Annotated in this window: 201 protein-coding genes, 2 tRNA genes, 1 other RNA gene, 5 pseudogenes and 1 riboswitch; of the genes and pseudogenes, 109 read left to right on the top strand and 100 right to left on the bottom strand. The window is 67.8% G+C overall.

Annotation, left to right across the window (positions count from 1 at the left end; genetic code table 11):
• Positions 1 to 132 precede the first annotated feature (132 nt).
• Positions 133 to 975 carry a glycosyltransferase family 2 protein gene (locus Q3A80_RS13210; RefSeq protein ID WP_446329427.1) on the top strand — a complete coding sequence of 281 codons (843 nt, stop codon included), beginning with the start codon at positions 133 to 135 and terminating at the stop codon, positions 973 to 975.
• 134 nt (positions 976 to 1,109) lie between these two features.
• Positions 1,110 to 2,390: an O-antigen ligase family protein gene (locus Q3A80_RS13205; RefSeq protein ID WP_446329426.1), complete on the top strand. Its 1,281-nt coding sequence runs from the start codon at positions 1,110 to 1,112 to the stop codon at positions 2,388 to 2,390.
• 305 nt (positions 2,391 to 2,695) lie between these two features.
• Here the strand turns inward: Q3A80_RS13205 and Q3A80_RS13200 are convergent, their stop codons facing one another.
• The 3 genes from Q3A80_RS13200 to dnaE form a co-directional block, all read right to left on the bottom strand.
• On the bottom strand, positions 2,696 to 3,874 hold the full coding sequence (locus Q3A80_RS13200; protein ID WP_446329425.1) for a glycosyltransferase family 9 protein: 1,179 nt from the start codon (positions 3,872 to 3,874) through the stop codon (positions 2,696 to 2,698).
• A 222-nt stretch (positions 3,875 to 4,096) separates the two neighbouring features.
• The gene (locus Q3A80_RS13195) at positions 4,097 to 5,197 is read right to left on the bottom strand and encodes a glycosyltransferase family 9 protein (protein WP_446329424.1); all 1,101 of its coding nucleotides are present in this window, start codon (positions 5,195 to 5,197) and stop codon (positions 4,097 to 4,099) included.
• A 320-nt stretch (positions 5,198 to 5,517) separates the two neighbouring features.
• Complete coding sequence (dnaE, locus tag Q3A80_RS13190) at positions 5,518 to 9,051, bottom strand: DNA polymerase III subunit alpha (RefSeq protein WP_446329423.1); 3,534 nt, start codon at positions 9,049 to 9,051, stop codon at positions 5,518 to 5,520.
• Between the two features lie 221 nt (positions 9,052 to 9,272).
• Between dnaE and Q3A80_RS13185 the strand changes: the two genes are divergently transcribed.
• Positions 9,273 to 10,127: a sulfurtransferase gene (locus Q3A80_RS13185; protein WP_446329422.1), complete on the top strand. Its 855-nt coding sequence runs from the start codon at positions 9,273 to 9,275 to the stop codon at positions 10,125 to 10,127.
• A gap of 32 nt (positions 10,128 to 10,159) precedes the next feature.
• Positions 10,160 to 11,053, top strand: coding sequence for a tRNA glutamyl-Q(34) synthetase GluQRS (gene gluQRS / locus Q3A80_RS13180; RefSeq protein WP_446329421.1), 894 nt, complete (start codon positions 10,160 to 10,162; stop codon positions 11,051 to 11,053).
• 304 nt (positions 11,054 to 11,357) lie between these two features.
• On the opposite strand, the gene Q3A80_RS13175 is transcribed toward gluQRS, so the two are convergent.
• The 4 genes from Q3A80_RS13175 to purT form a co-directional block, all read right to left on the bottom strand.
• Positions 11,358 to 12,905 carry a DEAD/DEAH box helicase gene (locus tag Q3A80_RS13175; protein WP_446329506.1) on the bottom strand — a complete coding sequence of 516 codons (1,548 nt, stop codon included), beginning with the start codon at positions 12,903 to 12,905 and terminating at the stop codon, positions 11,358 to 11,360.
• Positions 12,906 to 13,560: 655 nt separating this feature from the next.
• Complete coding sequence (locus Q3A80_RS13170) at positions 13,561 to 13,944, bottom strand: MliC family protein (protein WP_446329420.1); 384 nt, start codon at positions 13,942 to 13,944, stop codon at positions 13,561 to 13,563.
• 81 nt (positions 13,945 to 14,025) lie between these two features.
• Positions 14,026 to 14,220, bottom strand: coding sequence for a DUF6726 family protein (locus tag Q3A80_RS13165; RefSeq protein ID WP_446329419.1), 195 nt, complete (start codon positions 14,218 to 14,220; stop codon positions 14,026 to 14,028).
• A 15-nt stretch (positions 14,221 to 14,235) separates the two neighbouring features.
• Positions 14,236 to 15,450 (bottom strand): formate-dependent phosphoribosylglycinamide formyltransferase, encoded by a 1,215-nt coding sequence (purT, locus tag Q3A80_RS13160; RefSeq protein ID WP_446329418.1) that lies wholly within the window; start codon positions 15,448 to 15,450, stop codon positions 14,236 to 14,238.
• 222 nt (positions 15,451 to 15,672) lie between these two features.
• Between purT and Q3A80_RS13155 the strand changes: the two genes are divergently transcribed.
• Together Q3A80_RS13155 and Q3A80_RS13150 are read left to right on the top strand one after the other, a co-directional pair.
• Positions 15,673 to 16,218, top strand: a complete 546-nt coding sequence (locus Q3A80_RS13155; RefSeq protein WP_446329417.1) for an META domain-containing protein — start codon at positions 15,673 to 15,675, stop codon at positions 16,216 to 16,218.
• A gap of 189 nt (positions 16,219 to 16,407) precedes the next feature.
• On the top strand, positions 16,408 to 21,015 hold the full coding sequence (locus Q3A80_RS13150; protein ID WP_446329416.1) for a DNA translocase FtsK: 4,608 nt from the start codon (positions 16,408 to 16,410) through the stop codon (positions 21,013 to 21,015).
• Positions 21,016 to 21,127: 112 nt separating this feature from the next.
• On the opposite strand, the gene Q3A80_RS13145 is transcribed toward Q3A80_RS13150, so the two are convergent.
• Positions 21,128 to 22,375 carry a lactonase family protein gene (locus tag Q3A80_RS13145; protein WP_446329415.1) on the bottom strand — a complete coding sequence of 416 codons (1,248 nt, stop codon included), beginning with the start codon at positions 22,373 to 22,375 and terminating at the stop codon, positions 21,128 to 21,130.
• Positions 22,376 to 22,541: 166 nt separating this feature from the next.
• On the opposite strand from Q3A80_RS13145, the gene Q3A80_RS13140 reads away from it, so the two are divergent.
• Complete coding sequence (locus tag Q3A80_RS13140) at positions 22,542 to 24,371, top strand: glycoside hydrolase family 15 protein (protein WP_446329414.1); 1,830 nt, start codon at positions 22,542 to 22,544, stop codon at positions 24,369 to 24,371.
• A 230-nt stretch (positions 24,372 to 24,601) separates the two neighbouring features.
• Positions 24,602 to 26,092: a polyhydroxyalkanoate depolymerase gene (locus Q3A80_RS13135; RefSeq protein ID WP_446329413.1), complete on the top strand. Its 1,491-nt coding sequence runs from the start codon at positions 24,602 to 24,604 to the stop codon at positions 26,090 to 26,092.
• A gap of 138 nt (positions 26,093 to 26,230) precedes the next feature.
• On the opposite strand, the gene Q3A80_RS13130 is transcribed toward Q3A80_RS13135, so the two are convergent.
• Entirely contained in the window at positions 26,231 to 26,863 is a 633-nt protein-coding gene (locus Q3A80_RS13130) for a TetR family transcriptional regulator (protein WP_446329412.1), read from the bottom strand.
• 252 nt (positions 26,864 to 27,115) lie between these two features.
• Between Q3A80_RS13130 and rsxB the strand changes: the two genes are divergently transcribed.
• Entirely contained in the window at positions 27,116 to 28,048 is a 933-nt protein-coding gene (gene rsxB / locus Q3A80_RS13125) for an electron transport complex subunit RsxB (protein ID WP_446329411.1), read from the top strand.
• Positions 28,045 to 28,689 (top strand): endonuclease III, encoded by a 645-nt coding sequence (gene nth, locus Q3A80_RS13120; RefSeq protein ID WP_446329410.1) that lies wholly within the window; start codon positions 28,045 to 28,047, stop codon positions 28,687 to 28,689. The genes rsxB and nth overlap by 4 nt, the downstream gene beginning before the upstream one ends.
• Before the next feature lie 107 nt (positions 28,690 to 28,796).
• Here nth and Q3A80_RS13115 read toward each other — a convergent pair whose 3' ends face one another.
• Complete coding sequence (locus Q3A80_RS13115; protein WP_446329409.1) at positions 28,797 to 29,726, bottom strand: DMT family transporter; 930 nt, start codon at positions 29,724 to 29,726, stop codon at positions 28,797 to 28,799.
• A gap of 264 nt (positions 29,727 to 29,990) precedes the next feature.
• Between Q3A80_RS13115 and Q3A80_RS13110 the strand changes: the two genes are divergently transcribed.
• The gene (locus Q3A80_RS13110) at positions 29,991 to 30,458 is read left to right on the top strand and encodes a DUF1841 family protein (protein WP_409362341.1); all 468 of its coding nucleotides are present in this window, start codon (positions 29,991 to 29,993) and stop codon (positions 30,456 to 30,458) included.
• 73 nt (positions 30,459 to 30,531) lie between these two features.
• On the opposite strand, the gene Q3A80_RS13105 is transcribed toward Q3A80_RS13110, so the two are convergent.
• The gene (locus tag Q3A80_RS13105) at positions 30,532 to 30,891 is read right to left on the bottom strand and encodes a c-type cytochrome (protein WP_121862982.1); all 360 of its coding nucleotides are present in this window, start codon (positions 30,889 to 30,891) and stop codon (positions 30,532 to 30,534) included.
• Positions 30,892 to 30,932: 41 nt separating this feature from the next.
• Positions 30,933 to 31,292 (bottom strand): c-type cytochrome, encoded by a 360-nt coding sequence (locus Q3A80_RS13100; RefSeq protein ID WP_011885616.1) that lies wholly within the window; start codon positions 31,290 to 31,292, stop codon positions 30,933 to 30,935.
• A 245-nt stretch (positions 31,293 to 31,537) separates the two neighbouring features.
• Between Q3A80_RS13100 and Q3A80_RS13095 the strand changes: the two genes are divergently transcribed.
• The 5 genes from Q3A80_RS13095 to Q3A80_RS13075 all read left to right on the top strand — a co-directional run bounded on the left by Q3A80_RS13095 (position 31,538) and on the right by Q3A80_RS13075 (position 36,667).
• On the top strand, positions 31,538 to 32,380 hold the full coding sequence (locus Q3A80_RS13095) for an AAA family ATPase (RefSeq protein ID WP_446329408.1): 843 nt from the start codon (positions 31,538 to 31,540) through the stop codon (positions 32,378 to 32,380).
• A 21-nt stretch (positions 32,381 to 32,401) separates the two neighbouring features.
• Positions 32,402 to 33,577 (top strand): vWA domain-containing protein, encoded by a 1,176-nt coding sequence (locus Q3A80_RS13090; RefSeq protein WP_446329407.1) that lies wholly within the window; start codon positions 32,402 to 32,404, stop codon positions 33,575 to 33,577.
• 57 nt (positions 33,578 to 33,634) lie between these two features.
• The gene (locus tag Q3A80_RS13085) at positions 33,635 to 34,846 is read left to right on the top strand and encodes a benzoate/H(+) symporter BenE family transporter (RefSeq protein WP_446329406.1); all 1,212 of its coding nucleotides are present in this window, start codon (positions 33,635 to 33,637) and stop codon (positions 34,844 to 34,846) included.
• Between the two features lie 166 nt (positions 34,847 to 35,012).
• Complete coding sequence (gene tal / locus Q3A80_RS13080) at positions 35,013 to 35,966, top strand: transaldolase (RefSeq protein ID WP_446329405.1); 954 nt, start codon at positions 35,013 to 35,015, stop codon at positions 35,964 to 35,966.
• A gap of 245 nt (positions 35,967 to 36,211) precedes the next feature.
• On the top strand, positions 36,212 to 36,667 hold the full coding sequence (locus tag Q3A80_RS13075; protein WP_446329404.1) for a VOC family protein: 456 nt from the start codon (positions 36,212 to 36,214) through the stop codon (positions 36,665 to 36,667).
• Between the two features lie 99 nt (positions 36,668 to 36,766).
• Here the strand turns inward: Q3A80_RS13075 and mctP are convergent, their stop codons facing one another.
• From mctP to Q3A80_RS13060, 3 genes are all read right to left on the bottom strand, one after another.
• A complete protein-coding gene (gene mctP, locus Q3A80_RS13070) occupies positions 36,767 to 38,317 on the bottom strand; it encodes a monocarboxylate uptake permease MctP (RefSeq protein WP_446329403.1) in 1,551 nt (516 codons plus the stop codon).
• A complete protein-coding gene (locus tag Q3A80_RS13065; protein WP_446329402.1) occupies positions 38,314 to 38,556 on the bottom strand; it encodes a DUF3311 domain-containing protein in 243 nt (80 codons plus the stop codon). Before Q3A80_RS13065 ends, mctP begins: the two co-directional genes overlap by 4 nt.
• A 198-nt stretch (positions 38,557 to 38,754) precedes the next feature.
• On the bottom strand, positions 38,755 to 39,672 hold the full coding sequence (locus tag Q3A80_RS13060; protein WP_446329401.1) for a spermidine synthase: 918 nt from the start codon (positions 39,670 to 39,672) through the stop codon (positions 38,755 to 38,757).
• Between the two features lie 176 nt (positions 39,673 to 39,848).
• On the opposite strand from Q3A80_RS13060, the gene Q3A80_RS13055 reads away from it, so the two are divergent.
• The 6 genes from Q3A80_RS13055 (at position 39,849) to Q3A80_RS13030 (ending at position 44,465) form a co-directional block, all read left to right on the top strand.
• Positions 39,849 to 40,127 carry a YlcI/YnfO family protein gene (locus tag Q3A80_RS13055; protein ID WP_446329400.1) on the top strand — a complete coding sequence of 93 codons (279 nt, stop codon included), beginning with the start codon at positions 39,849 to 39,851 and terminating at the stop codon, positions 40,125 to 40,127.
• Positions 40,124 to 40,432, top strand: a complete 309-nt coding sequence (locus tag Q3A80_RS13050; protein WP_446329399.1) for a type II toxin-antitoxin system RelE/ParE family toxin — start codon at positions 40,124 to 40,126, stop codon at positions 40,430 to 40,432. Before Q3A80_RS13055 ends, Q3A80_RS13050 begins: the two co-directional genes overlap by 4 nt.
• A 14-nt stretch (positions 40,433 to 40,446) precedes the next feature.
• A complete protein-coding gene (locus Q3A80_RS13045; protein ID WP_446329398.1) occupies positions 40,447 to 40,701 on the top strand; it encodes a hypothetical protein in 255 nt (84 codons plus the stop codon).
• 449 nt (positions 40,702 to 41,150) lie between these two features.
• Positions 41,151 to 41,474: a helix-turn-helix domain-containing protein gene (locus Q3A80_RS13040; protein ID WP_446329397.1), complete on the top strand. Its 324-nt coding sequence runs from the start codon at positions 41,151 to 41,153 to the stop codon at positions 41,472 to 41,474.
• 81 nt (positions 41,475 to 41,555) lie between these two features.
• The gene (locus Q3A80_RS13035; RefSeq protein WP_446329396.1) at positions 41,556 to 42,359 is read left to right on the top strand and encodes a hypothetical protein; all 804 of its coding nucleotides are present in this window, start codon (positions 41,556 to 41,558) and stop codon (positions 42,357 to 42,359) included.
• Between the two features lie 303 nt (positions 42,360 to 42,662).
• Positions 42,663 to 44,465, top strand: coding sequence for an alkaline phosphatase D family protein (locus tag Q3A80_RS13030; protein WP_446329395.1), 1,803 nt, complete (start codon positions 42,663 to 42,665; stop codon positions 44,463 to 44,465).
• Between the two features lie 97 nt (positions 44,466 to 44,562).
• Here the strand turns inward: Q3A80_RS13030 and Q3A80_RS13025 are convergent, their stop codons facing one another.
• The 4 genes from Q3A80_RS13025 to Q3A80_RS13010 form a co-directional block, all read right to left on the bottom strand.
• Positions 44,563 to 45,039, bottom strand: a complete 477-nt coding sequence (locus Q3A80_RS13025; RefSeq protein WP_446329394.1) for a DNA-deoxyinosine glycosylase — start codon at positions 45,037 to 45,039, stop codon at positions 44,563 to 44,565.
• The gene (locus Q3A80_RS13020; RefSeq protein ID WP_446329505.1) at positions 45,039 to 45,635 is read right to left on the bottom strand and encodes a chorismate--pyruvate lyase family protein; all 597 of its coding nucleotides are present in this window, start codon (positions 45,633 to 45,635) and stop codon (positions 45,039 to 45,041) included. Before Q3A80_RS13020 ends, Q3A80_RS13025 begins: the two co-directional genes overlap by 1 nt.
• Before the next feature lie 8 nt (positions 45,636 to 45,643).
• Positions 45,644 to 47,542 (bottom strand): molecular chaperone HtpG, encoded by a 1,899-nt coding sequence (gene htpG, locus Q3A80_RS13015; protein WP_446329393.1) that lies wholly within the window; start codon positions 47,540 to 47,542, stop codon positions 45,644 to 45,646.
• Between the two features lie 157 nt (positions 47,543 to 47,699).
• A complete protein-coding gene (locus Q3A80_RS13010) occupies positions 47,700 to 49,160 on the bottom strand; it encodes an aminotransferase-like domain-containing protein (protein ID WP_446329504.1) in 1,461 nt (486 codons plus the stop codon).
• A gap of 239 nt (positions 49,161 to 49,399) precedes the next feature.
• On the opposite strand from Q3A80_RS13010, the gene Q3A80_RS13005 reads away from it, so the two are divergent.
• From Q3A80_RS13005 to Q3A80_RS12975, 7 genes are all read left to right on the top strand, one after another.
• Positions 49,400 to 50,092 carry a VOC family protein gene (locus Q3A80_RS13005; protein ID WP_446329392.1) on the top strand — a complete coding sequence of 231 codons (693 nt, stop codon included), beginning with the start codon at positions 49,400 to 49,402 and terminating at the stop codon, positions 50,090 to 50,092.
• 49 nt (positions 50,093 to 50,141) lie between these two features.
• Positions 50,142 to 51,050, top strand: coding sequence for a DMT family transporter (locus Q3A80_RS13000; RefSeq protein ID WP_446329391.1), 909 nt, complete (start codon positions 50,142 to 50,144; stop codon positions 51,048 to 51,050).
• Between the two features lie 152 nt (positions 51,051 to 51,202).
• Positions 51,203 to 52,384 (top strand): aminotransferase-like domain-containing protein, encoded by a 1,182-nt coding sequence (locus tag Q3A80_RS12995; protein ID WP_446329390.1) that lies wholly within the window; start codon positions 51,203 to 51,205, stop codon positions 52,382 to 52,384.
• A gap of 42 nt (positions 52,385 to 52,426) precedes the next feature.
• Complete coding sequence (locus Q3A80_RS12990; RefSeq protein WP_446329389.1) at positions 52,427 to 52,885, top strand: RidA family protein; 459 nt, start codon at positions 52,427 to 52,429, stop codon at positions 52,883 to 52,885.
• 7 nt (positions 52,886 to 52,892) lie between these two features.
• Complete coding sequence (locus Q3A80_RS12985; protein WP_446329388.1) at positions 52,893 to 53,774, top strand: PhzF family phenazine biosynthesis protein; 882 nt, start codon at positions 52,893 to 52,895, stop codon at positions 53,772 to 53,774.
• Between the two features lie 218 nt (positions 53,775 to 53,992).
• Positions 53,993 to 56,332, top strand: a complete 2,340-nt coding sequence (locus tag Q3A80_RS12980) for a bifunctional diguanylate cyclase/phosphodiesterase (protein WP_446329387.1) — start codon at positions 53,993 to 53,995, stop codon at positions 56,330 to 56,332.
• Between the two features lie 197 nt (positions 56,333 to 56,529).
• Positions 56,530 to 57,738: a chromate transporter gene (locus Q3A80_RS12975; protein WP_446329386.1), complete on the top strand. Its 1,209-nt coding sequence runs from the start codon at positions 56,530 to 56,532 to the stop codon at positions 57,736 to 57,738.
• Positions 57,739 to 57,805: 67 nt separating this feature from the next.
• Here the strand turns inward: Q3A80_RS12975 and Q3A80_RS12970 are convergent, their stop codons facing one another.
• A complete protein-coding gene (locus tag Q3A80_RS12970; RefSeq protein ID WP_446329385.1) occupies positions 57,806 to 58,252 on the bottom strand; it encodes a multidrug/biocide efflux PACE transporter in 447 nt (148 codons plus the stop codon).
• Positions 58,253 to 58,374: 122 nt separating this feature from the next.
• On the opposite strand from Q3A80_RS12970, the gene Q3A80_RS12965 reads away from it, so the two are divergent.
• Complete coding sequence (locus Q3A80_RS12965; RefSeq protein WP_446329384.1) at positions 58,375 to 59,262, top strand: LysR family transcriptional regulator; 888 nt, start codon at positions 58,375 to 58,377, stop codon at positions 59,260 to 59,262.
• Positions 59,263 to 59,329: 67 nt separating this feature from the next.
• On the opposite strand, the gene Q3A80_RS12960 is transcribed toward Q3A80_RS12965, so the two are convergent.
• The 5 genes from Q3A80_RS12960 to Q3A80_RS12940 form a co-directional block, all read right to left on the bottom strand.
• The gene (locus Q3A80_RS12960; RefSeq protein ID WP_322024523.1) at positions 59,330 to 59,788 is read right to left on the bottom strand and encodes a CopD family protein; all 459 of its coding nucleotides are present in this window, start codon (positions 59,786 to 59,788) and stop codon (positions 59,330 to 59,332) included.
• Positions 59,789 to 60,043: 255 nt separating this feature from the next.
• Positions 60,044 to 62,365: a DNA topoisomerase IV subunit A gene (gene parC, locus Q3A80_RS12955; RefSeq protein WP_446329383.1), complete on the bottom strand. Its 2,322-nt coding sequence runs from the start codon at positions 62,363 to 62,365 to the stop codon at positions 60,044 to 60,046.
• Between the two features lie 69 nt (positions 62,366 to 62,434).
• Positions 62,435 to 64,417, bottom strand: a complete 1,983-nt coding sequence (parE, locus tag Q3A80_RS12950; protein ID WP_446329382.1) for a DNA topoisomerase IV subunit B — start codon at positions 64,415 to 64,417, stop codon at positions 62,435 to 62,437.
• 304 nt (positions 64,418 to 64,721) lie between these two features.
• Positions 64,722 to 66,671, bottom strand: coding sequence for an ATP-binding cassette domain-containing protein (locus Q3A80_RS12945; protein WP_446329381.1), 1,950 nt, complete (start codon positions 66,669 to 66,671; stop codon positions 64,722 to 64,724).
• Between the two features lie 252 nt (positions 66,672 to 66,923).
• On the bottom strand, positions 66,924 to 67,328 hold the full coding sequence (locus tag Q3A80_RS12940) for a DUF4399 domain-containing protein (RefSeq protein WP_446329380.1): 405 nt from the start codon (positions 67,326 to 67,328) through the stop codon (positions 66,924 to 66,926).
• Between the two features lie 198 nt (positions 67,329 to 67,526).
• Here Q3A80_RS12940 and Q3A80_RS12935 point away from each other — a divergent pair, with 198 nt between their 5' ends.
• The 3 genes from Q3A80_RS12935 (at position 67,527) to Q3A80_RS12925 (ending at position 68,493) form a co-directional block, all read left to right on the top strand.
• Positions 67,527 to 67,709, top strand: coding sequence for a rubredoxin (locus Q3A80_RS12935; protein WP_006478164.1), 183 nt, complete (start codon positions 67,527 to 67,529; stop codon positions 67,707 to 67,709).
• A 169-nt stretch (positions 67,710 to 67,878) separates the two neighbouring features.
• A tRNA-Arg gene (locus tag Q3A80_RS12930) sits at positions 67,879 to 67,953 on the top strand.
• A gap of 300 nt (positions 67,954 to 68,253) precedes the next feature.
• Positions 68,254 to 68,493 (top strand): hypothetical protein, encoded by a 240-nt coding sequence (locus Q3A80_RS12925; RefSeq protein ID WP_446329379.1) that lies wholly within the window; start codon positions 68,254 to 68,256, stop codon positions 68,491 to 68,493.
• Between the two features lie 31 nt (positions 68,494 to 68,524).
• On the opposite strand, the gene Q3A80_RS12920 is transcribed toward Q3A80_RS12925, so the two are convergent.
• Entirely contained in the window at positions 68,525 to 69,295 is a 771-nt protein-coding gene (locus Q3A80_RS12920) for an SDR family NAD(P)-dependent oxidoreductase (protein ID WP_446329378.1), read from the bottom strand.
• 144 nt (positions 69,296 to 69,439) lie between these two features.
• On the opposite strand from Q3A80_RS12920, the gene Q3A80_RS12915 reads away from it, so the two are divergent.
• Complete coding sequence (locus tag Q3A80_RS12915) at positions 69,440 to 71,443, top strand: protein-L-isoaspartate(D-aspartate) O-methyltransferase (protein ID WP_446329377.1); 2,004 nt, start codon at positions 69,440 to 69,442, stop codon at positions 71,441 to 71,443.
• A gap of 284 nt (positions 71,444 to 71,727) precedes the next feature.
• Here the strand turns inward: Q3A80_RS12915 and Q3A80_RS12910 are convergent, their stop codons facing one another.
• The gene (locus Q3A80_RS12910; RefSeq protein ID WP_446329376.1) at positions 71,728 to 72,468 is read right to left on the bottom strand and encodes an SDR family NAD(P)-dependent oxidoreductase; all 741 of its coding nucleotides are present in this window, start codon (positions 72,466 to 72,468) and stop codon (positions 71,728 to 71,730) included.
• Positions 72,469 to 72,583: 115 nt separating this feature from the next.
• Between Q3A80_RS12910 and Q3A80_RS12905 the strand changes: the two genes are divergently transcribed.
• Complete coding sequence (locus Q3A80_RS12905; RefSeq protein WP_446329375.1) at positions 72,584 to 73,198, top strand: TetR/AcrR family transcriptional regulator; 615 nt, start codon at positions 72,584 to 72,586, stop codon at positions 73,196 to 73,198.
• A 75-nt stretch (positions 73,199 to 73,273) separates the two neighbouring features.
• Here Q3A80_RS12905 and eco read toward each other — a convergent pair whose 3' ends face one another.
• Positions 73,274 to 73,771, bottom strand: coding sequence for a serine protease inhibitor ecotin (gene eco, locus Q3A80_RS12900; RefSeq protein WP_446329374.1), 498 nt, complete (start codon positions 73,769 to 73,771; stop codon positions 73,274 to 73,276).
• A gap of 144 nt (positions 73,772 to 73,915) precedes the next feature.
• Here eco and Q3A80_RS12895 point away from each other — a divergent pair, with 144 nt between their 5' ends.
• Positions 73,916 to 74,242, top strand: a complete 327-nt coding sequence (locus tag Q3A80_RS12895; protein WP_446329373.1) for a hypothetical protein — start codon at positions 73,916 to 73,918, stop codon at positions 74,240 to 74,242.
• Between the two features lie 201 nt (positions 74,243 to 74,443).
• On the opposite strand, the gene Q3A80_RS12890 is transcribed toward Q3A80_RS12895, so the two are convergent.
• Positions 74,444 to 74,845 (bottom strand): hypothetical protein, encoded by a 402-nt coding sequence (locus Q3A80_RS12890; protein ID WP_043189675.1) that lies wholly within the window; start codon positions 74,843 to 74,845, stop codon positions 74,444 to 74,446.
• 117 nt (positions 74,846 to 74,962) lie between these two features.
• Between Q3A80_RS12890 and Q3A80_RS12885 the strand changes: the two genes are divergently transcribed.
• Complete coding sequence (locus Q3A80_RS12885; RefSeq protein ID WP_446329372.1) at positions 74,963 to 75,343, top strand: DUF5594 family protein; 381 nt, start codon at positions 74,963 to 74,965, stop codon at positions 75,341 to 75,343.
• A gap of 185 nt (positions 75,344 to 75,528) precedes the next feature.
• Complete coding sequence (locus tag Q3A80_RS12880) at positions 75,529 to 76,896, top strand: MFS transporter (RefSeq protein WP_446329371.1); 1,368 nt, start codon at positions 75,529 to 75,531, stop codon at positions 76,894 to 76,896.
• A 46-nt stretch (positions 76,897 to 76,942) separates the two neighbouring features.
• On the opposite strand, the gene Q3A80_RS12875 is transcribed toward Q3A80_RS12880, so the two are convergent.
• From Q3A80_RS12875 to Q3A80_RS12865, 3 genes are all read right to left on the bottom strand, one after another.
• Positions 76,943 to 77,524: an AAA family ATPase gene (locus tag Q3A80_RS12875; protein WP_446329370.1), complete on the bottom strand. Its 582-nt coding sequence runs from the start codon at positions 77,522 to 77,524 to the stop codon at positions 76,943 to 76,945.
• A complete protein-coding gene (otsA, locus tag Q3A80_RS12870; RefSeq protein ID WP_446329369.1) occupies positions 77,517 to 78,938 on the bottom strand; it encodes an alpha,alpha-trehalose-phosphate synthase (UDP-forming) in 1,422 nt (473 codons plus the stop codon). Before otsA ends, Q3A80_RS12875 begins: the two co-directional genes overlap by 8 nt.
• Before the next feature lie 149 nt (positions 78,939 to 79,087).
• A complete protein-coding gene (locus Q3A80_RS12865) occupies positions 79,088 to 79,285 on the bottom strand; it encodes a hypothetical protein (RefSeq protein ID WP_446329368.1) in 198 nt (65 codons plus the stop codon).
• Between the two features lie 286 nt (positions 79,286 to 79,571).
• Here Q3A80_RS12865 and Q3A80_RS12860 point away from each other — a divergent pair, with 286 nt between their 5' ends.
• On the top strand, positions 79,572 to 80,123 hold the full coding sequence (locus tag Q3A80_RS12860) for a hypothetical protein (RefSeq protein ID WP_446329367.1): 552 nt from the start codon (positions 79,572 to 79,574) through the stop codon (positions 80,121 to 80,123).
• Positions 80,120 to 80,614, top strand: a complete 495-nt coding sequence (locus tag Q3A80_RS12855; protein ID WP_446329366.1) for a hypothetical protein — start codon at positions 80,120 to 80,122, stop codon at positions 80,612 to 80,614. Before Q3A80_RS12860 ends, Q3A80_RS12855 begins: the two co-directional genes overlap by 4 nt.
• Before the next feature lie 84 nt (positions 80,615 to 80,698).
• Here the strand turns inward: Q3A80_RS12855 and Q3A80_RS12850 are convergent, their stop codons facing one another.
• Together Q3A80_RS12850 and Q3A80_RS12845 are read right to left on the bottom strand one after the other, a co-directional pair.
• Positions 80,699 to 82,045 carry an ABC transporter ATP-binding protein gene (locus Q3A80_RS12850; RefSeq protein WP_446329365.1) on the bottom strand — a complete coding sequence of 449 codons (1,347 nt, stop codon included), beginning with the start codon at positions 82,043 to 82,045 and terminating at the stop codon, positions 80,699 to 80,701.
• A gap of 22 nt (positions 82,046 to 82,067) precedes the next feature.
• A complete protein-coding gene (locus tag Q3A80_RS12845) occupies positions 82,068 to 83,825 on the bottom strand; it encodes an ABC transporter permease (RefSeq protein WP_446329364.1) in 1,758 nt (585 codons plus the stop codon).
• Positions 83,826 to 84,319: 494 nt separating this feature from the next.
• On the opposite strand from Q3A80_RS12845, the gene Q3A80_RS12840 reads away from it, so the two are divergent.
• On the top strand, positions 84,320 to 84,586 hold the full coding sequence (locus Q3A80_RS12840) for a double-stranded DNA-specific endonuclease (protein WP_027786765.1): 267 nt from the start codon (positions 84,320 to 84,322) through the stop codon (positions 84,584 to 84,586).
• Between the two features lie 40 nt (positions 84,587 to 84,626).
• On the opposite strand, the gene Q3A80_RS12835 is transcribed toward Q3A80_RS12840, so the two are convergent.
• Together Q3A80_RS12835 and Q3A80_RS12830 are read right to left on the bottom strand one after the other, a co-directional pair.
• Complete coding sequence (locus tag Q3A80_RS12835) at positions 84,627 to 85,943, bottom strand: ATP-binding protein (protein WP_446329363.1); 1,317 nt, start codon at positions 85,941 to 85,943, stop codon at positions 84,627 to 84,629.
• The gene (locus Q3A80_RS12830; RefSeq protein ID WP_039319657.1) at positions 85,927 to 86,652 is read right to left on the bottom strand and encodes a response regulator; all 726 of its coding nucleotides are present in this window, start codon (positions 86,650 to 86,652) and stop codon (positions 85,927 to 85,929) included. Before Q3A80_RS12830 ends, Q3A80_RS12835 begins: the two co-directional genes overlap by 17 nt.
• Positions 86,653 to 86,880: 228 nt before the next feature.
• Between Q3A80_RS12830 and Q3A80_RS12825 the strand changes: the two genes are divergently transcribed.
• A complete protein-coding gene (locus Q3A80_RS12825) occupies positions 86,881 to 87,420 on the top strand; it encodes a periplasmic heavy metal sensor (protein WP_446329362.1) in 540 nt (179 codons plus the stop codon).
• Between the two features lie 69 nt (positions 87,421 to 87,489).
• Here Q3A80_RS12825 and Q3A80_RS12820 read toward each other — a convergent pair whose 3' ends face one another.
• Entirely contained in the window at positions 87,490 to 88,188 is a 699-nt protein-coding gene (locus tag Q3A80_RS12820; RefSeq protein WP_446329361.1) for a pirin family protein, read from the bottom strand.
• Between the two features lie 366 nt (positions 88,189 to 88,554).
• Here Q3A80_RS12820 and Q3A80_RS12815 point away from each other — a divergent pair, with 366 nt between their 5' ends.
• The 4 genes from Q3A80_RS12815 (at position 88,555) to Q3A80_RS12800 (ending at position 91,761) form a co-directional block, all read left to right on the top strand.
• Positions 88,555 to 89,331: an ABC transporter substrate-binding protein gene (locus Q3A80_RS12815; RefSeq protein WP_446329503.1), complete on the top strand. Its 777-nt coding sequence runs from the start codon at positions 88,555 to 88,557 to the stop codon at positions 89,329 to 89,331.
• A gap of 232 nt (positions 89,332 to 89,563) precedes the next feature.
• On the top strand, positions 89,564 to 90,253 hold the full coding sequence (locus Q3A80_RS12810; RefSeq protein WP_021158491.1) for an ABC transporter permease: 690 nt from the start codon (positions 89,564 to 89,566) through the stop codon (positions 90,251 to 90,253).
• Positions 90,250 to 90,963: an ABC transporter permease gene (locus tag Q3A80_RS12805; protein WP_446329360.1), complete on the top strand. Its 714-nt coding sequence runs from the start codon at positions 90,250 to 90,252 to the stop codon at positions 90,961 to 90,963. Before Q3A80_RS12810 ends, Q3A80_RS12805 begins: the two co-directional genes overlap by 4 nt.
• An 18-nt stretch (positions 90,964 to 90,981) precedes the next feature.
• Entirely contained in the window at positions 90,982 to 91,761 is a 780-nt protein-coding gene (locus tag Q3A80_RS12800) for an ABC transporter ATP-binding protein (RefSeq protein ID WP_446329359.1), read from the top strand.
• A 55-nt stretch (positions 91,762 to 91,816) separates the two neighbouring features.
• Here Q3A80_RS12800 and Q3A80_RS12795 read toward each other — a convergent pair whose 3' ends face one another.
• Complete coding sequence (locus tag Q3A80_RS12795) at positions 91,817 to 92,314, bottom strand: N-acetyltransferase family protein (protein WP_446329358.1); 498 nt, start codon at positions 92,312 to 92,314, stop codon at positions 91,817 to 91,819.
• A gap of 134 nt (positions 92,315 to 92,448) precedes the next feature.
• Here Q3A80_RS12795 and Q3A80_RS12790 point away from each other — a divergent pair, with 134 nt between their 5' ends.
• Both Q3A80_RS12790 and Q3A80_RS12785 read left to right on the top strand, forming a co-directional pair.
• Positions 92,449 to 93,375, top strand: a complete 927-nt coding sequence (locus Q3A80_RS12790; protein ID WP_446329357.1) for a LysR family transcriptional regulator — start codon at positions 92,449 to 92,451, stop codon at positions 93,373 to 93,375.
• Positions 93,376 to 93,945: 570 nt separating this feature from the next.
• Entirely contained in the window at positions 93,946 to 95,025 is a 1,080-nt protein-coding gene (locus Q3A80_RS12785) for a porin (RefSeq protein ID WP_446329356.1), read from the top strand.
• A gap of 199 nt (positions 95,026 to 95,224) precedes the next feature.
• On the opposite strand, the gene Q3A80_RS12780 is transcribed toward Q3A80_RS12785, so the two are convergent.
• Both Q3A80_RS12780 and Q3A80_RS12775 read right to left on the bottom strand, forming a co-directional pair.
• A complete protein-coding gene (locus tag Q3A80_RS12780; RefSeq protein WP_006398637.1) occupies positions 95,225 to 95,563 on the bottom strand; it encodes a P-II family nitrogen regulator in 339 nt (112 codons plus the stop codon).
• Between the two features lie 107 nt (positions 95,564 to 95,670).
• Positions 95,671 to 97,389 carry an NAD+ synthase gene (locus Q3A80_RS12775; RefSeq protein ID WP_446329355.1) on the bottom strand — a complete coding sequence of 573 codons (1,719 nt, stop codon included), beginning with the start codon at positions 97,387 to 97,389 and terminating at the stop codon, positions 95,671 to 95,673.
• Between the two features lie 109 nt (positions 97,390 to 97,498).
• Between Q3A80_RS12775 and Q3A80_RS12770 the strand changes: the two genes are divergently transcribed.
• Together Q3A80_RS12770 and Q3A80_RS12765 are read left to right on the top strand one after the other, a co-directional pair.
• On the top strand, positions 97,499 to 98,677 hold the full coding sequence (locus Q3A80_RS12770; RefSeq protein ID WP_446329354.1) for a GNAT family N-acetyltransferase: 1,179 nt from the start codon (positions 97,499 to 97,501) through the stop codon (positions 98,675 to 98,677).
• Between the two features lie 79 nt (positions 98,678 to 98,756).
• Complete coding sequence (locus Q3A80_RS12765; protein ID WP_446329353.1) at positions 98,757 to 99,707, top strand: GIY-YIG nuclease family protein; 951 nt, start codon at positions 98,757 to 98,759, stop codon at positions 99,705 to 99,707.
• A 56-nt stretch (positions 99,708 to 99,763) separates the two neighbouring features.
• On the opposite strand, the gene ppa is transcribed toward Q3A80_RS12765, so the two are convergent.
• On the bottom strand, positions 99,764 to 100,291 hold the full coding sequence (gene ppa, locus Q3A80_RS12760; RefSeq protein ID WP_011885693.1) for an inorganic diphosphatase: 528 nt from the start codon (positions 100,289 to 100,291) through the stop codon (positions 99,764 to 99,766).
• A 206-nt stretch (positions 100,292 to 100,497) separates the two neighbouring features.
• Between ppa and Q3A80_RS12755 the strand changes: the two genes are divergently transcribed.
• The 3 genes from Q3A80_RS12755 to Q3A80_RS12745 all read left to right on the top strand — a co-directional run bounded on the left by Q3A80_RS12755 (position 100,498) and on the right by Q3A80_RS12745 (position 104,210).
• Positions 100,498 to 101,937: an aldehyde dehydrogenase family protein gene (locus Q3A80_RS12755; protein ID WP_446329352.1), complete on the top strand. Its 1,440-nt coding sequence runs from the start codon at positions 100,498 to 100,500 to the stop codon at positions 101,935 to 101,937.
• A gap of 75 nt (positions 101,938 to 102,012) precedes the next feature.
• Entirely contained in the window at positions 102,013 to 102,771 is a 759-nt protein-coding gene (locus tag Q3A80_RS12750; RefSeq protein WP_446329351.1) for an SDR family oxidoreductase, read from the top strand.
• A gap of 134 nt (positions 102,772 to 102,905) precedes the next feature.
• Positions 102,906 to 104,210, top strand: a complete 1,305-nt coding sequence (locus Q3A80_RS12745; protein WP_446329350.1) for an MFS transporter — start codon at positions 102,906 to 102,908, stop codon at positions 104,208 to 104,210.
• A 129-nt stretch (positions 104,211 to 104,339) separates the two neighbouring features.
• Here the strand turns inward: Q3A80_RS12745 and Q3A80_RS12740 are convergent, their stop codons facing one another.
• Genes Q3A80_RS12740 through hemC form a run of 3 tightly spaced genes read right to left on the bottom strand, consistent with a single transcriptional unit; the run spans position 104,340 to position 108,489 of the window.
• Positions 104,340 to 105,527, bottom strand: a complete 1,188-nt coding sequence (locus Q3A80_RS12740; protein ID WP_446329349.1) for a heme biosynthesis HemY N-terminal domain-containing protein — start codon at positions 105,525 to 105,527, stop codon at positions 104,340 to 104,342.
• A gap of 2 nt (positions 105,528 to 105,529) precedes the next feature.
• Entirely contained in the window at positions 105,530 to 107,503 is a 1,974-nt protein-coding gene (gene hemDX, locus Q3A80_RS12735; protein WP_446329348.1) for a fused uroporphyrinogen-III synthase HemD/membrane protein HemX, read from the bottom strand.
• Positions 107,503 to 108,489 carry a hydroxymethylbilane synthase gene (gene hemC, locus Q3A80_RS12730; RefSeq protein ID WP_446329347.1) on the bottom strand — a complete coding sequence of 329 codons (987 nt, stop codon included), beginning with the start codon at positions 108,487 to 108,489 and terminating at the stop codon, positions 107,503 to 107,505. Before hemC ends, hemDX begins: the two co-directional genes overlap by 1 nt.
• Before the next feature lie 217 nt (positions 108,490 to 108,706).
• Here hemC and ppc point away from each other — a divergent pair, with 217 nt between their 5' ends.
• The gene (gene ppc, locus Q3A80_RS12725; protein WP_446329346.1) at positions 108,707 to 111,712 is read left to right on the top strand and encodes a phosphoenolpyruvate carboxylase; all 3,006 of its coding nucleotides are present in this window, start codon (positions 108,707 to 108,709) and stop codon (positions 111,710 to 111,712) included.
• A gap of 133 nt (positions 111,713 to 111,845) precedes the next feature.
• Here the strand turns inward: ppc and Q3A80_RS12720 are convergent, their stop codons facing one another.
• The gene (locus Q3A80_RS12720; RefSeq protein WP_446329345.1) at positions 111,846 to 112,598 is read right to left on the bottom strand and encodes a class I SAM-dependent methyltransferase; all 753 of its coding nucleotides are present in this window, start codon (positions 112,596 to 112,598) and stop codon (positions 111,846 to 111,848) included.
• Positions 112,599 to 112,779: 181 nt separating this feature from the next.
• Here Q3A80_RS12720 and Q3A80_RS12715 point away from each other — a divergent pair, with 181 nt between their 5' ends.
• The 3 genes from Q3A80_RS12715 to Q3A80_RS12705 all read left to right on the top strand — a co-directional run bounded on the left by Q3A80_RS12715 (position 112,780) and on the right by Q3A80_RS12705 (position 115,907).
• A complete protein-coding gene (locus tag Q3A80_RS12715; protein WP_446329344.1) occupies positions 112,780 to 113,589 on the top strand; it encodes a helix-turn-helix transcriptional regulator in 810 nt (269 codons plus the stop codon).
• A 107-nt stretch (positions 113,590 to 113,696) separates the two neighbouring features.
• Complete coding sequence (argH, locus tag Q3A80_RS12710; RefSeq protein WP_446329343.1) at positions 113,697 to 115,106, top strand: argininosuccinate lyase; 1,410 nt, start codon at positions 113,697 to 113,699, stop codon at positions 115,104 to 115,106.
• A 117-nt stretch (positions 115,107 to 115,223) separates the two neighbouring features.
• The gene (locus Q3A80_RS12705; RefSeq protein WP_446329342.1) at positions 115,224 to 115,907 is read left to right on the top strand and encodes an HAD family hydrolase; all 684 of its coding nucleotides are present in this window, start codon (positions 115,224 to 115,226) and stop codon (positions 115,905 to 115,907) included.
• A 91-nt stretch (positions 115,908 to 115,998) separates the two neighbouring features.
• Here the strand turns inward: Q3A80_RS12705 and Q3A80_RS12700 are convergent, their stop codons facing one another.
• The 5 genes from Q3A80_RS12700 to apbC form a co-directional block, all read right to left on the bottom strand.
• A complete protein-coding gene (locus Q3A80_RS12700; RefSeq protein WP_446329341.1) occupies positions 115,999 to 116,841 on the bottom strand; it encodes a lysozyme inhibitor LprI family protein in 843 nt (280 codons plus the stop codon).
• Complete coding sequence (locus Q3A80_RS12695) at positions 116,841 to 119,120, bottom strand: Orn/Lys/Arg family decarboxylase (protein ID WP_446329340.1); 2,280 nt, start codon at positions 119,118 to 119,120, stop codon at positions 116,841 to 116,843. Before Q3A80_RS12695 ends, Q3A80_RS12700 begins: the two co-directional genes overlap by 1 nt.
• A gap of 81 nt (positions 119,121 to 119,201) precedes the next feature.
• On the bottom strand, positions 119,202 to 119,771 hold the full coding sequence (dcd, locus tag Q3A80_RS12690; protein WP_006398615.1) for a dCTP deaminase: 570 nt from the start codon (positions 119,769 to 119,771) through the stop codon (positions 119,202 to 119,204).
• Between the two features lie 112 nt (positions 119,772 to 119,883).
• Entirely contained in the window at positions 119,884 to 120,420 is a 537-nt protein-coding gene (sodC, locus tag Q3A80_RS12685) for a superoxide dismutase [Cu-Zn] (protein WP_446329339.1), read from the bottom strand.
• 133 nt (positions 120,421 to 120,553) lie between these two features.
• On the bottom strand, positions 120,554 to 121,645 hold the full coding sequence (gene apbC / locus Q3A80_RS12680) for an iron-sulfur cluster carrier protein ApbC (RefSeq protein ID WP_124663000.1): 1,092 nt from the start codon (positions 121,643 to 121,645) through the stop codon (positions 120,554 to 120,556).
• A 353-nt stretch (positions 121,646 to 121,998) separates the two neighbouring features.
• Between apbC and Q3A80_RS12675 the strand changes: the two genes are divergently transcribed.
• Positions 121,999 to 122,640, top strand: a complete 642-nt coding sequence (locus Q3A80_RS12675) for an OmpA family protein (protein ID WP_446329338.1) — start codon at positions 121,999 to 122,001, stop codon at positions 122,638 to 122,640.
• Positions 122,641 to 123,016: 376 nt separating this feature from the next.
• Positions 123,017 to 125,179: a methionine--tRNA ligase gene (gene metG / locus Q3A80_RS12670; RefSeq protein WP_446329337.1), complete on the top strand. Its 2,163-nt coding sequence runs from the start codon at positions 123,017 to 123,019 to the stop codon at positions 125,177 to 125,179.
• 100 nt (positions 125,180 to 125,279) lie between these two features.
• On the opposite strand, the gene Q3A80_RS12665 is transcribed toward metG, so the two are convergent.
• Together Q3A80_RS12665 and Q3A80_RS12660 are read right to left on the bottom strand one after the other, a co-directional pair.
• Positions 125,280 to 129,347, bottom strand: a complete 4,068-nt coding sequence (locus tag Q3A80_RS12665) for a translocation/assembly module TamB domain-containing protein (RefSeq protein WP_446329336.1) — start codon at positions 129,345 to 129,347, stop codon at positions 125,280 to 125,282.
• Between the two features lie 28 nt (positions 129,348 to 129,375).
• Positions 129,376 to 131,202 (bottom strand): autotransporter assembly complex protein TamA, encoded by a 1,827-nt coding sequence (locus Q3A80_RS12660; RefSeq protein ID WP_446329335.1) that lies wholly within the window; start codon positions 131,200 to 131,202, stop codon positions 129,376 to 129,378.
• A 254-nt stretch (positions 131,203 to 131,456) separates the two neighbouring features.
• Between Q3A80_RS12660 and Q3A80_RS12655 the strand changes: the two genes are divergently transcribed.
• The 4 genes from Q3A80_RS12655 to panD all read left to right on the top strand — a co-directional run bounded on the left by Q3A80_RS12655 (position 131,457) and on the right by panD (position 134,046).
• Positions 131,457 to 131,645 carry a DUF3460 family protein gene (locus Q3A80_RS12655; protein WP_009692996.1) on the top strand — a complete coding sequence of 63 codons (189 nt, stop codon included), beginning with the start codon at positions 131,457 to 131,459 and terminating at the stop codon, positions 131,643 to 131,645.
• A 4-nt stretch (positions 131,646 to 131,649) separates the two neighbouring features.
• A complete protein-coding gene (locus Q3A80_RS12650) occupies positions 131,650 to 132,522 on the top strand; it encodes a segregation and condensation protein A (RefSeq protein WP_044849220.1) in 873 nt (290 codons plus the stop codon).
• Positions 132,523 to 132,778: 256 nt separating this feature from the next.
• On the top strand, positions 132,779 to 133,618 hold the full coding sequence (panC, locus tag Q3A80_RS12645; RefSeq protein ID WP_446329334.1) for a pantoate--beta-alanine ligase: 840 nt from the start codon (positions 132,779 to 132,781) through the stop codon (positions 133,616 to 133,618).
• 41 nt (positions 133,619 to 133,659) lie between these two features.
• The gene (gene panD, locus Q3A80_RS12640) at positions 133,660 to 134,046 is read left to right on the top strand and encodes an aspartate 1-decarboxylase (protein WP_040141426.1); all 387 of its coding nucleotides are present in this window, start codon (positions 133,660 to 133,662) and stop codon (positions 134,044 to 134,046) included.
• A 204-nt stretch (positions 134,047 to 134,250) separates the two neighbouring features.
• Here panD and Q3A80_RS12635 read toward each other — a convergent pair whose 3' ends face one another.
• The 4 genes from Q3A80_RS12635 to Q3A80_RS12620 form a co-directional block, all read right to left on the bottom strand.
• Entirely contained in the window at positions 134,251 to 134,910 is a 660-nt protein-coding gene (locus Q3A80_RS12635) for a ParA family protein (RefSeq protein WP_446329333.1), read from the bottom strand.
• A 139-nt stretch (positions 134,911 to 135,049) separates the two neighbouring features.
• Positions 135,050 to 135,463, bottom strand: a complete 414-nt coding sequence (locus Q3A80_RS12630; protein ID WP_446329332.1) for a DoxX family protein — start codon at positions 135,461 to 135,463, stop codon at positions 135,050 to 135,052.
• Between the two features lie 171 nt (positions 135,464 to 135,634).
• Positions 135,635 to 135,772 carry a hypothetical protein gene (locus Q3A80_RS12625; protein ID WP_446329331.1) on the bottom strand — a complete coding sequence of 46 codons (138 nt, stop codon included), beginning with the start codon at positions 135,770 to 135,772 and terminating at the stop codon, positions 135,635 to 135,637.
• A gap of 81 nt (positions 135,773 to 135,853) precedes the next feature.
• Positions 135,854 to 137,356: a cobyric acid synthase gene (locus Q3A80_RS12620; RefSeq protein WP_446329330.1), complete on the bottom strand. Its 1,503-nt coding sequence runs from the start codon at positions 137,354 to 137,356 to the stop codon at positions 135,854 to 135,856.
• A 61-nt stretch (positions 137,357 to 137,417) separates the two neighbouring features.
• Here Q3A80_RS12620 and cobU point away from each other — a divergent pair, with 61 nt between their 5' ends.
• Genes cobU through Q3A80_RS12600 form a run of 4 tightly spaced genes read left to right on the top strand, consistent with a single transcriptional unit; the run spans position 137,418 to position 140,842 of the window.
• The gene (gene cobU / locus Q3A80_RS12615) at positions 137,418 to 137,978 is read left to right on the top strand and encodes a bifunctional adenosylcobinamide kinase/adenosylcobinamide-phosphate guanylyltransferase (RefSeq protein WP_446329329.1); all 561 of its coding nucleotides are present in this window, start codon (positions 137,418 to 137,420) and stop codon (positions 137,976 to 137,978) included.
• A complete protein-coding gene (cbiB, locus tag Q3A80_RS12610; RefSeq protein WP_446329328.1) occupies positions 137,972 to 138,916 on the top strand; it encodes an adenosylcobinamide-phosphate synthase CbiB in 945 nt (314 codons plus the stop codon). Before cobU ends, cbiB begins: the two co-directional genes overlap by 7 nt.
• Complete coding sequence (cobD, locus tag Q3A80_RS12605) at positions 138,909 to 139,928, top strand: threonine-phosphate decarboxylase CobD (RefSeq protein ID WP_446329327.1); 1,020 nt, start codon at positions 138,909 to 138,911, stop codon at positions 139,926 to 139,928. Before cbiB ends, cobD begins: the two co-directional genes overlap by 8 nt.
• On the top strand, positions 139,925 to 140,842 hold the full coding sequence (locus tag Q3A80_RS12600) for a cobalamin-binding protein (protein ID WP_446329326.1): 918 nt from the start codon (positions 139,925 to 139,927) through the stop codon (positions 140,840 to 140,842). Before cobD ends, Q3A80_RS12600 begins: the two co-directional genes overlap by 4 nt.
• A 175-nt stretch (positions 140,843 to 141,017) precedes the next feature.
• Here the strand turns inward: Q3A80_RS12600 and cobC are convergent, their stop codons facing one another.
• From cobC to Q3A80_RS12575, 5 genes are read right to left on the bottom strand one after another with little or no spacing between them, the layout of a single operon-like run.
• Positions 141,018 to 141,602, bottom strand: a complete 585-nt coding sequence (cobC, locus tag Q3A80_RS12595; protein WP_446329325.1) for an alpha-ribazole phosphatase — start codon at positions 141,600 to 141,602, stop codon at positions 141,018 to 141,020.
• A complete protein-coding gene (locus tag Q3A80_RS12590) occupies positions 141,587 to 142,363 on the bottom strand; it encodes an adenosylcobinamide-GDP ribazoletransferase (RefSeq protein ID WP_446329324.1) in 777 nt (258 codons plus the stop codon). Before Q3A80_RS12590 ends, cobC begins: the two co-directional genes overlap by 16 nt.
• The gene (gene cobT, locus Q3A80_RS12585; RefSeq protein ID WP_446329323.1) at positions 142,353 to 143,417 is read right to left on the bottom strand and encodes a nicotinate-nucleotide--dimethylbenzimidazole phosphoribosyltransferase; all 1,065 of its coding nucleotides are present in this window, start codon (positions 143,415 to 143,417) and stop codon (positions 142,353 to 142,355) included. Before cobT ends, Q3A80_RS12590 begins: the two co-directional genes overlap by 11 nt.
• Positions 143,418 to 143,469: 52 nt before the next feature.
• Positions 143,470 to 144,282, bottom strand: a complete 813-nt coding sequence (locus tag Q3A80_RS12580) for an ABC transporter ATP-binding protein (RefSeq protein ID WP_446329322.1) — start codon at positions 144,280 to 144,282, stop codon at positions 143,470 to 143,472.
• Positions 144,279 to 145,280, bottom strand: coding sequence for a FecCD family ABC transporter permease (locus Q3A80_RS12575; RefSeq protein ID WP_446329321.1), 1,002 nt, complete (start codon positions 145,278 to 145,280; stop codon positions 144,279 to 144,281). The genes Q3A80_RS12580 and Q3A80_RS12575 overlap by 4 nt, the downstream gene beginning before the upstream one ends.
• Positions 145,281 to 145,835: 555 nt before the next feature.
• Positions 145,836 to 146,088: riboswitch (cobalamin riboswitch) on the bottom strand.
• A 165-nt stretch (positions 146,089 to 146,253) separates the two neighbouring features.
• Between Q3A80_RS12575 and Q3A80_RS12570 the strand changes: the two genes are divergently transcribed.
• The 5 genes from Q3A80_RS12570 to Q3A80_RS12550 all read left to right on the top strand — a co-directional run bounded on the left by Q3A80_RS12570 (position 146,254) and on the right by Q3A80_RS12550 (position 148,664).
• Positions 146,254 to 146,604, top strand: coding sequence for an ATPase (locus tag Q3A80_RS12570; protein WP_151066143.1), 351 nt, complete (start codon positions 146,254 to 146,256; stop codon positions 146,602 to 146,604).
• The gene (locus Q3A80_RS12565; protein WP_011885730.1) at positions 146,601 to 146,915 is read left to right on the top strand and encodes a cell division protein ZapA; all 315 of its coding nucleotides are present in this window, start codon (positions 146,601 to 146,603) and stop codon (positions 146,913 to 146,915) included. Before Q3A80_RS12570 ends, Q3A80_RS12565 begins: the two co-directional genes overlap by 4 nt.
• 80 nt (positions 146,916 to 146,995) lie before the next feature.
• Positions 146,996 to 147,177, top strand: a non-coding RNA gene (gene ssrS / locus Q3A80_RS12560) — 6S RNA.
• 69 nt (positions 147,178 to 147,246) lie between these two features.
• Positions 147,247 to 147,708 carry an EVE domain-containing protein gene (locus Q3A80_RS12555; RefSeq protein ID WP_446329320.1) on the top strand — a complete coding sequence of 154 codons (462 nt, stop codon included), beginning with the start codon at positions 147,247 to 147,249 and terminating at the stop codon, positions 147,706 to 147,708.
• 215 nt (positions 147,709 to 147,923) lie between these two features.
• Positions 147,924 to 148,664, top strand: a complete 741-nt coding sequence (locus Q3A80_RS12550; protein ID WP_446329319.1) for an SIMPL domain-containing protein — start codon at positions 147,924 to 147,926, stop codon at positions 148,662 to 148,664.
• A gap of 151 nt (positions 148,665 to 148,815) precedes the next feature.
• Here Q3A80_RS12550 and lgt read toward each other — a convergent pair whose 3' ends face one another.
• Together lgt and Q3A80_RS12540 are read right to left on the bottom strand one after the other, a co-directional pair.
• Positions 148,816 to 149,706, bottom strand: coding sequence for a prolipoprotein diacylglyceryl transferase (gene lgt, locus Q3A80_RS12545; RefSeq protein WP_446329318.1), 891 nt, complete (start codon positions 149,704 to 149,706; stop codon positions 148,816 to 148,818).
• A gap of 100 nt (positions 149,707 to 149,806) precedes the next feature.
• Positions 149,807 to 150,724 (bottom strand): LysR family transcriptional regulator, encoded by a 918-nt coding sequence (locus Q3A80_RS12540; RefSeq protein ID WP_446329317.1) that lies wholly within the window; start codon positions 150,722 to 150,724, stop codon positions 149,807 to 149,809.
• Between the two features lie 133 nt (positions 150,725 to 150,857).
• Between Q3A80_RS12540 and ilvD the strand changes: the two genes are divergently transcribed.
• Both ilvD and Q3A80_RS12530 read left to right on the top strand, forming a co-directional pair.
• Positions 150,858 to 152,531, top strand: a complete 1,674-nt coding sequence (ilvD, locus tag Q3A80_RS12535; protein ID WP_446329316.1) for a dihydroxy-acid dehydratase — start codon at positions 150,858 to 150,860, stop codon at positions 152,529 to 152,531.
• A gap of 124 nt (positions 152,532 to 152,655) precedes the next feature.
• Entirely contained in the window at positions 152,656 to 152,985 is a 330-nt protein-coding gene (locus Q3A80_RS12530; protein ID WP_446329315.1) for a c-type cytochrome, read from the top strand.
• A 187-nt stretch (positions 152,986 to 153,172) separates the two neighbouring features.
• Here the strand turns inward: Q3A80_RS12530 and Q3A80_RS12525 are convergent, their stop codons facing one another.
• From Q3A80_RS12525 to Q3A80_RS12515, 3 genes are read right to left on the bottom strand one after another with little or no spacing between them, the layout of a single operon-like run.
• Positions 153,173 to 153,910: a DUF2486 family protein gene (locus tag Q3A80_RS12525; RefSeq protein ID WP_446329314.1), complete on the bottom strand. Its 738-nt coding sequence runs from the start codon at positions 153,908 to 153,910 to the stop codon at positions 153,173 to 153,175.
• Positions 153,911 to 153,935: 25 nt separating this feature from the next.
• Positions 153,936 to 154,352: a DNA polymerase III subunit chi gene (locus Q3A80_RS12520; protein ID WP_446329313.1), complete on the bottom strand. Its 417-nt coding sequence runs from the start codon at positions 154,350 to 154,352 to the stop codon at positions 153,936 to 153,938.
• A gap of 34 nt (positions 154,353 to 154,386) precedes the next feature.
• Positions 154,387 to 155,898 carry a leucyl aminopeptidase gene (locus Q3A80_RS12515; protein ID WP_446329312.1) on the bottom strand — a complete coding sequence of 504 codons (1,512 nt, stop codon included), beginning with the start codon at positions 155,896 to 155,898 and terminating at the stop codon, positions 154,387 to 154,389.
• Positions 155,899 to 156,020: 122 nt separating this feature from the next.
• On the opposite strand from Q3A80_RS12515, the gene lptF reads away from it, so the two are divergent.
• From lptF to Q3A80_RS12495, 4 genes and pseudogenes are all read left to right on the top strand, one after another.
• Positions 156,021 to 157,112, top strand: a complete 1,092-nt coding sequence (lptF, locus tag Q3A80_RS12510; RefSeq protein WP_446329311.1) for an LPS export ABC transporter permease LptF — start codon at positions 156,021 to 156,023, stop codon at positions 157,110 to 157,112.
• A 3-nt stretch (positions 157,113 to 157,115) separates the two neighbouring features.
• Entirely contained in the window at positions 157,116 to 158,264 is a 1,149-nt protein-coding gene (lptG, locus tag Q3A80_RS12505; RefSeq protein ID WP_446329310.1) for an LPS export ABC transporter permease LptG, read from the top strand.
• A 25-nt stretch (positions 158,265 to 158,289) separates the two neighbouring features.
• Positions 158,290 to 158,673 (top strand): sirohydrochlorin chelatase, encoded by a 384-nt coding sequence (locus Q3A80_RS12500; RefSeq protein ID WP_446329309.1) that lies wholly within the window; start codon positions 158,290 to 158,292, stop codon positions 158,671 to 158,673.
• Positions 158,674 to 158,685: 12 nt separating this feature from the next.
• Positions 158,686 to 158,900: pseudogene (locus Q3A80_RS12495) on the top strand (phosphate acyltransferase); the annotation flags it as partial.
• Between the two features lie 57 nt (positions 158,901 to 158,957).
• On the opposite strand, the pseudogene Q3A80_RS12490 reads toward Q3A80_RS12495, so the two are convergent.
• Positions 158,958 to 159,180: pseudogene (locus Q3A80_RS12490) on the bottom strand (GNAT family N-acetyltransferase); the annotation flags it as partial.
• A gap of 399 nt (positions 159,181 to 159,579) precedes the next feature.
• Between Q3A80_RS12490 and Q3A80_RS12485 the strand changes: the two are divergent.
• Together Q3A80_RS12485 and Q3A80_RS12480 are read left to right on the top strand one after the other, a co-directional pair.
• Positions 159,580 to 161,502: a hypothetical protein gene (locus Q3A80_RS12485; protein ID WP_446329308.1), complete on the top strand. Its 1,923-nt coding sequence runs from the start codon at positions 159,580 to 159,582 to the stop codon at positions 161,500 to 161,502.
• A gap of 75 nt (positions 161,503 to 161,577) precedes the next feature.
• On the top strand, positions 161,578 to 162,099 hold the full coding sequence (locus tag Q3A80_RS12480) for a hypothetical protein (protein WP_446329307.1): 522 nt from the start codon (positions 161,578 to 161,580) through the stop codon (positions 162,097 to 162,099).
• 158 nt (positions 162,100 to 162,257) lie between these two features.
• Here the strand turns inward: Q3A80_RS12480 and Q3A80_RS12475 are convergent, their stop codons facing one another.
• From Q3A80_RS12475 to Q3A80_RS12445, 7 genes are all read right to left on the bottom strand, one after another.
• A complete protein-coding gene (locus tag Q3A80_RS12475) occupies positions 162,258 to 162,464 on the bottom strand; it encodes a hypothetical protein (RefSeq protein ID WP_446329510.1) in 207 nt (68 codons plus the stop codon).
• Between the two features lie 108 nt (positions 162,465 to 162,572).
• Complete coding sequence (gene cobA, locus Q3A80_RS12470; RefSeq protein WP_446329306.1) at positions 162,573 to 163,322, bottom strand: uroporphyrinogen-III C-methyltransferase; 750 nt, start codon at positions 163,320 to 163,322, stop codon at positions 162,573 to 162,575.
• A gap of 88 nt (positions 163,323 to 163,410) precedes the next feature.
• Entirely contained in the window at positions 163,411 to 164,727 is a 1,317-nt protein-coding gene (locus Q3A80_RS12465; protein ID WP_446329305.1) for a sulfate adenylyltransferase subunit 1, read from the bottom strand.
• 22 nt (positions 164,728 to 164,749) lie between these two features.
• Positions 164,750 to 165,712, bottom strand: a complete 963-nt coding sequence (cysD, locus tag Q3A80_RS12460) for a sulfate adenylyltransferase subunit CysD (protein WP_446329304.1) — start codon at positions 165,710 to 165,712, stop codon at positions 164,750 to 164,752.
• A 75-nt stretch (positions 165,713 to 165,787) separates the two neighbouring features.
• A complete protein-coding gene (locus Q3A80_RS12455; protein ID WP_446329303.1) occupies positions 165,788 to 166,537 on the bottom strand; it encodes a phosphoadenylyl-sulfate reductase in 750 nt (249 codons plus the stop codon).
• The gene (locus Q3A80_RS12450; protein ID WP_446329302.1) at positions 166,534 to 167,091 is read right to left on the bottom strand and encodes a DUF934 domain-containing protein; all 558 of its coding nucleotides are present in this window, start codon (positions 167,089 to 167,091) and stop codon (positions 166,534 to 166,536) included. Before Q3A80_RS12450 ends, Q3A80_RS12455 begins: the two co-directional genes overlap by 4 nt.
• Before the next feature lie 25 nt (positions 167,092 to 167,116).
• Positions 167,117 to 168,796, bottom strand: a complete 1,680-nt coding sequence (locus Q3A80_RS12445) for a nitrite/sulfite reductase (RefSeq protein WP_446329301.1) — start codon at positions 168,794 to 168,796, stop codon at positions 167,117 to 167,119.
• 216 nt (positions 168,797 to 169,012) lie between these two features.
• Between Q3A80_RS12445 and Q3A80_RS12440 the strand changes: the two genes are divergently transcribed.
• From Q3A80_RS12440 to Q3A80_RS12420, 5 genes and pseudogenes are all read left to right on the top strand, one after another.
• Positions 169,013 to 169,954 carry a CysB family HTH-type transcriptional regulator gene (locus Q3A80_RS12440; RefSeq protein WP_009689198.1) on the top strand — a complete coding sequence of 314 codons (942 nt, stop codon included), beginning with the start codon at positions 169,013 to 169,015 and terminating at the stop codon, positions 169,952 to 169,954.
• A gap of 88 nt (positions 169,955 to 170,042) precedes the next feature.
• Positions 170,043 to 171,200, top strand: coding sequence for an ABC transporter substrate-binding protein (locus Q3A80_RS12435; RefSeq protein WP_446329502.1), 1,158 nt, complete (start codon positions 170,043 to 170,045; stop codon positions 171,198 to 171,200).
• Positions 171,201 to 171,302: 102 nt separating this feature from the next.
• Positions 171,303 to 171,387 (top strand) — tRNA-Leu (locus Q3A80_RS12430).
• Positions 171,388 to 171,540: 153 nt separating this feature from the next.
• On the top strand, positions 171,541 to 171,708 hold the full coding sequence (locus Q3A80_RS12425; RefSeq protein WP_446329300.1) for a hypothetical protein: 168 nt from the start codon (positions 171,541 to 171,543) through the stop codon (positions 171,706 to 171,708).
• 19 nt (positions 171,709 to 171,727) lie between these two features.
• A pseudogene (locus Q3A80_RS12420) lies at positions 171,728 to 171,880 on the top strand (oxidoreductase); the annotation flags it as partial.
• Between the two features lie 35 nt (positions 171,881 to 171,915).
• Here Q3A80_RS12420 and Q3A80_RS12415 read toward each other — a convergent pair.
• Positions 171,916 to 172,806: an alpha/beta fold hydrolase gene (locus tag Q3A80_RS12415; protein WP_446329299.1), complete on the bottom strand. Its 891-nt coding sequence runs from the start codon at positions 172,804 to 172,806 to the stop codon at positions 171,916 to 171,918.
• Between the two features lie 106 nt (positions 172,807 to 172,912).
• Here Q3A80_RS12415 and Q3A80_RS12410 point away from each other — a divergent pair, with 106 nt between their 5' ends.
• Positions 172,913 to 173,800, top strand: a complete 888-nt coding sequence (locus tag Q3A80_RS12410; RefSeq protein WP_446329298.1) for a LysR family transcriptional regulator — start codon at positions 172,913 to 172,915, stop codon at positions 173,798 to 173,800.
• A 119-nt stretch (positions 173,801 to 173,919) separates the two neighbouring features.
• Here the strand turns inward: Q3A80_RS12410 and Q3A80_RS12405 are convergent, their stop codons facing one another.
• The 3 genes and pseudogenes from Q3A80_RS12405 to Q3A80_RS12395 form a co-directional block, all read right to left on the bottom strand.
• Entirely contained in the window at positions 173,920 to 174,843 is a 924-nt protein-coding gene (locus tag Q3A80_RS12405; RefSeq protein ID WP_446329297.1) for a LysR family transcriptional regulator, read from the bottom strand.
• Positions 174,844 to 175,042: 199 nt separating this feature from the next.
• Entirely contained in the window at positions 175,043 to 175,816 is a 774-nt protein-coding gene (locus tag Q3A80_RS12400; RefSeq protein WP_446329296.1) for an SDR family oxidoreductase, read from the bottom strand.
• A 205-nt stretch (positions 175,817 to 176,021) separates the two neighbouring features.
• Positions 176,022 to 176,521, bottom strand: a pseudogene (locus tag Q3A80_RS12395) (DinB family protein).
• A gap of 269 nt (positions 176,522 to 176,790) precedes the next feature.
• Between Q3A80_RS12395 and Q3A80_RS12390 the strand changes: the two are divergent.
• Positions 176,791 to 177,507 carry a pseudouridine synthase gene (locus tag Q3A80_RS12390; RefSeq protein ID WP_446329295.1) on the top strand — a complete coding sequence of 239 codons (717 nt, stop codon included), beginning with the start codon at positions 176,791 to 176,793 and terminating at the stop codon, positions 177,505 to 177,507.
• A gap of 104 nt (positions 177,508 to 177,611) precedes the next feature.
• On the top strand, positions 177,612 to 177,800 hold the full coding sequence (locus Q3A80_RS12385; protein WP_446329294.1) for a hypothetical protein: 189 nt from the start codon (positions 177,612 to 177,614) through the stop codon (positions 177,798 to 177,800).
• Here Q3A80_RS12385 and Q3A80_RS12380 read toward each other — a convergent pair.
• A complete protein-coding gene (locus Q3A80_RS12380) occupies positions 177,783 to 178,820 on the bottom strand; it encodes an NAD-dependent epimerase/dehydratase family protein (RefSeq protein WP_446329293.1) in 1,038 nt (345 codons plus the stop codon). The two genes, Q3A80_RS12385 and Q3A80_RS12380, sit on opposite strands and share 18 nt — an antisense overlap.
• A 105-nt stretch (positions 178,821 to 178,925) precedes the next feature.
• Here Q3A80_RS12380 and Q3A80_RS12375 point away from each other — a divergent pair, with 105 nt between their 5' ends.
• From Q3A80_RS12375 to Q3A80_RS12365, 3 genes are all read left to right on the top strand, one after another.
• Positions 178,926 to 179,957 carry a CDP-6-deoxy-delta-3,4-glucoseen reductase gene (locus tag Q3A80_RS12375; protein WP_446329292.1) on the top strand — a complete coding sequence of 344 codons (1,032 nt, stop codon included), beginning with the start codon at positions 178,926 to 178,928 and terminating at the stop codon, positions 179,955 to 179,957.
• A 294-nt stretch (positions 179,958 to 180,251) separates the two neighbouring features.
• A complete protein-coding gene (locus Q3A80_RS12370; RefSeq protein WP_446329291.1) occupies positions 180,252 to 181,436 on the top strand; it encodes an acetylornithine transaminase in 1,185 nt (394 codons plus the stop codon).
• Positions 181,437 to 181,449: 13 nt separating this feature from the next.
• Complete coding sequence (locus Q3A80_RS12365; protein ID WP_446329290.1) at positions 181,450 to 181,905, top strand: GNAT family acetyltransferase; 456 nt, start codon at positions 181,450 to 181,452, stop codon at positions 181,903 to 181,905.
• Between the two features lie 24 nt (positions 181,906 to 181,929).
• On the opposite strand, the gene Q3A80_RS12360 is transcribed toward Q3A80_RS12365, so the two are convergent.
• The 8 genes from Q3A80_RS12360 to Q3A80_RS12325 form a co-directional block, all read right to left on the bottom strand.
• Complete coding sequence (locus Q3A80_RS12360) at positions 181,930 to 182,601, bottom strand: DUF2278 family protein (protein WP_446329289.1); 672 nt, start codon at positions 182,599 to 182,601, stop codon at positions 181,930 to 181,932.
• A gap of 321 nt (positions 182,602 to 182,922) precedes the next feature.
• Positions 182,923 to 183,639 (bottom strand): ABC transporter ATP-binding protein, encoded by a 717-nt coding sequence (locus Q3A80_RS12355; RefSeq protein ID WP_446329288.1) that lies wholly within the window; start codon positions 183,637 to 183,639, stop codon positions 182,923 to 182,925.
• On the bottom strand, positions 183,639 to 184,415 hold the full coding sequence (locus Q3A80_RS12350) for an ABC transporter ATP-binding protein (RefSeq protein ID WP_040141507.1): 777 nt from the start codon (positions 184,413 to 184,415) through the stop codon (positions 183,639 to 183,641). The genes Q3A80_RS12355 and Q3A80_RS12350 overlap by 1 nt, the downstream gene beginning before the upstream one ends.
• A 23-nt stretch (positions 184,416 to 184,438) precedes the next feature.
• Positions 184,439 to 185,608 (bottom strand): ABC transporter permease subunit, encoded by a 1,170-nt coding sequence (locus tag Q3A80_RS12345; protein ID WP_446329287.1) that lies wholly within the window; start codon positions 185,606 to 185,608, stop codon positions 184,439 to 184,441.
• 19 nt (positions 185,609 to 185,627) lie between these two features.
• On the bottom strand, positions 185,628 to 186,578 hold the full coding sequence (locus Q3A80_RS12340; RefSeq protein ID WP_446329286.1) for a branched-chain amino acid ABC transporter permease: 951 nt from the start codon (positions 186,576 to 186,578) through the stop codon (positions 185,628 to 185,630).
• A 211-nt stretch (positions 186,579 to 186,789) separates the two neighbouring features.
• A complete protein-coding gene (locus tag Q3A80_RS12335) occupies positions 186,790 to 187,623 on the bottom strand; it encodes a branched-chain amino acid ABC transporter (RefSeq protein WP_446329501.1) in 834 nt (277 codons plus the stop codon).
• Positions 187,624 to 187,893: 270 nt separating this feature from the next.
• A complete protein-coding gene (gene ispH, locus Q3A80_RS12330; RefSeq protein WP_006488968.1) occupies positions 187,894 to 188,874 on the bottom strand; it encodes a 4-hydroxy-3-methylbut-2-enyl diphosphate reductase in 981 nt (326 codons plus the stop codon).
• Between the two features lie 2 nt (positions 188,875 to 188,876).
• A complete protein-coding gene (locus Q3A80_RS12325) occupies positions 188,877 to 189,332 on the bottom strand; it encodes an FKBP-type peptidyl-prolyl cis-trans isomerase (protein ID WP_446329500.1) in 456 nt (151 codons plus the stop codon).
• Positions 189,333 to 189,467: 135 nt separating this feature from the next.
• Between Q3A80_RS12325 and radC the strand changes: the two genes are divergently transcribed.
• From radC to nadB, 4 genes are all read left to right on the top strand, one after another.
• On the top strand, positions 189,468 to 190,244 hold the full coding sequence (gene radC / locus Q3A80_RS12320) for a RadC family protein (RefSeq protein ID WP_446329285.1): 777 nt from the start codon (positions 189,468 to 189,470) through the stop codon (positions 190,242 to 190,244).
• A gap of 238 nt (positions 190,245 to 190,482) precedes the next feature.
• Positions 190,483 to 190,716, top strand: coding sequence for a 50S ribosomal protein L28 (gene rpmB / locus Q3A80_RS12315; RefSeq protein ID WP_004186391.1), 234 nt, complete (start codon positions 190,483 to 190,485; stop codon positions 190,714 to 190,716).
• Positions 190,717 to 190,733: 17 nt separating this feature from the next.
• On the top strand, positions 190,734 to 190,901 hold the full coding sequence (gene rpmG / locus Q3A80_RS12310) for a 50S ribosomal protein L33 (RefSeq protein ID WP_006478046.1): 168 nt from the start codon (positions 190,734 to 190,736) through the stop codon (positions 190,899 to 190,901).
• A gap of 158 nt (positions 190,902 to 191,059) precedes the next feature.
• Positions 191,060 to 192,646: an L-aspartate oxidase gene (gene nadB / locus Q3A80_RS12305; protein WP_124616865.1), complete on the top strand. Its 1,587-nt coding sequence runs from the start codon at positions 191,060 to 191,062 to the stop codon at positions 192,644 to 192,646.
• 101 nt (positions 192,647 to 192,747) lie between these two features.
• Here nadB and nadC read toward each other — a convergent pair whose 3' ends face one another.
• From nadC to purN, 6 genes are all read right to left on the bottom strand, one after another.
• Positions 192,748 to 193,629, bottom strand: coding sequence for a carboxylating nicotinate-nucleotide diphosphorylase (gene nadC / locus Q3A80_RS12300; RefSeq protein WP_446329284.1), 882 nt, complete (start codon positions 193,627 to 193,629; stop codon positions 192,748 to 192,750).
• The gene (nadA, locus tag Q3A80_RS12295; RefSeq protein WP_446329283.1) at positions 193,626 to 194,762 is read right to left on the bottom strand and encodes a quinolinate synthase NadA; all 1,137 of its coding nucleotides are present in this window, start codon (positions 194,760 to 194,762) and stop codon (positions 193,626 to 193,628) included. Before nadA ends, nadC begins: the two co-directional genes overlap by 4 nt.
• A gap of 455 nt (positions 194,763 to 195,217) precedes the next feature.
• Entirely contained in the window at positions 195,218 to 196,414 is a 1,197-nt protein-coding gene (locus Q3A80_RS12290; protein ID WP_446329282.1) for a DesA family fatty acid desaturase, read from the bottom strand.
• 265 nt (positions 196,415 to 196,679) lie between these two features.
• The gene (locus tag Q3A80_RS12285; RefSeq protein ID WP_446329281.1) at positions 196,680 to 198,062 is read right to left on the bottom strand and encodes a mechanosensitive ion channel family protein; all 1,383 of its coding nucleotides are present in this window, start codon (positions 198,060 to 198,062) and stop codon (positions 196,680 to 196,682) included.
• An 18-nt stretch (positions 198,063 to 198,080) separates the two neighbouring features.
• Positions 198,081 to 199,343 carry an RsmB/NOP family class I SAM-dependent RNA methyltransferase gene (locus Q3A80_RS12280; RefSeq protein WP_446329280.1) on the bottom strand — a complete coding sequence of 421 codons (1,263 nt, stop codon included), beginning with the start codon at positions 199,341 to 199,343 and terminating at the stop codon, positions 198,081 to 198,083.
• A complete protein-coding gene (gene purN / locus Q3A80_RS12275; RefSeq protein WP_446329279.1) occupies positions 199,340 to 200,002 on the bottom strand; it encodes a phosphoribosylglycinamide formyltransferase in 663 nt (220 codons plus the stop codon). Before purN ends, Q3A80_RS12280 begins: the two co-directional genes overlap by 4 nt.
• A 122-nt stretch (positions 200,003 to 200,124) precedes the next feature.
• Between purN and Q3A80_RS12270 the strand changes: the two genes are divergently transcribed.
• The 5 genes from Q3A80_RS12270 (at position 200,125) to dut (ending at position 206,341) form a co-directional block, all read left to right on the top strand.
• Positions 200,125 to 201,117, top strand: coding sequence for a bifunctional riboflavin kinase/FAD synthetase (locus tag Q3A80_RS12270; protein ID WP_446329278.1), 993 nt, complete (start codon positions 200,125 to 200,127; stop codon positions 201,115 to 201,117).
• A 102-nt stretch (positions 201,118 to 201,219) separates the two neighbouring features.
• Positions 201,220 to 204,057 carry an isoleucine--tRNA ligase gene (gene ileS / locus Q3A80_RS12265; protein WP_446329277.1) on the top strand — a complete coding sequence of 946 codons (2,838 nt, stop codon included), beginning with the start codon at positions 201,220 to 201,222 and terminating at the stop codon, positions 204,055 to 204,057.
• A gap of 2 nt (positions 204,058 to 204,059) precedes the next feature.
• Complete coding sequence (gene lspA / locus Q3A80_RS12260) at positions 204,060 to 204,560, top strand: signal peptidase II (RefSeq protein WP_446329276.1); 501 nt, start codon at positions 204,060 to 204,062, stop codon at positions 204,558 to 204,560.
• A 67-nt stretch (positions 204,561 to 204,627) separates the two neighbouring features.
• Positions 204,628 to 205,839: a bifunctional phosphopantothenoylcysteine decarboxylase/phosphopantothenate--cysteine ligase CoaBC gene (gene coaBC, locus Q3A80_RS12255; RefSeq protein ID WP_446329275.1), complete on the top strand. Its 1,212-nt coding sequence runs from the start codon at positions 204,628 to 204,630 to the stop codon at positions 205,837 to 205,839.
• A gap of 55 nt (positions 205,840 to 205,894) precedes the next feature.
• Complete coding sequence (gene dut / locus Q3A80_RS12250) at positions 205,895 to 206,341, top strand: dUTP diphosphatase (protein ID WP_057926079.1); 447 nt, start codon at positions 205,895 to 205,897, stop codon at positions 206,339 to 206,341.
• A 54-nt stretch (positions 206,342 to 206,395) separates the two neighbouring features.
• On the opposite strand, the gene Q3A80_RS12245 is transcribed toward dut, so the two are convergent.
• The 4 genes from Q3A80_RS12245 to clpS form a co-directional block, all read right to left on the bottom strand.
• Positions 206,396 to 207,166 (bottom strand): COG4705 family protein, encoded by a 771-nt coding sequence (locus Q3A80_RS12245; protein WP_446329274.1) that lies wholly within the window; start codon positions 207,164 to 207,166, stop codon positions 206,396 to 206,398.
• Positions 207,167 to 207,311: 145 nt separating this feature from the next.
• Positions 207,312 to 208,691, bottom strand: coding sequence for an amino acid permease (locus Q3A80_RS12240; protein ID WP_446329273.1), 1,380 nt, complete (start codon positions 208,689 to 208,691; stop codon positions 207,312 to 207,314).
• A 114-nt stretch (positions 208,692 to 208,805) separates the two neighbouring features.
• The gene (gene clpA, locus Q3A80_RS12235; protein ID WP_446329272.1) at positions 208,806 to 211,106 is read right to left on the bottom strand and encodes an ATP-dependent Clp protease ATP-binding subunit ClpA; all 2,301 of its coding nucleotides are present in this window, start codon (positions 211,104 to 211,106) and stop codon (positions 208,806 to 208,808) included.
• Positions 211,103 to 211,417, bottom strand: a complete 315-nt coding sequence (gene clpS / locus Q3A80_RS12230) for an ATP-dependent Clp protease adapter ClpS (RefSeq protein ID WP_006398529.1) — start codon at positions 211,415 to 211,417, stop codon at positions 211,103 to 211,105. Before clpS ends, clpA begins: the two co-directional genes overlap by 4 nt.
• Before the next feature lie 546 nt (positions 211,418 to 211,963).
• Here clpS and Q3A80_RS12225 point away from each other — a divergent pair.
• Positions 211,964 to 212,167 carry a cold-shock protein gene (locus tag Q3A80_RS12225; RefSeq protein ID WP_004196460.1) on the top strand — a complete coding sequence of 68 codons (204 nt, stop codon included), beginning with the start codon at positions 211,964 to 211,966 and terminating at the stop codon, positions 212,165 to 212,167.
• A gap of 179 nt (positions 212,168 to 212,346) precedes the next feature.
• Here Q3A80_RS12225 and Q3A80_RS12220 read toward each other — a convergent pair whose 3' ends face one another.
• Positions 212,347 to 213,936 (bottom strand): multicopper oxidase family protein, encoded by a 1,590-nt coding sequence (locus Q3A80_RS12220; protein ID WP_446329271.1) that lies wholly within the window; start codon positions 213,934 to 213,936, stop codon positions 212,347 to 212,349.
• Between the two features lie 29 nt (positions 213,937 to 213,965).
• Here Q3A80_RS12220 and Q3A80_RS12215 point away from each other — a divergent pair, with 29 nt between their 5' ends.
• Both Q3A80_RS12215 and Q3A80_RS12210 read left to right on the top strand, forming a co-directional pair.
• Positions 213,966 to 214,337 (top strand): hypothetical protein, encoded by a 372-nt coding sequence (locus Q3A80_RS12215; protein ID WP_446329270.1) that lies wholly within the window; start codon positions 213,966 to 213,968, stop codon positions 214,335 to 214,337.
• Positions 214,338 to 214,625: 288 nt separating this feature from the next.
• On the top strand, positions 214,626 to 214,850 hold the full coding sequence (locus tag Q3A80_RS12210; protein ID WP_006478028.1) for a hypothetical protein: 225 nt from the start codon (positions 214,626 to 214,628) through the stop codon (positions 214,848 to 214,850).
• Between the two features lie 135 nt (positions 214,851 to 214,985).
• Here Q3A80_RS12210 and Q3A80_RS12205 read toward each other — a convergent pair whose 3' ends face one another.
• Together Q3A80_RS12205 and icd are read right to left on the bottom strand one after the other, a co-directional pair.
• On the bottom strand, positions 214,986 to 217,214 hold the full coding sequence (locus Q3A80_RS12205) for an NADP-dependent isocitrate dehydrogenase (protein WP_446329269.1): 2,229 nt from the start codon (positions 217,212 to 217,214) through the stop codon (positions 214,986 to 214,988).
• A gap of 282 nt (positions 217,215 to 217,496) precedes the next feature.
• Entirely contained in the window at positions 217,497 to 218,753 is a 1,257-nt protein-coding gene (gene icd, locus Q3A80_RS12200) for an NADP-dependent isocitrate dehydrogenase (protein WP_040141560.1), read from the bottom strand.
• A 274-nt stretch (positions 218,754 to 219,027) separates the two neighbouring features.
• Between icd and Q3A80_RS12195 the strand changes: the two genes are divergently transcribed.
• The 6 genes and pseudogenes from Q3A80_RS12195 to Q3A80_RS12170 all read left to right on the top strand — a co-directional run.
• Entirely contained in the window at positions 219,028 to 219,606 is a 579-nt protein-coding gene (locus Q3A80_RS12195) for a pseudouridine synthase (RefSeq protein ID WP_446329268.1), read from the top strand.
• Positions 219,607 to 219,896: 290 nt separating this feature from the next.
• A complete protein-coding gene (locus Q3A80_RS12190) occupies positions 219,897 to 220,109 on the top strand; it encodes a hypothetical protein (RefSeq protein ID WP_006398520.1) in 213 nt (70 codons plus the stop codon).
• 159 nt (positions 220,110 to 220,268) lie between these two features.
• Positions 220,269 to 220,769 (top strand): DUF192 domain-containing protein, encoded by a 501-nt coding sequence (locus Q3A80_RS12185; RefSeq protein ID WP_446329267.1) that lies wholly within the window; start codon positions 220,269 to 220,271, stop codon positions 220,767 to 220,769.
• Positions 220,770 to 220,983: 214 nt separating this feature from the next.
• Positions 220,984 to 223,095 (top strand): elongation factor G, encoded by a 2,112-nt coding sequence (gene fusA / locus Q3A80_RS12180; RefSeq protein WP_446329266.1) that lies wholly within the window; start codon positions 220,984 to 220,986, stop codon positions 223,093 to 223,095.
• A 164-nt stretch (positions 223,096 to 223,259) separates the two neighbouring features.
• On the top strand, positions 223,260 to 224,270 hold the full coding sequence (locus tag Q3A80_RS12175) for a HoxN/HupN/NixA family nickel/cobalt transporter (RefSeq protein ID WP_446329265.1): 1,011 nt from the start codon (positions 223,260 to 223,262) through the stop codon (positions 224,268 to 224,270).
• A gap of 288 nt (positions 224,271 to 224,558) precedes the next feature.
• Positions 224,559 to 225,517 (top strand): annotated as a pseudogene (locus Q3A80_RS12170) (hypothetical protein); the annotation flags it as partial.

Raw genomic sequence — 225,517 nt, 5'->3', positions numbered from 1 at the left:
CCCCGCCCCGCTCGCACCGCCGGCATGCGGCCGGCCCGGCGTTACAATGCCGGGCTGTCCGCGCGCCATGCGCGGCCGCCCAACGCGCCGCGCCACGCGCCGCCGCCACGACGACCACCGAATCCGACCGCCATGTTCTCCATCATCATCCCGACCTGGAACAACCTGCCGTACCTCAAGCTCGTCGTCGACAGCCTGCGCCGCCATTCCGCGTACGACCACCAGATCATCGTGCACGTGAACGACGGCTCGGACGGCACGCTCGACTGGGTGCGCAGCGAAGGCATCGAGCACACGTCGTCGCCGGCCAACATCGGTATCTGCCATGCGGTGAACCTCGCCGCCGCGCGCGCGAGCCGCGACTACGTCGTCTACATGAACGACGACATGTACTGCTGCCCCGGCTGGGACGCGGCGCTCGTGCGACGCATCGAGCAGATGCCGACCGACCTGTTCATGCTGTCCGGCACGATGGTCGAGCCGGTCGACACGCGCAACCCGTGCGTCGTCGTCAGCAATTTCGGCCGCGACGCCGACCAGTTCGACGCGGCCGGCCTCGTCGCGGCCACGCCGAAGCTCGCGCGCGCGGACTGGCTCGGCTCGACGTGGCCGCCGACGCTCGTGCACCGCGACTGGTGGAACCGCATCGGCGGCTACAGCAGCGAGCTGTCGCCCGGGATGAGCAGCGACAACGACTTCTCGATGAAATTCTGGGACGCCGGCTGCCGGATCTTCCTCGGTGTCGGCGACAGCCTCGTCTATCACTTCCAGCAGAAGAGCACCGGCAAGATCGTCAAGAACGACGGCCGCCGCCAGTTCCTGAACAAATGGGGCATGACGCAGGCGACGTTCGACCGCTACTACCTGCATCGCGGCGAACCGGCCGGCGCGCGGATCGCCCTCGACACGCCGGCCGTCGAAGGCCGGCTCAAGCGCGCGCTGCTGCGCTCGCGGATCAAGCGCGCCTTCAGCTGATCCGGCCCCGGAAACCGCGCGGAAACGCGCGCCGCTTCGCGTATACTGCGCGCTTCGTCCCGCGCGGTGCCGCCGGGGCGCGCGGCGCGCAGCACGGTGCCCGCATGCCGCATTCGTCCATTCGACAGGTTCCGATGCTTTCGTTTTCCGCTCCCGCCACGCGGCGCCTCACCGCCGCTCGCGCCTTCGCCGTCATCGCGCTCTGCATGGTGCCCGTGTCGACCGCGCTGACCAACGTGTTCTGCGGGCTGTTCGCGGCCGCGCTGGTGATTTCCCCCGAATTCTGGCGCGACCTGCGCTCGTTCGTCACCGAACCGGCGTCGCTCGCGGCGCTCCTGATCCTCGCGGCGCTGGCCGTGAGCGTCACCTATACGGTCGCGCCGCACCCGAAGGCGTGGAACTGGGTCGCCAAGTACGACAAGCTGCTGTTGCTGCCGTTTGCCGCACTCGCGTTCCGCCATTCGAACTGGGCGCCGATCGTGCGGCGCGCGTGGTTCGGCACGCTGTGCGCGATCCTGCTGCTGTCGACCACCAACTATCTCGGCCTGACGTCGATCGGGCCCGCGCATTCGACCGAGCTGCCGCTGTCGCGCGCGTGGGTGTTCAAGAACCACATCGCGGCCGGCATGTTCGGCGCGCTGCTGTTCTACCAGGCGGCCGACCTCGCGCTGTCGGCCCGCACCGCGCTGTCGCGCGCCGCGTACGCCGGCGTGGCCGCGTGGTCGCTGATCAACGTGTTCGTGATGCTGCAGGGGCGCACCGGGCAGGTCATCGCGCTGCTGCTGATCCTCGTCGTCGCGGTGCGCTTCGTGCTGCTGCTGCGCCGCCAGTCGGCGCTGCGCGCGGGGCTCGCGGCCGGCGCGCTGGTGCTGGCCGGCGTCGCGCTGGTCGCCGCCGCGTGCACGGTGCACAACGGCCGGCTGTTGAAGGTGGCATCGGAAGTGCAGCAGTACCGGCAGACCGATGCGATCACGTCGACCGGGCTGCGTCTCGAGTGGTACAAGAAGGGGCTCGAGCTGTATCGGCAGCGCCCGGTGATCGGCTACGGCGCAGGCGGGCTCGAGTCGGAGTTCCAGAAGCTCGCGGCGGGCAAGACGGCCGCCGAAGGCCAGCTCACGTCGAATCCGCACAACGAATACCTGCTGATGGCCGTGCAGCTCGGCACGCTCGGCGTGCTGCTGTTCGTGAACCTGATCGTGCAGATCGCGCGCGGCAGCCGCGCGCTCGATCCGCGCTCGCGGCAGTTGCTGCTCGCATGGCTCGCGATCTTCACGATCGGCAGTCTCGCGAACTCGCTGCTGCTCGATTTCGCCGAAGGACACCTGCTCGTGCTGCTCGCCGGCATCCTGATCGGCTGCGGCGTGCACGGCGAGACGCTGCCGCGCGAGACGTCGGCGATCCGGCGCAGCGCTTGATGGATTGGCCGCGCAGCGCTGAAAGGCGGCAGGCGGCCTGCTGGACGCGTGGCCGCCTGCGGTCGTAGCGGTCTTCTTGGCGGCGTACGCGGGCGTTTGTCAGGCGAGCGGGCCGCTGCGTTACGACGCGGGGCGGCGGCGCGTTCGACCTTTCAAATTGCGTGAATGATGGCGCTTGCCGGTTAGGCCGCGACGTGTCGACGATCGCGTCCGGCGCGCCCGGCGGGTCGAGCCCGCGCACCTCGGCGGCCGCCGCTTTCAGGCCCGCGTACAGAGATTGACGAGAAAGTGACAGCCTTCGCCGGTCAGGCCGAGCGCGTGCGGCGCAGCCGCGACGTATCGACGACCGCGTCGGGCGCGCCCGGCGGCTTCAGCCCGAGCATCTCGGCGGCCGCCGCCTTCACGCGCTGCGTACCGAGATTGACGAGACAGTCGCTGCGGCTGTCCACATGGCGCTCGCAGCCTTCGTGCCGGCACGGCACGCAATCGCCCTCCCCCTGCAGCAGCCACACGTTGCCGTGCCGCGCGGAGCCGCGCAGTTCCCACGGATTGTCGGTCGGCGGCCAGTGCTGCGGCCACGGGCCCCAGCGCACCGGGTCGGACGGGCCGAACAGCGCGATCGTGTCGGTGCCGGTCGCGGCCGCGACGTGCGTCGCGCCGGTATCCGGCCCGATGAACAGCCGCGCGCGCCGCACCAGCTCCGCGCTTTCGCCGAACGTCAGGCGGCCGACCAGATTGAGCACGTCGCCGCCCGCCTCGGCCGCGACCTGCTCCGCGTACTCGCGCTCGCGATCGGCCGGGCCGCCCGACAGCGCCACCGCGAATCCTTGCGCGCGCAGCCATTCGATCATTTCGACCCAGCCTTCGAGCCGCCACTGCTTGTAGCGGAACATCGGGTACGGATGCAGCACGACGAGCGGCTTGCCGTCGCGAATTGCCGGCGATTCCGCGAGCCACGTGTCGAAGCGCGCGCGACGCGCGGGATCGTCGCCGATGCCCGGCGCGACGACTTCCGATACCGGCTCGATACCGATCACCGGCGCAAGCGCGAGCGTGCTGACGACCGTGTGCGCGGATTCGTGGTGATTGATCGCGATTCCGTTCAGCATCATCCGCGTGAGCCACGTGACGCGATTCGGATCGACGAGGCCGACGCGCTTGCGGCCGGCGAACCAGCTATAGAAGCGCGGCCGGTCCGAACTCAGCGCCGCGCAGGCGAGATCGTAGCGGCGCCACATCGACAGCGCATCGCGCAGCCGCTCGCGGAACCCCGCGCGCTGCGCGACGACGATCACGCGCCGCACGTCGGGGTTGTGCTCCAGCACGCCCTCGGTGCCGCGAAACACCAGCATGTCGATCTGCGCGTCGGGCCAGCGCGCCTTCAGCGAACGCACGAGCGGCGTCGTCAGCAGCACGTCGCCGATGCGGCGCGGTGCGGCGACGAGGATGGTTCTGGGCGGGCGGGCGGAAGAAAACAGGGCCACGGCAATCGGTCCGTCTAGCTGGCTGAACAAGGCTCGCAATGTACAGGATTTTGCGGCGGCCGGCGTGACGCTGGGCCGCGCGTGCGCAGCGGGGGCGCGACGGCGTTGGGTGGGTCGGCGGGGGTCGCCGGTACAGGCCGGCGCGACGACGCAGCATGCATGGCCTGGCACCGCCTCCGGTGCCGGGCCGTCGCGTTGCCGACGTTGCCGGCCTCGCTCGGGCTACGAAGCGATCGCGCCGAGCGCAGCGGCGGCGGTCGCGGCGGCCCCCGTGGCCGCCAGCGGCATCGCGCCGCGCATGTCGTCGGATTGCCCGACCGGCGCCAGCAGATGAAGCACCGCGCGCTCCAGCGCGTCGACGCCGATCGAGTCGACCGTCGCGCCGGCCCGCAGGATCACGTGCGGCACGCCGAGCGGATGCCAGCGCAGGTATTTCTCGGGACGGTCCTCGAACAGTGCGGCAACCGGCACACCGAGCGCCGACGCGAGATGCACGGGCGCGCTGTCGGCCGACACGATCGCGTCGAGCAGGCTCGCGGCAGCCATCAGTTCGGCAACCGACGACGGCGCGACGTGCCGTGCGTTCACGTCCCGCCATGCGTCGCCGGCGGCGTCGGCCGCGGCCGGCACGGCGGGATCGCGGAACACGATCACGTCGGCAACGGGTGCGAGCCGCCGCGCGAGCTCGCTCCATCGGTCGGCAGGCCAGCGCCGCTCGGCTGCCTTGTTCGATACGAACAGCCCGACGCGCGGCCTCGTGCGCGGCCCGAGGAGCCGATGCCACGTGTGCTGCAATGCACGATCGGGGTGAGCGGACAGCGCGAGGCCGTCGAGATCGGTGCGCCCCAGCTCGGGCACGAGGCGGAATCCCGACAGCGCCTCGTGGCAGATCGGCCGCGTTGCGACATGCTCGGGCTTGCGATCGTCGAATTCGGAATCGGCATCGTGCCAGCGGCAATCCTTGACGCCGAGCTGGCGCGCGAACCGGATGCTGCTGCGATGCATGCCGCCGTTCGGCACGACCACGAGGTCGAACCGCAGGCCGCGCAGCCGGCGCACGAGCCGCATGCGGTCGAACAACGCGCGCATCCGGCCGGGGCGGTCGTTGCGCTCGCACTGACGGCTGTACACGTACGTATGGACCGCGTGCACGTCCGGGTTGCCGGCCAGCGCGGCCGCATTGTAGCGGTTCGCGACCACGTGCAGCTCCGCACCGGGCCAGCGCTGTTTCAGCGCAGCGAGAAAACCGGTCGTGCACAGCATGTCGCCCAGAAAATCAATCCGGATCACGAGGATCCGCCCCGTCGGTTTCCCGTTGGCCATTGTTGTGGTGTCACTGTCGTTGTTATCGTCGCGCACCGCGCCGGCATCGTGGTGCCCTGCTGCGTGCCGGCCTCGTCGCGCGGTCGCTGGCGGCGCCGCGTCGCATCGCGCGCCGCACGGAACCGTCCCCGTTTTCACGCGAGCGAGGCCGCCGCCGGCCGGCGGATGAACCGCGGCCAGCGCAGCATCCGCATCGCGCGCGACGGATTGTATAGCGTCCGGATGACGGCCCCAAGCACCGCCGCAACGAACACGGCCCGCCGCACCGCACGATGGCGATGCGACGGGCCGCGCGGGCGACAACCGTTCGTCGGGGACGGTCAATACGCGATTTCGACGGTGCTGCCGTCGAACGTCGCACGCAGTTCCGCGAGCAGCGTGTCGCTCGGCTTCACCCGCCACGCGTCGCCGAGCCGCATCTCGCCCTGCGCGCGCGCGTTGCTGTAATGGACCTGGACCGCGAGCCCGTTCGGCAGCGGCGGCTGCGGGCGACGGCCGCCGTCGCGTCCGCCGCCGCGCGGCGCGGGCGCCTCGAATGCCGGTGCGGGCGCCGGATCGTCCTTCGACACGTGCGGCTCGAGCACGCGGCGCAGCGCCGCCGCATCGGCATTGCCGTTCATCGTGAGCCGCACCGCCTGCGCGTAGCGACTGCGCGCGCGTTCGAGATCCATCACCGTGTCGGCCGTGAAGCGGATACCGCCGGTGAACGCGTCGTTGCGCGCCTGCCCCTGCACGATCAGCAGTTCGTCTTCCTTGAACAGCGCCTTGTTCGCCTCGAACTGTTCGTTGAAGATCGTGATCTCGCACTGACCGGACCCGTCGTCGAGCAGCGCGATCAGCATCTTGCCGCGCTGGGTCATCTGCGTGCGCAGCGACGCGATGATGCCCGCGACGAGCTTGTCGCGGCCTTCCTTCAGGTCGCCGAGCTTCTGCCGCACGAACCGGCGCACTTCGTCGCGATAGGCGTCGAACAGGTGGCCCGACAGGTAGAAGCCGAGCGCGCCCTTCTCTTCCTGCAGACGGCGCTTGTCGTCCCACGCGGGCTCGTCGACGAGCGTATGCGCGTGCGGCGACTCGGCGCCCATGTCGAACAGGCCGGCCTGCATCGCGTTCGCGGCGGCCTGCTCGGCCGCTTCCATCGCGAGCGGCACCGATGCGAGCATCTGCGCGCGGTTCGCATTCAGCGAATCGAACGCGCCGGCGCGGATCAGCGCCTCGACCGTGCGGCGGTTGACGACGCGCCGGTCGATCCGCTCGCAGAAGTCGAACAGGTCGCTGAACGGCTTTTCCTCGCGCGCGCGCAGGATTTCCTCGATCGCGTTCTGGCCGCTGCCCTTCACCGCGCCAAGGCCGTAGCGGATCGTGCGCGAGCGCTTGCCGTCGGGTTCCGCGACCGGCTCGAACCGGTAGTGCGACTGGTTGATGTCCGGCGGCAGCACGACGAGGTTGTTCACGACGCAGTCGTCGAACAGGATCTTCACCTTGTCGGTGTCGTCCATCGCGAGCGTCATGTTGGCCGCCATGAATTCGGCCGGATGGTGCGCCTTCAGCCATGCGGTGTAGTACGCGAGCAGCGCGTAGGCCGCCGCGTGCGACTTGTTGAAGCCGTAGCCCGCGAACTTCTCCATCAGGTCGAAGATCTCGTCGGACTTCTCGCGCGTGAGGCCGTTCTTCGCCGCACCCTCGGCGAAGATCTCGCGGTGCTTGACCATCTCCTCGGGCTTCTTCTTGCCCATCGCGCGGCGCAGCAAGTCGGCGCCGCCGAGCGAGTAGCCGCCGATGATCTGCGCCATCTGCATCACCTGCTCCTGATAGACCATGATGCCGTAGGTCTCTTTCAGGACGGGTTCGACGCGCGGATCCGGATAGTCGACCTTCTCGCGCCCGTGCTTGCGTGCGCAGAAGCTCGGGATCAGGTCCATCGGCCCCGGTCGGTACAACGACACGAGCGCGATGATGTCCTCGAAGCGGTCGGGCTGCGCGTCCTTCAGCATGCCCTGCATCCCGCGGCTTTCCAGCTGGAACACGGCGACCGTGTTCGCCTTCTTCAGGATCTGGAACGACGCCGGATCGTCGAGCGGCACCTGCGCGAGCGACCAGTCGGCCTTCGTCGGATCGAGACGGCGGATGTAGCGCTCGGCCCAGTCGAGGATCGTCAGCGTCGTGAGACCCAGAAAGTCGAACTTCACGAGGCCGACGGCTTCGACGTCGTCCTTGTCGTACTGGCTGACGACGCCGCCCTCGTCGCCCTGCGTATACAGTGGGCAGAAATCGGTCAGCTTGCCGGGCGCGATCAGCACGCCGCCCGCGTGCATCCCGACGTTGCGCGTCAGGCCTTCGACGCGCTGCGCGAGGTCGAGCAGCTGGTGTACTTCATCCTCGTTGTCGTAGCGCTCCTGCAGCTGCGGCTCTTCCTTCATCGCGTCGGCGATCGTCACGTGCTTGCCCGGCTTGAACGGGATCAGCTTCGCGACGCCGTCGGTGAACATGTAGCCGAGATCGAGCACGCGGCCGATGTCGCGCACGGCCGCCTTCGCGGCCATCGTGCCGAACGTGGCGATCTGCGACACGGCGTCCGCGCCGTATTTTTCCTTCACGTACTGGATCACGCGATCGCGGCCGTGCTGGCAGAAGTCGATGTCGAAGTCGGGCATCGACACGCGTTCCGGATTCAGGAATCGCTCGAACAGCAGGTTGTAGCGCAGCGGGTCGAGATCGGTAATGCCGAGCGCGTACGCGACCAGCGAACCGGCACCCGAGCCGCGGCCAGGGCCGACCGGGACGCCGTTGTTCTTCGCCCAGTTGATGAAGTCGGCGACGATCAGGAAGTAGCCGGGAAAGCCCATCTTCGTGATGGTCCCGCACTCGAACTCGAGCCGCTTGTAGTACGTGTCGCGCTGCGCGTCGCGCTCCGCGGCGTCCGGGTACAGCTGCTCGAGGCGCTTCTCGAGCCCCTCCTTCGACAGCTGCACCAGGTAGTCGTCGAGCGACATGCCGTCCGGCGTCGGGAACAGCGGCAGCTTCGGCTTGCCGAGCTCGAGCTTCAGGTTGCAGCGCTTCGCGATCTCGACCGTGTTCGCGACCGCCGACGGCAGGTCGGCGAACAGCGCAACCATCTCGTCCTGCGTGCGGAAGTACTGATCGGTCGTGAAACGCTTCTGGCGCCGCGGGTTCGCGAGGATGTCGCCCTCCGAGATGCACACGCGCGCTTCGTGCGCGGTGAAATCGTCGTCGGTCATGAACTGCGTCGGATGCGTCGCGACGACCGGCAGCTTCAGCGACGCGGCGAGCGTCGCGGCCTGCTGGATGTACGCCTCGGCGCCCGGTTGGCCGTAACGCTGCAGCTCGATGTAGAAGCCGCCCGGGAACACCTTCGACCAGCGCTCGGCATGTCGGCGCGCGGCTTCCTCGTTGCCCGCGGCGAGCGCGAGCCCGATGTCGCCCTGCTGCGCGCCCGACAGCGCGAGCAGCCCCTGCGACAGCTCGCCGTCGAGCCAGCTCGCGTCGAGCTCGGCACGGCCGCGGTACTGGTTCGTGAGCCACGCCTTCGACAGCAGCTCGCACAGGTTCAGGTAGCCGACCTTGTCCTTCACCAGCAGCAGCAGCCGCGACGGTTTGTCGCGATCGTCCGGATTGGCGATCCAGACGTCGCAGCCGGCGATCGGCTTGATGCCCTTGCCGCGGGCTTCCTGGTAGAAACGGACGAGGCCGAACGCGTTGCCGAGATCGGTGAGGGCGAGCGCGCCCTGACCGTCCGCGGCCGCCGCCTTGACGATGTCGTCGAGACGCACGATGCCGTCGGCAATCGAGAATTCGGAGTGAACGCGAAGATGGACGAAGCGGGGATCTGACATGGGCGTTATTGTAGCCGCGTCGCCGCGCAGGCTGCCCAAAAAATCCCCGCACCGGCCGTTCGGCCGATGCACGGAACGCCGGCCGAACGGCCAGGTGCCGGCGCACGGCCAGTTTGCGGGATAATACGGGTTTTCGAATCATCGCCCCGGCTTCGCACCCTTATTTGCGGGGCCGCCGTGCGCCCCGCCGCACGGCCGCGGCCGTTTCCCGTCGGACCATCATGACCATCGTCAACCTCGCCGCCTACCACTTCGTGTCGCTCGATGCGACCGAGCAATGGCGCCCGCTCGTCACCGCCCGCTGCAACGAACTCGGCCTGCGCGGCACGATCCTGCTCGCGCCGGAAGGCATCAATCTGTTCGTCGCCGGCTCGCGCGAAGCGACCGACGCGTTCATCGACTACATCCGCCACGATCCGCTGTTCGAAGGCAAGTTCGCGACACTGCAGTTCAAGGAAAGCCTGTCCGATTCGCAGCCGTTCCGCCGGATGCTCGTGCGCCTGAAGCGCGAGATCATCACGATGAAGAAGCCGGCGATCAAGCCCGAGCTCGGCCGCGCGCCGTCGGTCGACGCGCGCACGCTGAAGGCGTGGCTCGACCGCGGCCACGACGATGCCGGCCGCCCGGTCGTGATGCTCGACACGCGCAATGCGTTCGAAGTGGACGTCGGCACGTTCGACGACGCGCTCGACTACCGGATCGACAAGTTCAGCGAGTTCCCGGAAGTGATCGACGCGAACCGCGCCGATCTCGAGGGCAAGACGGTCGTGTCGTTCTGCACCGGCGGGATCCGCTGCGAGAAGGCGGCGATCCACATGAAGGAAATCGGCATCGAGAACGTGTACCAGCTCGAAGGCGGGATCCTGAAGTACTTCGAAGAAGTCGGCGGCGCGCACTATCACGGCGACTGCTTCGTGTTCGACTACCGCACCGCGCTGAACCCGCAACTGCAGCCGACCGAGAACGTCACGTGCTTCGCGTGCCGCGCGGTCGTCACGCCGCAAGCGCAGCAATCGCCGAGCTACGTGCCCGGCCGGTCGTGCCCGGCCTGCGCGCCGGCAGCCAGCGCCGCATAAGCGCGCGTTCCTCCGCGCCCACCCGCGCCCCGATGAACGGCTACCGCGGCCGCTTCGCGCCGTCGCCCACCGGCCCGCTGCATTTCGGCTCGCTGGTCGGTGCGCTCGCGAGCTGGCTCGATGCGCGCGCGCACGGCGGTGCGTGGCTCGTGCGCATCGAGGACATCGACGGCCCGCGCACGGTGCCCGGCGCCGCCGACGACATCCTCGCGACGCTCGCGCATTTCGGCATGACGCCCGACGAGCCGCCCGTATGGCAGAGCACGCGCGATGCCGACTACGCGGCCGCGCTCGAGCGGCTCGTCGCCGCCGGGCGCGTGTACCCGTGCGGCTGCACACGGAAGGAAATCGCCGATTCGCTGCGCGCAGCGCACGAGCGCCACACGACGCTCGCGTATCCGGGCACCTGCCGCACGGGCCTGCACGGCAAGCCCGCGCGCGCGTGGCGGCTGCGCGTGCCGGACGGCGACGCCGCGATCGTCACGTTCGACGACCGCTGGCAGCACACGCAGTCGCAGAACCTCGCGACGGAAGTCGGCGATTTCGTGCTGAAGCGCGCGGACGGCCAATGGGCGTATCAGCTCGCGGTCGTCGTCGACGATGCCGACGCCGGCATCACGCACGTCGTGCGCGGCGCCGACCTGCTCGATTCGACCGCACGCCAGATCTATCTGCAGCGCTGTCTCGGCGTGCCGACGCCCGCATACCTGCACGTGCCCGTCGTCGTCGATGCGAACGGCGAAAAGCTCAGCAAGCAGACGGGCGCGCTCGCGCTCGAACGCGACGATCCGCTGCCGGCGCTGCGGGCCGCGGCCGCACATCTCGGTCTCGCGGCCGATGGCGACATATCGGGCAATACGATGGGCGCGTTCCAAGCGGCCGCGACCGCAGCGTGGGCGCGCCGCTTCGGGCCGCAGGCCCCTTGAACCGCTGAATCGCGCGCAGGACGTCCGGCACGTGCCGGCGGCCTCCGTGCCCCCGAGCCCGCCCGCGTCGCATCCGCTCGCCTGCAAGCGCGACGGCAGCCTGGGCGACCCGCCTGCCGACGACACGACACGGTGGTGTTCCAGGCCACATCCTCGCCGCATGTGGCGCAGCAGCCCGCCGCACGCATCGGCCCGGAATTCGCCCCGCCCAACGAAAAACGGGCACATGCTCATCGCATGCACCCGTTTCCCTGTTTCAGCGGCAGCGCTCGCGCGCCGCATCGACCGCTCGTGAACCGGCCGCTTACGCCGACGGCTTGCGCGGCATCCCGAATCCGCCGAGCAGCGCGGCGACCTGGCGCTTCGGCCCCTTCTTCTCGGGCTGCTGCGCGGACTTCGTGTCGTCCGGCTGCTGCGCCGACGCCGACGGCTCGTACGGCTTCAGGAAGAAATCGTCGACCGGCGCCTCGTGGCGACGGTGATGGCCGCGCTCGGATCCGCCCGCACGGCGTCCCGCCGCACCGCGATGCTCTTCGCGATCGCGACGGCCGCCGCGTTCTCCACGCTCACCGCGCTCGCCGCGTTCGCTGCCGCGCTCGTCATGACGATGGCGCGCCGGCTTGTCGAGCGCGAGCGTCTGCACGTCGAGCGGACGCTTGATCAGCTTTTCGATATCGGCGAGCTGCTTGCGCTCGTTCGGGCTGCACAGCGACAGCGCATCGCCCGTCGCGCCCGCGCGGCCGGTACGGCCGATCCGGTGCACGTAGTCTTCCGCGTTGAACGGCAGGTCGAAGTTGATCACGGCCGGCAGCTCGGCGATGTCGAGACCGCGCGCGGCCACGTCGGTCGCGACCAGCGCCTCGATCTCGCCGCGCTTGAATGCGTCGAGCGCCTGCATCCGCTCGATCTGCGACTTGTCGCCGTGGATCGCCGATGCGACCACGCCGTCGCGCTCGAGGTTGCGCGCGAGCCGGCTCGCGCCGATCTTGCTGTTGCAGAACACGATCACCTGCTTGAGCCCGCGATCGCGCAGCAACTGCACGACGGCCGCCTGCTTGTCGCCTTCGGCGACGTCGTAGACGATCTGCGTGACGTTCGCGTTGGTCGAGTTGCTGCGCGCGACCTCGATCGTCTGCGGGTTGCGCAGGTAGGTCGACGCGAGCTTCTTGATTTCCGGCGAGAACGTGGCCGAGAACAGCAGCGTCTGGCGTTCCTTCGGCAGCAGGTTCAGGATGCGCTGCAGGTCGGGCAGGAAGCCCATGTCGAGCATCCGGTCGGCTTCGTCGAGCACGAGGATCTGGACCTGCCCGAGGTTCGCCGTCTTTTGCTGCACGTGATCGAGCAGCCGGCCCGGCGTCGCGATCAGGATCTCGACGCCGCGGCGCAGTTCGGCCATTTGCGGGTTCATGTCGACGCCGCCGAACACCACCGCGCTGCGCAGCGGCGTGTGCTTCGCATACGCGTGCACGTTCGCGGCGACCTGGTCGGCGAGTTCGCGGGTCGGCGTGAGGATCAGCGCGCGCACCGGGTGGCGCGCGGGCGACGCGCTCGTGTTGGCCTGCGGCAGCAGCCGCTGGATGATCGGCAGCGAGAAGCTCGCAGTCTTGCCGGTGCCCGTTTGCGCGGCGCCCATGACGTCGCGGCCGGCGAGCACGACCGGAATGGCCTGCGCCTGGATCGGCGTCGGCGTCGTATAGCCCTGCTCCGCAATGGCTTTCAGGATATCGGCGGCAAGGCCGAATTGATCGAAGGTTGCGTCGACTGGCTTGGCGACAGAATCGGACATGGTGGCGTTTCGCTCAAAAGGCGCGGCGGGGACATCGTGCGTCAGGCCGGCCGGGCCTGCGCTCAGCACATTTCGGAAGTAGACGGAGCCGCGGCGCGCCGCGCGGCGCCGCTCTGGCGCTTGGGACCCGGTTCCGTTCGAACCTCGGGCGCCACTGGCCGTGCGGACTCCGTTCGGCGCGAATGCCGGCGGAAAGGGCCGTATTGTAGCACTGCGCGGCCATCTGTCCGTGACAACGCCGTGAATGGCCACCGCGGCGGTTCGCGGCCGACTCAGGCAGGCCGAGGGCGGACGATGGGCTTTGTGCTATCGGGCTATCCCGAGCGGCCGTGATTGCGTTTCGGGGTCGAATCGCGCCGAGCTTCGCTGCCGAGCTTCGCTGCCGAGCTTCGCTGCCGAGCTTCGCTGCCGAGCTTCGCTGCCGAGCTTCGCTGCCGAGCTTCGCTGCCGAGCTTCGCCGCCGAGCTTCGCCGCCGAGCTTCGCCGCCGAGCTTCGCCGCCGAGCTTCGCCGCCGAGCTTCGCCGCCGAGCTTCGCCGCCGAGCTTCGCCGCCGAGCTTCGCCGCCGAGCTTCACCGCTCCGGCCTCGCCGCCCAGCTTCACCGGTCACTTCCAACGACCGGCTTTACGCAGAAGTCCCGATCCCGGCCGCCCCCTGGCTGCCTGCACCGTGCCCGGCGAGCGATCCACACGCGTCCCATACCCGATCGCACCGATGACGCTCACCCCTTCTTCTTTTTCTTCTTCTCGATCTGCACGCAGTCGCCGAGCAGCGGCGCGGCGTTCTGATCCGCGATCTCGTCGCGCAGCGTGCCTTCCTTGCCCTTCGTCCACCACGTATAGCGTCCGGCCTGGTAGCGAACGCCCGACGCCGATACGGTATCGACGAACAGCATCTGCTGCCCGTTGACCGGCACCAGCGCGAAGCTCTGCCCGTTGCCCGCGCGCCAGTACGACACGCGCACCGGCTGCTTCTGGTTCGCGCACTGGTAGGCGGTCTGCTGACGCGAATCGGCGTCGATTTCCTCGACGGTCAGTTGCGCGGCATGCGCGACGGAAACGGCGGCGCCGGCGAGCGCGAGCGCGGCGAAGGTGTGGCGAATCATGCAGGTCCTCTCACGAGACGGGTGGAAGCGCGCCGTTGCGAGGCGCGCGGTTATCGTGGTTCATGCTTGGCGGCGCGCCGGTCACGGATCGATGACGTCGGCACACGCGTCGGTCGGCGCGGCCGCCACGTGGCCGACGAGCGGCACGATCTTCAGTCCGGCCGACGCGACCCGGCACGGCGCAGCCGCGAGCCCGCATCCCGCGAGACTCGCAACCAGCGCAAGCGCCACGCCCAGCTTGCCGAAACGCCCGATCCGCCGCCATGTCGATGTCATCGCTGCCGCCTCCGGTCAGCGTGCCGACACGGGCCGCACGGCCGCCGCGGCGCGCTTCGCGCGTTCGCGGGCTTCGTCGACGGTCGCGCCGGTCGCGAGCGCGACGCCCATGCGCCGCTTCGCGAAGCTTTCCGGTTTGCCGAACAGGCGCAGGTCGGCGCCCGGCACCGCGAGCGCGTCGCGCACGCCCTCGAACGCGATGCCGCGCTCGTCGAGGCCGCCGTAGATCACCGCCGACGCAGCCGGCGAACCGAGCGCCGGATCGACCGGCAGCCCGAGAATCGCGCGCGCATGCAGTTCGAACTCCGACTGGCGCTGCGACGCGAGCGTGACGAGGCCCGTATCGTGCGGCCGCGGGCTCACCTCGGAGAACCACACGTCGTCGCCGCGCACGAACAGCTCGACGCCGAACATCCCGCGCCCGCCGAGCGCCTCGGTCACCTTGTGCGCGATCTCGCGCGACTTTTCCAGCGCAGCCGCGCTCATCGGCTGCGGCTGCCACGATTCGACGTAGTCGCCCGCCACCTGCACGTGACCGACCGGCTCGCAGAAGTACGTGCGCGTCTCCCGCGTGGCCGGGTCGATCGCACGCACGGTCAGCTGCGTGATCTCGTATTCGAAATCGATGAAGCCCTCGACGATCACGCGGCCGTGGTTCACGCGGCCGCCCGCCATCGCGTAGTCCCACGCAGGCTTCACGTCGGCCTCGGTCCGCACGACCGACTGCCCCTTGCCCGACGACGACATCACCGGCTTCACGACGCACGGCATGCCGATCTTCGCGACCGCCGCGCTGAACGCGTCGAACGACTCCGCGAACGCGTACGGCGACGTCGCGAGCCCAAGCTCCTCGGCCGCGAGCCGGCGGATGCCTTCGCGGTTCATCGTCAGCTGCGTCGCGCGGGCGGTCGGGATCACCTCGGCCAGGCCGGCCGCTTCGATCGCCGCGAGCGCGTCGGTCGCGATCGCCTCGATCTCCGGCACGATCAGGTGCGGACGCTCGGCCTCGACGACCGCGCGCAGCGCGGCGGCGTCGGTCATGTCGATCACGTGCGCGCGATGCGCGACCTGGTGGCCCGGCGCGTCCGGATAGCGGTCGACCGCGACGACTTCGACGCCGAGCCGCTGCAGCGCGATGATGACTTCCTTGCCGAGTTCGCCGGCGCCGAGCAGCATGACGCGCGTCGCCGAAGGTGAAAGCGGCGTACCGAGCCGCTGACCGATCTGCATGTGATTTCCCGCTGGTTCTGTTTCTGTTGGAGGACGAAAACGGCTTCGATGTTAACACGCGCACCGCGGCCGGTTCGGGCGGTTTCGTCGCGCCGGCGGCGTGCCGCGCGAGGGCCGCGGGCACGCCGCGAACGTTTTCACGCGTGAAGTGTCGGCTCGCCTCGCGCGGGGCGGGTGCGTTACTCTTACGCCTTGATCAGAATCCGATGAGGAACGAGGCTCATGTCCCACCTGTCCGCGGCCGCACGCGCACGCACCGGCCTGCTTCGCCCGTTGCGCGCGCCGCTTAGCGCGTTGACGCTTGCCACGCTTCTCGCCGCCTGCGCGATGCCGACCCATCCCGACTCCGCCGCCCCCGCGCCCGACCCGTACAACCCCGCCGCCGTCCAGCTGCTCGACGACACGAGCTGGGAGCTCACGAGCTGGCTGAACGCAGACGGCACGCCGCGCACGATTCCGCACGGCGACAACGGCGAGCCGATCAAGCTCGCGCTGTCGACCGAATCGGGCATCCGGCGCGCGAGCGGCTTTTCCGGCTGCAACCGCTACATGGGCACCTACGCGATCAAGAACGGCCTGCTGAGCTTCGGCCCGCTCGCCGGCACGCGCATGGCGTGCCCGAACGCGCTCGGCGGCCAGCTCGAACGCGCGTACCTCGATGCGCTCGCACACATCCAGAAGACCGGCGTGCAGATGCGCGAGCCGCAGCAGTTGCAGATCGTGACCGAAGCCGGCGCGACGCTGACCTTCACGCGCCGGAGCCCCTGATGCAGCGCGCGGGCGGGGGCCGACCGGCCGCCTTCGCCGCGCACCGATCGCGGACGCACGCGTCCCGCGGCCCGAACGCGCATCGCAGCGTTCATGCGGCCCGGGAGCGTTGTCGGTCCCGTTCGCCGGCCGGTTAAACTCGGCGGGTCGCGCACCGCGCTCCCCGCCCTCTTCCTGTTTCATCAAAGCATGCACACGGTTGTCTTCGGCTGCTTCGGCATCTCCGCCGTCTGGTTCCTCCTTCTCATCTGGCGTCTCGTTCAGGCGATGCTGCCCGGCGGCGGCGGGCTCGCCGGCCGCGGCTCGATTCGCCTGTGGCTCGGCTTCGCGGCCGTGTTCGTCGCGAGCTGCGCGCTGACGAGCCCGTTGTCGGGCCCCGACACGAACGCGCTCGGCCACGCGTTCTCGAACGGCTTCGCGCATCTGCTCGGCCCGATCGGCACGCCGGTCGCGATGGTCGTGCTGTTTTTCGCGGGCCTGCCGTGGCTGACCGGCATCGGCTGGCGCCAGTTCGCCGTGTGGGTCGACACGTCGTTCGGCGTGAAACTCGCGCGCGACGTCGGCGACGACGACGTGCGCGGCGTCGCGGACCTGCCGCGCAGCGCGCTGCACCGCGACGACGACATCGTGCAGCCGACCACCGCGCATACCGTGAACTCGATGGCGCCGCGGCAGAACGGCCGGTATTCGCGCCCGACACTGTGGAAACCCGATCCGCAGGCGCGCCCGAAGCCGCGCAGCAAGGCGGCGCCGCGTCCGCTCGCCGAACCGGTCGCGCCGTCGGGCTGGCTGAAGCCGACGTCCGGCAACCGCATGCCGGTGCCGCCCGCGCCGGGCGCGACGAGCGCGATGCCGCCGCCGACGACCGGCAGCACCGCGAGCCTCGCGCGCGCCGCCGCGAACGCGCAGACGCCGCGCCCGAGTCCGGCTCCGCTTCCGGCCGGGTTCGAGCCCGTCCGGCCGCAACCGACCGCCGCCCGACCGGCCGCCGCCGCAGCGAAGCAGCCGGCCGCGCCGCGCGCCGCGGTCACGCCGCGCCCGCTCGCCGCAACGCCGGCGCGCACGCCGGCCCGGCCGGTCACGAGCGCCGCCGCCGCCCAGTCGCAGGACGCGGCACGACGCCGCCCCGCACCGCCGGCCCCCGCTCGGCCACCGCTCTATGCGTGGGTGCAACAACCCGCCGAACCGATCACGCCGGCACCGAGCGTGCACGACACGCTGCGCTCGATCGAAGCGAGTACCGCGCAGTGGGCCGCACTGGACGGTGCGCGGCCGACGGACGGCAAGCAAACAGCCGCTGCGACCATGGCCGGCGCGATGGCGGCAGCAGGCAGCGTGGCCGCGTCGGCGTCGACGGCGATGCCGGCCGCGGTCGTTCCCGGTGCGGCGCCGGTCGCCCCGCGCGATGCGGGCAGTCATCGGGACACGCACGAAGCTGCGTCGCGCGGGTACGACGACGAACCGATCGTGCTGGACGCGTTCATGCCGGCCGAGCCGACCGTGCGCGCGCCGCTCTTCGATACCGGCACGACGGCGTTCGGCGACGCTGCGCGGCACGCGGCGCCGGATCCCGGCGTCGAAGCCGATGTGCCGAAGGATCATGCAAACGCCGCTGCAACGGCTGCGCCGGCATTCGACACCGCGCTCGATCTTGCACCGTGGGAAGACGTCGTCAGCCAGCCGATTGCCGACTCCGATGCGTCGCACGAACATCCGACGGGTGCGTCGCTGTCCGAGTTGAGTGAGTCGCCGACCGCTCGCGCTGCTGCCGAACCTCCTGCGATCGCCATCGCGTCAGCGGCAAGCGACCCGGGTCCCACCGCCGATGCAAAGGAAGCGGCAACGATCGCCGGTATCGTCGGCAAGCTCGAATCGCAACCGGCTCAGCCAACCGGTACCTTCGCATCGGCCGGCACGCTGGGACGCGCGGACGAAATCGCGAGCGGCATGAAACCCGTCGAGCCGGTCGAGCCGTCCGCTCCCCTCCCCGCTTCGTCGCCGATCGCGACGCCGGCGCGTCCGCTTGCCGATGCGATGCCCGTCGCTGCAGTCACGACCGCAGCGCTGGCCTCGTCGAACCCTGCACCGGCCGACGCGCTGGCTGGAACCGCCTGGAGCGCAGCACCGAAGCACGCCGGCGACACCGCAGCGCTGCCGGAAGACGTGCAACGCGCGATGGCAAGCGCAGCGGCGACGGCGCCTGCCACGGCCATCTCCGAGACCGCAGAACCTGCTTCTGTAGTGAAGACGACCGAACCGGCGCCGTGGTCGAAGCCGTGGTCCGCCGAACCGTTCGCTGCTGCGCAAACGGCGTCCGCAACTGGCGCGTTGTCGCAGCTCGGCAGCGCGCCGGCTTCCGCTGCGTCGGCAACGGCGAACACGTCGACGACCACACCCGCCACCGCGATGCCTTCGATTGCCGGCATGACGAATGTGGCCGACCGTTCGCTGTCGCACCCGCGCACGTCGGCAACGTCGGCCACGTCGGCACCGTCCGCTGCGTCGGGGGCATCGGCCGCGCCGACTTCCACGGCACCGACTTCCGCGCCGACCGCCGCCGCAGGCGCTTCCAGCCCGATTACGATGCAGTTTCACGCATCGGCTCCGTCCACGGCCGCGGCGGCGACGTCCGTGCAGCCAGGCAGCGCATTCACCGCAACATCGCGTGCCCCGGTCACGTCTTCGGCTGCACCGTCGAACCGCGCACCTGACGCGTCGGCGATCGGTACGCCGGCCATGTCGACCGGAGCAGCGCAGACGGCAACCGGTACCGCGCCCGCAACTGCCGGGGCCCCGGCAGCACCGTCTTTCAACGCGCTCGCATCGACGAACACGACCGGAACCGCGTCGCCCACCGCCTTCGGCACGACGCCGGCCGCGGCCACCGGCGCCGTTGCGTCGACGCCCGGATCGAGCGGGTCGACCGCATCGCCGGCACCCGCGGCGTCCCCCACCCCGCCGATGTCGACGTTGCCGCCCGTGTCGACGCTGTCGACCTCGTTCGGCGCTGTCACCCCCGCAGCGTCGATCGCGCCCATGCCCGCGACGCAGGTTCAGTCCTTCGCCGCGCCGCAGGCGCCCGCTGCTTCGCTCGCAAGCTGGTCCACGCCTGCCGCCGGCGCACCGCCCGTTCAAGCTGCCACCGCCCTGCCGCCCACCGGGCCCGCGCCGCTCGCGCCCGCCATGCTGGCGCCGGCAGCCGAGCCCGCGGCTGCCGCCGAACCGGCCGTGCCCACCGCCGACGCAGCCGACGCAGCCGCCGCCCCCGCGCGCCAGCCGCGTCCGAACGCGTTCGAATTCCACGCGCCGGCGTCGTTCAACGTCGAACTGCCGACGCTCGACCTGCTCGAGCCCGCGTCCGACGACGTCGAAACGATCACCGACGAGCATCTCGCGCAGACGGCCCAGGTGATCGAACAGCGGCTGCAGGAATTCAAGGTGCCGGTGACGGTCGTCGGCGCATCGGCGGGCCCGGTGATCACGCGCTTCGAGATCGAACCGGCGCTCGGTGTGCGCGGCAGCCAGATCGTCGGCCTGATGAAGGACCTGTCGCGCGGCCTCGGCCTCACGTCGATCCGCGTCGTCGAGACGATTCCCGGCAAGACCTGCATGGGCCTCGAATTGCCGAACGCGAAACGCCAGATGATCCGGCTGTCGGAAATTCTCGAGTCGCGGCAGTACCAGCACTCGGCATCGCAGCTGACGATCGCGATGGGCAAGGACATCACCGGCCATCCGGTCGTCACCGATCTCGCCAAGGCGCCGCACATGCTGGTCGCCGGCACGACGGGCTCGGGCAAGTCGGTCGCGATCAACGCGATGATCCTGTCGCTGCTGTACAAGGCGACGCCGGAAGACGTGCGGCTGATCATGATCGACCCGAAGATGCTCGAACTGTCGGTCTACGAAGGGATCCCGCACCTGCTCGCGCCGGTCGTCACCGACATGAAGCTCGCGGCGAACGCGCTGAACTGGTGCGTCGGCGAAATGGAAAAGCGCTACCGGCTGATGTCGGCCGTCGGCGTGCGCAATCTCGCGGGCTTCAACCAGAAGATCCGCGACGCGGAGGCGAAGGAAAAGAAGATCGGCAACCCGTTCTCGCTGACGCCCGACGATCCCGAGCCGCTGTCGAAGCTGCCGCTGATCGTCGTCGTGATCGACGAGCTGGCCGACCTGATGATGGTCGCCGGCAAGAAGATCGAGGAGCTGATCGCCCGTCTCGCGCAGAAGGCGCGCGCGGCCGGCATCCACCTGATCCTCGCGACGCAGCGTCCGTCCGTCGACGTGATCACCGGTCTGATCAAGGCGAACATCCCGACGCGTGTCGCGTTCCAGGTGTCGTCGAAGATCGACTCGCGCACGATCCTCGACCAGATGGGCGCCGAATCGCTGCTCGGCCAGGGCGACATGCTGTTCCTGCCGCCGGGCACCGGCTACCCGCAGCGCGTGCACGGCGCGTTCGTCGCCGACGAGGAAGTGCACCGGATCGTCGAATACCTGAAGCAGTTCGGCGAGCCGCAGTACGAGGACGGGATTCTCGACGGGCCGGCCGCCGACGGCGCGACGCAGGACCTGTTCGGTGATGCGCCGGATGCGGAAGCCGATCCGCTGTACGACGAAGCGGTCGCGTTCGTCGTGCGCACGCGGCGCGCGTCGATCTCGTCGGTGCAGCGCCAGCTGCGCATCGGCTACAACCGCGCCGCGCGCCTGGTCGAGCAGATGGAAGCGGCGGGCCTCGTGTCGCCGATGGGCATCAACGGCAGCCGCGAGGTGCTCGTGCCGGCCGCGGCCGACTGAGCAGCGCGACCGTCGGCATCGATACGGGTGCGCCGCGCAAGCGGCCGTCCGAAAGACGAAGGGCGCTGCATCGGCAGCGCCCTTCTTGCATCGGCCGGCAATCGACCGCGTTTTACTGCGCGACCGGCACCAGCTTGAAATCCACCGGGCTGCCGACCGCCACCTTCTGCGGATTCGCGGCGAGCTGTCCCGTTTCGACATCGCGGCTGAACACGTAGAACGTGTCGCTGTCCTGGTTGCCGACAATCAGCCACTTGCCGGTCGGATCGATCAGGAATTCGCGCGGCGTCTTGCCGAGGCTCGACTGGCGGCCCACCGTCTTCAGCCGGCCGTCGGCCTTGTTCACCGCATAGATCACGATGTCGTTGACGTCGCCGCGGTTGCTCGCGTACAGGAAGCGGCCGTCCGGCGACAGGTGGATCGCGCCGCCGCCGACCTTGCCCTTGAAGCCGGGCACCGTCATCGGCACCGTCTCGACCGGCGTCAGCTTGCCGTCGTGATAGCCGAACACCTCGACCGATGCGTTGAGCTCGCTCGTCACGTACGCGAACCGGCCGTCGGCGCTGAACACCATGTGGCGCGGGCCCGAGCCGGCCTTCACCGGCGTGTAGCGCGTGTCGGTCGGGCTGATCAGCCCGCGGCTGCCGTCGACCGTGTAGCGGTAGCCGTAGATCTTGTCGGTGCCGAGGTCCTGCACGAACAGATACCGGCCATCCGGCGAAAACACGGTCGAATGTACGTGCGCGCCGTCCTGGCGCCCCTTCACGGGCCCCGTGCCTTCGTGATGCACGGTCAGCACGGCCGGGCCGACGGCGCCGCCGTCGCCGATCGGGAACACCGCGAAGCTGCCGCCCGGATCGGCGGCGACCGAGTAGTTGGCCGTGACGAGGTACTTGCCGTCCGGCGACAGCGCGAGATAGCAGGGGTCATTCCCTTCCGACGACACGCGGTCGATGAACGTGAGCGCGCCCGTCTTCGCGTCGAAGCCGAACGCGCTGATGCCGCCGCGCTGCGTGGCCGGCCCGTTGTCGCCGGGCAGTTCGTTGACCGCGTAGACGGTGCGACCGTCGCGGCTCGGCAACAGATAGGACGGATTCACCGTCTTCGCCGACGACACGGGCGCGACGCTGCCCGTTTTCGTATCGAAGCGGTACACGTAGATCCCGTCGCTGCCGTGCCCCGTATAGGTGCCGACGAGCAGGTTGTAGACGCCGTCGGCCGGTGCCGGCGATTGTTGCGCGAACGCATGGTTCGCGGACAGGGAAAGGACGATCGCGAAACCTTTCATCCAGTGAGCGAGCCTAAGCGGGAACCCACGTGTCGCAGCGCGCGCGTCATGCTCGCGTAAACGGTCGGGCATTGAATCCTCCTTGCATCGAGTCGCTTCAAGTGTTGAGATAGGACGAAACGCCGGCCGTTCATGCGCTCCGCCGCCCGGCCGAGTATACGGGGCGCGACACCGGCACGTGAAGCCCGGGCGCCGCAGCCTGCATTGTGAACTCGAATAACCCAAGGACCGCTTGCCCATGCCCGCCTTGATTGAAGACTACGCCCTCGTCGGCGACGGCCACACGGCCGCGCTGGTTTCAAAAGATGGCTCCGTCGACTGGCTGTGCTGGCCCCGCTTCGATTCGGGCGCCTGTTTCGCGGCGCTCGTCGGCACGCCCGAGCACGGCCGCTGGCTGCTCGCGCCGGCCGCCGACGCCGCGATCACGCATACGACCCGCCGCTATCGCGGCGACACGCTGATTCTCGAAACCGACTACGAAAGCGCCGACGGCGCCGTCACCGTGATCGATTTCATGCCGCCCGGCAACGGCTGGTCGGAATTCGTGCGGATCGTCGTCGGCCGGCACGGCACGATGAAGATGCGCATGGAACTCGTGTTGCGCTTCGACTACGGTTTCTCGATTCCGTGGGTCACGCAGCTGTCGCGTGAAAACGGGATGAAAGCAATCGCCGGTCCCGATACGGTCGTGCTGCGCACGCCCGTGCCGCTCACGGGCAAGAATCTGCACACGCTCGCCGAATTCACCGTGAACGCCGACGAACGCGTGCCGTTCTCGCTCGGCTACGCGGCGTCGCACCTGCGGCTGCCGCCCGCGCGCGATCCGCTGTCGATGCTCGCACGCACGGAGAACTACTGGCTCGAATGGTCGGGGCGCTGCCAGGTGCAGGGCCGCTACGCGGCGGCCGTGCGCCGCTCGCTGATCACGCTGAAGGCGCTCGCATACGAACCGACCGGCGGAATCGTCGCCGCGCCGACCACGTCGCTGCCCGAGAAGATCGGCGGCAACCGGAACTGGGACTACCGCTACTGCTGGCTGCGCGACGCGACGATCACGCTGCTCGCGCTGATGCGCGGCGGCTACTACGACGAGGCGCGCGCATGGCGCACGTGGCTCGGCCGCGTGATGGCCGGCTCGCCCGAGCAGATCCAGATCATGTACGGGATCGCGGGCGAGCGCCGCCTGCCGGAAATGGAGCTCGACTGGCTGCCCGGCTATCAGGATTCGAAGCCGGTGCGCATCGGCAACGGCGCCGCGAACCAGCTGCAGCTCGACGTGTTCGGCGAGGTGATGGCCGCGCTGCACCTCGCGCGCGTGGGCGGCCTGCAGGCCGACGACACCGTATGGTCCGTGCAGTGCTCGCTGCTCGACCATCTCGAGAAGATCTGGCAGGAACCCGACGAGGGGATCTGGGAGACGCGCGGCGGGCGCCGCCATTTCACGTTCTCGAAAGTGATGGCGTGGGTCGCGTTCGATCGCGCGATCAAGTCGGCGGAGATGTTCCGGCTGCCCGGCTCGCTCGACCGCTGGCGCGCGCTGCGCGACCGGATCCACGCGGACGTCTGCGACAACGCGTGGCACGAAGGCAAACAGGCGTTCGCGCAAAGCTACGGCAGCGACGAGCTCGACGCGAGCGTGCTGCTGATGCCGCTGCTCGGCTTCCTGCCGCCGGAAGATCCGCGGATCGTGGGCACGGTCGACGCGATCGAACGGGAATTGCTGCACGACGGGCTCGTGATGCGCTACCGCACGACCGAGTACGACGACGGCCTGCCGCCCGGCGAAGGCACGTTTCTCGCATGCAGCTTCTGGCTGGTCGACAACTACGCGCTGCTCGGCCGGATCGACGACGCGCACCGGCTGTTCAGCCGCCTGCTCGCGTTGTCGAACGATCTCGGGCTGCTCGCCGAGGAATACGATCCGGTGGACGGTCGGCTCGTCGGCAATTTCCCGCAGGCGTTCTCGCACGTGGCGCTCGTGCATACCGCGATGAACCTGATGCACCACGAAGAGGCAATGGCGCGCGCAGCCGGCCAGCCTGCGCCAGCGGTAGCGACGGGGCGCTGACGGGGTGCTCGCCGGGCGCTCGCCGGCCGGCTGGGCAGCTTCTTCAGAGAACGTCAATTCGCAAAAGTTTGATGAAAAATCGGGGAAATGTTGCATTGCAACACCCATCGTTGTCCGATATGATCGACTCGATTGTCCGGCCGCACTGCAACATGGCCGGTCGCTGACCCACACGGCACGCCGCGACGCCCCACGCCGCCCGCACCGTCCCCCACGCGGGAGTAGTCTGCATGCTTTACCAATTGCACGAATTCCAGCGGGCGATGCTGAGCCCGCTCACGGCCTGGGCCCAGGCCGCTTCCAAGTCGTTCGCCAATCCGTCCAGCCCGTTCTCTCTGATGCCCGGCGCGACGCGGATGGCCGCCGCATACGAGCTCATGTACCGGCTCGGCAAGGACTACGAGAAGCCCGAGTTCAACCTTCACCAGATCGTCAAGGACGGCCACAACATCCCGATCGTCGAGCAGACGATCATCGAGAAGCCGTTCTGCCGCCTGCTGCGCTTCAAGCGCTATTCGGACGACGCCGACGCCGTCACGCAGCTGAAGGACGAACCGGTCGTGCTGGTCTGCGCGCCGCTGTCGGGCCACCACTCGACGCTGCTGCGCGACACCGTGCGCACGCTGCTGCAGGATCACAAGGTGTACATCACCGACTGGATCGACGCGCGGATGGTGCCGGTCGAGGTCGGTCCGTTCCACCTGCACGACTACATCGCGTACATCCAGGAATTCATCCGCCACATCGGCGCGCGCAACCTGCACGTGATCTCGGTATGCCAGCCGACGGTGCCGGTGCTCGCGGCGATCTCGCTGATGGCGAGCCGCGGCGAGGACACGCCGCTCACGATGACGATGATGGGCGGCCCGATCGATGCGCGCCGCAGCCCGACGTCGGTGAACTCGCTCGCCACGCAGCACTCGACCGCATGGTTCGAGAACAACGTGATCCACACGGTGCCCGCGAACTATCCGGGCGAAGGCCGCCAGGTGTATCCGGGCTTCCTGCAGCACACCGGCTTCGTCGCGATGAACCCGGAACGTCACGCGCAATCGCACTGGGATTTCTACCAGAGCCTGCTGCGCGGCGACGAGGAAGATGCCGAGGCGCACCGCCGCTTCTACGACGAGTACAACGCGGTGCTCGACATGGCCGCCGAGTACTACCTCGAGACGATTCGCGTCGTGTTCCAGGAGTTCCGGCTCGCGGAAGGCACGTGGGACGTCGGCGGCGAGCACGTGCGTCCGCAGGACATCAAGCACACCGCACTGATGACGATCGAAGGCGAACTCGACGACATCTCGGGCAGCGGCCAGACGCACGTCGCGCACGAGCTGTGCACGGGCATCCCGCAGGACGACCGCCGCAGCCTGACCGCCGAGAAGTGCGGTCACTACGGGATTTTCTCCGGCCGCCGCTGGCGCACGATCATCTATCCGCAACTGCGCGACTTCATCCGCGAGCATGCGCCGGAGCCGAAGAACGGCGCGGCGAAGCTGCCGCCCGATGCGCAGGACGCGACCACGATCGGCGCCGTGCCGGCCGCCGCCACGCCGCAGCCAGAAACGACGGCGCGCGCCACCGTCGCGAAACGCACGCGCACGAAAGCACCGGCCGTGACGGTCGCGCCCGTGAGGACGCCGGCCGCGAAGGCCGCGCCGACCGCGAAACGCGCCAGCAGCACGCGCGCGAAGCCGGTACGCGCGCGCAAGGCCGCCTGACCCATCGCGTCCCGACGCAAAAACGCCGCCGTTGCTTGCGCACGGCGGCGTTTTTTTCATCCAGCGGCCGCGACCAGGCGGTTCGTCGGTTCGTCGGTTCGTCGGTTCGTCGGTTCGTCGGTTCGTCGGTTCGTCGGTTCAGCGCCGCAGCAGATACGCGAGCAGCACCTCGGTGTTCATCCGGACCATCTCCGCGCGCTCGTCGGCTTCGCTGAAGTCGCGGCCGAGCGTTGCAGCCAGCGTGAAGCGGTTCGACACGATGTAGTAGCCGAGCCCCGACAGCGTCACGTAGAAGCGCAGCGGGTCGACGTCGCCGCGGAACAGGCCGGCCTTCTGGCCGCGCATCAGCACGTTGCCGAGCTTCGAGACGATCGGCGACATCATTTCGCGGATCCGCGTCGACTTGTGCAGGTAGCGCGCTTCGTGCAGGTTCTCGTTGTTGATGAGCCGCAGCAGTTCCGGGTGGTCGCGGTAGTAGTCCCACACGAAATGCGCGAGCCGCGTGACGGCTTCGACGGGCGCGACGCCATCGAGATCGAGCACGCGCTCGGCCTCCGTCAGCGCGGAGAACGCATGTTCGAGCACGGCCGTAAACAGCTGCTCCTTGCTGCCGAAGTAGTAATAGAGCATCCGCTCGTTGGTTTCCGCGCGCCGCGCGATCTGATCGACGCGCGCGCCGAACAGCCCTCCACTCGCGAACTCTTCGGCTGCCGCCATCAGGATGCGGCGGCGTGTACCTTCAGGATCTCTTTTGATTTTTGGCTGATTCATGGTGGCGTTTTGCTATGTGAGCCGCGTGATCCGGACCGGTACCCCCACCGCCTCGGCGCCGGCCGCCGTGGAACGGACGCGCCGCGCGCGGCCGCCCTCCTGCTGAGCCCCTGCAAAAAAGCGGTTCGATTATGCGCATAGACGGCGTCCAGCGCAATGCGGGAAATCGGCGATAATCGAGGTTTGGCAAACCTTTCCGGCCGCGTGTGACGCGGCCGAGAGCCATTCGGCGCTGCTGCGCCCGTTGTCACCGTGACCGATTCCAAGACCCTCGCGGATCGCATCGAAGATCTGCTTCCCCAGACGCAATGCACGAAGTGCGGCTATGACGGCTGCCGCCCGTACGCGGACGCGATCGCCGCCGGCGACGCGAACTACAACCAGTGCCCGCCCGGCGGCGCAGAAGGCATCGCGCGCCTCGCGAAGCTGCTCGGCAAGCCGGTGATCCCGCTGAACCCCGTCAACGGCACCGAGCATCCGCGCGCCGTCGCGTTCATCGACGAAAACCTGTGCATCGGCTGCACGCTGTGCATGCAGGCGTGCCCGGTCGACGCGATCGTCGGCGCGCCGAAACAGATGCACACGATCGTCGAATCGCTGTGCACGGGCTGCGACCTGTGCGTGCCGCCGTGCCCGGTCGACTGCATCGCGATGGTTCCGGTGACCGGCGAGCGCACCGGCTGGGACGCGTGGTCGCAGGAACAGGCCGACGCCGCGCGCGAACGCCACGACCGCCGGCTCGCGCGCCAGCGCCGCGAACGCGAGGCCGCCGAAGCGCGCGCCGCCGCGCGCCGCGCGGCCAGCGCCGGCGCCGCCGCCGCCGCCGGTGCGGCCAACGCAGCGCCGGCCGCGGACGCGCCCGGCACGCAGCCCGCTGCGCCGGGCGCCGCGTCTGCCGACGACGCCGACGCGAAGAAACGCGCGATCATCGCCGCCGCGCTCGAACGCGCGCGCAAGAAGAAGGAAGAGTTGTCCGCGCAAGGCGCCGCGCCGAAGAACACCGAAGGCGTGAGCGCGGCCGTGCAGGCGCAGATCGATGCGGCCGAAGCGCGCCGCAAGCGGCTCGCCGAGCAGCAGGCGCAGCGTGACGCCGACGCCGCGGCAGCCGGCGGCGACGGCGACGCGCCAGACGACAAAGACGACCGGAGCGGCCCGTCCGCACCGCCCGACAAACACCGTCCATGAACGCCACCAAACGACGCGCGATCTACGAAACGCTGCAAAGCCTCAATCCGCATCCGACCACCGAGCTCGAATACACGACGCCGTTCGAGTTGCTGATCGCGGTGATGCTGTCGGCGCAGGCGACCGACGTGTCGGTCAACAAGGCGATGCGCAAGATGTTCCCGGTCGCGAACACCCCGCGACAAATCGTCGCGCTCGGCGAAGAAGGCGTCGCCGACTACATCAAGACGATCGGCCTGTACCGCACCAAGGCGAAGAACGTGATCGCGGCGTGCAAGATCCTGCTCGAGCGCTACGACGGCGAAGTGCCGGCCGATCGCGAAGCGCTCGAGAGCCTGCCGGGCGTGGGCCGCAAGACCGCGAACGTCGTGCTGAACACCGCATTCGGCCAGCCGACGATCGCGGTCGACACGCACATCTTCCGCGTCGCGAACCGCACCGGGCTCGCGCCGGGCAAGGACGTGCGCGCCGTCGAGGCCGCGCTCGAGAAGTTCACGCCGAAGGAATTCCTGCAGGACGCGCATCACTGGCTGATCCTGCACGGCCGCTATGTGTGCAAGGCGCGCAAGCCCGAATGCTGGCACTGCGCGATCGAGCCGCTGTGCGAATTCCGGCCGAAGACGCCGCCGCCGAACGAGTGACGCGCGTCAGCCGCGGCTGACGTCGTCACGCATCGCGCCGGCCGCTCGCGCTGCGCGCGGCACATCCGTCCGGCGCCGCTGCGGCACCGGCGGCTTACCCTTCCCCGTCATGCATTGGACGTCGCCGTTGCGTCGTCGGCCGCCGCGCCACCGGCGCGCACCAGTGCCAGCACGGCGGCAAGGATCGCGACGCCGCCCGCCCACTGCAGCGGCGACAGCGCCTCGCCGAACAGCAGCGCGGCGAGCGCGACCGTCACGACCGGTTCGAGCGTCGACAGCATCGACGTGCGCGCGGCCCCGAGCCGCTCGAGCCCGGCGAAAAACGCGAGCATCGCGGCGACCGTCGACACCAGCGCGATCGCGAGCATCGACGCCCAGCCGCCCGCCGTCACCGGCCAGCGCGGCGGCGCGCCGAACGCCGCGGTCCGCACGAACGCGATCGCGACGAGCGTCGCGGTCGCCGACAGGCAGATGATCGCAGTCGTCGCGACCGGATCGACACCGCGCGTCGCCTTCGTGCCGCCGACGATGTACAGCGAATAGATGACCGCGGCGGCCAGCGCGAGCGCGATGCCGAGCGGCTCGCCGTGGCCGCCGCCGACCATCAGCGCGGAGCCCGCGACGCACAGCACGAGCGCGACCGCCTTCGCGCGCGTGAGCCGCTCGCCGAGCCACCATGCGGCGAGCAGCGTGACGAATGCCGGATACAGGTACAGCAGCAGCGCGACGAGACTCGCCTGCGCATGCTGGAGCGCGCTGAAATAGCAGAACGACTGCCCGACGTAGCCGAGCGCGCCCATCGCGACGAGCGGCGCGAGCGCGCGGCCGCGCGGCCATGCGACGCGGCGGTGCCGAGCAATCGCCGCGAGGACCGCGCCGCCGATCGCGAAACGCACGATCAACAGTCCGAGCACGTCGACGCCGCCCGCATACGCATAGCGGCCGAAGATCGCCATCGCGCCGAACGCGGCGGCGGACAGCGCGACATAGAGCGCGCCCTGCAGCGCGGCGGAAGATGAACGGACGGTGGCGGACATGGCGAAACGGCGCGAGCGCGACGACGGGAATCGTCGGAGTGTAGCGGCGCGGCGGCCGCGAGCCTAGCCCGCGCTTACCCGTTGGCCCGCACGGCCCGGCCCGGCCCGGCGCGGCTGCTCGCTGCTCGCTGCTCGCTGCTCGCTGCTCGCCAGTAGCCAGTCACCGGCCGCCGTAGCCCGCGCCGGGCCGCAACGTGCATTCCAGCTGCGCACGACCTGCCGCCAGCACCGCGCGCCGACCCGGCGTACAATGCCCGACGCGGCATGACGCCGCCCGAATCACGACGTTTCCCCACCATGTTCAATCCGAGTCGCGACGAAGTCCGTCGCTTTTTCACCGAAACCTGGCGCAAGCAGCGCGCCGGCGAGATCCTGACGCCGCTGGAAGCGATGGCCGCCGACTGGATCGTCGAGCACCCCGAATACCATGACGACCTCGCGGACGCCGACGGCGCCGCCGCGCGCAACTACACGCCCGAGGAAGGCCGCACGAACCCGTTCCTGCACCTGTCGATGCATCTCGCGATCAGCGAGCAGCTGTCGATCGACCAGCCGCCCGGCATCCGCGCCGCGCACGACAAGCTGGCCGCGAAGCTCGACTCGACGCACGAAGCGCAGCACGTGATCATGGAATGCCTCGGCGAGACGATCTGGGAAGCGCAGCGCACCGGCACGCCGCCCGATACGGACGCCTACCTGCAGCGCATCCTGCGCCGCGCGTCGCGCGACTGAGCGCCGCGGACAAAAAAAATACCCCGCCGCGGCGGGGTATTCCGGCTGCACGGGGCGACCAGGCCCGGCGCGCTTACTTCTTGAAGACGAGATCGGTCTCTTTCAGCGACTCGATGTAGGCCGCGATGTCCTTCATGTCGCTGACCGACAGGTTCTGCACCTGCGCCTGCATGATCGCGTTGTTGCGGCCGAGCAGCGGGTTCGTCAGCCCCATCTGGTACTGGCGCATCGCCCACACGAGGTAGTCGGCGTGCTGGCCCGCGAGGCGCGGATACTCGGCGTTGATCGGCTTGTTCAGTTGTGCGCCGTGACAGGCCGCGCAGTTGTGCGATTCGACCAGTTCCTTGCCCTTCGAGGTGTCCGCCGCATGCGCGGTGCCGATCGCGAGGCCGGCCACCAGTGCAACCGCCGCCGTCTTGAATGCGTTGTTCATGAATGCTCCTGTCCCGCCGGTAAGAATCGGCGGCGCGCGCTTTACTTGTAGGGATTGTCCTTCGTGTCGGCCTTCTGGGCGGCGTAGTAGGCCGCCAGATCCGCGATGTCCTGATCCGTCAGCGAACCGGCGATCGCGTTCATCGACGGGAAGTGACGATCCTTCTTGCGGTAGGCCTTCAGCGCGTTCTCGAGATATTGCTGGTTCTGGCCGCCGAGGACGGGCACCCGGTAGACCTCCGGGTACGCCGCGCGGTAATCCTGGATGCCGTGGCAACCGATGCACATGGCGGCCTTGCTCGCCCCGTCCTTCGGGTTGCCGACCACACCGGCCGCCTGCGCGCTGCCCGCGAGCGCCACGAGCGCTGCGACAACGACGTGTTTGCCGACGAATTTGTTCATAGCTCTTGTAACCTAGCTTGAGGGGAAACTGGCGCCGAAGCGGCAACGGCCCGCGCCGTTTTGCTTATCGGATCGCCACGCAGGCCAAAAAAAACGGCCAGATTGTACCGCGTCGGCGGGGAACGCGTCCATATGGCGCCCCGGTCCGCCCCCGCCGCAGCCCCGCAACGATACGCGGGCGCGGGCCGCCCGGACAGCCCTTCTGACTTATACTGGGTTTTTTTGCGATTAAGAAGAGCGCCGCCATGCGTTTCGAAGGATCCTCGCACTACGTCGCGACCGACGACCTGAAGCTCGCGGTCAACGCCGCGCTGACGCTGCAACGCCCGCTGCTGATCAAGGGCGAGCCCGGCACCGGCAAGACCATGCTCGCCGAGGAAGTGGCCGCCGCACTCGACATGCCGCTGCTGCAGTGGCACATCAAGTCGACGACGAAGGCGCAGCAGGGCCTGTACGAATACGACGCGGTCTCGCGGCTGCGCGACTCGCAGCTCGGCGACGCGCGCGTGAAGGACATCGCGAACTACATCGTGAAAGGCGTGCTGTGGCAGGCGTTCGACGCCGAGCGCCCGAGCGTGCTGCTGATCGACGAGATCGACAAGGCCGACATCGAATTCCCGAACGACCTGCTGCGCGAGCTCGACCGGATGGAATTCCACGTGTACGAGACGCGCGAAACCGTTCGCGCGAAGCACCGCCCGCTCGTGATCATCACGTCGAACAACGAGAAGGAACTGCCCGACGCATTCCTGCGCCGCTGCTTCTTCCACTACATCCAGTTCCCCGACGCGGCGACGATGCAGAAGATCGTCGCGGTCCACTTCCCGAACATCCGTGAGGAATTGCTGCACGCGGCGCTGCAGAGCTTCTTCGAGCTGCGCGGCGTGTCGGGGCTGAAGAAGAAGCCGTCAACGTCCGAGCTGCTCGACTGGCTAAAGCTGCTGCTCGCCGAGAACATCCCGGCCGACGCGCTGCGCGGCGCCGATGCGAAGCAGATCGTGCCGCCGCTCGCGGGCGCGCTGCTGAAGAACGAGCAGGACCTGAGCCTGCTCGAGCGGCTCGTCTACATGAACCGGCACAACCGGTAATCCACCCGCGAAGGCCCGGCCATGCTGCTCAATTTCTTCTACGCGCTGCGCGCAGCCAAGCTGCCCGTCTCGGTGAAGGAATACCTGACGCTGCTCGAATCGCTGAAGGCCGGGCTGATCTCGCCGTCGATCGACGCGTTCTACTTCCTCGCGCGGATGACGCTCGTCAAGGACGAGCAGTACTTCGACAAGTTCGACCAGGCGTTCGGCGCGTATTTCCACGGCGTGTCCGCGCTGCCGTCCGAAGCGTTCGACATTCCGCTCGACTGGCTGGAGAAGCGGCTGGAACGCGAGCTGTCGCCGGAGGAAAAGGCGCAGATCGACGCGATGGGCGGGCTCGACAAGCTGATGGAGCGCCTGAAGGAACTGCTCGACGAGCAGAAGGAACGCCACGAAGGCGGCAACAAGTGGATCGGCACCGGCGGCACGTCGCCGTTCGGGCACGGCGGCTACAACCCCGAAGGGATGCGCATCGGCGGCCCGTCGAACGGCAACCGCACGGCGGTCAAGGTGTGGGAGGCGCGCGCGTATCGCGACTACGACGATTCGGTCGAGATCGGCACGCGCAACATCAAGGTCGCGCTGCGACGCCTGCGCCGCTTCGCGCGCGAAGGCGCGGCCGAGGAGCTCGACCTGCCCGGCACGATCCGCAGCACGGCCGCGAATGCCGGCTGGCTCGACCTGCGGATGGTGCCCGAGCGTCACAACAACGTGAAGGTGCTGATGCTGCTCGACGTCGGCGGCTCGATGGACGATCACATCAAGCGCACCGAGGAGCTGTTCTCGGCCGCGAAGGCCGAGTTCAAGCATCTCGAGTTCTACTACTTCCACAACTGCGTGTACGACCATCTGTGGAAGAACAACCGCCGCCGTCACTCGGAGCGCACCGCGACGTGGGACGTGCTGCACAAGTTCACGCCCGACTACAAGCTGATCTTCGTCGGCGACGCGACGATGAGCCCGTACGAAGTGCTGCAGCCCGGCGGTTCGGTCGAATACAACAACCCGGAAGCCGGCGCCGTATGGCTGCGCCGCCTCGCCGACCAGTTCCCCCACCATGCATGGCTGAACCCGGAGCCCGAGCGGCTATGGGAATACCGGCAATCGGTCGCGATCATTCGCGACGTGCTGGGCCAGCGCATGTATCCGCTCACGCTCGCGGGCCTCGAAACCGCGATGCGCGCACTCAGCAAATAACCAACCCACCCAGCAGACACGAAGGCCGCGTCCGAGCGGCCTCCCCCCGGAGATAGCATGAATCCTTCGCCCACCGCGAGCGCCGGCCGCGCCGGCGGCCGCCGCTTTTTCGCCGATACGTCGGTGTCCGCGCTCGTCGCCGGCTTCGTCGCGATGATGACCGGTTACACGAGCTCCCTCGTGCTGATGTTCCAGGCCGGGCGCGCCGCGCACCTGACCGACGCGCAGATCTCGTCGTGGATCTGGGCGCTGTCGATCGGGATGGCGCTGACGACGATCGGCCTGTCGCTGCGCTTTCGCGCGCCGGTGGTCGTCGCATGGTCGACGCCCGGCGCCGCGCTGCTGATCGCGTCGCTGCCCGGCGTGCCGTATTCCGATGCGATCGGCGCGTTCGTCGTGTGCGCGCTGCTGCTGACCGCCGTCGGCGTGAGCGGGCTGTTCGACACGCTGATGAAGCGCATTCCGGCCGGCATCGCGGCCGCGCTGCTCGCGGGCATCCTGTTCGAGATCGGCATCGAGATCTTCCGCGCCGCGCAGTTCCAGACCGCGCTCGTGCTCGCGATGTTCTTCACGTACCTGATCGTCAAGCGGCTCGCGCCGCGCTACGCGATCGTCACGACGCTGATCGTCGGCACCGCGGTCGCAGGCGGGCTCGGCCTGCTCGACTTCAGCCGGTTCCACATCGCGCTCGCGCAACCCGTGTTCACGATGCCCGCGTTCTCGATCGCGTCGATCGTCAGCATCGGCATCCCGCTGTTCGTCGTCGCGATGGCGTCGCAGAACGTGCCGGGCATCGCGGTGCTGCGCGCGGACGGCTATGCCACGCCGTCGTCGCCGCTGATCGCGACGACCGGCCTCGCGTCGCTGCTGCTCGCGCCGTTCGGCTCGCACGGCGTGAACCTCGCGGCGATCACGGCCGCGATCTGCACGGGCCCGGAGGCGCACGAGGATCACGCGAAGCGCTACACGGCCGCCGTGTGGTGCGGCACGTTTTACCTCGTCGCGGGGATCTTCGGCGCGACGATCGCCGCACTGTTCGCGGCGCTGCCGAAGGCGCTCGTCGTGTCGGTCGCCGCGCTCGCGCTGTTCGGCTCGATCATGAGCGGCCTCGCGAACGCGATGCAGGACGTGAAGCAGCGCGAAGCCGCGCTCGTCACGTTCATGGTCACCGCGTCGGGCCTCACGCTGCTGTCGATCGGCTCGGCGTTCTGGGGGCTCGTCGCGGGAATCGTCACGCAGGTGATCCTGAACGCACGGCGCCCCGCGTAACGCCGCATGGCGCGCGCGCCATGCAAAAGGCACGCCAAAACGTGCGCGACGCGAATCGGGCCTAAAATAGTGGATCGGAGGCGGTGCCCGGCGCCGCCTCGCTTCGCTGCCGCGCTCGCGCGGCCCGTGAGAACCCCGGCGCCCCGCGCCCTCCTCCCGAATCGCCATGACTACCGCACTCGACCAGCTGAAGCAGTACACGACCGTCGTCGCCGACACGGGCGATTTCCAGCAGCTTGCGCAATACAAGCCGCAGGACGCGACCACGAACCCGTCGCTGATCCTGAAGGCCGTCCAGAAGGATGCGTACAAGCCGATCCTCGAGAAAACCGTCCGCGATCATCGCAACGAAAGCACCGATTTCATCATCGACCGCCTGCTGATCGCATTCGGCACCGAGATCCTGAAGCTGATCCCGGGCCGCGTGTCGACCGAGGTCGACGCACGCCTGTCGTTCGACACGCAGCGCTCGATCGCCAAGGGCCGCGAACTCGTCAAGCTGTACGAAGCCGCCGGCATCGGCCGCGAGCGCATCCTGATCAAGCTCGCGTCGACGTGGGAAGGCATCCGCGCGGCCGAGGTGCTGCAGAAGGAAGGGATCAAGTGCAACATGACCCTTCTTTTCTCGCTCGTGCAGGCCGCCGCATGCGCGGAAGCCGGCGCGCAACTGATCTCGCCGTTCGTCGGCCGCATCTACGACTGGTACAAGAAGCAGGCCGGCGCCGACTGGGACGAAGCGAAGAACGGCGGCGCGAACGATCCGGGCGTGCAGTCGGTGCGCCGCATCTACACGTACTACAAGACGTTCGGCTACAAGACCGAAGTGATGGGCGCGAGCTTCCGCACGACGAGCCAGATCACCGAGCTCGCCGGCTGCGACCTGCTGACGATCAGTCCCGACCTGCTGCAGAAGCTGCACGACAGCAACGACACGGTGGCGCGCAAGCTGTCGCCGGACGCGCTGCACGACAAGCCCACCGAGCGCGTCGCGATCGACGAGGCATCGTTCCGCTTCCAGCTGAACGACGAAGCGATGGCGACGGAAAAACTTTCCGAAGGCATTCGCGTATTCGCCGCCGATGCGGTGAAGCTCGAGAAACTGATCGACGCGCTGCGCTGAATCCCGCGTGCATCACGCCTGTCAGTTGATCTGTCAGCAAGGCTGACAACAGCCGTCAGCAGCGACGACGAACGGCCGCGAACTGCGTGTTCGCGGCCGTTTTATTTTTCATTCCATCGTCAAGCGCGCGCACTACAATCCACGTCACGAGTCGCGGCGGCCGCATCCCGCCGCACTCTTCCCGGTCAATCCTCGCAGTACCCGAGCCGGCGGCGACCCGCCTGCCCGGTCCACAGGAGACAACGATGCAAGTCCAACCGTATCTGACGTTCTACGGCCGCGCGGAAGAAGCCCTTCAGTTCTACGAAAAGGCGCTCGGCGCGAAGACGATGTTCAAGATGCACTTCAAGGATGCGCCGCCGAATCCCGATTTCCCGATCGCGCCGGAGATGGCCGACAAGGTGATGCACGCGAGCTTCACGATCGGCGACTCGATGATCATGTGTTCGGACGGCGACTGCAGCCAGCCGGCCGGCGCCGCGCATGCCGGCTATTCGCTGTCGCTGAATCCGGCCACCGTCGACGAAGGCCAGAAGCTGTTCAATGCGCTCGCCGACGGCGGCGAAGTGACGATGCCGTTCGGCAAGACGTTCTGGGCGCTCGGCTTCGGGATGGCGAAGGATCGCTTCGGCGTGCACTGGATGGTCAACGTCGAGGACCTGTCGCAACGCGAGGATCTCGCGAAACGCGCACAAGGCTGACCCGAACGAAAAACGCCCGCCACTGCGAAGTGGCGGGCGTTTTCATTGCTGCACGACGTGCGGCACGGCTGCGCGGTGCGCGCAGCCGCGCCATGCGTGTCAGCTCTCGACGACGTCGAGATAGTCCTCCGGCCGCGTGCGGTCTTCCGCATGCGCCATGCCCATCACGCGCACCAGCACGCTGACCACCACCGACACCACCAGGTTCACGATCAGCGACCACACGGCCGCGTAGCCGGGAATCGCGAGACCGAACAGGTGGATCGTGAAGATCGAGCCGGCGAGCTTCAGCGAGATCGCCATCCACGTGCCGCACACGATGCCGGCCGCCCAGCCGGCGAGCAGGCCGCGGTGGTCGAGCACGCGCGTGTACAGGCCGAGCACGATCGCCGGCAGCGTCTGGATGATCCAGATCCCGCCGAGCAGCTGCAGCTGGATCGCGTACGTGAGCGGCAGACCGAGGATGAACGCGACCGCGCCGACCTTCACGATCAGCGACACGAGCTTCGCGACGTGCGTCTCCTGGTCGTGCGTCATGTTGCGGTTCACGAACTCGCGATGGATGTTGCGCGTGTACAGGTTCGCGGCCGCGATCGACATGATCGCCGCCGGCACCAGCGCGCCGATGCCGATCGCGGCGAACGCGACGCCGACGAACCACGACGGGAAGTAGTTGAGGAACAGCGCGGGCACCGCGAAGTTCGGGCCGAATGCCTTGAAGTACGGCGCGTACTGCGGCATGTCCTTCACGCCCGAGGCGAGCGCCATGTAGCCGAGCAGTGCGAGCAGGCCGAGCACGAACGAGTACGCGGGCAGCATCGCCATGTTGCGGCGGATCGTGTTGCCCGACGACGACGACAGGATCGCCGTGACCGAGTGCGGATACAGGAACAGCGCGAGCGCGGAGCCGATCGCGAGCGTCGCGTACGCGCTGTAGCCGTTCAGGCTCATCGCGTCGGGCGCCTTCAGCAGCAGCTTCGCGGGCGGCACGGCCGAGAAGATGTGCCCGAACCCGCCGAGCTTCGCGGGGATCACGATGACCGCCGCGGCGATCGTGATGTAGATCAGGATGTCCTTCACGATCGCGATCATCGCGGGCGCGCGCAGCCCCGACGTGTACGTGTACGCGGCGAGGATCGCGAATGCGATGATGAGCGGCAGGTCGCCGACGAAGCCGGTCGTGTCGAACCCGAGCGCGCCGATCACGACTTCGATGCCGACGAGCTGCAGCGCGATGTACGGCATCGTCGCGAGGATGCCCGTCACCGCGATCGCGAGCGCGAGCATCCGGCTGCCGTAGCGGGCATTGACGAAGTCGGCGGCCGTCACGTAGCCGTGCCGCTTCGCGATGCTCCACAGCTTCGGGAACACGACGAATGCGAACGGGTAGATCAGTATCGTGTACGGCAGCGCGAAAAAGCCCATCGCGCCGGCGCCGAACACGAGCGCGGGCACCGCGACGAACGTGTACGCCGTATAGAGGTCGCCGCCGAGCAGGAACCACGTGACGATCGTGCCGAAGCGGCGTCCGCCGAGGCCCCATTCGTCGAGGTGGGCGAGATCGCCGCGCCGCCAGTTCGCGGCGAGAAAGCCGAGGATGGTGACGCCGATGAACAGCAGGACGAAGACGAAGGTAGCGCCGAGATTCATCGTGCACCTCCGTGCGTGCCGCCCGACTTCCACGCGTTCTTGGTCTTGTAGTACACGAACGCGGTGATTACCGCGCTAATGAACACCCACAGCAGCTGGTACCAATAGAAAAACGGAAATCCGAACCATTGCGGTTCGATCTTGCTGTACGACGGCACCCAGACCATCGCGATCAGCGGCAGTACCAGCAGCCAGAGCCAGCGCTTGGCGGCCCGATTGGCGTCGGCATCGTGAGCCATGACGTCTCCTCATCTTTCCCGGTTATCGATCTTGTTGAGCGGGTACGGCGGCGAGAGGAGCGGCAAAACGGGTAAGCTGCGGCTCCCCTGGCTTCGCGCCAGTATAGGAGCCGCGAGCGCGCGGTCAAGCGGGGGCGAACCCGAGGTGATCCGCCCCCAGTCGCCCGGTTGCACCGGCATGCCGCCGGCGCATGAGCGTCAGATCGCGAACGACGCGTCGCGCGCGCCCGCCGTTTCTTTCAAAGCTTTCACCCACTTGCGCGCGGGCAGCTTCAGCGTGTGTTCGATCAGCTTCGCGCGCTCGTCAAGCTGTGCGAACGATACGTCGAGCGCGGGGCCCGAGAACGCGATCGCGATCCGGTTGCCGTCGTGCACTTCGGGCAGCGCGATCACGCGATGGTCGAACGCCGCGTTCAGATGCTTCATGTTGCGCACGAAGCTCGGATGGTCGCCGAACAGGTTGATCGTCGCGATGCCCGCATCCGCGAGGCAGCCGCGCACCGCGCGGTAGAACGCGACGCTATCGAGCACCGGGCCGCGCGCGGTCGCGTCGTACAAATCGATCTGCAGCGCGCCCGTCGTGCCGCGGTTGGCCGGATCGTTGACGAAGTCCCATGCGTCGGCTTCGTGCACGACGAGGCGTTCGTCGTCGGGCGGCAGCGCGAACATCGTGCGCGCGGCGACGATCACGGCCGGATTCAGTTCGACGGCCTCGACCTTCGCGTGCGGCAGGAAGCGGTGCGAGAACTTCGTCAGCGCACCGGTGCCGAGCCCGAGCTGGACGATCCGCTCGGGCGTTTCGAGGAACAGCAGCCACGCCATCATCTGCCGCGCGTATTCGAGCTCGATGTGGAGCGGCTTCGAGATGCGCATCGCGCCCTGCACCCACTCGGTGCCGAAGTGCAGGAAGCGCACGCCGCGCTCTTCCGAGAACGTGACGGGCGCGAAGCGCGGCTTGCGCGGCGCGTCGAGGACGGGCACGTCGTCGTGTTCGTCGATCTGCGGGCGGCGCTTCACGCGCGGCGGCTGCAGTTTTTCGGAGCCGTTGTACGCGGACGGCTGGCGTTGCTTGAACGCGCGCGCCTCGGCGGACGCGCGCTTGATCAGTCGGGTCATGTTGAATCTCGCTGGTGATGCTGGGTGACGCTGGGTGAGCGGACGAGAGGATAGCATTGGTGCGCATCCCGATCGTCGGCGGCGCGGGGCGTCCGTGGGTCGGCCATCCGGGTGACTTGCGGTCGACATGGGCGTGCAGGATAATGTATCGCAATTGCGATGCAAACGAGGGCACGATGAAAACTGCGACTTTTCCATCGATCCGGGTCGAACCGGAATTGCGCGATGCCGCCGAGGATGTTCTTCACGAAGGCGAAACGCTGTCGAGCTTCGTCGAGCAATCGATTCGCGAAGGCATCGAACGGCGACGCCTCCAAAGCGAATTCATCGCGCGCGGCATTGCGTCGCGCGATGAAGCTCGCCGAACCGGCGAGTACGTGTCCTCGTCCGAAGTGCTGGAACGCCTGGGTCGACGACTCGATACGCTGCGCGACAAGAAGCGACAGGCGCGATGACCTATACGGTTCGCTTGACGTCCGCCGCTTCCGACGACCTGGACCGGCTTTACGCTTTCGTCGTGGACCGTGACGATGCGGACGTCGAACAGGCGGAGCGTGCACTGGCGGCCATCGCTTCCGGGATCGCGACGCTCGAATCGTCGCCGTTTACCTGCCGGAAAGCTCATCCGTCCATGCCGTTTCTTCGCGAACTGATCATTCCATTCGGCGCATCCGGCTACGTCGCATTGTTCGAGATCGATGACAGCCGGACGGTGACGATCGTTGCCGTGCGTCATCAGCGGGAAAGCGACTACCACTGAAAGCGAGGAATCACATGACCGCGAACGACAAGAAGATCTGGTTTCCGGCGAAGCGCTACGGCTGGGGATGGGGATTGCCGGTCGCGTGGCAAGGCTGGGTCGTGCTGCTGCTGTTCGCGCTCGGCGTCATCGCGAGCGCGTGGCTCGTGCCGCCGCAACGTTCGCCCATTGCGTACGGCGCCTGCGTCGTGGTGCTGGTCGCGCTGCTGACCGTGGTGTGCTGGCTCAAGGGCGAGAAGCCCGGCTGGCGATGGGGCAACGACGATTGACTTTGGGCGCGACACGCAAGCCCATGCGGTCGCGGTCCGTCAGCAACGCTCTTCGTGCTGTCAGCGATACGCCACGACAGCGCTCTGTCAAACGGCTGAATTGTCTCGACTCTCCACGCGACGCAACAATCTGAAGCAACGGCGCCCAACCGATAGTTCACATCGCGTTTCCCGTCGGCGGCATCCGACTGCTGAGCCGGCCCGCCCGCAGGCGGTCACCGCCCACCTGCCCCGCTCCAGACACCGCATTCGATCGGCCGCGCCGAACGCCTTCGCAGCCGTTGAAAATATACCCAAATAGGGATAAGTTCGTCGATAACTCCATACATCAAACCGCTGTACTGGCCCGGCTCGGCGCGCAAGGATTTTAGGCAATGCCCGAAGCCGGACAGCGACGTCGTCCGCAACAGTCTGAAAGCGGCCGAAGCACGCGCACAAGGACAAAGGCGATGATCGAAATCGAACAGGGCAGCGAGAACGTCTACGCTGATCCGGGCATGCGCGATGCCGATGAAATGCGGGTGAAGGCCCAACTCGCGGCGAAGATCGCGGAAATCATCAAGGCGCGCAAATGGACGCAGCAGCACGCGGCACGATTGCTCGGCATCCCTCAGCCGAAGTTGTCGAACATGCTGCGCGGGCAGTTGCGCGGCGTGAGCGAAACGAAGATGCTCGAATGCCTGGCGAAACTCGGACGCGACGTGCAGATTGTCGTCGGGCCCGATCGTCGGTCGGAAGCTGAAGGGCACATCGAAGTCGTATTTGCAGCCTGACGAGTAGCGCGGCCCCCGCGACCGTGCGGAGTGTGCGGCGAGTTGCCGGAATGGCTGATACCCGGAAAACCTGGAGGTTCTATGGCCGATCACGACAGACTGCATCCACTCCGTCCGTTCCTGAAAAACTGGGTTTGGGAGCACGGTCGAATCGGGACGCGCTATCTCGACTGCGTCGATGGCGAAATCAAGTTCGACGAAGGCAAGAAATCGCATTTCGCTGCCGAGAGATATACCTACGTGCCCCTGGGCAAGAACGCCGACGACGACGCATCCGCGGATGGCCCTGCGATCCATGACGCGGGACTTGCCCGCTTTTTGCGGGCTGCTCAGTTGGGCACGCCGGGAGAAGCCGGCTCAGTGGCTGAGGTTCAGCGCGCAGTGCAGGATTGCGTGGAGATTGGCCTGTTCAGCGCGTATCAATGGGAGGCTCGAAAGGCCTTGGCCCGCTACGCGCAGGAACCGATGTTCGAGGACGAGATCCGCGCGGCGGTTGTCGACGACATCCGGCGCATTTACGTCGGCATGCGGGAGCAGCTGGCGCTGTACGATTTCACTGTGCTCTACGGCTTGCCCACGCCGCTGTTGATCGGCGACACACCGTTCATCGACTGGCGCGCGATCGCCAGTCCGGCTCTTCCGTACGTATCGCTTCCGCTCGGGCCTTACTGCCTGCTCGTAGGCGCGCCGTCGGGCAGGAGCAGCCGAATCGGCCCGGTGGTCTGGAAGGCCGCTGCAGCGATGGGCCCGTTGAAGGACCATAACCGCCAGATCGAGAAGCAGGCCCGTCTGTGGCTGGTGGCGACCACCGATGATCAACTCGTCGCTGCACAAAGCCGCATCGCGTCGGCCATGGGCGCCAGGCAAGGCGACGCGAAGCCCTGACCGCTCGATTCGAGCGGCGGCGCAGTCGCATCAGGTTCGGTTTGTCCTGTTGCCGCTGCCGCCCCTGCGACGTCTTGCAATGCGGCCGAATACGAGGGCAACCCTGCGAGCCCCACGGCCTTGAAACGGAGTGGCTAACGTCTTTGCACGGGCAGATGTTCGGGGTAGTGTCGTAAATCGACCATTCCGCCGCCCGGGCCCCCGTGGCGGGAGGCAAGATTGCAGAGCGAGAGACGCGATCGCGTACCGCTGCAGCGCGACGCGCCTCTCCTGGCATCCGCAACATGTCGATCGGGAGGATCGATGGATCGCCGCCATTTCCTCAAGTCGTCGACCTTTTTCACGATTGCGGCCGCCACCGGTTCGCTCGGTGTTCCGCGGTCGGCGCGGTCTGCCGGCACGGTGCGCAAAGGCCGGTATCGGTTCCCGCAGGGCGTCGCCAGCGGTGATCCGCGCGATCGCTCCGTCGTGTTCTGGACGCGATGCGTGCCGGTCGTCGAAGACGTGCGGTACCGCGCAAAAGGCGTCGCGCACACGGTACCGTTACGGCTCGAAGTATCGACGCGGCCGGATTTCCCGGCTCTCGTCGCCAGCGTGCCGTTGCGGGCGCGCGCCACCCATGACTTCACCGTGCGCGCGAAGGTAACGGCGCTTTCACCGAATACCACGTACCACTATCGGTTCGTCGCCGGCGACGACGTGAGCGTCACCGGCGTCGCGCGCACGGCGCCGGATGCAAAGGACACCAGCAACCGCGTTCGCTTCGCATGGCTCACCTGCCAGGACTGGAGCATCAATCACTGGCAAGCGATGAGCCTGCTGGCAGCCGAAAGCGATCTCGATTTCGTCGTGCACGTGGGCGATTACATCTATGAAACGGTCGGTGCCTCCAGACCTGGCGCAGTCGAAGCGGCGCATCCCCCGCTGCGCCTGCCTGACGGAAAGCGGCTTGCCGATGGCAGCGAGTATGCCGAGACGCTCGAAGACTACCGGACGCTCTATCGCACCTATCGTACCGACCCGCGCTTGCAGACGCTGCACCGGCGCCTGCCGATGATCGCGATATGGGACGACCACGAATTTTCCGACGACTGCTGGCAGGATCATCAGGTCTACACCAACGAGGAAAGGCAGGAGACGCAGCGCCGCCGCAATGCCAGTCGTGCGTGGGCGGAGTACATGCCGGTGGACTGGAGCGACGTGCGCTTCGAACCGGACGATCCGTCGTACACCAACATTCGGATCTATCGCGAATTTCGCTTCGGCATGCTGATGCATCTGGTGATGACGGATGAGCGGCTGTATCGCGACGACCATGTCGTAAGCGAGGCGGCTGTCGCGCGCGCACACGGGCACGACCCGGTCAATGGCGATGACGCAGCCGGCTCGCGCTACTTCGTCAAGCAGGACGTGCTACAGCGCTTCGAGGCGCGGGATACCGCGCAGCTTGGTCGCCCGCCGTCGATGCTCGGCCCGGAGCAGACGCAATGGTGGAAGGCCACGATGAAGGGTTCGCCTGCGACCTGGAAGGTATGGGGCAACGAGGTGATGTTGAACCGTCTGTGGGCCGTGATGCCAGGCGCGCCGCAAACGCCGGCAGCACGCCTCGTGGTCGATTGCGACGCATGGGACGGCTATCCGGCGCACAAGCACGATCTCCTCTCATACGTGAACGAGCAGGGAATCCGCAACGTCGTCGCGATCAGCGGCGACTTGCATGCGTTTCAGTGCGGCGTCGTGCGGGACGACCCCGATCCTGCAAAAGGGACGCCCGTGGCCGTCGATTTCGTCTGCGCAGGCATCAGCAGCGCGTCCTTCTATTCGTACCTGAAGGCCGCATGGAGCGGCACGCCGCTCGCGTCGCTGGCCGCCACGCCGGCCAGACTCGACGCCTTCCTGATGGCGAACAATCCCGATCTGTGCCACGCGGACCACGACGCGCAGGGTTACGCGTCAGCCACGGTCACGCCGGAGCAATTTTCCGTGGTGTTCAACAAAGTGAGGCCGTTGAACCCGGACGGCACCGCACCCGCGAATGCGCTGCTCGATCGCACGCGGCTGACCGTGCCCAGGGATTCGGTCGAGGTACGCGTCGAGCGTTTCTAGCTTCGCGCTTCAGCGATGGCGGATGCTCGCGCAGCGCATCGAAGCCGTTCGAACGGGTTGAGGGTTCTGGCCGATTCGAGACTCGGAGATCGTCGAGTCAGGGTTGGATTTCGCGCCAACGCAGCAGCTTTTGCTCGAACGAAAGCGAAGCATTGGCCGGGCTCGAAGACGGCAGAACGAGCGTTTCGTAACCGGCGGCGCCGATCACTTCAGCGAACCGCCCGGCCGTCTTCCCGTTGAAGCACACCTTCTTCAGCAACGGCGCATGCTCGCGCAACGACGCGAAGTCGTTCGGCTTCGCATTGCGGATCGCCGAATCGAGACTGCCTTCGCGATGACATGCGTCGAGCACATCCCAGATGCCGATGCCGTGCGCCAGCACGCGTTCGAGCCGCGCATCATACGCAAGCTCGTGCAGCCCCGGCTCGCCGAGCACCGCACCCAGCAACCGCCAGAACTGGTTGCGCGGATGCGCGTAGTACTGCGCGGCATCGAGCGATGCCTCGCCGGGAAAGCTCCCGAGGATCATCGTATGCGTATGCGGCGCGACGACCGGCGGAAAGCCTTGCAACATCATCCTTCTCCGTGCGGTCCGGCCGACCGCGGCCCGTCGCCGTGCGCGGCGAGATGGCGCCACAGCGCCGGCAGCATGCATTCGGTGACCATCAGCGGCTCGCCGTGCCGCTGAAACACCGAGCGCCGCGCGGCGAACGCGTGCGGCGCCCGCGCGCCCTGCAACGCATGGCTCGCAAGCGCATACAGCGGATGGCCCGCGATCACGCGCCGGCTGACGAGCGCGGAGCGCTCGACCTGCGGATCGCTGTACAGCAGCTCGGCGAGCGGCCGCGTGCGCAGCCGCCGCATCGCCTGCCACACGCCCTTGCTGGCCGCGAGCGGCGCGATGCTGTGCGCGGCGACGTACGGCGTGCCGTCGACCGACAGGATCACCTCGCGCACCCACATCGGCGCGCGCGGCGCAGTGCCGAGCGCGGCCGGCTCGTCGAACCACGGACCGTCGACGGCCTCGCGCGTCACGCGCACGGTCACGCTGCCGAGCCGTGCGAGATGCGCGGTCAGCGATCCGCCGCGCGTGAGCCAGTCGCGCTGGTCGAGCGAACAGCCGGGCCGCGGCGTTTCACGCCAGCCCGCCTGCGCGCCGTCGAAGCGCATCCGCGTGTTCACGCCGTGCGCGACAGCAGCAGCGCGTTGGTCCGCTTCACGAAGCTCGCCGGATCGTCGAGCATCCCGCCTTCGGCCAGCAATGCCTGGTCGAACAGCAGATGGCACCAGTCGCCGAATTCGGCGCTGTCGGCGTTCAGCTGCTTCACGAGCGCGTGCTCCGGGTTGATCTCGAGGATCGGCTGCATCGCCGGCGCGTTCTGGCCGGCGGCCTTCAGCATCCGCTGCAGGTAACCGCTCATGTCGTTGTCGTCCGCGACGAGGCACGACGGCGAATCGGTCAGGCGGAACGTCACGCGCACTTCCTTCACCTTGTCGCCGAGCGCTTCCTTCATCTTCTCGACGACCGGCTTGATCGCCTCGCCCGCCTGTTCCTGCGCCTTCTTCTCCTCGTCGTTCAGCTCGCCGAGGTCGAGATCGCCGCGGGCCACGCTCGCGAGCGGCTTGCCGTCGAATTCGTGCAGGAACGACAGCATCCATTCGTCGACGCGATCGGTCAGCAGCAGCACTTCGACGCCCTTCTTGCGGAACACTTCCAGATGCGGGCTGTTCTTCGCGGCCTGCCACGTATCGGCGGTCACGTAGTAGATCTTGCTCTGCTCCGGCTTCATCCGCGACACGTAGTCGGCGAGCGACACGTCCTGCGCGTCGGTGTCGCCGTGCGTCGACGCGAAGCGCAGCAGCTTCGCGATGCGCTCGCGGTTCGCATGATCCTCGCCGACGCCTTCCTTCAGCACCTGGCCGAACGCGCTCCAGAACGTCTTGTACTTCTCCTTGCCGGCATCGTCTTCCGCGTTCGCGAGTTCCTCGAGCATCGACAGCGCGCGCTTCGTCACGCCTTCGCGGATCGCCTTCACGTCGCGGCTTTCCTGCAGGATTTCACGCGACACGTTCAGCGGCAGGTCGGCCGAATCGACGACGCCCTTCACGAACCGCAGGTATTGCGGCAGCAGCTGCTCGGCGTCGTCCATGATGAACACGCGCTTCACGTACAGCTTCAGGCCGCCGCGGTAGTCGCGGTTCCACAGGTCGAACGGCGCGCGCGCCGGCACGAACAGCAGCTGCGTGTATTCGCTCCGGCCTTCGACGCGGTTGTGGGTCCACGTGAGCGGATCCTGGTGGTCGTGCGCGATGTGCTGGTAGAACTGCGTGTACTGCTCGTCGGTGATGTCGCCCTTCGAACGCGTCCACAGCGCGCTCGCCTGGTTGACGGTCTCGTCCTCGTCCTTCAGGACCATCTCGCCCTTTTCCTGATCCCACTCTTCCTTGCGCATCAGGATCGGCAGCGCGATGTGATCGGAATACTTCTGGATGATCGACTTCAGGCGGTGCGACGACAGCAGTTCGTCCTCGCCTTCGCGCAGGTGCAGCGTGATCGTCGTGCCGCGCTGCGCGCGCTCGATCGCGTCGATCGTGAAATCGCCCTCGCCCGCGCTTTCCCAGCGCACGGCCTCGTTCGCCGGCAGGCCGGCGCGGCGCGTCTCGACGGTGATCTTGTCCGCGACGATGAAGCCCGAGTAGAAGCCGACGCCGAACTGGCCGATCAGCGCCGCGTCCTTCTGCTGGTCGCCGGACAGCTTCGTGAAGAATTCCTTGGTGCCCGAACGCGCGATCGTGCCGAGGTTCGCGATCGCCTCGTCGCGGCTCATGCCGATGCCGTTGTCCTCGATCGTGATCGTGCGCGCGGCCTTGTCGAAGCCGATGCGGATGCGCAGGTTCGGATCGTTCTCGTACAGCGCGTTGTCCGCGAGCGCTTCGAAACGCAGCTTGTCGGCCGCGTCGGACGCGTTCGACACCAGTTCGCGCAGGAAGATTTCCTTGTTGCTGTAGAGCGAATGAATCATCAGGTGGAGGAGTTGCTTGACCTCTGCCTGAAAGCTCATCGTTTCGTGTGCCATGGATGCTGTTTCCTCTTACTTGAACTTGAAGGGTGTGGCGCAGGCGGCCGGCGCGCGATGCCGGCGCCCGTCAAGGACAACCGCCTGGCGCAAGCGGTTTGCGCCGGCATATGGGGACGGGCGGCGCGATTTCAAGGGGCGGCCGCGCCGCCCGCCGTCACGACGCGCGCCGCGCCGCCGACTCGATATAGCGCGCGAGAAAGCCCGGCAGCGCCGGATCGCCGCAGTTCGCGACGTTGAAGCGCGTCCACGTCGACGACGACTGCTGCGGCGAGAACAGGCTTCCCGGCGTGAGCAAGAACCCTTCCTCGTGCGCGGCGGCCGCGAGCGCGTCGGAATCGACGCCCGTGTCGGCCCACAGGAACATCCCGGCCGCCGGCATCGTGAAGAGCCGCAGCCCGGTGCGCTCGAGCATCCGCGCGGTCTTGTCGCGCACGCCGTCGAGCCGCGCGCGCAGCCGCTCGACGTGGCGCCGGTAATGGCCTTCGGTGAGGATCTTGTAAAGCACGCGCTCGTTGAGCTCCGGCGTCGTCATCCCGACCAGCATTTTCTGGTCGGTGATCGCCTTCGCGATCTCCGGCGCGCACGCGACATAGCCGACCCGCAGGTTCGCCGCGAGCGTCTTCGAATAGCTGCCGAGGTAGATCACGCGCTTCAGCTGGTCGAGGCTCGCGAGGCGCGTGGCCGGATAGCTCGGCGGGCACAGGTCGCCGTACACGTCGTCCTCGACCACGAGGAAGTCGTACGCCTCCGCGAGCTTCAGGATCCGGAACGCCTGCGCGGCCGACAGCGACGTGCCGGTCGGGTTCTGCAGCACCGAATTGATCACCAGCATCTTCGGCCGCCACATCTGCACGAGCGTTTCCAGCGCGTCGAGGTCGGGGCCGTCCGGCGTGTACGGCATCCCGACGAGTTGCGCGCCCTGCGACGCGAAGCGGCCGAACATCTGGAACCACGCGGGATCGCCGACGATCACCGCGTCGCCCGGCCGCACGTAGATCCGCGAGATCAGGTCGATCGCCTGCGTGATCCCCGACACCAGCACGAGCTGCTCGGGCTTCGCGCCGATCTCGACTTCCGCGAGCCGCGTCTGCAGTTGCTGGCGCAGCGGCAGGAAGCCCTGCGCGGTGCCGAAACCGAGCATCTGCGCGCCGGACTGGCGCCCGAGCGCGCGCAGCGCGCCGGTGATCAGCTCGCCGTCGAGCCAGCGGCCCGGCAGGTAGCCGAGACCCGGCCCCTTTTCCGGGCTCGCGGTATGCAGCATGTTGCGCAACAGCCAGACGACGTCGATCGTGTTGTGCACCGGCGCGGCCTCGGCCACGCGCGCGACGCTGTCGGCCGGTTGCGGGCCGGCGGCCGTGCGCTCGCGCACGTAGAAGCCCGAGCCGCGCCGGGAGTCGAGATACCCCTGCGCGACGAGCCGCTCGTACGCCTCGACGACGGTGAAGCGCGACACGCTCTTGTCGAGCGCGAGCTTGCGGATCGACGGCATCCGCATGCCGGGCCGGAACACGCGTTCGTCGATCCGGCGCCGCGCCCACTGGACGAGCTGGTCGACGAGCGTGAGCGTGGCCGTATCGTGCGGCACGGGAATCTGCGCGAGTGGGACGGTGGACATGGTCGACATGGGCGGCGGCTCCAACTGTACCGAAGGCTATCGCGCCGATTGTACCGTTACTGTGCCGGTCGCGACGATTACAGTTGACCGCAATGGCGATCGTGCGGCCGCCGTTCCGGCCTTGCCGCACGCGGCGCCGGCCCGTCCGGCCCGGGTTCGCGGTCCCGCCGCCGGCCGGCCGCGCAGCCGCCCCGTGCACCGCCCGCCACCATGACACTTTTGCTTCCCGACCGACGCTCATGCCAGCCCGCTCCCTGTCCCTCGACCATCTCGTGATCGCAGCCCGCACGCTCGACGAAGGCGTGCGCCATGTCGCCGACGCGCTCGGCATCGAACCGGCCGGCGGCGGCCGCCATCCGCTGATGCGCACCCACAACGCGCTGTTCGGCGCGTGGGGCGGGCTGTATCTCGAGGTGATCGCGATCGATCCCGACGCGCCGGCCGCGAACGACGCCGCGACGCCGCCGCGCGCGCGGCTGTTCGGCCTCGACGACCCGGCGATCCGCGCGCGGCTCGCCGACGGCCCGTTCCTCGCGCACTGGGTCGCCCGCGTCGACCGCCCGCGCGACCTCGCGCTGTGGCAGCGCCAGTACCCGGCACGCATCGCGCCGGTCGTCGCGATGCGGCGTGGCGACCTGAGCTGGGGCCTGACGGTGCCCGACGACGGCGCGTTCCCCGCATGGCAAGGCGCCGGCGACGGCCTCGTGCCGTCGCTGATCCAGTGGGACAGCCCGCGCCATCCGGCCGAATCGCTGCCGGACAACGGCATCGCGCTGAAAGCGCTCGAGGGCACCCACCCGCGAGCGGACGCGATCCGCGAGCAACTCGACTGGCTCGGCGCCGGCCATCTGCTCGACGTCGAAGCCGGCGACGGCCCGCCCGCGCTCGTCGCCGAATTCGACACGCCGCAAGGCGCCCGCACGCTGCGCTGAACGCACTCCCCGTCGATTACCCGAACCGCAATACGGAGACACCCAATACATGAACTCGCGCGAAACCCGCGGCATGCTGCTCGGCCTCATCGGCGTGATGATCTTCAGCCTGACGCTGCCGATGACGCGTATCGTCGTCTCCGAACTCAACCCGCTGCTCAACGGCCTCGGCCGCGCGCTCGCGGCGGCGGTGCCGGCCGGCCTGCTGCTGTGGTGGCGCCGCGAACGCCTGCCGACGCGCGCGCAGCTGAAAAGCCTCGCGGTCGTGTCGGCCGGCGTGATCATCGCGTACCCGGTGTTCTCGGCCTGGGCGATGAAGACCGTGCCGGCGTCGCACGGCGCGGTCGTCAACGGGCTGCAGCCGCTGTTCGTCGCGCTGTACGCGGCGTGGCTGTCGCACGAGCGGCCGTCGAAGGCGTTCTGGGCCAGCGCGCTGGCCGGCAGCGCGCTCGTGATCGCGTTCGCGCTGCGCGACGGCGGCGGCACCGTGCAGGCCGGCGACGCGCTGATGCTCGTCGCGGTCGGCATCGGCGCGCTCGGCTATGCGGAAGGTGCGCGCCTCGCACGCCAGATCGGCGGCTGGCAGGTGATCTGCTGGGCGCTCGTCGTGTCCGCGCCGTTCCTCGTGCTGCCGGTCGGCTGGCTCGCCTGGGCGCAGCACGTCGCGCATCCGGCCCCGCTCGCGCTGCGCACGTGGCTCGCGTTCGGCTACGTGACCCTCTTTTCGCAATTCATCGGTTTTTTCGCGTGGTATGCGGGGCTCGCGATGGGCGGCATCGCGCGTGTCGGCCAGGTGCAGCTGCTGCAGATCTTCTTCACGATCGCCTTTTCCGCGCTGCTGTTCGGCGAAACGGTGACGCCGTCGACGTGGCTGTTCGCGGCCGCCGTGATCGCGACCGTGATGCTCGGCCGGCGCTCGGCGGTGGCCACGGCCCCGCGTCCCGCTCGCGCCGGCTGATGAGGTGCGCCATAATGTCCGTTTTGCCTGAACGGTTTTGCCCACACGGCCGCGACGGCCCGATCGCGCTCCCGCACGCCCACCCGGCTGCGACGACGCAATCGGCCTGACCGACCTTTCTTGACTGACCACGATATCCGAACGAGGAGACTATGAATCCGAGCGACCTGCATCCGCCGCACTGGCAGCTTTCCGAACGCGCCCGCAAGCTGACGAGCTCTGCGATCCGCGAGATCCTGAAGGTCACGGAACGCCCCGAGGTCATCTCGTTCGCAGGCGGCCTGCCCGCTCCGGCGACGTTCCCGGCCGAACGCATGCGCGCCGCGGCCGACCGCGTGCTGCGCGATGCGCCGGCCGCCGCGCTCCAGTACAGCGCGACCGAAGGCTACCTGCCGCTGCGCGAATGGATCGCCGAGCGCTACAGCGTGCGCGTGTCGCAGGTGCTGATCACGACCGGCTCGCAGCAGGCGCTCGACCTGCTCGGCAAGGCGCTGATCGACCCGAACAGCCCGATCCTCGTCGAAACCCCGACCTACCTCGGCGCGCTGCAGTCGTTCTCGCTGTACGAGCCGCGCTACATGCAGGTGCCGACCGACGACCAGGGCCTGCTGCCCGAAGGCCTCACGCCCGAACTCACGCAAGGCGCGCGGCTGCTGTATGCGCAGCCGAACTTCCAGAACCCGACCGGCCGCCGCCTGCCCGTCGAGCGCCGCCGCGCGCTCGCCGCGTTCGCGCAGTCGAGCCCGTTCCCGGTGCTGGAAGACGATCCGTACGGCGCGCTGAACTACCAGGGCGAGCCGCTGCCGACGATGCTGTCGATGGCGCCGGACCACGTCGTGCACCTCGGCACGTTCTCGAAGGTGCTCGCGCCGGGCCTGCGGATCGGCTACATCATTGCGCCCGAGGAACTCCACTTCAAGCTCGTGCAGGCCAAGCAGGCCACCGACCTGCACACGCCGACGCTCACGCAGCGCATCGCGCACGAAGTGATCAAGGACGGCTTCCTCGACGAACACATCCCGACGATCCGCCAGCTGTACGGCGCGCAATGCGAAGCGATGCTCGCGTCGCTCGCGCGCCACATGCCGGAAGGCGTCACGTGGAACCGCCCGGACGGCGGCATGTTCATCTGGGTGAACCTGCCGGCGCAGATCGACAGCATGAAGCTGCTCGAGGCCGCGGTCGCGAACCATGTCGCCTTCGTGCCGGGCGCGCCGTTCTTCGCGAACGACCCGCAGCAGAACACGCTGCGCCTGTCGTTCGTGACGGTGCCGCCGGAGAAGATCGAGGAAGGCGTCGCGCGCCTCGGCAAGCTGCTGCGCGAACGTCTGTGAGCCCCTTTTTCCTGTCACGACTCTCTACGAGGAATCGAACGCATGGCTAACGTCTACGACAAACTGAAGTCGCTCGGCATCGAGCTCCCGACCGCCGGCGCACCGGCCGCCGCCTACGTGATGAGCGCGCAGAGCGGCTCCACCGTGTACCTGTCGGGCCACATCGCGAAGAAGGACGGCAAGGTCTGGGCCGGCAAGCTCGGCGCCGACCTGCAGACGGAAGACGGCAAGGCCGCCGCGCGGGCGATCGCGATCGACCTGCTCGCGACGCTGCACGCGCACACCGGCGACCTGAACAAGGTCACGCGCATCGTGAAGCTGATGAGCCTCGTGAACTCGACGCTCGACTTCACCGAGCAGCACATCGTCACGAACGGTGCGTCGGAACTGATCGCGGAAGTGTTCGGCGACGCGGGCAAGCACGCGCGTTCGGCGTTCGGCGTCGCGCAGATTCCGCTCGGCGCATGCGTCGAGATCGAACTGATCGCCGAAGTCGCGTAACCGCGCAATGACCGGCCGCCGCGTCCGTTTCAAGCAGGTCGACGTATTCACGTCGGTACCGTTCAAGGGCAACCCGCTCGCAGTGGTGTTCGACGCCGATGCACTCGGCGACGACGACATGCTCGCGATCGCCCGCTGGACGAACCTGTCGGAAACGACGTTCGTGTGCACGCCGACCGATCCGGACGCCGACTACCGCGTCCGGATCTTCACGCCGGGCGGCGAACTGCCGTTCGCCGGCCACCCGACGCTCGGCACCGCGCATGCGTTCGTCGAAAGCGGCGCGCGGCCGCGCACGGCGGGCCGGCTGATCCAGCAGTGCGGGGTCGGCCGGGTCGAACTGCGCGAACAGGCCGATGGCTGGGCATTTGCCGCGCCGCCGGCCCGCTTCACGCCGCTCGACCGTTCGGACTACCCGGCATTGGCGGCCGCGCTGCGCAGCGACGCGATCGATCGCGACGCCGAACCGTGCGCGGTCGACAACGGCGCACCGTGGCTCGTCGTGCGGCTCACGTCGGCGCAGGCCTGCATCGGCCTCGCGCCCGATCCGGCCGCACTCGAGGCGCTCACGCACCGCTACGGCGCGCACGGCGTCGCGGTGTATGCGCCCCACCCCGCCGGCGGCCCCGCAACGTTCGAAATCCGCTGCCTGATGACGGGCGGCGGTTTCGGCACCGGCGAGGATCCCGTCACCGGCAGCGCCAACGCCGCGCTCGCCGAACTGCTGAGCCGCCAGCAGCGGCGCCCCGGCCCGTCGTACACGGCGCGCCAGGGCACGGCGATCGGCCGCGACGGCCGCATTGCCGTGCGCTACGACGACGACGGCACGATCTGGATCGGCGGCCACGTCGTGACGGTCGTGGACGGCACGTTCCAGGTACCGGCCTGACGTCAGCGTTGCGCGGGTGCGCCGGCTGAGCCGCCGCCCTGCGATTCCCCCGGCTATCGCAAAAACGTTCCAGCCAGTAATATCGGGCCTAATCCGTCGCTTCGGCGGGTCTGTCCTTGGTTGCGCATCCCGCGAACGAACAGACGCCGGTGCGGCCCCAACCATAGCCGACCATCCCGACGGGGGATGGCGCACGCGAGCAGGACCCGCCCTCTTCGATGAGCTCCGCCCGGTCAAACCACACGCCGCCGAACCGGCCGCTGCGCGCGCCGCGCAAGTCGCGCCGGCGCGCGCTGTTCGCGATCCCGCTGCTTGGGATGCTGGCGCTTGCGCTGCTGTGGGCGGTGATCATCGCGCGGCTGTCGGTCGAAAAGGACAGCGCGTACAAGGAGGCGGCGGCGTCCGCGGCGATCCTGTCGTCGGCGCTCGAGCAGCACACGGTCAAGGCGATCCACCAGGTCGACCAGATCACCCGCTTCGTCAAGTTCGAATTCGAGAAGTCGCCCGCGCACTTCAACCTCGCGAGCGCGGTCGAAAAAGGCGTCGTGCCGAGCGACACGCTGATCCAGGTGTCGCTCGTCAACGCGAAGGGCATCCTGTTCGCGAACACGGCCGAGCTCCATCCGCAGCCGATCAACCTGTCCGACCGCGAGCACTTCAAGGTGCACCTCGCGCACAACGACGACCGCCTGTACATCAGCAAGCCCGTGCTCGGCCGCGTGTCGAGCCACTGGACGCTGCAGATGACGCGGCGCCTGAACAATCCCGACGGCAGCTTCGCGGGCATCGTCGTCGTGTCGGAAGACCCGAGCTACTTCACGAACGACTTCTACAACAACGCGGCGATCGGCAAGGAAGGCGTGATCGCCGTGGTGTCCGACACGGGCGCCGTGCTCGCACGGCGCACGGGCTCCGTCAGCAACGCACCGGGCGCATTCTCCGCGTCGGGCGTCTACCCGATCGCCGAGCGCGTGACGGGCACGATCATCGATCCGATCGACGGCGTCACGCGGATCGTGTCGTACCGCCATCTCGACGGCTACCCGCTCGCGGTGATGGTCGGCCTGTCGCAGTCCGAGGAGTTCGCGGACTACTACCACACGCGCAACGTCTACCTGCTGATGACGAGCTTCATCACGCTCGCGATGCTCGCGTTCTTCGGCGTCGCGACGGGGCTGATCGGCAAGCTGCTCGGCCGCGAGCGCGAGATGACGCAGCTCGCCGAATACGACTTGCTGACCGGCCTCGCGAACCGCTACGCGACGCTGCGCGGCCTGCGCAACGACGTGTCGATGCCGGCCAGCCTGTCGCGGCTCGGCCTGCTGTTCATCGACCTCGACAACTTCAAGACCGTCAACGACACGCTCGGCCACAACGCCGGCGACATCGTGCTGCAGATGACCGCGTCGCGCCTGTCGGATGCCGTCGGCGACGAAGGGTCGCTCGCGCGGATCGGCGGCGACGAGTTCGTCGTCGTGATGAAGGGCGACGACGTCGAACGGCGCGCGGTGCGGCTCGCGGAAGCGATCATCCGGATGTTCGGCGAGCCGTTCGACGTGCGCGGCAGTTCGTTCGTGCTGCATGCGAGCATCGGCATCGCGCTGCACACCGTCGCGAACGAAAGCGAGATCGACCTGCTGAAGAAGGCCGACCTCGCGATGTACAGCGCGAAGGATGCCGGCAAGAACTGCTACCAGTTCTACGCGCCGCATCTGTCGCACCGCGCCGATCACCTGATGCGCTGGGAACAGCAGTTGCGCGTCGCGCTCGCCGAAGGGCAGCTGTTCCTCGCGTACCAGCCGAAGATCGATCTCACGCACCGCACGATCACCGGCTTCGAGGCGCTCGCGCGCTGGGACCATCCGGAACACGGGATCATCTCCGCGAACGAATTCATTTCGATCGCCGAATCGACGGGCCTGATCGTGCCGATCGGCGACTTCGTGATCCGCACCGCGTGCGAGCAGATCGCACGCTGGCGCGACGAAGGCCACGACACGCTGACGCTCGCGGTCAACATCTCGCCGGTGCAGTTCTGGCGCGGCGACCTGATCGAGACGATTTCGCAGGCGCTGCAGGACACCGGCATCGACGCGAACCGGCTCGAGATCGAGATCACCGAGACCGCGATGATGGAGTATCCGGAACTCGTGTCCGAGAAGATCGTCGCGCTGAAGAAGCTCGGCATCCGGATCGCGCTCGACGATTTCGGCACCGGCTACTCGTCGCTGTCGTACCTGCACCGCTTCTCCGTCGATACGCTGAAGGTCGACCGCTCGTTCGTGCAGGCGATCCCGAACGATCGCAGCGTATGCGTGATGGTGTCGTCGATCGTGCATCTGGCCCGCTCGCTCGGGCTCACGGTCGTCGTCGAAGGCACCGAAACCGAGGAGCAGATCGCGTGGCTGTCCGCGCTCGGCGAGATCGAGGCGCAGGGCTTCCTGTTCTCGCGCCCCGTGCCGGCCGACGCGATCCCCGCGCTGATTGCGCGCTTCGGCGTGCGCGGCGACCGGCCGAACGTCCTCCCCCACCGCGCGACCGGCAGCACCGGCGACTGAGCTCGCGCCACGCGCTCGCGGTGGTGCCCGGCACTCCGATTGTTTCGGTATCCGTTCCGATCGTCCGGTTCATTAACTAGCGTTTTCGCGCATGGCAGTGTCACGATGCGCGGCGGACAATCGGGAGGACCATCGTGCCGGCGGGCCGCCGTCACGTTCCTTTGCGCGCGACCGGGCCTTGCGCCGACAGCACAATCATGACAACCGTCGAAGTCGAAGCGGCCGAACGTGTCGAACAGACACAGGCCTCCCTGTGGGCGTTATTCAAGGCCGTCGCCGGCATTTCCGCGATGTCGTGGGGCGGGCTGTCGATGATGGCGCAGCTCGAACGCCACTACGTCGACCGGTTGCAGCGCATCGAGCCGCCCGTATTCGCCGATTTCGTCGCGCTCGCGTGGCTCGTGCCCGGCCCCGTCGGCTGCAACGTCGCGGTGCAGCTCGGCCAGACGCTGCACGGCCGCAGCGGCGCGTGGGTCGCCGGCATCGCGAGCGTGCTGCCGTTCTTCGTGCTGATGACGCTGTTCGCGATCTTCTATCGCACGCCGATCGTGCGCTCGCTCGCGGCGCCGATGCTGATCAATCACTTCGGGATGGTGCTCGCCGCGCTGATCGGCGTCACGTGGATCAAGCAGCTGCGCACGCTGGCACGCACGCGGCTCGAACAGGCGATCGCCGCGCTGTCGACGATTCTGCTCGCTTTCGCACATAGTCCGGCCGCTTTCGTGGGCATTCTCTTCGCCGCGTTTGCAGCGGGCTGGCTCACCGGGCCGCCGCAATACGACGCGGTCGACTTCAGGCTGGCGAAGCGCGACCGCAGGCTGCTCGTGCTGCTGGCGATCCTCGTCGCGCTGTTCGCGCTGCCGCTGCCCGGCGACTACCAGATGACGCTGCTGTGGCCGCGGCTTGCCGGCGCCGGCATGACGCTGTTCGGCGGCGGGTTCTCCGCGCTGCCCGTGCTCAAGGCGCTGTTCGTGTCGCCGGCCACCGGCATCTCCGATCACGACTTCACGCTCGCGTTCGCGCTGTCGCCGGTGTCGCCCGGCCCGCTGCTGAACGTCGTACCGTTTCTCGGCTACCTGACCGACGGCTGGATCGGCGCGCTGCTCGCGACCGCCGCGCTGTTCATTCCGTCGGGCTGCCTCGTCGTGTTCGCGCAGAACCACCTGTTCCGGCTCAAGCGCCATTCGCGCTTCGAGCACGGGATGCGCCTGCTGCGCGCGGCGACGACCGGCTTTCTCGTCGTCGCCGTCGTGAAGATCCTGCATCGCGAACCGGGCGAGCCGGTCTACTGGCTCACGGGCGCGTTCGCGACGCTGTGCTTCGCGCGCTTCAAGCTGCCCGTGTATGCGGTGTACGGCGCGGTCGCGATCGCTTGCGGCGCGTGGCTGTGGGCCGTGGCGCGCTGACGGCCGGCCGCAGGCGCGGAACATCGTTGCGACTGTCGTCGCGGCCACCGCGGCGGCCGCATGCCGCTCAACCTGCCTGCACCGCGACGCGGCGCGCGAGCCAGCGCGCACGCAGCGCGTCGTACGCGAGGTTGAAGCAGAACGTGTAAGGCAGGAAGAACAGCACGATGCCGAGGTCGAGCAGCAGTGCCTCGACGAGGCTCACGTTCAGCCACCACGCGGCGAGCGGCACCACCATCGCGACGAGGCCGAGCTCGAACATGACTGCGTGCACGATCCGCATGCCGAGCGTGCGCGCGCGGCCCGCGCGCCGTTCGAAGCGGTCGAACAGCGTGTTGAACGTCATGTTCCAGGCCATTGCGATCAGCGACACCATCACCGTCAGCACGCCGACGTGCGACACCGGCATGTCGAGCAGCCATGCGCCGATCGGCGCGCACAGCGCGATCGCGACCAGCTCGAACGTCAGCGCGTGGACGAGACGTTCCATCACCGTTTTGTTCGTCTGTTTCATCGTTCCCTCCGATTCGTTTGCGGTTTGCCATGACTCATGTCGACCATTTTGATCGGCCAAACCATACGAATCCAGTTTGATATCATCGGTTTTACCGATATAACGTCCACGAGGTCCGCTGCATGCGCCATGCCCCCGAAGCGCTGCTCGCCTTCGCCGAAGCCGCGCTGCTCGGCTCGTTCACGGCCGCCGCGCGCAAGCTCGGCAAGCGCCAGTCGACGGTGTCCGAGGCGATCGCGAATCTCGAGATCGATCTCGGCGTGCAGTTGTTCGACCGCTCGACGCGCGCGCCGACGCTCACCGATGCCGGGCGCGCGCTGCTGCCGCAGGTGCAGCGCGCGCTGGAGGCCGGCGCCGCGATCGATCGCATTGCCGCGCGGCTCGCACGGGGCGAGGAAGCGCGCCTCACGCTCGTCGTGTCCGATACGTATCAGTCGAAGCGTTACGAGGAAACGTTGATGGCGCTGGAGCAGCGCTTTCCGGCGCTCGAACTCGAATGCCAGATCGCCGAGCACGAGGACGTGCTCGACCTGATCCAGCAGGGTCGCGCGCAGCTCGGGCTGATGGCCGCGCGCGCGGCCTACCCGCCCGATATCGGCGCGGCGACGGTCGCGGAGGAATCGGAGATCGGCCTGTTCGTCGGGCGCACGCACGCGCTGGCGGAATACGGCGACGCCGAAGTTCCGCATGCGGCGCTGCGCGACGCGCGCGAGTTGCGGCTGAACACGTACGTAAAACCGGAAGCTCGCGGCGCCGACGACCGCAGGATCGTCGTCGGTACGCAGCGCTGGCTCGCGCCGAGCTATCTGATGCTGCTGGAAATGGCGGTGCTGGGGTTCGGCTGGGCCGAGCTGCCGCGCTGGATGGTCGAGCACTTCGCGCGCGACCGCCTGTGCGAGCTGCGCTCGCGCGGCTGGCCGCGGCGCGTGCGCGTCGATGCGGTGTGGTCGCGCAACCGGCCACTCGGTCCGGCCGGCGCGTGGCTGCTCGACGCGATGCTGGCCGCATAGCGGCGCGCGCGGCACCGGATCGGCGTCGGGCGCCGAACGGCGCCGCGCCGTCAAAGAGAAACGGCGATCAGAAGCCGCGCGACAGCACGGCCGCACCGATCGTCACGACGCCTAGCACGAGATTGACGACGACCAGCAGCCGCACCGTGTTCACCGCGCGCGCGCCGTCCGGCCAGTTCTGCGCCTGCACCGCGCGGCGAATGCGCGGGAACAGCGCGAAGCGGATGTGGCCGAAGATCAGCATCATCACGACGCCAAGCCCCGCCATCGCATGCAGCGACCACGTTGCGTGCGCGCCGCCGAATGCGGTCAGCAGGAACCCGCCGGACAGCAGGATCACGATCACGGACCCCGACACCCAGTTGAAGAAGCGGCCGAACACGCCCTCGATCAGCGGCAGCCGAAGCTGCGGCGTCAGGTCCGACAGCGCCGGACGCAGACAGAAGTTCGCGAAGACCATCCCGCCCACCCACACGGCGACGGCCAGCAGATGAAGAAACAGCGCGACGGCAACAGCGTGGGACATGGCGGCAATCCTGTTATGGGTTGAATGCAACGATCAGCCGCGTCATGCGCGGTCTCAAGCGACGTTCGACCGGCCCGCCGCCGCTCGGTTCAGGCGCCCGGCGGCATTTCACAATATTTTGCAAGTTCCGCACGACCGCACCACCCTCGCTTACGCGAATACGCCGCGCAAAAAGACGAAGGCCGCACGCCCGCCGAAGCGGAGGTGCGGCCTTCGATGCCGGCCGACGCGGCGAAGCGGCGGCCGGATGCGGCGTCAGCCGAGCAGCGGACGCAGCTCGTTGACGGCCTTCAGCTTCGTGTCCGGCGCGCGGCCCTTGCGTGCACGCTTGCCGATGTGCGGCGCGAGCCCCGCGTACGACAGCGTTTCGTCCTGCACCTTGCCGCCGCGACCCGTGCCGATCAGCACGAGGCCGGCCGGGTCGATCGCGAGCGCCTGCACGAGCGTTTCCTTGTCGTCGAGCGCCATCAGGATCACGCCGCGGCCGCCGCCGGACAGCGTCTTCATCTCGTCCATCCCGAACACCAGCAGACGGCCGCCGCTCGACAGACACGCAACCTGCGTCGCGTTCGGCAGCACCGGCATCGGTGCGAGCGGCACCGCGCCCGCATCGATCGTCATGAACGACTTGCCGGCCTTCACGCGGCTCACCATGTCGCCGACCTTCGCGAGGAAGCCGAAACCGTTGCTCGACGCGAGCAGCAGTTGCTGATCGGCCGGCGCCGCGTAGTAATGCATCAGGTGCGAGCCCGATTCGAGCTCGATCAGCGACGTGACCGGCACGCCGTCGCCGCGGCCGCCCGGCAGCACCGACACGTCGACCGAATACACGCGCCCGCTGCTGCCCCACGCGATCAGGCGATCGGGCGTGCGGCACTGGAACGCCGCGTACAGATGGTCGCCGGCCTTGAACGTGAAGCCGGCCGGGTCGAGCCCGTGGCCCTTCAGCGCACGCACCCAGCCCTTCTGCGACACGACGACCGTGACCGGCTCGTCGACGACCTTCGCCTCGAACGTCGCGCGCTTTTCCTGCTGGATCAGCGTGCGGCGATCGTCGCCGTACTGCTTCGCGTCGGCTTCGATCTCCTTGATCATCAGCCGCTTCATCGCGCTTTCGTTCGCGAGCAGTTCCTCGAGCTTCGCCTTCTCGTCGCGCAGCGCCTCCAGTTCCTTCTCGATCTTGATCTTCTCGAGCCGCGCGAGCTGGCGCAGGCGGATTTCGAGGATGTCTTCGGCCTGGCGGTCGGTGAGGCCGAATGCGCTCATCAGCGCGGCCTTCGGCTCGTCCGACTCGCGGATGATGCGGATCACCTCGTCGATGTTCAGGAAGACGATCATCCGCCCTTCGAGGATGTGGATGCGGTCGTCGACCTTCGCGAGACGATGGCGGCAGCGGCGCGTCATCGTCAGCTGGCGGTACTTCACCCATTCGTCGAGGATCGTCAGCAGGCCCTTCTGGCCCGGCCGGCCGTCGGCGCCGATCATCACGAGGTTCAGCGTCGCGTTCGATTCGAGGCTCGTGTACGCGAGCAGCGTGTTCACGAATTCCGTCTGGTCGATCGTGCGCGACTTCGGCTCGAACACGAGGCGCACCGCCGCTTCCTTGCCCGACTCGTCGCGCACCGCGTCGAGCAGGTCGAGCATCGCCTTCTTCGTGTTCAGCTGTTCGGGCGTCAGCGTCTTCTTGCCGAGCTTGAGCTTCGGGTTGGTCAGCTCCTCGATTTCCTCGAGCACCTTCTGGCCCGACGTGTTCGGCGGCAGCTCGGTGACGACGAGCTGCCACTGGCCGCGCGCGAGATCCTCGATCTTCCAGCGCGCGCGCACCTTCAGGCTGCCGCGGCCGCTTTCGTAGGCCGCCGCGATTTCCGTATCGCTCGAGATGATCTGGCCGCCGCCCGGGAAGTCCGGGCCCGGGATCAGGTTCATCAGCTCCGCGTGCGACAGCTTCGGATTGCGGATCAACGCGACCGCCGCCGCCGCGACTTCGCGCAGGTTGTGCGACGGGATTTCGGTGGCGAGGCCGACCGCAATGCCCGATGCGCCGTTCAGCAGCACGAACGGCATGCGGCTCGGCAGCGTCTTCGGTTCTTCGAACGAGCCGTCGTAGTTCGGCATGAAGTCGACCGTGCCCTGGTCGATCTCGTCGAGCAGCAGCTTCGAGATCGGTGTGAGCCGCGCTTCGGTGTACCGCATCGCCGCCGCGCCGTCGCCGTCGCGCGAGCCGAAGTTGCCCTGCCCGTCGATCAGCGGGTAGCGCAGCGAGAAGTCCTGCGCGAGACGCACGAGCGCGTCGTACGCCGACTGGTCGCCGTGCGGGTGGTATTTACCGAGCACGTCGCCGACCACGCGCGCCGACTTCACCGGCTTCGCGTCGGGGCCGAGGCCCATTTCGTTCATCGCGAACAGGATCCGGCGCTGCACCGGCTTCTGGCCGTCGCAGACGTCGGGCAGCGCGCGGCTCTTCACGACGCTGACCGCGTAGCTGAGGTACGCCTGTTCCGCGTAGTTGCCGAGCGTCAGCGCTTCGGCGTCCGGTGCGTCGGACCCGGCGAAGAGATCGGAAGTATTGTCGTCCATCTGTATTCCGTATTCGTAGGTGACATGAGGCCGGGCCGGGCGCGATGCCCGGCCGCGCGGATTCCCCGCTTAGATATCCGCTTCGACGTCGTTGCCCTTTTCTTCGAGCCAGCCGCGCCGCGCGGCTGCCTCGCCCTTGCCCATCAGCATCGTCATCCGCGCGACCGTCGCCTCGTAGTCGAGCTCGCCGAGCTTGACCGGCATCAGGCGGCGCGTGTCGGGGTTCATCGTCGTGTCCCACAACTGCTCCGCGCTCATTTCGCCGAGGCCCTTGAAGCGGCTGATGCTCCACTGCGTTTCGCGCACGCCGTCCTTGCGCAGCTTGTCGAGCGTCGCCTCGAGTTCGCCTTCGTCGAGTGCATAGAGCTTCTGCGCGGGCTTCTTGCCGCGCGCCGGCGCGTCGACGCGGAACAGCGGCGGGCGCGCGACGTACACGTGGCCGCGCTCGATCAGCTGCGGGAAATGCTTGAAGAACAGCGTCAGCAGCAGTACCTGGATGTGCGAGCCGTCGACGTCCGCGTCCGACAGGATGCAGATCTTGCCGTAGCGCAGGTTCGACAGGTCGACGGTGTCGTCGGGGCTGTGCGGATCGACGCCGATCGCGACCGAGATGTCGTGCACCTCGTTGTTCGCGAACAGACGATCGCGCTCGGTTTCCCACGTGTTCAGCACCTTGCCGCGCAGCGGCAGGATCGCCTGATATTCCTTGTCGCGGCCCATCTTCGCGGAGCCGCCCGCCGAGTCGCCCTCGACCAGGAACAGTTCGTTGCGCGCGATATCCTCGGTCTCGCAGTCGGTCAGCTTGCCGGGCAGCACCGCGACGCCCGAGCTCTTGCGCTTCTCGACCTTCTGGCCCGCGCGCGTGCGCGCCTGCGCCTGCTTGATCACCAGCTCGGCAAGCTTCTTGCCGTGCTCGACGTGCTGGTTCAGCCACAGTTCGAGCGCCGGACGCGAGAACGACGACACCAGCTTCACCGCGTCGCGGCTGTTCAGGCGTTCCTTGATCTGCCCCTGGAACTGCGGATCGAGCACCTTCGCGGACAGCACGAACGACACGCGCGCGAACACGTCTTCCGCGAGCAGCTTCACGCCCTTCGGCTGCAGGTTGTGCAGTTCGACGAAGCTCTTCACCGCCTGGTAGAGGCCGTCGCGCAGGCCCGATTCGTGCGTGCCGCCGGCCGGCGTCGGGATCAGGTTCACGTACGACTCGCGCACGAGCGAGCCTTCCTCGCTCCATGCGACGACCCACGACGCGCCCTCGCCTTCGGCGAAGGTCTCGTCGGTCGAACGCGCATCGGCGAAGCGCTCGCCTTCGAACAGCGGGATCAGCAGTTCGCTGCCGTTCATCTCGTCGAGCAGATAGCCGCGCAGGCCGTCGTCGTATTTCCACGTCTGGCGCTCGCCCGTCTTCTCGTTGACGAGCACCACCTCGACGCCGGGCAGCAGCACGGCCTTCGAGCGCAGCAGGCGCTGCAGTTCGCCGAGCGGCAGGTTCGGCGAATCGAAGTACTTCGGGTTCGGCCACACCTGCACGCGCGTGCCGGACTTCTTGTCGCCGCGGGCCGCGGATTGCGTGGCGAGCGGCTTCACGACGTCGCCGTCGGCGAAGCCCAGCTCGGCGATCTTGCCGTCGCGCCAGACCGTCACGTCCAGACGCGTCGCCAGTGCGTTCGTCACCGACACGCCGACGCCGTGCAGGCCGCCCGAGAACGTGTATGCGCCGCCGGCCGCCTTGTCGAACTTGCCGCCCGCGTGCAGGCGCGTGAACACGATCTCGACGACCGGCACGCCTTCCTCCGGGTGCATCCCGAACGGAATGCCGCGGCCGTCGTCCTCGACCGATACCGACTGGTCGGCATGCAGCGTGACCGTGATCTGCTTGCCGTAGCCGCCGAGCGCCTCGTCCGACGCGTTGTCGATGACTTCCTGAATGATGTGCAGCGGGTTTTCCGTACGGGTGTACATGCCGGGCCGCTGCTTGACCGGCTCGAGACCCTTGAGCACCTTGATCGATGCTTCGCTATAGGCCGCGCTGGGCTTCTTCGTTGACATAGGCGCTGAAGTTCGTCATTCATCGGGACGTTTTCCACATCTCGTGTGGATAACGTCGTGGACAAAACGTTGAGTTCCGTAAAAAAGCGAATCGAAACAACGGTGTGCTTGGACTGCTCCGAAAGCGGGCGCGCGGCGTGTGCAGCGCGGCCCGGGACGCGCGGTATTTTACTGGTTCCGCGTGGCGCGCCATCGCAAGATCGCCGAATCGATCAATCGTCGAGATTGTCGAGATCGCCGAACCGTGCCACGCGCCGGGCGGGCGGCCGCGCGGCGCGCCGGCGTGCCCGCCCGGCGCCGTGCGTCAGACCGGCTTGCGCTTCGCCTCGAGCGTCTCCCACCGCTCGAGTGCGGCGAGCAGTTCGTCGTCGATCGCCGCGAACCGCTCGGTCAGGCGCGTGCCTTCCTGCGGATCCTTCGCGAAGATCGAGCCGTCCTCGAGTTGCGCGTTGATCGTCTTCTGTTCTTCCTCGAGCGCGGCGATCTTCTCCGGCAGCGCATCGAGTTCGCGCTGCTCGTTGAACGACAGCTTCACCGTGCGCTGCGCATTGCGGCCGGCCGCGCTCTTCGCCGCGTCTTCCTTCACCGGCGCCGCTTCCTTCACCGCGCGCTTCGCCGCTTCCTGCTGCGCGAGCTGCTGCGAACGCTCGCTCTGGATCTGCCAGTCGGTGAAGCCGCCGACGTATTCGCGCCACTTGCCGTCGCCCTCGGCCGCGATCACCGACGTGACGACGTTGTCGAGGAATGCGCGGTCGTGGCTGACGAGCAGCACCGTGCCGTCGTAGTCGGCCAGCAGCTCTTCCAGCAGTTCGAGCGTCGGGATGTCAAGGTCGTTGGTCGGTTCGTCGAGCACCAGCACGTTGGCCGGACGCGCGAACAGGCGCGCGAGCAGCAGCCGGTTGCGCTCGCCGCCCGACAGCGACTTCACCGGCGAGCGCGCGCGTTCCGGCGCGAACAGGAAGTCGCCGAGATAGCTCATCACGTGCTTGCGCACGCCGCCGATTTCGACCCATTCGCTGCCGGGGCTGATCGTGTCGGCCAGGCTCTTTTCCTGGTCGAGCTGCGCGCGCATCTGGTCGAAATACGCGACCTGCAGGTTCGTGCCCGTGCGCACCGTGCCCGCGTCGGGCTTCAGCTCGCCGAGGATCAGCTTGAGCAGCGTGGTCTTGCCGGCGCCATTCGGACCGACGAAACCGATCTTGTCGCCGCGCATGACCGTCGTCGAGAACGTATCGACGACCGTGCGATCGCCGTAGCGCTTCGTCACGTCCGTCAGCTCCGCGACGATCTTGCCCGACTTCTCGCCCTGCGCGACGTCGAGCTTCACGTTGCCTTGCGAGTTGCGGCGCTCCGCGCGCTCGTTGCGCATCTGCACGAGCCGCGCGATGCGGCCGACGCTGCGCGTGCGGCGCGCCTCGACGCCCTTGCGGATCCACACTTCTTCCTGCGCGAGCAGCTTGTCGAACTTCTCGTTTTCCACGCGCTCGATTTCGAGCTGCTGCGCCTTGCGCGTCTGGTACGCGGAGAAATTGCCCGGATACGACAGCAGCCGGCCGCGATCGAGCTCGACGATGCGCGTCGCGACGCGGTCGAGGAACGCCCGATCGTGGGTGATGAACAGCAGGCCCGCGCGCTGCGCGACGAGCAGTTCTTCCAGCCAGCGGATGCCGTCGAAGTCGAGGTGGTTGGTCGGCTCGTCGAGCAGCAGCACGTCGGGCTGCAGCACCAGCGCGCGCGCCAGCGCGACGCGCTTCTGCATCCCGCCCGACAGCGCGTCGACCTGCGCGTCGCCGTCCGTCAGGCCGATCTGCGCGAGCGTCATCGACACGCGCGTGCGCCAGTTCCACGCGTCGTGCGCGTCGAGCGTGGACTGCAGCGCGTTCATCCGCGCGAGCAGCGCGTCGTGCTCGGCGCCTTCCGGCGTTTCCGCGAGGCGGTGCGCGATCGAATCGTATTCTTCGAGCACGTCGCGCGTGTGCGCGAGCCCCGATGCCACCGCGTCGAACACCGTCGCGCCGGGTTCGAACTCGGGCTCCTGCGGCACGTAGACGGTCACGAGCTCCTGCTGGCGCGTGATCAGCCCGTCATCCGGCTTCGCGAGCCCGGCGACGATCTTCAGCAGCGACGACTTGCCCGCACCGTTGCGGCCGATCAGACCGACGCGCTCGCCGGCCTCCAGCGAGAAGTCCGCGTGATCGAGCAACGCGACGTGACCGAACGCGAGTTGCGCGCCGGTAATGGAATAAAGCGACATGGGGAGACGGCGAAGAGAGAAATCGGAAGCGCCCATTGTACCGGTGGCGGACGCCTGCGCCGGGATGGCCGGATGGCCTAGGCCGGTGCGCGGTTCTTTTTTGTGCCTTTTGTGCGGGCTTCGTGCCCGGCGATGTGGCGGCACGCATGCTGCGGTGGTGGCGCCGGCGCGATCCGCGCCTGTGTCGCGCAGCGCCGGCGGCGGGCGCCCGGCCGCTGCTTCCGGTCGGGCGCCCGCAACGGGGAACGGTGCTTACTTCACGTTGACCGTGATCGTCGAGCTCAGCTCGGGACCGTACGAGCGGTGTGCGCCGTCGCCGAGCTGCAGCGTCAGCGTGTGCTGCCCGGGCGGCAGCTTCACGTCGGTTTCGGTCTGGCCCTTGCCGAAGTGCAGCGAGTGTTCGGTTGCGGGGATCACGTCGCCCTTCGGCACCGGCTTGCCGTCGATCAGCAGGTGATGGTGGCCGGTGTCCGGCGTCATGTCGCCGGCCGGCTTCAGCGCCATCCCTTCGAGGCCGAACTTCACGTGCACCGGGCTCGAGACCGTCGCGCCGTCCTGCGGCTCGACGAAGAACACGCGCGCCTCGGCGCGCGCGAGCGTCGACACGGCCAGCGCCGCGACACAAACCGCACCCGCGATCCACTTCTTGTTGAGCATCGTTTTTCTCCTTCAGATTGAAAGGCTCACGAAGCATACACCGCATGCGTGGCCCGCGCGATGACGGCCGTTGTTCGCGATGCGTACGTTTAAAACGACGTTGCGGAGGCGTTCGGCGAAATTCCGGTACCATTGCGCCTTTCGTCCGCCGGCCAGGCCGCGGACGGCATCGCCGACTTTCATTATCCCGAGCGTCACATGAGCGAAGTAACCGAATACCAGAGCTGGGTCTGCCTGATTTGCGGGTGGGTCTACAACGAAGCGGAAGGCCTGCCCGACGAAGGCATCCCTGCCGGCACCCGTTTCGCCGACATCCCCGCCGACTGGCGCTGCCCGCTGTGCGACGTGGGCAAGGAAGATTTCGTCGTCGTCGATTTCTGATTTTGTATTGCTGATCTCTTGTTTCTGAAGACGGCTGCGCGCCGGGCCGGCCAGGCATCGGCGCGCATTCCGTCCGCCGATGCGCCGCGCGTTTGCTATACTCTGCGCGCTGTCCACATCGCCGTCCCGTTCGCGTCTTCTTTCTGCACGCGGAATCGCGGACATGGCTCTCCCCGTAGTTCAATGGATAGAACAAGCGCCTCCTAAGCGCTAGATACAGGTTCGATTCCTGTCGGGGGGACCAGCCGAGCGTCTCAACACCCCTCTTCCGCTTCACCCGTCCCGAGAATTTCATCCGCCGCGACACCGCTAGGGTGCCGCCCAGGCCGCCCCGCGTTTTGATCGAACGCTCCGCGCATCGCACCACATAGCGGCAAAGAACGAGCACTGGCGCGATGACACCCCCACCCAATCCGTCAGGGCACGCCCGATGCTCCCACCATCTCGAGGCCGATCACAAGCACCCCGCCCGTGCCGCGATCGTCCCATCCGGCCAGCGGCCACCACCGCCGTCCCCGCCTCAACATCCCGACGGAGGAAACCCATGACACGCCCCACCCCGGCCGACCAAGCCGACCCGGCCAACAAAAAGCCGCAAGAACCCAGCGACGAAGTGAGCATCGACCGCAAGGGCAACGTCCGGCAGAAAGGACACGGCAGCATGGACGACACGATGATCCCGCAGAAGCCCGAGCCCGACAAAGTCCCGTACGAACCGCCGCCCGGCCATCTCGACAACCCGAAGGACGTCGAGCCGCGCAGCGGCGGCGACCTCCCCGCCTGATCAAACGCACACGCGCCGCGTCAGCACCCACTCACGCGCCGCCCCACTGCATCGTCAGCCCGCCGTCAATCGTCCACGTCTGTCCAGTCACGTAATCACCGTCGTCCGACGCCAGAAACAACGCGACGCGCGCGATTTCCTCCGGCTGCCCGGGCCGATGCCACGGAATCACCGACATCGACTTGTCCCGCGCCTGCGGATCGTTGAGCCGGTCGCGCGTCATCGGCGTATCGATGAGCCCCGGCGCGATGTTGTTGACGTTGATCTTGTCTTCGGCGACTTCGCGCGACAGGCTGCGCGTCAGCGAGCCAAGACCGGCCTTCGCCATCCCGTACGGCGCGCTTTCCGGCGTCGGCAGATGTTGCGCGACCGACGAGATATTGACGATGCGCCCGCCACCGCCGGCTCCGCGACGCTGCCGCACGAACGCGCGGCAACAATAGAGCGGCCCGAGCAGGTCGGTCCGCAGCACGGTGTCGATCTGCGCGTCCTCGAGATCGGCGACTGCCGCACCGGGCGCACCGACACCCGCATCGTTCACCAGCACTTCAAGACCGCCGAGTGCGCTCGTCGCCTCGCGGAAAAATGCGGCAACCGATTGAGGATCGGATACGTCGCCCTGGATCGCGCATGCGCGCCGGCCGAGCGCCTCGATACGCCGCACGGTTTCCTGCGCGCCGTCGTGGTCCGTGTGATAGACGATCGCGACGTCCGCGCCTTCCTGCGCGAACAGCGTCGCGATCGCCTGACCGATTCCGGAGTCCGCGCCCGTCACGAGCGCGCGAATGCCTTGCAGTTTCATGGATCTGTCCCTCCGCGTGAGCCGTTCACCATGACGGCGCGCGGCCGCGCGCCGACGTCTTGAAGCGACGCGGCGCATTCCCCGTTCCCTGCCGCGGCACGCACGATGCTGCGTCGGCGAAAACACGCACACAGGTAATCGACCATGGACCCATTCGAAGACGCACGGCAGCAGATGGTGGAGCGGCAGATCGCATCGCGCGGCGTGCGCGATGCGCGCGTGCTCGATGCAATGCGCACGGTGCCGCGCCACCTGTTCGTGCCGGCGGATCTCGCGGAATTCGCGTACAGCGACACGCCGCTGCCGCTCGCGGACGGACAGTCGATCTCGCAGCCGATCATCGTCGCGCAGATGCTGGACGCGGCGCGGCTGTCGCCGAACGATCGCGTGCTGGACGTCGGCACCGGCTCCGGCTACGCGGCGGCCGTCGCGGCACGCCTCGCCGCGCATGTCGACAGCATCGAGCGCCGCGCGTCGCTCGCGACCACCGCGCGGCGCACGCTCGCGGAAAACGGCTACCGCAACGTGGACGTGCACCACGCGGACGGCACGCTCGGCTGGCCGGCCCATGCGCCGTTCGACGCAATCATCGCGGCGGCGGGCGGCCCTGCTGTTCCGCCCGCGTGGCGCGAGCAGCTGGCGATCGGCGGGCGCATCGTGATGCCGATCGGCGCGCAGCGCGACCGGCAGCGCCTGGTGCGGATCACGCGCACCGGGCCGGCGCAGTTCGAACAGGAAGATCTCGGCGGCGTCCGCTTCGTCCCGCTGATCGGCGACGCGGGATGGTCCGCGCCGGATGACGACACCGCAATCCCGGTACCCGCTCCCGCGTCCGCCGCGACATCCGCGACGCCGCTCGAAGCGCTGATCACGCGCAGCGTGCAACCGTTACCCGACCCCGACGATCCGGACTTCGCGAACGCATTCGATCACCTCGGCGCCAAACGCATCGTGCTGCTCGGCGAATGCAGCCACGGCACGTCCGAGTTCTACCGGGCGCGCGCCGCGATCACGAAACGGCTGATCGAGCGGCACGGCTTCAACATCGTCGCAGTCGAGGCGGACTGGCCCGATGCGGCGATCGTGCACCGCTACGCAACGATCGCGCCGGATGACCGGCGCGATTCGGCGAGACCGTTCCAGCGTTTCCCGACGTGGATGTGGCGCAACGAGGAGTTCGCAACGTTCGTGCAGTGGCTGCGCGCGCACAACGGCAGCGTGCCGGAAGCCGCGCGCTGCGGATTCCACGGGCTCGACATGTATAGCCTGTCCGCGTCGGTCGATGCGGTGCTCGACTATCTCGACCGCACGGATCCCGACGCCGCGCGCGTCGCGCGCGAGCGCTACGGCTGCCTCACGCCGTGGCAGAAGGATCCGCTGGTCTACGGCCGCGCGGCGATGTCGGCAGGCTTCGCGGACTGCGAGGATGCCGTCATCGCACAGCTGCAGGACCTGCTGCGCGAGCGAATCGCGCGCGCGGACGGCGACGACCTGCTGTTCGACGCGACGCAGAATGCGCGCCTCGTCGCGTCGGCCGAGCGCTATTACCGGACGATGTACCGAAGCGCGGCGCACAGCTGGAACCTGCGCGATACGCATATGTTCGAGACGCTGGAAAACCTGCTCGCGGCAAAGGGCGGCAACAGCCGCGCGGTGGTATGGGCGCACAACTCGCATATCGGCAATGCGGCTGCGACGGAGATGGGCAGCGTCGGCGGCGAACTGAACGTCGGTCAGCTTTGCCGCGAACGCTTCGGCCACGACGCCGCGCTGATCGGTTTCGGCACGCACGAAGGGACAGTCGCGGCGGCGACGGACTGGGGCGGTCCGCTCGAAATCATGCGCGTGCGGCCGTCGCGCGACGACAGCTACGAACGCGCGTTTCACCGCGCCGGCCAGCGCCGCTGCTTCGCGGACCTGGCGGCCGACCGCAACCGTGCCCTCGCCGAGCGGCTGCGCGAGCCGCAACTGGAACGCTTCATCGGCGTGATCTACCGCCCCGACACGGAACGTCACAGCCACTATGCGGAAGCAACGCTGCCCGAACAGTTCGACGGCTATGTGTGGTTCGACGAAACGCACGCGATCACTCCGCTGTCGACCGTCGCGACCGAGCGACAGGTGGAACTGTATCCGTTCGGCTTGTGACGGCAGATTGGAAAACGGCATTGTAGAAAGGCATCGCTGCGGGTGCGGCTGCGGGCCGAGGCCGTGTCGCGTCCGGCGCTCCGGCGCTCCGCGGCTACATCGACCTCGCCGTGATCTGCCGCATCGGACGATGCATTCGTGCCGGCATCGCGTCGAAAGCGCGAGCCTTGTTCATCCCATGAGCCTGGACTCTGCTTCGAACACGCGCGACCCCAAGATCGCGCGCGCGCGCGGTGCCCCGACTACCGGCATGACACCATGCGATTGACATCGCACGTCTACGCTTAAGCGTTCGCCCCGCCATCGATGGTCAACCCGGTCCCGTTGATCGACCGCCCTTCCGGCCCGACGACGAATGCGACGAGCGCCGCGACGTCCTCTGCCTTGCCGTACTGCGGGATCGCCATCCGCGAACGCTGCGCACCGGCGTGCTCGCCGTCGGCCGGATTCATGTCGGTGTCGGTCGAGCCCGGATGCACGAGATTGACCGTGATGCCGCGCGCGCCGAGGTCGCGCGCGAGCCCCTGCGTCCAGCCGATCAACGCGGCCTTGCTCGCCGCATAAAGGCTCATCCCCGCATCGGGCACGCGCGTCGCGAGGCAGCTGCCGGTCGACACGATGCGGCCGCCTTCGCCGAGATGCCGCGCGGCCGCCTGCGACGCGACGATGACCGCGCGCACGTTGACGTTCAGCGTCGCATCGATGTCGTCGAGCGTCAGGTCGTCGAGCGCGCCCGCGCGGAAGATGCCTGCGTTGTTGACGAGGATGTCGAGGCCGCCGAGCGTCTCGGCCGCACGATCCACCGCACCGCGCACCGCGGCCGGATCGGCGCTGTCGGCCTGGATCGCGACGGCCCGCCGGCCGAGCGCCTCGATGTCGGCGACGACGGCCTGCGCACGCTGCGCCGATTTCTCGTAAGTGATCGCGACGTCCGCACCGTCGGCCGCCAGCCGTTTCGCAATGGCCGCGCCGATCCCGCGGCTGCCGCCCGTGACGAGTGCACGCTTGCCCTGAAGTCGAGTCATGAAAGCTCCTGTGGTCATTTGTGTAGCGACCGATACAGAATGCGGCAGGTTGCACGGCACTGTCAATTGAATTATTTTATCGATCGATACAGATATCGACGAAGGAACGGATCTCATGGCTGAACGCGGCCGACCGAGAAGCTTCGACAAGGAAGCGGTGCTGGATCGCGCGATGGAGGTGTTCTGGCGCCTCGGCTACGAGGGTGCGTCGATGACGGACCTGACGGCCGCGATGGGCATTGCAGCGCCGAGCCTGTACGCGGCGTTCGGCAGTAAGGAAGCGTTGTTCCGGCAGGCGGTCGAGCACTACCGGGAGACGGAGGGCCGCGAGATCTGGGACGGCGTCGAACAGGCCGGCACCGCGCGCGATGCGATCGAGAACTACCTGATGCAGACGGCGCGCGTGTTCACGCGCCGGTCGAAGCCGGCCGGCTGCCTGATCGTGCTGTCGGCGCTGCACCCGGCCGAGCGATCGGACACGGTCCGGCAAACGCTGATCGCGATGCGCGAGCAGACGGTCGCCGCGTTACGCGCGCGGCTCGGCGCGGCCGCCGCGACCGGCGAGATTGCCGCGCACGCGGATCTCGACGCGATCGCGCGCTACTACGTGACGGTGCAACAGGGAATGTCGATTCAGGCGCGCGACGGCGCGAGCCGTCGAGATCTGGAAGCGGTCGCGCAAGCCGCGCTGGCTGCATGGCCGGCGCTCACGGGCACGCGCGGCGGATAACGGCGCGCTCCGGACGGAACGAAGCCCGCGCGCGGCCATGCAGCGCCGGGTGCCGCGCATGACCGCGCCGGCGCGTTACTGCGTGACGGCGTGCTGCACGTCCTTCGACGCATGCCACACGCGGTAGCGCACGTCGAAGCCGTCCGGCACGTACACGACGAGCGGCAGGCGGCTGTTGTAGCGCAGCAGCTGACCGTCGCCGCGCACCTGCACGAACCGCTGCTGCGGCGCCTGGCCCGGGCACGCCATCAGCGTCGACGCCGGACCCTTCACGTCGGTCAGCCGGTAGTACGTATAGCCCCAGCCCTTCACGTCCTCGGCGGTCAGTTCGCCGCCGAACCACTGCTGGTTGCAGTCGGTCTGCAGCGTCTTGCCGATCATCAGCTCGACGCGCGCGTCGCCTTCGTTCTCGAGCGCCGGCAGCGCGATCACCGCGCGCTGCTGGCCGGCCGCCGGCTGCGGAAACATCTTGATCGACTCGGCCGGCACGGCGGGCGCCGATGCGGGCGGAGCCGCGCAGGCGGCGGTCGTCACGCAGAAGGCGGCCAGGGCGGCCCGGATCGCGAATGTCATCGATGTGCTCCTGATAAACAAATGGGGCCCCGGATGCTAACACTTTCGTCGCAAAGCCTTACGGCGCTGTAATTTGGCGACACAATTGCAAACAGCCGGCAAGTCCCGCGCGCGGTACTTATAGGGCAACCAACGGAGAACATCATGCTGAAGCTCATTGCCGCCGCCGGCGTCGCCACGCTGCTGGCCGGGTGCGTCGTCGGTCCGGACGCCGGATACGGCTACGGACAGCCCTACTATTCCGATCCCGGCTACGCGTACGGGCCGGCCTACGGCGCCGCGCCGGTCTACGGCACGGTCAACATCTGGGGCGGCGGCGGCGGACGCGACTGGGATCGCGGCCGCCACTGGGATCGCGATCGCGGCGACCGCGGCAATCATGGCGGCTGGGGGCGCGGCGGCGGCCGCCGAGGCGACTGGAACGAAGGCGGCGGCGGGCGCGGCGACGGCGGCGGCGGGCACCGCCACTGATTCCGGCGACCCAATTGCAACCGTTTGTATCCGCAGACGGGCTTGTACAAGCGCCGCGCAACGCGTGAAAACACCGCGAAATGACGAAGGCCCTCGCATCGTGCGAGGGCCTTTGCTTTTGTCATCCCGCGTAGCAGGAACAGGAACGGAATGTTTCGAGCGGCATCGGCGCGCGTGGCGCGCGTGCGGCCGCTCGGCCGCTTACCAGCCTGCCGGTTGCGCATAGCCGCCCGACACCGGCGCGCCGCACACGTACGCGCGCTGATAGCGGTCGTAGCAATAGTTCGGGCCGTCGTCCTGGTACTGCGCCTGCTGATAGGTCGGATAAGCCGGTTGCTGGTAGGCCGGCGCCTGGTAATACGTCGGCGGCTGATACGCCGGTGCCTGATACACGGGCGCCTGGTAGGCGACGGGCGGATTCATCGCCGACGTCACGATCGCGCCGAGCACCGCGCCGCCGATCAGCGCGCCGATGACGGCGCCGCCGTCGCGGCCATGCGCGGACGCCGGCCCGGCCACTGCGAGCGAACCGGCGAGGACACATACTGCGGCAATCTTCTTCATGATGGACTCCCACGCGAAGTGGTACTGGATGCGATGCATTGTGGCCGCCCGCGGCCGTAATAGATGCAGCAAGTGGTAACGCGCCATTACGCGTGTCGCGCACACCGGAACGCGGCACGGCCGTGCTACGATTTTCGGCACACAGGAGACGCCGTCATGCAGCCCGAAACCGCCCGCCGTTTCGATACCGAATTCGCGCCGCGCATTGCGCAGGCGATCGCCGCCTTCTTCGCCGAGCACGTTCGCGCCGACGTCGTCCCGTACGGCGGGCACGGGCAGCCGACGCGCGTGCAGATCCGCAGCGCGCCGCACGAACACGTGAGCGGCTTCGTGCATCCGCTGAACCTCGAGCTGACCTGGGACACCGACGAAATCGAACGGCTGATGGAGCCGGACGGGCCCGCGCGCTTCGAGCACTACCTGAGCGCGCTGCCGAGAAAGCTCACCGCATGGCAGGGTGCGCGCGACATCGATCTCGCGTCGCGCACGCAGGCCGATCCGCTCGTGCGGCTCGGCGGCCTCGACTTCGAAGGCTGAATGCACGCGCCGGCCGGCGGCCGGTTGCGCCGGCGTCGCGCGATGCGTGCCGGTGATACACTCGACCGGTCCCGCGCCGGTGCCGCGCTGCCGGCCGGGCCGTTCATCGCCGCCTCCACCCGCGAGCATGGTTGCGTACGCAACCGGTGTGCGGGCGCGCGGACAACCACGCTTTCGCTCCCGCCATGAACGCCGATACCGGCCTGCCGCTACCGCAACGCTACTGGGCGATCGTCTGCGTCGCCCTGGGCATCACGCTCGCCGTGCTCGACGGCGCGATCGCGAACGTCGCGCTGCCGACGATCGCGCGCGACCTGCACGCGTCCGACGCCGCGTCGATCTGGATCGTCAACGCGTACCAGCTCGCGGTCACGATCACGCTGCTGCCGCTCGCGTCGCTCGGCGAGCGCATCGGCTATCGCCGCATCTACATCGGCGGGCTCGCGCTCTTCACCGCGGCGTCGCTCGGCTGCGCGCTCGCCGGCTCGCTGCCGACGCTCGCCGTGATGCGCGTGATCCAGGGATTCGGCGCGGCCGGCATCATGAGCGTGAACGCGGCGCTGGTGCGGATGATCTACCCGTCGTCGATGCTCGGGCGCGGGCTGTCGATCAACGCGATGGTGGTCGCGCTGTCGTCGGCGATCGGCCCGACCGTCGCGTCGGCGATCCTGTCGTTCGCATCGTGGCCGTGGCTGTTCGCGGTCAACGTGCCGATCGGCATCGCCGCGGTGTTCGGCAGCATGCGTGCGCTGCCGGCCAATCCGCTGCACGACGCGCCGTACGACTTCCCGAGCGCGCTGATGAACGCGTGCGTGTTCGGCCTGCTGATCATGGCCGTCGACGGACTCGGTCACGGCGAAAGCCACGCGTACGTCGCGGCCGAGCTGGCCGTTGCGTTCGGCGTCGGCTACTTCTTCGTGAAGCGGCAGCTGTCGCAGCCGGCGCCGCTGCTGCCGGTGGACCTGATGCGCATCCCGATGTTCGCGCTGTCGATCTGCACGTCGGTCGCGTCGTTCACGTCGCAGATGCTCGCGTTCGTCGCGCTGCCGTTCTGGCTGCAGAATTCGCTCGGCTTCTCGCAGGTCGAAACGGGCCTGTACATGACGCCGTGGCCGCTCGTGATCGTGTTCGCCGCGCCGCTCGCCGGCGTGCTGTCGGACCGCTATTCGGCCGGCATCCTCGGCGGCATCGGGCTCGCGCTGTTCGCAGCCGGGCTGCTGTCGCTCGCGACGATCGGCGCGCATCCGGGCACCGTCGACATCGTGTGGCGCATGGCGCTGTGCGGCGCGGGCTTCGGGCTGTTCCAGTCGCCGAACAACCGCGCGATGCTGTCGTCGGCGCCGCGCGAGCGCAGCGGCGGCGCGGGCGGGATGCTGAGCACCGCGCGCCTGACGGGCCAGACGCTCGGCGCGGCACTCGTCGCGCTGATTTTCGGGCTGGCGCCCGACCGCGGTCCGACGATCGCGCTGTATGTCGCGACCGCGTTCGCGGCGGTCGCAGCCGTGGTCAGCATGCTGCGGATCGCGTCGCCGCGGCCCGACGCGGCGACGTAACGCCGCCGGGCGCCGCCGTCGCGGGCCCGCGCACCGGCCTTGCGCCTCACGCGCCGTCGAGCGCGTCGGTCACGAAGCGCACGCGCGCCTTCACGCTGACCCGCGGCAGTTCGATCAGCCGATACCCGTACGCCGTATAGCAGTCGACCATCGCGTCGTAGGTGCGCACGGCTTCCGCGAAATCCTGGCGACGCTCGGTGTCCTGCGCATAGATCTCCGGCCACGGCGGCGCGATGAACACGCGCCGGTGATAGCGGAAGCGCCGCGCCGCGGCTTCCGCATGTGCGGGCACGGGCAGGCCCGTGAGCCGCAGATAGCCGATCACGTCCGGCACGCCGCGATCGAAGAACACGGGGCCGCGAGCGCAGCGCGCGAGATGGTACGAGCGCATTTCCCAGGTCAGCATCAGTTCGGCGAATGCGGCGCGGTCGCGCCACGGCAGCGCCGGGCCGTCGATCGCCATCTGGTCGCGAATCACGCCGCGCCCGGCCTCGTGCGAACGCGCGAAACCGCTGCGCTCGAGCGCATCGAGCAACGTGCTCTTGCCCGAGCCGGGGCCGCCCGTGACGATGAAGAAGCGCGCGGACGCATCGTCCGCGCCGCCGCCCTCCTCCACGCGCTCAGACATGCGCGACCCGCCGGCCCGCACGCTGCGTGACCGACGCGGCCGCCGCGACGCTGCGCAGGTCCGCGACGAACGTATCGCGCCACACCGACAGGTCGTTCTTGCGCAGTTGCGCGAGGTTCTCCCGGTGCCGCGCCTGGCGCTCCGCGAGCGGCATCGACAGCGCGCGCTCGAGCGCGTCGGCCATCTGCGACAGATCGTACGGATTGACGAGCAGCGCGCCGCCCAGTTCGGCCGCCGCGCCCGCGAACTCCGACAGCACGAGCACGCCCGGATCGGCCGGGTCCTGCGACGCGACGTACTCCTTCGCGACGAGATTCATCCCGTCGCGCAACGGCGTCACGTAGCCGACCTGCGACATCCGGAAGAACGCCATCAGCAGGTTGCGCTCGTACTTGCGGTTCAGGTACTGGATCGGCGTCCAGTCGAGCTGCGAGAAGCGGCCGTTGATGCGGCCGGCCTCGCCTTCGAGCGTTTCGCGGATGCGCTGGTAGGTCTGCACGTCGGAGCGCGTCGGCGGCGCGATCTGCACGAGCGATACACGGCCCTGCCAGCCCGGCGCGTTGGCCAGCATCCGTTCGAACGACTGGAAGCGTTCGACGAGCCCCTTCGAATAGTCGAGCCGGTCGACGCTCATCACGAGCTTGCGGCCGTCGAGCGCGTCGCGCAGCATCTTCACCGGCTTGCGCGAGCCGTACTGGACGGCCGCCTCGGCGATCGCATCCGGATGCACGCCGATCGGATAGGCGGCGACCTTCACGACGCGGCCGTGCGCATGCAGCATTCCGTCGTCGCTCGCCGCGCCGATGCCGCGCCGCTCGATGTAGTCGGTGAACGCCTGTTTGTCGGCGTCGGTCTGGAAACCGGCGACGTCGTACGCGCACATGAACTTCACGAGCTCCTCGTGCGGCGGCACGAGGCGCAGCACGTCGGGCGACGGAAACGGAATGTGCAGGAAGAAGCCGATCGGGTTCTTCACGCCGAGCTCGCGCAGGCAATGCGCGAACGGCAGCAGATGGTAGTCGTGGACCCAGATCAGGTCGTCGGGCCGCAGCAGCGCGGCAAGCTGCTTCGCGAGCATCGCGTTCACGCGCAGATAGCCCGCATACTCCTGCCGCTCGAAGCGGGCAAGATCGCCGCGGTAGTGGAACACCGGCCACAGCGTCGCGTTCGAGAAGCCGCGGTAGTACTGGTCGTAGTCGCGCCGGGTCAGCCCGACCGTCGCATACGTGACGTTGCCGTCCCGCTGGATCGCGGGGGCAGCGTCGGGCGTGCCGACGATCTCGCCGTTCCAGCCGAACCAGACGCCGCCGGTGTCCTTCAATGCGTCCATCACGCCGACCGCGAGGCCCCCGGCGCTCGGGCGCGTGTCCTCGCCGGCGGCGACACGATTCGATACCACGATCAATCTGCTCATGCGGCTTTCCCTCCTCGATTCGATTGGCTGACGCGCGGCGCGCGCCAGGGCGGCGCGGCGGTCCGACGACGGCCGCGCGGCGATTCAGATGTGAGCGATGCAACCAAGAGCGCAATGAAATGCGGCAGCGGAATGCTGCGGCGACAGGGTCAGGCGTCCTGCTCCTGGCCGAGGTCGCGCTGATAGTCGAGCCCTTCCGGGCGGGCGCCGCCCTGGTTGTGATCGCCGTCGGACGGCGTCTCCCCGGGCGTGCCGGCAGGCGGTGCGCCGGGCGCGTCGGTCTGCGGACGCGGGCGCCCGGCGCCCGCATCGGGCGGCCGGTGAACAAGCCGTTTGGAACGGCGCATGGCTGGGTGTCTCATATGCAGCGCGGCTCGGAGCCGTCGTAGAAACATTCCATAACAAATGAGTTTAGGTCGCTCGATTGCATTTCAAGGTAACAATTACCTTCAATTTGTAACGTTTCGACCCCTGCCCCGCCATCTATTCGACAATAGCGCCGCGCGTACGCGCGCGGACCGCCGGCCGCCGATTTGTCAAAGCTTTGCAATTTTCCTAAGACGATTGCGAAACAATGATGCGGCATGGGCGCGCCTGCGTCGCCGCTCACCCAGACAGGACTTGCACTCAGGGATGAACATTCGTTTCGAACCGCCGCACCGGGCCACGCCGGCGCGCATCGTGCTGGCCGCGCTCGCCGCGGCCGCACTGCTGTCCGGCTGCAACTCGCTGTACAGCGAAGGGGCCACGGCCGGCGCAGGTATCGCGGGCGCCGCGATCGCTTCCAAGGTCACCAACAACGCTGCCGTCGCGACGGGCATCGGCCTCGGCGCGGTGGCCGGCGCACGTGCAGGCGTCCAGTACACACAGCGCGTCGCGCACCGCTACACGCAGGAACAGATCGCGAAGGCGGCCGGCCCGCTCGACGTCGGCGGCGTCGCGCCGTGGTCGACGCACCATTCGTTCCCGATCGAGGACGACGAACAGGGCCGCGTGACGGTCAGCCGGATGATCAGCATCGGCCCGCTCGACTGCAAGGAAATCGTGTTCGCGGTCGACACGCCCGCGAAGGCCGACAAGGCCGCGCAATCGGCGTTCTACGTCGCGACGATCTGCCGTGACGGCCCCGTGTGGAAATGGGCGTCGGCCGAGCCCGCGACCGAGCGCTGGGGCGCGCTGCAATGAGCGGCGCGATTCGTCTCGCGGCGATCGGCGCGCTGTGCGCGGCCAGCGCCGCGCTGTCGGGCTGCGGCTCGGTCGGCGCGGCAAGCGGCGCGCTTGCCGGCGCGGCGACGGGCCTCGTCACCGCGAACCCGGCCGTCGGCGTCGGTGTCGGCATCGCCGTGCAGGCGGCGACCGACGAGGCCGTCAACCGCACGATGAAGCAGCTCCATCAGAACCAGCAGGACGCGATCGCGAATGCGGCCGGCGGGCTGGCCGTCGGCGAAGTGAAGCCGTGGAAGGTGAAGAACACGCTGCCGCTCGAAAACGGCGAAGGCGAAGTGCGCGTCACGCGCGCGTATTCGACGGCGCTCGCGCTGTGCAAGGAATTCGCGTTCTCGGTGAAGGACGGCGACAAGGCCGACTGGTATTTCGCGAATGCGTGCCAGCAAGGCACGCACTGGAAGTGGGCGTCGGCGGAGCCGGCCGTCGACCGGTGGGGCAACCTGCAGTAACGACGACGGCGCAATGCGCGGCGCCTGACGACCCGCGCCGCAGCTGCGGATCGCGACGCCGGGCCGCGCGGCCCGGCACATTGCTCAGGACTCGACGTCCTCGAGGCTGAAAATTTCGGTCTGGTCGTTGTACGAGAAGATCTCGCCGTAGCGGCCCCAGTCGATCACCGCGTCGAGCGTTTCCTCGGCCGCGCCGTCCGACAGGAAATCCTCCAGCTCCTGCTCGAAGCGCACGCGCGGCGCGCGATGGCCCGGACGTTCGTTCAGCACCTTCTTGATCCGCGCGGCGAGCGGCACGTGCTTCAGCAGGTGGTCCGCGAACATCAGCTTGCGTTCCTGCGTGCCGAACTCGGCGAACACGCGCCCCGGCGGCGTCAGGAACACGTCGCCTTCGCGCACGTCGGCAAAGCCGAGGTACTGCAGCACTTCGGCGATCGGGAACAGGTCGTCGACCTCCAGATGCAGCGTGCGCGCGATTTCCGGCATGTCCGCGCGGCCGTGATACGGCGCCATCGCGAGCGTCTCGATCAGGCCCGCCATCAGGTTGGTCGACACCTGCGGCAGCCAGCTGCCGAGCTCCAGCCCCTTCTTCGTCGTCTCGCCGATCTGGCGCGCGGTCATCTTCGCGTAGATGTCGTCGACCAGCTTGCGGAACGCCGGGTCGAGACGATTGCGCGGATGCTTGAACGGCACCTTGATCTCGGCGATCACGCGGCCCGGGTTCGACGACAGCACGAGAATCCGGTCGCACATGAACACCGCTTCCTCGATGTTGTGCGTGACGATCAGCACCGACTTGATCGGCATCCGGCCTTGCGTCCACAGATCGAGCAGGTCGGTACGCAGCGTCTCGGCCGTCAGCACGTCGAGCGCGGAGAACGGCTCGTCCATCAGCAGGATCGTCGGATCGACGACGAGCGCGCGCGCAAATCCCACGCGCTGCCGCATCCCGCCCGACAGCTCGCGCGGATACGCGTTCTCGAAGCCGTCGAGACCGATCAGGTCGATCGCGGCAAGTGCGCGCTCGCGCCGCTCGCGTGCGCCGACGCCGAGCGCTTCGAGCCCGGCTTCCACGTTCTGCAGCACGGTCAGCCACGGGAACAGCGCGAAAGTCTGGAACACCATCGCGACACCTTCGGCCGGGCCGCGCAGCGGCTTGCCGAGATACGTCACTTCGCCGCCGGTCGGCTCGATCAGCCCGGCGATGATGCGCAGCAGCGTCGATTTGCCCGACCCGGAACGGCCGAGCAGCCCGACGATCTCGCCTTCGCGCAGCGACAGGTTCGCATCGTCGAGCACGAGCAGCTCGCCCTGCGTCTTGTTGAAGCCGCGGTTCACGTGCTCGACGCGCAGGATCTCTTCGCCGAGACGCGGCGGCTGGGGCGGCTGGGACGTCTGGACGGGGGCGTTTACAGCATTCGGATTGTGCATCGCGTTTCGCTCTCAATCGGTCTCAGTCGAGCCGCAGCTTCGCTTCGGCGAAGGCATACAGCGGGCGCCACAGCAGGCGGTTGAACAGGGTAACGAACAGGGACATCACGGCGATGCCCAGGATGATCTTCGGAAAATCGCCGGCGGCGGTGGTTTGCGCGATGTACGCGCCGAGTCCGTGCGCCTCGATCCTGGTCGTGCCCCACTGCACCGCTTCCGACACGATGCTCGCGTTCCACGCGCCGCCCGAGGCGGTGATCGCGCCGGTCACGTAATACGGGAAGATGCCGGGCAGGATCGCCTGCCGCCACCACTGCCAGCCGCGGATCCGGAAGTTCGTCGCCGCTTCGCGATAGTCGTTCGGATAGGACGTCGCGCCGGCAATCACGTTGAACAGGATATACCACTGCGTGCCGAGCACGATCAGCGGCGACAGCCAGATGTCGGGGTTCAGGTGAAAGCGTGCGATCACGATCACGAACACCGGAAACAGCAGGTTGGCCGGGAATGCGGCGAGGAACTGCGCGAGCGGCTGCAGCTTTTCGGCGAGCTTGGGCCGCAGCCCGATCCACACGCCGACCGGCACCCAGATCACCGATGCGATCGAGATCAGCACGACCACGCGCAGCAGCGTGATCAGCCCGAGCATGATCACGTGACCGACTTCGGCCATCGTCACGCCGGTCGACACGAAGCTGACGACGCGCCACACGATGTACGCGGTGCCGACGAGCAGCAGCGCCGCCCACGCGACGTCGACCGTGCGCGATGCCTTCTTCTCGACTTTCGGCAGCGTGAAGCGCATCGCGCCCGACAGCGGCAGGCGCAGCGGAATCCGCGCGGCCTTCGCGAAGAACCAGCCGGCCGGCACGAGCAGCTGATGGATCAGCCGCGTGCGGCGCACGAGGTCGAGCAGCCACGATTGCGGCGCGTCGCCCGATGCGGTGTTCTCCATCCGGAACTTGTCGGCCCACGCGATCAGCGGGCGGAACAGCAACTGGTCGTACGCGAGGATCACGACGGTCATCGTCAGGATCACCCAGCCGATCGCGCCGAGGTTCTTGTCCGAGATCGCCTGCGCGAGATACGCGCCGATCCCCGGCAGCGTGATCGTCTGGTTGCCGACGGTGATCGCCTCCGACGCGACGACGAAGAACCAGCCGCCCGACATCGACATCATCATGTTCCAGATCAGCCCCGGCATCGAGAACGGCACCTCGAGCTTCCAGAAGCGCTGCCACGACGTCAGGTGAAAGCCGCGCGACACTTCGTCCAGGTCGCGCGGCACCGTGCGCAGCGACTGGTAGAAGCTGAACGTCATGTTCCATGCCTGGCTCGTGAAGATCGCGAAGATCGCCGCGAGCTCGGCGCCGAGCACACGGCTCGGGAACAGCGCGAGGAAGAACGTGACGGTGAACGAGATGAAGCCGAGCACCGGCACCGACTGCAGGATGTCGAGGATCGGGATCAGCACCATGCCCGCGCGGCGGCTCTTCGCCGCCAGCGTGCCGTACACGAGCGTGAACGCGAGCGACGCGACCATCGCGGCAAGCATCCGCAGCGTGGTGCGCAACGCGTATTCGGGCAGGTTCGACGGATCGAGCGAGATCTTCTGGGTCTGAAGGGTCCCGATCGGCGCCATCGTTTCATGGAAGCCGACGACGGCCATCGCGATCAGGCAGATGATCAGCGGGAACGCGATGAAGTCCCATCGGTTCGGCAGAACGCGCCACGCGGACGCGTTGGCGGTCCGGTTCGGATTGAAGAATCCGACGTCCATCAGGCGCCCTCCCCGGTAAGGCCGAACGAAGCCGGCAGACGATGTTGATTCATGGCAAAGCGCTCGGGCGCGGTAATTCGACGCGGTAATTCGATTGATTCACGATCTCACGCCGGCGCGGCGCGCCGGGCGTGCAGGCTGCCGCCCCGGCAGGCCGAGTCGGGCCGCGACGGCACGACACTACACCAACCTGTATTTCAGGTTCAACCGTCCGGGGCCGGGCGCGGCGCCGGGCGGCGCACGGATCGTGCCCGGCGCGCGGTCGGACGGCGCGCGGCGCGGTGCGGAGCAGCCCGGCCGAAGTCTTTCGGCCGGCATGCAGGCCCCGAATTATGCCGTGATCCGGGCCGGCCGGGAACCCGGCAGCCGCATACGGGCGCAAACCGGCCGGACGTCGGCGGACGATCGCGGCGAAGCAGGTATGATCGGGGTGGGCCCCCGGCGTCGGTCGACCGACCGCCGCCGGGGATCGACCGACCAGCGGGAGGAAGGGAATGGCAGGAAATTTGGTGATCGTCTGCCGCGATCAGGACGCCGACGCGTTCTACGAGCTGATGCAGGAATACGGGTCGTTCCAGACGCGGCTGTCGTCGACGGCGTGGTACCTGAACATGAACGTGGTACCGGAATCGCTGCAGGAGGAAATCCTGGAGCGCCTCGGCCGCTACACGACCGTCTATATCTTCGAGGCCACGAGCGTGACCTACAACACCATCGACAGCAACGCCGCCGAGACGCTCGGCACGCTGTTCGGCGAATGATGCCGCGCGGCGCCTGCGCGGCAGGCGCCGCATGCGCCGCTTACGCGGCCTGTGCGTGAGGCTCGTCCTTCGGCACCACGTCGAACGGGAACGTCATCGCGACGCGCAGGCCGCCCTCGGGACGATTGCCGATCTCGCACGCCCCGCCCAGCCTCAGCACCAGCCGCTCGACGATCGCGAGCCCGAGCCCGCTGTGGCCGTTCCCGCCGCGCGCGGGGTCGAGCCGCACGAACGGCCGCGTCGCGGCCGCCAGATCGCGCGGCGCAATCCCGCCCCCGGTGTCGCTGACCGACAGCACATAACCGGCCGGCGTGCGCGCCGTCTCGACGAACACGGGCGGCGCGCCGTACGCATGCGCGTTGTCCAGCAGGTTCGACAGGATCCGGTCGAGCGTCGCGGTCGGCAGCCGGAAGCCTTCGTCGGCAGCCAGATGCGTCTGGACCGTCGGCGCGTTCGGTGCGACCGCGCGATAGCTGCGCGCGATCCGCTCGCACGCCTGGTCGACCGGCACCGGCTCGCTGCGATCGGCCCCGCCGTGCGCGAACACGAGGAACTGGTCGACGATGTGCGACATCGAGTCGACATCGCGCACCACGCCGTCGCGCAGCCGCGCGTCGTCCATCATCTCCGCGCGCAGGCGCATCCGCGCGAGCGGCGTGCGCAGGTCGTGCGCGACGCCGGCCAGCATCACCGCGCGGTCGTTCTCGGCCTGCGACACCTGCTCGACCATCTGGTTGAAGCCGTGCGTGAGCTGGCGCAGCTCGCGCGGGCCGCGTTCGCGCAGCGGCGGCACCGGCTGGCCGCGGCCGAAGCGCGCGACCGCGCGCGCGAGCGAGCGCAGCGGCTGCTGCAGCTGCCACGCCGCGAACAGCGCGGCGATCACGCCGGCCGAGAAGATCGTGCCGAGCCACAGCAGCATCCGGTCGAGCGAGCGCGGCGGCCGCAGCGGCTGCACCGGCACCACGATCCAGTTGCGGTCGGTCGGCTCCTTCACCCACAGCACGGGCGGATGGCCCGGCGCGCCGACCTCGACGCGGGTGCCGGGCGGCATCCGGTCGCTCACGTCGTCACGGAAACGCTTGAGCGGCGCCGGCAGGTTCGAGTCGGCGCCCTTTGGCACGTCGGGGCTGTCCGGCGCCACGAGCCGCACGCGCGACGGCAGCGGCTGGTCCGGCGTGCGCTCGACGTGCTGGCGCACGGCATCGACCAGGAAAGCGGCCTCCTCGACCGCATAACGCGTCTGCATCTGGCTGCGCTCGAGCCGCATCGCGAAGAACCATGCGAAGTGCGACAGGAGCAGCACGCCGACGACCAGCAGTGCCAGCCGCCCGAACAGTGAATCAATGGGTTTGCGCATGGGCCTCGCCGTCGGGCACGAACACGTAGCCGCGCCCGCGCACCGTCTGGATGAAGCGCGGCGTCGACGGATCCGTTTCGAGGATGCGGCGCAGGCGCCACACCTGCACGTCGATGCCGCGGTCGGTGCCGTCGTACTCGGGCCCGTGCAGCAGCTCGAGCAGCCGCTCGCGTGTGAGCGTGCGCAGCGCATGGTTCACGAAAATCTTCAGCAGCGCGAATTCGCTGCTCGACAGCGTCGCGGGCTTGCCGTCGACCGACAGCGTGCGCGCCTGGAAGTCGAGCACGAAACGGCCGAACGCGAACGGCTCGCGCTGCTCGGGCGCCGCTGCCGACGGCGTCGCGCGGCGGCGGCGCAGCACGGCCTGCACGCGCGCGAGCAGTTCGCGCGGGTTGAACGGCTTGCCGAGGTAGTCGTCCGCGCCGAGCTCGAGGCCGACGATGCGGTCGACGTCGTCCGCGCGCGCGGTCAGCATGATCACGGGGATGTCGTCGCCGGCCGCACGCAATTGGCGCAGCGCGGTCAGGCCGTCCACGCCCGGCATCATCAGGTCCAGCACGATCAGGTCGGGCCGCTCGCGCTCGAGGCGCTTCTCGAGCGACGCCGCGTCGTGCAGCACGGACACTTCCATCCCCTGGCGCACCAGATAGTCGCGCAGCAGGTCTCGGAGTTCTTGGTCGTCGTCGACGATGAGGATCTGGGTAGTCATGGCTGGAAGTTTAGCGCGCGAGCGCGGAGTCGAAGAACGATACAAAGGGACGAAAGGGTTACTGCGGGTTACCGCGCAAGGGAACTGTAATGCACCGTAACCGGGCAGCGATCCCGCGTAACACCCGCCCGGGGACGCGCCGCTAACCTGCGTCTTACCGGATGCGGCACACGGGCCACCCCGCCCGCACCGCATCGCCGGACCCTTTCGATTCAAGGAGTTTCTGAAATGTATAAGAAGACTTCCCGCGTGGCCATCGCAGCCGCCACCGTGCTCGCTCTCGCATTCGGCACCGCGCATGCCGCGCAACCCGACGACATGCCGCCGCCCGGCGGCCCCGGCATGCACCAGATGCACGGCGGCCCGTTCGGCGCGATCATGAAACTGCACGACCAGCTCAAGCTCAACGCGTCGCAGGAACAGCAGTGGCAGACGGCCGTCAACACGATGAAGCAGAACCACGAAGCGATGCGCAAGAGCCACGAGCAGATGCGCGAGCAGTTCAACGCGCAGCGGAACCAGCCGATCCTCGACCTGAGCGCGATGCACGCGGCGCGCCAGCAGGCCGAGCAGCAGAACGCGCAACTGCGCGAGCAGAGCGCGGCCGCATGGCTCGCGTTCTACAACGGGCTGAACGACCAGCAGAAGACCACCGTCAGCACCGCGCTCAAGCAGCAGTTCGCGCGGATGGAGCAGCGTCACGAGAAGATGAAGGAACGCTGGGAGCAGCACCGCGCGGCCAAGGCCGCATCGGCACCGGCGCAGTAAGCCGGCGGGCCGCCTTCCCGGGCGGCAGCGCGGGGGACGCGGGCGCCAGGCCCCGTCCCCCGTTTCATTTCATGCGACGTCGAACAGCAGCACCTCGGCCGCGCGACCGCGCGCGAACGCGACCGTGTCGACGCCGGCGATCCGCGCGCCGTCGCCCGCGGCGAGCGCGTGACCGTTGACTTCCACGTCGCCGCGCGCCACGTGCACGTAGGTGCTGCGCCCGGCCGGCACGCCGAATGCCGTCTCCTCGTCGCCGTCGATCAGCCCCGCGAAGATCCGCGCGTCCGCGCGCATCGGCAGCGCGCCGGCTTCGCCGTCCGGCGATGCGACGAGCCGCAGGCAACCGCGCTTGTCGGCGTCGGCGAAATGCCGCTGCGCATAGCCGGGCCGCCCGCCGCGCTCGGCCGGCTGCAGCCAGATCTGCAGCAGATGCAGCGCGCGGTCGCGCGACGCGTTGGTCTCGCTGTGCACGAGCCCCGTGCCGGCACTCATCCGCTGGACGCCGCCGGCCCGCACGATCGCACCATTGCCGAGGCTGTCGCGATGCGCGAGTGCACCGTCCAGCACGTAGGTGACGATTTCGAGATCGCGGCGCGGCTGCATCCCGAACCCGCGGGTCGGCGCGATCCGGTCCTCGCTCAGCACGCGCAACGCGCCGAACGGCGGGTGCGTGGCCCCGCCGTGGCCGGCGAGCGGAAAGCTGTGGCTCGATTCGAGCCAGCCCTGGCGCGTGTGGCAGCGCTCGGCGGCGCGGCGGATCTGGAACATGGGGCGGCACTCCGGCAGGCAGATATTCTTCGTTCGGGTTTACCTGCACTGTAGGGGCGCGCCGCGCGCGCCACAATCCGGCGCCCGCGCACCGCATCGTTGCACTCACGCGCCCAATCGACGCAATACTCGTTGCGAATACCACCATTGCCGCAACGGCCGATTCGAAGAATCGGTCGGTCGCGCCGGATTGCCGTTTTCCGGGTAACGCGTTCGGGTAAAATACCGCCCTTTTGGCGTTCGCCCGTCCGGCGCACGCCGTTGCCAGCGCGCCGAAACACGAATTTTGGCCGTCTAGAATACGCCGCGGCGCCCGGCACGACCGGCCGCGAGCGTCCCCCGGAAGTGAGCGACAACAGCATGGAAATGAAGAAGGCCGCCCTGTGCGCCGCCCTCGCCCTCGTGGCGGGCAGCGCCTTCGCGAAAGAGTGGAAGACCGTGCGGATCGGCGTCGATGCCAGCTACCCGCCGTTCGAGTCGACCGCGCCGAGCGGCGAGATCGTCGGTTTCGACGTCGATCTCACCAAGGAAATCTGCAAGCGGATCAACGTGAAGTGCGTGTGGGTCTCGCAGGATCTCGACGGGATCATCCCCGCGCTGAAGGCGAAGAAATACGACGTCATCGTGTCGTCGCTGACGGTCACGGACAAGCGCCGCGAACAGATCGACTTCTCCGACAAGGTGTACGACGCGCCCGCGCGGATGATCGCGAAGGCCGGCTCGCCGCTGCTGCCGACGGTCGCATCGCTGAAGGGCAAGCGCGTCGGCGTCGAGCAGGGTTCGACGCAGGAATCGTACGCGAAGGCGTACTGGGAACCGCAGGGCGTGACGATCGTGCCTTACCAGAACCAGGACCAGGTCTATGCCGATCTCGGCTCGGGCCGCCTCGACGCGACGCTGCAGGACGAACTCCAGGCCGACTACGGCTTCCTGCGCACGCCGCGCGGCAAGGGCTTCGCGTTCGCCGGGCCGGAAGTGAAGGATCCGAAGACGATCGGCGACGGCACCGCGATCGGCCTGCGCAAGGACGACACCGACCTGAAGCTCAAGATCAACAAGGCGCTGGCCGACATGCACAAGGACGGCACGTACGACCGGCTGTCGCACAAGTATTTCGCGTTCAGCGTCTACTCGGCTCGCTGAGCGCCGACAATGACGCGAAGCGGATGCGGGGGCGGCCCCGCGTCCGGGCAACACAGGCAGTCAACCGCGCGCCGCCCGCCCGATCGCCCGCCGCTTCGCGCGACGGGCTCGCCCGGCACCGATGCCGGGGGCGGACGGCGATGACAAGCACGGGGGCGTTCCGCGCAGCATGGCGGGCGCGTCTTTCGAGGCGCACGGCGTGCGCCCTCCGGGACCACACCAGGGACCACATATGTTTCTACAAGGCTACGGCCCGCTGATCCTCGCCGGCACCTGGCAAACCGTCAAACTGGCGGTGCTTTCGCTTGCGCTGTCGTTCCTGCTGGGCCTGCTCGGCGCGGGCGCGAAGCTGTCGCGCAACCGCTTCACGAACGGCGTCGGCACCGTCTACACGACGCTGATCCGCGGCGTGCCCGACCTCGTGCTGATGCTGCTGCTGTTCTACAGCCTGCAGATCTGGCTGAACATGGCGACCGACGCGCTCGGCTGGGACCAGATCGACATCGACCCGTTCCTCGCCGGCGTGCTCGTGCTCGGTTTCATCTACGGCGCGTACTTCACCGAGACGTTCCGCGGCGCGTTCCTGTCGGTGCCGCGCGGCCAGCTCGAGGCCGGCAGCGCGTACGGGATGACGAACTGGCAGGTGTTCACGCGGATCATGTTTCCGCAGATGATGCGCTTCGCACTGCCGGGCATCGGCAACAACTGGCAGGTGCTCGTGAAGTCGACCGCGCTCGTGTCGATCATCGGCCTCGCCGACGTCGTGAAGGCGTCGCAGGACGCCGGCAAGGGCACGCTGCGGTTCTTCTTCTTCACGCTGATCGCCGGTGCGGTCTACCTCGCCATCACGACGATCTCGAACTTCGTGCTGATGTGGCTCGAAAAGCGTTACTCGACCGGTGTCCGCAAGGCTGACCTATGATCGAACTCATCCAAGAATACTGGCGCAACTACCTCTACACCGACGGTTTCCGGATCACCGGCGTCGCGATCACGCTGTGGCTGCTGGTCGTGTCGATCGGCCTCGGCTTCTGCCTGTCGGTGCCGCTCGCGGTGGCCCGCGTGTCGAAGAAGAAGTGGCTGTCGGGCGCCGTGTGGCTCTACACGTACGTGTTCCGCGGCACGCCGCTCTACGTGCAGCTGCTGCTCTGCTACACCGGCCTCTACAGCCTGCAGGCCGTGCGCGGCACGCCGCTGCTCGATGCGTTCTTCCGCGACGGGATGCACTGCACGCTGCTCGCGTTCACGCTGAACACCTGCGCGTACACCACCGAAATCTTCGCGGGCGCGATCAAGGCGACGTCGTACGGCGAGATCGAGGCCGCGCGCGCGTACGGGATGTCGACCTTCACGATGTATCGCCGCGTGATCCTGCCGTCCGCGCTGCGCCGCTCGCTGCCGCTCTACAGCAACGAAGTGATCCTGATGCTGCACGCGACCACCGTCGCGTTCACCGCGACCGTGCCGGACATCCTGAAGATCGCGCGCGACGTGAACTCGGCGACCTACATGTCGTTCCACGCATTCGGCATCGCCGCCCTGCTCTATCTCGCGATCTCGTTCTCGCTCGTGTGGCTGTTCCGCCAGGCCGAGCGCCGCTGGCTCGCGTATCTGCGCCCGCAAGGCAAGTAAGTTTCCGCAGGACTATTGATGAATTCCCAGACTCAAAAGCTTTTCGTCGACGATCTCCACAAGCGGTACGGCGACAACGAGGTGCTCAAGGGCGTGTCGCTGAAGGCGAACTCGGGCGACGTGATCAGCGTGATCGGCTCCTCCGGTTCCGGCAAGAGCACGATGCTCCGCTGCATCAACTTCCTCGAGCAGCCGAACGCGGGCCGCATCGTCGTCGACGGCGAGGAAGTGCGCACCGCGAAGGACAAGACGGGCGCGCTGCGCGCGGCCGATTCGAAGCAGCTGCAGCGGGTGCGCACCAAGCTGTCGATGGTGTTCCAGCACTTCAACCTGTGGTCGCACATGAACGTGATCGAGAACGTGATGGAAGCGCCCGTCAACGTGCTCGGGATCCCGAAGAAGGAAGCCGAGGACCGCGCGCGCGAGTATCTCGAGAAGGTCGGCCTCGCGCCGCGCGTCGAGAAGCAGTATCCGTCGCACCTGTCGGGCGGTCAGCAGCAGCGCGTCGCGATCGCGCGCGCGCTCGCGATGCATCCGGACGTGATGCTGTTCGACGAGCCGACCTCCGCGCTCGATCCGGAACTCGTCGGCGAAGTGCTGAAGGTGATGCAGAAGCTCGCCGAGGAAGGCCGCACGATGATCGTCGTCACGCACGAGATGGGCTTCGCGCGCAACGTGTCGAACCACGTGATGTTCCTGCACCAGGGGCGCGTCGAGGAAGAAGGCGTGCCGTCCGAGGTATTCGCGAACCCGAAAAGCGAGCGCCTGCGCGGCTTCCTGTCGGGCAGCCTCAAGTAACGCGCATCCCGCGTTACGCCGCCCCAGCGGGCGCCATGCGGCGCCCGTTTTGCGTTTACGCGGCTTCGATCGGCGCGCCGTCCGCGAACGCGCGCAGCGCATCGCCCGCGAGCCGGTAGCGCACCCATTCGCTCTGCGCCGCCGCGCCCACGCTTTCGTAGAAGCGGATCGCCGGCTCGTTCCAGTCGAGCACGCTCCATTCGAAACGCCCGCAGCCGGTATCGACGGCGATCCGCGCGAGCGCCTTCAGCAGCCGCAGCCCGGCGCCCGCGCCGCGAAAGCGCGGCGATACGTACAGATCCTCGAGATACAGCCCCTGGCGGCCGAGCCACGTCGAATACGAGAAGAAATACACGGCGAAGCCGGCCGGCTCGCCATCGACCTCGCAGATCAATGCGCGCGCGGGCGTGTCGTCGCCGAACAGGCTGCGCTCGAGCGACGCGGGCGTCGCGACCACTTCGTGCTCGGCCTTCTCGTAAATGGCGAGCTCGGTGATGAAACGCAGGATCTGCGGCACGTCGGCGACGGTGGCGGAACGGATGTCGATTTGCACGATGGGGGCCCTCCCCGGCCCGGGCTGAATACGGAATGCGGCGCCCGCGCGATTGCGCATGGCGCCGGTCAGAGTCACATGCTACGTTCACGCCTGAACTGCAGGAAGTGCAGTTTCTTCATCAGGACATGAACATGATGCATCCCGACCTGCGCCGCCTCGACCTGAACCTGCTGCTCGCGTTCGACGCGCTGTACCGCCACCGGTCGGTCGCCGCTGCCGCGCACGAGCTGGCGATGAGCCCGTCGGCGCTGAGCCACGCGCTCGCGCGGTTGCGCGACGCGATCGGCGACGCGCTGTTCGTGCGCCTCGGCAACGAGATGCAACCGACCGTGCGCGCCGACGACATCGCCGTGTGGGCCGGCGACGCGCTCGACACGATGTCGAAGGGGCTCGCCCGCGCGCGCCGCTTCGATCCCGCGCAAAGCGACCGCACGTTCGTGTTCGCCGCGAGCGACTACACGGCGTTCGCGGTGCTGCCGGCATTGCTCGCGCGCATCGAGCAGGTCGCGCCGCGGCTGCGGATCCGCGTGGTCCATTCGGACCGCAAGATCGCGATCGACGAGCTCGCGGCCGGCCGCATCGACTTCGCGCTCGGCTATCACGAGGAAACGGCCGCCGCCGCGCCGGGCATCGACGATTTCGACTGGTTCTCCGACGACTACGTGGTGATCGCGAGCGCCGCGCATCCGGACATTCGCCGGCGGCTGACGCTTGACCGGTATCTGGCCGCGCGCCACGCGGTCGTCACGCCGTGGAACGAGCCGCGCGGCGTGGTCGACTATGTGCTCGACCGGCTCGGCCTCGCGCGGCAGGTCGCCGTGCAGCTGCCGAGCGTGCTCGCCGCGCCGTTCGTGATCGCGGAATCGGCGCTGCTGATGACCGTGCCGAACCGCGCCGCGCAGGCGCTGCGCCACGCGGTGCCGATCCGCATCTTTCCTGCACCGTTCGACATTCCGCGCTACACGGTCAAGGTGTACTCGCACGCGAAGCATGCGCGCACCGATGCGCATCGCTGGCTTCGCGCGCAATTGCTCGCCGCGCGGCCGGCGGCCGACTGAGACAGGCAACGCGCAACATCCGCCTGGGCCCGCCCGGCAAGCGTTCGCGCAGCGCCGCGGCGCCTTCGAACCGCCGTCAATTTATTACGAAATACTTACCAATTTGACATGCTGGATGCCTACGATGACGCCCATCGCGTCGTCAATAGTGGCAATCCTTGACCCATGCTCGCCGAAACCGTGTCTGCCTTGTCGGACAAGGGTTTTCCGGGCCATGGCGCCCCCTCGCGCACCCGCCGCGCACCGTGTTGCATGGCAAATTGGCGACACGTGTTAGTCAAACAACGATTTCCATCGCCACAAAATTGTATTTTTGCTAAATTAGTAACCAAAGTAGCAAAACGAAGTTCGTGAAATGTAGTTTAGCTTCACGACACTACAAGGAGACCCCGCAAGCCGACCCGGCCGCGCGGGACCGCTCAACGGTTTTCCGTCCGCTTGCCCGCGTGCCGCGCTTACCGGCCCTGCACGAGGTCTCCCTGGTTATCCCGCTTTTCGCTTTTGCCCGACGCTCGCAGCGCCGGGCATCTCGTGCAGTCTGGGTTGACTTTTTGACAGGGTATGGAGGAGATGATGAAGAAAGCTTTGGTCGCGGCCGCGCTGATGGCTGCTGGGGTGGTTACGGCGCACGCGCAGAGCAGCGTGACGCTGTATGGTCGCCTGGATGCCGGCCTTGAGTACCTGAACGGCCTGCAGAACGGCCACCAAGTGCGCGCGGAAAGCGGCGACTGGGGCACGAGCCTGTGGGGCTTGAAGGGTAGCGAGGACATCGGTGGCGGCAACAAGGTCCTGTTCCACCTCGAAGGCGCGTTCAACACGATGACGGGCGGCTTCAGCGGCTCGATCTGGGATCGTTTCGCGACCGTCGGCATCTCCAACGACCGCTACGGTACGCTGCTGCTGGGTCGCGAACTCGCGATCGCGAACGGCGTGTGGGACTTCGATCCGCTGGGCCAGTCGAGCTGGTCGTCGGCCTCGCTCGTGCGCGGCCGCAACTGGAACAAGACCAGCAACAACGTGTCGTACCAGTCGCCGTCGTTCTACGGCCTCGACTTCTACGGCCAGTTCGCGTTCTCGAACTCGACCAGCTTCAACGGCAACACGACGGCCGGCCAGCCGGGCCGTGCAGCCGGTGCGCAGGTCACGTACACGAATTCGCTGTTCCAGGTGCGCGGCATCTACGACGAAACGCGCGACAGCAACGGCCGCTTCTCGGACGTGTTCAACTACTCGCGCGAATACTTCGCCGGCCTGAACGTGTTCCTCGGCCAGTTCAAGCTGCAGGCGGCCTACCAGTCGTCGCATGCGGACGGCAGCGGCGGCCCGGCCGTCAACAACGGCATCACCGGTACGCAGCAGGTCTGGGGCGGCGTGACGTGGCAGGCAACGCCGGCGGCAGCGCTGATCGCGGCCGTGTACCACGTGAACGCGAACCACGGCGGCGGCAACGCGAACATCTACACGGTCGGCGGTTCGTACAACATCTCGAAGCGCACGCTGTTCGACGTGCAGGTCGCGACGGTGCGCAACAGCTCGACGGCCAACTTCGGCCTGAACGCGAACGGTGCAGGCACCGCCGTGTCGACCGGCAACCCGCATCCAGGCGGCAGCCAGACCGGCGTGTACGCCGGCATCCAGCACCTGTTCTGATCAGGCGCCGTCCAGAGAACGATTCGACAACACTTTCCACGCTGCTGCGAGAGGCGCGTATCGGTGCGGTACCCACCCGGGTATCGCACCTTTTTTTATTGGCGGGCCGGGTTCGTGCGCCCCGTGGCCCGATCGGCCGAAGCGGCCGAAGCGGCCGGGAAACGGCTGCGACGCGACCCGAATGACGCGGATGCCGCGGTCAGACCGCCGCTTCGTTCTCTTCGCCGGTGCGGATGCGGATCACGCGCTCGACGTCCGACACGAAGATCTTGCCGTCGCCGATCTTGCCGGTGCGCGCCGCACCGATCACCGCGTCGATCACCTGATCGACCTGCGCTTCCGCGACGACCACCTCGATCTTCATCTTCGGCAGGAAGTCGACGACGTATTCGGCGCCGCGATACAGCTCGGTGTGCCCCTTCTGGCGGCCGAAGCCTTTCACTTCCGTCACGGTCAGCCCCGTGAGGCCCACTTCGGCGAGCGCTTCGCGGACTTCGTCCAGCTTGAACGGCTTGATGATGGCGGTGATGCGTTTCATGATGGTTGTCCCTCAATGCTCGTTTGGATGAAAAATCGCGGCTTCGATTGCAAGCCGCAAGTGTAAGCCGTAAGTCCGCTGGCCGGCCGCGTACGGTCCGGCGCCGCTCAGTCGAGACGTTCGGTAAAGCGCGACGTGATCGGATAACGCCAGTCGCGCCCGAACGCGCGGTGCGTGACGCGAATCCCGATCGGCGCCTGGCGGCGCTTGTATTCGTTGACCTTGATGAGCCGCGTCACGCGGGCGACGTCGGCTTCCGCATAGCCGGCCGCGACGATTTCGGCGAGCGGCCGGTCCTCCTCCATGTACATCCGCATGATCGCGTCGAGCACGTCGTACGGCGGCAGGCTGTCCTGGTCCGTCTGGTTCTCGCGCAGCTCGGCCGACGGCGCGCGCGTGAGGATCCGCTCGGGGATCACGTCGCGCGAGCCGTAGTCGGCCGTTGCGTTGCGATAGCGGCACAGCCGGTAGACCTGCGTCTTCGCGATGTCCTTGATCACCGCGAAGCCGCCGGCCATGTCGCCGTACAGCGTGCAGTAGCCGACCGCCATCTCGCTCTTGTTGCCGGTCGTCAGCACGATCGAGCCGAACTTGTTCGACAGCGCCATCAGCAGCGTGCCGCGGATGCGCGCCTGGATGTTCTCTTCCGTCGCATCCTCCGCGCGGCCCGCGAATTCGCCCGCGAGCGCCGCCCGGAATGCGTCGAACATCGGCGCGATCGCGATCTCGTCGTAGCGCACGCCGACGCGCCGCGCCATCTCCGCCGCGTCGGTGGTCGAGATGTCGGCCGTGTAGCGCGACGGCATCATCACCGCGCGCACGCGGTCGGGCCCGAGCGCGTCGCACGCGACCGCGAGCACCAGCGCCGAATCGACGCCGCCCGACAGCCCGATCAGCACACCGGGAAAGCCGTTCTTGCCGATGTAGTCGCGCACGCCGGTGACGAGCGCGCGATAGACCTGCGCGTCGACCGGCAGCTCGGGCGCGAGCGCGCCGGGCAGCGGCCGCGCGCCGTCGAATTCGACGATCGCGTGCCCTTCGTCGAACTGCGGCATCTTCGCGACGAGCGCGCCGTCGCCGTCGAGCACGAACGAGCCGCCGTCGAACACGAGTTCGTCCTGGCCGCCGACGAGGTTCACGTACACCATCGGCAGCCCGGTTTCGCGGATCCGCGCGCGCAGGATGTCGATGCGCAGCGCTTCCTTGTTCATGTGGTACGGCGAACCGTTCGGGATCAGCAGCACCTGCGCGCCGGCGGCCTTCGCGATCTGCGCGGCCGACGCATGCCACGCGTCCTCGCAGATGATCACGCCGTATCTGACGCCGTTCAGCTCGAACACGAGCGGCCGCGTGTCCGTCGCGAAGTAGCGCTTCTCGTCGAACACGTCGGCGTTCGGCAGATCCTGCTTGCGGTACGTGCCGACGATCTCGCCGCCGACGATCAGCGACACCGCGTTGTAGGTGTCGGACGGCGGCACGCCGCGCTCGATCGGGCGGTTTGCATTACCATCGACGGCTGGCGCCTGTGCATCGCCGCCCGGACCGCTGCCCGCACCGCGCCACGGATGGCCGACCAGCACCGCGAGCCCGTCGAATGCGCGCAGCGCATCGGCGAGCGCGTCGAGCGCGGCGGCGGCGGCCGTGTAGAACGCGGGCCGTAGCAGCAGGTCTTCCGGCGGATAGCCGGACAGCGCGAGTTCGGGCGCGACCATCAGTTGCGCACCATCGTCGTGCGCGGCGCGGGCGGCCGCGACGATCCGCGCGACGTTGCCGGCGAAATCGCCGACGGTGACGTTGATCTGGGCGAGAGCGAGTCGGGTCTTCATGACGGGATCGGCGCAGCGCAGCGGCGCGCCTCGAATGGCTGACGAAATCGTCCCGGACGCGGGCCACGGCGGCACGCATCCGGCGGCATCCAACGGTACGGATTCACGCTTGAAACACGAACGCATCGATTATCGCACGGGCATCCTGTCGTCCCCCGCCGAGGTGCCGGCCGACGAATGGAACGCGCTGCTCGAGCAGGACGCGCAGCCGACGCCGTTCCTGCGCCACGAATTCCTCGACGCGCTGCACGTCGCGCGCTGCGCGGTCGACGACACCGGCTGGTCGCCGCATTTCGTCACGCTCACCGACGCGCGCACGGGCCGGCTCGCGGCGGCCGCGCCCGTCTACGCGAAGCAGCATTCGTACGGCGAATACGTGTTCGACTGGGCGTGGGCGGACGCGTACCAGCGCAACAACCTGTCCTACTACCCGAAGCTGCTGTGCGCGGTGCCGTTCACGCCCGTGCAAGGCACGCGCCTGCTTGCCGCCGACGACGACGCGCGCCGCCGGCTCGCGGCCACGCTGCTCGCGTTCGCGGAACAGAGCGACGTGTCGTCGCTGCACGTGCTGTTCCCGACCGGCGACGAAGCGCGGCTGCTCGAATCGATGGGGATGATGCTGCGCGAAGGCGTGCAGTTCCACTGGCTCAACGACGGCTATCGCGACTTCGACGACTTCCTCGGCACGCTCGAGCAGAAGAAGCGCAAGAACATCCGCGCGGAACGGCGCAAGGTGCGCGAGGCCGGCGTCACGTTCCGGCGCGTCACCGGCGAGCGCATCACCGACGCCGACTGGCGCTTCTTTTCCCGCTGCTACCGGCAGACCTACCGCGAGCACTATTCGAGCCCGTACCTGAATCTCGACTTCTTCCGCACGATCGGCGCGACGATGCCCGAGAACCTGCTGCTCGTGATCGCCGAGGCCGACGGCAAGCCGATCGCGAGTTCGCTCGCGGTCTACCGCCGCGGCCCGAACGGCAGCGGCGGCACGCTGTACGGCCGCTACTGGGGCGCGCTCGAGCACGTGCCCTGCCTGCATTTCGAAACGGCGTACTACCAGCTGCTCGAGTTCTGCATCGAGGCCGGGCTCGATACGTTCGAAGGCGGTGCGCAGGGCGAGCACAAGCTCGCGCGCGGCTTCCTGCCGACCGTCACGCATTCCGCGCACTGGCTCGCGCATCCGGCCTTCGCGGATGCGGTCGCGCACTTTCTCGCACGCGAGACCGAACAGATCCATGCGTATGTCGACGAGCTGCGCGAGCATGATCCGTTTCGGCGCGGCCCGTGACGGTGTCGCGAATCGCATCGCCCGTGGCGGCACGCGCGAATTCTGAGACACTGGCAGCTTCGCAGCCCGCCCCCTTTCCATGTCCTGGTTTCTGTATCTGATCGAGTGCGCCGACGACAGCGTCTACACGGGCATCACGACCGACGTCGCCGCGCGCTTCGACGAGCACGCGTGCGGCAAGGGCGCGCGCTACACGCGCTCGCGCAAGCCGCGCGCGGTGCTCGCGTCGTTCCCGCTGCCGGATCGGTCGATCGCGTCGCGCGCCGAGTACTGGGTGAAACGGCTCACGGCCGCGCAGAAGCGCGAGTTGGCGGCCGGGATACGGACGCTCGAGTCGGTGCTGCCGATGGGGATGTCGATCGACGGGAGTATCGATGCGGACGCGGTGCAAGCCGCTTCGCGCGGGAAGAAGAAGGCCGCCAAGACGGTGACGAAGAAGGTGCAGTCCATCGACGTCGCGGCGCCGGTGGCCAAAGCGGAACGGCCTCGCCAGAAGGCGGCGAAGGCAGAGAAGGCCGGTAATGACGGGACCGCGTCCCCGTCCGCAAAGACACGGGCCGCGAAACCGGGGCAAGCCTCACCAACTCCCACGAGGGCAAAGCTCGCCGCTGCCGCGCAGCGTGCGAATATGGGCGACGCCGCCGAAGTAAAGAAAACCGCGTCGCGCAGCGCCGCGGCAAAGCGGAAAAAGCCGGCGACGCGCGCAGCGCCGAAACGAAAAACGCCGGCTGCCGGTGGCAACCCCGTTGCGCAGGAGCACGGCGGCACCATTGCCAAGCCTGCGCGCCGCCGTGCGTCGCCGGGCAGGTCCACTGCCGAAGCCGTCGAAGCGGCTGCCGCGGTCGCCACTCAGCGCCGTGCGACGGGTGCGACACGTGCAATGGATGTGACGGGTACGACGGACGCGCCGCGCGCCACGCGTGCGAAGGCCGCACCCACCGCCGCCGCCCTGCCCGCACCCGCGAGCCCACGCAAGAACACCACCGCACGCGCCGTACCGCGCACAAAACAAAACCGCGCGGCCTCCTGACGAGACACGCGCGGTTTGCGTTCCGAACGAACCGGCCGCGAGGCCGGCCAGCCGGCTTACTTCTTGTAGTTCGCAGCGCCGTCGGCGATTTCCTTGTGCGCGGCGTCGATGCCGGCCCAGCCTTCGACCTTCACCCACTTGCCCTTCTCGAGCGCCTTGTATTGCTCGAAGAAGTGCTTGATCTGGTCCTTCAGGTACTCGGGCACGTCGTCGATCGACTTCAGGTTCGCCGTCATCGGGCAGACCTTGTCGTGCGGCACGGCGACGAGCTTCGCGTCGACGCCCGACTCGTCGGTCATCTGCAGCATGCCCAGCACGCGCGAACGCACGATCGAACCGGCCAGCAGCGGGAACGGCGTGATCACCAGCACGTCGACCGGATCGCCGTCGCCCGACAGCGTCTGCGGGATGTAGCCGTAGTTCACCGGATAGCGCATGCCGGTACCGATGAAGCGGTCGACGACGAGGAGACCCAGCTCCTTGTCCGCCTCGTACTTCACCGGATCGCTTTGCGCGGGGATCTCGATGATCACGTTGAAATCGTGCGGCAGGTCCTTGCCGGCCGGAACATGATTGAAGCTCATAGCGCTCTCTGTTGGTCGATGGGAATTCGGGACAGGGCGCCGCGGCCGATGCACCGCCGCGGGCGTCCCCGCAGGGAATGCGCCATTATAGCCAATCGACCGGTGGCGTCCGGATGACGATCGGCGCGATAATCGTTCCGGATGTCCGGCCATCGAATGACCGCCGACGTTGCCCGTCGACCGCACAGCATGGGACAGGAGCAGGCATGGAAGAAGCGAAGCACTTCATCGCGGGCGAATGGACGCTGCCCGCGCAACTGGAGACGATCCCGGTCGTCGATCCGTCCGACGGCCAGCCGTTCGCGACGATCGCGCGCGGCACCGCACCCGACATCGAGCGCGCGGTGGCCGCCGCCCGCGACGCATTCGCCGGCCCGTGGGGCGCGGCGAGCGCCGCCGAGCGCGGCCGCGTGCTGATGCGGCTGTCCGCACGCGTCGCCGACCATCTCGACGAACTCGCCGCGATCGAGGCGCGCGACACCGGCAAGCCGCTGAAGCAGGCGCGCGCCGACGCCGCCGCACTCGCGCGCTACTTCGAGTTCTACGCCGGCGCCGCCGACAAGCTGCACGGCGAAACCCTCCCCTATCAAGCCGGCTACACGGTGCTGACGGTGCGCGAGCCGCATGGCGTCACCGGCCACATCGTGCCGTGGAACTACCCGATGCAGATCTTCGGGCGCAGCGTCGGCGCCGCGCTCGCGGCCGGCAACGCGTGCGTCGTGAAGCCGGCCGAGGATGCGTGCCTGTCGGTGCTGCGCGTGGCCGAGCTCGCCGCCGAAGCCGGGCTGCCGGCCGGTGCGCTCAACGTCGTCACCGGCTACGGCCATGAAGCGGGCGCCGCGCTCGCGCGCCATCCCGGCATCGACCACATCTCGTTTACCGGCTCGCCCGCGACCGGCAAGCTGGTCGCGCAGATGGCGGCCGAGAATCACGTGCCCGTCACGCTCGAGCTCGGCGGCAAGTCGCCGCAGATCGTGTTCGCCGACGCCGATCTCGAAGCGGCGCTGCCCGTGCTCGTGTCGGCGATCGTGCAGAACGGCGGGCAGACCTGCTCGGCCGGCAGCCGCGTGCTGATCGAGCGTGCGGTGTACGAGCCGCTCGTCGAACGGCTCGCGACCGCATTCAACGGGCTGCGCGTCGGCCCGAGCCGTGCGGATCTCGACTGCGGTCCGCTGATCAACGCGAAGCAGCAGCAGCGCGTGTGGGATTTCCTGTCCGACGCGCAGCACGACGGCATTCCGATGGCCGGACACGGCCAGGTCGTCGCCGATGCGCCCGAAACCGGCTTCTATCAGGCGCCCGCGCTGCTGCGCGACGTGCCGGCGTCGCACCGGCTCGCGCAGGAGGAAGTGTTCGGCCCGGTGCTCGCCGCGATGCGGTTCGTCGACGAGGACGAAGCCGTCGCGCTCGCGAACGGCACGCCGTACGGGCTCGTCGCCGGCATCTGGACACGCGACGGCGCGCGCCAGCTGCGTCTCGCGCGGCGTCTGCGCGCGGGCCAGGTGTTCATCAACAACTATGGCGCGGGCGGCGGCGTCGAGCTGCCGTTCGGCGGCGTCGGGCACTCGGGTCACGGCCGCGAGAAAGGCTTCGAGGCGCTGTACGGCTTCACCGCACTGAAGACGATCGCGATCCGGCACGGCTGATCCGCGCGCGGCCGGTTGGCAGCGGCCGGCCGCGCCACCGCCACACCCTGCACTCGCCAACACAGGAGACACACCATGCGGTTGAGCGGCAAGACGGCCATCGTCACCGGCGGCGGCTCGGGCTTCGGCGAAGGCATCGCGAAGACGTATGCGCGCGAAGGCGCGAACGTCGTCGTCAACGACCTGAACGGCGCGGCGGCCGAACGCGTCGCGAGCGAGATCGCGCTGGCCGGCGGCAAGGCGATCGCGGTCGCGGGCGACGTATCGAAGGACGCCGACTGGCGCGCGCTGCTGCAGGCCGCGCTCGACGACTTCCATTCGGTGCAGATCGTCGTGAACAACGCCGGCACCACGCACCGTAACAAGCCGGTGCTCGACGTGACGGAGGCGGAGTTCGATCGCGTGTACGCCGTGAACATGAAAAGCCTGTTCTGGAGCGTGCAGACCTTCGTTCCGTACTTCCGCGCGCAGGGCGGCGGCGTGTTCGTGAACGTCGCGTCGACGGCCGGCGTGCGGCCGCGCCCGGGCCTCGTCTGGTACAACAGCACGAAGGGCGCGATGATCACCGCGAGCAAGTCGCTCGCGGCCGAGCTCGGTGCCGACCGGATCCGCGTGAACTGCATCAACCCGGTGCTCGGCGAGACGGGCCTGATGACCGAGTTCATGGGCTGCGAGGATACGCCCGAGAACCGCCGCCGCTTCCTGGCGAAGATTCCGCTCGGCCGCTTCTCGACGCCGCAGGACATCGCGAACGCGGCCCTCTATCTCGCATCCGACGACGCCGAGTTCATCACCGGCGTCTGTCTCGAAGTCGACGGCGGGCGCTGCATCTAGCCGCACGACCGTGATCGCGCCGCGCCGGCAGCATCGGGCGGCGCCGCATTCCCGCGTAGTCATTGCTGTTGCACGACACCGGATCGGGCGCGCCGCGCCGGCTCCGGCCACCACAAGAAAGGACAGGAGACAACATGGCAACATCGACGCAGTCGCTGCCCGGCTCGTCCGGCGCATTCGAGGAAGCAACCTACCGCAAGGTATCGTGGCGGCTCACGCCGCTGTTGCTGCTGTGCTACGTGGTCGCGTATCTCGACCGCGTGAACGTCGGCTTCGCGAAGCTGCAGATGGCGAGCGACCTGAATCTGAGCGATACCGTCTACGGGCTCGGCGCCGGGATCTTCTTCTTCGGCTACTTTCTGTTCGAAGTGCCGAGCAACATCATCCTGCACAAGGTCGGCGCGCGCGTGTGGATCGCGCGGATCATGGCGACGTGGGGCGTGATCTCGATCCTGACGATGTTCGTCACGACGCCCGCCATGTTCTACGTGATGCGCTTCCTGCTCGGCGTCGCGGAAGCAGGCTTCTTCCCCGGCGTGATCCTGTATCTCACGTACTGGTATCCGGCCCATCGGCGCGGCCGGATGACGACGTTCTTCATGACGGCCGTCGCGCTGTCCGGCGTGATCGGCGGCCCGATCTCGGGCTTCATCCTGAAGGCGTTCAACGGCGTGAGCGGCTGGCACGGCTGGCAGTGGCTGTTCCTGCTCGAAGGGATCCCGTCGGTGCTGGCCGGCGTGCTCGTGTTCTTCGCGCTCGACGACCGGATCGCGAAGGCGAAATGGTTGACCGACGACGAGAAGGCGCTGCTCGCGCGCAACGTCGACGCGGAGGAAGCGACCAAGGAAGACCTGCCGCTCGGCGCGGTGATGTCGAGCCCGCGCGTGTGGCTGATGGCGCTGATCTACTTCTCGTTCGTGATGGGGCTGTACGGCGTCGGCTTCTGGCTGCCGACGATCATCAAGGCCACCGGCGTGACCGACACGTTCACGATCGGCCTGCTGTCGGCGGTTCCGTATGCAGCGGCGGTGGTCGCGATGATCCTGATCGCACGCAGCGCGGACAAGCGCCGCGAACGGCGCTGGCACCTGGCGATCCCGGCCGCGTTCGGCGCGGTGGGGCTCGTGCTGTCGGTGATCTGGGCGCACGAGACGGCGCTCGCGATGCTCGGCCTCACGCTCGCGACGATGGGCATCCTGACGACGCTGCCGCTGTTCTGGAGCTTGCCGACCGCGTTCCTCGGCGGCGCGGCGGCCGCGGCCGGCATCGCGATGATCAACTCGATCGGCAACCTCGCGGGCTTCCTGAGCCCGTACCTGATGGGCTGGCTCAAGCAGGCGACGGGCGCCAACGATGCGGGCATGTACATGCTCGCCGGCTTCCTCGTGCTCGGCGGGCTGCTCGCGCTGTCGGTGCCGAAGGGGCTCGTCGACAAGTAATGTGCCCTGCGTGACGGCGCGGCAGCGCCGCGCCGCGCAACACGCCTATCGCCGACGCACCGGAAAAATGCCCCGAAGGCCTGACGGCGTTCGGGGCATTTTCACGCGCGGCCGGCAACCGCCGCCGCGTCAGACCACGGTGATCGCGAGCGCGCTTTCGCGGTAGTGCTTCGCCGCCTTGTCGGTTTCGCCGAGATGCTCGAACAGGCGCGCGAGCGCACGATGCGCACGCACCTTCAGCGCCTCGTTGTCGGCCTGCTTCAACGCGGCTTCGAGGAACGACTGCGCCTTGCCCCACAGCTGCTGCTGCTGGCACAGGCGGCCGAGCGCGAACAGCAGGTCGGCATCATCCGGATGATCCTTCTTCCACCCTTCGGCCTTCTGGATCAGCGGCAGCGCATCGCCGCCGGCCGTGTCCGGATAGCGGCGCAGCAGGCGCGCATCCCAGTTGTGCGCGAGCGCTTCCTCGACGATGCGGCGCGCTTCCGTGCGGCGCTCGAGCGGCACCAGCAGATCGGCCGCGAGATCGGCGAGGCGCGGCGACTGGCGCTCGAGCGGCGACAGCGACTGCCACACCTCGAGCAGCGCGTCCGGATCGTGCCGGCGTTCGCGCAGCAGGTTCTCCGCCGCCTGCTGGCGCAGCCGCACGGCCGCGGCCGGATGCAGCGCTTCGCGCTTCTCGAGCGCCTTCGCGAGCTTCAGCACCTCGGCCCAGTTCTTCAGCTGCTGCTGCGCGCGCAGCGCGACCTGTTGCGCATGGATCCGCTTGCCGCCGGCCTGCATGTCGGCCAGCGCGGCGAGCGCGCCGTCGGCATCGCGCGCATCCGCGCGCATGTCGGCCGCGGCGAGCAGCCGCGCGTCCTGCCATTCCGGTGCGTCGACCTTCGACAGCCAGTCGTCGCGGCGCGTGTACTCGTGCATCCGGTGCGCGGCGGTCGCCGCGACGAGGCTCGCGGCGCCCTGGTTCGCGTCGACCGCGAGCGCGTCGCGCGCGGCCTTCTCGGCGCGCGAGAAGCGGCCCGCGTACAGGTTCGCGATCGCATCGCGCAGCGACGCGGCCGCCTTCTCGTTGCGCGAACGCGCGCGATACGCGGCGACCCGCTGCGGCATGCGCCAGATGTTGCGCACGATGCGCAGCAGCGCATACACGACGATGAACAGCACGACGATGGCGATCACGAACAGGTTCAGCGACACGTCGACCCGGTACGGCGGATAGACGAGCAGCACCTGCCCCGCATCGAAGCGGCCGACGGTGGCGAGTGCGGCGGCGATCGCGAACAGGATCGCGAGCCAGACGATTCCTCGAAGCGTCATCGTTACCCCCGGCTCTTGAACTGCTGAACGGCGTTCAGGCTCGTGTTCAGGTTCGGCACCGCGACCGTCAGCGATGCGCCGTCCACCTGCTTCAGCAGATCCTCGACGGACTGCGTGTCCTTCGATGCCTGGTCGAAATACTTGCCGAGCGACGCCTGCGCCGCGTGCAGGTCGGCCTTCATCGCGGTGTCGTTGCGCGCGAGCAGCGACAGCCGCGCGGTGAGCAGGCGCAGCTTCACGTTCTCGCGCACGAAGTAGCCCTGGTCCGGCGACGCGAGCATCGCGTCCGCGTTGTCGATCCGGCGCACCTGCACGAGGCCCTTCAGCTGCTGGCCGAGGCCGGCCGAGAAGTCATGCCACCACACCTTCCAGCGCGGCTCGCCGGCCATCGCCGCGGCCGACGATGCGGCATCGGCCGGCTCGCCCTTCGGCGCCGCGTGCGGGACGATCGCCTCGCCCGACAGCGGCAGCGCGTCGATCTTCGCGATCGCGTCGTCGAGCTTGATCGCGAGGCCCGTGAGGTCGGCCGACGGCGCGGCCTTCAGCTTCTCGATGTCCTGCGCGAGCGCCTTGCGCACCGTGACCGCCTGCGCGCTCTGCGACGTCGCGAGGCGCGCGTCGGCGTTCTGCAGCGCGATCAGCGCGAGTTGCGTGTTGCCGGTCAGCTGCAGCTGCTGGCTCGCGCTCGACAGCATCTGGTCGACTTCCTCGAGCATCCACGCGTCGCGGTTGCGCGACAGGTCCTGGTACTGCTGCTGCAGCGCCTGCTGCGCGCTCTGCGCGTCGGCGAGCTTGCCGTCGAGCTGCGCGAGCTGCGTGTCGACCTGGTGCGTGCTCGCGAGCGCCTGCTCGGTCTTCATCCGGATCTCGGCCGTCTGCGCATCGAGCGCCTTCTGGCGCGCGACGAACGAATCGTCGAGCCGGTCGACCTTGCGGTTCAGCGCGTAGCCGCCGACGCCTGCCGCGCAGCCGAGCACGACGACGACGAACCACAGCGCCGCGCTGCTGCCGCGGCGCGCAGGCGGTTCGGACGCGGGATAAGGGCGGCTGGACGGCGGTGCGGATGCAGCGGCCGGCTGGGAAGCGACGCTTTTGGAATCGTTGGTATCTGTCATGCGTTTAGTCACCGGTGCGGCTGTCGCCGGTTGGACGGCCTCGTCGGCCATCGTTCGAAACGCGCGGACGATGCGCTCATCGCCCGCGCCGGTCAGCGTAATCCTATCAAAACCCAATGCGCGCGCGGTCTGCTCGATGCGCGGGTGCGGCGTGACGAGCGGCGCATGCTTCAGTGCGTCGATCTCGGCGTCGTTCAGGTGCGTGCGCGCGAGCTCGTGCAGGTTGCGCACACCTTCCGAGCTCGTGACGAGCCACGCGTGCGGCGCGCCGGCCAGCAGTGCGTGCACGCGCTCCCACGCGCCGATGCGCGGCTCGGGCACGACGCGCCGGTACGCGGCGACGAGCGTGACGTCCGCGCCGGCTTCGCGCAGCCGCTCCGCGAGCCATTCGCGGCCGCCGTCGCCGCGCACGATCAGCACGCGCTTGCCGGCGAGCGCGTGTGCGCCGCCGAACGCGGCCTCGATGCTCGCGAACAGGCTTTCCGAGTCGTAATTCGGGACGCCGCCGTCGGCGGGCGCCTGCGGCGCGATCACGCGATGCGCGGGCGCCGCGATGCCGTGGCGCTCGAGCGCCGCGACGCTGCCGGGGCCGACGACGCCGACCGGCAGCGCGTTCGGCCAGATCGCGCCGTACTGCGCGAGCGCGCGGTCGATCGCGTTCGGCGACACGAAGATCACCAATGCGTAATCGGCGAGCGCCGCGAACGCGGCGTCGAGCGGCGCCGGATCGGCGACCGGCGCGATGTCGATCAGCGGGAATTCGAGCACGTCGCAGCCGGCGTCGGCCAGCTCGGCCGCGAGCGCGGCGGACTGGCCGTCCGGGCGCGTCAGGACGGCGGTGAACGCGCGCGCGCCCGCCATCAGGCGTCGCCCTTGCCGGCCTGCGAGCCGGCGAGCAATGCGTTGACGATGTCGAGCGCGCCCTGCGCCTCGAGTTCGTCCGATACCGCGCGGCCGAGCGCGAGCGCATCGGCGACGTTCATGACGGCGCCGCACTCCTCCGCCGTGAGCACGCGGCGGCCGTCGGTCGTCGACACGCGGCCCGTCAGGTACAGCTCGCCTGCCCGCCACACCGCGTGCGCGGCGAGCGGCACCTCGCAGCTGCCGCCGAGCGCGCGCGACACCATCCGCTCGGCCTCGACCGCGAGTGCGGTCTGCAAGTCGTGCAGCGGTGCGAGCCATGCGGCGACGTCGGTGCGGTGCGCGGCGATCTCGATGCCGAGCGCGCCCTGGCCGGCAGCCGGCGGGCTGTCCTCGACGTCGATCAGTGCACGGATTCGCGCATCCAGCCCCAGACGCTTCAGGCCCGCGGCCGCGAGGATGATCGCCGCGTAGTCGCCGCGATCGAGTTTCGACAGCCGCGTATCGAGGTTGCCGCGCAGCGGCAGCACGTTCAGGTGCGGATAGCGCGCGCGCAGCATCGCCTCGCGGCGCAGGCTCGACGTGCCGACGACGGCACCGGCCGGCAGCGCGTCGAGCGACGCGTAGTCGTTCGACACGAACGCGTCGCGCGGGTCCTCGCGCTCCATGATCGCGGTCAGCGCGAAGCCGTCGGGCAGCGCCATCGGCACGTCCTTCAGCGAATGCACGGCCAGATCGGCGCGGCCGTCGGCCAGTGCATTCTCCAGCTCTTTCACGAACAGGCCCTTGCCGCCGACCTTCGACAGCGTGCGATCGAGAATCTGATCGCCGCGGGTCGTCATCCCGAGGATTTTCACGTCGCAAGCTGGATATAATTTGCGCAGCGCATCACGCACATGTTCGGCTTGCCACATCGCGAGGCGGCTCTCGCGCGAAGCGATCGTCAGCGTCGCGGGAGCGGGCGCCGAAAGGGTCTCGGAATTCATTGCTGGAACATCGAAGGACGGGATTGAAGACCGAACAATGGTAGCACGCACGCCCCGGCCCGCCCGGGCCCGGAGCCTGCGCCCGCCGCGCCTTCGCGCGCGCGGCGATACCGATGCGCGGATGTGCCGCACGTAGCTGGTTGCTTGAATGCAGTTCCCGTAGTTTCCGCAGTCCCCGCAGTCCCTTTTGACTCGAGCTTTCCCAAGGAAACCCATCGTGAAGTCTTCCGGATCGGCGCGTACGGCGCGCCGCAATGCTGCCTTGCCCTCCCCCGACGCCCAGACGGGCACCCTCGCCACCGCCGCGAACGGCCGTGCGAAAACGGCAACGAAACCGAAAGACCCGATACGTCAGACAAAACGCGCGATGAAGCCCGCCGGTACCGCTGCCCGCGCGGCCGGCACGGCGAAGCCCGGCGCGCGCACGCGCGAGGACAAGGACCGCCCGCTGTTCGAGGACATCCGCTTCCTCGGCCGCCTGCTCGGTGACGTGGTGCGCGAGCAGGAAGGCGACACGGTGTTCGACGTGGTCGAAACGATTCGCCAGACCGCGGTGAAGTTTCGCCGCGAGGACGACAGCGAAGCCGCGCAGACGCTGGAGAAGAAGCTGCGCAAGCTGACGCCGGAACAGACGGTCAGCGTCGTGCGCGCGTTCAGCTATTTCTCGCATCTCGCCAACATCGCGGAAGACCGCCACCACAACCGCCGCCGCCGCATCCATGCGCTGGCCGGCTCCGCGCCGCAGCCGGGCACCGTCGCATACGCGCTCGACCAGTTGAAGACGACCGGCAACGCGTCGAAGCGGCTGCTGCAGCGCTTCTTCGACGATGCGCTGATCGTGCCGGTGCTGACCGCGCACCCGACCGAAGTGCAGCGCAAGAGCATCCTCGACGCGCAGCACGACATCGCGCGCCTGCTCGCCGAGCGCGACCAGCCGCTGACCGCGCGCGAACGCGCGTACAACGAATCGATGTTGCGCGCGCGCGTGACCGCGCTGTGGCAGACCCGCATGCTGCGCGACGCGCGCCTCACGGTCGGCGACGAGATCGAGAACGCGCTGTCGTACTACCGCGCGACGTTCCTCGACGAACTGCCCGCGCTGTACGGCGACATCGAGGCCGCGCTCGCCGAGCACGGCCTGCAGGCGCGCGTGCCCGCGTTCTTCCAGATGGGCAGCTGGATCGGCGGCGATCGCGACGGCAACCCGAACGTGACCGCGCCGACGCTCGAGGAAGCGATCAACCGCCAGGCCGCGGTGATCCTCGAACACTACCTGGAACAGGTGCACAAGCTCGGCGCCGAGCTGTCGGTGTCGAACCTGCTGGTCGGCGCGAACGACGCGGTGAAGGCGCTCGCCGCCGCATCGCCCGACCAGTCGCCGCACCGCGTCGACGAACCGTACCGCCGCGCGCTGATCGGCATCTACACGCGGCTCGCGGCAAGCGCGCGCGTGCGTCTCGGCGAAGGCACGGTGCCGGTGCGCAGCGCCGGCCGCGGCGCGCCGCCGGTGCGCGCGATTCCGTATGCGGATTCCGAAGAATTCGTCGCCGATCTCAAGGTGCTGACCGCATCGCTCGACGAACACCACGGCGCGTCGCTCGCCGCGCCGCGCCTCGCGCCGCTCGTGCGCGCGGCCGAAGTGTTCGGCTTCCATCTCGCCAGCATCGACCTGCGCCAGAGCTCCGACATCCACGAAGCCGTGGTCGCCGAGCTGTTCGCGCGTGCGGGCGTCGAAGCCGACTACGCGGCACTCGCCGAGGAAGACAAGCTGCGCGTGCTGCTCGCCGCGCTCGCCGACCCGCGCCCGCTGCGCTCGCCGTATCTCGAATACTCTGCGCTCGCGCAGAGCGAGCTCGGCGTGTTCGAGAAGGCGCGCGAAGTGCGCGCGCAGTTCGGCGCGCGCGCGGTGCGCAACTACATCATTTCGCATACGGAAACCGTCAGCGACCTCGTCGAGGTGTTGCTGCTGCAGAAGGAAACGGGCCTGCTCGAAGGCACGCTCGGCAGCCATGCGAAAAACGGGCTGATGGTGATCCCGCTGTTCGAGACGATCCCCGACCTGCGCGACGCCGCGCGCATCATGCGCGACTACTTCGCACTGCCGGGCGTCGATGCCGTGATCGCGCACCAGGGCGCCGAGCAGGAAGTGATGCTCGGCTACTCGGACAGCAACAAGGACGGCGGCTTCCTGACGTCGAACTGGGAGCTGTATCGCGCCGAACTCGCGCTCGTCGACCTGTTCCGCGAACGCAAGATCACGCTGCGCCTGTTCCACGGCCGCGGCGGCACGGTCGGCCGCGGGGGCGGCCCGACCTACCAGGCGATCCTGTCGCAGCCGCCGGGCACCGTGAACGGCCAGATCCGCCTGACCGAACAGGGCGAGGTGATCGCGAGCAAGTTCGCGAACCCGGAGATCGGCCGGCGCAACCTCGAGACGGTCGTCGCCGCGACGCTCGAGGCATCGCTGCTGCCGCAGTCGAACGCGCCCGCTCAGCTGCCCGCGTTCGAAGCGGCGATGCAGACGCTGTCCGATGCCGCGATGGCGTCGTATCGCGCGCTCGTCTACGAAACGCCCGGCTTCACCGACTACTTCTTCTCGTCGACGCCGATCACCGAGATCGCCGAGCTGAACATCGGCAGCCGTCCGGCATCGCGCAAGCTGCAGGACCCGAAGAACCGCAAGATCGAGGACCTGCGCGCGATCCCGTGGGGCTTCTCGTGGGGTCAGTGCCGGCTGCTGCTGACCGGCTGGTACGGCTTCGGCAGCGCGGTGAGCGCGTATCTCGACGGCGCGCAGGACGCGGCCGAACGCGCGAAGCGCGTGACGCTGCTGAAGAAGATGAACAAGACCTGGCCGTTCTTCGCGAACCTGCTGTCGAACATGGACATGGTGCTCGCGAAGACCGATCTCGCGGTCGCATCGCGCTACGCGCAGCTGGTCGCCGACCGCAAGCTGCGCAAGCACGTGTTCGAGCGGATCGTCGCGGAATGGGAGCGCACGTCGCAGGCGCTCGCGGAAATCACCGGGCACGAAGGCCGCCTCGCGACCAACCCGCTGCTCGCGCGCTCGATCAAGAACCGCTTCCCGTATCTCGATCCGCTGAACCACCTGCAGGTCGAGCTGATCAAGCGTCACCGCGCGGGCGACACGAACGCGCGGCTGCGCCGCGGGATTCACCTGACCATCAACGGGATCGCGGCCGGCCTGCGCAATACCGGCTGATCCGCGCGCGGCGCGGGCCTGTCCCGCGCCACGCCGGCATCGCAAAACGAAAGCCGCGATACGCGACCACGCGTATCGCGGCTTTTTTCATCGGACGGCACGAGCGCATCGGCGATCGCGCCGTCCCGCACGCTCATTGCGCGTCGATCAGCAACGCGTCGTGCTCGAACGAGCCGTCCGGCCGCACCGCGTAGTAGCCGCGCACCTCGTCGGGCGCATGCGCCCACAGCGCGCGAATGCCCGCGACGCTGTCGGCCGGCGTGCGAATCCGCTCGACCCACGTAGCGAAATCGATCGACAGGCGCCAGCGGCGCTGCACGTGCGCGTCGAATCCGGCGCCGCGGAACATCACGAGCCATTCGTCCGCGCGGTAGTCGCGCACGTGCGACGCATCGCGCAGCACTTCCGCGGCCTGCAGATACGTGTCGAGCAGCGGATGGTCGTTGCCCGCGATGTCGATCATCAGCACGCGGCCGCCCGGCTTCAGCACGCGGCGCACCTCGGCGAGCGCCGCGCGCACGTCGTGCCAGTGGTGTGCGCTCATCCGGCTCACCACCCAGTCGAACGTGCCCGCGTCGAACGGCAGCCGCTCGGCCGGACCCTGCTGCGTGCGGATGTTCGCGAGCCCGCGCTCGCGTGCGGCGGCGTCGACGGTCGCGAGCATCGGCGCGGCGAGGTCGTACGCCACCACGTCGCGCACGTGCGGTGCGACCGCGAAGCTCGCGTGGCCCGCACCGCAGCCGAGATCGAGCACCGCGGCGTCGGGCGTCGCGCGCACGGCGTCGGCCAGCGCCTGCAGATCGGCACCCGTCGCGTGGACCGTGCTCGTCAGATAGGCGGCTGCCGTCGTGCCGAATGCGTCGGCGACCTGATCGTGGTGTTTCATCGTTCGCTCCTTCTTCTGGTGGGGCGCCCGCTGCCTGCCAGCGCGCGAATCGCTACAATAGGGCCGCGCTTGTACCAGTACAAGTTAAGCAGTTATTCTGGTATTTGTTACACCTGCCTGATCCTTTGCCGCGCCACAGTGCGCCTTTTTTCGTCGCTTCAGTCGTGTCAGCCGTTTCCGCATGAACCAGCCGTCCTCCGCCCCGACCCCGCCGCTCGACGCCACGCCCGCCCGCGCGCTCGGCGAATTCATCCGCGCGCACCGCGAACGGCTGTCGCCGCAGGCCGTCGGCCTGCCGCCCGGCCCGCGCCGCCGCACGCCGGGGCTGCGGCGCGAGGAAGTCGCGCAGCTGTGCGGCGTCAGCCCGACCTGGTACACGTGGATCGAGCAGGGCCGCCCGGTGTCGGCATCGGCCGACGCACTCGCACGGATCGCGGTCGCGCTGCAGCTGTCGAAGGCCGAGCGCGCGTACCTGTTCGAGCTGGCCGCGCAACGCGATCCGGCCGAGCCGGACGTCGCGGCCGGCGACCTGCCGCCGACGCTCGCGGCCACCGTCGCCGCGATCGCCACGCCCGCGTACGTGCTGGACCGGCAATGGAATGCGCTCGCGTGGAACGCGCCGGCCGCCGCGCTGTTTACCGGCTGGCTCGACGGCGACCACGATCGCAACCTGCTGCGCTTCACGTTCATGGCGCCGGCCGCGCGCACGCTGATCGTCGACTGGGAAACCCGCGCGCGGCGGCTCGCGGCCGAATTCCGCGCGGACTCGATCCGCCATCTCGCCGACGCGCCGACGCGCGCGCTGATCGACGCGCTGATGGCCGGCAGCGACGCATTCGCGCAGTACTGGGCGTCGCAGGACGTGTTCGAGCGCGAAGGCGGGATGCGCGAGTTCGACCATCCGGCCGACGGCCGCGTCGTGTATCAGCAGATCACGCTGAAGCCCGCGCATCGCGAGGACCTGAAGCTCGTCGTGCTGGTGCGCGACTGAACGGGCGCCGCGCGCCCGCGAAGGCAGGCCGCGCGCCCCGCGAATGTTAGAATCGCGGGATTCCCTCGGCGGCGCACGGCCGCCCAACTCCCCTTCGAAGAATCGCCATGACGTCCCAACTGCACAAAAAGGGCGAGGCCTGGTCGGCCCGCTTCTCGGAACCGATGTCGGAGCTGGTCAAGCGCTACACGTCGTCGGTGTTTTTCGACAAGCGCCTCGCGCTCGTCGACATCGCCGGCTCGCTCGCGCACGCGAGCATGCTCGCGGCGCAGCAGATCATCAGCGCCGACGACCTCGCCGCGATCGAGCGCGGGATGACGCAGATCAAGGGCGAGATCGAGCGCGGCGAATTCGAATGGCAGCTGGATCTCGAGGACGTCCACCTGAACATCGAGGCGCGCCTGACCGCGCTGATCGGCGACGCCGGCAAGCGCCTGCACACGGGCCGCTCGCGCAACGACCAGGTCGCGACCGACATCCGCCTGTGGCTGCGCGGCGAAATCGACCGCATCGGCGGGCTGCTGAACGACCTGCGCGGCGCGCTGATCGACCTCGCTGAACAGAACGCGGACACGATCATGCCGGGCTTCACGCACCTGCAGGTCGCGCAGCCGGTCACGTTCGGCCATCACCTGCTCGCGTACGTCGAGATGTTCACGCGCGACGCGGAACGCATGCGCGACTGCCGCACCCGCGTGAACCGCCTGCCGCTCGGCGCGGCCGCGCTCGCCGGCACCAGCTACCCGATCGACCGTCACGCGGTCGCGAAGACGCTCGGCTTCGACGGCATCTGCGCGAACTCGCTCGACGCGGTGTCGGATCGCGACTTCGCGATCGAATTCACGGCGGCGTCCGCGCTGGTGATGACGCACGTGTCGCGCTTCTCGGAAGAACTCGTGCTGTGGATGAGCCCGCGCGTCGGCTTCATCGACATCGCCGACCGCTTCTGCACCGGCAGCTCGATCATGCCGCAGAAGAAGAACCCGGACGTGCCCGAACTCGCGCGCGGCAAGACGGGCCGCGTGAACGGCCACCTGATGGCACTCCTCACGCTGATGAAGGGCCAGCCGCTCGCGTACAACAAGGACAACCAGGAAGACAAGGAACCGCTGTTCGACACGGTCGACACCGTCGCCGACACGCTGCGGATCTTCGCGGAGATGGTCGCGGGCATCACCGTGAAGCCGGACGCGATGCGCGCGGCCGCGCTGCAGGGCTTCTCGACGGCCACCGACCTCGCCGACTACCTGGTCAAGCGCGGGCTGCCGTTCCGCGACGCGCACGAAGCCGTCGCGCACGCGGTGAAGATCTGCGACGACCGCGGAATCGACCTCGCGGACCTGACGCTCGACGAAATGAAGCAGGAACTGCCGAACGTCGCGCACCTGATCGGCGACGACGTGTTCGGCTACCTGACGCTCGAAGGTTCGGTCGCGAGCCGCAACCACCCGGGCGGCACCGCGCCCGACCAGGTGCGTGCGGCGGCCAAGGCTGCCCGCGCCGCGCTCGGCAAGTAAGCACGCCGCCGCGAGCGGACGCCCGCGGCGTCCGTTCCCGGTTCGGGCGGCCATCGCGCCGCCCGCCGCGTGCCCCGCCCCCCTGCTCTCCCGCTTCCCCGTTTCCGGATACCGCCGATGACCTTCTCCGCCGCGCTCTTCGACATGGACGGCCTGCTCGTCGATTCCGAGCGGACCATCATGAACACGTGGATCGACGTGTCGAACGCGCACGGCGTCGTGCTGACCGAGATCGACTACCTGCAGATCGTCGGCCGCTCGTTCGCCGAAGGCCAGGTGATCCTCGCGCGGCTGATCGGCGACCCCGACACGTTCGACGCCGTGCGCTTCCGTGTGCGCGAGCAGCTCGCCGCACCCGAACCGCATCCGAAGTTTCCGCTGAAGTCGGGCGCGCTTGCGCTGCTCGAGGCGCTCGCGCAGGCCGGCATTCCGTGCGCGGTCGCGTCGTCGTCCGCGGGCGACGTGATTCGTGCACGGCTCGGCGCGGTCGGCGTGCTGCCGTTCTTCCGCGCGATCGCGGGCGGCGACGAAGTCGCACGCGGCAAGCCCGACCCGGCCGTGTACCGGCTCGCGGCCGAACGCCTCGGCGTGCCGGCGCACGCGTGCGTCGCGTTCGAGGACAGCGACTTCGGCGCGCTGTCGGCCGCCGGCGCCGGCGCGTCGGTGATCACCGTGCCCGACCTGAAGGCGCCGACACCCGAGATCGTCGCGCTGAGCCTGCACGTGCTCGCGTCGCTCGACGATGCGGTCGCGCTCGTGCCGTCGTGGTTCGGCCGTCTGGACGCGCAGCAGCCCGCGTAAGCGCGCACGCGGCCGCCTCCCGAATGCAGACGGGCACCCTCGGGTGCCCATTTTGCGTTGCCGTGCCGGAACCCCGGCATCGCGGCGATTCCTACTGGTTGCCGGCCGTCTCCGACAGCCGCTTCATCGTCGCGATGCGCGCGCCGATCAGGTCGACGCGGCCGTCCTCGCCGACGAGCGGCGCCGTCGCATCGCGGAACGCGACCCACGCGCGCTGCGCCCGCACGAGCGTCGCCGCTGAATGCGCGGGCATCTTGCGGCGCAGCTTCTGGTAATAGCGGTTCAGGTCGAACAGCGCGTGTTCGCACGCGGCGTCCTGCACGCACGGCCGCACGCGGCGGATCGCCGGATCGCGCGGTGCGACGTTCACCGGCTTGCCGGCGGCCGCGGCGGCGCCCGGCGGCACAGCCGTCGCGCCTTGGGCAGCGCCCTGCGCGCCGCTCGTGGCCGCGACCGGCACCGCGGCCGGCGGCGGCGCATAGCGGTCGGCCGCCGCGCGCAACGCCAGCGCGCGATCGCGCACCGGCTGCAGCTGCATGTCGGCGCTCGACATCGCGTACGACGTGCCGCGCGTCGTGTCGTACACGGCCTTCAGCAGCTGGATTTCATCCTTGCGCCACGTGACCCAGTGGCGCTGGCTGTCCTGCCAGCCGCGCTTCGCGTCGGCCGGCGCATCGTTCGACAGGCGCTGGTACGCGCGGTCCATCACGGCCTGCCACTGCTGCTGCGCTTCGCCCATGCACTGGATCTGCCCGGCCGTGGACGACCGGTCGCGCCGCGCGAGACACTGCCGCATCGCGACATCGATCGGGTCGGCCGCGGCGACTTCCGCATGGGCGACGCCCGCGAGCGCGAGCCCCGCCAATCCTGCCGACCAGACGGCGAGCGCGGCCAGCGCCGCGCGCATCGTCCGGATTCGTCCCTGCGCCGCCATCAGTCGCGCACGCAGTCGACGAAGTACTCGACGCGGCCGTTCACTTCTTCCGCGACGAGGCCGTGGATGTCCGTATGGAAGCCCGGGAAGCGCTCGTTGAAGTCGCGCGCGAACCGCAGGTAGTTCACGATCGTCTTGTTGAAGCGCTCGCCCGGGATCAGCAGCGGAATGCCCGGCGGGTACGGCGTGAGCAGGATGCTCGTCACGCGGCCTTCGAGCTCGTCGAGCGGCACGCGGTCGATCTTGCGGTGCGCGAGCTTCGCGAACGCGTCCGACGGCTTCATCGCCGGCTCCATGTCCGACAGGTACATCTCCGTCGTCAGGCGCGCGATGTCGTTCGCGCGGTACACGTCGTGGATCTGCGTGCACAGGTCGCGCAGGCCGACGCGCTCGTAGCGCGGATGCTGCGCGACGAATTCCGGCAGCACGCGCCACAGCGGCTGGTTGTTGTCGTAGTCGTCCTTGAACTGCTGCAGCTCCGTCACCATCGAGTTCCAGCGGCCCTTCGTGATGCCGATCGTGAACATGATGAAGAACGAGTACAGGCCGGTCTTCTCGACGATGATCCCGTGCTCGGCCAGGTACTTCGTGACGATCGCGGCCGGAATGCCCGTCTCGCCGAACTCGCCGTCGACGTCGAGCCCCGGCGTGATGATCGTCGCCTTGATCGGGTCGAGCATGTTGAAGCCTTCCGCGAGCGGGCCGAAGCCGTGCCAGTGGTCGTTCGGCTTCAGCATCCAGTCGTCGCGCGAGCCGATGCCCTCTTCCGACAGGTCGTCCGGGCCCCACACGCTGAAGAACCAGTCGTCGCCGTATTCGGCATCGACCTTGCGCATCGCGCGGCGGAAGTCGATCGCCTCGGCGATCGACTCCTCGACGAGCGCGGTGCCGCCCGGCGGCTCCATCATCGCGGCCGCGACGTCGCACGACGCGATGATCGCGTACTGCGGGCTCGTCGACGTGTGCATCAGGTACGCCTCGTTGAAGCGGTGCTTGTCGAACGTGCGGTTCTCCGAATCCTGCACGACGATCTGCGACGCCTGCGAGATGCCCGCGAGCAGCTTGTGCGTCGAATGCGTCGCGAACACGAGTGCGCCCGTGCGCGGACGGCCGTCGCCGATCGCGTGCATGTCGCGGTAGAAGTCGTGGAACGTCGCGTGCGGCAGCCACGCTTCGTCGAAGTGCAGCGTGTCGAGCAGGTCGCCGAGCAGGTCCTTGATCATCTCGACGTTGTAGATGACGCCGTCGTACGTGCTCTGCGTGATCGTCAGGATGCGCGGCTTCAGGTCCGGGTTCTGGCGCATCGCCTCGCGCGCGAACGGGTTCGCGTCGATCTTCTTGCGGATGTTCTCCGGCTTGAACTCGTCGCGCGGGATCGGCCCGATGATGCCGAAATGGTTGCGCGTCGGCGTCAGGAACACCGGAATCGCGCCCGTCATCGTGATCGCGTGCAGGATCGACTTGTGGCAGTTGCGGTCGACCAGCACGATGTCGCCGGGGGCGACGGTCGCGTGCCACACGATCTTGTTCGACGTCGACGTGCCGTTGGTCACGAAGAACAGGTGGTCCGCGCTGAAGATGCGCGCGGCGTTGCGCTCGGACGCCGCGACCGGGCCCGTGTGATCGAGCAGCTGGCCGAGCTCGTCGACCGCGTTGCAGACGTCCGCGCGCAGCATGTTCTCGCCGAAGAACTGGTGGAACATCTGGCCGAGCGGGTTCTTCAGGAACGCGACGCCGCCCGAGTGGCCCGGGCAGTGCCACGAGTACGAGCCTTCGTCCGCGTACTTCACGAGCTCCTTGAAGAACGGCGGCGCGAGCGAGTCGAGATAGACCTTCGCTTCACGGATGATGTGGCGTGCGACGAACTCCGGCGTGTCCTCGAACATGTGGATGAAGCCGTGCAGTTCGCGCAGGATGTCGTTCGGCAGATGGCGCGACGTACGCGTCTCGCCGTACAGGAAGATCGGGATGTCCGCGTTGCGGCGGCGCACTTCGGTGACGAACGCGCGCAGCTCGATGATCGCGGTCGCGAGTTCGGGCAGCTCGCCGTCCGGGCCCGTTTCGCCGAGCATGAGTTCGTCGTCGTCGATCGACAGGATGAAGCACGACGCGCGGCTCGATTGCTGCGCGAACGACGTCAGATCGCCGTAGCTCGTGAGGCCGAGGACTTCGACGCCCTCCTTCTCGATCGCTTCGGCCAACGCCCGGATGCCGGAGCCCGAGATGTTCTCGGAGCGGAAATCTTCGTCGATGATGACGACGGGGAAACGAAACTTCATGGGCGATTCTCCAAAAAGAACGACCGCGGCGCGTCACGCGCAGCGGTCACCCGGAAACTGGTGAGACGTAATGCAAACAGATCAGGTTTTCGGCAGCGTGACACCGCGCTGCCCCTGATACTTGCCGCCGCGATCGGCGTACGACACGTCGCACACTTCGTCGCTTTCGAAGAACAGCACCTGCGCGACGCCTTCGTTCGCGTAGATCTTCGCGGGCAGCGGCGTGGTATTCGAGAATTCCAGCGTGACGTAGCCTTCCCATTCGGGTTCGAACGGCGTCACGTTGACGATGATCCCGCAGCGCGCGTACGTGGACTTGCCGAGGCAGACGGTCAGCACGGTGCGCGGAATGCGGAAATATTCGACGGTGCGGGCCAGCGCGAACGAGTTCGGCGGGATGATGCACACGTCGCCCTTGAAATCGACAAACGAACCTTCGTCGAAGTTCTTCGGATCGACGATCGTCGAGTTGATGTTCGTGAAGATCTTGAATTCGTCCGCGCAGCGGATGTCGTAGCCGTAGCTCGACGTGCCGTAGCTGACGATCCTGCGACCGTCCTCGGACGCGCGGACCTGATCGGGCACGAACGGCTCGATCATCTTGTGTTCTTCGGCCATGCGCCGAATCCACTTGTCGGACTTGATGCTCATATCAGGGCGCCTGGAAACGCTGCGTGACAGTCGGTGAGGGCCGGACCCGCGAAGCGGCGGCCGGGAAAGGCGCACATTTTACGCGATCATCGGCCCGCGCATGCGGCGGCCGTCAACGGATCACGCCGCACGCGAGCGCGGGGCCCGCGCCATGCTGCGGAAACGCCGGATCGCTGGCCTCGCGGTGCACGAGTGCCGCGCGGTTCAGCGCGGAGCGCACACCGTCGAGGGCCAGATCGGGCGCGACAATGAAGCCGGCCGCGACGCCGTTGGCATCCGCATGGATGTTGCCGAGATCGCCGGCGACGCGCGCACCCGCGCGCAGCCGGTCGGCAGCCGGCGCGAACACCGGGCCGGCGCTCGAGCCGTCGCCCGCGTTGCAGTCGCCGCGTTCGTGCACCTGCAGCGCGTGATCGCTGTTCGGCGGCAGGCCGACCAGGTTGTACGTGACCTGGACGCCGTCGGGGCGTTCGACGAACGTCACCGCGCCGCGCGTCTGCGAGCCGACGGTCGGCTGCAGTTGCGCGTCGGCGCGCTTTTCGTGCGACGAGGAAAAAGAGGTACAGCCGGCCAGCAGGCCCAGCGCGGCGGCGGCCAGCAGCGCGCGCTGCACGCGGCCGGCGCGCACGCCGTGATGTCGTTGGTTCATTCGATCCTCATGCCGGCTGGCGGCCGTTCGACACGGCCGCCATGCCGGGCGGGTAAAGGGACCCGGGAAAAGTCGCCATGATACCGCGCCTCGCGGCGCCGTAAACAGCGTGAGGCCCCGCCCCGCAAGGGTTTTACGTATTTTGAACAACGATCGACGGGAACTTCGACGTCATGTCGCGCGCGCGCTCGGCGATCGCCAGCGCGACCCCGCGTGCGATGTCGCGATAGCGCCGCGCCAGCGCGCCGTCCGGCTCGGCCGCGACCGTCGGCATGCCGCTGTCCGCCCGCTCGCGGATCGCGATGTCGAGCGGCAGGCTGCCGAGCACGTTCACGCCGTAGTCCTGCGCCATCCGCTCGGCGCCGCCCGCGCCGAAGATGTGCTCTTCGTGCCCGCAGTTCGAACACACGTGGATGCTCATGTTCTCGACGATGCCGAGGATCGGAATCCCGACCTTCTCGAACATCTTCAGGCCCTTCTTCGCGTCCAGCAGCGCGATGTCCTGCGGCGTCGTGACGATCACGGCGCCCGTCACCGGCACGCGCTGCGCGAGCGTGAGCTGGATGTCGCCGGTGCCCGGCGGCATGTCGACGATCAGGTAGTCGAGCTCGCGCCAGTTGGTCTGGCGCAGCAGCTGCTCGAGCGCGGACGTCGCCATCGGGCCGCGCCACACCATCGGGTTGTCTTCCTCGATCAGGAAGCCGATCGAGTTCGCCTGCAGCCCGTGGCCGACGAGCGGGTTCATCGACTGGTTGTCCGGCGACTCGGGGCGCTGGCCGTGGATCCCGAGCATCGTCGGCAGCGACGGCCCGTAGATGTCGGCGTCGAGAATGCCGACCGATGCGCCTTCCGCGGCGAGCGCGAGCGCGAGGTTCACGGCCGTCGTGCTCTTGCCGACGCCGCCCTTGCCCGATGCGACCGCGACGATGTTCTTCACGTTCGGCAGCAGCTTCACGCCGCGCTGGACCGTGTGCGCGACGATCTCCTGCGACACGGCGACGCGCGCATCGCGCACGCCCGGCACGGCCTTCAGCGCGTCGGCGATGCGCGCGCGCACGTCGTCGTGCTGGCTGCGCGCGGGATAGCCGAGCACCACGTCGACCGCCACGGCGTCGCCGTCGATCGCGACGTTGCGCACGCCCTTGTTCGCCGCGTACGGACGGCCGGTATTGGGATCGACGACGGCCGCCAGCGCGGCGTCGACTTGTGCCCGGTCAATGCTCATCGAAACTCCGTGAAAACGTTTTTCTCTCGCGCAAACGTCAAGAAATATCAAATAACGCTGCGAAAAGCGGGAAAAGTGAAAGAATCTGTTGCACGCCATTGCGCGAACGCGCGCGGCGGAGCAATCTTCGCGTGCGGCATCCTATGGGGCCAAATCGGCCGCCAACCGCCTATATTGTAGAGGCTGACGCGTCACCCTGTCCGAACAGCCACGCTGGCGAACAGGGCATGCGGCCGCCTCGGCGGCTGCCGCGAGTGCGGGCCTGTCCTCCTTTTTCGGGCAGTCCGTGCTGGGAGCCGTCACTGTTGTTTGTCATTGTTGTCGACTCGTTCAAACCAAGAGAGGAATCCAAGATGAACATGAAAATCGCGACTCGCCTGTCCGTCTTCGCACTCGCCGGCGCACTGCTGGCAGGCTGCGCCACGCAGCAAGGCAACAACGCGGCCGTCGGCACCGGCACGGGTGCGGCGCTGGGCGCGGGCATCGGCGCACTGGCAGGTGGCGGCAAGGGCGCGGCGATCGGCGCGGGCGTCGGTGCGCTGGTCGGCGGCGTGACGGGTTACAACTGGCAGGCGATCAAGAACAAGCTCGCGCCGTCGGCAGCGAAGACGGGCACGCAGGTGACCGAGCAGCCGGACGGCTCGCTGAAGCTGAACGTGCCGAGCTCGGTCACGTTCGCGACCAACCGGTACGCGATCACGCCGGCCTTCACGCCGCTGCTGAACGACCTGGCGACGACGCTGAACCAGAACCCGCAGGTGACGGCTTCGATCGTCGGCTACACGGACAGCACGGGTTCGCAGCAACTGAACCAGACGCTGTCGCAGAACCGTGCGCAAAGCGTCGTCAACGCGCTCGTGCAGCGCGGCGTCGCCGGCGGCCGCCTGTCGGCACAGGGCATGGGCCCGTCGAACCCGATCGCGGACAACGCGACCGAAGCCGGCCGCGCGCAAAACCGCCGCGTCGAAATCTACCTGCGCGCAGCACAGCAGTAAGCACCGCGACGAGAGGAACCGGGGCCGCGCACGCGCTCGGCCCCGCCCCACAAGGCTTTCCGCGGGATCCGTAACAAATCGAAAAAAATTTCGAACTTCTGTCGCGACCCACGGTCTGTCTTTACGGTACGCGGCTGGCGCTGCCGGCGCGTCACCATTCTCCTCTTGTCGTTGTTGCTCCGGGGCCGTATCCGCCCCGGTTTTTTTTGCCCGCAAATTCCGTGCTGCGATGCAGCATCGCACCCTCGGGCATGCCCCCGCCGCGCGCGCGGTCCTTCCTCGGCCCTTCCCAACGCGCGTGCCCCGGCTGACCTGCCCGCGCCCCTGCTAGAATCGCAGTTTCCGTCGTTTTCCCCGCCGTTCTCCTACAGACCCTATGTCCGCATCCGACCTCACTTCCGTGCAGGCCGCGGCGCCGCAAGGCAGCCGCCAGATCCTCGTTACGTCCGCACTGCCCTATGCCAACGGGCAGATCCACATCGGCCATCTGGTCGAATACATCCAGACCGACATCTGGGTGCGGACGCTGCGAATGCACGGCCACGAGGTCTACTACATCGGCGCCGACGACACGCACGGCACGCCGGTCATGCTGCGCGCGGAGAAGGAAGGCCTCACGCCGAAGCAGCTGATCGACCGCGTGTGGACCGAGCACAAGCGCGATTTCGACAGCTTCGGCGTGTCGTTCGACAACTTCTACTCGACCGATTCGGAAGAAAACCGCGTGCTCAGCGAGAAGATCTACGTCGCGCTGAAGGAAAACGGCCTGATCGCCGAGCGCGAGATCGAGCAGGCGTACGATCCCGTCAAGGAAATGTTCCTGCCGGACCGCTTCATCAAGGGCGAGTGCCCGAAGTGCCACGCGAAGGACCAGTACGGCGACAACTGCGAAGTGTGCGGCTCGACCTATCTGCCGACCGAACTGCTGAATCCGTACTCGGTCGTGTCCGGCGCGACGCCGGTGCGCAAGAAGTCGACGCACTACTTCTTCCGCCTGTCCGACCCGCGCTGCGAATCGTTCCTGCGCGAATGGGTCAGCGGCCTCGCGCAGCCGGAAGCCACCAACAAGATGCGCGAATGGCTCGGCGACGCGGGTGAAGCGAAGCTCGCCGACTGGGACATCTCGCGCGACGCGCCGTACTTCGGCTTCGAGATCCCGGGCGCGCCCGGCAAGTACTTCTACGTGTGGCTCGACGCGCCGGTCGGCTACTACGCGAGCTTCAAGAACCTGTGCGACCGCAAGGGCATCGACTTCGATGCGTGGATCCGCTCGGGCTCGACCGCCGAGCAATACCACTTCATCGGCAAGGACATCCTGTATTTCCATACGCTGTTCTGGCCGGCGATGCTCGAGTTCTCGGGCCATCGCACGCCGACCAACGTGTTCGCGCACGGCTTCCTGACGGTCGACGGCGCGAAGATGTCGAAGTCGCGCGGCACGTTCATCACCGCGCAGAGCTACATCGACACGGGCCTGAACCCCGAATGGCTGCGCTACTACTTCGCCGCGAAGCTGAACGCGACGATGGAAGACATCGACCTGAACCTCGACGACTTCCAGGCGCGCGTGAACAGCGACCTCGTCGGCAAGTACGTGAACATCGCGAGCCGCGCGGCCGGCTTCCTGATCAAGCGTTTCGACGGCCGCGTGCAGGACAGCGCGATGAATCATCCGCTCGTCGCGAAGCTGCGCGATGCGATTCCGGCGATCGCCGCGCACTACGAAGCGCGCGAATACAGCCGCGCGCTGCGCCAGACGATGGAGCTCGCGGACGAAGTGAACGCGTACGTCGACGGCGCGAAGCCGTGGGAACTCGCGAAGGATCCGGCCAATGCAGTCGCGCTGCACGAAACCTGCAGCGTGAGCCTCGAGGCGTTCCGCCTGCTGTCGCTCGCGCTGAAGCCGGTGATGCCGCGCGTCGCCGAAGCGGTCGAAGCGTTCTTCGGGATCGCGCCGCTCGCGTGGGCCGATGCCGCGAAGCCGCTGTCGTCGGCGCAGCCGATCCATGCGTACCAGCACCTGATGACGCGTGTCGACGCGAAGCAGATCGACGCGCTGCTTGCCGCGAACCGCGACTCGCTGCAGGCCGAGGCCACCGGTGCCGCCGCCGCGGGCGCAGCCGCAGCCAACGCCGCGAAGGACGCGAAGAGCGCGAAGGCGAACGCGAAGGCAGCCGCCGCGAACGGTGCGGACGACGGCCCGATCTCGATCGACGATTTCGCGAAGGTCGACCTGCGCATCGCAAAGATCGTTGCGTGCCAGGCCGTCGAAGGCTCGGACAAGCTGCTGCAGCTCACGCTCGACATCGGCGAGGAAAAAACCCGCAACGTGTTCTCGGGCATCAAGTCCGCATACCAGCCGGAGCAACTGGTCGGCAAGCTGACGGTGATGGTCGCGAACCTGGCGCCGCGCAAGATGAAGTTCGGGCTGTCCGAAGGGATGGTGCTCGCCGCGTCGGCGGCCGACGAGAAGGCGGAACCGGGCCTCTACATCCTCGAGCCGCACAGCGGCGCGAAGCCGGGCATGCGCGTGAAGTAACCCGCACACGCTGCCGCTGGCGCAACAAGCCCCGCACGTCGTGCGGGGCTTTTTTGTGCGCGCGATGGCGGCTCGCCAGCGGCACGCAGCGCGTGCTGGCTTACCGCTGGCTGAACCAGCGATCGAAGCGCCGCGTGTAGTTCAGGTCGACGCCCTGGAACGTGCCGCCATACGCGGACACCGACCAGAAGCGTGTCAGGTTGATCGTCGCCTTGAACGCGTTGCTGGCCGACTGCAGCCCCTGCTCGTAACCGAGCACGAAGCGCTCGTTGATCGCCTTCGAGATCTGCACGACCTGCGGATCGGTCAGGCCGACGTCGCTGCGGCCGATCGAGAATTCGTCGAGGCCGATGGTCTGCGCGACGCGCTTGCCGGTCGCGCTGCCGAGCAGCGCGAGCGCGGCCGTCATCGCGTTCTGCTGGCCGACGTTGTTGCCCTGGTCGGTGCCGTGCCCGAACAGCAGCCACGACAGCTTCTCGTTGTCGGTGACGTTCGGCTCGGACACGAGCTTGACCGTCGGCGCCTGGATCGTGCCAGTCACCTGCACGCCGGCCTCGACTTCCTGGTTGCGCCGCATCGCGAGGATGTTGATCCCCGGATTCGACACCGGGCCGTTGAACGTGAAGAAGCCGTTCTCCACCGCGAGCTTGCGGCCGAACGACGTGTACGTCGATCCTTCGGTCACGCGCACGTTGCCGATCGCACGCAGCGGCACGCCCGGCGCGCTCATCACGGTGATCGTGCCGCGCAGCCCGAGATCCGCGCCGTGCCCCTTGAAGCGGAAGTCGTTGCCGAGCCCGATGTCGATGTTCGCGCGCGGCGCGAGCGACGGCGCCGGCTTGTCGCCAACCTTCTGCGGCTTCGCGGCCGCGGTACCCGTCTGCACGTCGCCGCGCACCGTGCCGTCCGGGCGCACGATCACGACATCGTCGGACAGATGCGGCGCCGACTGCTCGGGCAGGTCGAACAGCGCGCGATCGACGACGAACTTGCCGTCGATCGACAGCGCGCCGCGCGGCCCGTCGTTCGCGACGGTCGCCTTGCCCGTCAGCGACAGCTTGCGATCCGGCGCCGCGAACAGCTCCAGTTTGTCCGCAACGATGCTTGCGGTCAGGTCCGGCGCCTCGCCGTCGAGCCGCACGCGGCCGATCGCGCGCAGCGTGCCGTCGCCGCCGTGGAACTCGACCTGCTGGAATTCGACGAGGTTCTCCGCGAGCTTCACGCGCACGATGCCGTCCTTCAGCTGCACGCCCTGGTCGACGAGCGTCGCCGACAGATCGTCGCCCGTCAGCATCCCCGACACGTTCGGCTTCACCGGCGTGCCGGCGACCGTCAGGTGCAGCGCCGCGCGCCCGCCGAGCAGGTAGCTCGGTCCGAACAGGTTGCCGGTCGCCTTCAGCGACGGGATGTCGGCGTCGATGCGGCCCGCCAGCGGGCCGTCGTCGACGACGCCGAACACGCCGTCGCGCAGCGCGAACGGCACGGTGACGTTCGCGTCGAGCGAGCCGATCCGGTTCGCCTTCGCGAGCGCGACCACGTTCAGCCGGTTGCCGGGCACGAAGCTCGCGCGCGCGGACAGGTCGGTCAGCCCGAGCGACGCGATGCCGCGGCCGGTCTCGATCGTCACGTCGCCGCCGCGCCGCTTCACCTGCACGTAGCCGGTCGCGTTCGCGCCGAGCGAGAAATCCCAGTCGGAATCGAGCACGACGTCGGTGCGCACCGGCGGGCGCTGGCCCGTCAGTTCCTGGCGGACCTGGAAGAAGCGTGCAACCGATGCGTCGCGCACGGTGCCGGCCGAACGCATCTGCCCGTGATCGAACACGAACGACTTCAGGTCGATCGCCGCGCCCTCGAGCGTGAGCCGCGTCGCGCCGAGCGTCACGCGTCCGGCACCGGCCGACACGGCGAGCGGCGCCTGCAGCGCGACCGACGGCGTGCCGCGGTTCGCGAGGCGCGTGACGGTGCCGTCCCAGCGCATTCCGTCGCGGTTCTCGACCACGCCGCCGTTCGCGGCGAGCGTCAGGTCGATCATGCGGCCGCCGGCCGCCCCGAGCGCCGACACGTCGAGCGTGTGCTTCGCGCGCGTGCCGTCGAGGTTCGCGCGCAGCGATTTCAGCTGCAGCGAGCCGAGCGCGAGGTCGGTTGCGTCGGCGGTGAACACCAGCGCGCCGTGCGCGCCGTCGCGGATGTCGGCGCGGCCCTGCGCGGCGCCGATCCGGTTCGAGCCGACCACGACGTGCTGCGCGTTGTAGGTTGCCGTCACGTTCGGGTGCGCGAAGCTGCCGGTCAGGTCGCCCTGCGCTTTCACGAGCCCCTGCATGCCGAAGCCGAGCCGGTCGAGTTCCGGCGCGTCGACGACGAAGCGCAGCCGGTCGCCCGGCGCGCCGAAGCTGCCGCGCAGGTCGACGTGGTTGCCCGCGATCGACAGCGTCGCGTTGCTCGGCAGGATTCGCGTGCCGGCGACCTGCACGACGCCGGCGCCGGTCAGCGGCACGCCGTCGTACAGGCTGTCGCCAAGCTTGAAGGTCGCCTTAGTCGACACTTGCGGCGCGAACGCGCCGGAGGCCGTCAGCGTGCCCGACACGCGCGTTTCGCCGTGCTTCGCCGGCGCCTTGCCCGCCGTCTTCACCGGTCTCGCAGCCCCTTTCGCAGCCGGCTTGCCGCTCGCAGCAACCGGCGCGCTCATCGCGGCGAGCAGCAGCGGATCGAACGCGGTCAGCGTCGCTTTCGCGTCGTAGCTCGAATGCGCGTCATGACGGAACACGCCGGTCAGGTCGATGCGGCCCTTGCCGGCCGTCACGCGTGCATCGGTCAGCACCGTCTGCTGCTGCGTGAGCGCGACCTTCGCGCGCGCGCCGAGCGCGAGCTTCGGATCGTTCAGGTTGAAGTCGACGGTCGTCACGCCACCGGCGAGCGTCACGCCGAGCGGGCCGCCGAGGCGCATCGGCCGCAATTCGGCGACGAACGCATTGAGATCGAGATTCGCGACCGTCAGGTCGAAGCGGCCCTTGCCGCCCGTCAGCGTGCCGCTGCCGGTCACGCTGCCGTCGCGGATCAGCTTCAGCGCGAGGCCGTCGATCCGCTGCGCGTGCGCGTCGAGGTTCACGGTCGCGTGCGCGTCGACGACCGGCAGCAGGTGCTCGCCGAGCGTGCCGGGCTTCGCGTTGACGATCGACACCGGCCCCGTGACCGCGAAGCCCTTGGCGGGTGCGGCGCCGGCCGGCGCGGTCACGGGCGCGAGCTCCGCGCGCACCGCGAGATCGGCGGCCGGCGCGCCGGGGGAAATCGCCTGCGGATTCACGTGATCGAACACGAGCGACGCGCGCGTGAGCGGCACCGCGCCGAACGGCGCGGCCTCGACGTGCGCGCGCCCGTTCAGCTTCATCCCGCTCGCGGAGACGTCCGCGACGAGCGCTTCGAGCGAACCGGACACGTTCGCGCTCGCGTTGACCGGCTCGTTGGCGAGCTTGCCCACGTACGTCGCGTTGCCCGTCAGCGCGAACGGCTTCATGCCGTCGAGCTTCGCGCGCGCGGTCAGCGCGCCGTACGGCGTGTCGACGCCATCGAGCGCGAGTTCATGGTGACGGCCGTCGCTGCGGCCGTTCAGCGCCAGATGATCGAGCTGCGTCGTCGACGCGCCTTCGTGGATCGCCAGGTGATCGACGCGCAGGTCGTCGATCCGCAGCTGCAGCGGCAGGCTCAGGTCCTGCGGCGTCGTGGCCGGCTTCGACGGCCCCGGCACGATCCGCACGTCGATCGTGCCCGCGCGCAGATACGCGACCGACAGCCGCCACGGCGCGCGCGTCAATGCCCAGCGGCCGTCGAGCCGGTCGATCCGCACTTCGGTGCCGGCGCCGCCGGGGCTCGTCCATGCGAAATCGCGCAGCCGCACGCCGGTCGCGAGCGCGCCGCCTTCCAGCGTACCCGCGAGCCGCCCGCCCAGCACGTGCACGGCCGTCTGCCACGCGAGCCGCGTGCCGCGTTCGCTCGTCGCTGCAGCGAGCACGAGCCCCGCCGCGAGCACGACGAGCAGCACGACCGTCGCGAGCGTCCACGCGACGATCCGGCCGGCACGCCGGCGCCGCGGCGCGCGCGGCGGCGCGTCGGGCGCACGCTCGGGCGAGTCCGGATCGTTCGGCGGCGGCGTGTCGTTCGGGTCCTTCGTCATGCGGTTCGTCGTGGATCGGGCAACAAGGTCAGAAAGCGATGCCGAGCGTCAGGTACGGGCGCACGCTGTGGTTGCGCAGCCCGTACGCGACGTCGACGTTGATCGGGCCGACGGGGCTGCGCCAGCGCGCGCCGATGCCGACGCCCGGATAGAACACGCGTTCGCCCCACGCATCGGTCGCGGTGCCGATGTCGAAGAACGTCGCGGCACCCCAGTCGTGGTTGAACCAGTGCTGGTATTCGGCGGTGCCCGTCATCAGGTACTTGGTCGGCAGCACGGAGCCGTCGACGTTGTTGCCGATGCTCTGGTAGCCGTAGCCGCGCACCGAGTTCGAGCCGCCGGCGCGAAACAGCAGCGACGCCGGCACGCCGTTCGAACTGCCGCTCGTGAACACGCCGCCGAGCTCCGCGCGGAACACGAACAGGTCGCGACGGCCGATCGGCACGTACTGCTGGCCGCGCGCGTAGCCGCGGATGAAGGTCTGGTCGGTCAGCACGCCCTTGATCGCGAAGCCGGCCTCCGCGTGGATCAGGTTGCCCGAGCGCGGAAACAGCGGATCGTCGACGTTGCGGCGCGTCCACGCCCACTGCGGCACCAGCGCGCGGCTCGTGGTCGGGCCCGCGCTGTTCTGGTCGAGCCGGTCCTGGTAGTACATCAGCGAGTACGCATAGTCGATGAACTGGCCGGTGCGCGTACGCTGCGCGCCGACCCGCGCGCTGTAGATGCGCGTGTCCGACACGTTGGTGTTCGTGTACGACGCGAGCACGCTGTTGGTCCACCCTTTCTCGCCGGGCGGCATCGACAGCTGGATCTGCCCGTACTGCTGGATCTGGTCGAGCCGGCCCGACACGGTGAGCGGCCACGCGGCGCCGAACGTATCGAGATACGTGTACGAACCCTGCACGTGCGGGCCGGTGTCGGTCGCATAGCCGACGCCGCCGCGGATGCTGTTGTACGGGAACTCGCTGACCTTCACGTGCACGGGCGTGCGCTCGGGCTTCGACGTATCGTCGCCGACGTCGATCGCGACGCTCGCGTAATACGGCGTGTTCTGCAGTTGCCGCTGCAGCTCGGTGATCCGCCGCGCGTCGTAGATCTCGCCTTCCGACAGCGGATTGACGTTCGTGACGATCTTCTCCGGGTAGCGGCGCACGCCGTCGACGTCGACCTTGCCGATCGTAAACGTCGGGCCGCTGTCGAACGTGACGGCCAGCGTCGCGCGCTGCGTGCGCGGATCGATGCGCGCCTCCGACGACGCGATCTTCGCGCCGAGGTAGCGGCGCGACTGCAGTTGCTTGAGCGCCGCTCCCTTCGCGCCGTCCCAGTCGGACTGCGTGAACGGGTCGCCCGGCTTCAGCGAGAACGCGAAGCGGGTCGCGGCCTCCTGCTTCGGATCCTCGGTGCCGACCGGCCCCTTGAACGTCAGGTCGACCGTCGACACGACGGTCTGCGGACCCGGATCGACCGCGACGCGCACGTCGCGCTTGCCGTCGCGCGTGCGCACGTCGGTACGCACGACCGGCGAAAAATAGCCGGCGGTCGCGGTCAGGTCGCGCACCTGCTGCGGCGTGGCGGTCACGAGGAAGTCGAACTGGTCGTCGCTGATGTCGTCGCGCTTCGCGAAGCGCGCGATGTCGAGATGGGTCTTGAGCAGCTTGCGGATCGAGCGCGGCGCGTCGATGTCGACGTCGTACTTCGCGTACGCGGGCAGCGCGACGAGCGCGGCGAGACAGCCGGCGAGGGCCGCCCGGGCCGCGGCACCGGCGCCGCGCCGCGCGCGCCGGCCGGCGTTGCGGGCCGCGCGCGGGGCCGCGTCGTGCGCCGGATGTGCTTGCTGGTTCGCCTGACCCGCCAAATAGGACCTCGCCCTCGGTTGTCGTGATTTCGTGGAAAACCCTGTATTTGACCACAGGGCGGAGGCCATGCCCGCTCCGGCGCCGCTTTGACGCTTGCACGCAACGACGCGCGCGCTGCGCCGGCGGGCCGTGCCGCGCGCACCGGCCAGCGGATTCGACGCGCGATTGCCGCCGGCTGTTCCCCGCGATGCGGTAAAATCCCGCCATCGCGAATCCGGCGCATCGTGCGCCGCCCGAAACGGAAAGCCAAGCCATGCCGTACCAGTCCGACGTCACGCAGTTCCTGAACCAGCTCAAGCAACAGAAGCCGACGCTCGAAGAAGAGCAGCGCAAGGGCCGTTCCCTGCTGTGGGACAAGCAGCCGATCGACCTCGACGAGCGCGCCGAACAGCAGGAATCGCGCGTGAAGCAAACGCCCTACGTGTACTACCAGAACTTCTGACGCCGTGAGCGCCGCCGACGAGGCCAGCGCCGCCCGGCAGGACGACGCGATCGCCGCGCCCGCGGGCGCCGATTCGACGCCCGACACAGTGGACGGTGTCGCGGCGTTCGCTCGCCTGTACGGCGAGCCGCTCTTCAAGCTTCCGCAGGATCTGTACATCCCGCCCGATGCGCTCGAGGTGTTCCTCGAGACGTTCGAGGGGCCGCTCGACCTGCTGCTGTACCTGATCCGCAAGCAGAACTTCAACGTGCTCGACATCCCGATGGCGCAGGTGACCGCGCAGTATCTGGGTTATGTCGACCAGATCCGCACGTCGAACCTCGAGCTGGCGGCCGAATACCTGCTGATGGCCGCGATGCTGATCGAGATCAAGTCGCGGATGCTGCTGCCGGTCAAGAAGGCCGATACCGGCGAGGAAGCCGAGGATCCGCGCGCGGAACTCGTGCGCCGCCTGCTCGAATACGAGCAGATGAAGCTCGCCGCGCAGCGCCTCGACCAGTTGCCGCAGCTCGGCCGCGACTTCCTGCGCGCCGAGGTCTACATCGAGCAGAGCATCACGCCGCGCTTTCCCGACGTGAACTCGGACGACCTGCGCGCCGCGTGGGCCGACGTGCTCAAGCGCGCGAAGCTCGTGCAGCACCACAAGATCTCCCGCGAGGAGCTGTCGGTGCGCGAGCACATGAGCCTGATCCTGCGCAAGCTGCAGAACGCGCGCTTCATGGAGTTCGCCGACCTGTTCGACACGTCGCGCGGCGTGCCGGTCGTCGTCGTGAACTTCATCGCGATGCTCGAGCTCGCGCGCGAATCGCTCGTCGAGATCACGCAGCCGGAACCGTTCGCGCCGATCTACGTGCGCCTCGCCTACCTGCCCGCGTAACGCGCGCCGCCGCGTCGGCATCCGCCGCAACACACTGCAACGCACCATTCGCTGCCGGGCCGTCCGCGCGGCCCGCTCCCGGCACGCCCGATTAAAAAGTGAACGATCGTTCTTTTTTCGATGCGTCCGGCGGCCAAATCCTCTACAATCCGCCGACGCCCGATGCGCCGCCCGCGCGCCGGCGTTCTCCGCTTCGACCCCGACGCCGCTGTTGCGGCGCCAACGCGCGCATGCGCGAGGAACCCGCTATCCGATCATGAAAGTCATCAGCTCGATCCAGGAACTGCGCGACCAGTTGCGCGGCCAGAACCGCACGGCGTTCGTGCCGACGATGGGCAATCTGCACGAAGGTCACCTGTCGCTGATGCGCCTCGCGCGCCAGCACGGCGACCCGGTCGTGGCGAGCATCTTCGTCAACCGGCTGCAGTTCGGTCCGAACGAGGATTTCGACAAATATCCGCGCACGCTGCAGGACGACATCGAGAAGCTGCAGAAGGAAAACGTCTACGTACTGTTCGCGCCGACCGAGCGCGACATGTATCCGGAGCCGCAGGAGTACCGCGTGCTGCCGCCCGACGATCTCGGCGGGATTCTCGAAGGCGAGTTTCGCCCGGGCTTCTTCGCCGGCGTGTGCACGGTCGTCACGAAGCTGATGTCCTGCGTGCAGCCGCGCGTCGCCGTGTTCGGCAAGAAGGACTACCAGCAGCTGATGATCGTGCGCCGGATGTGCCAGCAGCTCGCGCTGCCGGTCGACATCATCGCGGCCGAGACCGTGCGCGACGACGACGGCCTCGCGCTGTCGTCGCGCAACCGCTACCTGACGACCGACGAGCGCAGCGAAGCGCCCGAACTCGCGAAGACGCTGCAGCGCGTGCGCGACAGCGTGCTCGGCGGCGAACGCGACCTCGGCAAGCTCGAGGCGCACGCGCGTGCGCACCTGACCGAGCGCGGCTGGGCGCCCGACTACATCGCGATCCGCCGCCGCGCGAACCTGATCGCGCCGAGCGCCGCCGAACTCGAAGCCGGCGAGCCGCTCGTCGTGCTGGCGGCCGCGAAGCTCGGCGCGACGCGCCTGATCGACAACCTGGAAATCTGACGGGCCGCCGGCCGTCGCCTCACACGCATCACGGAGATACCATGCAGCGCCATATGCTCAAATCGAAGATCCACCGCGCGGCCGTCACGCACTGCGAGCTGCACTACGAAGGCTCGTGCGCGATCGACGAAGACCTGCTCGAAGCGGCGGGCCTGATCGAAAACGAACGGATCGACATCTGGAACATCAACAACGGCGAGCGCTTCTCGACGTACGCGATCAAGGGCGAACGCGGCAGCGGAATGATCTCGCTGAACGGCTCGGCCGCGCGCCGCGCGCAGCTGGGCGACCTCGTGATCATCGCGGCGTTCGCGATGGTCGACGAAGCCGAGCTGCAGGCCGGCTGGAAGCCGAAGCTCGTGTTCATCGACGAAGGCAACAAGATCAAGGGCCACCGCGATCACGTGCCGACGCAGAGCTGGAGCTGAGCGACGCGGCCGCCGGCGTGTCGCGACACGCCGGGTGACCGCGGTGGCGCCCCGGGCGCCGCAGCGGCCCGCGCCGCGCAGCCGCCTACGTACGAAGGGCCTGGTCCGGCGCGATGCCGGCCCAGGCCCTTTCTTTTGGCGCCATTCGTTGCGCGTTCGCCGCGTTCGCCGCTTCCGGCGCGGCCGATGCGGACGGTGCGCCGGTCAGGACGCCTTCGCGACCTTCTCCGCCTTCGACGCGCGGCGCTCGGCCCATTCGACGATCGGCCGCCACTGGTCGAGATCCTTGTCGACGCGGCTCTTCGCGACGTCCCACAGCGTGAGGCCGTGCGCGGCGATCTGCACGTAGTTCTGCGTGTCGCGCACGTAGCCGAGCACCGGCAGCCCGAGCCCTTCGACGAACCGGTGCAATTGGTCCGACGAACGCGTGCGCGCATCGACCCGCATCCCGACGATTCCGATCTCGACGCTGCCCTTGCGCACGGCCTTCTCGGCCGCGAGGCGCTCGAGAAACTGCTGGGTCGCGAGAATATCGAACATCGACGGCTGCAGCGGCACGATCACCTTGTCCGCCAGTTGCAGCGCGACGTTGAGCCGGTTGCCGTGCAGGCCGGCCGGCGTGTCGATCACCGCATATTCGAGGCCGCGCGGCGGCTTCGACGGCGCCTCCGGATCGAGATCCCACGCCTCGATCGCCGGCAGGCCCGCGGGCCGCAGGTCGAGCCACGCATGCGCGGACTGCTGCCGGTCCAGATCGGCGAGCGCGACCCACGCGCCCTGCGCCGCGAAATAGCCGGCAAGATTGGTGGACAGCGTGCTCTTCCCCACGCCGCCCTTCGGATTCGCCACCACGATGACCGTCATGAATTCCCCCGAAAAAGCCGCGCGGCGCGTGCCGCCGTTGGCGCGCGCCGCTCGATTGCGGATACAGGGAACGATGATATCGGCAAACCGGGTGTCACCGGAACGGGTTGCGCCGATGCCCGGCCCTTTTATGCCCCGTTCATGCGGTTCGCGTTGCGGCGCGCGGGGTGTCGAGCGCGAACGCGCCGCCGCCCAGCAGCGCCTGCACGGCCAGCGTGACGGCCCAGAACGCCGGGTATTCCCAGCCGCCGTGCGGCGACGCGAAACCCCAGCCGTTCGGCAGATGCGCGGACACCGCGCCCAGCATGAACGGCAGCAGCACCAGCGCGGCGGTGCGCACGCGGAAGCCCGCGAGCAGCGCGAGGCCGCCGGCCAGCTCGACGACGGTCGTCACGTACGCGAGCCAGCCGGGCAGCCCGATCGACGCGAAGAACTGCGCGGTGCCCGGCAGCGTGAAGACGAACACCTTCTGCGCGACGTGCGCGAGGTACAGCACGCCGAGCGCGACGCGCAGCAGCGTCGCGCCGAGATCGTTCAGGCGATTGGGGTTCATGGTGAATTCCTTCGTAAGTGGATGGGACTGGATCGCACTGTATTCGAATCGAATCGGCCAATAAACTCGCCAAACGGCTTTAACTGATTCCTATCGAGAACGAATCGGGTCGTAAAAAAGGGCATGACCGATCATGCCCTCGGATCCGGTATGCGGCGGCCGGGATGCCCTTCAGCCGCCGCTCTTGCCTTGTGCGGCATCGCCCGAGCCGGCCGGGCCGCCGCCCGGCGCGTACGAATCGCACGCATGCGCCGCCGACGCGCCCAGCAGCGCCGCGAGCAGCACGCTCAACCACCATCGACCCTTCATCGTCGCGCTCCTTCGGGCGGACCTCCGCCCTCCTGAGTTGTATGCGATCCGCCGCAAAATGCCAGCTGGCCGCGCCGCTCGTCAGCGGAATGCGGCGTACAGCGCACGCAGGTCGAGATGCTCGGCGAACGAATCGGCCAGCCGCTCCAGCGACGCCTCGCGCAGTGCCGGGTAGTCGATGCGCGCCGCGCCATCGAGCCCCGCCCACGCGAGCAGCGCCGCACACGCGTCGGGCGCGTCGAACAGGCCGTGCACGTAGGTCGCGAGGATCTGCCCGTCGGCGGACATCGCGCCGTCCGGGCGCGCGCCGCCCGGCGCATCGTCCGCGGCCAGTTCGAGCGCGGGCGCCGCGAGCGCCGGCCCGCGCGTGTCGCCCATGTGGATCTCGTAGCCGTGCACGGCAGCCGCGCCGGGCAACGCGAGCTGCCCGGTCACGTTCTTCAGCGTCTTGTGCGGTTGCAGCGTCGTGTCGAAGTCGAGCAGCCCGAGCCCCGGCACGCTGCCCGGCGCGCCTTCGAGGCCGAGCGGATCGTCGAGCGTGCGGCCGAGCATCTGCATCCCGCCGCAGATGCCGATCACCTTGCCGCCGTAGCGCAGATGTCGGCGGATCACCGCGTCCCAGCCGGCGTCGCGCAGCCACGCGAGATCGCGCTGCACGCTCTTGGAGCCGGGCAGGATCAGCAGGTCGGCGGCCGGCACCGGGCCGCTCTTCCAGTACGTGAATTCGACCTGCGGATGCGCGCGCAGCGGATCGAAATCGGTGTGGTTGCTGATGCGCGGCAGCGCGGGCACCACGACGCGCAGCACGCCGGCATCGGCGCGCGCGGCGGCGCTGTGCGCCTGCGACGGCAGCATGTCCTCGGCGTCGAGCAGCAGCCCGTGCAGGTACGGCAGCACGCCGAACACCGGCTTGCCGGTCTGCGCGCGCAGCCAGTCGAGCCCCGGTTCCAGCAGCGCGAGGTCGCCGCGGAAGCGGTTGATCACGAAGCCGCGCACGCGCGCACGCTCGCTGTCCGACAGGCATGCGAGCGTGCCGACCAGGTGCGCGAACACGCCGCCGCGGTCGATGTCCGCCACCAGCACGACCGGGCAGTCGACGCGTTCGGCGAAGCCCATGTTCGCGATGTCGCCTTCGCGCAGGTTGATCTCGGCCGGGCTGCCCGCGCCTTCGACGAGCACCGTGTCGTAGCCGGCGCGCAGCCGCGCGTACGATTCGAGCACCGCATCGAACGCGACCGGCTTGTAGTCGTGATACGCGCGCGCATCGAGATTCATGCGCGCCTTGCCGTGGATGATCACCTGCGCGCCGCGATCGCTGGTCGGCTTCAGCAGCACCGGATTGAAATCGGTATGCGGCGCGACGCCCGCGGCCAGTGCCTGCAGCGCCTGCGCGCGGCCGATCTCGCCGCCGTCGGCCGTCACCGCGCTGTTGAGCGCCATGTTCTGCGGCTTGAACGGCGCGACGCGCGCGCCCGCGCGGCGCGCGAGGCGGCACAGGCCGGCAACGAGCGTGCTCTTGCCCGCGTCGGACGTCGTGCCCTGGATCATCAACGTGCCGCGCGGCTGCGGTTCGGGTGCGTTCATCGTATGAAAAGTCGTGGCGAAGCGAAGGCCGCATTATCGCCCGCGCCGTTACAATCACGCGATGATTCCGCACGACCTCACCTTCGTCCTCGGCGGCGCGCGCTCGGGCAAGAGCGCGCACGCCGAGCGGCTCGCCGCCGCCAGCGGCCGCCCCGTCACCTATATCGCGACCGCGACGTCGACCGCCGCCGATGCCGAATTCGAACAGCGCATCGCGCATCACCGTGCGCGCCGGCCGGCCGACTGGGGTTTCGCCGACGCGCCGGTCGATCTCGCCGGCACGCTCGCGCGACTCGACGATCCGCGCGCGTGCCTGCTCGTCGACTGCCTGACGCTGTGGCTCACGAACCTGCTGTGTCCGCTCGACGGCGAACCGCTCGACGACGCACCGTACACGGCGCAGGTCGAGCGGCTCGAACACGCGTTGCGCCAAGCGCGCGCGCAGGTGATCGTCGTCAGCAACGAAATCGGGCTCGGCGTCGTGCCGCTCGGATCGGTCACGCGCCGCTACGTCGACGAGCTCGGGCGCCTGAACCAGCGCATCGCCGCGCTCGCGACGCGCGTGACGCTGCTCGTCGCCGGTCTGCCGCTCGCAATCAAGGGCGGAGCGCCGTCATGCTGATGCTGTCGCTGCCGATCGTCGCGATGCTCGCGGTCGCGGCCGCGATCGTCGATCGCACGCTCGGCGAACCGGCCGGCTGGCATCCGCTCGTCGCGTTCGGCCGGCTCGCCGCGCGCATCGAAGGCGCGCTGAACACGGGCCGACGCGGCCGTGCGGTCGGCGTCGCCGCGTGGGTCGCGGCGGTCGTGCCGCCGGTGGCCGTGGCCGCATGGCTCACGGCCGTGCTGCCGTGGCCGCTCGCGGCCGCGCTGCACATCGCGCTGCTGTGGTTCGCGCTCGGCGCGAAAAGCCTCGCCGATCATGTCGCGCCGATCGCGGCCGCGCTGCTGCGGCACGATCTCGCTGCCGCACGCGCACTCACCGCGCGGATCGTGTCGCGCGACACGAGCGAAGCCGACGAAGGCGCGCTGTCGCGCGCGGCCGTCGAATCGGCGCTCGAGAACGGCAACGACGCGATCTTCGGCGCGCTGTTCTGGTTCGTCGTCGCCGGCGGCCCCGGCGCGCTGCTGTTCCGGCTCGCGAACACGCTCGATGCGATGTGGGGCTACCGCACGCCGCGCTTTTTGACCTTCGGCTGGGCGGCCGCGCGCATCGACGACGCGCTCAACTGGATCCCCGCGCGCCTCACCGCCGCGAGCTATGCGCTGCTCGGCGACACGGCCGCCGCGTGGCGCTGCTGGCGCACGCAGGCGCGCCACTGGGACAGCCCGAACGCGGGCCCGGTGATGGCCGCCGGCGCCGGCAGCCTGAACGTGCAGCTCGGCGGCCCGGCCGTCTATCACGGCGAGATCGAAGACCGTCCCGCGCTCGGCACCGGCGCGCCCGCGACGGCGCTGCACGTCGCCGCCGCGCTGTCGCTCGTCACGCGCACGCTCGCGCTGTGGCTCGCGCTGCTCGTCGCGAGCGGCGCCCTCCTCCTTGCTACCCATCATGTCTGACGCACGCATTCCGCACGGCGGCAACCTGCATGAAGCCGCGCGCCGCCACGGCATTCCGTACGACGCGTGGCTCGACCTGTCGACCGGCATCAATCCGGTCGGCTATCCGGTGCCGCCTGTCCCGGCCGACGCATGGCGCCGGCTGCCCGACGACGGCGACGCGCTCGCCGCGTGCGCGGCCGGCTACTACGGCGCGCCCGATGCCGCGCACGTGCTGCCGGTCGCCGGCAGCCAGGCCGCGATCCGCGCGCTGCCCGCGCTGCTGGCACCCGGCGACGCCGGCGTCGCGCCGCTCGCGTACGGCGAATACGCGCCGGCATTCGCGCGTCACGGTCATCGCGTCGTCCCGCTCGACATCGGCGCGGATACATTGCCCGCGACGCTGCGTCACGTCATCGTCGGGAACCCGAACAATCCGACCGCCGAGTGGGTACCGGTCGAACGGTTGCTCGGCTGGCATGCGCAACTGTCCGCACGCGGCGGCACGCTGATCGTCGACGAGGCATTTGCAGATACCGGTGTCGCGCCATCGCTCGCGCGCTACGCCGATCGTCCGGGTCTCGTCGTGCTGCGCTCGGTCGGCAAGTTCTTCGGGCTTGCCGGGATTCGCGCGGGCTTCGTGCTCGCGCATCCCGAGCCGCTCGCGGCGCTGCGCGACATGCTCGGCGCGTGGACCGTCAGCGGCCCTGCGCGTCATGCGGTCGCGGCCGCGTTCGCCGACCGCGCATGGCAGGCTGCCGCCCGCGAACGGCTCGCGGCCGACGGCGAACGCCTCGCCGCGCTGCTGCGCGCGCACGGCTTGGCGGTGCACGCGACCCCGCTCTTCAGCTGGACCGACGATCCGCGTGCCGCCGCGCTGCATGCGGCGCTCGCCGCGCATGGCATCTGGACGCGGCACTTCGCGCGACCGTCGAGCGTACGCGTCGGCCTGCCGGGCAACGAAGCCGAATGGCAGCGCTTCGCCGACGCGCTCGCGCAGTGCGTGACGACACTGCAGCCGGCATCCGCATGAGCACCGGCTCGCTCCGCCGGCTGCCGCCGCTCGCGATGCTCGCCGCACTCGCATACGCGACGTTCGCGCACGCCGACGTCACGACCCGCGACGACGCCGGCAATACCGTCACGCTCGCCGCACCCGCGCAACGCGTGATCAGCCTCGCGCCGCACGCAACCGAACTGGTCTACGCGGCCGGCGGCGGCGCGAAGCTGGTCGGCACGGTCACGTACAGCGACTATCCGCCCGCGGCGCAGAAGGTGCCGCGCGTCGGCGACAACAAGGCGCTCGACCTCGAGCGAATCGCCGCGCTGAAGCCCGACCTGATCGTCGTGTGGCGGCACGGCAATGCCGAGCGGCAAACCGACGCGCTGCGTGCGCTGCACATCCCGCTGTTCTTCAGCGAACCGAAGCATCTCGACGACGTCGCGACATCGCTGCGCCGGCTCGGCACGCTGCTCGGCACGGAACCGGCCGCCGATGCGGCGGCGGCAGCGTTCTCGCGCGACATTGCGGCGCTGCGCGCGCGCTATTCCGCGAAGCCGCCCGTCACGATGTTCTTCCAGGTATGGGACCGGCCGCTGACGACCCTCAACGGCGCGCATCTGTTCAGCGACGTCATTGCGCTGTGCGGCGGCCGCAACGTGTTCGCGGCGCTGAAGCCGCTCGCGCCGACCGTCACCGACGAGGCCGTGCTCGCGGCGAATCCCGAAGCGATCGTCACGACGAGCGCCGGTGCGACGCGCTCGGACGCGCCGCTGCCGAGCCTCGCGCGCTGGCGTGCGTGGCCCGCGCTGACGGCCGTCGCACGCGACAACCTGTTCGCGATCGACGGCGATCTGCTGACGCGGCCGTCGCCGCGGATCGCGCAAGGCGCGGCCGCGCTGTGCGAATACCTGGACGCCGCGCGGGCGAAGCGGCCCGCACGCTGATTGGCGGCTCGTCTACGGCTGCGCGGCGACGGCGATCTGCTGACGCGGCCGTCACCACGGATCGCGCGAGGCGCGGCGGCGCCGCGCGAGGACATGGACGCGGCGCGGGGGAAACGGCCCGCGTTCTGATTGCCGGCTTCCTGCGCAGTTGCGCATCAACCGCGCAGGCAATCGCCTACTCGTCCCAGTGCACGACTTCCCATGTGCGTGCGGCACCGTCCATCCGCAACCACACGACGCCGCCCGTCGGCACCGGCCGCGACAGCAGCGTATCGAGCGGCACGCGCAACGCATGCGATGCGAACGCGCGGATCACGCCTGCATGCGTAAGCGCCCATTGCGGCGTGCCGGTGTGCGCGACCGCAGCGGCGATGCGCGCCACGCGCGCGGCGAACCGCGCAACACTTTCGCCGCCATGCGCGCACGCATGCATCAGATCGGCGGCCCATGCATCGAGCGCGGTGCGGTCGATATCGTCCCAGCGCTGCAGTTCCCACGTGCCGAAGTCCATTTCCTGCCAGTCTGCGTGCTGCCGCAACGGCACGTCGAGCGCGTGCGCGAGCCGTGCGGCGACCGACGCGCAGCGCGCAAGCGGGCTCGTCCAGATCAGTTCGGGCGGCGGCGCGCCGAGCATCGCGAGACGCTCGCGCACGTGCTGCGCGCCCGTGTCGGCCGGCGCGACGAGCGGCACGTCGCTGCGGCCGTAGCAGATGCCGCGCTCGACATCGACGGCCGGATGACGAATCAGGACGAGATCCATCCGAGCATCACGAGATAGATCGCCAGTTCACACAACTGTTGCGCGAAGCCGAGACAGTCGCCCGTATAGCCGCCGATCCGCTTCACGAAATAGCGGGCGGCCCATGCACGCGCGAGCGCGAGTGCAACGAAGGCCGCGAGCCCCGCGCGCCAGTCCGGCCAGAACAGCCACGGCAGTCCGAATGCGGCCGCGACCCACGCCGCGCGCGCGCCCATGCGCTGCGCGACCGGTTTCGCCTTGCCCTCGGGACGCACGTAGTCGAGCGACATCAGCAGGCTCACGGCCGCCGCGCGGCTGGCCGCATGCGCGGCGATCATCGTCCACGCGGCGCGCAACGGCGGCATGGCTGCGAGCGCCTGCCATTTCAGCCCGAGCGCGATCACGAGCGCGACCGCGCCGAACGTGCCGATCCGCGAATCGTGCATGATGCGCAGCACGTCGTCGCGCGTGTAGCCGCCGCCGAACGCATCGCAGCTGTCGGCGAGGCCGTCCTCGTGGAACGCGCCGGTCGCGACCAGCGTCGCGGCCATCGACAGCCCGACCGCGATCGATGCGGGCAGCACGCGCAGCGCCGCGAGATAGACGAGCGCGCCCCACGCGCCGACGCATGCGCCGACGAGCGGAAAGTAGCGCGCAGCCTGGTCGAGATCGCCGGCCTCGTGGCCGATCGAGCGCGGCACCGGCACGCGCGTGAAATAGCCGAGTGCGACGAAGAAGTAGCGCAGTTCGGCGCGGATGCCTTGCGCGCGCTCAGGCGTCACGATTGTCGACGCCCGCGGATTCGAAGCTCGCCATCTCGCCGAGGAATGCCGCCGCCGCGCGCACCAGCGGCAGCGCGAGCGCGGCGCCCGTGCCTTCGCCGAGCCGCAGATCGAGCGCGAGCAGCGGCTTCGCGCCGAAATGCTCGAGCATGCGGCGGTGCCCGGCCTCGTGCGACGTATGCGAGAACACGCAGTAGTCGCGCACGCCGGGCGCGATGCGCTCGGCGACGAGCAGCGCGGCCGTCGCGATGAAGCCGTCGACGAGGATCGTCATCCGCTCGCTCGCGGCGGCGAGATACGCGCCCGTCATCATCGCAATCTCGAAGCCGCCGAAGGTCGCGAGCACGTCGAGCGGCGCGATCGCGTGCGAATGCCGGACGAGCGCACGGCCGAGCACCGCGCGCTTGTGCGCGAGCCCCTGGTCGTCGAGGCCCGTGCCGCGTCCGACGCAGGCGTCGATCGGCACGTCGAGCAGGCGGCTCATCAGGCACGCGGCCGACGACGTGTTCGCGATCCCCATCTCACCGAAGCCGATCACGTTCGTGCCGAGCGAGGCGTGCAGGCGCACGCGCGCCGCGCCGGCGGCGAGCGCCGTCTGCGCTTCGTCGCGCGTCATCGCGGGTTCGGCCGCGAAGTTGCGCGTGCCGCGCGCGACCGGCAGCGACACGAGCCGGTCGGACACCGGCAGCGGCGACGCGACGCCCGCATCGACGATTTCGAGCACGCTCTGCGCGACGCCGGAGAACGCATTGATCGCCGCGCCGCCGGCCAGGAAGTTCGCGACCATCTGCGCGGTGACCGACTGCGGATACGGACTCACGCCTTCGGCCGCGATCCCGTGGTCGCCGGCGAACACGATCGTCACGGGACGCTGCACGTGCGGCCGCTCCGTGCGCTGGATCAGGCCGAGCTGCAGCGCGAGCGCCTCGAGCTGGCCGAGACTGCCGGGCGGCTTGGTCTTGTAATCGATCACATGCTGCAGACGCTGGCGCAGCGCGTCGTCGAGCGGCGCGATCGCGGGCGGGAAGTCGGTGTGGGCGGTCGGGTTCGTCATCGGAAGGTTGCCTCGTTGGCGCGGCCGGTGCCGCGCATCGAAAGAAGAAGAGTCATCGCCGCTCGGGCCATGCGGGCAGCAGCGCGTCGCGGCCGTTCTCGCTGATCAGCACGAGCGGATAGCCGAACGCATCGCTCGCGCGCGCGGGCGTCAGCACGTCGTGCACGGGGCCGGCCCATGCGTGGCCGCGGCCGTCGAGCAGCAGCGCGTGTGTCGCGAAACGCCGCGCGAGATTCAGGTCGTGGCACGAGAACAGCACCGTGCGCGCGCCCGCATCGACCCACGCACCGAGCGCAGTGAGCGCGTCGATCTGGTGATGCAGGTCAAGGTGAGCGAGCGGTTCGTCGAGCAGCATCAGCGGCGCGTCCTGGCACAGCGTCGCGGCCAGCGCGACGCGCTGCCGCTCGCCGCCCGACAGCGACAGCACATCGCGCGACGCGAGTGCGCCGAGTCCGAACGTCGCGAGCGCGTCGCGCGCGGCCGCGCGGTCGCCGTCGCGCTCCCAGCCCCACCCACCGAGATACGGAAAGCGGTTGAGCAGCACCGTGTCGAATACGGTCGCGCTGAACGCGTCGTGCAATTGCTGCGGCATCAGCGCACGGCGCCGTGCGAGCGCATCGGCCGGCCATTCGGCAAGCGGCCGGCCGCCGATTTCGACGTGACCGCCGGCCGGCCGCTGCAGGCCCGCGAGCGTCTCGAGCAGCGTCGTCTTGCCCGCGCCGTTCGGCCCCGCGACACACCAGATCTCGCCGGGCCGGAACGTTTGCGTGAAGCCGTCGAGCAGCGTCCGCTCGCCGGCCTTCAGTGTCAGGCCGACCGCTGCATGATTCATGTCGCCGGCGGTGTCCGGTGCGGCGTGCGTCATCGCATCGGCCTCCTCAGCAACATCCACAGGAACACCGGCACGCCGACGAGCGCGGTCATCACGCCGACCGGCAATTGCGCGGGCGCGATCGCGGTGCGCGCGAGCAGGTCGGCGGCCATCACGCCGCCGCCGCCCGCCAGCATCGCGGCCGGCAGCAGCATGCGCTGGTCGTTGCCGAATGCCAGCCGCAGCGCATGCGGCACGACGAGGCCGACGAAGCCGATCGTGCCGGCCGTCGTCACCGCGGCCGCGGCCGCGAGCGACGCGACGAGGTAGATCCGCACGCGCAAGCGCGCGACCGGCACGCCGAGCGCGAGCGCGGTCGCGTTGCCGCGCAGCAGCACGTTCAGTTGCGGCGCCGCCGGCAGCGCGACGCACGCGGCCAGCAACAGCGCGCCCCATGCGAACCACGGCGCCGTCACGCCGTTCAGGTCGCCCGTCAGCCAGAAGATGATGCCGCGCAGCCGCGCATCGGGGGCGAGCGACAGCAGCAGCGTGACGAGCGCGCCCCACCCGGCCGCGATCACGACGCCCGTCAGCAGCAGCCGCGGCGATGCGTCGCGCGAATCGCCGCGCCACAGCTCGCGGCGCGCGAGCCCGAGCACGAGCGCGACCGACACGAGCGCGCCGGCGAACGCGGATGCGTCGACGAGCCACCATGCGGCGCCCGCGATCATCGCGACGAGCGCGAAGCCGGCCGCGCCGCCGGACACGCCGAGCACGTACGGCTCCGCGAGCGGATTGCGCAGCAGCACCTGCAGCAGCGCACCGGCCAGCGCGAGCAGCGCGCCGCACGCGAAGCCCGCGAGCGCGCGCGGCAAGCGCAGCGTGCGCACGATGTCGGCGAACAGCGCATCGCCGCCGCCGTGCGGCACGAGCGACGCGAGCGCCTGCCACGGCGACGTCGGCACGCTGCCGATCGACAGCGACGCGACGAACAGCAACGCGGCCACCGCCGCGAGCACGGCCCAGATCGCGGCGGCGCGCGCGGCGCTCATGCGGTGCACGGCGTCGTGCGCGACGCGCGACGCTGCGGCTCGTCGTCGCCGGCCGGACGCGGCACGGGCGTCGCGCGACGGCGTGTGGTGGGCATACGCAAGCTCGTCATCCTCGTTGGGCAGGGGTTGATGCGCGCACGGCGAACCGTGACGCGGCGATGGCGTCGCGCGGCAGTGTCGGCGATCGCGTTTCCGCCGGGACGCAGTGTCGCGCGGCCGGCGTTCTGCGCAATATAGTGGAAGCCGCCGAATCGGGTCGATCGGCAGCGTGGCTGCGCGACCATCCGGCACGGTCAGCGCGGCAACCGCGACTTCCGGCGCCGAATGCGCGCCGGCGCGCACCGCAGCCAATCGATGCGCCTCGACGGCATACGGCAGCGCCGATCCGCACGAACCGGCGGCCGCGGCAGTCCGCGCGGCGGCGAGCGGCACACGGCGGCGCCGAGCGGCGGCATGCACCGGGTGCGGCGCGCACGATTGGGGTCAGCATCGAAGACGGGTCCCGTGAAGCACTGCGCGCCCCGCTTCCCCGCAGGCCGCGCGTCATGAAGCCCGTGCAGGCTCCCCGCCTCGGCCGGTATCCGGGCTGGCGGCGTACCGGCTCGCCTTCCCGCGCGTGGACGCGCAGTGGCCCGCGCCCGCGTGCGAACCTGCACGCGAAACGCGCCCGAGCCGGCCTGCGTCGGGCGACGCGGCCGCTTACCGTTGCGGGGGCAGCGCAGGTTGGCGATCTCCTGGCGGAGCACGCGTCCTGCTTCCCGTTTAACCGCGCGACATGCGCGCGAGCACCGAGGCGGCGCCAGTTTAGGAGCGGGCCGCGCGAGCGTCAAGAACGCGTCGAAACGCACGCGCGACCCATGCCGGACACGCATATTCGCGGCAAGAAGCCGGGGTGTTACGACTGGAAACGTTACAGATGTCGGAATGCGCGTTATTCCGCGCTAAAATGCTGGGTCTTTAGAGGACGCAGCAGATGCTCAACGAACTCGAAACCTTATCTCAAAATATTGGCCGTTTGATCTCGCTGAACAAGCGCTATCACTCGGAACGGCTCGCGCTCGAGGAGCAGGTCGCGCAAATGCGCGCGGAAGCGGACACCGTCCGTGCGGAACTCGAGCAGCTCCGCGACGAACGCAATGCGCTTGCGGCCGAGCGCGACACGCTGTCGGCGAAGATCGACGACGCGCAGGTCAAACTGAACGCGATTCTCGAAAAGCTGCCGCGCACGAAGAGCGCGGAGCAAGCCGACAACCAGCTCGATCTGCTGGATGCGCAGGCGCGCACGGATAGCGACGACGCGGCCAGCCACGGAGAACATGCATGAGCACCAAGCAGATCGAAGTCTCGATTCTCGGTCAGCCGTATCGGCTCGCCTGTTCGGCCGAAACCGAAGCGGCGCTGCTCGAGGCCGTCGCGCGCGTCGATGCCGAAATGTCGAAAATCCGCGCGAACAGCTCGGTGCGCGGCACCGATCGCATCGCGGTGATGGCCGCGCTGTCGCTCGCGTCCGAATTGCTGCGGCTGCAAACGAGCGTGCGGCACGGTGAAGCATTTCCGGCGGAAGAAATCCGTCGTACAATGCACCAGATGAACGAACAGCTCGGCGCGGTGCTCGCACAGCACGAGACGCAGTAACGTTTGATCGATGCGTCGATTCCCCTTGATCTCGGCGATCAACGGTGGTCAAATTGGCGCAACGAAACACAGTTCAGTCAGCTTCCCTGCCTGGTTCGCCAAGGTCATATATTCCTTGAACCAATGCCATGTGCACGGTTGCGGAAATTTGTAGCACGGGCGCGCGCGTCACTCTGTCTGATGTACCCGAAGTGCTGCTAACTGCGACCAATTCTGAACCTCAGGTTCAGGATGCCGGCCTAGCGGCCAAGGCGGGGGCCTATCCAACGGCATCGGGAAGTCCCGATGCCGTTTCCTTTTGCAGCAGCCCTTTCTGCGTCGATTACGATCCATGCAATACTGGCTGATGAAGTCCGAACCGGACGAAGCAAGCATCGACGATCTCGCGCATGCGCCGCAGCAATCGCTGCCATGGACAGGCGTGCGCAATTATCAGGCGCGCAATTTCATGCGCGACACGATGAAGATCGGCGACGGCGTGCTGTTCTATCACTCGAGCTGCCCCGAACCGGGCATCGCAGGCCTCGCGGAAGTGTCGTCGACGCCGTACCCCGACCCGACGCAGTTCGATCCGAACAGCCCGTACTACGATCCGAAGTCGACGCAGGAAGCACCGCGCTGGCTGCTCGTCGACGTGCGCTTCGTGAAAAAGTCGCCGCTCGTGCCGCTCGCCGCGCTACGCGAACACGACGAACTTGCCGACATGCGCGTGCTCGCGCGCGGCAACCGGCTGTCGATCACGCCGGTCACGCGCGCCGAATGGCGCTTCATCACCGAAAAGCTGATGAAGTAGGCGCACGACGCGCACGCAGCAGACGCGCGCAGCAGGTGCACGCCAAACGTCAAATCCAGTCAACACGCGCGGCCATCACGGAACTCGGAGCGCGTTCGCGCAGCCTAAGCAACCGCTGTCGCCCGATCGGGCCGGCGGCCGTTTTTTCGTCGCGCGGTACGCCCGCGTCGCGCACGCGCGATCCGCGTGCGCGCCCTCGCACAAGGAGTCCAACAATGACCAAGAAATCCGCACTCGCGCTGTCGCTCGCCCTCGCCGCCGCCGTGCCCGTCGCGCTGACGCTCGCGTCGCCGGCCGCGCACGCGCAGACCGCGAACCCGCATTTCCCCGAGCCGGCCGGCGTGCTGTCGCTGTCGTCGCAGGCCAGCGCCGACGTGCCGCAGGACATCATCCACATCACGCTGTTCTACGAGCAGCAGGCGAAGGATCCGGGCAGCCTGACGTCCGCGCTGAACCAGCGCGCCGATGCGGCGCTCGCGCAGGCGAAGGGCGTGTCGGGCGTCACCGCGCACACCGGTGCGTTCTCGGTGTATCCGAGCACCGATCGCGACGGCAAGATCTCCGCGTGGCGCGGCCGGATCGAAGTCGTGCTCGAATCGCGCGATTTCGCCGCGGCGTCGAAGCTCGCGGGCCAGCTGTCGAACCAGATGCAGGTCGCGAACGTCGAGTTCTCGCTGTCGCCGGAAGCGCAGCGCGCGGCCGAGCAGAAGCTCACGACGGAAGCGATCAAGTCGTTCCGCGCGCGTGCCGACGAAGCCGCGAAGGCGTTCGGCTACAGCAGCTATTCGATCCGCGACGTGAACGTCGGCGGCGGCCGCAACGTGCAGCCGTACCCGCGCATGATGGCAATGGCCGCGGCGCCGATGGACAGCGCGAAGATGAGCGCGCCGATCTCGGTCGAAGGCGGCAAGGCGACCGTGTCGGTCACGGTCAACGGTTCGGTGCAGATGAAGTAACGCGCGTCGCGCCACCAGGCGCCAGATGCGAAAACGCCGGCCCTCGGGCCGGCGTTTTGCGTTTGCGATTCAGCGCTCGATGCGCGCGCGGAACCTGCGCATCGGCATCGCGTCATGCATCACGGCACACGGCGCGCGTCACGCAACCGCATCACGCCACCGCATTCACCGCGCGGCGGCGATACGCCCACACCAGCAGCGCGATGCCCGCGAGAATCATCGGCAGCGACAGCCACTGCCCCATCGACAGGCCGAGTGCGAGCAGGCCGAGGAAGTCGTCCGGTTCGCGCGCGAATTCGACCGTGAAGCGCGCGAGCCCGTAGCCGATCAGGAACAGCGCGGACACCGCGCCCATCGGCCGCGGCTTGCGCGCGAAGAAGAACAGCACGAAGAACAGCGCAATGCCTTCGAGCGCGATTTCATAGAGCTGCGAAGGATGGCGCGGCAGCATCTGGTACTGCATGAACACGTCGGCCAGATGCCACTTCTCGACCAGCGCCGGATGCTTCGGCAGCCATGCCGCATCGTCGCGCATCGCGCCCGGGAACAGCATCGCCCACGGCGCGTTCGGATCGGTCACGCGGCCCCACAGCTCGCCGTTGATGAAGTTGCCGAGGCGGCCGGCCGCAAGCCCCGTCGGCACCATCGGCGCGACGAAATCGGTGACCTGCAGCCAATGGCGCTTGCGCTGCCACGCGAACAGCACCATCGCGAGCGTGACGCCGAGGAAGCCGCCGTGGAACGACATCCCGCCCTCCCACACCTTGAACACGTCGAGCGGATGCGAGAAGTAAAAGTCGGCCTTGTAGAACAGCACATAGCCGAGCCGGCCGCCGAGCACGGTGCCGAGCACGCCGTAGAACATCATGTCGTCGATGTCCTTCACGGTCCAGCCCTGCGCCGCGACATGCGGCAGCTTCAGGCGGATCCGGCCGACGACGATCGCCGCGATGAAGCCGACGAGATACATGAGGCCGTACCAGCGCACGGCCAGCGGCCCGAGATGGATCGCTACGGGGTCGAAATTCGGGTGAATGATCATGGGTTAGCGATGAAGTTTTCGAATGCGGTACGACGCTCGCACGGCGCCGCACCGCGCATTGGACGGCGCCGGCGTGCCATCGTTCGCGCCGTCGTTCGCGTCAAGCGGCCACACCGTGCGCGCGCACGACGTCGATGAAGCCCGCGAGCACGGGGCTCACGTCGCCGGTGCGCCACACGAGGCCCGTCTCGACGACCGGCGCGTCGCCGGCGAGCGGCCGGTAGACCACGCCGGTGCGCCGCAGGTTACGCAGCGACTGCGGCACCAGTGCGACACCCATGCCGGCCGACACGAGGCTGACGATCGTCTGCATCTGGATCGCCTCCTGGCCGATGCGCGGGGTTTGCCCCGCTGCGCCGTAGCAGCCCGTAATGATGTCATAAAAGCCGGGCGCCAAACGACGCGGGAAGATCACGAGCGGCAGCGCGGCCAGCTCGGCCAGATGCACGGGTTCGTTTTCGGGCACGTCGGGCGCCGCGGCCGCCGGCATCGCGACCACCAGCGGCTCGCGCACGACCGGCAGGTACGACAGCCCGGCCGCATGGCGCGGCGGCACCGGCGGAATCACGAGCCCCGCGTCGATGCGGCCCGCGACCAGTTCGTCGATCTGCACGTCGCTCGTCGCCTCCGCGAGCTGCAGCCGCACCTGCGGATAGCGCGCGCCGAACGCGCGCAGCAGCGACGGCAGCAGCCCGTAATCGGCGCTCGACACGAACGCGAGCGACAGCGAGCCGGCCTCGCCGCGCGCGAGCCGCCGTGCGAGCGGCGGCAGCGCGTCGGCCGACGCGAGCAGCCGGCGCACGTCGGGCAGCAGCGCGGCGCCGACCGCAGTCAGCGCGACCGAGCGCTTCGTGCGCGCGAACAGCGCGACGCCGAGCGCGTCTTCCAGCGCGCGAATCGCCTGCGACAGCGGCGGCTGCGTCATCGACAGCCGCTCGGCCGCGCGCCCGAAATGGCGCTCGTCGGCAACGGTCACGAAATAGCGCCACTGGCGCAGGTCGGGCGTCGGATCGGCCATTTACTCATTCGAAAAACGACTTAATAAGCCACAAATAATATATTGGACATCCCAAACCGGAAACTCCATTCTTGATCGATCCATCCGGCGCGCCGTTCGCGCCGGCGTCGCCACAACAACGATGGAGCTCCCCATGTCCTACAACCGCCGCTCTAGAAACATCACGCAAGGCGTCGCGCGTTCGCCGAACCGCTCGATGTATTACGCCCTCGGCTACCAGAAGGACGATTTCGACAAGCCGATGATCGGCATCGCGAACGGCCACTCGACGATCACACCGTGCAATTCGGGCCTGCAGCGGCTGTCGGACGCGGCCGTCGCGGCGGTGAAGGCGGCCGACGCGAACCCGCAGATCTTCGGCACGCCGACGATCTCCGACGGCATGTCGATGGGCACCGAAGGGATGAAGTACTCGCTGGTGTCGCGCGAAGTGATCGCCGACTGCATCGAGACCTGCGTGCAGGGGCAGTGGATGGACGGCGTGGTGGTGGTCGGCGGCTGCGACAAGAACATGCCGGGCGGGATGATCGCGCTCGCGCGCCTGAACGTGCCGGGCATCTACGTGTACGGCGGCACGATCCGCCCGGGGCACTGGAAGGGGCGCGACCTGACGATCGTGTCGTCGTTCGAGGCGGTCGGCGAGTTCACCGCGGGCCGGATGTCCCAGGAGGATTTCGAAGGGGTCGAGAAGAACGCGTGCCCGACGTCGGGCTCGTGCGGCGGCATGTACACCGCGAACACGATGAGTTCGTCGTTCGAGGCGCTCGGCATGTCGCTGATGTATTCGTCGACGATGGCGAATCCCGATCAGGAGAAGGTCGATTCGGCCGCCGAGTCGGCGCGCGTGCTGGTCGAAGCCGTGAAGCGCGACCTGAAGCCGCGCGACATCATCACGAAGGAGTCGATCGAGAACGCGGTGTCGCTGATCATGGCGACCGGCGGCTCGACCAACGCGGTGCTGCACTATCTCGCGATCGCGCACGCGGCCGAGGTCGACTGGACGATCGACGACTTCGAGCGCATCCGCAAGCGCGTGCCGGTGATCTGCGACCTGAAGCCGTCGGGCCAGTACGTCGCGACCGACCTGCACCGGGCCGGCGGCATCCCGCAGGTTCTGCGGATCCTGCTCGACGCGGGGCTGCTGCACGGCAACTGCATCACGATCACCGGCCGCACCATTGCCGAGGAGCTGAAGGACGTGCCGGGCGTGCCGCGCGCGGATCAGAACGTGATCTTTCCGATCGATCGCGCGCTGTACAAGGAAGGCCATCTCGCGATCCTGAAGGGCAATCTCGCCGAAGACGGCGCGGTCGCGAAAATCACCGGTTTGAAGAATCCGGTCATCACCGGCCCGGCGCGCGTGTTCGACGACGAGCAAAGCGCGATGGACGCGATCCTCGGTGACAGGATCCGCGCGGGCGACGTGCTGGTGCTGCGCTATCTCGGCCCGCAAGGCGGCCCCGGGATGCCGGAAATGCTCGCGCCGACGTCGGCGATCATCGGCAAGGGGCTCGGCGAATCGGTCGGGTTCATCACGGACGGCCGTTTCTCGGGCGGCACGTGGGGCATGGTGGTCGGCCACGTCGCGCCCGAAGCGTTCGTCGGCGGCACGATCGCGCTCGTGCAGGAAGGCGATTCGATCACGATCGATGCGCACCGGCTGGTGCTGCAACTGAACGTCGACGACGCGGAGCTCGCGCGCCGCCGCGCAGCGTGGAAGCAGCCGGCCCCGCGCTACACGCGCGGCGTGCTCGCGAAGTACGCGGCCCTCGCGCGTCCGGCGAACAAGGGCGCGGTCACGGGCTGACGACGATCGTGGGCATATGGCCCCATTGCGGACGGCCGCCGGGGCAACGCGCAAAACGTGCGTTGCCTTTGCTCTTATAATGCGCGGACCGTGAAGCCGGCCGTCTCCGCCGGCGGAGAACCGCATGAAACAGACGATATTGCGCGCGCTGCTCGTCGCGCTGCTGACCGGCAGCGCGGCCGCCGCGCATGCCGACCTGGCCCGCGACGGGCTCGCGCTCGCGCAGCGCAAGAACTGCATGGCGTGCCATGCGGTCGGCAAGCCGTTGATGGGCCCGTCGTTCCACGACATCGCCGGCAAGTACGCGGCGCGTGCCGACGGCGTCGATTACCTCGCGCAATCGATCGTCAAGGGCAGTGTCGGGGTGTGGGGCGGCGTGCCGATGCCCGCCAATACGCAGCTGACGAGCGCCGAAGCGCATACGCTCGCGCAGTGGGTGCTGTCGCTGCATTGAAAAACGGGGAACCCGGTAGGCGCCGGTGCGGACTGCCGGCGCTCGAGACCGGCGACCATCCCGCAACACACGCGGCAAGCGCGCGTCACTCAGACCGCAGGCGAATCGCACCCACCACGCCGATCGCATCGAGCACGCGCACGACGGTCGTCATCCCTGCGGCACCCGGGCCACCACGGCCGCGCGCTCAGCCCGAATGACCGGTCCGGCGGCGCGCGATTTCTTCGTCGACCGCGTCGCGAACCCACTCCATCACTTCCGTTTCGAGCGCCAGCGCGACTTCGCGCGTGATCTGGCCGACGAGCCACGCCGTATGGTCGTGCAGCGCATCGCGGCAGCGCGCTTCGATTGCCTCGCGCCCTTCCCCGGTCAGATAGTTCGTGAGCCGATTGCGCAGACGCTCGGCGATATGCTGCGCATCCTCCGGCGTCAGCCCCGCAGCCGCAGCCGCGTGCGACACACCGCCGGTGAGATGATCGGTGACCAGCGTGTCGGCAGCCGGCGCGGCTTCCCGGCGCCGCATCGTGTCGTCGTCGACCGGCGCCGCGGCGACGCCCTGATGCTCGGGATCCTCGGCGGCGAGCGCGGACGCCAGTGGCGCCAGCGCGGCTGCCGACTCCTCCGCGACGACATGCCCGGCCGCACCGGGTTGCGCCGGCGCGTCGCTGTCGCCGGGCAGTTCGACGGCCGGCACGTGCGGCGTCGGCACCGGCTCGACCACGACGAATTCAGGGTCGGTTCCGGTGTGCTCGGACGCAGCCGTTCCAGCGGCCGCGCGGCCCGGCGCGACCACGTCGGTCAGCACCGGAATGGCGGCATCGTCGCGCGGCGGCGCATCGGCCGCGGACGAACGCGCCGGCACCGGCTTGCCCGGCACCAGCACGTCGGTCAGCGTCGGGATCGAAGGGGATTCGGGTTGTGTCACGGGAATGCTCCGTCGACGGTTGCGGCTAGCCGCCCTGCTTGTAATTGTTCAGCGCGTAGCCGCGATCGCGGTAGAAGCGGTAGCGGTCGCGGCCCGCGGCGAGTTCGTCCGGCGCGTTGCCGACCACTTCGAGCAGGCGCTCGAAACGGGCGAACTGCGCGGGCACGGTCGCGCCGAGGTTCAGCAGCACCTGATGATGCGGCGCCTGGTCGAGATCCGCGGTCAGCACGATCGGCGTGCCGGCCGCGTGCGCGCTGTCGGCGCCGCAGTGCGGGATGAAATCGAGCGGCGAGAACGTCCAGAGCCGCTCGTCGAGCACGCGCAGGCGCGCGGGCTCCGCGAGCACGACGACCGGCTGCCCGGCCTGATAGGCCTTGCGCAGCAGCCGGCATGCGTACGTGAGCGAATCGCCGACGTTCGAATGGAAATCGATTCGCGTCATTGCCCGCTTGCCCGCATCGTCGTGAACCCTGCCATCACTGGCCGGCGCGGTCGATCAGGAATTGCGCGAGCAGCGGCACCGGACGGCCGGTCGCGCCCTTCGCCGCGCCGCCCTTCCATGCGGTGCCGGCGATGTCCAGGTGCGCCCACGGGTAGCTCTCGGTGAAACGCGACAGGAAGCACGCGGCCGTCACCGCACCGGCCGGACGCCCGCCGATGTTCGCGATGTCCGCGAAGTTCGACTTCAGCTGATCCTGGTACTCGTCGTCGAGCGGCATGCGCCACGCCGGATCGTTCGCTTCGCGCGATGCGTCGAGCAGTTCGCCCGCGAGCGCATCGTCCTTCGAGAACAGGCCGCTGTTGTGCGCGCCGAGCGCGATCACGCACGCGCCCGTCAGCGTCGCGACGTCGATCACCGCAGCCGGCTTGAAGCGTTCCGCATACGTGAGCGCGTCGCACAGGATCAGGCGGCCTTCGGCGTCGGTGTTCAGCACCTCGATCGTCAGCCCCTTCATGCTGGTGACGATGTCGCCCGGCTTCGTCGCGTTGCCGCCCGGCATGTTCTCGCAGGTCGGCACGATCGCGACGACGTTGATCTTCAGGCCCATTTCGGCGACCGCACGCATCGTGCCGAGCACCGAGCCGGCGCCGCACATGTCGTACTTCATCTCGTCCATCCCCTCGCCCGGCTTCAGCGAGATGCCGCCCGTGTCGAACGTGATGCCCTTGCCGACCAGCACGATCGGCGCGGCCTTCGCGGCGGCGCCCTGGTAGTGCAGCACGATGAACTGCGGCGGCTCGACCGACGCGCGCGCGACCGACAGGAACGAACCCATCTTCAGCGCCTGGATCTGCTTCAGGCCCAGTACCTCGGCCTTCAGACCCCAATCCTTCGCGATCTTCTTCGCGGTGTTGCCGAGATAGGTCGGCGTGCACACGTTGCCCGGCAGGTTGCCGAGGTCGCGCGTGAGATCCATCCCGTTCGCCAGCGCGACGGCCTGCTTGACCGCCAGCTTCGCCGCCTTTTCGTCGGCCGGGTCGACACTGAACACGATGCGCTTGAGCGTATGCGACGCCGGCTCCGGCTTGCTCTTCATCTGCGTGAAGCGGTACGTCTCGTTGCGCAGCGCGAGGATCGCCGCGCGCACGCCCCAGTCGGAGCCGCGCTCGTCGACCGGCAGCTGCGCGAGCGAGAACGTGACCTGGACGACCTTGGTCGCGAGCAGCGCGCGCCACGCGGCCGTCACCGCATCGTTGTAGGCTTTCTGATTGAAAGCATCCTGCTTGCCGAGGCCGACCAGCAGCACGCGCGATGCGCCGATGCCCGAGACCTCGTGCAGGAACAGCGTCTTGCCGCGCTTGCCGTCCATGTCGCCGGCCTTCACCACGCGCGAGATGAGCCCCTTGGTGGCCGTGTCGATGTCGAGCGCCGCACCGGAGAGGGTCTGCGCCTCGAAGATGCCGAGCACGATGCAGTCGGACTTCCCGGTCAGGAACCCCTTGGCCTCGCCTTTGCTCCAATCACAGCCTTTTATGCTAAAGTCCATCGCGCTTGTCCTCGGATAAAATCTGGGCTAAGGATGAAAGCCGCAATTATCCGCTATTTTTCCCGTGGCGGCGCGAGCGCTCCACCACGCGTGCGCAGCCTCCCGCCCTCTTCTCATCAAGAATGATCTTCGAACGCTCCCTCCAGCGCGAGCTTGCGTATACGGCTGGCGCCGTGTTCATGGTGCTGCTCACGATCATGCTCACGACGATGATGATCCGCATCGTCGGCTATGCCGCGTCCGGCGAAATCGATCCGCGCGACGTGCTCGTGCTGATCGGCCTGACCGTGATCGGCTATCTCGCCGTGATGCTCGTCGTCACGCTGTTCGTGTCGATCCTGTTCGTGCTGACCCGGTGGTACCGGGACTCCGAAATGGTCGTGTGGCTCGCGTCGGGCGTGAGCCTCACGCGCCTGATCAAGCCGATCGGCGTGTTCGCGACGCCGATCGTCCTGCTGATCGCGTTCTTCGCGTTCGTCGGCTGGCCGTGGTCGAACCAGCAGAGCAAGATGATCAAGGCGCGCTTCCAGCAGCGCGACGAAATCTCGCTGCTCGCGCCGGGCCAGTTCCGCGAATCGGCGTCGAACCACCGCGTGTTCTTCATCGAAAAGATGTCGCCGGACCAGAGCAAGGTCCAGAACGTGTTCGTCACGTCGACCGAGAACGGCAAGGTCAACGTCGTCGTGTCGCACACGGGCCATACCGAGACCCGCGACGGCGACCGCTTCGTCGTGCTGGAAGACGGCCGCCGCTACGACGGCACGCCCGGCCAGCCGAACTTCAAGATCATGGAGTTCCAGCGCTACGGCGTGAAGATCACGAGCACGCCGGTCACCAACGTGCCGACCACCAACAGCACGTCGACGCCCGACCTGCTGCGCAATCCGACGCGCGACAACCTCGCGGAATTCGCATGGCGCGCGGGGCTGCCGCTGATCGCGCTCAACCTGATGGTGCTCGGCATCCCGCTGTCGTACCAGAACCCGCGCCGCAGCCGCACGATCAACCTCGTGATGGCCGTGCTGATCTACCTCACCTATTCGAACCTGCTGAACGTCGTGCAGGCACAGATCGAACAGGGCAAGATGTCGTTCGGCGTCGGCCTCGTCGGCCTGCACGTGATCGTCGCGGCGATCGTCGCGTTCATCTTCTGGTTGCGCGTGCGCAATCGTCCGCTGTTTACACGCGCGCTGTTCGGCCGCTCGGGAGCATGATCGATGCGGCTCTATGAAAAATACTTCGCGCGGCAGATCTACGTCACGTTCGTCTTCATCCTGTTCGCGTTCTCGGGCCTGTTCTTCTTCTTCGACCTGATCAGCGAACTGAACTCGGTCGGGCACGGCAACTACAAGTTCGGCTACGCGGTGCTGCGCGTCGCGCTGCAGACGCCGTCGCGCTTCTACGAGATCATCCCGGTCGCCGCGCTGATCAGCGCGATCTACGTGTTCGCGCAGATGGCCGCAAACTCGGAATTCACGATCTTCCGCGTATCGGGCCTCGCGACCAACCAGGCGCTGCGCTCGCTGCTGAAGATCGGCGTTCCGCTCGTGATCGTCACGTACCTGATCGGCGAATTCGTCGGCCCGTACGCCGATCAATTGTCCGAACGCGTGCGGCTGCAGGCGCTCGGCGCGTCGGTGTCGTCGAACTTCCAGTCGGGCGTGTGGGTGAAGGACACGCTCGCGGCCCGCGAGAACGGCGAGCAGGTCACGCGCTTCGTCAACGTCGGCAGCCTGTCGCCCGATGCGACGATCAGCAACGTGCGCATCTACGAGTTCGACTCGAAATTCCAGCTGCAGAACGTGCGGATCGCGCAGACGGGCCGCTACGAGCCGCCCGGCCACTGGCTGCTCAAGGGCGTGACGGAAACCGAACTGACGCCGATCAAGCCGGTCGGCGGCGAGCCGGCCGACGCGCTGAACCCCGTGTACCGGTCGCAGCAGGTGACGCTGCCCGAATACCGGCTGCGCTCGGACCTGACGCCGCAGATCCTGTCGGTGCTGCTCGTGTCGCCGGAACGCATGTCGCTGATCAACCTGTTCCGCTACATCCAGCACTTGCGCGAGAATCAGCAGGACACGCAGCGCTACGACATCGCGCTGTGGCGCAAGCTGCTCTACCCGTTCGCGGTGTTCGTGATGCTCGTGCTGTCGCTGCCGTTCGCGTATCTGCATACGCGCGCCGGCGTGGTCGGCGTGAAGGTGTTCGGCGGCATCATGCTCGGGATGAGCTTCCAGCTGCTGAACACGCTGTTCTCGCACATCGGCACGCTGAACACGTGGCCGGCGCCGCTGACCGCGGCCACGCCGGGCCTCATCTATCTCGCGCTCGGCCTGTTCGCGCTGAAGTGGGTCGACCGGCACTGAGCGCCGTCACGACGGAGGGTTCGACATGAGTTCGCATGGCATCGTCCTGTTCGGCCACGGCGCGCGCGATCCGCGCTGGGCCGAGCCGTTCGAGCGGCTGGCCGCGCGGTTGCGCGGCGCCGGCGCAGCCGCGCCGCACGTGTCGCTCGCGTTCCTCGAACTGATGACGCCGTCGCTCGACACGGCCGTCGCCGCGCAGGTCGCGGCCGGCTGCACGCGCATCACCGTGGTGCCCGTGTTCTTCGGCCAGGGCGGCCATGTCCGCCGCGACCTGCCGCAGCTCGTCGACGCGTGCCGCGCCGCGCATCCGGGCGTCGACATCCGGTGCGCGACGGCCGTCGGCGAGGACGACGGCGTGCTCGACGCGATCGCGCGCTATTGCGTCGACCAGCTCGGCGGCGACGCGTAGGCGCGCTTTCCGGGCGCGGCGAACCTGCTCGCGTGCCCGAACGTCGATGCGGGGAATATTGCATACCACCTGCTGAAGACCGAGGCCGGCAGCAACGTCGCGGTCGGACCGTTCCTGCCGGGGGCAATGCGCCGGTGAACATTCTGACGTCGAGCGCGACCGTGCGGCGGATCGTGAACATGACCGCGCTGACGGTGATCGAGGCGAATCGCGGTTCGGCGGGTTGAGCGCGGTTGATGTCATTGCTTTCTCGAGGCGGCCAGCCGCCGCCACACTCGCCGCGATCACCCCAGCTCGAACGACGTCACGCCGAACACGCGATCGATCGCAATCGCGGGCGCGTCCTTCGTATGCATCCGCGCGGTTTCGAAAACGCTCGACATACCGTGCCGTTCCGCCAGCGCGCAATCCCGTGGCAACACCAGCGTCATCGGCGAAGAGCGGACCGATCTTGCAGCCTTCCTTGCAGCGACGCACGACACCGTATCCGGCGATACGTCCGGCGTCGGCGATGACATTTCAAAAGCTTTGGAAGGCAATTTGGAAGATTGGTGAGATTTGTGTCCAATTAGTATTCGTTTGTTGAAAATATAATCGCGCCGCCGATAATAAATTATGCACAAGAACGAAACCCGGGGCCGCATCTTCCTTATTTCAAAAACTCAACTTCCGTGTTATGCCAGGCTGCGGATGCGGAATCACGCATGCCGCGTGCTTTATATCCCTGCAGCCGCCGTTACCATCGGGAGAATTTACTTCCAGAATTACGAACCCGTTACTTCCTCGTCCGCGACCGGAAAATTTCTAACATTTGCCATTGCAATTTCTCATCAACCCCTCGGGACGGTGCAGGGAAACATGTTTGCGGTTTAAATCGTATGCAAGCTTATCGAAAAGGAAAGAATCGTGTCCAACAACACTCTTCCAGAAGATCAGTCATCGGCCTACGTATCGCAATGGGTATATATCCAAAGCGCGCTAACCGACAACCAAAACAATCCCTACGTGATGACAGCAGTCATCGACGAGCAGAATGGGACGAACGGCGTCGTCCTGTCTCCGCTGCAGGTCCAAACGCCGACGCAACTCTGGCAGATTACAGCCGACGGGCGACTCTTGTCCGCGGCCGATGGAACTCTTGTCGCGATGCTCGGGCAAAACTACGAGTCAGGATCCGGGCAATACATCGTGCTGGCTCCATCGCCGGCACAGACCGACGACTCGCTGCAATGGGTCTATAACGGCGATGGCCAACTGAGATTCATCAATTGTGCGAATGGCCATGTATTGAACGTGGCCGGGGGATATGCAAGCAACAATCCTCCGGTCATTGCATATCCGATCGAGAATCCAATCCCACCGAACGATCAATGGACAATCAGCCCGGCGTGTCCACTTGATGTCATTCTGGCGCAGCCTTCCGTACCATTTCCTGCGTTCAGCGGCGATCAGGCAATCGCGTATTCGGACATCAATACCCTGCTCGACGTTACGGATATCCGTAGCGAGTATGTAAATCTGAATTCACCGTTCAGTAATTGGCAAGTCACGATTCAGACTGCCTCATGTCCGAGCAATGTTCAGCCGGCGGATTGGCAAACAGTTACGTCTCAGGTGAGTCGCGAGCTAACCGCGGTTGTCGCCATCAACAAACTTTTCAGTAATTTCAACGAGTATCAGGGTGAGCTATTTTCCGTAAAGCACGCGCAGTTGACCCAACTCGGAACGGATGCAGGCATGGAGCAAGGAACCACGACGGGGGGGCTGGGCCTGGCCGTATTCGAAGGGGTCATGTACACGTCCCTCGAGATGATGGGACCGGTAGGTGCCGTGCTAGGCAATCTGATGATGGCTGGCATCAATATCGGTCTGGCCGCGACTGATGATACGTCGATTTCGCCCGATCCATTTCAGGTGGCGTATTCCGCTCTCCTCGCCGAGCTAATGAAAAACTTCAATGCCCTGGCAACCATCACAGGAAATATGCAAACGGCAATCCTCACTGATTGGGGCAAGATGAGCGCCACCTATGCCGATATTCTCTTGACGGCAGGACCGAACTCGTTGTCATGGCCTCCCCTGCTGACTGCGGATATGATAGCTAGTTCACTGCCCGGATACACCATTGCATCGATGCAGATGCTGCTGCCGGCGAAATATCAGATCTATCAGATCGAGGAAACCAACGGCTCGCCAATACCCGATGTGCCGTCATATGCGCAGTGGGTACAGTGGGAAGCATGGAGCGAACTGCTCAAAAGCAACGTCTGGAAAAAATACTGGATTGCAGATTCTTCGAATGTAAATGCGTATCCGTCGCAAGAGGCGATGAACGACGTGTGGGAGGCCAACACTTCCGCATCAGATTTTTATCAGGGATTGTCAGGATGGGGTTTCGCCCGAAGCTACCCATTTAATATGGGAACCTTGCCTGGTGTGGATGCGAATGGATTGGTTATCACCATTACCAATCTGACAGCCAACCCGCTCACCGTGAACGCATGTCCCGACAACGGGCAAGGTGTAACGATCAATGGTCCCTCGTCTGAAATCCTGCAACCTTACGGAAGTGTTTCGTTTATCGGATATTACACAGACGGCCTCGCGATCGATATCACTGTCATCGACCAGAATTTGCGCGGCGGTCCGGGTCAGGTCGCCTCGCTCACTGCCCATCAGCATCTCTGCGTCATGGAAGCCGGAGACGTATGGGTAGACGGGAAAACGCAAAATTCGGGTTATCAACTGACGACTCCGATCTGCAATTCCGGATCATTTGCAAATGGATGTCCAGGTGTGGTTCAGGTCGGAATATTTTATGGACAATAAACCGGATTACGGCATGACAAACCGTAAATAATCTAGCGCACTTTAACGCGAAGCCGCAGAGAACAGGATGACATCATGGACTCCAATTCGGTAACCTTGTCAATAGACAGCCCATATACCATCTCGAGCATCAACTATATCGACAATTCCCTCGTCGTCAGCGCCAACCAAAATCACGATCCTGCTCCCGAAATTCCTCCACCGGTGAACAATGTGTGGACGCTCACGTTGAACTCCGATCGGGACAACACCTCGCCCGTCGCAACGAGCTTCAATAATATTGCCGGCGGCGCTTCCCATGCATATACGCCCCTCAATTGGTCGCTCGGCGGCGCTCCTGGCGCCCTCAATTTTTATTTTGGCGTCAACATTTCCATTGGCTCTGAAACGATCGTCGTATATCTCGGCCAGGGGCAGTGGGGTGCAGCTCATTACAACTGGTGGATTGGCAGCAGTGCGCTCGTCATTCAAAGCTATCTGATCCCCGGTAACGGGGAGCAACCCCCGATGCTCGGGTTCGCCCCGCAGATGGAGGTAGACGGTACCCGGTTCGCCCTGCAGGGAAAGTCGGACAGCTCGTTCCATCTATCCGTCTGACCTGCACGCTCGATCATCAAAAAAGAAAGCCCGGCACTCTGCCGGGCCCAGGCTGCTGAGGAACCCAAGTTTTTCGAAGCGTGGGGTTTTGTCTTTCTGGAATCAGGGTTGCAGACTCGCCGCAAGCGTGCGGTCGAATCTGCCGGGCAAGCGGCTCATCAGGCGCAGCAGGATGCGTACGAATCGCCAATCGGAGCCCGTCGGCCCGCTTTTTCTTCCTCCGCGCCAGCAGCAGCCACCTTCTCGCGGATGAATTCGAAATCCACCGCCGCGTCGATCTGGCGCAGCAGGTGGTCCTTCGGCACGAACTCCTCCAGCGTCACCATTTCGAGTTTGTGCTGCGTGGGCGTCGGTTTCTTCAGCATCCTGCTATCAAAAAACAAAACCCTCGCGTTTGGCGAGGGTTTGTCGGCAGTCTGAAGCGCCGGCATCAGCCAGCGCCTTTTTCGTTTGGGACCGCGGTCAGGCCGCGCTCAGGCGGCATTGCGCAATGCATTCTCCGCCTGTGCCTGCCCTGCGCGCTCGGCGAATGCATCGCCGATCATCAGCAGGCTCGGTTCCGCCGGATCGAGCCACGCCTGCGCATCGCCGGCCGCCATCTGCGCGAGCGTGAGCGTCAGCGTGCGTTCGCGTGCGGTGCTGCAGGCCTCGACGATCGCCACCGGCGTCGCGGGCGCCCGGCCGGCGTCGATCAGTTCCTGCGCGATACCGGGCGCGCTGTCGCGGCCCATGTAATAGACGATCGAATCGGCGCGGGCGGCCTCGCGGATCTCGTCGCTGCCCGGTGCGCGGCTGTGCGTCGCGAACGCGACACTGCGCGACACGCCGCGCAGCGTCAGCGAGCGCTTGAGCGACGCCGCGCCGGCCAGCGCCGCGGTGATGCCCGGCACGACCTCGAACGCGATCCCGGCCGCTTCTAGCGCGCGCATTTCCTCTTCCGCGCGGCCGAACAGCATCGGATCGCCGCCCTTCAGCCGCACGACGCATGCGTGCTCGCGCGCCGCGTCGACGATCTGCTTGTTGATGAAGTGCTGCGCGGTCGAGCGCTGCCCGCAGCGCTTGCCGACCGCGATCTTGCGCGCGTTCGGCGCGTAGTCGAGCATCGCGGGTTCGACGAGCGCGTCGTGCAGCACCACGTCGGCCTGCTCGAGCAGCCGCATGCCGCGCACCGTGATGAGATCCGCGGCACCCGGCCCTGCTCCGATCAGATACACCTTGCCCATGTTTGTCGCTTCGCTAGTCCTGCTCGTGCGAACGGCGCCCGGCGCGCGCCGCCGTCATGGCGGCGGCGCCGGACGCCGGTCATGCCGGTTACGCCGAGAACGCGCGGATCATGCCCGCGGCGACCGTGTGGTGCGTCGCCTCGTCGATCAGCACGAACGCGCCCGTGCCCGGATGCGCATCGTACGTGTCGCAGACGATCGGCTTCTGCAGCGTCAGCGCCACGCGGCCGATGTCGTTCATCTTCAGTTCCTGGCGGTCGGTCGCGTGCGACAGCGTATGCACGTCGAGCACTTCCTTGACCGCGCCGATCTTCGCGAACACCGTGCTGGTGGTCTGCTTCAGCAGGTACTTGCGCTGCGGCGACAGCGGCGTCTCGTCGAACCAGCACAGGTCCGCCTCGAGCTTCTTCGCCGGCTCGACCGGCTCGGCGGTCGTCACGAACATGTCGCCGCGCGACACGTCGACGTCTTCCTCCAAGCGAATCGTCACCGTCTGGCCCGCGAACGCGTGCGGGACGGCCGCGGTGCCGCCCGGCACCGGCGCGACGATCTCGGCGACCGTCGCGGTGCGGTTCGACGGCAGCACGACGATCGCATCGCCGACCTTCACTTCGCCCGACTCGATCCGGCCCATGTAGCCGCGGAAATCGTCGGCCGAGCTGCCGTCCTGGCGCGCGACCCACTGCACCGGAAAGCGCAGCGCGTCATGCGCCTGCGTCTCGACCGGCAGCGATTCGAGCACGTCGAGCAGCGGCTCGCCCGCGTACCACGGCATGCGCTCGCTCGCGCCGACGATGTTGTCGCCCTTCAGCGCCGACACCGGCACGAAGCGCACGTCGTTCAGGCCGAGCTGCTTCGCGAGCGCGACATACGCGTCGCGGATCTCGTTGAAGCGCGCTTCGCTGTAGTCGACGAGGTCCATCTTGTTGATCGCGACGATCACGTGCTGCAACGCGAGCAGCTTCACGATCGCGCTGTGGCGCTTGGTTTGCGGCAGCAGTTGCGCGACGCCGTTCTCGACCGTCACGCGCGTCGCGTCGACGAGGATGATCGCCGCGTGCGCGGTCGACGCGCCCGTCACCATGTTGCGCGTGTACTGCTCGTGGCCCGGCGTGTCGGCGATGATGAACTTGCGCTTCGCGGTCGCGAAATAGCGGTACGCGACGTCGATCGTGATGCCCTGCTCGCGCTCGGCTTCGAGCCCGTCCGTCAGCAGCGCGAGGTCGATCTCGTCGCCGACGGTGCGCTTGTTCTTCGCGCGCGACAGCGCGGACAGCTGGTCGGACAGCACGGCCTTGCTGTCGTACAGCAGGCGGCCGATCAGCGTGCTCTTGCCGTCGTCGACGCTGCCCGCGGTGATGAAACGCAGCACGCCGAGGTCTTCGGTGTTCTCGATGATGCTCATGATGTGAATGTCCTCGTGTGCTTCAGAAATAACCTTGCTTCTTGCGCTGTTCCATCGCGGCTTCGGACGCCTGGTCGTCCATCCGGGTCGCGCCGCGTTCGGTGATCTCGGTCACCGCCGTCTCGGCGATGATCTTCTCGACGTCGTCCGCGTCGCTCGCCACCGGGCACGTGCAGCTGATGTCGCCGACGGTGCGGAAGCGAACCTGCGCGATCTCGCTCGTCTCGCCTTCACGCATCGGCGTGAGCGGCGTGACCGGCACGAGCAGCCCGTTGCGGCGCACGATCTCGCGCTGGTGCGCGTAGTAGATCGACGGCAGTTCGAGGTTTTCGCGCGCGATGTACTGCCACACGTCGAGTTCCGTCCAGTTCGAGATCGGGAACACGCGCAGGTGCTCGCCGTTGTGCAGGCGCGCGTTGTACAGGCTCCACAGTTCCGGGCGCTGCGCCTTCGGATCCCACTGGCCGAATTCGTCGCGGAACGAGAAGATCCGCTCCTTCGCACGCGCCTTCTCTTCGTCGCGGCGCGCGCCGCCGATCAGCGCCGTGTAGCCGTGCTGTTCGATCGTCTCGAGCAGCGTGACGGCCTGCGCGGCGTTGCGCGAATCGGTTTCGCGGCGCAGCACGACCGTGCCGCGCTTGATCGAATCCTCGACGTGGCCGACCACCAGCTCGGCGCCGAGCTCCGCCGCGCGGCGATCGCGGAAGTCGATCACTTCCTCGTAGTTGTGGCCCGTATCGATGTGCACGAGCGGGAACGGCAGCGTCGTCTTGCGGTTCGCGCCGAGACCGAACGCCTTCAGTGCCAGGTGCAGCACGACGACCGAGTCCTTGCCGCCCGAGAACAACAGCGCCGGCTTGCTGCACTCGGCGACCAGTTCGCGCAGGATGTGGATCGACTCGGCTTCGAGCCAGTCGAGGTGGCCCATGCGGTTGTCGGCACCGGTGGGCGGGGCAAAGGCGGATTGCTCGAGCGTCGTGCTCATGATTTCAGTCCTTCTCTTCTGGGTTCGTGCCGCCCGCTGTCGCAGGCGGCGCAATATTCGGTTTCTTGTCGGCTTTCAGTGCGCGGCGCCGGCTTCGGCATTCGCGGGAATCGGCGTGATCGTGATGTGCAGCCCGCATTCCTTCGTGTCGCGCGACTCCCACCACCAGCGACCGGCCCGGCTGTCTTCGCCGGGGCGGATCGCGCGCGTGCAGGGCTCGCAGCCGATGCTCGGGTAGCCGCGCGCGTGCAGCGGATTGACCGGCACGTCAAACGCCTTAAGGTACGCCCACACGTCGGCTTCCGTCCAGTCGGCGAGCGGGTTGTACTTCGCGATCCCGCGCGCTTCGTCCCGTTCTTCCTCGTGCAGCTCCGCACGCGTGACCGACTGCTCGCGGCGCTGGCCCGTGACCCACGCGCCGACGTCGGCCAGCGCGCGGTTCAGCGGCTCGACCTTGCGGATGTGGCAGCACGACTTGCGCAGCTCGACGCTTTCGTAGAACGCGTTCAGGCCGTGCTCGGCGACGTACTGGTCGACCGCGTCCTGCTGCGGGTGGAACTGCTCGATCTCGTAGCCGTAGCGCTCGCGCACGCGGTCGATCATGCCGAGCGTTTCCGCGTGCAGGCGGCCCGTGTTCAGCGAGAAGATGCCGATCGGCACGCCGTTCGACAGGATCGCATGCGTGAGCAGCATGTCTTCCGCAGCAAGGCTGCTCGCGAACTTCACCTTGTCGTGGCGCGCGCCGATCTGCGCGAGCAGCGCGTCGAGCCGCTCGACCTTCGCGGCGAGTTCCGGCGTCAGTGCGGTAGCGGGCGCGGTGCTCATGCGCTCACCTTGGCGTCGGGCGTCGCGACGTCGGACGCGGCAGCACGGCGGCGGAACAGCGGTGCCGGCTCGTCGAACGCGCCCTGGTAACGCTGCGTGAATTCGCCGAACGCGTTCAGCGCGTCGTGGATGTCCTTGTCGGCACGCACCGCGAATGCGTCGAAGCCGCAACGCGACATGTACAGCAGCTGGTCGCGCAGCACGTCGCCGATCGCGCGCAGCTCGCCGGTCCAGCCGTGGCGCTCGCGCAGCAGGCGGCCGATGCTGTAGCCGCGGCCGTCCGCGAAGCGCGGGAATTCCACGGCGATCAGCGAGATCGCGCCGAAGTCGGCCGCGAGATCGGCCGGCTCGCTGTCCGGCGCGAGCCACACGCCGAGTTCGTCCTTCGTCTTCGCGGCGACGAGCGCCGCGCGCTCGGCCTGCCACAACGCGAACGGCACCAGCACCTTGCCGGCCGGCAATGCGTCGACCGCGGGCAGCGCACCGTCTTGCGCCGCGCGCACGACCTGCCATGCGTCGTCGATCACTGCGCGGTTCTTGATAATCGAAGCCATCTGCAAATTCCTTCTACCCGGTTGGTTACGCGTTCACTGCCTGGCGCGCCGCATACACGCGCTCCTTGAACGGCGCGATGCCGATGCGGTCGTACGTGTCGATGAAGCGCTCGCCGTCGATGCGTGCGTCGACGAACGTGTCGATCAGCTTCGCGATCACGTCCGGCACTTCTTCCGCCGAGAACGACGGCCCGATCACGCGGCCGAGGCGCGCACCGTTCTGGCCCGTGCCCTGCTCGCCGCCCAGCGACACCTGGTACCACTCGGAACCGTCCTTGTCGACGCCGAGAATGCCGATGTTGCCGACGTGATGGTGACCGCACGAGTTCATGCAGCCCGAGATGTTCAGCGACAGGTCGCCGAGGTCGTACACGTAGTCCAGGTCGTCGAAACGCTGCTGGATCGCGAGCGCGATCGGGATCGACTTCGCGTTCGCGAGCGAGCAGAAGTCGCCGCCCGGGCACGCGATGATGTCGGTCAGGAGGCCGATGTTCGGCGTCGCGAAACCGGCCGCCTTCGCCTTTTCCCACAGCGCGAACAGGTCGCGCTTCTTCACGTTCGCGAGAATCAGGTTCTGCTCGTGCGACACGCGCAGCTCGCCGAACGAGTACGCGTCGGCCCAGTCGGCCACCTGCTCCATCTGCTCGGCCGTCGCGTCGCCCGGGGCCACGCGGTGGTCCTTCAGCGACAGCGTGACGGCTGCATAGCCGGGCACCTTGTGCGGCGCGACGTTGCGCTCGACCCAGCGCGCGAACGCCTTGTTCTCCAGCAGGTGCTGTTCGAACGACGCGTCGGTGTCGGCCAGCTTCTCGTAGACGGGCGGCTGGAAGTACTGCGACACGCGGTCGAGCTCGGCCTGCGTGAGCGTCGACGGGCCGTCCTTCAGGTGCTGCCACTCTTCCTCGACCTGCTGCGCGAACTTCGCCGGCGACAGCGCCTTCACGAGGATCTTGATCCGCGCCTTGTACAGGTTGTCGCGGCGGCCGTAGCGGTTGTACACGCGCAGCACGGCTTCGCAGTACGTGATCAGGTGCTGCCACGGCAGGTCTTCCTTGATCACCGCACCGACGATCGGCGTACGGCCGAGGCCGCCGCCCGCGAGGATGCTCGCGACCACTTCGCCCTGCGCGTTCTTCTTCAGGTACACGCCGAGGTCGTGGATCTGCACGGCCGCACGGTCGTGCTTCGAGCCGGACACCGCGATCTTGAACTTGCGCGGCAGCCACGCGAATTCCGGATGGAACGTCGACCACTGGCGCAGGATCTCGGCCCACGGACGCGGATCGATCTCTTCGTCCTGCGCGACGCCGGCGAACTGGTCGGCCGTGATGTTGCGGATGCAGTTGCCCGACGTCTGGATCGCGTGCATCTGCACCGACGCGAGCTTCGCGAGGATCTCGGGCGTTTCTTCGAGCTGGACCCAGTTGAACTGGATGTTCGAGCGCGTCGAGAAGTGGCCGTAGCCGCGATCATGCTCGCGCGCGATGCGCGCCAGCATCCGCAGCTGCTCGCTGCGCAGGTTGCCGTACGGAATCGCGATGCGGTGCATGTACGCGTGGCGCTGCATGTACAGGCCATTCTGCAGGCGCAGCGGACGGAACTCGTCTTCGCTCAACTCGCCAGACAGGCGGCGGCGCACCTGATCGCGGTACTGCGCGACTCGCTCGTCGACGATCGTCTGGTCGTACTGGTCGTACTGATACATTCGGGGACCCCAGGGTTTTCGTGGTGACCGCGCGACGTCCTAGCCACGTCGCGCCCGAATCTCCGTTCCGCCGCCATCGCCGGCCTTCCGCTGCCCGGCTGGATTGCTAATGACGAAAACAGATATCCATATTTGAAAAACTCCGGTGAATCGTAATAAACTCGCCTTATATTTCAAACGACTAAAAAATTCTGTTGATATGCGGAAGGGTTATAAATGAACCTGCACCAATTTCGCTTCGTGCGCGAGGCCGTCCGGCAGAATTTCAACCTCACCGAGGCCGCCAAGGCGCTGTATACGTCGCAACCGGGGGTATCGAAGGCGATCATCGAGCTCGAGGACGAGCTCGGCGTGGAGATCTTCACGCGGCACGGCAAGCGCGTGCGCTCGCTGACCGAGCCGGGCAGGATCATCCTCGCGTCGGTCGAGCGGATCCTGCAGGAGGTCGAGAGCCTTAAAAGGGTCGGAAAAGACTATGCGGCACAGGATCAGGGCAACCTGACGATCGCGGCGACGCACACGCAGGCGCGCTACTCGCTGCCGGCCGCGATCGCCGAATTCAAGAAGCGCTTCCCGAAGGTGCACCTGTCGATCCTGCAGGGCAGCCCGACACAGGTCGCCGAAATGGTGATCCACGACCAGGCCGATCTCGCGATCGCGACCGAGGCGATCGCCGACTACAAGGAGCTCGTGTCGCTGCCCTGCTTCCAGTGGCATCACGCGGCCGTCGTGCCGGCCGATCACCCGCTGCTCGAACGCAAGCCGGTCACGCTCGACGATCTCGCGCAGTATCCGCTGATCACGTACGACGACGCGTTCGCGGGCCGCAAGAAGATCAACCACGCGTTCGCGCTGCGCGGGCTGTCGCCGGACATCGTGCTCGAGGCGATCGACGCCGACGTGATCAAGACCTATGTCGAGCTCGGCCTCGGCGTCGGGATCATGGCCGACATCGCGTTCAACCCGGAGCGCGACCGCAACCTGCGGCTGATTCCGGTCGGCCACCTGTTCGGCAGCAACGTGACGCGCGTCGCGCTCAAGCAGGGCGCCTACCTGCGCAGCTATGTGTATACGCTCGTCGAGCTGCTGTCGCCGACGCTGAACCGCAAGCTGATCGAGCAGGCGCTCAAGGGCGAATCCGAATCGTACGAGCTTTGACGGACAGGTATAAACACGGGGGCGCACATTGCGCCCCTTTTTGTTGCCCGACGGAGATGGAGATTCCCGCATGACGCTGCCCGCCCTGTTGCGACTTCCCGCCCTGTTGCGCCGCGCCGCCGGCGCGACCCTCGTGCTCGCCTGCACGGCCGCACACGCCGACCTGAAGGTCGGCGTCGACCTGTCGTCGACCGGCCCGGCCGCCGTGATCGGCATCACCAGCAAGAACGCGATCCTGATGTGGCCGAAGACGATCGCCGGGCAGCCGGTGCAGGTGACGGTGCTCGACGACGCGTCCGATCCGGGCACCGCCGTGCGCAACATCCGCAAGCTGGTCGACGAGGATCACGTCGACGTCGTGGTCGGGCCGAACATCACGCCGGCCGCGCTCGCGGCGCTCGACGCGGTGGCGGCTGCCCAGACGCCGATGATCACGCTGGTCGGCTCCGGCGCGATCGTCGAGCCGCAGGAAGGCGCGCGGACCTGGGCGTTCAAGATGGCGCAGAGCGACAGCGCGATGGCCGACGTGATGACGCGCTACATGGCCAACCACGGCGTGAAGACGGTCGGCTTCATCGGCTTCGCGGACAGTTACGGCGACAGCTGGCTGAACGAGTTCTCGCGCTTCGCGGAAGTGCGCAAGATCCGCGTGATCGCAACCGAGCGCTTCAACCGCACCGACGCGAGCGTCACCGGCCAGGCGCTGAAGCTGATCGCGGCGAAGCCCGACGCGATCCTGATCGCGGGCTCGGGCACGCCGGCCGTGCTGCCGCAGCGCACGCTGATCGAGCGCGGCTACAAGGGCGCGATCTACCAGACGCACGGGATCGCGACGCCGGAATTCATCAAGCTCGGCGGCAAGGATGTCGACGGCACGCTGTTCCCGACCCAGCCGGTCGTCGTCGCACGCACGCTGCCTGCCGACCATCCGGCGCGCAAGGCCGCGCTGGCCTTCGTCGACGCGTATGAAGCGAAATACGGCGCCGGCACCGTCACGCAGTTCGCGGGCGACGCGGCGGGCGTGTACCCGCGCCTCGCGGACGCGGTCGGCCGCGCGCTGAAGACCGCGCAGCCCGGCACGCCGGCCTTCCGCGCGGCGCTGCGGCGCGAGCTCGAACGCGCGCATGAACTCGTCGTGCCGAACGGCGTCGTCAATACCAGCAACAAGGATCATGTGGGCCTCGACCAGCGCGCCAGCGTGATGGGGATCGTGAAGCACGGCCAGTTCGTGTACCTGAGCCAGTAGGACGCGGCCGGTCGCGGGGCTGCTTGCCCGCTGCCCCATTTTCCGCCATAATCCGCGTTTCGCCGCGCGCAATCTGCACCATCGCTGCGCGGTCAGGATCAAGCCCAGGTGGTGAAATTGGTAGACGCAGGGGACTCAAAATCCCCCGCCGCAAGGCGTGCCGGTTCGATTCCGGCCCTGGGCACCAGTATTTCGCAGCGTCATGCGCTGCCTCTGTCGAAACCCGCGCAAGCTCGCCGCTTCGCGGGTTTTTCGTTTTTGCCGCATGCGATGCGAATGCGCAACGCGGCGCGCCCGTTGGCGGTCCAAGCAGCAGGAATTGCGAACACGGAGGCCGGCCATGTTCACGCGCGCGATGTCACGCCCGATTCGCGTCGGCCTGCTCGCCGTGCTGCTGTCGGTCATGCTCGGCGGATGCGAATTGCTTCGCGAGCCGCCCGTGCCCGAGTGGCCGGGGCCGCATGCGCCCTACCCGTTCCCGGACAACGTTCCGCACCGCACCGAGTGATCCGACGCAGTCTCGCGCCGCGGCGCCAGCCGGCAAGTGTCCATACCGCGCATTCGTCGCCCCGTCGCAGGACGGCGCCGAGGAAGTATTTCGCGTCGGCGATCGCATCCGCCGTCAAATGTTCAGGAACATCGGGCTCGCCGATCTGCTCGCGCCCCGCGTCGGCGGTTGAGCGCCGCCCCGTTACGCACCGCGCCGGCCGGCGCATCAATCGCGTTCGCAGAACCGCAGAATCGCGTCCGCAACGATCGCCGGCGCCTCGCGCTGCGGAAAGTGCCCGACGCCGTCGAGCACGGTGCGCTCGTAGCGCCCCGCGAAGAACCGCTCGCGCCCCGCCGAGCCGTCCGGGTGATTGCAGGTATCCGCGCCGCCATGCAGCACGAGCGTCGGCACGGACAGCACGGGCGCCGGATTCAGCCGCGCGTCGTCGTCCGCATAGGCCGGCGTGCCGGCCGCGAAGCCCCAGCGCTGCCGGTACGAGTGCAGCACGACATCGATCCAGTCGGGCCCGTCGAACGCGTCGGCGGCCGCGTCGAATTCCGCGACCCGGTACCAGCCGGCAGGCGACCACGTATCCCACATCAGCCGCGCGAACGCGCGACGATCGTCGCGCAGCGCCTGCTCGCCGCGCGGCGTCGCCATATACCAGTGGTACCAGTAGTTGCGCGCCTGCTGCAGCGACAGCGGCTGGCCGGGATCGTTGGTGCCATAGCCGACCGACAGCATCACCAGGTGCGCGGCGACGTCGGCGCGCAGCCCGCAGGCGTTCGCGACCGCGCGCGCGCCCCAGTCATGGCCGACCAGCACGGGCCGTTCGAGACCCAGCACGTCGACGAAATCCAGCACGTCGCGCCCGAGCGCCGCGAGCTGGCCGCTGCGCGGCACCGTCGGATCGCGAAACCGGGTCGGCGCGAAGCCGCGCAAGGCCGGCGCCAGCACGCGATAGCCGCCCGCGGCGAGCATCGAGGCCACCGCTTCCCAGCCGACCGCGCTGTCCGGCCAGCCATGCAGCAGCACGGCCGTGCGCGCGCCGCGCGGATTCCATTCGAGATACGCGACGTCGAGCGACGCGGTCGTCGCATGTCGATAAGCAGTCATCGCGCGCTCCTGTGGGTTCAGTCCAGAGGTCGATGGTAGATCGACGTCTCGTCACGATTCGCGGAGTATCATGATTCATTCTTCGAATATCGCGTTGAATACATCGATGGAACCGCTGACCGACCCCGCATCGAGCGCGCTCGACATCACGCTGCTGCGCACTTTCCTCGAAGTGGTCGACCGCCACGGCTTCGCGCCGGCCGCCGAACGCCTCGCGCTGACGCCGTCGGCGGTCAGCGGCCACATCAAGCGGCTCGAGCAGGCGGCCGGCACGGTGCTGCTCGCGCGCACCACGCGCCGCGTCGCGCTCACGCCGGCCGGCGACACGCTGTATGCATACGCGCGCAACATCGTCGACATGGAACGCGAAGTGCGCGCCCGCCTGCGCGGTGCGCCGGCGCACGGCCCGCTGCGCGTCGGCGCGTCGGAGGACTTCGCGGGCACGTGGCTGCCGCAGGTGCTGCGCACGTTCCGCGACAGCCATCCGCGCACGTCGATCGAACTGAAGGTCGGCATCACCGCGGCGCTGTTGCGGGAGCAAACGCTGGGCCGGCTCGACATCGTGTTCGGCAAGCAATGCCGGCAGGTCGACACGCCCGGCGAACTGCTGTGGGAGGAACCGCTCGTATGGGCGTTCGCGGCGGATACGGCGCTCGACGCCGACGACGGTGTGCCGCTCGCGCTGTTTCCGGAGCCGTGCGTGTATCGGGAAGCCGCGGTGTCCGCGCTCGCGGCCGCGCTGCGGCCGTTTCGCGTGCTGTTCGAAAGCGCGAGCATGGCCGGCTGCATGTCGGCTGCGCTCGCCGGCTTTGCGGTCACGGCGCTCGCGCGCAGCCAGTTGCGCGACGGCCTGCGCGAATGCGGAGTGCACGACGGGCTGCCGGCGCTGCCGGCCGCGCGCTTTTACGCATTCGCGGCGAAACCCGACGGCGCCGGCGCCGCGCTGATCGAGGCGGTCCGGGCGACCGGGCGCACGCGACAGTTCACCGCCTGAGCGCGTGCCGAGCGGTCGCCGCACGTACCGCACGTGTCGCGGCGCGCCGACGCCGATCGGGCGGCGTCACCGCCCGGCGAACCGCGCACGGCGCCGCGGTTGCACGCACACTGCCGCTTTCAGTCGCCGCTGCCGCGCGCGTCGTTCAACGCATCCGCCATCAGCTCGCCGAACCACTCGACGAACGCATTGAGCCGCCTCGACCGATGGCGGCGATGCGGATATACGGCCGATACGTCCATCGGCGCGGCGCGATGGCCGGGCATCACCTCGACGAGCGCACCGCTGTCGAGCAGGTGCACGACGTCGAAGCGCGGAATCTGGATCAGCCCCATTCCGGCGATGCAGCTCGCGATATAGGTTTCGGCGTTGTTGACGATCACGCGGCTCGGCAACGTCAGCGTATGCCGTGCGCCGTCCGTGCAGTATTCCCAGTCGAGCTCGCGGCCGGTCGTCGGCGACGCATAGCCGATCGCCCAGTGCCCGTGCGCGAGCGCATCCGGATGCTCGGGCACGCCGCGTTCGCGCAGATAGTCGGGGCTCGCGCAGTTGATCAGCGCGAACTGTCCGAGCGGCCGCACGACGAGGCTGCTGTCCGCGAGCCGCCCGACGCGGATCGCGCAATCGACACCCTCCTGCACGAGATCGATCGAGCGGTCCGTCGAGCCGAGCGACAACTGCAGCTTCGGGTGGCGGCGAAACAGCGACGGCAGCGCGGGCGCGATCACGCGGCGCGCGATCCGGCTCGGCGCATCGACGTTCAGCCGCCCGATCACGTCGCGATCGCGGCGCCGGAACAGGCGGTCGAGCTCGTCGGCTTCCGCGAGCAGCCGGCGGCCGCGCTCGAGCAGCAACGCGCCGTCGGCGGTCAGCTGGACCTGCCGCGTCGTGCGGTGCAGCAGGCGCGTGCCGAGCGCCGTCTCGAGCTGCTGAACCGCCGCGGACACAGTCGCACGCGGCACGTCGAGCGCATGCGCGGCCTTGATGAAGCTGCCCATTTCGGCAACCTGAAGGAAGATTCTGACCTGGTCCAGCTTGTCCATCGGCAGCGCAAAACGTGGGTTCGGACGACCGTCACCGGCAAGCGCCGCACATCGCGGCCGTTGGCAGGCCGGTGCGGCAACACGAAAGAAACGGGCGCGCGGCATCGAGCCCGCGCGCCCGTCCATTGTCCATGCAAACGGTCCAGTGCGGCGCACCGCGCGCCCGCCGCGACCGCCCGCGGACCACGGGCAAGGCCCGTTACTTGGTCGTATAGCCGCCGTTGATCAGGATCGTCTGGCCGGTGATCCACCAGCCGTCGGTCACCAGATGGCGGATGAACGGCACGACGTCCTCGATGTCGGTGAGGCCCGTCTTGCTGAACGGCGACAGTGCGGCCGCCGTCTTGTGATACGCGACCGCGTCCGCGCCTTCGGCCGGATAGAAGAACGGCGTGTCCATCGGGCCCGGGCCGACCGCCGTCACCGAGATCCCGCGCGCGCCGTACTCCTTCGATGCCGCGCGCGTGAAGTGCTCGACCGGCGCCTTCGATCCTTCGTAGGCCGCATAGAACGGCGTGAACGCGCCGAGCAGCGACGTCACGAGCGTGACGAGCTTGCCGTGGTCTTCCAGATGCCGCCCCGCTTCCTTGATGAAGAAGAACGCCGACTTGCTGTTGACCGCGAACATCTCGTCGTATTCGGCCTCCGAAATTTCGGTGAACGGCTTCTTCAGCACCTTGCCGACGGTGTTGATCGCGATGTCGATCTTGCCGAAGCGCTGCTTCGCGTCGCCGAACAGCTGCTCGACCGCGGCGGCGGTCGTCAGGTCGCCCTGGAACGTCGCGGCCTCCGCGCCGGCCGCCCGCACCGCGGCGGCCGTCTCGTCGGCCTGCGCCTGCGATGCCGCGCTGTTGTAGTGAATCGCCACCGCCTTCGCGCCGTGGCCGGCCAGATCCCGGGCGATCAGGCCGCCGAGATTCTTGGCGCCGCCTGCGATCAGGACGACCTTGTCTGCGAGCGTGTGATTAGCCACGGTTGACTCCTTTTTGCGTTGAACGAAGCTAGGAGTGTAGGCACGCGCGCCGCGCCGGTCAGCCCGGTGCGGCTGGATGGCTTATCCAGAAAAACGATCCAATCGACAGGCCGCAAGGGTGGCCTGCCCCACCGACGGCGACGCCGGAATCTGCCGGACCGATGCGCGCGGACGCTGGCCGCACCGGCCCGCGAGGCCGCGTGGGTCAGCGCGCGTACAGCACCGCGTCGATCTTGCCGAGCAGCCACTGCATGCCGGCCAGATGCTGCTGGTCGTGGCTGCACAGGTAATGAAGCAGGCCGCGCACGGTGAGCACGCCGTAGCCGTCGAACTCGCCGGTACGTGCGAACTGTTCGGGCGTCAGCCGCGACACCAGGTCGAGCGTTTGCCGCCGCGCGTCGCGAATGGCCGCGAGCACGTCGGACGCGTACGCGGCGTCGTAGCGGCGCTCGAGCGCGAGCGCGTCGCCGTCGACCGACACGAGCAGCGGGTGGTCCTCGTCGAGCATTCGCCGCAGCCGCACGTGGTAGCCGTCGATCTCGATGTCGCGCACGTGGCAGAGCTGCCCGAGCGGCGAGAAGCGCTCGCTCGGAATCCCGCTCCAGTCGTCGGGCGTCCAGCGTGCATAGCCGTCCGGCACGGCCGCGAAATGGGCTTCGAGCTGGCGGGAAAATCGGCGAGTGCGTCGAGCGTCGTCGGGTTCATGCGGCAGACTCCGGGTGGGATGAAGGCGGCGACAGCCCTGGCACGGGCCTGCGTCCGCCGTGGCACTACGTCACGCTGAAGCCGTATGCACGCTGCGTGCAAGATCGGTCGATCGCGGCGTCCAGCGACGGGGCAGCCTTGCGGCCGACCGGAAGCGCAGCGGACGGCATGGACTGCCATGAAGCATGAACGCGCGGCGCTCCGGCAGCTTACCAGCGCGGGCGCGTTCGTGCCGGCGCCGGCACGCCGCTTGATAGAATGCGCGCGCTATGGATCTCGAAAGCATTCTCTACACGCAGGGCTTCGGCTCGCGCCGCCAGTGCCGCGGCCTGATCGAAACGGGCCGCGTCACCGTCGCGGGCGCGTGCGCGACCGATCCCGACGCGACCTTCGACACCGGCGGCCTCGTCTTCACGGTCGACGACATCGCGTGGCCGTTCCACGCCCGCGCCTATCTCGCGCTCAACAAGCCGGCCGGCTACGAGTGCTCGCGCGAGCCGCAACACCACGCGAGCGTGTTCAGCCTGCTGCCCGCGCCGCTCGTCGCGCGCGGCGTGCAGTGCGTCGGCCGCCTCGACCAGGACACGACAGGCCTGCTGCTGCTGTCCGACGACGGCCAGTTCGTGCACGCGTACACGTCGCCGAAACGCAAGGTGCCGAAGACTTACGTCGCGACCGTGCGCCACCCGCTCGACGACGCCCAGCTGAACGCGTTGCGCACCGGCGTGCAGCTGCACGGCGAGCCGAAGCCGCTCGCGGCGGTCGCCGCCGACGCACGCGACACGCACGCGCTCGCGCTGACCGTCCTCGAAGGCAAATATCATCAGGTGAAACGCATGGTGGCCGCGGCCAGCAACCGCGTCGAGGCACTGCACCGCGAAAGCATCGGCGGCTTCACGCTGCCGGACGACCTCGCGCCAGGCGCGTGGCGCTGGCTCGACGAAAACGACCTGTCAGCGCTGCGCAATCCCGTCAAAACCCTGTAAGGGAAAATCCGCACGACCGTTCGGTGTCCGGCCGCCTCGCGGCCGCAGTTCCCCCGCTATACTCAAATCACAAGCTGTACGAGCAGCGATGCAGGGGAGACATCATGAACATCAACCATTCTTTCGAACTGTCGTACGTGATGATCGCGTTCGCGGTCGTGGGCGCCATCGTGATCGGCGCGCTGCTGGCCACGATGCACATGAAGCACAAATATCATCCGAACCTGATCGGCGCGATGATCGGTGCGCTGCTGTGCTTCCTGCTGATCGAGGCGTTACCGGCGCTGACCTGACGTGCCGCCCGGCGCGAGCGTTTGAAGGAATTCGTCTACGGTCGGATAGCGCAACGTCACGCACAATTCGGCCTTGAGCCGTGCATTCGACAGGCGCCGCGACTCGCGCATGAACGACAGGAGCGTCGGCTCGAGCTGTTGCTCGGCGTCCGCGCGGCTGATGCGCGGCGGCGGCGGCAGGCCGAACGCCTGCGCGACCCGGTCGAAATACTCTCCCATCCGCAGTTCGCTGTCGTCCGACGCGTGCACCGCGCGCGCCGGCTTGCCGCGCACGGCCGCGCGGCGCAGGATCGCCGCGAGATCGTCCGCGTGGATGTGGTTCGTGTAGACGTCGTCGGCGGCGTCGAGCGCCGGCGTGCCGCGCTCGAGCCGCGCGAGCGGCAGCCGGTTCGCCGCATAGATGCCGGGAATCCGCACGATGCGCGCGGACAGCACGCCGCGCACCGTTGCCGCGCGCAGCTGACGCTCGGCCGACACGCGCCGGAACGCGCGCGGATTCGCGGGGCGCGGCGGCCGCGTCTCGTCGATCCGCGCACCGCCGCAATCGCCGTAAACGCCCGTCGTGCTCGCGTAGACGAGCGTCGGCGCGCGAAGGCCGTCGGGTACAATACGCGCTGCCCGGGCCGGCCCGCCGGCCTGCCGCATCGCGGCGCGCAGCGTGCGCAGCCGGCCGACCGGCGTGACGGCCGATGCGGAACAGCGCCGCGCGGGCACGGACAATGCGGCGATCAGCGCACGCGTGCGGCGATCGTCGCGGCCCTCGGATTGCGGAGGCGCAAGATGCAGGACCGTGCGGGCGAGCCCGCCGATGCGCCGGAGCGTCGCGCGGCGATCGAGGTTGCCGACGATCGGCACAGCGCCCGCCGCGCGCAATTCGCCGCAGCGGCCCGGGTGGCTCGTCAGCGCGACGATGCGCAGGTCGGGGCGCGCTTCGCGCCATTGCGCGACGCAGCGCAGGCCGACGTCGCCGCAGCCGACGATCAATGCGCGCGGCCGGCGCAGGATTCGAGTCGCGATCATGTTGGTTGCGAAATCAGTTGCCACGTTGCGCGGCGCGCAACGGGCTTGCATTGTAGCTGCCGTGCGTGAGATGCACGGTCCCCACATTTTGTTCTATTTGGTTCTATGGCATTCAACGTTACTCTCAAGCAAAGCGGCCGGCAGTTCCAGGTCGAATCGGACGAAACCGTGCTGGCGGCGGCGCTGCGCCAGAACGTCCATCTGCCGTACGGATGCAAGAATGGCGCGTGCGGCTCGTGCAAGGGCCAGATCGTGTCGGGCCAGATCGAACAGGGCCCGCATGCCGCATCGGCACTGTCCAACGACGAACGCACGCGCGGCCTCGCGCTGCTGTGCTGCTCGAAGGCGCAATGCGACCTCGAGATCGACGTGCGTGAAATCGCCGGCGTCGACGGCGTGCAGGTGAAGAAGCTGCCGTGCCGGATCGCCGCGCTCGAACGCAAGGCGGACGACGTGATGGTCGTGAAGCTGCAGCTGCCGGCCAACGAACGCCTGCAATACCTCGCCGGCCAGTACGTCGAGTTCATCCTGAAGGACGGCTCGCGCCGCAGCTACTCGATGGCGAATGCGCCGCACGAGGAAGGCCCGATCGAGCTGCACATCCGCCACATGCCGGGCGGCAAGTTCACCGACCACGTGTTCGGCGCGATGAAGGAGCGCGACATCCTGCGCTTCGAAGGCCCGCTCGGCACGTTCTTCCTGCGCGAGGATTCCGACAAGCCGATCGTGCTGCTCGCGTCGGGCACCGGCTTCGCGCCGATCAAGGCGATCATCGAGCACGTGAAGCATACGGGCATCACGCGCCCGATGACGCTCTACTGGGGCGCCCGCCGCAAGAAGGACATCTACCTCGGCGCGCTCGCCGAGCAATGGGCGCGCGAGATCCCCAACTTCAAGTACGTGCCGGTGCTGTCCGAGCCGGACGACGCCGACCAGTGGACCGGCCGCACCGGCTTCGTCCACCGCGCGGTGATCGAGGACCTGCCCGATCTGTCCGGTCACCAGGTGTACGCGTGCGGCGCGCCGGTGATGGTCGAATCCGCGCAGCGCGACTTCACGCAGCACCACGCGCTGCCGGCCGACGAGTTCTACGCGGACTCGTTCACGAGCGCCGCCGATCTCGCGCATCCGGTCTGAGCCCCGGGCGCATGAGCGCCCCGCTGCGCGCGCCGCCGTGTCACATGCGTGGCATCGCGGCGGTTTACAGTGGGGCGCGGGATGCCTTATGCTTGCGCACATGAACCGCTACCTGTCCGCTCTCCGACGTCGCCGCTCGCCGCTCCGCCCGGATGCCGCCGGCTCGTCACGGACTCGCGCGTAACCCTCCTCCGCTTCACCGGTTACGCACAAGCTGTTCGACCCACCAGCCACGGCCTTCCGTGGCTTTTTTATTGCCCGTTTCCCTTTCAACGTCCGCTGGAGTCTGCTGCCATGCCCCTGAACGATTACCCGATCGACTCGCTGATGTACATCACGAACCGCCCCGACATCGTGTTTACGCACGGCAAGGGTTCGTGGCTCTACGATCACACGGGCAAGCGCTATCTCGACTTCATCCAGGGCTGGGCCGTCAACAGTCTCGGCCACTGCAACGACGGCGTCGTCGACGCGCTGAAGCGCCAGGCGGAAAAGCTGCTGAACCCGTCGCCAGCGTTCTACAACGAACCGATGGCGAAGCTCGCGGGGCTGCTCACGCAGCACAGCGTATTCGACAAGGTGTTCTTCACGAACAGCGGTGCGGAAGCGAACGAAGGCGCGATCAAGCTCGCGCGCAAATGGGGCCGCAAGTTCAGGAACGGCGCGTACGAGATCATCACGTTCGATCACAGCTTCCACGGCCGCACGCTCGCGACGATGTCGGCGAGCGGCAAGCCGGGCTGGGACACGATCTACGCGCCGCAGGTGCCGGGCTTCCCGAAGGCCGAGCTGAACAACATCAACTCGGTCGAGAAGCTGATCAGCGACAAGACCGTCGCCGTGATGCTCGAGCCGATCCAGGGCGAAGGCGGCGTGATCCCGGCGACGCGCGAATTCATGCGCGAACTGCGCGCACTGACGAAGCAGCACAACCTGCTGCTGATCGTCGACGAAGTGCAGAGCGGCTGCGGCCGCGCGGGCACGCTGTTCGCGTACGAGCTGTCGGACATCGAGCCGGACATCATGACGCTCGGCAAGGGCATCGGCAGCGGCGTGCCGCTCGCGGCGCTGCTGTCGAAGGCCGACGTCGCGGTGTTCGAGGCCGGCGACCAGGGCGGCACGTACAACGGCAACCCGCTGATGACGGCGGCCGGCTATTCGGTGATCTCGCAGCTCGTCGCGCCCGGCTTCCTCGAAGGCGTGCGTGCGCGCGGCGAGTACCTGAAGCGCAAGCTGCTCGAGCTGTCGGAAGAGCGCGGCTTCGAGGGCGAACGCGGCGAAGGCCTGCTGCGCGCGCTCTTGCTCGGCAAGGACATCGGGCCGCAGATCGTCGAGAAGGCGCGCGACATGCAGCCCGACGGCCTGCTGCTGAATGCGGCGCGCCCGAACCTGCTGCGCTTCATGCCGGCGCTGAACGTGACGACCGACGAAATCGACCGGATGATGGCGATGCTGCGGTCGATCCTCGACACGCTGTAAGGAGCGCACCGCGATGGATGCCGCCGCCGATGCCGTCGTGATCCGCCCGTTCGAGCGCGCCGACACGGATGCCGTGCTGGCCGTCTGGCGCGACGCGTTCCCGCAGTACGACAAGGCCGGCGCGCCGCCGCACCGCGATCCGCTGCGATCGATCGAGCTGAAGCTCGCGACCCAGCCGGAGCTGTTCTTCGTCGCGGCCTGCGGCGCGCGGGTCGTCGGCACGCTGATGGCGGGTTTCGACGGACATCGCGGCTGGCTCTACTCGTTCGGCGTGTCGAACGACGCGCGGCGGCTCGGCATCGGCCGCGCGCTGATCGCGCATGCGGAACGCGCGCTCGCCGCGCGCGGCTGTCTGAAGATCAATCTGCAGGTGCTGCCCGGCAACGACGATGCGTGCCGCTTCTATGCGGCGCTCGGCTATCGCGTCGAGGAGCGCATCTCGTTCGGCAAGGCGCTGCCGGCTGCGTGACGCCGCCGGCCGCCACCGCTGCCGTCAGCGCGTGATCGGCCCGGCGTCCGGCAGCGGATTGCCGAGCGCGTCGGTCGGCACGGCCTGCTGCTCGAATGCCGCGAAATACGCGGCCCATTGCGTGTCGCTCACGCGCACGATCAGCGCGCCGTCCTGCCATACGTCGTTGTGATCGTTGCGGTCGTCACCTGCGCGATGCAGGTAGTTCGCGCCGGTCGAACCCTGGTTCATGTGCGTGTCGTGGATGCCGTTGCCTTCCGCATACGTACGGCCGAACACGACGACGTCGAGCCCCTGCGACTGCGCGGCATTCACGAGCCGCAGCAGCGACGGGATCGGCTCCGCGTTCTCGGTGCCGTCCATCACCGCGCTCGCGCGCCATGCGCCCGTCTCGTTCAGGATGTCGCTGCGCAGATAGTCGAGCGCCGGCAGCGCGGTGTGCCCGGTCAGGTCGGTATAGCCTTCGGCCGCGGCCGCAAGCGTCACCGTGACCGGATGATGGAAATCGTAGACGAGCTTGTAGTTCAGCAGGTCGTCCGCGTCGTTGGTGCCGACGTTGACCGCGACGTCCCAGTCGCCGGTCGGCAACGCGAGCGTCAGGTGGATGTGATACTGGATTTCGCCGCCGTGCGGCGAACCCTTCAGCCGCGCCACCGACGTCACCTTCGCCTTCACGAAACCGTAGTCCAGACTCATGCGTGCTCTCCATGTCCCGATGGATCGATCATGGTACGCGGCCGGCGTGTCGGTTTGCGGACGGCCGGTTGCGGACGGCCGGTTGCGGACGGCCGGTTGCGGATGGCCGGTAGCGGACGGCCGCTTCCCGACGTCATTCGTGCCGCCCTGTGCCGCGCCGCATGGCCCGCGTCACCGCCGAATGAATGGAGTCGCATCCGCGCGCACAGTTCGCGGCCGGCTGCGCAAAACGAAAAAAGGCTGCCACGGCAACCCATGACAGCCTTTCGAAAGCCGTTGCGCGGCACGCCGGCATCCGCCGCCGCGCCGCACCCGGCCCGTTCATTCGCCGAGATACGCAGCCCGCACCTTCGGATCGTCGAGCATCTGCTTCGCGTCGCCTTCCATCGTGACCGTGCCCGAGTCCATCACGTAACCGCGGTCGGCGGCCTGCAGCGCGAGGCGTGCGTTCTGCTCGACCAGCAGCACCGTGATGCCCTCCTTCGAGATCTCGCGCACCACTTCGAAGATCTTCTCGACCATGATCGGCGACAGGCCCATCGACGGCTCGTCGAGCAGCAGCAGTTTCGGCTTGCTCAGAATCGCGCGCGACATCGCCAGCATCTGCTGCTCGCCGCCCGACAGCGTGCCCGCGAGCTGCGTCGCACGCTCCTTCAGACGCGGGAAGAAGCCGAACATCCGGTCGACGTCCTTCTTGATCTGGTCGTTGTCGTTGCGCAGGTACGCGCCCATCTGCATGTTCTCGATGATCGACATGCGCGCGAAGATCCCGCGGCCTTCCGGCACCATCGCGAGGCCGCGCTTGAGCAGCTCGTGCGGCGGGATGCCCTTGATCGACTTGCCGTCGTACTCGATGTCGCCCGCCGAGTACGGCTTCAGGCCGGTGATCGCCTTCATCGTCGTGGTCTTGCCGGCGCCGTTCGCACCGATCAGCGTCACGAGCTCGCCCTGACGGACTTCCATGTCAACGCCCTTGACGGCCTGAATGCCGCCGTAGTTGACCTGCAAGCCCTTGATTTTCAACATTGCCGCTGCCATCAGTGCACCCCTGCGCCGAGATATGCCTCAATCACCTTCGGATTCTTCTGCACGTCCTGCGGCAGACCCTCGGCGATCACCTTGCCGTAATCGAGCACCGTCATCCGGTTGCACAATCCCATCACGAGCTTCACGTCGTGCTCGATCAGCAGAATCGTGCGGCCGTCCGAACGGATCTTGTCGAGCAGGCGCGTGAGTTCGACCTTCTCGGTCGCGTTCATCCCGGCCGCCGGCTCGTCGAGCGCGAGCAGCTTCGGGTCGGTCGCCAGCGCCCGTGCGATTTCGAGACGACGCTGGTGGCCGTACGACAGGTTGCGCGACGTGTAGTCCGCGTACTGCAGCACGCCGACGTATTCGAGCAGCTCGATCGCGCGCTCCTTGATCTCGCGCTCTTCCTGGCGCTCCGCCGGCGTCTGGAACACCGCGCCGAGCAGCCCGTGCTTGGTGCGCACGTGGCGGCCCACCATCACGTTCTCGAGCGCGGTCATCCCGCCGAACAGGCGGATGTTCTGGAACGTACGCGCGATGCCGGCCTTCGCGACCTGGTGCACGGCCGTCGGCGTGTAGTTCTCGCCGTCCAGCTTGAAGTCGCCGGAGTCCGGCGTGTAGAGGCCCGTGATCACGTTGAAGAACGTCGTCTTGCCGGCGCCGTTCGGGCCGATCAGCCCGTAGATCTCGCCTTCCTTGATCTGCAGGCCGACGTCGGACAGCGCCTGCAGCCCGCCGAAGCGCTTGTTCACGCCCGTGACGGACAGTCGGATTTGCTTGTCGCTCATGTGTATAACCCCTTGTCCGTTGGTTAAGCGCGCACCGGCTTCTTGCTGTTGCGCTTCGCCAGTTTCGCGATCTTGTCCTCATGCTTCGGCGCGGGCCACAGGCCTTCCGAGCGGTACAGCATGATGACGACCATCGCGAGGCCGTACAGCGCCTGACGGATCACTTCGGTATCGACGATGTCATGGCCGAACAGCGCGTGCTGCAGCGGGCTCATCGTCGAGCGCAGGAATTCCGGGAAGATCGCGAGCAGCACCGCCCCGAGAATCACGCCCGGGATGTGGCCCATGCCGCCGAGCACCACGCAGGCCAGCACGACGATCGATTCCCAGAACGTGAACGACTCGGGCGACACGAAGCCCTGGAACGCGCCGAACATCGCGCCCGACAGGCCGCCGAACGACGCGCCCATCGCGAACGCGAGCAGCTTCACGTTGCGGGTGTTGATGCCCATTGCCTTCGCGGCGATTTCGTCTTCGCGGATCGCGGCCCATGCACGGCCGATACGCGAGTGCTGCAGACGCGTACAGACCCAGATCACCAGCAGCGCGCACAGCACGAACAGGTAGTAGTACATGTAGACCGACGGCAGCTGGAAGCCGAAGATCGAGTGCGTCTGCGACAGGTTGAAGCCGCCGACGTGCACCGGGTCGATGCCCGTGATCCCCTTCGGGCCGTTCGTGATGTTCACCGGACGATCGAGGTTGTTCATGAAGATCCGGACGATTTCACCAAAGCCCAGCGTGACGATCGCCAGGTAGTCGCCGCGCAGGCGCAGCGTCGGCGCGCCGAGCAGGATCCCGAAGGTCGCCGCCAGCGCCATCGCGATCGGCACGATGATCAGGAACGGCACGTGCAGCCCGTTCGGCGCGAGCGCCGCGATCCACTCGAACTGCGAGGTCAGGTGCGGCGAGCTCAGCAGCGCCGCCGTGTACGCGCCCACCGCGTAGAACGCGATGTAGCCGAGGTCGAGCAGGCCGGCGAAGCCGACCACGACGTTCAGGCCGAGCGCGAGCATCACGTACAGCATCGCGAAGTCGAGCACGCGAACCCAGTAGTTGCCGCCTGCCGAGCCGATGATGATCGGCGCCGCGATCACGAAGGCCGCGGTCAGGATGCCGATGATGACGGTCTTGGTGGTGTTGCGCTCTTCGACGAGCGACGTCGACGATTCGATCGGTTGAATGGATGTCATGTTGTTTGCTCCCCTTCCGTTACGCGCGGTCCGCGACACGTTCGCCCAGCAGGCCCGACGGACGGAACACCAGCACGATGATCAGCACGATGAATGCGAACACGTCCTGGTAGTTACTGCCGAACACGCCGCCCGTGAGGTTGCCGATGTAGCCCGCGCCGAGCTGCTCGATCAGGCCGAGCAGCACGCCGCCGACCATCGCGCCGCCGAGGTTGCCGATCCCGCCGAGCACCGCGGCCGTGAACGCCTTCATGCCGGGGATGAAGCCCATGTAGAAGTGCACGTTGCCGTATTCGGACGCGATCATCACGCCGGCCAGTGCGGCAAGCGCGGAGCCGATCATGAACGTCGCCGAGATCACGAAGTTCGGGTTCACGCCCATCAGGCTCGCGGTGTTCGGGCTTTCGGCGATCGCACGCATCGCGCGGCCGAGCTTCGTCTTGTGGACGAGCAGCAGCAGGCCGCCCATCACGATGAACGCGACCGCGATGATCACGATTTCAGTGACCGAGATCACGGCGCCCGGCGTCGTGTCGGTCGCCTTGATCACGTTGATCGGATCGGTCGGCAGCAATTGCGGGAACGGCAGCGGGTTGCGCGACCAGATGATCATCGCGGCCGTCTGCAGCAGGATCGACACGCCGATCGCGGTGATCAGCGGCGCGAGACGCGGCGCGCGGCGCAGCGGCCGGTACGCGACGCGTTCGATCGCGAAACCGACGAACGCACAGACGACCGCGGCGATGCCCAGGCCGATCGTCAGCGTCGCGACGTTGCCGAGTTGCGGGAAGTGGTTCTGCAGCACGGTGATCGCCGACAGGGCGACCATCGCGCCGATCATCAGCACGTCGCCGTGCGCGAAGTTGATGATGCCGAGAATGCCGTACACCATCGTGTAACCCAACGCGATGATGGCGTACACACTGCCGAGCACCAGCCCGTTGAGGATCTGCTGGACGAAAATATCCATTTAAAGCTCCTTGGCCCATGCTGCCGGAGGACGTTGCGCCCCGCGGGTAAGCGAGGAATCGCGCCTTCTCGGCGACACTGCGGGTACTAGTCGATACCGGTAAGGGTGGATCGTCCCGGCGCGCGCCGCCCGGCCTGTACGGCCGGACCTGCCGCCGGAGCGGATACAAAAACGGCACCGCACTGTTCCGGTGCCATCATGAGTCCCGTCGCTAAATCGTCACGACATCGAGGACGGTGGTGTTGGCCTCCTTGAAGTCGTAGGGCAGCGTGCCGAAACGGCCGGCGTCCGGTTTCCCGGCTTCCGTGCCTTTTTCCGTCCGGGCCGGGGCGAGCCCCGCGTCCGGGCAGATCAGGTTCCGCACCGCGTCGCCCGCGGGCTCGACCACCTTGACGGCGCACATGCCGTTGTCGCCAAGGGTTTGCGCTCCGATGCCGGACGCCGGCGCGGCAAGCGGGCCGTCCGCCGCCGCCCGCGCGGCGCCCGAACGGGCAACGCGAAGGTGGCGCCCGACTTTCGTCAGGACTGCGTCGGAATTCGGGAAACGAAGCAGACCGCCCGCCGCGACGTGACAAGCCGCGGCGACACGCTGTTTCGTCGAATCGAAATGAAAGGGGATCAGTGACATCTGCACGTCGCCTGCGTTGCCCCGAAACCCGGGCGCCCGTCGTTCGACGCGCGCTGCTGCTGCCGCGTGACGGCCGGCGGCTCGTTGTCGGGCACCCTGCGTGCCCGTCGCCCGGTCGATCGCCACGCCGCCGGCACGCGCCGCGTGCCGTGTCGAATGCATGCCGATCTGCGAGCCCTGCGCGTTGAATGCGTCGATCGCCAAACGTGCCCCGTTGTCCCTGTCACTGTCCGATTGCGCACTGCGGCACGCCGACCGCACCGCACGCCCGGTTCCGGCAGCGCGCACGTCGCTGGCCGCCGGTACCGCGTCTGCCGCAGCCGCCCTGCCCGCCCGGCCGTCGCTCGTTTTCACGTCACCGGCAAGCATTGCAACCGGTGCGGCGACGTACCTGGCGTAAGCCAACTCCACATGCATCGAATAGGTCTCCCGCGCCTTGCCAAAACCCGATTTCAAAGCCGTTCAGGCCTGAAAACGGGCGCATTGTAACTCCATTTATAGGCCGCCAATAATCCTGATTCGATGGGGTTTTCCTGCATTGCAACCAATTTTGAGAGACGGTTGAGCGCGGATATAGCAACCGGGTTGCACCATTAATGTGAATAATGGTTGCGACCGCATTTTCGCAACGCAAAAAAAAGCGCGCCAGCAGGCGCGCTTCGGGGGTACCGCGGTGCGATGCGGCGATCAGGCGGCGGGCGGCAGGTTCAGCCCGCGCGGCAGCGGAAACGACACGTTTTCCTCGATGCCGTCGAGCGCGCGAACGTTGCGCACGCCGAGCTCGCGCAGCCGCGCGATCACGGCCTGGGCGAGCACCTCCGGCGCCGATGCGCCGGCCGTCACGCCGATGCGGCGCTTGCCGGCGACCCATGCCGGATCGATCTGGTCGGGCGCGTCGACCATGTACGCGGCCACGCCGCGCTTCTCGGCCACTTCGCGCAGCCGGCTCGAATTCGAGCTGTTCGGGCTGCCGACGACGATCACGACGTCGCACTGCGGCGCCATGAACTTCACCGCATCCTGGCGGTTCTGCGTCGCGTAGCAGATGTCCTGCTTCTTCGGCTCGCGGATCTTCGGATACTTGGCCTTCAGCGCGCCGATGATCTCGGCCGCATCGTCGACGGACAGCGTCGTCTGCGTGACGAGCGCGATCCGCTCGGGATCGGCGAGCTCGAGCTTCTGCACGTCCTCGACGCTTTCGACGAGATGCATGCCGCGCTCGACCTGGCCCATCGTGCCTTCGACTTCCGGGTGGCCCTTGTGGCCGATCATCACGATGTCGACGCCGTCCTGGCGCATCTTCGCCACTTCGACGTGCACCTTCGTGACGAGCGGGCAGGTCGCGTCGTAAATGCGCAGCCCGCGCACGTCCGCCTCGTCGCGCACGGCCTTCGACACGCCGTGCGCGCTGAAGATCACGGTGTTGCCGGCCGGCACTTCCTCGAGCTCCTCGACGAAGATCGCGCCTTTCTTCTTCAGGTCCTCGACCACGTACTTGTTGTGGACGATCTCGTGACGGACGTAGATCGGCGCGCCATGCATCGCGATCGCGCGCTCGACGATCTCGATCGCGCGATCGACCCCCGCGCAGAAGCCGCGCGGCTGGGCCAGCAGGATTTCGGCATCGGCGGCGACGGTCTGCCCGGACAGCGTATCGGTGGTGCTCATGATTACAGGATTCCGATGATTTTCACTTCGAACGTGAGCGCTTGGCCCGCGAGCGGATGATTGAAGTCGAACAGCGCCGAGGTTTCGCCGACTTCCTTCAGCACCCCGGCATAGCGGCCGCCGTCCGGCGCGTTGAACTCGATCAGGTCGCCGGGCGTGAAATCGTCGCCGACCATCCCGTTCTCGCGCAGCGTCGACAGCGTCACGCGCTGGAGCATGTCCGGATTGCGGGGACCGAACCCCTGCTCCGGCGTTAGCTGAAAAGTCGAATGGTCGCCGACCCGCAGCCCGAGCAGAATCTGTTCCAGCGAGGGCGCCAGCTGCCCGGCGCCGAGCAGCAGCGTGGCGGGCTTGTCGGAGAAGGTGTTGACGATGTCGGCGCCGTCGGCCAGTGCGAGCCGGTAATGCAGCGTCACATGGGAACCGGGCTTCACTTCGGATAGATCGATGATGCTCATGAATGACTCGTGTTCGTCGGCGCCCGAACTGGCCGAAAGGCCCGGCGCAAAGCCAATATTGTAAGTCACCTGAGCGCGCAAGGCTGAAAGTGCGACGACGTCGCGCACAAGGCCGCCGCCAATGGAGTTTCGATCATGCCGTCAATCTGCGTCGTCGCCCCGGCGACCGAATGTCGCGACGTCGCCGGCACCGCGGGCGCTCCGGCTCGTCGGGCCGGCTCCGGCTGGGCGCGCAAGCGGCGTCCGAAGAACTGGAAGCCGCATCTGCCGCGCGAGCGGCTGCTGGAACGCGGGCCCGGCGCACTGACCGACGCCGAGCTGGTCGCGCTGCTGCTCGGCACCGGCGGCGGCGGCCGCGACGTGTTCGATAGCGCCCGCGCGCTGCTCGCGCGCTTCGGCGACTCGCTGCGCGACATGCTCGATGCGGAGCCGGCCGTGTTCGCCACGCACCCTGGCATCGGCGCCGCGCGCTCGGCGGTGCTGATCGCCGTGACCGAGATCGCGCGGCGCGCGCTGGTCGAGAAGGCGCGCGAACGGATGCAGATCGACTCGCCGGGCGCGGTGGAGGACTATCTGCGGCTGCGGATCGGCAAGCGTCCGTACGAAGTGTTCGTCACGCTGTACCTCGACGCGCGCCACGGCCTGATCGACGTGGAGGAAAGCGCGCGCGGCTCGCTCACGCGGATGGCCGTGTATCCGCGCGAGATCGTGCGGCGCGCGCTCATGCTCAATGCCGCGTCGCTGATCATCGCGCACAACCACCCGTCGGGCGCCGTGCAGCCGAGCGCGGAAGACCGCCGGCTCACGCGCGTGCTGCGCGAAGCGCTCACGCTCGTCGACGCGAAGCTGCTCGATCACGTCGTCGTCGGCACCGCCGATACATTTTCGTTCGCGCGCGCCGGTTGGCTGTAGACTGTGGCCCGGCGACCCGCCCGTGGGGCGCCGCAACGACGAAGCGAAATTGGGTTTGATTTTTCTGAACTTTTTCTGCTAGAATCGTCGTCTGTCTTTTTTCCAACCAGTTCTAGCCATCGAAGGGCCTTGTCTGTATGGGCTTCGGCGTTCTGAGTGCAGCCATGGATCACGTGGCGGTACGATGGAACCTTCATCGGCGATCGAACCCCGAATTTAGCGTATTAGGAGTGCTCTCATGGCACGCGTATGCCAAGTAACTGGGAAAGCGCCGATGAGCGGCAACAACGTTTCCCACGCCAACAACAAGACGAAGCGCCGCTTCCTGCCGAACCTGCAAAACCGCCGGTTCTGGGTGGAGAGCGAAAACCGCTGGGTGCGTCTGCGCGTCTCGAACGCCGGCTTGCGCCTGATCGACAAGAACGGCATCGATTCCGTGCTCGCTGACCTGCGCGCACGCGGCGAAGCCTAAGCCCAAGGAGCACAATCATGGCAAAAGGCGCACGCGACAAGATCAAGCTCGAGTCGACCGCTGGTACGGGTCACTTCTACACGACCACGAAGAACAAGCGCAACATGCCGGAAAAGATGGCGATCAAGAAGTTCGATCCCGTCGTCCGCAAGCATGTGGAATACAAAGAAACCAAGATCAAGTAATCTCCGGTGTCTGCCAGCCTGACGGCGACCGAAAAGCCCCGCACATGCGGGGCTTTTTGTTTTGCGCGCACGCGCGGGCCCGACGCGGTATGCTCTCCCCTTTCCGCGGCGACGGCCGACGGAACGCAAGATCAAAAGCGTAACGATGGAGATGCAGCATGAAATTCGACGTGGCGATCGTCGGCAGCGGCCTGGCAGGGCTGTCGGTCGCACTCAACCTGGCCAGCACGCGACGTGTCGCGCTGATCGCGAAACGTTCGATGATGGAGGGGGCGAGCGATAACGCGCAGGGCGGCATCGCGGCCGTGCTCGATTCGGCGGACAGCATCGAGAACCACGTCGACGACACACTGGTAGCCGGCGGCGGGCTGTGCGACGAAGGCGCGACGCGCTACATCGTCGAACACGGCCGCGAAGCGATCGAATGGCTGATCTCCCAGGGCGTGCCGTTCACGAAGGACGACGCCGCCGAACTCGGCTTCCATCTGACGCGCGAAGGCGGCCACAGCCACCGCCGGATCATCCACGCGGCCGACGCGACCGGCCATGCCGTGCTCGCGACGCTGTCCGACCGCGCGCGCCAGCATCCGAACATCACGTTCTTCGAGAACCACCACGCGATCGACCTGATCACGTCCGACCGGCTCGGCCTGCCCGGCCGCCGCTGTCACGGGCTGTATGCGCTCGACGTCGACAACGATCGCACGATCACGATCGAGGCGCCGCACACGGTGCTCGCGACCGGCGGCGCCGGCAAGGTCTACCTGTACACGACGAACCCCGACACCGCGACCGGCGACGGCATCGCGATGGCGTGGCGCGCGGGCTGCCGCGTGTCGAACATGGAATTCATCCAGTTCCACCCGACCTGCCTGTTCCATCCGTATGCGAAGTCGTTCCTGATTTCGGAGGCCGTGCGCGGCGAAGGCGGCTTGCTGAAGCTGCCGGACGGCACGCGCTTCATGCCCGCGCACGATCCGCGCGCCGAACTCGCCCCGCGCGACATCGTCGCGCGTGCGATCGACTTCGAGATCAAGAAGCGCGGGATCGACTGCGTGTATCTCGACATCAGCCATCAGCCGGAAGCGTTCCTGCGCGAACACTTTCCGACGATTCACGCGCGCTGCCTCGAATTCGGCATCGACATCGCGAAGCAGCCGATTCCGGTCGTGCCGGCTGCGCACTACACGTGCGGCGGCGTCGTCACCGATCTCGCGGGGCGCACCGACCTCGCGGGCCTGTATGCGGTCGGCGAGACGTCGTACACCGGGCTGCACGGCGCGAACCGGCTCGCGAGCAACTCGCTGCTCGAATGCCTGGTGATCGGCCGCGCGGCCGCCGAGGCGATCGAGGCGGCCGGCTTCGACGCCGAAACGCCGGCGACGCTGCCCGCGTGGGACGAAAGCCGCGTGTCGGATGCGGACGAGGAAGTCGTCGTCGCGCACAACTGGGACGAGTTGCGCCGGCTGATGTGGAACTACGTCGGCATCGTGCGTACCGACAAGCGTCTCGAGCGCGCGAAGCACCGGCTGTCGCTGCTGCGCGACGAGATCCACGAGTACTACGCGAACTTCCGCGTGACGCGCGACCTGCTGGAACTGCGCAACCTCGTCGACGTCGCGACGCTGATCGTGAAGAGCGCGTACTCGCGCCGCGAAAGTCGCGGGCTGCACTACAGCCGCGACTGGCCGCACACGCTGCCGAAGGCGCTGCCGAGCGTACTCACGCCGCGCTCGCGCCGCTGACCGGTATGCCCTTCGCGGCTACCGCCGGGAAATGAAAAAGCCGCTGGCGTTTTGCGCGCCAGCGGCTTTTTTCGTCAGACGGTACGAAGTACGTCTCGCAATCAGTCGACGATCCGCATCGAGTAGTCGGTCGCGCGCACGTCCTTCGTCAGCGCGCCGATCGAGATGCGGTCGACGCCCGTTTCCGCGAACGTGCGCACCGTATCGAAATTGACGCCGCCCGACACTTCGAGCACGGCCTTGCCGGCCGCGACGCGCACCGCTTCGCGCATCATGTCCAGCGTGAAGTTGTCGAGCAGCACCGACTGCGCGCCGTGCGCGAGCGCCGTGTCGAGCTGCGCGAGCGTCTCGACTTCGACCTGCACAGGCACGCCCGCTTCGAGCGCGAACGCCGCATCGAGCGCTTCGCCGACGCCGCCGGCGGCCGCGATGTGGTTTTCCTTGATCAGGATGCCGTCGTACAGCGCGAGACGCTGGTTCTCGCCGCCGCCGACCCGCACCGCGTACTTCTGCGCGAGCCGCAGCCCCGGCAGCGTCTTGCGCGTATCGAGAATCTTCGCGCGCGTGCCTTCGATGCGGTCGACATAACGGCGCGTCGCGCTCGCGACACCGGACAGCAGTTGCAGGAAGTTCAGCCCGTTACGCTCGGCCGTCAACAATGCACGCGCCGGCCCTTCGAGCTCGCAGACGGTCGAGTCCGCCGTCATCCGGTCGCCTTCGCGATAGCGCCATTGCACGACGATCGACGGGTCGATCCGTGCAACCACGGCTTCGAACCACGGCACGCCGCACAGCACCGCTTCCTCGCGCACGATGATGCGCGCGCGGCGCCGTTCGCCGTCCGGCACGAGACGCCCGGTCTGGTCGCCGGAGCCGACGTCTTCGGCGATTGCGTCGGCGACGTTGCGCGCGATCGCTTCGTCGAATGCCGCGCCATACTGTGCGCGGACGGCTTCGAACAGCGGAGAAACTGCAGTGGTCATGCGGCCCCCACGTTCGCGAACAGTTGCTGGTCGCGCTGCAGATCGCCGCTCGCCTGCACGCGCTTCTTGTGCGCCGCTGCGAAATCGAGCATCCGGTCGATCGGCACACGCGCACGCACGCCGATCGCGGGATCGACGGAGATCTCGTTGTGACCGCGCTCGAGCACGTCGGCGAGGTTCGCGAGGCCGTTCATCGCCATCCAAGGGCAGTGCGCGCAGCTCTTGCAGGTCGCGCTGTTGCCGGCGGTCGGCGCGGCGATGAAGGTCTTGCCGGGCGCCGCGAGCTGCATCTTGTGCAGGATGCCGAGGTCGGTCGCGACGATGAAGTGCGTCGCGTCGAACTTCACGGCTGCGTCGATCAGCTGCGTGGTCGAGCCGACGACGTCCGCCTGCGCGACGACGTTTTCCGGCGACTCGGGGTGCACGAGCACCTTCGCGTCCGGGTATTCGGCACGCAGCAGGTCGAGTTCGATGCCCTTGAATTCGTCGTGGACGAGACACGAGCCCTGCCACAGCAGCATGTCCGCGCCGGTCTTCTTCTGGATATAGCTGCCGAGATGGCGGTCCGGTGCCCAGATGATCTTTTCGCCGCGCGCGTGCAGGTCGGCGACGATCTCGAGGCCGATCGACGACGTGACCATCCAGTCCGCGCGCGCCTTCACGGCGGCGCTGGTATTCGCGTAGACGACGACGGTGCGGTCCGGATGGGCGTCGCAGAACGCGGAGAATTCGTCGACCGGGCAGCCGAGATCGAGCGAGCAGGTCGCATCGAGATCGGGCATCAGCACGCGCTTGCCGGGGCTCAGGATCTTCGCGGTTTCGCCCATGAAGCGCACGCCGGCGACGACGAGTGTCTGCGCGTCGTGGTCGCGGCCGAAGCGGGCCATTTCGAGCGAGTCGGCGACACAGCCGCCGGTTTCGTCGGCGAGTTCCTGCAGCTCGGCATCGACATAGTAGTGAGCGACGAGCACGGCCTTCTCACGGGCGAGCAGTGCCTTGATGCGCGCCTTCAGGGCGGCGCGTTCTTCGGCGGACGGTGCATCGGGCACCTTGGCCCATGCTTGCCCGACGCTACAGACGGTCCCTGCCGAGACCGGCCGGTCGTACTCGACGGATTTGATCGTCGATTGCATCTCCATATCTCCTGTCGACCAGAGTTAGCGCTTTAGCGCTTACTCTGGCCCCATGCTTCGCGGTCGACCAGAGTTAGTGCTTTAGCACTTACCTGGGTCCCATGCTTCGCGGTCGACCCGAGTTAGTGCTTTAGCACTTACCTGGGTCCCATGCTTCGCGGTCGGTCCGAGGTGGCGCTTTAGCGCTTACTCGGACCCCGTGCTTCGCGGTCGACCCGAGCTAGCGCTTTAGCGCTTGCTCGAATCCCATGCTCCACGGTCGTTCCCGAGCCGGCGCGTCGGCGCTCACTTCCGGCCCCATCCCCTACGCTCGCCCGGGTGCGCCACGTCCGCACTGCCCCAAGCCTCATACGAATTCCGGCGCGTCCGGCCATCCTGCAAAAACCGGCCGCCCAAATGAAAAAACCCCGCCAACGCGGGGTTTGTGACGTCCTAAGATTCTAATCGATTTCGAATCAGGCGTAGCGGCGCAGGCGCGTCGCAAATTCCTGCAGCGCCTTGATACCGCTTTGTTCCGCGCGATGGCACCAATCCTGCAATTGCGCGAGCAGTTGTTCGCGCGACGCGGTCGAACGGTCCCAGATCGCGGCCAGATCCTGGCGCAACTGGAAGTACGTATGCAGCTTCTGACTGTTCGCGAAGATCTCGGGCAGCAGCTTCTTCTGCGGCTCGTCGAGGCCGTCGGCATCCTTGTGGAACCACTTGCGCGCACCGCGCATCAGCTGGTACTTCTCGCTCGAACCGAGCTCCTTCAGATGCGCGAGCTCCTGGCGGTACGCACGCTTCACGGCCTTGCCGTAGCGCGCCATCACTTCGTAGCGGTTCGACAGCACGGCCTGCAGCGTTTCCTGGTCGAGCACCGTCTTCGGCTTGTTCAGGCGCGGCGTCGGCGCAATCTTCTTCACTTTCGCCAGGCCGAACGCCGACATGATGCGGATGTACATCCAGCCGATGTCGAATTCGTACCACTTGTTCGACAGCTTCGCCGACGTCGCGAACGTGTGGTGGTTGTTGTGCAGCTCTTCGCCGCCGATCACGATGCCCCACGGGAACAGGTTCGTGCTCGCATCGGCCGAGTTGAAATTGCGGTAGCCCCAGAAGTGGCCGAAACCGTTCACGACCCCGGCGGCCCAGAACGGAATCCAGACCATCTGCACGGCCCACACGGTGAGGCCGAGCACGCCGAACAGCGCGACGTCGATCACCATCATCAGGCTCACGCCGAGGATCGGATACTTCGAGTACAGATTGCGCTCGATCCAGTCATTCGGCGTGCCGTGGCTGAACTTGCGCATCGTTTCCTCGTTCTTCGCTTCCGCGCGATACAGCTCGGCGCCTTCGAGGAACACCTTCCAGATGCCGCGCGTCTGCGGGCTGTGCGGATCTTCCTCGGTCTCGCACTTCGCGTGGTGCTTGCGATGGATCGCCGCCCACTGGCCGGTCAGCATGCCGGTCGTCATCCACAGCCACGCACGGAAGAAGTGGCTCGCGATCGGATGCAGCTCCAGCGCGCGGTGCGCCTGGCAGCGGTGCAGATAGACCGTCACGCCGATGATCGTGACATGCGTGACGGCCAGCGCGAACAGCGCGACCTGCCACCATGAAAAACGCAGAAGCCCGTGGGAAAGAAAATCGAGCAGGGAATTCAACAAGGCAGTTACCTGTGGTGAGAGCGACGCCGGCGCAGGCCGACGTCATAAAAATGAAAGCATACCGCGTGTAGACCGGAATTTTACTTCAACCGTTCCAAGTCTTTGTAAAAAATGAATATTTTCTTGTCTTGACGCAACCGGAGGAGTCCATCGGCGGACCGGGAGCGGCCCGCGATCCGGTTCTGGCCGCCAATGCCGCCAATCCAGCCCAGCCGGCCCGCTCGACCGCCCGACCGCCCGAACCGCTTGGGCGGGCAAACGGCCGCTACGCGGCCGATGCGCGGTCGTCCGCCGAGCCGTCGCCTGCCACCGGCACGCCCTCGGCCACCACGCCGGTCGCGGCAAAGCCCTCCGGCAGCCCGACCACGCGCACTTCGCGCTGCGGAAACGGGATCGAGATCCCGTGCTCGCCGAAGAGGCGCCAGATGTTGCGGTTCACCGCCGAACGCACGCCCGACGTGCCTTTCGCCGCGTCCTCGATCCAGAAGCCGAGCTCCAGGTCGATGCCGTCCGCGCCGAAACCGACGAGGTACGGGGTCGGCGCCGGCTCCTCCAGTACGCGCGGCACGCCGTTCGCGGCCTGGACGAGCAAGCCGAGCGCCTGCTCGACGTCGCTGGTATACGCAACCTGCACGGCGACCTTCGCGTAGCCGCGCGTCAGGTACGACGACTGGTTCTGAACGACGTCGGTGATCAGCTTCTCGTTCGGGATCAGCGTCTCGTTGCCGTCGAGGCCGCGCACGACCGTGTAGCGCGTGCGGATCTGCGTGACGACACCCTGCAGCCCGCCGACGCTGATCGCGTCGCCGAGCCGCAGCGAGCGGTCGAGCAGGATGATGAAGCCCGACACGTAGTTGCTCGCAATCTTCTGCAGGCCGAAGCCGAGGCCGACACCGACCGCGCCGCCGAACACGCCGAGCACCGTCACGTCGATGCCGACCAGCGACAGCCCGATCAGGATCGCCGCAAACACCAGCAGCGCACGGCCGACGCGCGACAGCACGACCTTCAGGTTCGCGTCGAGCGTGGTGGCGCGCGTCAGCCGCTCCTCGAGCACCGAGCCGAGCCACATCGCGACCATCAGCGTCACGCATACCCACAGCGCGCCGGAAATCACCGACAGCAGCGTCAGGTGCGCATTGGCGACGCGAAACTGCACGCTGTCGAGCCAGCCGAGCACGTCGCGCTGGATCCCGAGCACGGTCAGCACCATCGCGACCCACACGACGGTCGACACGATCTTCTCGACGATCGACAGCCATGCATGCGTGTGCCCGTCGCGCGCGAACACGCGCCGCGCAAAGAAGAACAGCACGTAGATCAGCCCGATGCCGAACAGCGGCACCAGCGCGAGCGACAGCAGCGACGTCGACATGAACGGATCGAACGCGAGCTGCGCGACCCCGACGAACACGCCGCCGAACAGCGGAAACAACGCGCGCTTCAGGCTTTGCGCACCCGCGCCGGGCGCGCGGCCGGCCGCCCGGCGGCGCGCGTCGATGCGGCCGTGCACGAAGCGCGCGGCCACCCACGCGAAGCACAGCGCGCCGACGAGGATCGCCGCCTGCCAGATCATCACCGGCTGGTGGAAATCGCGGATCACCGATGCCAGCCGGTGCGACAGCAGGCGGCTCTGCAGATTCTCCATCGTCCGTCCCGGCTGCCGTTACTGCGCGCGCCGTTCGAGCACCGCGGCGAAGAAGCCGTCGGTGGCATGGCGGTGCGGCCACAGCGACAGGTAGTCGCCGGTCTCGAGCTCGATGCGCTGATCGGCCAGCACCTTCTGCGCGGGCACCAGCACGAACTCCGGGTGATCGGCGAGGAACTGCTCGACGATCGCCTCGTTTTCCGCGTCGAGCACGCTGCAGGTCGCGTACACGAGCCGGCCGCCCTTCTTCACGAGACGCGCGGCGCTCGCGAGGATCGACGCCTGCTTCGGCACAAGCTCGTCGATCGACGTGCGCGTCTGGCGCCACTTCAGGTCGGGGTTGCGGCGCAGCGTGCCGAGGCCGCTGCACGGCGCGTCTACCAGCACGCGGTCGATCTTGCCGGCGAGCCGCTTGATCTTCGCGTCGTGTTCGCTGTCGATCAGCACCGGGTTCACGTTCGACAGCCCGCTGCGCGCGAGGCGCGGCTTGAGCTTCGCGAGCCGCTTTTCGGATACGTCGAACGCGTAGAGGCGCCCGGTCGAGCGCATCATCGCGCCGAGCGCGAGCGTCTTGCCGCCCGCGCCCGCGCAGAAATCGACGACCATCTCGCCGCGGCGCGGCGCGACCAGCGAGCACAGCAGCTGGCTGCCCTCGTCCTGCACCTCGATCTGGCCTTCTTCGAACAGCTTCAGGCGCGTGAGCGCCGGCTTGCCGACCACGCGCACGCCGTTCGGCGCGAACGGCGTTGCGCCCGCATCGATGCCGTTCGCACGCAGCGCGTCGATCACCTGGTCGCGCGTCGCCTTCTGCACGTTCGCGCGCAGGTCGAGCGGCGCCGGATAGTTCAGCGCGGCGGCGAGCTGCGCGAGTTCTTCCGCGTCGAACCGAGCCGACAGCGCCTGGCAGATCCAGTCGGGCAGGTTCGTGCGCACGCGCACCGGCAGGCTCGCCGGGTCGATCTTCGACACGTGCTCGAGCCATGCGGCTTCGGTATCGGACACGAACGGCTTCAACGCGTTGCGGCCGAGCGTCTGCATCAGGCCGAGCAGCGTGAGGCGGCGCGCGGGGCTGCCCGTGCCGCTCTCGGCGAGGTGCGAAAACTCCATCTTCCGGCGCAGCACCGCGAACACCGCCTCGGCGATCACGCCGCGCTCCGCATGGCCCAGCTTCGGATGCGCGCGGAAGAACCGGCTCGTCGTCGCGTCGGCCGGGCCGGCGAACTTCAGCACCTCGGCGAGCAGGGTTTCGGTCTGGCCAATCAGGAATCCGTGCAGCTTCATACGCCCTCGTTCGTTTCGGTTTGCGGTTGATCCGCGAAAATCCAGCGCGCCTCTTCCGGCGCGACCACTGCGCGGCCGTTCTCGAGGCGCAGACGCCCTTCGACGAACCAGCGCACCGCGCGCGGATACAGCACGTGCTCGATCGTCAGCACGCGCTGCGCGAGCGCGGCCGCGTCGTCGCCCGCGCGCACGGGCACCGCGCCCTGCGCGACGATCGCGCCGCTGTCGAGTTCGGGGATCACGAAATGCACGCTCGCGCCATGCAGCGCGACGCCGGCATCCAGCGCCTGCTGGTGCGTGTGGATGCCCTTGAAGCTCGGCAGCAGCGACGGGTGGATGTTCAGCAAGCGACCCTCGTATCGTCTGACGAATTCGGGCGTGAGGATGCGCATGAAGCCGGCGAGCACCACCAGGTCGGGCGCGAAGCGGTCGATCTCGGCGGCGAGCGCCGCGTCGAAGGTGTCGCGGCCATCGAACGTGCGATGGTCGACCACCGCGGTCGCCACCCCGTGCGACGCGGCAAAAGCCAGGCCGGCCGCGTCGGGCCGGTTGGCGATCACGGCAGCGACCTCGGCCGGCCAGCGTTCCTGCGCGCACGCGCGGACGATGGCCTCCATGTTGCTGCCGCGACCGGAAATCAGGATCACGAGTTTTTTCATCCGCGAATTTTACCATTCGCCCCCGCGTTTCCCGCCTTCTCGGCCGCCGGGCCGCCCGAACGTTTATAATCTTCTGCTTTGCGGCATCCCACCGCCCATTCCCCGACGCTGCATCCGCTATCGTGAAAGTCTTCCGCGGCCTGCCCAACGCCGAGAGCCGCGCGCCGTGCGCGCTGACGATCGGCAACTTCGACGGTGTCCATCGCGGTCACCAGGCCCTGCTCGCGCGCGTGCGCGCGGCAGCGGACGCGCGCGGCCTGCCCGTGTGCGTGATGACGTTCGAGCCGCACCCGCGCGAATTCTTCAACCCGGCCGGCGCGCCGCCGCGCATCGCGATGCTGCGCGACAAGCTCGAAGCGCTGCGCGACCACGGGGTCGACCGCGTCGTCGTCGAGCACTTCAACCACACGTTCGCGAGCCAGTCGCCGCAGGCGTTCGTCGAACGCACGCTGGTCGGCGGGCTGCACACGCGCTGGATGATGGTCGGCGACGATTTCTGCTACGGCGCGAAGCGCGCGGGCACGTTCGACACGCTGAAGGCGGCCGGCGAGCAGTACGGCTTCGAAGTCGAGCAGATGGGCACGGTCGCCGGCAGCGACGGCACGCGCATCTCCAGCTCCGGCGTGCGCGCGGCGCTCGCCGCGGGCGATCTCGACGCGGCCGCGCAGGCGCTCGGCCACGGCTACCTGATCAGCGGCCACGTCGCGCACGGGCTGAAGCTCGGCCGCGACCTCGGCTTCCCGACGCTGAACCTGCCGATCGCGCACAAGCGGCCGGCGCTCGCGGGCATCTTCGTCGTGCAGGTGCACGGCCTCGGGCCCACCCCGCTGCCCGGCGTCGCGAGCCTCGGGCTGCGCCCCACCGTCGACGATTCCGGCCGCGTGCTGCTCGAAGTCCACCTGCTCGACTGGCACGGCGACGCATACGGCAAGCTGATCCGCGTCGAATTCCTGAAGAAGCTGCGCGACGAGGCGAAGTTCGACGATCTCGAAGCGCTGTCGCGCGCGATCGCGCTCGACGTCGCGAACGCGCGCGCGTACTTCGCCGAGCGCGACCGTGCGCCGGGCAGCAGCGCGACCGGCTTCTCGACGTCGGCGACCGACCGAATTAGCTGATCCGGCCGGCGGCGCGCCGCGCCGCACGTTCGCGCCGCCGCCGCGCGCGCATCCCCGATTCACGACGCACGAGCGTCCCCCGATTTAGATAGCGATCCCATCATGAGCAACAAGAAAGCCGATTCGAAACCGCAGGCCAAGTATCCGGTCAACCTGCTCGACACGCCGTTCCCGATGCGCGGCGACCTGCCCAAGCGCGAGCCGCAGTGGGTCAAGGAGTGGGAAGAGCGCGGCATCTACGAGAAGATCCGCGCGGCCAGCAAGGGCCGGCCGAAGTTCATCCTGCACGACGGCCCTCCGTATGCGAACGGCGACATCCACCTCGGTCATGCGGTCAACAAGATCCTGAAGGACATCGTCGTCAAGTCGCGCAACATGGCCGGCTTCGACGCGCCGTACGTGCCGGGCTGGGATTGCCACGGGATGCCGATCGAGATCCAGATCGAGAAGCAGTTCGGCAAGTCGCTGCCGGCCGCCGAAGTGATGAGCAAGGCGCGCGCGTACGCGACCGAGCAGATCGAGAAGCAGAAGGTCGGCTTCAAGCGTCTCGGCGTGCTCGGCGACTGGGCGAATCCGTACAAGACGATGAACTTCGTGAACGAGGCGGAAGAAATCCGCGCGCTCGGCAAGATCATCGAGAAGGGCTACGTGTATCGCGGGCTGAAGCCGGTGAACTGGTGCTTCGACTGCGGCTCGGCGCTCGCCGAGGCGGAAGTCGAGTACAAGGACCGCACCGATCCGACGATCGACGTGATGTTCGCGATCGCGGAACCGGAAAAGACCGCGCAGGCGTTCGGCCTGCCGGCGCTGCCGCGCGCCGACGGCGGCATCGTGATCTGGACCACCACGCCGTGGACGATTCCCGCGAACCAGGCGCTGAACCTCCATCCGGAAATCGTGTACGCGCTGGTCGACACCGAGCGCGGGCTGCTGATCATCGCGGAAGAACGCGTCGAAGCCTGCATGACCGACTTCAAGCTGACCGGCCGCGTGGTCGCGACCGCGCCGGGCGTGAAGCTCGCGAACCTGCGCTTCCACCACCCGCTCGCATCGGCCCACCCCGGCTACAAGCGCACCGCGCCCGTCTATCTCGGCGACTACGTGACGACCGACACGGGTACCGGCGTCGTGCACTCGTCGCCCGCGTACGGTATCGAAGACTTCATGTCGTGCAAGGCGCACGGGATGACCGATTCCGACTTCATCAACCCGGTGATGGGCGACGGCCGCTACATCGAATCGCTGCCGCTGTTCGGCGGCCTGTCGATCTGGGACGCGAACCCGAAGATCGTCGACGCATTGAACGCGGCCGGCTCGCTGCTGCGCAGCGAGAAGTACACGCACAGCTACATGCACTGCTGGCGCCACAAGACGCCGATCATCTACCGCGCGACGTCGCAATGGTTCGCCGGCATGGACGTGAAGCCGCGCGACGGCGGCAGGACGCTGCGCGAAACCGCGCTCGAAGGCGTCGACGCAACCGCGTTCTACCCGTCGTGGGGCAAGCAGCGCCTGTTCAGCATGATCGCGAACCGTCCGGACTGGACGCTGTCGCGCCAGCGCCAGTGGGGCGTGCCGATGGCGTTCTTCGTGCACAAGGAAACCGGCGAGCTGCACCCGCGCACGCTCGAACTGCTCGAGGAAGTCGCGAAGCGCGTCGAGCAGTCGGGCATCGAGGCGTGGCAGTCGCTCGATCCGCGCGAGCTGATCGGCGACGACGCGAACATGTACGAAAAGAACCGCGACACGCTCGACGTGTGGTTCGACTCGGGCACCACGCACTGGCACGTGCTGCGCGGCTCGCACAAGGATCAGCTGCAGTTCCCCGCCGACCTGTACCTCGAAGGCTCGGACCAGCACCGCGGCTGGTTCCACTCGTCGCTGCTGACCGCGTCGATGATCGACGGCCGCGCGCCGTACAAGGGCCTGCTCACGCACGGCTTCACGGTCGACGGCGAAGGCCGCAAGATGAGCAAGTCGCTCGGCAACGGCATCGACCCGCATGAAGTCGCAAACCGCCTCGGCGCGGAGATCATCCGGCTGTGGATCGCATCGACCGACTATTCGGGCGAGCTCGCGATCTCCGAGGAAATCCTGAAGCGCGTGACGGAAGGCTATCGCCGCATCCGCAACACGCTGCGCTTCCTGCTCGCGAACCTGTCGGACTTCGATTTCGCGCAGCACGCGGTGCCGGTCGACGAATGGCTGGAGATAGACCGTTACGCGGTCGCGTTCTCCGCGCAGTTGCAGACGGAACTGCTCGGCCACTACGAGAAGTACGAATTCCACCCGGTCGTCGCGAAGCTGCAGACGTACTGCTCGGAAGATCTCGGCGGCTTCTATCTCGACGTGCTGAAGGATCGCCTGTACACGAGCGCGCCCGATTCGCGCGCGCGCCGCTCCGCACAGACCGCGCTGTACCACCTGACGCACGGGCTGCTGCGCGTGCTCGCGCCGTTCCTGTCGTTCACCGCGGAAGAAGCATGGAAGGTGTTCCAGCCGGCCAGCGACACCGTGTTCACGGAAACCTACTACGCGTATCCGGAAGTGGCCGGCTCGGCCGCGCTGATCGACAAGTGGGCGCTGCTGCGCGAAGTGCGCGGCAACGTGACGAAGGCGCTCGAGGAAGCGCGCACCGCGAACCGCATCGGTTCGTCGCTGCAGGCCGAAGTGGCCGTGCATGCGAGCGGCGCGCGCTACGATGCGCTGACGAGCCTCGGCGACGACCTGAAGTTCGTGCTGATCACGTCGGCGGCGACGGTCGTGAAGGTCGACGACGAAGCGCAGGAAAGCGTCGACGTGGCCGCGTCGAAGTACCAGAAGTGCGAACGCTGCTGGCACTATCGCGAGGACGTCGGCGCGCACGCCGATCATCCGACGCTGTGCGGCCGCTGCTTCTCCAACCTGTTTGAAAACGGCGAAATCCGGAGCGCTGCTTGACCATGGCGAAAACCCTGTCGAAACCGGCCAGCGGCGCGCTCGCGCCCTGGCTCGGCATTTCGCTGATCGTGATCCTGTTCGACCAGTTGTCGAAGATCGCGATCCTCAAAACGTTCGCGTACGGCGCGCAGCATGCGCTGACGTCGTTCTTCAACCTCGTGCTGGTGTACAACCGCGGCGCGGCGTTCGGTTTCCTGTCGACTGCGAGCGGTTGGCAGCGCTGGGCGTTCACCGCGCTCGGCATCGGCGCGACGCTCGTGATCTGCTACCTGCTGCGCCGTCACGGCCAGCAGCGGCTGTTCAGCCTGTCGCTCGCGCTGATCCTCGGCGGCGCGCTCGGCAACGTGATCGACCGGCTCGTCTACGGCCACGTGATCGATTTTCTCGATTTCCATCTCGGCGCGTGGCACTTCCCGGCGTTCAACCTCGCCGACTCCGCGATCACGGTCGGCGCGGTGCTGCTGATCTACGACGAACTGCGTCGCGTGCGCGGCGCGCGCTGAGCGCGCATACTCGGCGTCGACGGCCGGCTTCGCGCCGGCCGTTCCGTTTGACCCTTGGAGGCCTGAGTTGGCACACGCAGAACTCGCAGGAAAACACCTCGTTCTCGGCCTGACGGGCGGCATCGCCTGCTACAAGATCGCCGAGCTCACGCGGTTGCTCGTGAAGGCCGGCGCGACCGTGCAGGTTGCGATGACCGACGCCGCCACGCAGTTCATCACGCCCGTCACGATGCAGGCGCTGTCCGGCCGGCCCGTCTACACGAGTCAGTGGGACGCGCGCGTCGGCAACAACATGGCGCACATCGACCTGTCGCGCGAAGCCGACGCGATCGTGATCGCGCCCGCGTCGACGGACTTCCTCGCGAAGCTCGCGCACGGGTTAGCCGACGACCTGCTGTCGACGCTGTGCGTCGCACGCGACTGTCCGCTGCTCGTCGTGCCGGCGATGAACCGCCAGATGTGGCAGAACCCGGCCACGCAACGCAATGCCGCGCAGCTGCGCGCCGACGGCGTGTCGGTGCTCGGGCCCGATTCGGGCGCGCAGGCGTGCGGCGAGGTCGGCGACGGCCGGATGCTCGAACCCGAAGCGATCTACGAAGCGATCGTCGCGCACTTCGCGCCGAAGGTGCTCGCGCACCGCCGCGTGCTGATCACGGCCGGGCCGACGTTCGAGCCGCTCGATCCGGTGCGCGGCCTCACGAACCGTTCGAGCGGCAAGATGGGCTTCGCGCTCGCACGCGCCGCGCAGCAGGCCGGCGCCGACGTGCATCTCGTGGCCGGGCCGGTCGCGCTCGACACGCCGTGGGGCGTGTACCGCCAGGACGTGCAGACCGCGCAGCAGATGTACGACGCGGTCATGCATGCGGTGTCCGATGCGGACATCTTCATCGCGGTCGCCGCGGTGGCCGACTGGCGCGTCGAGCAGCCGGCCGAGCACAAGATGAAAAAGACGGCCGACCGCAAGATGCCGGCGCTCGCGTTCGTCGAGAACCCCGATATCCTCGCGTCGGTCGCGGCGCTGCCCGATCCGCCGTTCTGCGTCGGCTTCGCGGCCGAAAGCGGCGACCTCGACGTGCACGGCGACGAGAAGCGCAAGCGCAAGAACGTGCCGCTGCTCGTCGGCAACCTCGGCCCGCTGACGTTCGGCCGCGACGACAACGAAGTCGTGCTGTTCGAAGCGGCCGGCCTCACGCGCCTGCCGCGCGCGCCGAAGGACGAACTCGCGCATGCGCTCGTGACCGAAATCGCGAAGCGCCTGCCCGACAACCGCCTGATCTGATCCGTTGCGCGGCAGCACGCGCCACCGCGCCCTTTCCGACCGATTCGACGACCGCATGAAACTCGACCTGAAGATCCTCGACGCGCGCATGCGCGACTACCTGCCCGCTTACGCGACCACCGGCAGCGCCGGCCTCGACCTGCGCGCATGTCTCGACGCGCCCGTCACGCTGCAGCCCGGCGAAACGACGCTGGTGCCGACGGGCCTCGCGATCCATCTCGCCGACCCCGGCTATGCAGCGCTGATCCTGCCGCGCTCCGGCCTCGGCCACAAGCACGGAATCGTGCTCGGCAACCTGGTCGGCCTGATCGATTCCGACTACCAGGGCCAGCTGATGGTGTCCACGTGGAACCGCGGCCAGACCGAGTTCGTGCTGAACCCGTTCGAACGCCTCGCTCAGCTCGTGATCGTGCCGGTCGTGCAGGCGCAGTTCAACATCGTCGACGACTTCGCGCAGAGCGATCGCGGCGAAGGCGGCTTCGGCAGCACCGGCCGTCACTGAACGGCACAGCGCAAGAAAGGGGCCTCGCGGCCCCTTTCTGCTTTCCGTGTCGGCTCACCGATCGGCCGTCTGCGCGACGCGCGCCGGCACGAGCTCGCGTCGCCGCGCCTGCACGACGGTCGCGTAGATCACCATCGCGACCAGAACGCCGAGCAGCACCGCCGACGAACCGACCGTACCGAGGGCAAGCCCGCCCTTCGCGACCGGCTTCGTCAGCAGATCGCCGACCGTCGCGCCGAACGGACGCGTGAGCACGAACGCCGCCCAGAACAGCAGCACGCCGGAAATGCGCGTGAAATAGTGCGCGAGCACGATCACCGCAAGCAGCCCGCCGATCAGCAGCGCGCCGCCGCCGAAGCCGAGGCCCGAGCTGTCCGCGAGGAAATCGCCGAGCGCGGTGCCGAGCGTGTTCGAGAACAGGATCGCGATCCAGTACAGCAGCTCGACCTTGCGCGTGCGGATCAGGTCGACCGACAGCGATTCGCCGCTCAGGCGCCACACCGCGAAGATACCCAGCAGGATCGCGACGAGGATCGACGCGCCGGCTGCGTAGCCGAGGCCGAGCGTGCGGTCCATGAAATCGGACATCGTCGTGCCGGCCGTGCTGGTCGCGACGATCACGGCCCAGTAGATCGCCGGGCGATAGCCGTGGGTCCGGAGCTGCGCGCCGAGCGTCACGAGAAAGAAACCGAACAGCAGGATCGAGCTGACCGCGTATCCGACGTTCAGCGTCATCGACAGCAGGTCGCCGCCGGTTTCGCCGAGCGTCGTCGCGCAGATCTTCATGATCCAGAACGCGAGCGTGATTTCGGGAAGTTTGTTCATTCGAACCCCTTTTACAGGAAAGCCGCGGGCCGGCAACGGCCGCCCCGCAATACGGACAGGTTCGAATGTAGCCGCCGCCGGCTTAACGCAACCTTAGCGGTGTCGAAAACGCCACGATTGCCGCCGCACGGCGGTCGCCGGCCCGTCAGCGCGCGTGTTCGTGCCGGTAATGCAGCGCGTACGCGAGCGTCAGCAGCACGATGAACACGACGCCGACCACCATCGTCATCCGGAACTCGCGCGTGAATGCGGTCGTGAGCAGGATCGCGCCGACGAGCGCGGCGCCGAGCAGGCTGCCGAACGGGTGCCCCCACATCCGGAACGCGAGCGCCGGGCCGCTGTAGCGCGCGCGGAACCGCAGGTGCGTGACGAAGATCATCAGCCACGTGAACAGCGCGCCGAACATCGCGATCGCCATCATCACGGTGAATGCGGTATCGGGCGACAGCGCGACCAGCACGGCCGCGACCGCGACGCCGCTCGTCGAGATCCACAGCGCCGCGCGCGGTACACCGTTGCTGCCGAGCCGGCCGAACACCGCCGGCGCGAGCCGCGCGCGCGACAGGCTGAACATCATCCGCGTCGTCACGTACAGCTGGCTGTTCATCGCCGACAACGCCGCGATCAGCAGCACGAAATTGATCACGCCGGCCGCATACGGCACGTGCGTCGCGGCCATCACCTTCACGAACGGGCTTTCGTCGGTGCCGGCCTGCGTCCACGGCACGATCGCGAGCATCAGCGCGAGCGTCAGCAGGTAGAACAGCACGAGCCGGAACACCGTCGAGCGGAACGCGCGCGTGACCGCGTGCTGCGGATCGCGCGCCTCGCCGGCCGCGATCGCGACCGCCTCGATGCTCATGTAGCTGAAAATTGCGACGATCACCGCGACCCAGGTACCCCATGGGCCTTTCGGCATGAAGCCGCCGTGCGCGGTGTAGTTCGCGAAGCCAATGCCGGAGGCCGCCGGCGCGGACCATACGAGATAGGCGCCGAGCACGATGAACACGACGATCGCCGCGATCTTCAGCAGCGAGAACGCGTATTCGATCGTGCCGTACAGCGTCACGCTCGCGAGGTTCACCGCGATCAGCAGCGCGGAGAAGCCGATCACCCAGTACCAGCCGGGCACGGCCGGGAACCAGTACTTCATGAACACGGCGATCGCGCTGATCTCGGTGCCGATCGCGAACACCACCGCGAACCAGTACGCATAACGCACCAGAAAGCCCGCGAGCGGACCGACGTAGTGCTCGGCATACGCGCCGAACGAGCCGGCCGTCGGATGCGCGACCGTCATTTCGGCCAGCGCGCCCATCAGCAGCAGCGCGATCAGCGCGCCGATCGCATACGAAACCAGTACGCTCGGGCCGGCGAGCCCGATCGCGAAGCCGCTGCCGAGGAACAGCCCCGTGCCGATCGCACCGCCGATCGCGATCATCGCCATCTGCCCGGACGTCAGCGCATGGCGCAACCCTTGTTCGCGCGCGACGATGTCGTCGAACGACCGTTGTTGTTGTGTCACTGCGTTACCACTCCCTTACCGCTGCCCTGCACCACCATCGCGCCGCCGGCGCCGGATAAAACGAAACGGCGCGGAGAACTTCCCGCGCCGTTCGCATGAACAACGAATTATCGCTTACTCGACTTCGACCGTCTCCTCGTTCGGCTTGTGCGGCGGGTTCGCCAGCTTGTCGAACGACAGCTGCACCTTGTCGCCCTCGTCGACGTCGACCGTCACATGGCCGCCGTTGAGCAGCTTGCCGAACAGCAGTTCGTCGGCCAGCGCGCGGCGGATCGTGTCCTGGATCAGCCGCTGCATCGGCCGCGCACCCATCAGCGGGTCGAAGCCGTGCTTCGCGAGATGCTTGCGCAGCGCGTCGGTGAAGAGCGCGTCGACCTTCTTCTCGTGCAGCTGCTCCTCGAGCTGGATCAGGAACTTGTCGACCACACGCATGATGATTTCCTCATCGAGCGAGCGGAAGCTGATGATCGCGTCCAGACGGTTGCGGAACTCCGGCGTGAACAGGCGCTTGATGTCGGTCATTTCGTCGCCGGTTTCGCGGCGCGTGGTGAACCCGATCGTCGCCTTCTGCATCGACTCGGCGCCCGCGTTCGTCGTCATGATGATGATGACGTTGCGGAAATCCGCCTTGCGGCCGTTGTTGTCCGTCAGCGTGCCGTGGTCCATCACCTGCAGCAGCACGTTGAAGATGTCCGGATGCGCCTTCTCGATTTCGTCGAGCAGCAGCACGCAGTGCGGCTTCTTCGTGACGGCTTCGGTCAGCAGGCCGCCCTGGTCGAACCCGACGTAGCCCGGCGGCGCGCCGATCAGCCGGCTCACCGCGTGACGCTCCATGTATTCCGACATGTCGAAGCGGATCAGCTCGATGCCGAGCGTGAACGCGAGTTGCCGCGCCACTTCGGTCTTGCCGACGCCGGTCGGGCCGGAGAACAGGAACGCGCCGATCGGCTTGTCCATCTTGCCGAGACCCGCGCGCGCCATCTTGATCGATGCGGCGAGCGCGTCGATCGCCGGGTCCTGGCCGAACACGACGCTCTTCAGGTCGCGATCGAGCGTCTGCAGCTTGCTGCGATCGTCCTGCGACACGCTCTGCGCCGGCACGCGCGCGATCTTCGAGATGATTTCCTCGATCTCGCTCTTGCCGATCGTCTTCTTCTGCTTCGACTTCGGCAGGATGCGCTGCGCGGCGCCTGCTTCGTCGATCACGTCGATCGCCTTGTCCGGCAGGTGCCGGTCGGTGATGAAGCGTGCCGACAGCTCGGCCGCGGCCGACAGCGCGCCCGACGAATACTTGACGCCGTGGTGCTCCTCGAAGCGCGACTTCAGCCCGCGCAGGATCGCGACCGTCTGCTCGACGGTCGGCTCCGTCACGTCGACCTTCTGGAAGCGCCGCGACAGCGCCGCGTCCTTCTCGAAGATGCCGCGATATTCGGTGAAGGTGGTCGCGCCGATGCACTTCAGCGTGCCCGACGACAGCGCCGGCTTCAGCAGGTTCGACGCGTCGAGCGTGCCGCCCGATGCGGCGCCCGCGCCGATCAGCGTGTGGATCTCGTCGATGAACAGGATCGCGTGCGGACGCTCCTTCAGCTCCTTCAGCACCGTCTTCAGACGCTGCTCGAAGTCGCCGCGATACTTGGTGCCCGCGAGCAGCGCGCCCATGTCGAGCGAGTACACCTGCGCATTCGCGAGGATGTCCGGCACTTCGCCGCGCGTGATCCGGTAGGCGAGCCCTTCCGCGATCGCGGTCTTGCCGACCCCGGCCTCGCCGACGAGCAGCGGATTGTTCTTGCGGCGGCGGCACAGCACCTGCACGACGCGCTCGACCTCCGGCTCGCGACCGATCAGCGGATCGATGCGGCCGTCCTTCGCCATCTGGTTCAGGTTCTGCGTGAACTGCGCGAGCGGCGTTTCCTTCTGCGCATTCGCGTCTTCGCTTTCCGCGTTCGAATCGGCCGACTTCGCGGCTTCGCCGCCGTTCGTCTTCGCGATGCCGTGCGAAATGAAGTTCACGACGTCGAGGCGCGTGACGCCCTGCTGCTGCAGGTAGTACACGGCATGCGAGTCCTTCTCGCCGAAGATCGCGACCAGCACGTTCGCGCCGGTGACTTCCTTCTTGCCGTTCGACGTCGACTGGACGTGCATGATCGCGCGCTGGATCACGCGCTGGAAACCGAGCGTCGGCTGGGTATCGACATCGTCGGTGCCCGGGACGGTAGGTGTGTTGTCGTGGATGAAATTGCGCAGGTTCTGACGCAGGTCCTCGATGTTTGCCGCGCACGCGCGCAACACCTCGGCTGCCGTGGGATTATCCAGCAGGGCGAGCAGCAGATGCTCGACCGTAATGAACTCATGGCGCGCCTGGCGTGCTTCCATGAACGCCATGTGCAGGCTGACTTCCAATTCCTGGGCAATCATGCTTCCTCCATCACGCACTGCAGCGGATGCCCGGCCTGCCGCGCATGGGTAACGACTTGCTCAACCTTGGTCGACGCGATGTCCCGCGTATAGACCCCACAAACCCCTCGCCCTTCGCGATGGACCTTCAGCATGATCTGCGTGGCCGTCTCGCGATCCTTCTTGAAATACTCCTGTACGACCATCACAACGAACTCCATCGGCGTGAAGTCGTCGTTCAGCAGCACCACCTTGTACATCGAAGGCGGCTTGAGCTTCTGCTGCTTGCGTTCCAGGACGGTGCTGTCCTGCTTGTCCGGGATAATCGCCATACACCCATTCTAAACAACTCGGACAGGCCCGCAATCCTGCCGTTACCCGACCGACCGGCCGGCCCCCTCCCTGGTTCCCGACGATGCGCGATCGTCTTCGTGCCATAGGAAAGCCGGCTGCGGTGCCGGCTTTCACGCGTGGCGCGGAACACGAACCGTCAGGGGGAAACCGCACCGGACCGTCGCATCCGCATCCAGTATCCCACAAGCCGGACGACTCGATCGCGTGTCACTCGAGCCTGGTATATGAGCCGATTATGCGACTTTTCAAGCCCGCGCGCTTGGCGGCATGCTGCACAGCAAAGCCGGAAAAACCCTGAAAATGGGTTCTTTACAACGTCCCTCCAGGCGTCTAAAAATTCCGCTTGACACTCAAATAAAGAGCGCCAACAATCAAGCTGGCACTTTTTTCAATTCGTCTGATGGCGAAATGAAAGAGGCCGAAGGTGAGCTTGTGAGGGGGGAACGGCTGTATTTTCCGGTCGTTTAGCTTTTCGAGCGTGCTCGTGGTAAGTAGCAGCGACTGTGTGACAGGGGAAGTAGGAAATGGCAACTGGTATCGTGAAGTGGTTCAACGACGCGAAGGGCTTCGGTTTCATCACTCCCGACGAGGGCGGTGAAGATCTGTTTGCGCACTTCTCGGCCATCAACATGCAGGGCTTCAAGACCCTGAAGGAAGGCCAGAAGGTGAGCTTCGAGGTCGTTCAAGGGCCGAAGGGCAAGCAAGCGTCGAACATCCAGGCCGCATAAAGGCACCGGATATCAGACGAAGAAACCCGGCATTGCGCCGGGTTTCTTTTTTTCAGGCCGGCCAATCGTTTATTCGATTGGCCGGCCTTTTCGTTCAATCCCGATAATTGAACAGGTATTGTCTCGTCGCGCGCGCAGATCGAATGGCGACATACGCGCGAAACATATTCGATTACCCGTCACACGACCTTCAGCGTGCCCATCATGCCTAGATCCTCGTGTTCGAGAATATGGCAGTGAAACATGCGCTCGCCGGGCATCTCTTGCGTGACGAGAATCGTCACCGTTTCGCCGCTGCGCACGTTCACGGTGTCGCGCCATGCGCGGAACGGCTCGGCCGTGCGCGTGCCGTCGGATGCGCGCTCGATCACCTGGAATTGCGTGCCGTGCAAGTGGAACGGGTGATCCATGTCGGTCGCGTTGCGGATCGTCCAGCGCTCGACGTCGCCGCGGCGGCTCGTCAGCGTCGCGCGGTGCGGCGCGTACGCGGCCCCGTTGATCGTGAAGCGCATGCCGGCCGGGCGGCCATGCGACGGGCCGTTCATCATCGCATCCATGTCCATCTCCTCGCCGAACGCCACTTCCTTGTGCGCGACTGGCTCGCCGAGCGCCGGAACCGTGCGCAGCGTGGCCGGCAGCGCACGCGCGGCGGCCGGTGCGAACGCGACGTCGGCCAGCGGCAGCGCCGGATCGGGCGGCAGGCTGCCGTGACCGTCGTCGTGCGACATCGCCATTTTGCGGCGGTCGTACTCGGCCGCCTGCAGCACCGCGCGTGACGCGCGGTCGCCGGCGCGCACCAGCAGCTCCGCGCGCTCGCCCGGCGCGAGCAGCAGCGACGTCACGCGGCGCGGCGCATCGAACAGCCCGCCGTCGGTGCCGGCCTGCTCGAATGCGCGGCCGTCGTCGAACGCGACGCGCAGGTAGCGCGCGCTGCACGCGTTCCATACGCGCCAGCGCTCGTCGCCCGCGACGTCGATCCGCGGCCGGCGCGCGCCGTTGACGAGCACGAACTGCCCTTCGCGGCCGTTCATCCAGTCCATCATGTCGTTCGGCGGGATCGTGCCGTCGCGCGCAAGCTTCAGGTCGGACACGAACAGGTTGCGCTCGGGCCAGCCGGCGAGCGGATCGTCGGCGGCGCGCACGATGAACGGTCCGGCCAGCCCGCGGAACACCTGCTCGGCCGTCATCATGTGCGGATGCGGGTGATACCAGTAGGTGCCGGCGCTGCCCTTCGGCAGCGTGAAGCGGTACACGCGCGACGCACCCGGCGCGACCGGATCGGACGGGTTGCCGTCCTGGTCCGGCGGCACCGGCAGGCCGTGCCAGTGGATCGTCGACGGTTGCGGCAGCTTGTTCACGAAACGGATTTCGACCGTATCGCCCTCGCGCACGTCGATCAGCGGGCCGACGACCGGCCCTTGCGTACCGGCGCCGAACTGCCAGAACGTCGTCGGACGCGCACCGTGCAGCAGCGGCCGCGCAACCGGCTGCGCGACCAGCGTCGCGCGGAACGTGCCGGGCTCGCGGCTTTCGTTCGCGAGCGTACGCAGCGACGCGAGCGGCGCGCCGGCCGGCAGCGCGTCGGCGGCCGCGAGTGCGGCCGGCGCCGGCTTCGCGTGCTGCGCGTGACCGGCCATGCCCGGCATGTCGTCCATCTGATCCATGCCGGCCTTGCCCGCGTGAGCTGCGTGCTGCGCCCACGCGGTGCGCGCAAACAGCGATGCGGCCGCGACGCCGATGGCGTGCGACAGAAAGGTTCTCCGTATCATCAATCGTTCCTCGTCATTCGTGCTGCGTCATGCGGCCGTCGCGACTGCCGCGCCAGCCGGCACCGGGAGCGCGGCTGCGCGACCCGAAAACCGATGCCCGCGTCATCATAACCGCAGCCCCCGGTCGAAACGCCCCGGCACCGGACGAGCGTCGATTCGTCGCAGTGCCGGCCCGGCACGACGGCTCGCACGCCGTTTCAGCTGCGCGTTCGACGGTCGCGCAACGCGAGGCGCACTGCATTCATGCCGCGGCGGCGGTCGCGGTGCTCGCCGATGCGTTTTCGCCGGTCCCGCGCGAGTTCATTTCCAGCGGCCGCTTGCCGCGCCCTCGGCACACCGCGCGCCGCCCGCGCATGAAATCGCCGATTTTTCACGATGCGGAACAAGTCACTGCTTTATAAAAATTCGTGGTGCACGGCACAAATTCGCTGTTTCGCGATGCCGAAAAACGTTCCGCAATACAAAACGCTCGAAATATCAATTTGTTTTTAAAAGAGAATTTTTGTTTCGAGAAAGCGTTCTACGCGCACCATCGACACCGGCCGCAGACGTAGACTTTGTTCCATGCACTGACGCTTCGCCACGACGTTCGAGACGGAACCCCGGCGCAAGCAACCAGTCGGGCCACAGCCGGACGCGCCGGCGGGCCGCACACCAGAATCGCTTGTAATCAGAAAGGGAGAACGGAAATGAAGGGATTTCGCTTTGGTTCAGCGCTCGGGTCGTTCTACATCCTGCCGGCAAACGGCGGCTGGGAAGCGACGTTCGGCAACGCTTCGCTCGGCGCGTTCTCGTGCCCGGAAGTCGCGGCCGACCGCATCTCCCGCGGCGACTGCGCACAACCGTCCGAACTTGACACGGCGACGCTCGAAGTGCCGGACGAAATCGCCGAATGGGAAATCGTTCACGTCTGAATGGCACGCCTGCAACGAAAAACGCCCCGGGCGACCGGGGCGTTTTCATGTTCGGCGCAACGGCGAGCCGGGAGGCCCGCCGCGATGGCTGCCGCCGTTGCCGAGACTGCGACGCGCGCGGCGGCGCGGCCCGCGTCAGGCGACTGCGTCGATGATGCCGTTCAGCGTCGCGCTCGGGCGCATCGCCTTGCCGGTCAGCTCGACGTTCGGACGGTAGTAGCCGCCGATCGCCTGCGCGCTGCCCTGCGCAGCCGACAGTTCTTCCAGGATGCGCGCCTCGTTGTCCGACAGCGACTTCGCGACACCTTCGAACTGCGCCTTCAGCGCTGCGTCCTCGGTCTGCTCGGCGAGCGCCTGCGCCCAGTACAGGCACAGGTAGAAGTGGCTGCCGCGGTTGTCGAGGCCGCCGACCTTGCGCGCCGGCGACTTGTTCTCGTCCAGGAACTTGCCGGTTGCCTGGTCAAGCGTCTTCGCGAGCACGAGTGCCTTCGGGTTCTGGTAAGCATGGCCGAGGTGTTCGAGCGACGCGGCCAGCGCGAGGAACTCGCCGAGCGAATCCCAGCGCAGGAAGCCTTCCTCGACGAACTGCTGCACGTGCTTCGGTGCCGAGCCGCCCGCGCCCGTTTCGAACATCCCGCCGCCGGCCATCAGCGGCACGATCGACAGCATCTTCGCGCTGGTGCCGAGTTCCATGATCGGGAACAGGTCGGTCAGGTAATCGCGCAGCACGTTGCCGGTGACCGAGATGGTGTCCTTGCCCGCGCGGATGCGCTCGAGCGAGAAACGCGTCGCGTCGACCGGCGTCATGATCCGGATGTCGAGACCGTTCGTGTCGTGGTCCTTCAGGTAGCGTTCGACCTTCGCGATGATCTGCGCGTCGTGCGCACGGGCCGGATCGAGCCAGAACACGGCCGGCGCGCCGGTCGCGCGGGCGCGGTTCACCGCGAGCTTGACCCAGTCCTGCACCGGTGCGTCCTTGGTCTGGCACATGCGCCAGATGTCGCCCGACTCGACCGCGTGCTCGAGCAGCACGTTGCCGGCTTCGTCGGTGACGCGCACGACGCCGTCAGCGGGGATCAGGAACGTCTTGTCGTGCGAACCGTATTCCTCGGCCGCCTGCGCCATCAGGCCGACGTTCGGCACGCTGCCCATCGTGACCGGATCGAACGCGCCGTGCTGCTTGCAGTCCTCGATCACGGCCTGGTACACGCCCGCGTAGCAGCGGTCCGGAATCACGGCCTTCGCGTCGTACAGCTGACCGTCCGGGCCCCACATGCCGCCCGAATCGCGGATCATCGCCGGCATCGATGCGTCGACGATCACGTCGCTCGGCACGTGCAGGTTCGTGATGCCCTTGTCCGAGTTGACCATCGCGAGGCGCGGACGCACCGCGTATTCGGCTTTCACGTCGGCTTCGATCGCTTCGCGCGTGTCGGCCGGCAGGTCCTTCAGGCGCGCGTACAGGTCGCCGATCCCGTTGTTCGGGTTGAAGCCGGCCTTCGCCAGCACGTCCGCGTGCTTCGTGAGCGCGTCGCGGTAGAACACCGACACGAAGTGACCGAACAGGATCGGGTCCGAGACCTTCATCATGGTCGCCTTCAGGTGCACCGAGAACAGCACGTCCTGCGCCTTCGCGTCGGCGATCTGCGCTTCGATGAAGCTGCGCAGCGCCTTGCGGCTCATCACCGATGCGTCGATGATTTCGCCGGCCTTCACGGCCGTCTTTTCCTTCAGCACCTTCTTCACGCCGTCGGCCGTCGTGAGTTCGATCTTCACGCTGCCGGCATCCGCGATCAGCGCGGATTTCTCGCTGCCGTAGAAGTCGCCTTCGCTCATGTGCGCGACGTGCGCCTTCGACGTCGGCTTCCATGCGCCCATCTTGTGCGGGTGCTTGCGCGCGTAGTTCTTGACCGACAGCGGCGCGCGGCGATCCGAGTTGCCTTCGCGCAGCACCGGGTTCACCGCGCTGCCCTTGATCTTGTCGTAGCGGGCCTTGACGGCCTTCTCTTCGTCGGTCGCCGGCTCTTCCGGGTACGCCGGCAGCGTATAGCCCTGCGCCTGCAGTTCGGCGATCGCGGCCTTCAGCTGCGGCACCGATGCGCTGATGTTCGGCAGCTTGATGATGTTCGCTTCCGGCTTCAGCGTGAGCTGGCCCAGTTCGGCCAGATCGTCGGAACCCTTCTGCTCCGGCGGCAGGACGTCGGCGAATGCCGCGATGATGCGGCCGGCGAGCGAGATGTCGCGCGTCTCGACGGCGACGCCCGACGAGCGCGTGAAGGCCTTGACGATCGGCAGCAGCGAATAGGTCGCGAGCGCGGGCGCTTCGTCGGTGAGGGTGTAGATGATCTTGGGCGAAGTGGACATGGTCGATGCGTTGCTACGTGAAAATTTTTGACTGAAGAGCGCCGGCGGTAACCGGCGGGGAGCGACCGGGTCGGTCGCGAAAGGGGCGCGCCGGCTCAGCCGGGCGGCGGTATTGCGAGGGCCGTCATGTTCTACCTTGCAGGGCATGCGGGCCGCATCGCGGCGCCGCGGCCCGCATGCCGGACCGCCCTGCCAACAAACCTGCCGTTCACGAAACGCCCCGGCGCCCGGCAGCTGGCGCCGGGGCGGCCGGCTCTGCGCCGGCCTACCCCGGAAGGGGACTTACATGTTCTCGATCAGCACTTCGCCGAAGCCGGAGCACGACACCTGCGTCGCACCTTCCATCAGGCGGGCAAAGTCGTACGTGACGCGCTTCTGCAGGATCGACTTTTCCATCGCGGCGATGATCGTGTCGGCCGCTTCCGTCCAGCCGAGGTGGCGCAGCATCATTTCCGCCGACAGGATCTCGGAACCGGGGTTCACGTAATCCTTGCCCGCATACTTCGGCGCCGTGCCGTGGGTCGCCTCGAACATCGCGACCGAATCCGACAGGTTCGCGCCCGGCGCGATCCCGATGCCGCCGACCTGCGCGGCCAGCGCGTCGGAGATGTAGTCGCCGTTCAGGTTCAGCGTCGCGATCACGTCGTATTCGGCCGGGCGCAGCAGGATCTGTTGCAGGAATGCGTCGGCGATCGAATCCTTGATGACGATCTCGCTGCCCGTCTTCGGGTTCTTCACGCGCATCCACGGGCCGCCGTCGATCAGCTCGCCGCCGAATTCCTTCTGCGCGAGCGCATAGCCGGCGTCACGGAACAGGCCTTCCGTGAACTTCATGATGTTGCCCTTGTGCACCAGCGTGACCGACTTGCGATCGTTGTCGATCGCATACTGGATCGCCTTGCGCACGAGACGCTCGGTGCCTTCGGTCGACACGGGCTTCACGCCGATCCCCGAGGTTTCCGGGAAGCGGATCTTCTTCACGCCCATCTCGTCCTGCAGGAACTTGATGACCTTCTTCGCCTGCTCGGAGCCCGCGGCCCATTCGATGCCCGCATAGATGTCTTCCGAGTTCTCGCGGAAGATGACCATGTCGATCTTCTGCGGCTCGCGCACCGGCGACGGCACGCCCTTGAAATACTGGACCGGCCGCAGGCACACGTACAGGTCGAGTTCCTGGCGCAGCGCGACGTTCAGCGAACGGATGCCGCCGCCGACCGGGGTCGTGAGCGGCCCCTTGATCGACACCACGTATTCCTTCAGCACCTGCAGCGTTTCGTCCGGCAGCCACACGTCCGGACCGTACACCTTCGTCGCCTTCTCGCCCGCGAAGATCTCCATCCAGTGGATCTTGCGCTTGCCCTTGTACGCATGCGCGACCGCCGCGTCGACCACCTTGATCATCACCGGCGTGATATCGAAGCCCGTGCCGTCGCCTTCGATATAGGGAATGATCGGTTGATCGGAAACGTTGAGCGAGAAGTCCTTGTTGACGGTGATCTTGTCACCGCCCTCCGGAACCTTGATGTGCTGATACGGCATGATCGACTCCAGTGACGTGGCTGAGCAGGTGATGCTGGTCGAAACTGCGCGCGCGGCGGGGCGGCCTTGCCACCCTCGTGACGGCAACAGCGAGCCGCTATTCTAGCGCCCCAACCGGGGCCGGCGGCACGAAGCGCGACGCTGCGTATCAAGTCTTCCCTTATGTCTTATATAAGACAGAGGACTTGCCGTTCCGTATTATGCATTAAGATTCCGCCATTTGCCATAGACCGTCCGCGCCGCCTTCCCGCGAGCTGCCGGGCGGCGCCCCGCCATGACCCTGATCGCCCTCAACAAGCCGTTCGGCACGATTTGCCAGTTTTCCGCGCACGAGACGCGCCCGTCGCTCGGCGACTGGGTAAAAACGCCCGGCGTCTACGCGGCCGGCCGGCTCGATGCGGACAGCGAGGGCCTGCTGCTGCTGACCGACGACGGCGCGCTGCAGGCGCGCATCGCGGAGCCGCGCCACAAGCTCGTGAAACGCTACTGGGCGCAGGTCGACGGCGCGCCGGGCCCGGCCGACCTGAAGGCGCTCGCACGCGGCGTCGATCTCGGCGACTACGTGACGCGCCCGTGCCGCGCCGAATTCATCGAACCGCCCGACGCGCTGTGGCCGCGCAACCCGCCGATCCGCTACCGGGCGGCGATCCCGACCACGTGGATCGAGCTCGCGATCACCGAAGGCAAGAACCGGCAGGTGCGCCGGATGACGGCCGCGGTCGGCTTCCCGACGTTGCGTCTCGTGCGCGTCGGCATCGGCGCGCTCGACATATTCGCGCTCGGCATTGCACCGGGCGAAACAATCGCACTGCCGCCGCGCGCGCCGTGGGACGGTTACGCGCGCGCCGGATGACCGCGTCGGCGGCACGCGATTTTTTCGTCATCTTTTTCGTCAACCGCCTGCGAACATCGCGCGTTAAACCACGCAGATGCCACCCTTAGCTATCCGGCATTGGCAGCCGAAGCGGTATTTGCGCGTTTGCGTCACGAAAGCGACGCTTTCGTCGAATACGATTCGGCGCCCGCAGCGCAAAGAGAAATTTCTCGAAGCGTCTGTCAACCGAAAGGTGGATGGCACCGTTAGACGACATGACTCCTATTGCCGGGTCATTTGGTTAATTAACTAAAGCTGAGGAACACAACATGAACAAACTGATCGCCGCTCTGGTCGCTGGTCTCTTCGCAACGGCTGCTTTCGCACAAGCTTCGGCTCCGGAAGCTGCTTCGGCTGCTGCTCCGGCAGCTGCTTCGGCACCGGCAAAGCACAAGGCTGCCAAGAAGCACCACGCAAAGAAGCACCACGCAGCTAAGAAGGCTGCTAGCGAAGCCGAAGCTCCGGCAGCTGCTTCGAACTAAGCAAGCTGGTTGTAATAACGCAGTCAAGAACACGCAGTCTTGCCGTTCTTACGGCGTTGAAAGGCAGATCACCGCAAGGCGATCTGCCTTTTTCTTTTTGTGCCCGCCGGCGCGCTTCGCGTACCATGCGGGTCTCGTTTTCCCGATAGGAGCCCTGCTGTGCGATTCTCCCTGCGCTCGTCGCTCGGCCGCCTTGCGCGCGCCGCCGTGTTTCCCGCCGCGCTCGCCGTCCTCGCACTCGGCATGCAGACCGCCCATGCGCAGATGCCGCCCGGCGCCAAGCAGCCGAGCGAGTTCCCGCGCGTGAAGCTGCGCGCCGGCATGTACGTGATCGACGCGGCCGTCGCCGCGAACGACGCCGACCGCGAACAGGGGCTGATGTACCGGTCGCAGCTCGCGCCGAACGAAGGCATGCTGTTCGTGTTCAACGAGAACGCCGTGCACTGCTTCTGGATGAAGAACACGCTGATCCCGCTGTCGATCGCGTTCATTCGCGCGGACGGCACGATTACCGACATCGACGAGATGAAGGCCGAGACGACCGACAACCACTGCCCGCGCAACAACGGCGTCTATGCGCTCGAAATGAGCAAGGGCTGGTTCGCGGCGAAGGGCATCAAGCCGGGCATGAAGCTCGACGGGCTGCCCAAGCCGCAGTAACGACGCATGCCGCGGCGGCGCCGCGCATCGACCGAAGCCGGCCGCCGCAGCGCGCCGGCTTTTTTTTCGTCCGCCGGCGGCGCCCGCCTTGATTCGACCGGCCATGACCGCATCTGCAAAAGCCACGGACAAGCGCTATCCTTTAAATCTCGCTTGTTCCAGTCCGGGCCGGCCCAGCCGCCCCGCTTACGACCCGAACCACCAGGAGGTTCACGTGCCCCGCAAAACCCCCATCGAGCGCTATCGCAACATCGGGATCAGTGCTCACATCGATGCCGGCAAGACCACGACGACCGAGCGCATCCTGTTTTACACCGGCGTGAGCCACAAGATCGGTGAAGTGCACGACGGCGCGGCCACGATGGACTGGATGGAGCAGGAGCAGGAACGCGGCATCACGATCACGTCGGCTGCGACCACGGCCTTCTGGAAGGGCATGGCCGGCAACTACCCGGAACACCGGATCAACATCATCGATACCCCCGGGCACGTCGACTTCACGATCGAGGTCGAGCGCTCGATGCGCGTGCTCGACGGCGCGTGCATGGTCTACGACTCGGTCGGCGGCGTGCAGCCGCAGTCCGAAACCGTGTGGCGCCAGGCGAACAAGTACAAGGTGCCGCGCATCGCGTTCGTGAACAAGATGGACCGCGTCGGCGCGGATTTCTTCCGCGTGCAGCGCCAGATCGGCGAGCGCCTGAAGGGCGTGGCCGTGCCGATCCAGATTCCGATCGGCGCGGAAGATCATTTCCAGGGCGTCGTCGATCTCGTGAAGATGAAGGCGATCGTGTGGGACGACGAAAGCCAGGGCGTGAAGTTCACGTACGAGGACATCCCGGCGAATCTCGTCGAGCTCGCGCACGAATGGCGCGAGAAGATGGTCGAGGCCGCCGCGGAAGCGAGCGAGGATCTGCTCGAGAAGTATCTGCACGACCACGAGTCGCTGACCGAGGACGAGATCAAGGGCGCACTGCGCCAGCGCACGATCGCCAACGAGATCGTGCCGATGCTGTGCGGCAGCGCGTTCAAGAACAAGGGCGTGCAGGCGATGCTCGACGCGGTGATCGACTACCTGCCGTCGCCGGTCGACGTGCCCGCGATTCTCGGTCACGACTTCCACGATCCGGAGAAGCCCGCGGAACGTCATCCGAGCGACGACGAGCCGTTCTCGTCGCTCGCGTTCAAGATCATGACCGACCCGTTCGTCGGCCAGCTGATCTTCTTCCGCGTGTATTCGGGCGTCGTCGAATCGGGCGACACGGTGCTGAACGCGACGAAGGACAAGAAGGAGCGGCTCGGCCGGATCCTGCAGATGCACGCGAACGAGCGCAAGGAAATCAAGGAAGTGCGCGCGGGCGACATCGCGGCGGCGGTCGGCCTGAAGGAAGCGACGACGGGCGACACGCTGTGCGACCCGGCGAAGCCGATCATCCTCGAGAAGATGGAATTTCCGGAGCCGGTGATCTCGCAGGCCGTCGAGCCGAAGACGAAGGCCGACCAGGAAAAGATGGGCCTCGCGCTGAACCGTCTCGCGCAGGAAGACCCGTCGTTCCGCGTGCAGACCGACGAGGAATCCGGGCAGACGATCATCTCGGGGATGGGCGAGCTGCACCTCGAAATCCTGGTCGACCGGATGAAGCGCGAGTTCGGCGTCGAGGCGACGGTCGGCAAGCCGCAGGTCGCTTACCGCGAAACGGTGCGCACGACGGCGGCCGACGTCGAAGGCAAGTTCGTCAAGCAGTCGGGCGGGCGCGGCCAGTACGGGCATGCGGTGATCACGCTCGAGCCGAACCCCGGCAAGGGCTACGAGTTCCTCGACGAGATCAAGGGCGGCGTGATTCCGCGCGAATACATCCCGGCCGTCGACAAGGGCATCGTCGACACGCTGAAGTCGGGCGTGCTCGCGGGCTATCCGGTCGTCGACGTGAAGGTGCACCTGACGTTCGGCTCGTACCACGACGTCGACTCGAACGAAAACGCGTTCCGGATGGCCGGCTCGATGGCGTTCAAGGAAGCGATGCGCAAGGCAAAGCCGGTGCTGCTCGAGCCGATGATGGCCGTCGAGGTCGAAACGCCCGAGGAGTTCATGGGCAACGTGATGGGCGACCTGTCGAGCCGGCGCGGCATCGTGCAGGGGATGGACGACATCGCCGGCGGCGGCGGCAAGCTCGTGCGCGCCGAGGTGCCGCTCGCCGAGATGTTCGGCTATTCGACGTCGCTGCGCTCCGCGACGCAGGGGCGCGCTACCTACACGATGGAGTTCAAGCACTACGCGGAAACGCCGACGAACGTGTCGGAAGCCGTGATCAACGCGAAGGTGAAGTAGGCGCCGGGCAGTACCCGCTGCCCGTCGAAGCCCGTCCGGTCTCCGGACGGGTTTTTTTTCGGCAGCCGCACGTAGGAGATGCGCGCCGCGCCTTTTTGATCGGCACGCCGGCATTTTTTTCGCATGACACAATCCATCGCGATTCGTCCGATGGAAACGTCCCGATGCCGAGCCATCCTGCCCTGCGCCGCCTGCTGATGCTGTATGCCGGCCTGATCGCCGCGAACGCCGCCGTCTGGCTCTGGGCGCTCGCGGTGCTGCGCGACCATCCGCTGCTGCTCGGCACCGCGGCGATCGCATACGGCCTCGGGCTGCGTCATGCGGTCGACGCCGATCACATCGCCGCGATCGACGTCGCGACACGCAAGCTGATGCAGGACGGCCAGCGCCCGGTGACCGTCGGCCTCTTCTTCTCGCTCGGCCACTCGACGATCGTGATCGCCGCGACGCTCGGCATCGCGCTGACCGCGTTCGCGCTGCGCGACCGCTTCGACGCGTGGCGCGCGATCGGCGGCACGATCGGCACGATGGTGTCGGCAACGTTCCTGCTCGTGCTCGCCTGCATGAATCTCGCGATCCTGCGCGACGTGTGGCGGCGCTATCGCAGCGCGCCGGACCATGCGCACGACACCGCGCACACGCATCGCACGGGCGGCCTGGTCGCGCGGCTGCTGCGCCCGCTGTTCCGGTTCGTGTCGAAAAGCTGGCACATGTATCCCGTCGGCGTGCTGTTCGGCCTCGGTTTCGATACTGCAACCGAAATCGCGCTGCTCGCGATCGCGGCCGCTCAGGCAAGCCATGCGCTGCCCGTCTACACGATCATGCTGTTTCCCGCGCTGTTCGCGGCCGGCATGACGCTGATCGATTCGACCGACAACGTGCTGATGCTTCATGCATACGGTTGGGCAATGGACGATCCGCAGCGCAAGCTGCTGTACAACGCGAGCATCACGCTCGTGTCCGCAGCCGTCGCGCTCGCCGTCGGCGGAATCGAGGCCGCCGGCCTGCTCGCGGACAAGCTGTCGCTGACGGGCCCCGTGCGCGACGCGCTCGATGCGCTCGGCGAACGCTTCGGCACCTTCGGTTACGGCATCGTTGCGCTGTTTCTCGTCGGCTGGATCGCGTCGATCCTGTGCCACCGGTGGCTGCGCGCTGCCGATGCGACGGCACGCTGACCGTAGTCAGTCGTTTCATTTCAGAAACAAAAAACCCACAACGGCGTTTCGCACGCTGTCACGCATCCGGACGCGCCTTGCGCGACAGGCATAGCGGGCCGATGGCACGAATCTCGCAGTTAGGGATTCGCACGGCGGGCCCGCGTGCCGACTCGTGTTCGCGGCTGGCCTCCGGCGCCGGTCCGATACGTATCGGCTGCCGAAACGACAACGCATCGTTGCTGGTCCCCTGCATCACACGTTGATGGACACGCGTGACGAGGCATTGCGCGTATCGGGAGGCCAATGATGAGTAGAACGAAACGACTGTCCCGCGTGACGGGACGGTGCTATCGCATGACCCTGCTGGCCGCAGCCGCGATTGCGTGCTGCTGCTCGTATGCCGGCGCTCAGGACACGACAGCCGTCGTTCCGGTGACTGTAGTGCCGGGTGACGGCACTTCCACTACCCCATCCGCCCAGGTGCCCGGTACCGCAGCCAACGCGGACAGCGGCGCGGACCCCGTGATGATGCTGGCCGAGAACGCTGCGACGTGTGCGGCCAACCCGGCCGCTTGCGCGGTACACGTGTATGCCGGCAGGGGTGTCGGCAACGGTGCCGGGGGCAGCGGTGGCGGCGGCACGGGCAGCGGCTCGGGCAATGGAGGCAACAACGGCAACGGCGCCGTTGGCCCTGCCGGCGTCGGCGGGACGACGGGTGGGACGAACGGCTCGGGCGGCTCAGGCGGGACAGGCCGCAGCGGCAATGCTTCCGGCAGTGGTGGCTCAGGCGGGGGTACGTCCGGCGGTGCTACCTCGGGGGGCGGTACTTCGGGTGGCGGCACTTCGGGTGGCGGCACTTCGGGTGGCGGCACTTCGGGTGGCGGCACTTCGGGTGGTGGCACTTCGGGTGGTGGCACTTCGGGTGGTGGCACTTCGGGTGGTGGTACTTCCGGCGGCGGGACTTCGGGTGGCGGTACTTCCGGTGGCGGCACTTCCGGTGGCGGCACTTCCGGTGGCGGTACTTCCGGTGGCGGGACTTCCGGCGGCGGTACTTCCGGTGGCGGGACTTCCGGCGGCGGTACTTCCGGTGGCGGGACTTCCGGCGGCGGTACTTCCGGTGGCGGCACTTCCGGTGGCGGTGGCCATGGAGGTGGCGGTGGCCATGGAGGTGGTGGCGGCGATGGCGGCGGCGGCCATGGAGGTGGCGGCGGCGACGGCGGTGGCCATGGAGGCGGTGGCGGCAACGGCGGCGGCCATGGAGGCGG

It is taken from the genome of Burkholderia sp. SR8 (genome assembly GCF_052851275.1).
Note: the sequence above shows the minus strand (reverse complement) of the source record. Positions and strands in the feature narration are given on the sequence as shown.

What these genes read in the sequence shown, in the direction of transcription:
- Q3A80_RS13210 (WP_446329427.1), top strand. Translation starts at nt 133, where the DNA reads ATGTTCTCCATCATCATCCCGACCTGGAACAACCTGCCGTACCTCAAG.
- Q3A80_RS13205 (WP_446329426.1), top strand. Translation starts at nt 1,110, where the DNA reads ATGCTTTCGTTTTCCGCTCCCGCCACGCGGCGCCTCACCGCCGCTCGC.
- Q3A80_RS13195 (WP_446329424.1), bottom strand. Translation starts at nt 5,197, where the DNA reads ATGGCCAACGGGAAACCGACGGGGCGGATCCTCGTGATCCGGATTGAT.
- dnaE (WP_446329423.1), bottom strand. Translation starts at nt 9,051, where the DNA reads ATGTCAGATCCCCGCTTCGTCCATCTTCGCGTTCACTCCGAATTCTCG.
- Q3A80_RS13185 (WP_446329422.1), top strand. Translation starts at nt 9,273, where the DNA reads ATGACCATCGTCAACCTCGCCGCCTACCACTTCGTGTCGCTCGATGCG.
- gluQRS (WP_446329421.1), top strand. Translation starts at nt 10,160, where the DNA reads ATGAACGGCTACCGCGGCCGCTTCGCGCCGTCGCCCACCGGCCCGCTG.
- Q3A80_RS13170 (WP_446329420.1), bottom strand. Translation starts at nt 13,944, where the DNA reads ATGATTCGCCACACCTTCGCCGCGCTCGCGCTCGCCGGCGCCGCCGTT.
- Q3A80_RS13165 (WP_446329419.1), bottom strand. Translation starts at nt 14,220, where the DNA reads ATGACATCGACATGGCGGCGGATCGGGCGTTTCGGCAAGCTGGGCGTG.
- purT (WP_446329418.1), bottom strand. Translation starts at nt 15,450, where the DNA reads ATGCAGATCGGTCAGCGGCTCGGTACGCCGCTTTCACCTTCGGCGACG.
- Q3A80_RS13155 (WP_446329417.1), top strand. Translation starts at nt 15,673, where the DNA reads ATGTCCCACCTGTCCGCGGCCGCACGCGCACGCACCGGCCTGCTTCGC.
- Q3A80_RS13150 (WP_446329416.1), top strand. Translation starts at nt 16,408, where the DNA reads ATGCACACGGTTGTCTTCGGCTGCTTCGGCATCTCCGCCGTCTGGTTC.
- Q3A80_RS13145 (WP_446329415.1), bottom strand. Translation starts at nt 22,375, where the DNA reads ATGCCCGACCGTTTACGCGAGCATGACGCGCGCGCTGCGACACGTGGG.
- Q3A80_RS13140 (WP_446329414.1), top strand. Translation starts at nt 22,542, where the DNA reads ATGCCCGCCTTGATTGAAGACTACGCCCTCGTCGGCGACGGCCACACG.
- Q3A80_RS13135 (WP_446329413.1), top strand. Translation starts at nt 24,602, where the DNA reads ATGCTTTACCAATTGCACGAATTCCAGCGGGCGATGCTGAGCCCGCTC.
- Q3A80_RS13130 (WP_446329412.1), bottom strand. Translation starts at nt 26,863, where the DNA reads ATGAATCAGCCAAAAATCAAAAGAGATCCTGAAGGTACACGCCGCCGC.
- nth (WP_446329410.1), top strand. Translation starts at nt 28,045, where the DNA reads ATGAACGCCACCAAACGACGCGCGATCTACGAAACGCTGCAAAGCCTC.
- Q3A80_RS13115 (WP_446329409.1), bottom strand. Translation starts at nt 29,726, where the DNA reads ATGTCCGCCACCGTCCGTTCATCTTCCGCCGCGCTGCAGGGCGCGCTC.
- Q3A80_RS13110 (WP_409362341.1), top strand. Translation starts at nt 29,991, where the DNA reads ATGACGCCGCCCGAATCACGACGTTTCCCCACCATGTTCAATCCGAGT.
- Q3A80_RS13105 (WP_121862982.1), bottom strand. Translation starts at nt 30,891, where the DNA reads ATGAACAACGCATTCAAGACGGCGGCGGTTGCACTGGTGGCCGGCCTC.
- Q3A80_RS13100 (WP_011885616.1), bottom strand. Translation starts at nt 31,292, where the DNA reads ATGAACAAATTCGTCGGCAAACACGTCGTTGTCGCAGCGCTCGTGGCG.
- Q3A80_RS13095 (WP_446329408.1), top strand. Translation starts at nt 31,538, where the DNA reads ATGCGTTTCGAAGGATCCTCGCACTACGTCGCGACCGACGACCTGAAG.
- Q3A80_RS13090 (WP_446329407.1), top strand. Translation starts at nt 32,402, where the DNA reads ATGCTGCTCAATTTCTTCTACGCGCTGCGCGCAGCCAAGCTGCCCGTC.
- Q3A80_RS13085 (WP_446329406.1), top strand. Translation starts at nt 33,635, where the DNA reads ATGAATCCTTCGCCCACCGCGAGCGCCGGCCGCGCCGGCGGCCGCCGC.
- tal (WP_446329405.1), top strand. Translation starts at nt 35,013, where the DNA reads ATGACTACCGCACTCGACCAGCTGAAGCAGTACACGACCGTCGTCGCC.
- Q3A80_RS13075 (WP_446329404.1), top strand. Translation starts at nt 36,212, where the DNA reads ATGCAAGTCCAACCGTATCTGACGTTCTACGGCCGCGCGGAAGAAGCC.
- mctP (WP_446329403.1), bottom strand. Translation starts at nt 38,317, where the DNA reads ATGAATCTCGGCGCTACCTTCGTCTTCGTCCTGCTGTTCATCGGCGTC.
- Q3A80_RS13065 (WP_446329402.1), bottom strand. Translation starts at nt 38,556, where the DNA reads ATGGCTCACGATGCCGACGCCAATCGGGCCGCCAAGCGCTGGCTCTGG.
- Q3A80_RS13060 (WP_446329401.1), bottom strand. Translation starts at nt 39,672, where the DNA reads ATGACCCGACTGATCAAGCGCGCGTCCGCCGAGGCGCGCGCGTTCAAG.
- Q3A80_RS13055 (WP_446329400.1), top strand. Translation starts at nt 39,849, where the DNA reads ATGAAAACTGCGACTTTTCCATCGATCCGGGTCGAACCGGAATTGCGC.
- Q3A80_RS13050 (WP_446329399.1), top strand. Translation starts at nt 40,124, where the DNA reads ATGACCTATACGGTTCGCTTGACGTCCGCCGCTTCCGACGACCTGGAC.
- Q3A80_RS13045 (WP_446329398.1), top strand. Translation starts at nt 40,447, where the DNA reads ATGACCGCGAACGACAAGAAGATCTGGTTTCCGGCGAAGCGCTACGGC.
- Q3A80_RS13040 (WP_446329397.1), top strand. Translation starts at nt 41,151, where the DNA reads ATGATCGAAATCGAACAGGGCAGCGAGAACGTCTACGCTGATCCGGGC.
- Q3A80_RS13035 (WP_446329396.1), top strand. Translation starts at nt 41,556, where the DNA reads ATGGCCGATCACGACAGACTGCATCCACTCCGTCCGTTCCTGAAAAAC.
- Q3A80_RS13030 (WP_446329395.1), top strand. Translation starts at nt 42,663, where the DNA reads ATGGATCGCCGCCATTTCCTCAAGTCGTCGACCTTTTTCACGATTGCG.
- Q3A80_RS13025 (WP_446329394.1), bottom strand. Translation starts at nt 45,039, where the DNA reads ATGTTGCAAGGCTTTCCGCCGGTCGTCGCGCCGCATACGCATACGATG.
- Q3A80_RS13020 (WP_446329505.1), bottom strand. Translation starts at nt 45,635, where the DNA reads ATGCGCTTCGACGGCGCGCAGGCGGGCTGGCGTGAAACGCCGCGGCCC.
- htpG (WP_446329393.1), bottom strand. Translation starts at nt 47,542, where the DNA reads ATGGCACACGAAACGATGAGCTTTCAGGCAGAGGTCAAGCAACTCCTC.
- Q3A80_RS13010 (WP_446329504.1), bottom strand. Translation starts at nt 49,160, where the DNA reads ATGTCCACCGTCCCACTCGCGCAGATTCCCGTGCCGCACGATACGGCC.
- Q3A80_RS13005 (WP_446329392.1), top strand. Translation starts at nt 49,400, where the DNA reads ATGCCAGCCCGCTCCCTGTCCCTCGACCATCTCGTGATCGCAGCCCGC.
- Q3A80_RS13000 (WP_446329391.1), top strand. Translation starts at nt 50,142, where the DNA reads ATGAACTCGCGCGAAACCCGCGGCATGCTGCTCGGCCTCATCGGCGTG.
- Q3A80_RS12995 (WP_446329390.1), top strand. Translation starts at nt 51,203, where the DNA reads ATGAATCCGAGCGACCTGCATCCGCCGCACTGGCAGCTTTCCGAACGC.
- Q3A80_RS12990 (WP_446329389.1), top strand. Translation starts at nt 52,427, where the DNA reads ATGGCTAACGTCTACGACAAACTGAAGTCGCTCGGCATCGAGCTCCCG.
- Q3A80_RS12985 (WP_446329388.1), top strand. Translation starts at nt 52,893, where the DNA reads ATGACCGGCCGCCGCGTCCGTTTCAAGCAGGTCGACGTATTCACGTCG.
- Q3A80_RS12980 (WP_446329387.1), top strand. Translation starts at nt 53,993, where the DNA reads ATGAGCTCCGCCCGGTCAAACCACACGCCGCCGAACCGGCCGCTGCGC.
- Q3A80_RS12975 (WP_446329386.1), top strand. Translation starts at nt 56,530, where the DNA reads ATGACAACCGTCGAAGTCGAAGCGGCCGAACGTGTCGAACAGACACAG.
- Q3A80_RS12970 (WP_446329385.1), bottom strand. Translation starts at nt 58,252, where the DNA reads ATGAAACAGACGAACAAAACGGTGATGGAACGTCTCGTCCACGCGCTG.
- Q3A80_RS12965 (WP_446329384.1), top strand. Translation starts at nt 58,375, where the DNA reads ATGCGCCATGCCCCCGAAGCGCTGCTCGCCTTCGCCGAAGCCGCGCTG.
- Q3A80_RS12960 (WP_322024523.1), bottom strand. Translation starts at nt 59,788, where the DNA reads ATGTCCCACGCTGTTGCCGTCGCGCTGTTTCTTCATCTGCTGGCCGTC.
- parC (WP_446329383.1), bottom strand. Translation starts at nt 62,365, where the DNA reads ATGGACGACAATACTTCCGATCTCTTCGCCGGGTCCGACGCACCGGAC.
- parE (WP_446329382.1), bottom strand. Translation starts at nt 64,417, where the DNA reads ATGTCAACGAAGAAGCCCAGCGCGGCCTATAGCGAAGCATCGATCAAG.
- Q3A80_RS12945 (WP_446329381.1), bottom strand. Translation starts at nt 66,671, where the DNA reads ATGTCGCTTTATTCCATTACCGGCGCGCAACTCGCGTTCGGTCACGTC.
- Q3A80_RS12940 (WP_446329380.1), bottom strand. Translation starts at nt 67,328, where the DNA reads ATGCTCAACAAGAAGTGGATCGCGGGTGCGGTTTGTGTCGCGGCGCTG.
- Q3A80_RS12935 (WP_006478164.1), top strand. Translation starts at nt 67,527, where the DNA reads ATGAGCGAAGTAACCGAATACCAGAGCTGGGTCTGCCTGATTTGCGGG.
- Q3A80_RS12925 (WP_446329379.1), top strand. Translation starts at nt 68,254, where the DNA reads ATGACACGCCCCACCCCGGCCGACCAAGCCGACCCGGCCAACAAAAAG.
- Q3A80_RS12920 (WP_446329378.1), bottom strand. Translation starts at nt 69,295, where the DNA reads ATGAAACTGCAAGGCATTCGCGCGCTCGTGACGGGCGCGGACTCCGGA.
- Q3A80_RS12915 (WP_446329377.1), top strand. Translation starts at nt 69,440, where the DNA reads ATGGACCCATTCGAAGACGCACGGCAGCAGATGGTGGAGCGGCAGATC.
- Q3A80_RS12910 (WP_446329376.1), bottom strand. Translation starts at nt 72,468, where the DNA reads ATGACTCGACTTCAGGGCAAGCGTGCACTCGTCACGGGCGGCAGCCGC.
- Q3A80_RS12905 (WP_446329375.1), top strand. Translation starts at nt 72,584, where the DNA reads ATGGCTGAACGCGGCCGACCGAGAAGCTTCGACAAGGAAGCGGTGCTG.
- eco (WP_446329374.1), bottom strand. Translation starts at nt 73,771, where the DNA reads ATGACATTCGCGATCCGGGCCGCCCTGGCCGCCTTCTGCGTGACGACC.
- Q3A80_RS12895 (WP_446329373.1), top strand. Translation starts at nt 73,916, where the DNA reads ATGCTGAAGCTCATTGCCGCCGCCGGCGTCGCCACGCTGCTGGCCGGG.
- Q3A80_RS12890 (WP_043189675.1), bottom strand. Translation starts at nt 74,845, where the DNA reads ATGCATCGCATCCAGTACCACTTCGCGTGGGAGTCCATCATGAAGAAG.
- Q3A80_RS12885 (WP_446329372.1), top strand. Translation starts at nt 74,963, where the DNA reads ATGCAGCCCGAAACCGCCCGCCGTTTCGATACCGAATTCGCGCCGCGC.
- Q3A80_RS12880 (WP_446329371.1), top strand. Translation starts at nt 75,529, where the DNA reads ATGAACGCCGATACCGGCCTGCCGCTACCGCAACGCTACTGGGCGATC.
- Q3A80_RS12875 (WP_446329370.1), bottom strand. Translation starts at nt 77,524, where the DNA reads ATGTCTGAGCGCGTGGAGGAGGGCGGCGGCGCGGACGATGCGTCCGCG.
- otsA (WP_446329369.1), bottom strand. Translation starts at nt 78,938, where the DNA reads ATGAGCAGATTGATCGTGGTATCGAATCGTGTCGCCGCCGGCGAGGAC.
- Q3A80_RS12865 (WP_446329368.1), bottom strand. Translation starts at nt 79,285, where the DNA reads ATGCGCCGTTCCAAACGGCTTGTTCACCGGCCGCCCGATGCGGGCGCC.
- Q3A80_RS12860 (WP_446329367.1), top strand. Translation starts at nt 79,572, where the DNA reads ATGAACATTCGTTTCGAACCGCCGCACCGGGCCACGCCGGCGCGCATC.
- Q3A80_RS12855 (WP_446329366.1), top strand. Translation starts at nt 80,120, where the DNA reads ATGAGCGGCGCGATTCGTCTCGCGGCGATCGGCGCGCTGTGCGCGGCC.
- Q3A80_RS12850 (WP_446329365.1), bottom strand. Translation starts at nt 82,045, where the DNA reads ATGCACAATCCGAATGCTGTAAACGCCCCCGTCCAGACGTCCCAGCCG.
- Q3A80_RS12845 (WP_446329364.1), bottom strand. Translation starts at nt 83,825, where the DNA reads ATGGACGTCGGATTCTTCAATCCGAACCGGACCGCCAACGCGTCCGCG.
- Q3A80_RS12840 (WP_027786765.1), top strand. Translation starts at nt 84,320, where the DNA reads ATGGCAGGAAATTTGGTGATCGTCTGCCGCGATCAGGACGCCGACGCG.
- Q3A80_RS12835 (WP_446329363.1), bottom strand. Translation starts at nt 85,943, where the DNA reads ATGCGCAAACCCATTGATTCACTGTTCGGGCGGCTGGCACTGCTGGTC.
- Q3A80_RS12830 (WP_039319657.1), bottom strand. Translation starts at nt 86,652, where the DNA reads ATGACTACCCAGATCCTCATCGTCGACGACGACCAAGAACTCCGAGAC.
- Q3A80_RS12825 (WP_446329362.1), top strand. Translation starts at nt 86,881, where the DNA reads ATGTATAAGAAGACTTCCCGCGTGGCCATCGCAGCCGCCACCGTGCTC.
- Q3A80_RS12820 (WP_446329361.1), bottom strand. Translation starts at nt 88,188, where the DNA reads ATGTTCCAGATCCGCCGCGCCGCCGAGCGCTGCCACACGCGCCAGGGC.
- Q3A80_RS12815 (WP_446329503.1), top strand. Translation starts at nt 88,555, where the DNA reads ATGAAGAAGGCCGCCCTGTGCGCCGCCCTCGCCCTCGTGGCGGGCAGC.
- Q3A80_RS12810 (WP_021158491.1), top strand. Translation starts at nt 89,564, where the DNA reads ATGTTTCTACAAGGCTACGGCCCGCTGATCCTCGCCGGCACCTGGCAA.
- Q3A80_RS12805 (WP_446329360.1), top strand. Translation starts at nt 90,250, where the DNA reads ATGATCGAACTCATCCAAGAATACTGGCGCAACTACCTCTACACCGAC.
- Q3A80_RS12800 (WP_446329359.1), top strand. Translation starts at nt 90,982, where the DNA reads ATGAATTCCCAGACTCAAAAGCTTTTCGTCGACGATCTCCACAAGCGG.
- Q3A80_RS12790 (WP_446329357.1), top strand. Translation starts at nt 92,449, where the DNA reads ATGATGCATCCCGACCTGCGCCGCCTCGACCTGAACCTGCTGCTCGCG.
- Q3A80_RS12785 (WP_446329356.1), top strand. Translation starts at nt 93,946, where the DNA reads ATGATGAAGAAAGCTTTGGTCGCGGCCGCGCTGATGGCTGCTGGGGTG.
- Q3A80_RS12780 (WP_006398637.1), bottom strand. Translation starts at nt 95,563, where the DNA reads ATGAAACGCATCACCGCCATCATCAAGCCGTTCAAGCTGGACGAAGTC.
- Q3A80_RS12775 (WP_446329355.1), bottom strand. Translation starts at nt 97,389, where the DNA reads ATGAAGACCCGACTCGCTCTCGCCCAGATCAACGTCACCGTCGGCGAT.
- Q3A80_RS12765 (WP_446329353.1), top strand. Translation starts at nt 98,757, where the DNA reads ATGTCCTGGTTTCTGTATCTGATCGAGTGCGCCGACGACAGCGTCTAC.
- ppa (WP_011885693.1), bottom strand. Translation starts at nt 100,291, where the DNA reads ATGAGCTTCAATCATGTTCCGGCCGGCAAGGACCTGCCGCACGATTTC.
- Q3A80_RS12755 (WP_446329352.1), top strand. Translation starts at nt 100,498, where the DNA reads ATGGAAGAAGCGAAGCACTTCATCGCGGGCGAATGGACGCTGCCCGCG.
- Q3A80_RS12750 (WP_446329351.1), top strand. Translation starts at nt 102,013, where the DNA reads ATGCGGTTGAGCGGCAAGACGGCCATCGTCACCGGCGGCGGCTCGGGC.
- Q3A80_RS12745 (WP_446329350.1), top strand. Translation starts at nt 102,906, where the DNA reads ATGGCAACATCGACGCAGTCGCTGCCCGGCTCGTCCGGCGCATTCGAG.
- Q3A80_RS12740 (WP_446329349.1), bottom strand. Translation starts at nt 105,527, where the DNA reads ATGACGCTTCGAGGAATCGTCTGGCTCGCGATCCTGTTCGCGATCGCC.
- hemDX (WP_446329348.1), bottom strand. Translation starts at nt 107,503, where the DNA reads ATGGCGGGCGCGCGCGCGTTCACCGCCGTCCTGACGCGCCCGGACGGC.
- hemC (WP_446329347.1), bottom strand. Translation starts at nt 108,489, where the DNA reads ATGAATTCCGAGACCCTTTCGGCGCCCGCTCCCGCGACGCTGACGATC.
- Q3A80_RS12720 (WP_446329345.1), bottom strand. Translation starts at nt 112,598, where the DNA reads ATGAAACACCACGATCAGGTCGCCGACGCATTCGGCACGACGGCAGCC.
- Q3A80_RS12715 (WP_446329344.1), top strand. Translation starts at nt 112,780, where the DNA reads ATGAACCAGCCGTCCTCCGCCCCGACCCCGCCGCTCGACGCCACGCCC.
- argH (WP_446329343.1), top strand. Translation starts at nt 113,697, where the DNA reads ATGACGTCCCAACTGCACAAAAAGGGCGAGGCCTGGTCGGCCCGCTTC.
- Q3A80_RS12705 (WP_446329342.1), top strand. Translation starts at nt 115,224, where the DNA reads ATGACCTTCTCCGCCGCGCTCTTCGACATGGACGGCCTGCTCGTCGAT.
- Q3A80_RS12700 (WP_446329341.1), bottom strand. Translation starts at nt 116,841, where the DNA reads ATGGCGGCGCAGGGACGAATCCGGACGATGCGCGCGGCGCTGGCCGCG.
- Q3A80_RS12695 (WP_446329340.1), bottom strand. Translation starts at nt 119,120, where the DNA reads ATGAAGTTTCGTTTCCCCGTCGTCATCATCGACGAAGATTTCCGCTCC.
- dcd (WP_006398615.1), bottom strand. Translation starts at nt 119,771, where the DNA reads ATGAGCATCAAGTCCGACAAGTGGATTCGGCGCATGGCCGAAGAACAC.
- sodC (WP_446329339.1), bottom strand. Translation starts at nt 120,420, where the DNA reads ATGAACCAACGACATCACGGCGTGCGCGCCGGCCGCGTGCAGCGCGCG.
- apbC (WP_124663000.1), bottom strand. Translation starts at nt 121,645, where the DNA reads ATGAGCATTGACCGGGCACAAGTCGACGCCGCGCTGGCGGCCGTCGTC.
- Q3A80_RS12675 (WP_446329338.1), top strand. Translation starts at nt 121,999, where the DNA reads ATGAACATGAAAATCGCGACTCGCCTGTCCGTCTTCGCACTCGCCGGC.
- metG (WP_446329337.1), top strand. Translation starts at nt 123,017, where the DNA reads ATGTCCGCATCCGACCTCACTTCCGTGCAGGCCGCGGCGCCGCAAGGC.
- Q3A80_RS12665 (WP_446329336.1), bottom strand. Translation starts at nt 129,347, where the DNA reads ATGACGAAGGACCCGAACGACACGCCGCCGCCGAACGATCCGGACTCG.
- Q3A80_RS12655 (WP_009692996.1), top strand. Translation starts at nt 131,457, where the DNA reads ATGCCGTACCAGTCCGACGTCACGCAGTTCCTGAACCAGCTCAAGCAA.
- panC (WP_446329334.1), top strand. Translation starts at nt 132,779, where the DNA reads ATGAAAGTCATCAGCTCGATCCAGGAACTGCGCGACCAGTTGCGCGGC.
- panD (WP_040141426.1), top strand. Translation starts at nt 133,660, where the DNA reads ATGCAGCGCCATATGCTCAAATCGAAGATCCACCGCGCGGCCGTCACG.
- Q3A80_RS12635 (WP_446329333.1), bottom strand. Translation starts at nt 134,910, where the DNA reads ATGACGGTCATCGTGGTGGCGAATCCGAAGGGCGGCGTGGGGAAGAGC.
- Q3A80_RS12630 (WP_446329332.1), bottom strand. Translation starts at nt 135,463, where the DNA reads ATGAACCCCAATCGCCTGAACGATCTCGGCGCGACGCTGCTGCGCGTC.
- Q3A80_RS12625 (WP_446329331.1), bottom strand. Translation starts at nt 135,772, where the DNA reads ATGAAGGGTCGATGGTGGTTGAGCGTGCTGCTCGCGGCGCTGCTGGGC.
- Q3A80_RS12620 (WP_446329330.1), bottom strand. Translation starts at nt 137,356, where the DNA reads ATGAACGCACCCGAACCGCAGCCGCGCGGCACGTTGATGATCCAGGGC.
- cobU (WP_446329329.1), top strand. Translation starts at nt 137,418, where the DNA reads ATGATTCCGCACGACCTCACCTTCGTCCTCGGCGGCGCGCGCTCGGGC.
- cbiB (WP_446329328.1), top strand. Translation starts at nt 137,972, where the DNA reads ATGCTGATGCTGTCGCTGCCGATCGTCGCGATGCTCGCGGTCGCGGCC.
- cobD (WP_446329327.1), top strand. Translation starts at nt 138,909, where the DNA reads ATGTCTGACGCACGCATTCCGCACGGCGGCAACCTGCATGAAGCCGCG.
- Q3A80_RS12600 (WP_446329326.1), top strand. Translation starts at nt 139,925, where the DNA reads ATGAGCACCGGCTCGCTCCGCCGGCTGCCGCCGCTCGCGATGCTCGCC.
- cobC (WP_446329325.1), bottom strand. Translation starts at nt 141,602, where the DNA reads ATGGATCTCGTCCTGATTCGTCATCCGGCCGTCGATGTCGAGCGCGGC.
- cobT (WP_446329323.1), bottom strand. Translation starts at nt 143,417, where the DNA reads ATGACGAACCCGACCGCCCACACCGACTTCCCGCCCGCGATCGCGCCG.
- Q3A80_RS12580 (WP_446329322.1), bottom strand. Translation starts at nt 144,282, where the DNA reads ATGACGCACGCCGCACCGGACACCGCCGGCGACATGAATCATGCAGCG.
- Q3A80_RS12575 (WP_446329321.1), bottom strand. Translation starts at nt 145,280, where the DNA reads ATGAGCGCCGCGCGCGCCGCCGCGATCTGGGCCGTGCTCGCGGCGGTG.
- Q3A80_RS12570 (WP_151066143.1), top strand. Translation starts at nt 146,254, where the DNA reads ATGCTCAACGAACTCGAAACCTTATCTCAAAATATTGGCCGTTTGATC.
- Q3A80_RS12565 (WP_011885730.1), top strand. Translation starts at nt 146,601, where the DNA reads ATGAGCACCAAGCAGATCGAAGTCTCGATTCTCGGTCAGCCGTATCGG.
- Q3A80_RS12555 (WP_446329320.1), top strand. Translation starts at nt 147,247, where the DNA reads ATGCAATACTGGCTGATGAAGTCCGAACCGGACGAAGCAAGCATCGAC.
- Q3A80_RS12550 (WP_446329319.1), top strand. Translation starts at nt 147,924, where the DNA reads ATGACCAAGAAATCCGCACTCGCGCTGTCGCTCGCCCTCGCCGCCGCC.
- lgt (WP_446329318.1), bottom strand. Translation starts at nt 149,706, where the DNA reads ATGATCATTCACCCGAATTTCGACCCCGTAGCGATCCATCTCGGGCCG.
- Q3A80_RS12540 (WP_446329317.1), bottom strand. Translation starts at nt 150,724, where the DNA reads ATGGCCGATCCGACGCCCGACCTGCGCCAGTGGCGCTATTTCGTGACC.
- ilvD (WP_446329316.1), top strand. Translation starts at nt 150,858, where the DNA reads ATGTCCTACAACCGCCGCTCTAGAAACATCACGCAAGGCGTCGCGCGT.
- Q3A80_RS12530 (WP_446329315.1), top strand. Translation starts at nt 152,656, where the DNA reads ATGAAACAGACGATATTGCGCGCGCTGCTCGTCGCGCTGCTGACCGGC.
- Q3A80_RS12520 (WP_446329313.1), bottom strand. Translation starts at nt 154,352, where the DNA reads ATGACGCGAATCGATTTCCATTCGAACGTCGGCGATTCGCTCACGTAC.
- Q3A80_RS12515 (WP_446329312.1), bottom strand. Translation starts at nt 155,898, where the DNA reads ATGGACTTTAGCATAAAAGGCTGTGATTGGAGCAAAGGCGAGGCCAAG.
- lptF (WP_446329311.1), top strand. Translation starts at nt 156,021, where the DNA reads ATGATCTTCGAACGCTCCCTCCAGCGCGAGCTTGCGTATACGGCTGGC.
- lptG (WP_446329310.1), top strand. Translation starts at nt 157,116, where the DNA reads ATGCGGCTCTATGAAAAATACTTCGCGCGGCAGATCTACGTCACGTTC.
- Q3A80_RS12500 (WP_446329309.1), top strand. Translation starts at nt 158,290, where the DNA reads ATGAGTTCGCATGGCATCGTCCTGTTCGGCCACGGCGCGCGCGATCCG.
- Q3A80_RS12480 (WP_446329307.1), top strand. Translation starts at nt 161,578, where the DNA reads ATGGACTCCAATTCGGTAACCTTGTCAATAGACAGCCCATATACCATC.
- Q3A80_RS12475 (WP_446329510.1), bottom strand. Translation starts at nt 162,464, where the DNA reads ATGCTGAAGAAACCGACGCCCACGCAGCACAAACTCGAAATGGTGACG.
- cobA (WP_446329306.1), bottom strand. Translation starts at nt 163,322, where the DNA reads ATGGGCAAGGTGTATCTGATCGGAGCAGGGCCGGGTGCCGCGGATCTC.
- Q3A80_RS12465 (WP_446329305.1), bottom strand. Translation starts at nt 164,727, where the DNA reads ATGAGCATCATCGAGAACACCGAAGACCTCGGCGTGCTGCGTTTCATC.
- cysD (WP_446329304.1), bottom strand. Translation starts at nt 165,712, where the DNA reads ATGAGCACGACGCTCGAGCAATCCGCCTTTGCCCCGCCCACCGGTGCC.
- Q3A80_RS12455 (WP_446329303.1), bottom strand. Translation starts at nt 166,537, where the DNA reads ATGAGCACCGCGCCCGCTACCGCACTGACGCCGGAACTCGCCGCGAAG.
- Q3A80_RS12450 (WP_446329302.1), bottom strand. Translation starts at nt 167,091, where the DNA reads ATGGCTTCGATTATCAAGAACCGCGCAGTGATCGACGACGCATGGCAG.
- Q3A80_RS12445 (WP_446329301.1), bottom strand. Translation starts at nt 168,796, where the DNA reads ATGTATCAGTACGACCAGTACGACCAGACGATCGTCGACGAGCGAGTC.
- Q3A80_RS12440 (WP_009689198.1), top strand. Translation starts at nt 169,013, where the DNA reads ATGAACCTGCACCAATTTCGCTTCGTGCGCGAGGCCGTCCGGCAGAAT.
- Q3A80_RS12425 (WP_446329300.1), top strand. Translation starts at nt 171,541, where the DNA reads ATGTTCACGCGCGCGATGTCACGCCCGATTCGCGTCGGCCTGCTCGCC.
- Q3A80_RS12415 (WP_446329299.1), bottom strand. Translation starts at nt 172,806, where the DNA reads ATGACTGCTTATCGACATGCGACGACCGCGTCGCTCGACGTCGCGTAT.
- Q3A80_RS12410 (WP_446329298.1), top strand. Translation starts at nt 172,913, where the DNA reads ATGGAACCGCTGACCGACCCCGCATCGAGCGCGCTCGACATCACGCTG.
- Q3A80_RS12405 (WP_446329297.1), bottom strand. Translation starts at nt 174,843, where the DNA reads ATGGACAAGCTGGACCAGGTCAGAATCTTCCTTCAGGTTGCCGAAATG.
- Q3A80_RS12390 (WP_446329295.1), top strand. Translation starts at nt 176,791, where the DNA reads ATGGATCTCGAAAGCATTCTCTACACGCAGGGCTTCGGCTCGCGCCGC.
- Q3A80_RS12385 (WP_446329294.1), top strand. Translation starts at nt 177,612, where the DNA reads ATGAACATCAACCATTCTTTCGAACTGTCGTACGTGATGATCGCGTTC.
- Q3A80_RS12380 (WP_446329293.1), bottom strand. Translation starts at nt 178,820, where the DNA reads ATGATCGCGACTCGAATCCTGCGCCGGCCGCGCGCATTGATCGTCGGC.
- Q3A80_RS12375 (WP_446329292.1), top strand. Translation starts at nt 178,926, where the DNA reads ATGGCATTCAACGTTACTCTCAAGCAAAGCGGCCGGCAGTTCCAGGTC.
- Q3A80_RS12370 (WP_446329291.1), top strand. Translation starts at nt 180,252, where the DNA reads ATGCCCCTGAACGATTACCCGATCGACTCGCTGATGTACATCACGAAC.
- Q3A80_RS12365 (WP_446329290.1), top strand. Translation starts at nt 181,450, where the DNA reads ATGGATGCCGCCGCCGATGCCGTCGTGATCCGCCCGTTCGAGCGCGCC.
- Q3A80_RS12360 (WP_446329289.1), bottom strand. Translation starts at nt 182,601, where the DNA reads ATGAGTCTGGACTACGGTTTCGTGAAGGCGAAGGTGACGTCGGTGGCG.
- Q3A80_RS12355 (WP_446329288.1), bottom strand. Translation starts at nt 183,639, where the DNA reads ATGGCAGCGGCAATGTTGAAAATCAAGGGCTTGCAGGTCAACTACGGC.
- Q3A80_RS12350 (WP_040141507.1), bottom strand. Translation starts at nt 184,415, where the DNA reads ATGAGCGACAAGCAAATCCGACTGTCCGTCACGGGCGTGAACAAGCGC.
- Q3A80_RS12345 (WP_446329287.1), bottom strand. Translation starts at nt 185,608, where the DNA reads ATGACATCCATTCAACCGATCGAATCGTCGACGTCGCTCGTCGAAGAG.
- Q3A80_RS12340 (WP_446329286.1), bottom strand. Translation starts at nt 186,578, where the DNA reads ATGGATATTTTCGTCCAGCAGATCCTCAACGGGCTGGTGCTCGGCAGT.
- Q3A80_RS12335 (WP_446329501.1), bottom strand. Translation starts at nt 187,623, where the DNA reads ATGCATGTGGAGTTGGCTTACGCCAGGTACGTCGCCGCACCGGTTGCA.
- ispH (WP_006488968.1), bottom strand. Translation starts at nt 188,874, where the DNA reads ATGAGCACCACCGATACGCTGTCCGGGCAGACCGTCGCCGCCGATGCC.
- Q3A80_RS12325 (WP_446329500.1), bottom strand. Translation starts at nt 189,332, where the DNA reads ATGAGCATCATCGATCTATCCGAAGTGAAGCCCGGTTCCCATGTGACG.
- radC (WP_446329285.1), top strand. Translation starts at nt 189,468, where the DNA reads ATGCCGTCAATCTGCGTCGTCGCCCCGGCGACCGAATGTCGCGACGTC.
- rpmB (WP_004186391.1), top strand. Translation starts at nt 190,483, where the DNA reads ATGGCACGCGTATGCCAAGTAACTGGGAAAGCGCCGATGAGCGGCAAC.
- rpmG (WP_006478046.1), top strand. Translation starts at nt 190,734, where the DNA reads ATGGCAAAAGGCGCACGCGACAAGATCAAGCTCGAGTCGACCGCTGGT.
- nadB (WP_124616865.1), top strand. Translation starts at nt 191,060, where the DNA reads ATGAAATTCGACGTGGCGATCGTCGGCAGCGGCCTGGCAGGGCTGTCG.
- nadC (WP_446329284.1), bottom strand. Translation starts at nt 193,629, where the DNA reads ATGACCACTGCAGTTTCTCCGCTGTTCGAAGCCGTCCGCGCACAGTAT.
- nadA (WP_446329283.1), bottom strand. Translation starts at nt 194,762, where the DNA reads ATGCAATCGACGATCAAATCCGTCGAGTACGACCGGCCGGTCTCGGCA.
- Q3A80_RS12285 (WP_446329281.1), bottom strand. Translation starts at nt 198,062, where the DNA reads ATGGAGAATCTGCAGAGCCGCCTGCTGTCGCACCGGCTGGCATCGGTG.
- Q3A80_RS12280 (WP_446329280.1), bottom strand. Translation starts at nt 199,343, where the DNA reads ATGAAGCTGCACGGATTCCTGATTGGCCAGACCGAAACCCTGCTCGCC.
- purN (WP_446329279.1), bottom strand. Translation starts at nt 200,002, where the DNA reads ATGAAAAAACTCGTGATCCTGATTTCCGGTCGCGGCAGCAACATGGAG.
- ileS (WP_446329277.1), top strand. Translation starts at nt 201,220, where the DNA reads ATGAGCAACAAGAAAGCCGATTCGAAACCGCAGGCCAAGTATCCGGTC.
- lspA (WP_446329276.1), top strand. Translation starts at nt 204,060, where the DNA reads ATGGCGAAAACCCTGTCGAAACCGGCCAGCGGCGCGCTCGCGCCCTGG.
- dut (WP_057926079.1), top strand. Translation starts at nt 205,895, where the DNA reads ATGAAACTCGACCTGAAGATCCTCGACGCGCGCATGCGCGACTACCTG.
- Q3A80_RS12245 (WP_446329274.1), bottom strand. Translation starts at nt 207,166, where the DNA reads ATGAACAAACTTCCCGAAATCACGCTCGCGTTCTGGATCATGAAGATC.
- clpA (WP_446329272.1), bottom strand. Translation starts at nt 211,106, where the DNA reads ATGATTGCCCAGGAATTGGAAGTCAGCCTGCACATGGCGTTCATGGAA.
- clpS (WP_006398529.1), bottom strand. Translation starts at nt 211,417, where the DNA reads ATGGCGATTATCCCGGACAAGCAGGACAGCACCGTCCTGGAACGCAAG.
- Q3A80_RS12225 (WP_004196460.1), top strand. Translation starts at nt 211,964, where the DNA reads ATGGCAACTGGTATCGTGAAGTGGTTCAACGACGCGAAGGGCTTCGGT.
- Q3A80_RS12220 (WP_446329271.1), bottom strand. Translation starts at nt 213,936, where the DNA reads ATGATACGGAGAACCTTTCTGTCGCACGCCATCGGCGTCGCGGCCGCA.
- Q3A80_RS12215 (WP_446329270.1), top strand. Translation starts at nt 213,966, where the DNA reads ATGCGGCCGTCGCGACTGCCGCGCCAGCCGGCACCGGGAGCGCGGCTG.
- Q3A80_RS12210 (WP_006478028.1), top strand. Translation starts at nt 214,626, where the DNA reads ATGAAGGGATTTCGCTTTGGTTCAGCGCTCGGGTCGTTCTACATCCTG.
- Q3A80_RS12205 (WP_446329269.1), bottom strand. Translation starts at nt 217,214, where the DNA reads ATGTCCACTTCGCCCAAGATCATCTACACCCTCACCGACGAAGCGCCC.
- icd (WP_040141560.1), bottom strand. Translation starts at nt 218,753, where the DNA reads ATGCCGTATCAGCACATCAAGGTTCCGGAGGGCGGTGACAAGATCACC.
- Q3A80_RS12195 (WP_446329268.1), top strand. Translation starts at nt 219,028, where the DNA reads ATGACCCTGATCGCCCTCAACAAGCCGTTCGGCACGATTTGCCAGTTT.
- Q3A80_RS12190 (WP_006398520.1), top strand. Translation starts at nt 219,897, where the DNA reads ATGAACAAACTGATCGCCGCTCTGGTCGCTGGTCTCTTCGCAACGGCT.
- Q3A80_RS12175 (WP_446329265.1), top strand. Translation starts at nt 223,260, where the DNA reads ATGCCGAGCCATCCTGCCCTGCGCCGCCTGCTGATGCTGTATGCCGGC.